This is a genomic window from Streptomyces mirabilis (assembly GCF_018310535.1).
Classification (GTDB): Bacteria; Actinomycetota; Actinomycetes; order Streptomycetales; family Streptomycetaceae; genus Streptomyces.
The window spans coordinates 8,584,418-8,806,661 of record NZ_CP074102.1 but is presented as its reverse complement, the minus strand read 5'-3'; the positions used below and the strand labels follow the sequence as shown (position 1 = coordinate 8,806,661).

The 222,244-nt window shown below is 69.0% G+C and carries 220 protein-coding genes, 1 tRNA gene and 22 pseudogenes (2 of these 243 cut by a window edge); 118 read left to right on the top strand and 125 right to left on the bottom strand.

From position 1 onward, the window contains the following. Positions 1–109, bottom strand: a pseudogene (locus SMIR_RS39230) (transposase); its annotated part reaches 398 nt to the left of the window's first position; the annotation flags it as partial. Positions 110–233: 124 nt separating this feature from the next. Next, complete coding sequence (locus SMIR_RS44695) at positions 234–737, bottom strand: hypothetical protein (protein WP_348774674.1); 504 nt, start codon at positions 735–737, stop codon at positions 234–236. 76 nt (positions 738–813) lie between these two features. On the opposite strand from SMIR_RS44695, the gene SMIR_RS39225 reads away from it, so the two are divergent. Continuing rightward, complete coding sequence (locus SMIR_RS39225) at positions 814–2,952, top strand: ATP/GTP-binding protein (protein ID WP_349636919.1); 2,139 nt, start codon at positions 814–816, stop codon at positions 2,950–2,952. 127 nt (positions 2,953–3,079) lie between these two features. Here the strand turns inward: SMIR_RS39225 and SMIR_RS39220 are convergent, their stop codons facing one another. Together SMIR_RS39220 and SMIR_RS39215 are read right to left on the bottom strand one after the other, a co-directional pair. Beyond that, positions 3,080–4,300 carry an IS110 family RNA-guided transposase gene (locus SMIR_RS39220; protein WP_212728133.1) on the bottom strand — a complete coding sequence of 407 codons (1,221 nt, stop codon included), beginning with the start codon at positions 4,298–4,300 and terminating at the stop codon, positions 3,080–3,082. Between the two features lie 621 nt (positions 4,301–4,921). Beyond that, positions 4,922–5,593 carry a hypothetical protein gene (locus SMIR_RS39215; protein ID WP_212728132.1) on the bottom strand — a complete coding sequence of 224 codons (672 nt, stop codon included), beginning with the start codon at positions 5,591–5,593 and terminating at the stop codon, positions 4,922–4,924. Between the two features lie 303 nt (positions 5,594–5,896). Between SMIR_RS39215 and SMIR_RS39210 the strand changes: the two genes are divergently transcribed. Next, positions 5,897–6,421 carry a hypothetical protein gene (locus tag SMIR_RS39210; protein WP_212728131.1) on the top strand — a complete coding sequence of 175 codons (525 nt, stop codon included), beginning with the start codon at positions 5,897–5,899 and terminating at the stop codon, positions 6,419–6,421. Positions 6,422–6,774: 353 nt separating this feature from the next. Further along, the gene (locus SMIR_RS39205) at positions 6,775–7,305 is read left to right on the top strand and encodes a DUF6368 family protein (protein ID WP_212728130.1); all 531 of its coding nucleotides are present in this window, start codon (positions 6,775–6,777) and stop codon (positions 7,303–7,305) included. A gap of 20 nt (positions 7,306–7,325) precedes the next feature. Here SMIR_RS39205 and SMIR_RS43980 read toward each other — a convergent pair. Then, positions 7,326–7,634, bottom strand: a pseudogene (locus tag SMIR_RS43980) (transposase); the annotation flags it as partial. Positions 7,635–7,866: 232 nt separating this feature from the next. Here SMIR_RS43980 and SMIR_RS39195 point away from each other — a divergent pair. From SMIR_RS39195 to SMIR_RS39185, 3 genes and pseudogenes are all read left to right on the top strand, one after another. Beyond that, positions 7,867–8,100: pseudogene (locus SMIR_RS39195) on the top strand (ATP-binding protein); the annotation flags it as partial. Between the two features lie 780 nt (positions 8,101–8,880). Next, positions 8,881–9,627: a CAP domain-containing protein gene (locus SMIR_RS39190; protein WP_212728129.1), complete on the top strand. Its 747-nt coding sequence runs from the start codon at positions 8,881–8,883 to the stop codon at positions 9,625–9,627. A gap of 375 nt (positions 9,628–10,002) precedes the next feature. After that, positions 10,003–11,193, top strand: coding sequence for an IS110 family RNA-guided transposase (locus SMIR_RS39185; RefSeq protein ID WP_168500378.1), 1,191 nt, complete (start codon positions 10,003–10,005; stop codon positions 11,191–11,193). Between the two features lie 158 nt (positions 11,194–11,351). Here the strand turns inward: SMIR_RS39185 and SMIR_RS39180 are convergent, their stop codons facing one another. Then, positions 11,352–12,449 carry an integrase core domain-containing protein gene (locus SMIR_RS39180; protein WP_212728128.1) on the bottom strand — a complete coding sequence of 366 codons (1,098 nt, stop codon included), beginning with the start codon at positions 12,447–12,449 and terminating at the stop codon, positions 11,352–11,354. A 105-nt stretch (positions 12,450–12,554) separates the two neighbouring features. Here SMIR_RS39180 and SMIR_RS39175 point away from each other — a divergent pair, with 105 nt between their 5' ends. Together SMIR_RS39175 and SMIR_RS39170 are read left to right on the top strand one after the other, a co-directional pair. Continuing rightward, positions 12,555–12,695 (top strand): hypothetical protein, encoded by a 141-nt coding sequence (locus tag SMIR_RS39175; protein WP_212728127.1) that lies wholly within the window; start codon positions 12,555–12,557, stop codon positions 12,693–12,695. 16 nt (positions 12,696–12,711) lie between these two features. Beyond that, positions 12,712–13,302, top strand: a complete 591-nt coding sequence (locus SMIR_RS39170) for a hypothetical protein (RefSeq protein WP_212728126.1) — start codon at positions 12,712–12,714, stop codon at positions 13,300–13,302. Here SMIR_RS39170 and SMIR_RS39165 read toward each other — a convergent pair. Then, the gene (locus SMIR_RS39165; RefSeq protein ID WP_283959588.1) at positions 13,206–13,688 is read right to left on the bottom strand and encodes a transposase family protein; all 483 of its coding nucleotides are present in this window, start codon (positions 13,686–13,688) and stop codon (positions 13,206–13,208) included. The two genes, SMIR_RS39170 and SMIR_RS39165, sit on opposite strands and share 97 nt — an antisense overlap. A 572-nt stretch (positions 13,689–14,260) precedes the next feature. Here SMIR_RS39165 and SMIR_RS39160 point away from each other — a divergent pair. Beyond that, positions 14,261–14,407 carry a hypothetical protein gene (locus SMIR_RS39160; protein ID WP_212728124.1) on the top strand — a complete coding sequence of 49 codons (147 nt, stop codon included), beginning with the start codon at positions 14,261–14,263 and terminating at the stop codon, positions 14,405–14,407. 27 nt (positions 14,408–14,434) lie between these two features. On the opposite strand, the gene SMIR_RS39155 is transcribed toward SMIR_RS39160, so the two are convergent. Next, positions 14,435–15,397: an IS630 family transposase gene (locus tag SMIR_RS39155; protein ID WP_249938653.1), complete on the bottom strand. Its 963-nt coding sequence runs from the start codon at positions 15,395–15,397 to the stop codon at positions 14,435–14,437. A gap of 199 nt (positions 15,398–15,596) precedes the next feature. Between SMIR_RS39155 and SMIR_RS39150 the strand changes: the two genes are divergently transcribed. Continuing rightward, positions 15,597–16,211 carry a plasmid pRiA4b ORF-3 family protein gene (locus tag SMIR_RS39150; protein ID WP_212728122.1) on the top strand — a complete coding sequence of 205 codons (615 nt, stop codon included), beginning with the start codon at positions 15,597–15,599 and terminating at the stop codon, positions 16,209–16,211. Between the two features lie 115 nt (positions 16,212–16,326). Here the strand turns inward: SMIR_RS39150 and SMIR_RS39145 are convergent, their stop codons facing one another. Then, positions 16,327–16,836, bottom strand: coding sequence for an SMI1/KNR4 family protein (locus SMIR_RS39145; protein ID WP_168487254.1), 510 nt, complete (start codon positions 16,834–16,836; stop codon positions 16,327–16,329). Positions 16,837–16,956: 120 nt separating this feature from the next. On the opposite strand from SMIR_RS39145, the pseudogene SMIR_RS39140 reads away from it, so the two are divergent. Together SMIR_RS39140 and SMIR_RS45075 are read left to right on the top strand one after the other, a co-directional pair. After that, positions 16,957–17,960 (top strand): annotated as a pseudogene (locus SMIR_RS39140) (IS5 family transposase). 265 nt (positions 17,961–18,225) lie between these two features. Beyond that, positions 18,226–18,351, top strand: a pseudogene (locus tag SMIR_RS45075) (transposase); the annotation flags it as partial. 2 nt (positions 18,352–18,353) lie between these two features. On the opposite strand, the pseudogene SMIR_RS39130 reads toward SMIR_RS45075, so the two are convergent. Next, positions 18,354–18,662, bottom strand: a pseudogene (locus SMIR_RS39130) (DUF2637 domain-containing protein); the annotation flags it as partial. Between the two features lie 472 nt (positions 18,663–19,134). Between SMIR_RS39130 and SMIR_RS39125 the strand changes: the two are divergent. From SMIR_RS39125 to SMIR_RS39115, 3 genes are read left to right on the top strand one after another with little or no spacing between them, the layout of a single operon-like run. Then, entirely contained in the window at positions 19,135–19,296 is a 162-nt protein-coding gene (locus tag SMIR_RS39125; RefSeq protein WP_212728121.1) for a hypothetical protein, read from the top strand. A gap of 58 nt (positions 19,297–19,354) precedes the next feature. Then, positions 19,355–19,600 (top strand): antitoxin MazE7, encoded by a 246-nt coding sequence (locus SMIR_RS39120; protein WP_143606254.1) that lies wholly within the window; start codon positions 19,355–19,357, stop codon positions 19,598–19,600. A 2-nt stretch (positions 19,601–19,602) separates the two neighbouring features. Continuing rightward, complete coding sequence (locus tag SMIR_RS39115; RefSeq protein ID WP_212728120.1) at positions 19,603–19,980, top strand: toxin Doc; 378 nt, start codon at positions 19,603–19,605, stop codon at positions 19,978–19,980. A gap of 30 nt (positions 19,981–20,010) precedes the next feature. Here SMIR_RS39115 and SMIR_RS39110 read toward each other — a convergent pair whose 3' ends face one another. Next, on the bottom strand, positions 20,011–20,454 hold the full coding sequence (locus SMIR_RS39110; RefSeq protein WP_249938566.1) for a GNAT family protein: 444 nt from the start codon (positions 20,452–20,454) through the stop codon (positions 20,011–20,013). Positions 20,455–20,559: 105 nt separating this feature from the next. After that, on the bottom strand, positions 20,560–21,774 hold the full coding sequence (locus SMIR_RS39105; RefSeq protein ID WP_212728119.1) for an RNA-guided endonuclease InsQ/TnpB family protein: 1,215 nt from the start codon (positions 21,772–21,774) through the stop codon (positions 20,560–20,562). Positions 21,775–21,827: 53 nt separating this feature from the next. Between SMIR_RS39105 and tnpA the strand changes: the two genes are divergently transcribed. Beyond that, positions 21,828–22,256, top strand: a complete 429-nt coding sequence (gene tnpA / locus SMIR_RS39100; protein WP_212728118.1) for an IS200/IS605 family transposase — start codon at positions 21,828–21,830, stop codon at positions 22,254–22,256. 655 nt (positions 22,257–22,911) lie between these two features. On the opposite strand, the gene SMIR_RS39095 is transcribed toward tnpA, so the two are convergent. Both SMIR_RS39095 and SMIR_RS39090 read right to left on the bottom strand, forming a co-directional pair. Beyond that, a complete protein-coding gene (locus tag SMIR_RS39095) occupies positions 22,912–23,829 on the bottom strand; it encodes an IS3 family transposase (RefSeq protein WP_212728117.1) in 918 nt (305 codons plus the stop codon). Beyond that, positions 23,826–24,134, bottom strand: coding sequence for a transposase (locus tag SMIR_RS39090; RefSeq protein ID WP_212728116.1), 309 nt, complete (start codon positions 24,132–24,134; stop codon positions 23,826–23,828). Before SMIR_RS39090 ends, SMIR_RS39095 begins: the two co-directional genes overlap by 4 nt. Before the next feature lie 339 nt (positions 24,135–24,473). Here SMIR_RS39090 and SMIR_RS39085 point away from each other — a divergent pair, with 339 nt between their 5' ends. Both SMIR_RS39085 and SMIR_RS39080 read left to right on the top strand, forming a co-directional pair. Further along, entirely contained in the window at positions 24,474–25,265 is a 792-nt protein-coding gene (locus SMIR_RS39085; RefSeq protein ID WP_248002597.1) for an IS5 family transposase, read from the top strand. A 59-nt stretch (positions 25,266–25,324) separates the two neighbouring features. Further along, the gene (locus SMIR_RS39080; RefSeq protein ID WP_168486692.1) at positions 25,325–25,669 is read left to right on the top strand and encodes a hypothetical protein; all 345 of its coding nucleotides are present in this window, start codon (positions 25,325–25,327) and stop codon (positions 25,667–25,669) included. A 9-nt stretch (positions 25,670–25,678) separates the two neighbouring features. Here SMIR_RS39080 and SMIR_RS39075 read toward each other — a convergent pair whose 3' ends face one another. Beyond that, on the bottom strand, positions 25,679–26,224 hold the full coding sequence (locus SMIR_RS39075) for a hypothetical protein (RefSeq protein ID WP_212728115.1): 546 nt from the start codon (positions 26,222–26,224) through the stop codon (positions 25,679–25,681). Positions 26,225–26,404: 180 nt separating this feature from the next. Here SMIR_RS39075 and SMIR_RS39070 point away from each other — a divergent pair, with 180 nt between their 5' ends. From SMIR_RS39070 to SMIR_RS39060, 3 genes and pseudogenes are all read left to right on the top strand, one after another. Continuing rightward, positions 26,405–26,713: a hypothetical protein gene (locus tag SMIR_RS39070; protein WP_168488547.1), complete on the top strand. Its 309-nt coding sequence runs from the start codon at positions 26,405–26,407 to the stop codon at positions 26,711–26,713. A 75-nt stretch (positions 26,714–26,788) separates the two neighbouring features. Beyond that, positions 26,789–27,786: pseudogene (locus SMIR_RS39065) on the top strand (IS5 family transposase). Between the two features lie 238 nt (positions 27,787–28,024). Further along, complete coding sequence (locus tag SMIR_RS39060) at positions 28,025–28,723, top strand: LAVTG motif-containing sortase-dependent surface protein (protein ID WP_212728114.1); 699 nt, start codon at positions 28,025–28,027, stop codon at positions 28,721–28,723. 267 nt (positions 28,724–28,990) lie between these two features. Here the strand turns inward: SMIR_RS39060 and SMIR_RS39055 are convergent, their stop codons facing one another. The 5 genes from SMIR_RS39055 to SMIR_RS39035 all read right to left on the bottom strand — a co-directional run bounded on the left by SMIR_RS39055 (position 28,991) and on the right by SMIR_RS39035 (position 32,711). After that, positions 28,991–29,179, bottom strand: a complete 189-nt coding sequence (locus SMIR_RS39055; protein WP_095850750.1) for a hypothetical protein — start codon at positions 29,177–29,179, stop codon at positions 28,991–28,993. Between the two features lie 78 nt (positions 29,180–29,257). Next, on the bottom strand, positions 29,258–29,761 hold the full coding sequence (locus SMIR_RS39050) for a hypothetical protein (protein WP_168488549.1): 504 nt from the start codon (positions 29,759–29,761) through the stop codon (positions 29,258–29,260). Continuing rightward, complete coding sequence (locus SMIR_RS39045) at positions 29,762–31,579, bottom strand: sialidase family protein (RefSeq protein ID WP_212728113.1); 1,818 nt, start codon at positions 31,577–31,579, stop codon at positions 29,762–29,764. 233 nt (positions 31,580–31,812) lie between these two features. After that, positions 31,813–32,037 carry a hypothetical protein gene (locus tag SMIR_RS39040; protein WP_248002752.1) on the bottom strand — a complete coding sequence of 75 codons (225 nt, stop codon included), beginning with the start codon at positions 32,035–32,037 and terminating at the stop codon, positions 31,813–31,815. 497 nt (positions 32,038–32,534) lie between these two features. Beyond that, a complete protein-coding gene (locus tag SMIR_RS39035; protein ID WP_168488560.1) occupies positions 32,535–32,711 on the bottom strand; it encodes a hypothetical protein in 177 nt (58 codons plus the stop codon). 1,126 nt (positions 32,712–33,837) lie between these two features. Here SMIR_RS39035 and SMIR_RS39030 point away from each other — a divergent pair. Together SMIR_RS39030 and SMIR_RS39025 are read left to right on the top strand one after the other, a co-directional pair. Then, positions 33,838–34,047 carry a hypothetical protein gene (locus SMIR_RS39030; RefSeq protein ID WP_168488563.1) on the top strand — a complete coding sequence of 70 codons (210 nt, stop codon included), beginning with the start codon at positions 33,838–33,840 and terminating at the stop codon, positions 34,045–34,047. Positions 34,048–34,311: 264 nt separating this feature from the next. Then, entirely contained in the window at positions 34,312–35,214 is a 903-nt protein-coding gene (locus SMIR_RS39025) for a YceI family protein (protein ID WP_212728112.1), read from the top strand. A 77-nt stretch (positions 35,215–35,291) separates the two neighbouring features. Here SMIR_RS39025 and SMIR_RS39020 read toward each other — a convergent pair. Further along, positions 35,292–36,294: pseudogene (locus SMIR_RS39020) on the bottom strand (IS5 family transposase). Positions 36,295–36,495: 201 nt separating this feature from the next. Between SMIR_RS39020 and SMIR_RS39015 the strand changes: the two are divergent. Then, positions 36,496–37,200, top strand: coding sequence for a TetR/AcrR family transcriptional regulator (locus tag SMIR_RS39015; protein WP_212728111.1), 705 nt, complete (start codon positions 36,496–36,498; stop codon positions 37,198–37,200). A gap of 118 nt (positions 37,201–37,318) precedes the next feature. Here SMIR_RS39015 and SMIR_RS39010 read toward each other — a convergent pair whose 3' ends face one another. The 4 genes from SMIR_RS39010 to SMIR_RS38995 all read right to left on the bottom strand — a co-directional run bounded on the left by SMIR_RS39010 (position 37,319) and on the right by SMIR_RS38995 (position 39,271). Continuing rightward, a complete protein-coding gene (locus SMIR_RS39010) occupies positions 37,319–37,723 on the bottom strand; it encodes an SsgA family sporulation/cell division regulator (protein ID WP_422664492.1) in 405 nt (134 codons plus the stop codon). A 298-nt stretch (positions 37,724–38,021) separates the two neighbouring features. Next, positions 38,022–38,414 carry a hypothetical protein gene (locus tag SMIR_RS39005; RefSeq protein ID WP_212728109.1) on the bottom strand — a complete coding sequence of 131 codons (393 nt, stop codon included), beginning with the start codon at positions 38,412–38,414 and terminating at the stop codon, positions 38,022–38,024. A gap of 172 nt (positions 38,415–38,586) precedes the next feature. Continuing rightward, positions 38,587–38,772: a hypothetical protein gene (locus tag SMIR_RS39000; RefSeq protein WP_212728108.1), complete on the bottom strand. Its 186-nt coding sequence runs from the start codon at positions 38,770–38,772 to the stop codon at positions 38,587–38,589. Positions 38,773–38,800: 28 nt separating this feature from the next. Beyond that, a complete protein-coding gene (locus SMIR_RS38995; RefSeq protein ID WP_212728107.1) occupies positions 38,801–39,271 on the bottom strand; it encodes a hypothetical protein in 471 nt (156 codons plus the stop codon). Between SMIR_RS38995 and SMIR_RS38990 the strand changes: the two genes are divergently transcribed. The 3 genes from SMIR_RS38990 to SMIR_RS38980 all read left to right on the top strand — a co-directional run bounded on the left by SMIR_RS38990 (position 39,218) and on the right by SMIR_RS38980 (position 42,146). After that, positions 39,218–40,387: a PP2C family protein-serine/threonine phosphatase gene (locus SMIR_RS38990; protein ID WP_248002754.1), complete on the top strand. Its 1,170-nt coding sequence runs from the start codon at positions 39,218–39,220 to the stop codon at positions 40,385–40,387. The two genes, SMIR_RS38995 and SMIR_RS38990, sit on opposite strands and share 54 nt — an antisense overlap. Positions 40,388–41,643: 1,256 nt before the next feature. Then, entirely contained in the window at positions 41,644–41,853 is a 210-nt protein-coding gene (locus SMIR_RS38985) for a hypothetical protein (protein ID WP_211118552.1), read from the top strand. Continuing rightward, positions 41,853–42,146 carry a hypothetical protein gene (locus SMIR_RS38980; protein WP_168488581.1) on the top strand — a complete coding sequence of 98 codons (294 nt, stop codon included), beginning with the start codon at positions 41,853–41,855 and terminating at the stop codon, positions 42,144–42,146. Before SMIR_RS38985 ends, SMIR_RS38980 begins: the two co-directional genes overlap by 1 nt. Before the next feature lie 85 nt (positions 42,147–42,231). Here the strand turns inward: SMIR_RS38980 and SMIR_RS38975 are convergent, their stop codons facing one another. Then, positions 42,232–43,326, bottom strand: coding sequence for an acyltransferase family protein (locus tag SMIR_RS38975; RefSeq protein ID WP_248002755.1), 1,095 nt, complete (start codon positions 43,324–43,326; stop codon positions 42,232–42,234). Between the two features lie 169 nt (positions 43,327–43,495). Between SMIR_RS38975 and SMIR_RS38970 the strand changes: the two genes are divergently transcribed. Continuing rightward, on the top strand, positions 43,496–43,666 hold the full coding sequence (locus SMIR_RS38970) for a hypothetical protein (protein WP_212728106.1): 171 nt from the start codon (positions 43,496–43,498) through the stop codon (positions 43,664–43,666). Positions 43,667–43,890: 224 nt separating this feature from the next. Here SMIR_RS38970 and SMIR_RS38965 read toward each other — a convergent pair whose 3' ends face one another. Continuing rightward, positions 43,891–44,553: a transposase gene (locus tag SMIR_RS38965; protein ID WP_212728105.1), complete on the bottom strand. Its 663-nt coding sequence runs from the start codon at positions 44,551–44,553 to the stop codon at positions 43,891–43,893. A 299-nt stretch (positions 44,554–44,852) separates the two neighbouring features. Between SMIR_RS38965 and SMIR_RS38960 the strand changes: the two genes are divergently transcribed. Continuing rightward, the gene (locus SMIR_RS38960) at positions 44,853–45,257 is read left to right on the top strand and encodes an FKBP-type peptidyl-prolyl cis-trans isomerase (protein WP_054229571.1); all 405 of its coding nucleotides are present in this window, start codon (positions 44,853–44,855) and stop codon (positions 45,255–45,257) included. A 302-nt stretch (positions 45,258–45,559) separates the two neighbouring features. Here the strand turns inward: SMIR_RS38960 and SMIR_RS38955 are convergent, their stop codons facing one another. Beyond that, a complete protein-coding gene (locus SMIR_RS38955) occupies positions 45,560–45,760 on the bottom strand; it encodes a hypothetical protein (protein WP_168488592.1) in 201 nt (66 codons plus the stop codon). A 305-nt stretch (positions 45,761–46,065) separates the two neighbouring features. Here SMIR_RS38955 and SMIR_RS38950 point away from each other — a divergent pair, with 305 nt between their 5' ends. Next, entirely contained in the window at positions 46,066–48,624 is a 2,559-nt protein-coding gene (locus tag SMIR_RS38950) for an NB-ARC domain-containing protein (RefSeq protein ID WP_168488594.1), read from the top strand. A gap of 13 nt (positions 48,625–48,637) precedes the next feature. Here the strand turns inward: SMIR_RS38950 and SMIR_RS38945 are convergent. Then, positions 48,638–49,726: pseudogene (locus SMIR_RS38945) on the bottom strand (integrase core domain-containing protein). 228 nt (positions 49,727–49,954) lie between these two features. On the opposite strand from SMIR_RS38945, the gene SMIR_RS38940 reads away from it, so the two are divergent. Together SMIR_RS38940 and SMIR_RS38935 are read left to right on the top strand one after the other, a co-directional pair. Further along, positions 49,955–50,497, top strand: a complete 543-nt coding sequence (locus tag SMIR_RS38940) for an alpha/beta fold hydrolase (protein ID WP_168488596.1) — start codon at positions 49,955–49,957, stop codon at positions 50,495–50,497. Between the two features lie 285 nt (positions 50,498–50,782). Beyond that, a complete protein-coding gene (locus SMIR_RS38935) occupies positions 50,783–52,369 on the top strand; it encodes a Na+/H+ antiporter (protein WP_212728104.1) in 1,587 nt (528 codons plus the stop codon). A gap of 140 nt (positions 52,370–52,509) precedes the next feature. Here SMIR_RS38935 and SMIR_RS38930 read toward each other — a convergent pair whose 3' ends face one another. Continuing rightward, a complete protein-coding gene (locus SMIR_RS38930; protein WP_211118554.1) occupies positions 52,510–52,887 on the bottom strand; it encodes an ankyrin repeat domain-containing protein in 378 nt (125 codons plus the stop codon). A 284-nt stretch (positions 52,888–53,171) separates the two neighbouring features. Here SMIR_RS38930 and SMIR_RS38925 point away from each other — a divergent pair, with 284 nt between their 5' ends. Next, complete coding sequence (locus SMIR_RS38925) at positions 53,172–53,522, top strand: helicase associated domain-containing protein (RefSeq protein WP_248002757.1); 351 nt, start codon at positions 53,172–53,174, stop codon at positions 53,520–53,522. Between the two features lie 205 nt (positions 53,523–53,727). On the opposite strand, the gene SMIR_RS38920 is transcribed toward SMIR_RS38925, so the two are convergent. The 7 genes from SMIR_RS38920 to SMIR_RS38890 all read right to left on the bottom strand — a co-directional run bounded on the left by SMIR_RS38920 (position 53,728) and on the right by SMIR_RS38890 (position 59,712). Continuing rightward, positions 53,728–54,066 (bottom strand): MerR family transcriptional regulator, encoded by a 339-nt coding sequence (locus tag SMIR_RS38920; protein ID WP_212728102.1) that lies wholly within the window; start codon positions 54,064–54,066, stop codon positions 53,728–53,730. A gap of 1,080 nt (positions 54,067–55,146) precedes the next feature. Continuing rightward, the gene (locus SMIR_RS38915; protein ID WP_248002758.1) at positions 55,147–55,305 is read right to left on the bottom strand and encodes a hypothetical protein; all 159 of its coding nucleotides are present in this window, start codon (positions 55,303–55,305) and stop codon (positions 55,147–55,149) included. Positions 55,306–55,320: 15 nt separating this feature from the next. After that, positions 55,321–55,788: a cupin domain-containing protein gene (locus SMIR_RS38910; protein ID WP_168488605.1), complete on the bottom strand. Its 468-nt coding sequence runs from the start codon at positions 55,786–55,788 to the stop codon at positions 55,321–55,323. Between the two features lie 285 nt (positions 55,789–56,073). Next, positions 56,074–56,604 (bottom strand): SRPBCC family protein, encoded by a 531-nt coding sequence (locus tag SMIR_RS38905; protein ID WP_168488607.1) that lies wholly within the window; start codon positions 56,602–56,604, stop codon positions 56,074–56,076. A gap of 84 nt (positions 56,605–56,688) precedes the next feature. Beyond that, complete coding sequence (locus tag SMIR_RS38900; RefSeq protein WP_212728101.1) at positions 56,689–57,639, bottom strand: alpha/beta hydrolase; 951 nt, start codon at positions 57,637–57,639, stop codon at positions 56,689–56,691. Between the two features lie 196 nt (positions 57,640–57,835). Beyond that, complete coding sequence (locus SMIR_RS38895) at positions 57,836–58,777, bottom strand: NADP-dependent oxidoreductase (protein WP_168488611.1); 942 nt, start codon at positions 58,775–58,777, stop codon at positions 57,836–57,838. A gap of 113 nt (positions 58,778–58,890) precedes the next feature. Continuing rightward, complete coding sequence (locus SMIR_RS38890) at positions 58,891–59,712, bottom strand: helix-turn-helix transcriptional regulator (RefSeq protein WP_168488614.1); 822 nt, start codon at positions 59,710–59,712, stop codon at positions 58,891–58,893. 158 nt (positions 59,713–59,870) lie between these two features. Here SMIR_RS38890 and SMIR_RS38885 point away from each other — a divergent pair, with 158 nt between their 5' ends. Beyond that, positions 59,871–60,239, top strand: coding sequence for a hypothetical protein (locus SMIR_RS38885; protein WP_168488616.1), 369 nt, complete (start codon positions 59,871–59,873; stop codon positions 60,237–60,239). Positions 60,240–60,272: 33 nt separating this feature from the next. Here the strand turns inward: SMIR_RS38885 and SMIR_RS38880 are convergent. After that, positions 60,273–61,147 (bottom strand): IS5 family transposase gene (locus SMIR_RS38880; RefSeq protein ID WP_248002759.1). Its coding sequence is split into 2 segments (ribosomal slippage): positions 60,273–60,754 and positions 60,754–61,147, totalling 876 coding nucleotides; the frame shifts between segments, so codons are not numbered across the junction. A 377-nt stretch (positions 61,148–61,524) separates the two neighbouring features. Between SMIR_RS38880 and SMIR_RS38875 the strand changes: the two genes are divergently transcribed. From SMIR_RS38875 to SMIR_RS38865, 3 genes are all read left to right on the top strand, one after another. Continuing rightward, positions 61,525–61,767, top strand: a complete 243-nt coding sequence (locus SMIR_RS38875; protein ID WP_168488618.1) for a hypothetical protein — start codon at positions 61,525–61,527, stop codon at positions 61,765–61,767. A gap of 32 nt (positions 61,768–61,799) precedes the next feature. Beyond that, positions 61,800–62,420 (top strand): helix-turn-helix domain-containing protein, encoded by a 621-nt coding sequence (locus tag SMIR_RS38870; protein ID WP_212728100.1) that lies wholly within the window; start codon positions 61,800–61,802, stop codon positions 62,418–62,420. Positions 62,421–63,097: 677 nt separating this feature from the next. After that, a complete protein-coding gene (locus tag SMIR_RS38865) occupies positions 63,098–63,556 on the top strand; it encodes a ricin-type beta-trefoil lectin domain protein (protein ID WP_168488623.1) in 459 nt (152 codons plus the stop codon). 7 nt (positions 63,557–63,563) lie between these two features. On the opposite strand, the gene SMIR_RS38860 is transcribed toward SMIR_RS38865, so the two are convergent. Further along, positions 63,564–64,697, bottom strand: coding sequence for an IS630 family transposase (locus SMIR_RS38860; protein WP_212728099.1), 1,134 nt, complete (start codon positions 64,695–64,697; stop codon positions 63,564–63,566). 152 nt (positions 64,698–64,849) lie between these two features. Between SMIR_RS38860 and SMIR_RS38855 the strand changes: the two genes are divergently transcribed. Continuing rightward, on the top strand, positions 64,850–66,115 hold the full coding sequence (locus SMIR_RS38855) for an IS701 family transposase (protein ID WP_168488627.1): 1,266 nt from the start codon (positions 64,850–64,852) through the stop codon (positions 66,113–66,115). 126 nt (positions 66,116–66,241) lie between these two features. On the opposite strand, the gene SMIR_RS38850 is transcribed toward SMIR_RS38855, so the two are convergent. From SMIR_RS38850 to SMIR_RS38840, 3 genes are all read right to left on the bottom strand, one after another. After that, complete coding sequence (locus SMIR_RS38850) at positions 66,242–66,796, bottom strand: transposase (RefSeq protein ID WP_168499913.1); 555 nt, start codon at positions 66,794–66,796, stop codon at positions 66,242–66,244. Then, positions 66,793–67,275, bottom strand: a complete 483-nt coding sequence (locus SMIR_RS38845) for a helix-turn-helix domain-containing protein (RefSeq protein ID WP_249938536.1) — start codon at positions 67,273–67,275, stop codon at positions 66,793–66,795. Before SMIR_RS38845 ends, SMIR_RS38850 begins: the two co-directional genes overlap by 4 nt. Before the next feature lie 265 nt (positions 67,276–67,540). Then, the gene (locus tag SMIR_RS38840; protein ID WP_168488629.1) at positions 67,541–68,593 is read right to left on the bottom strand and encodes an Lrp/AsnC family transcriptional regulator; all 1,053 of its coding nucleotides are present in this window, start codon (positions 68,591–68,593) and stop codon (positions 67,541–67,543) included. 303 nt (positions 68,594–68,896) lie between these two features. Between SMIR_RS38840 and SMIR_RS38835 the strand changes: the two genes are divergently transcribed. After that, positions 68,897–69,811: an alpha/beta hydrolase gene (locus tag SMIR_RS38835; RefSeq protein ID WP_168488631.1), complete on the top strand. Its 915-nt coding sequence runs from the start codon at positions 68,897–68,899 to the stop codon at positions 69,809–69,811. A 455-nt stretch (positions 69,812–70,266) separates the two neighbouring features. Then, positions 70,267–71,270 (top strand): annotated as a pseudogene (locus SMIR_RS38830) (IS5 family transposase). Positions 71,271–72,055: 785 nt separating this feature from the next. Here SMIR_RS38830 and SMIR_RS38825 read toward each other — a convergent pair. Further along, positions 72,056–72,129, bottom strand: a tRNA-Met gene (locus SMIR_RS38825). 465 nt (positions 72,130–72,594) lie between these two features. On the opposite strand from SMIR_RS38825, the gene SMIR_RS38820 reads away from it, so the two are divergent. Continuing rightward, a complete protein-coding gene (locus SMIR_RS38820) occupies positions 72,595–75,429 on the top strand; it encodes an SCO1167/SCO6262 family helicase (protein ID WP_212728485.1) in 2,835 nt (944 codons plus the stop codon). Next, positions 75,426–76,664: an SWIM zinc finger family protein gene (locus SMIR_RS38815; RefSeq protein ID WP_168488633.1), complete on the top strand. Its 1,239-nt coding sequence runs from the start codon at positions 75,426–75,428 to the stop codon at positions 76,662–76,664. Before SMIR_RS38820 ends, SMIR_RS38815 begins: the two co-directional genes overlap by 4 nt. A 307-nt stretch (positions 76,665–76,971) precedes the next feature. Here the strand turns inward: SMIR_RS38815 and SMIR_RS38810 are convergent. Next, a pseudogene (locus SMIR_RS38810) lies at positions 76,972–78,110 on the bottom strand (integrase core domain-containing protein). A 709-nt stretch (positions 78,111–78,819) separates the two neighbouring features. On the opposite strand from SMIR_RS38810, the gene SMIR_RS38805 reads away from it, so the two are divergent. The 4 genes from SMIR_RS38805 to SMIR_RS38790 all read left to right on the top strand — a co-directional run bounded on the left by SMIR_RS38805 (position 78,820) and on the right by SMIR_RS38790 (position 83,842). Beyond that, on the top strand, positions 78,820–79,029 hold the full coding sequence (locus SMIR_RS38805; RefSeq protein ID WP_168488635.1) for a nuclear transport factor 2 family protein: 210 nt from the start codon (positions 78,820–78,822) through the stop codon (positions 79,027–79,029). A 252-nt stretch (positions 79,030–79,281) separates the two neighbouring features. Beyond that, on the top strand, positions 79,282–80,109 hold the full coding sequence (locus SMIR_RS38800) for an alpha/beta fold hydrolase (RefSeq protein WP_212728098.1): 828 nt from the start codon (positions 79,282–79,284) through the stop codon (positions 80,107–80,109). A gap of 820 nt (positions 80,110–80,929) precedes the next feature. Further along, positions 80,930–81,796 carry an alpha/beta fold hydrolase gene (locus SMIR_RS38795; protein ID WP_212728097.1) on the top strand — a complete coding sequence of 289 codons (867 nt, stop codon included), beginning with the start codon at positions 80,930–80,932 and terminating at the stop codon, positions 81,794–81,796. A 303-nt stretch (positions 81,797–82,099) separates the two neighbouring features. After that, entirely contained in the window at positions 82,100–83,842 is a 1,743-nt protein-coding gene (locus tag SMIR_RS38790) for an MOSC and FAD-binding oxidoreductase domain-containing protein (RefSeq protein WP_249938565.1), read from the top strand. Positions 83,843–83,900: 58 nt separating this feature from the next. On the opposite strand, the gene SMIR_RS43970 is transcribed toward SMIR_RS38790, so the two are convergent. The 8 genes from SMIR_RS43970 to SMIR_RS38760 all read right to left on the bottom strand — a co-directional run bounded on the left by SMIR_RS43970 (position 83,901) and on the right by SMIR_RS38760 (position 89,956). Continuing rightward, on the bottom strand, positions 83,901–84,221 hold the full coding sequence (locus tag SMIR_RS43970) for a hypothetical protein (RefSeq protein WP_249938564.1): 321 nt from the start codon (positions 84,219–84,221) through the stop codon (positions 83,901–83,903). Between the two features lie 61 nt (positions 84,222–84,282). Next, positions 84,283–84,873, bottom strand: coding sequence for an ISAs1 family transposase (locus tag SMIR_RS43965; protein WP_248002761.1), 591 nt, complete (start codon positions 84,871–84,873; stop codon positions 84,283–84,285). 133 nt (positions 84,874–85,006) lie between these two features. Then, complete coding sequence (locus SMIR_RS43960; RefSeq protein ID WP_248002762.1) at positions 85,007–85,774, bottom strand: transposase; 768 nt, start codon at positions 85,772–85,774, stop codon at positions 85,007–85,009. Next, positions 85,771–86,619 carry a transposase gene (locus SMIR_RS43955; protein WP_249938563.1) on the bottom strand — a complete coding sequence of 283 codons (849 nt, stop codon included), beginning with the start codon at positions 86,617–86,619 and terminating at the stop codon, positions 85,771–85,773. Before SMIR_RS43955 ends, SMIR_RS43960 begins: the two co-directional genes overlap by 4 nt. 194 nt (positions 86,620–86,813) lie before the next feature. Next, on the bottom strand, positions 86,814–87,161 hold the full coding sequence (locus tag SMIR_RS38775; protein WP_212728095.1) for a VOC family protein: 348 nt from the start codon (positions 87,159–87,161) through the stop codon (positions 86,814–86,816). A 15-nt stretch (positions 87,162–87,176) separates the two neighbouring features. Continuing rightward, positions 87,177–88,262 (bottom strand): alkene reductase, encoded by a 1,086-nt coding sequence (locus SMIR_RS38770; RefSeq protein WP_168488646.1) that lies wholly within the window; start codon positions 88,260–88,262, stop codon positions 87,177–87,179. Between the two features lie 63 nt (positions 88,263–88,325). Continuing rightward, complete coding sequence (locus SMIR_RS38765; protein WP_168488649.1) at positions 88,326–88,928, bottom strand: NADPH-dependent F420 reductase; 603 nt, start codon at positions 88,926–88,928, stop codon at positions 88,326–88,328. Between the two features lie 20 nt (positions 88,929–88,948). Continuing rightward, complete coding sequence (locus SMIR_RS38760; RefSeq protein WP_212728094.1) at positions 88,949–89,956, bottom strand: zinc-binding dehydrogenase; 1,008 nt, start codon at positions 89,954–89,956, stop codon at positions 88,949–88,951. A 107-nt stretch (positions 89,957–90,063) separates the two neighbouring features. Here SMIR_RS38760 and SMIR_RS38755 point away from each other — a divergent pair, with 107 nt between their 5' ends. Beyond that, on the top strand, positions 90,064–90,672 hold the full coding sequence (locus tag SMIR_RS38755) for a TetR/AcrR family transcriptional regulator (protein WP_168488653.1): 609 nt from the start codon (positions 90,064–90,066) through the stop codon (positions 90,670–90,672). 122 nt (positions 90,673–90,794) lie between these two features. Here the strand turns inward: SMIR_RS38755 and SMIR_RS44445 are convergent, their stop codons facing one another. Genes SMIR_RS44445 through SMIR_RS38745 form a run of 3 tightly spaced genes read right to left on the bottom strand, consistent with a single transcriptional unit; the run spans position 90,795 to position 92,209 of the window. Further along, on the bottom strand, positions 90,795–90,917 hold the full coding sequence (locus SMIR_RS44445) for a hypothetical protein (protein ID WP_282190290.1): 123 nt from the start codon (positions 90,915–90,917) through the stop codon (positions 90,795–90,797). 48 nt (positions 90,918–90,965) lie between these two features. Continuing rightward, a complete protein-coding gene (locus tag SMIR_RS38750) occupies positions 90,966–91,388 on the bottom strand; it encodes a hypothetical protein (protein WP_168488655.1) in 423 nt (140 codons plus the stop codon). Further along, the gene (locus tag SMIR_RS38745; RefSeq protein ID WP_249938562.1) at positions 91,385–92,209 is read right to left on the bottom strand and encodes a hypothetical protein; all 825 of its coding nucleotides are present in this window, start codon (positions 92,207–92,209) and stop codon (positions 91,385–91,387) included. The genes SMIR_RS38750 and SMIR_RS38745 overlap by 4 nt, the downstream gene beginning before the upstream one ends. 52 nt (positions 92,210–92,261) lie before the next feature. On the opposite strand from SMIR_RS38745, the gene SMIR_RS38740 reads away from it, so the two are divergent. Together SMIR_RS38740 and SMIR_RS38735 are read left to right on the top strand one after the other, a co-directional pair. Continuing rightward, entirely contained in the window at positions 92,262–92,972 is a 711-nt protein-coding gene (locus SMIR_RS38740) for an IS6 family transposase (RefSeq protein WP_168488658.1), read from the top strand. Positions 92,973–93,062: 90 nt separating this feature from the next. After that, positions 93,063–93,359: pseudogene (locus SMIR_RS38735) on the top strand (MmyB family transcriptional regulator); the annotation flags it as partial. 208 nt (positions 93,360–93,567) lie between these two features. Here SMIR_RS38735 and SMIR_RS38730 read toward each other — a convergent pair. Beyond that, positions 93,568–94,899 (bottom strand): cytochrome P450, encoded by a 1,332-nt coding sequence (locus tag SMIR_RS38730; protein ID WP_212728093.1) that lies wholly within the window; start codon positions 94,897–94,899, stop codon positions 93,568–93,570. 270 nt (positions 94,900–95,169) lie between these two features. Continuing rightward, positions 95,170–95,646, bottom strand: coding sequence for a hypothetical protein (locus SMIR_RS38725; RefSeq protein WP_168488662.1), 477 nt, complete (start codon positions 95,644–95,646; stop codon positions 95,170–95,172). Positions 95,647–95,789: 143 nt separating this feature from the next. Between SMIR_RS38725 and SMIR_RS38720 the strand changes: the two genes are divergently transcribed. After that, positions 95,790–96,953: a pentapeptide repeat-containing protein gene (locus SMIR_RS38720; RefSeq protein WP_168500808.1), complete on the top strand. Its 1,164-nt coding sequence runs from the start codon at positions 95,790–95,792 to the stop codon at positions 96,951–96,953. Here the strand turns inward: SMIR_RS38720 and SMIR_RS38715 are convergent. Continuing rightward, positions 96,916–97,209 carry a hypothetical protein gene (locus SMIR_RS38715; RefSeq protein WP_168488664.1) on the bottom strand — a complete coding sequence of 98 codons (294 nt, stop codon included), beginning with the start codon at positions 97,207–97,209 and terminating at the stop codon, positions 96,916–96,918. The two genes, SMIR_RS38720 and SMIR_RS38715, sit on opposite strands and share 38 nt — an antisense overlap. Before the next feature lie 107 nt (positions 97,210–97,316). On the opposite strand from SMIR_RS38715, the gene SMIR_RS38710 reads away from it, so the two are divergent. Both SMIR_RS38710 and SMIR_RS38705 read left to right on the top strand, forming a co-directional pair. Beyond that, on the top strand, positions 97,317–97,547 hold the full coding sequence (locus SMIR_RS38710) for a DUF8825 domain-containing protein (protein WP_143614245.1): 231 nt from the start codon (positions 97,317–97,319) through the stop codon (positions 97,545–97,547). Further along, positions 97,544–97,768 carry a LexA family protein gene (locus SMIR_RS38705; RefSeq protein WP_168488667.1) on the top strand — a complete coding sequence of 75 codons (225 nt, stop codon included), beginning with the start codon at positions 97,544–97,546 and terminating at the stop codon, positions 97,766–97,768. The genes SMIR_RS38710 and SMIR_RS38705 overlap by 4 nt, the downstream gene beginning before the upstream one ends. A gap of 170 nt (positions 97,769–97,938) precedes the next feature. On the opposite strand, the gene SMIR_RS43950 is transcribed toward SMIR_RS38705, so the two are convergent. Next, entirely contained in the window at positions 97,939–99,621 is a 1,683-nt protein-coding gene (locus tag SMIR_RS43950; RefSeq protein WP_249938561.1) for a DUF2637 domain-containing protein, read from the bottom strand. 466 nt (positions 99,622–100,087) lie between these two features. Further along, positions 100,088–101,404: an MFS transporter gene (locus SMIR_RS38695; RefSeq protein ID WP_212728092.1), complete on the bottom strand. Its 1,317-nt coding sequence runs from the start codon at positions 101,402–101,404 to the stop codon at positions 100,088–100,090. 88 nt (positions 101,405–101,492) lie between these two features. Here SMIR_RS38695 and SMIR_RS38690 point away from each other — a divergent pair, with 88 nt between their 5' ends. Beyond that, positions 101,493–102,473, top strand: a complete 981-nt coding sequence (locus SMIR_RS38690; protein ID WP_168488671.1) for an ArsR/SmtB family transcription factor — start codon at positions 101,493–101,495, stop codon at positions 102,471–102,473. Positions 102,474–102,482: 9 nt separating this feature from the next. Here the strand turns inward: SMIR_RS38690 and SMIR_RS38685 are convergent. From SMIR_RS38685 to SMIR_RS38675, 3 genes and pseudogenes are all read right to left on the bottom strand, one after another. After that, positions 102,483–102,863, bottom strand: a pseudogene (locus tag SMIR_RS38685) (transposase); the annotation flags it as partial. A gap of 272 nt (positions 102,864–103,135) precedes the next feature. Beyond that, the gene (locus SMIR_RS38680; protein WP_248002769.1) at positions 103,136–105,343 is read right to left on the bottom strand and encodes an ATP-binding protein; all 2,208 of its coding nucleotides are present in this window, start codon (positions 105,341–105,343) and stop codon (positions 103,136–103,138) included. Positions 105,344–105,683: 340 nt separating this feature from the next. Then, complete coding sequence (locus SMIR_RS38675; protein WP_168488713.1) at positions 105,684–106,466, bottom strand: intradiol ring-cleavage dioxygenase; 783 nt, start codon at positions 106,464–106,466, stop codon at positions 105,684–105,686. Between the two features lie 534 nt (positions 106,467–107,000). On the opposite strand from SMIR_RS38675, the gene SMIR_RS38670 reads away from it, so the two are divergent. Both SMIR_RS38670 and SMIR_RS38665 read left to right on the top strand, forming a co-directional pair. Then, positions 107,001–107,234 carry a hypothetical protein gene (locus SMIR_RS38670; RefSeq protein WP_168488715.1) on the top strand — a complete coding sequence of 78 codons (234 nt, stop codon included), beginning with the start codon at positions 107,001–107,003 and terminating at the stop codon, positions 107,232–107,234. A gap of 255 nt (positions 107,235–107,489) precedes the next feature. Next, on the top strand, positions 107,490–108,113 hold the full coding sequence (locus tag SMIR_RS38665; protein WP_168488717.1) for a hypothetical protein: 624 nt from the start codon (positions 107,490–107,492) through the stop codon (positions 108,111–108,113). Positions 108,114–108,691: 578 nt separating this feature from the next. On the opposite strand, the gene SMIR_RS43940 is transcribed toward SMIR_RS38665, so the two are convergent. Both SMIR_RS43940 and SMIR_RS43935 read right to left on the bottom strand, forming a co-directional pair. Next, on the bottom strand, positions 108,692–108,874 hold the full coding sequence (locus SMIR_RS43940; protein WP_168486583.1) for a hypothetical protein: 183 nt from the start codon (positions 108,872–108,874) through the stop codon (positions 108,692–108,694). 145 nt (positions 108,875–109,019) lie between these two features. Further along, positions 109,020–109,166 (bottom strand): annotated as a pseudogene (locus SMIR_RS43935) (hypothetical protein); the annotation flags it as partial. Positions 109,167–109,467: 301 nt separating this feature from the next. Between SMIR_RS43935 and SMIR_RS38655 the strand changes: the two are divergent. Next, positions 109,468–111,387: a hypothetical protein gene (locus SMIR_RS38655; protein ID WP_168488720.1), complete on the top strand. Its 1,920-nt coding sequence runs from the start codon at positions 109,468–109,470 to the stop codon at positions 111,385–111,387. Between the two features lie 207 nt (positions 111,388–111,594). After that, on the top strand, positions 111,595–111,927 hold the full coding sequence (locus tag SMIR_RS38650) for a hypothetical protein (RefSeq protein ID WP_212728089.1): 333 nt from the start codon (positions 111,595–111,597) through the stop codon (positions 111,925–111,927). Positions 111,928–112,814: 887 nt separating this feature from the next. Here SMIR_RS38650 and SMIR_RS38645 read toward each other — a convergent pair. From SMIR_RS38645 to SMIR_RS38635, 4 genes are all read right to left on the bottom strand, one after another. Continuing rightward, the gene (locus SMIR_RS38645; RefSeq protein WP_168488724.1) at positions 112,815–113,693 is read right to left on the bottom strand and encodes an alpha/beta fold hydrolase; all 879 of its coding nucleotides are present in this window, start codon (positions 113,691–113,693) and stop codon (positions 112,815–112,817) included. Between the two features lie 530 nt (positions 113,694–114,223). Further along, complete coding sequence (locus tag SMIR_RS38640) at positions 114,224–114,793, bottom strand: TetR/AcrR family transcriptional regulator (RefSeq protein ID WP_168488726.1); 570 nt, start codon at positions 114,791–114,793, stop codon at positions 114,224–114,226. Positions 114,794–115,099: 306 nt separating this feature from the next. After that, positions 115,100–115,228, bottom strand: coding sequence for a hypothetical protein (locus SMIR_RS44440; RefSeq protein WP_282190291.1), 129 nt, complete (start codon positions 115,226–115,228; stop codon positions 115,100–115,102). Positions 115,229–115,506: 278 nt separating this feature from the next. Then, positions 115,507–117,006 carry an MFS transporter gene (locus SMIR_RS38635; RefSeq protein WP_168488728.1) on the bottom strand — a complete coding sequence of 500 codons (1,500 nt, stop codon included), beginning with the start codon at positions 117,004–117,006 and terminating at the stop codon, positions 115,507–115,509. Positions 117,007–117,118: 112 nt separating this feature from the next. Between SMIR_RS38635 and SMIR_RS38630 the strand changes: the two genes are divergently transcribed. Together SMIR_RS38630 and SMIR_RS38625 are read left to right on the top strand one after the other, a co-directional pair. Beyond that, positions 117,119–117,382, top strand: coding sequence for a hypothetical protein (locus SMIR_RS38630; RefSeq protein ID WP_168488730.1), 264 nt, complete (start codon positions 117,119–117,121; stop codon positions 117,380–117,382). A 206-nt stretch (positions 117,383–117,588) separates the two neighbouring features. Continuing rightward, complete coding sequence (locus SMIR_RS38625; RefSeq protein WP_248002770.1) at positions 117,589–117,807, top strand: hypothetical protein; 219 nt, start codon at positions 117,589–117,591, stop codon at positions 117,805–117,807. A gap of 45 nt (positions 117,808–117,852) precedes the next feature. Here the strand turns inward: SMIR_RS38625 and SMIR_RS38620 are convergent, their stop codons facing one another. Then, positions 117,853–118,731 carry an alpha/beta fold hydrolase gene (locus SMIR_RS38620; RefSeq protein WP_168488732.1) on the bottom strand — a complete coding sequence of 293 codons (879 nt, stop codon included), beginning with the start codon at positions 118,729–118,731 and terminating at the stop codon, positions 117,853–117,855. A gap of 95 nt (positions 118,732–118,826) precedes the next feature. Continuing rightward, complete coding sequence (locus SMIR_RS38615) at positions 118,827–119,528, bottom strand: SDR family oxidoreductase (RefSeq protein ID WP_168488734.1); 702 nt, start codon at positions 119,526–119,528, stop codon at positions 118,827–118,829. Positions 119,529–119,913: 385 nt separating this feature from the next. On the opposite strand from SMIR_RS38615, the pseudogene SMIR_RS38610 reads away from it, so the two are divergent. Together SMIR_RS38610 and SMIR_RS38605 are read left to right on the top strand one after the other, a co-directional pair. Beyond that, a pseudogene (locus SMIR_RS38610) lies at positions 119,914–120,464 on the top strand (TetR/AcrR family transcriptional regulator). 459 nt (positions 120,465–120,923) lie between these two features. Further along, positions 120,924–122,021, top strand: coding sequence for an NmrA family NAD(P)-binding protein (locus SMIR_RS38605; protein ID WP_249938560.1), 1,098 nt, complete (start codon positions 120,924–120,926; stop codon positions 122,019–122,021). Between the two features lie 607 nt (positions 122,022–122,628). On the opposite strand, the gene SMIR_RS38595 is transcribed toward SMIR_RS38605, so the two are convergent. Continuing rightward, on the bottom strand, positions 122,629–123,096 hold the full coding sequence (locus tag SMIR_RS38595) for an ester cyclase (RefSeq protein ID WP_168488739.1): 468 nt from the start codon (positions 123,094–123,096) through the stop codon (positions 122,629–122,631). Between the two features lie 87 nt (positions 123,097–123,183). Between SMIR_RS38595 and SMIR_RS38590 the strand changes: the two genes are divergently transcribed. From SMIR_RS38590 to SMIR_RS38560, 7 genes are all read left to right on the top strand, one after another. Then, a complete protein-coding gene (locus SMIR_RS38590) occupies positions 123,184–123,534 on the top strand; it encodes a winged helix-turn-helix transcriptional regulator (RefSeq protein ID WP_168488741.1) in 351 nt (116 codons plus the stop codon). 317 nt (positions 123,535–123,851) lie between these two features. Continuing rightward, positions 123,852–125,117: an IS701 family transposase gene (locus SMIR_RS38585; protein WP_168488627.1), complete on the top strand. Its 1,266-nt coding sequence runs from the start codon at positions 123,852–123,854 to the stop codon at positions 125,115–125,117. Between the two features lie 142 nt (positions 125,118–125,259). Next, on the top strand, positions 125,260–125,616 hold the full coding sequence (locus SMIR_RS38580; protein WP_168488743.1) for a hypothetical protein: 357 nt from the start codon (positions 125,260–125,262) through the stop codon (positions 125,614–125,616). A gap of 158 nt (positions 125,617–125,774) precedes the next feature. Next, positions 125,775–126,530 carry a hypothetical protein gene (locus SMIR_RS38575; protein WP_212728088.1) on the top strand — a complete coding sequence of 252 codons (756 nt, stop codon included), beginning with the start codon at positions 125,775–125,777 and terminating at the stop codon, positions 126,528–126,530. Between the two features lie 160 nt (positions 126,531–126,690). Further along, entirely contained in the window at positions 126,691–127,422 is a 732-nt protein-coding gene (locus SMIR_RS38570; RefSeq protein ID WP_168488747.1) for a phosphotransferase, read from the top strand. Positions 127,423–127,497: 75 nt separating this feature from the next. Beyond that, positions 127,498–127,944, top strand: a complete 447-nt coding sequence (locus SMIR_RS38565) for a hypothetical protein (protein ID WP_211118560.1) — start codon at positions 127,498–127,500, stop codon at positions 127,942–127,944. A gap of 71 nt (positions 127,945–128,015) precedes the next feature. Beyond that, positions 128,016–128,849 (top strand): transposase family protein, encoded by an 834-nt coding sequence (locus SMIR_RS38560; RefSeq protein WP_212728087.1) that lies wholly within the window; start codon positions 128,016–128,018, stop codon positions 128,847–128,849. A gap of 35 nt (positions 128,850–128,884) precedes the next feature. Here SMIR_RS38560 and SMIR_RS38555 read toward each other — a convergent pair whose 3' ends face one another. Together SMIR_RS38555 and SMIR_RS38550 are read right to left on the bottom strand one after the other, a co-directional pair. Then, positions 128,885–129,433 carry a putative immunity protein gene (locus SMIR_RS38555; protein WP_212728086.1) on the bottom strand — a complete coding sequence of 183 codons (549 nt, stop codon included), beginning with the start codon at positions 129,431–129,433 and terminating at the stop codon, positions 128,885–128,887. A 428-nt stretch (positions 129,434–129,861) separates the two neighbouring features. After that, positions 129,862–130,530 carry a class I SAM-dependent methyltransferase gene (locus SMIR_RS38550; protein ID WP_168488754.1) on the bottom strand — a complete coding sequence of 223 codons (669 nt, stop codon included), beginning with the start codon at positions 130,528–130,530 and terminating at the stop codon, positions 129,862–129,864. 616 nt (positions 130,531–131,146) lie between these two features. On the opposite strand from SMIR_RS38550, the gene SMIR_RS38545 reads away from it, so the two are divergent. Further along, positions 131,147–131,317: a hypothetical protein gene (locus SMIR_RS38545; RefSeq protein ID WP_212728085.1), complete on the top strand. Its 171-nt coding sequence runs from the start codon at positions 131,147–131,149 to the stop codon at positions 131,315–131,317. Here SMIR_RS38545 and SMIR_RS43930 read toward each other — a convergent pair. The 6 genes and pseudogenes from SMIR_RS43930 to SMIR_RS43920 form a co-directional block, all read right to left on the bottom strand. After that, positions 131,301–131,621: a DUF6417 family protein gene (locus SMIR_RS43930; RefSeq protein ID WP_249938559.1), complete on the bottom strand. Its 321-nt coding sequence runs from the start codon at positions 131,619–131,621 to the stop codon at positions 131,301–131,303. The two genes, SMIR_RS38545 and SMIR_RS43930, sit on opposite strands and share 17 nt — an antisense overlap. A gap of 67 nt (positions 131,622–131,688) precedes the next feature. Then, positions 131,689–132,711: an LLM class flavin-dependent oxidoreductase gene (locus SMIR_RS38540; RefSeq protein WP_168488759.1), complete on the bottom strand. Its 1,023-nt coding sequence runs from the start codon at positions 132,709–132,711 to the stop codon at positions 131,689–131,691. Positions 132,712–132,815: 104 nt separating this feature from the next. Next, positions 132,816–133,403, bottom strand: a complete 588-nt coding sequence (locus tag SMIR_RS38535; RefSeq protein ID WP_212728084.1) for a hypothetical protein — start codon at positions 133,401–133,403, stop codon at positions 132,816–132,818. Between the two features lie 154 nt (positions 133,404–133,557). Continuing rightward, positions 133,558–133,686: pseudogene (locus SMIR_RS45070) on the bottom strand (NucA/NucB deoxyribonuclease domain-containing protein); the annotation flags it as partial. Between the two features lie 508 nt (positions 133,687–134,194). Then, complete coding sequence (locus SMIR_RS43925) at positions 134,195–134,503, bottom strand: hypothetical protein (protein WP_249938558.1); 309 nt, start codon at positions 134,501–134,503, stop codon at positions 134,195–134,197. 785 nt (positions 134,504–135,288) lie between these two features. Continuing rightward, positions 135,289–135,864, bottom strand: a pseudogene (locus tag SMIR_RS43920) (hypothetical protein); the annotation flags it as partial. A gap of 289 nt (positions 135,865–136,153) precedes the next feature. Between SMIR_RS43920 and SMIR_RS38525 the strand changes: the two are divergent. Together SMIR_RS38525 and SMIR_RS38520 are read left to right on the top strand one after the other, a co-directional pair. After that, positions 136,154–137,059, top strand: a complete 906-nt coding sequence (locus SMIR_RS38525; protein WP_168488763.1) for an NADP-dependent oxidoreductase — start codon at positions 136,154–136,156, stop codon at positions 137,057–137,059. Between the two features lie 270 nt (positions 137,060–137,329). Further along, the gene (locus SMIR_RS38520; protein ID WP_168488765.1) at positions 137,330–137,749 is read left to right on the top strand and encodes a hypothetical protein; all 420 of its coding nucleotides are present in this window, start codon (positions 137,330–137,332) and stop codon (positions 137,747–137,749) included. A gap of 10 nt (positions 137,750–137,759) precedes the next feature. Here the strand turns inward: SMIR_RS38520 and SMIR_RS43915 are convergent. Continuing rightward, positions 137,760–138,141, bottom strand: a pseudogene (locus tag SMIR_RS43915) (transposase); the annotation flags it as partial. A 404-nt stretch (positions 138,142–138,545) separates the two neighbouring features. Between SMIR_RS43915 and SMIR_RS38510 the strand changes: the two are divergent. From SMIR_RS38510 to SMIR_RS38480, 7 genes are all read left to right on the top strand, one after another. Then, positions 138,546–139,388 (top strand): alpha/beta fold hydrolase, encoded by an 843-nt coding sequence (locus SMIR_RS38510; RefSeq protein ID WP_168488769.1) that lies wholly within the window; start codon positions 138,546–138,548, stop codon positions 139,386–139,388. 171 nt (positions 139,389–139,559) lie between these two features. After that, a complete protein-coding gene (locus SMIR_RS38505) occupies positions 139,560–140,039 on the top strand; it encodes a MarR family winged helix-turn-helix transcriptional regulator (RefSeq protein ID WP_168488771.1) in 480 nt (159 codons plus the stop codon). Between the two features lie 532 nt (positions 140,040–140,571). Continuing rightward, a complete protein-coding gene (locus SMIR_RS38500; protein WP_168488773.1) occupies positions 140,572–141,480 on the top strand; it encodes an SDR family oxidoreductase in 909 nt (302 codons plus the stop codon). Between the two features lie 86 nt (positions 141,481–141,566). After that, positions 141,567–141,962, top strand: coding sequence for an MmcQ/YjbR family DNA-binding protein (locus tag SMIR_RS38495; protein WP_168488781.1), 396 nt, complete (start codon positions 141,567–141,569; stop codon positions 141,960–141,962). Beyond that, positions 141,959–142,351 (top strand): MmcQ/YjbR family DNA-binding protein, encoded by a 393-nt coding sequence (locus SMIR_RS38490; RefSeq protein ID WP_168488783.1) that lies wholly within the window; start codon positions 141,959–141,961, stop codon positions 142,349–142,351. The genes SMIR_RS38495 and SMIR_RS38490 overlap by 4 nt, the downstream gene beginning before the upstream one ends. Before the next feature lie 153 nt (positions 142,352–142,504). Beyond that, the gene (locus SMIR_RS38485) at positions 142,505–142,753 is read left to right on the top strand and encodes a hypothetical protein (RefSeq protein ID WP_168488785.1); all 249 of its coding nucleotides are present in this window, start codon (positions 142,505–142,507) and stop codon (positions 142,751–142,753) included. 103 nt (positions 142,754–142,856) lie between these two features. Beyond that, positions 142,857–143,681 (top strand): DNA polymerase Y family protein, encoded by an 825-nt coding sequence (locus SMIR_RS38480; RefSeq protein ID WP_248002773.1) that lies wholly within the window; start codon positions 142,857–142,859, stop codon positions 143,679–143,681. Here the strand turns inward: SMIR_RS38480 and SMIR_RS38475 are convergent. The 3 genes from SMIR_RS38475 to SMIR_RS38465 all read right to left on the bottom strand — a co-directional run bounded on the left by SMIR_RS38475 (position 143,632) and on the right by SMIR_RS38465 (position 146,685). After that, complete coding sequence (locus tag SMIR_RS38475) at positions 143,632–143,835, bottom strand: hypothetical protein (protein ID WP_212728083.1); 204 nt, start codon at positions 143,833–143,835, stop codon at positions 143,632–143,634. The two genes, SMIR_RS38480 and SMIR_RS38475, sit on opposite strands and share 50 nt — an antisense overlap. Positions 143,836–144,334: 499 nt before the next feature. Then, entirely contained in the window at positions 144,335–145,351 is a 1,017-nt protein-coding gene (locus tag SMIR_RS38470) for an MBL fold metallo-hydrolase (RefSeq protein WP_248002774.1), read from the bottom strand. Positions 145,352–146,085: 734 nt separating this feature from the next. Then, positions 146,086–146,685, bottom strand: coding sequence for an NADPH-dependent F420 reductase (locus SMIR_RS38465; RefSeq protein WP_212728081.1), 600 nt, complete (start codon positions 146,683–146,685; stop codon positions 146,086–146,088). Between the two features lie 229 nt (positions 146,686–146,914). Here SMIR_RS38465 and SMIR_RS38460 point away from each other — a divergent pair, with 229 nt between their 5' ends. Both SMIR_RS38460 and SMIR_RS43910 read left to right on the top strand, forming a co-directional pair. Beyond that, positions 146,915–147,406 carry a MarR family winged helix-turn-helix transcriptional regulator gene (locus SMIR_RS38460; protein ID WP_168488793.1) on the top strand — a complete coding sequence of 164 codons (492 nt, stop codon included), beginning with the start codon at positions 146,915–146,917 and terminating at the stop codon, positions 147,404–147,406. Then, the gene (locus tag SMIR_RS43910; RefSeq protein WP_249938557.1) at positions 147,384–147,881 is read left to right on the top strand and encodes a hypothetical protein; all 498 of its coding nucleotides are present in this window, start codon (positions 147,384–147,386) and stop codon (positions 147,879–147,881) included. Before SMIR_RS38460 ends, SMIR_RS43910 begins: the two co-directional genes overlap by 23 nt. Before the next feature lie 578 nt (positions 147,882–148,459). Here SMIR_RS43910 and SMIR_RS38450 read toward each other — a convergent pair. Beyond that, entirely contained in the window at positions 148,460–149,734 is a 1,275-nt protein-coding gene (locus tag SMIR_RS38450; RefSeq protein ID WP_212728080.1) for a hypothetical protein, read from the bottom strand. Positions 149,735–150,670: 936 nt separating this feature from the next. Here SMIR_RS38450 and SMIR_RS38445 point away from each other — a divergent pair. Both SMIR_RS38445 and SMIR_RS38440 read left to right on the top strand, forming a co-directional pair. Continuing rightward, entirely contained in the window at positions 150,671–151,129 is a 459-nt protein-coding gene (locus SMIR_RS38445) for a hypothetical protein (protein WP_212728079.1), read from the top strand. Between the two features lie 23 nt (positions 151,130–151,152). Then, positions 151,153–151,581 (top strand): Tn3 family transposase, encoded by a 429-nt coding sequence (locus SMIR_RS38440; protein ID WP_168488799.1) that lies wholly within the window; start codon positions 151,153–151,155, stop codon positions 151,579–151,581. Positions 151,582–151,882: 301 nt separating this feature from the next. On the opposite strand, the gene SMIR_RS38435 is transcribed toward SMIR_RS38440, so the two are convergent. Then, complete coding sequence (locus tag SMIR_RS38435) at positions 151,883–152,479, bottom strand: NADPH-dependent F420 reductase (protein WP_168488801.1); 597 nt, start codon at positions 152,477–152,479, stop codon at positions 151,883–151,885. Positions 152,480–152,520: 41 nt separating this feature from the next. Then, the gene (locus tag SMIR_RS38430) at positions 152,521–153,339 is read right to left on the bottom strand and encodes a 3'(2'),5'-bisphosphate nucleotidase CysQ (RefSeq protein WP_168488803.1); all 819 of its coding nucleotides are present in this window, start codon (positions 153,337–153,339) and stop codon (positions 152,521–152,523) included. 137 nt (positions 153,340–153,476) lie between these two features. On the opposite strand from SMIR_RS38430, the gene SMIR_RS38425 reads away from it, so the two are divergent. From SMIR_RS38425 to SMIR_RS38400, 6 genes are all read left to right on the top strand, one after another. Continuing rightward, positions 153,477–154,382 carry a LysR family transcriptional regulator gene (locus SMIR_RS38425; protein WP_168488805.1) on the top strand — a complete coding sequence of 302 codons (906 nt, stop codon included), beginning with the start codon at positions 153,477–153,479 and terminating at the stop codon, positions 154,380–154,382. Positions 154,383–154,972: 590 nt separating this feature from the next. Next, positions 154,973–155,371: a DUF6153 family protein gene (locus SMIR_RS38420; protein WP_168488807.1), complete on the top strand. Its 399-nt coding sequence runs from the start codon at positions 154,973–154,975 to the stop codon at positions 155,369–155,371. An 85-nt stretch (positions 155,372–155,456) separates the two neighbouring features. Next, positions 155,457–156,128 carry a DUF305 domain-containing protein gene (locus SMIR_RS38415; protein WP_212728078.1) on the top strand — a complete coding sequence of 224 codons (672 nt, stop codon included), beginning with the start codon at positions 155,457–155,459 and terminating at the stop codon, positions 156,126–156,128. A gap of 277 nt (positions 156,129–156,405) precedes the next feature. Then, positions 156,406–157,068, top strand: coding sequence for a Type 1 glutamine amidotransferase-like domain-containing protein (locus SMIR_RS38410; protein WP_212728077.1), 663 nt, complete (start codon positions 156,406–156,408; stop codon positions 157,066–157,068). An 18-nt stretch (positions 157,069–157,086) separates the two neighbouring features. Beyond that, positions 157,087–157,635 (top strand): hypothetical protein, encoded by a 549-nt coding sequence (locus SMIR_RS38405; RefSeq protein WP_422664491.1) that lies wholly within the window; start codon positions 157,087–157,089, stop codon positions 157,633–157,635. Positions 157,636–158,003: 368 nt separating this feature from the next. Then, positions 158,004–159,203, top strand: a complete 1,200-nt coding sequence (locus tag SMIR_RS38400; RefSeq protein WP_248003611.1) for an IS256 family transposase — start codon at positions 158,004–158,006, stop codon at positions 159,201–159,203. 157 nt (positions 159,204–159,360) lie between these two features. Here the strand turns inward: SMIR_RS38400 and SMIR_RS43905 are convergent. The 6 genes and pseudogenes from SMIR_RS43905 to SMIR_RS38375 all read right to left on the bottom strand — a co-directional run. After that, positions 159,361–159,628, bottom strand: a pseudogene (locus SMIR_RS43905) (methyltransferase domain-containing protein); the annotation flags it as partial. 65 nt (positions 159,629–159,693) lie between these two features. Next, on the bottom strand, positions 159,694–160,029 hold the full coding sequence (locus SMIR_RS43900; protein ID WP_249938556.1) for a 2Fe-2S iron-sulfur cluster-binding protein: 336 nt from the start codon (positions 160,027–160,029) through the stop codon (positions 159,694–159,696). Continuing rightward, a pseudogene (locus SMIR_RS43895) lies at positions 159,971–160,195 on the bottom strand (serine/threonine-protein kinase); the annotation flags it as partial. The gene SMIR_RS43900 and the pseudogene SMIR_RS43895, both read right to left, overlap by 59 nt. Before the next feature lie 158 nt (positions 160,196–160,353). Continuing rightward, a complete protein-coding gene (locus tag SMIR_RS38385; RefSeq protein WP_212728074.1) occupies positions 160,354–161,073 on the bottom strand; it encodes a ribonuclease H family protein in 720 nt (239 codons plus the stop codon). Then, entirely contained in the window at positions 161,054–162,109 is a 1,056-nt protein-coding gene (locus tag SMIR_RS38380; protein ID WP_212728073.1) for an ArsR/SmtB family transcription factor, read from the bottom strand. The genes SMIR_RS38385 and SMIR_RS38380 overlap by 20 nt, the downstream gene beginning before the upstream one ends. Before the next feature lie 178 nt (positions 162,110–162,287). Next, a complete protein-coding gene (locus SMIR_RS38375; protein ID WP_212728483.1) occupies positions 162,288–163,085 on the bottom strand; it encodes a VOC family protein in 798 nt (265 codons plus the stop codon). A gap of 145 nt (positions 163,086–163,230) precedes the next feature. Between SMIR_RS38375 and SMIR_RS38370 the strand changes: the two genes are divergently transcribed. The 3 genes from SMIR_RS38370 to SMIR_RS38360 all read left to right on the top strand — a co-directional run bounded on the left by SMIR_RS38370 (position 163,231) and on the right by SMIR_RS38360 (position 166,577). Further along, positions 163,231–164,247, top strand: a complete 1,017-nt coding sequence (locus SMIR_RS38370) for a zinc-binding alcohol dehydrogenase family protein (protein WP_168500815.1) — start codon at positions 163,231–163,233, stop codon at positions 164,245–164,247. A gap of 65 nt (positions 164,248–164,312) precedes the next feature. Beyond that, complete coding sequence (locus tag SMIR_RS38365) at positions 164,313–165,539, top strand: PP2C family protein-serine/threonine phosphatase (protein WP_248002777.1); 1,227 nt, start codon at positions 164,313–164,315, stop codon at positions 165,537–165,539. 96 nt (positions 165,540–165,635) lie between these two features. Then, on the top strand, positions 165,636–166,577 hold the full coding sequence (locus tag SMIR_RS38360; RefSeq protein ID WP_212728072.1) for an SGNH/GDSL hydrolase family protein: 942 nt from the start codon (positions 165,636–165,638) through the stop codon (positions 166,575–166,577). Positions 166,578–166,583: 6 nt separating this feature from the next. On the opposite strand, the gene SMIR_RS38355 is transcribed toward SMIR_RS38360, so the two are convergent. The 4 genes from SMIR_RS38355 to SMIR_RS38340 form a co-directional block, all read right to left on the bottom strand. Continuing rightward, positions 166,584–166,976: a winged helix-turn-helix transcriptional regulator gene (locus tag SMIR_RS38355; RefSeq protein WP_212728071.1), complete on the bottom strand. Its 393-nt coding sequence runs from the start codon at positions 166,974–166,976 to the stop codon at positions 166,584–166,586. Positions 166,977–167,080: 104 nt separating this feature from the next. Then, a complete protein-coding gene (locus SMIR_RS38350; protein ID WP_249938555.1) occupies positions 167,081–168,595 on the bottom strand; it encodes an MFS transporter in 1,515 nt (504 codons plus the stop codon). Positions 168,596–168,978: 383 nt separating this feature from the next. Further along, on the bottom strand, positions 168,979–169,374 hold the full coding sequence (locus SMIR_RS38345) for a nitroreductase/quinone reductase family protein (protein ID WP_168488823.1): 396 nt from the start codon (positions 169,372–169,374) through the stop codon (positions 168,979–168,981). A 55-nt stretch (positions 169,375–169,429) separates the two neighbouring features. Continuing rightward, positions 169,430–169,831 (bottom strand): TetR family transcriptional regulator C-terminal domain-containing protein, encoded by a 402-nt coding sequence (locus SMIR_RS38340; protein WP_249938554.1) that lies wholly within the window; start codon positions 169,829–169,831, stop codon positions 169,430–169,432. 457 nt (positions 169,832–170,288) lie between these two features. Here SMIR_RS38340 and SMIR_RS38335 point away from each other — a divergent pair, with 457 nt between their 5' ends. Further along, entirely contained in the window at positions 170,289–173,666 is a 3,378-nt protein-coding gene (locus SMIR_RS38335; protein ID WP_249938553.1) for a lectin, read from the top strand. A 101-nt stretch (positions 173,667–173,767) separates the two neighbouring features. Here SMIR_RS38335 and SMIR_RS44690 read toward each other — a convergent pair. From SMIR_RS44690 to SMIR_RS38315, 5 genes and pseudogenes are all read right to left on the bottom strand, one after another. After that, a pseudogene (locus SMIR_RS44690) lies at positions 173,768–173,857 on the bottom strand (short-chain dehydrogenase); the annotation flags it as partial. Positions 173,858–173,860: 3 nt separating this feature from the next. Continuing rightward, positions 173,861–174,946: an LLM class flavin-dependent oxidoreductase gene (locus tag SMIR_RS38330; protein WP_168488829.1), complete on the bottom strand. Its 1,086-nt coding sequence runs from the start codon at positions 174,944–174,946 to the stop codon at positions 173,861–173,863. Further along, positions 174,946–175,476: an SRPBCC family protein gene (locus SMIR_RS38325; protein WP_168488832.1), complete on the bottom strand. Its 531-nt coding sequence runs from the start codon at positions 175,474–175,476 to the stop codon at positions 174,946–174,948. Before SMIR_RS38325 ends, SMIR_RS38330 begins: the two co-directional genes overlap by 1 nt. 546 nt (positions 175,477–176,022) lie before the next feature. Beyond that, entirely contained in the window at positions 176,023–176,472 is a 450-nt protein-coding gene (locus SMIR_RS38320) for a winged helix-turn-helix transcriptional regulator (RefSeq protein WP_248002780.1), read from the bottom strand. 355 nt (positions 176,473–176,827) lie between these two features. Then, the gene (locus SMIR_RS38315; RefSeq protein ID WP_168488838.1) at positions 176,828–177,310 is read right to left on the bottom strand and encodes a VOC family protein; all 483 of its coding nucleotides are present in this window, start codon (positions 177,308–177,310) and stop codon (positions 176,828–176,830) included. Positions 177,311–177,468: 158 nt separating this feature from the next. Between SMIR_RS38315 and SMIR_RS38310 the strand changes: the two genes are divergently transcribed. The 3 genes from SMIR_RS38310 (at position 177,469) to SMIR_RS38300 (ending at position 180,158) form a co-directional block, all read left to right on the top strand. Further along, the gene (locus SMIR_RS38310) at positions 177,469–178,707 is read left to right on the top strand and encodes an epoxide hydrolase family protein (RefSeq protein WP_212728067.1); all 1,239 of its coding nucleotides are present in this window, start codon (positions 177,469–177,471) and stop codon (positions 178,705–178,707) included. A 193-nt stretch (positions 178,708–178,900) separates the two neighbouring features. After that, positions 178,901–179,554 carry an ATP-dependent Clp protease proteolytic subunit gene (locus SMIR_RS38305; RefSeq protein ID WP_168488842.1) on the top strand — a complete coding sequence of 218 codons (654 nt, stop codon included), beginning with the start codon at positions 178,901–178,903 and terminating at the stop codon, positions 179,552–179,554. A gap of 1 nt (position 179,555) precedes the next feature. After that, positions 179,556–180,158, top strand: a complete 603-nt coding sequence (locus tag SMIR_RS38300; RefSeq protein WP_168488844.1) for a ClpP family protease — start codon at positions 179,556–179,558, stop codon at positions 180,156–180,158. 69 nt (positions 180,159–180,227) lie between these two features. Here SMIR_RS38300 and SMIR_RS44435 read toward each other — a convergent pair whose 3' ends face one another. After that, on the bottom strand, positions 180,228–180,701 hold the full coding sequence (locus tag SMIR_RS44435; RefSeq protein WP_283959577.1) for a helix-turn-helix domain-containing protein: 474 nt from the start codon (positions 180,699–180,701) through the stop codon (positions 180,228–180,230). 87 nt (positions 180,702–180,788) lie between these two features. Then, positions 180,789–181,310 (bottom strand): DinB family protein, encoded by a 522-nt coding sequence (locus SMIR_RS38290; protein WP_168500816.1) that lies wholly within the window; start codon positions 181,308–181,310, stop codon positions 180,789–180,791. A gap of 268 nt (positions 181,311–181,578) precedes the next feature. Between SMIR_RS38290 and SMIR_RS38285 the strand changes: the two genes are divergently transcribed. Next, positions 181,579–181,806, top strand: a complete 228-nt coding sequence (locus tag SMIR_RS38285) for a DUF5133 domain-containing protein (protein WP_054233831.1) — start codon at positions 181,579–181,581, stop codon at positions 181,804–181,806. A 109-nt stretch (positions 181,807–181,915) separates the two neighbouring features. On the opposite strand, the gene SMIR_RS38280 is transcribed toward SMIR_RS38285, so the two are convergent. From SMIR_RS38280 to SMIR_RS38260, 5 genes are all read right to left on the bottom strand, one after another. Next, the gene (locus SMIR_RS38280; RefSeq protein WP_212728066.1) at positions 181,916–183,259 is read right to left on the bottom strand and encodes a diacylglycerol/lipid kinase family protein; all 1,344 of its coding nucleotides are present in this window, start codon (positions 183,257–183,259) and stop codon (positions 181,916–181,918) included. A gap of 213 nt (positions 183,260–183,472) precedes the next feature. Beyond that, entirely contained in the window at positions 183,473–183,916 is a 444-nt protein-coding gene (locus SMIR_RS38275; RefSeq protein ID WP_168488848.1) for a response regulator, read from the bottom strand. After that, complete coding sequence (locus SMIR_RS38270; RefSeq protein WP_168488851.1) at positions 183,913–185,571, bottom strand: sensor histidine kinase; 1,659 nt, start codon at positions 185,569–185,571, stop codon at positions 183,913–183,915. Before SMIR_RS38270 ends, SMIR_RS38275 begins: the two co-directional genes overlap by 4 nt. After that, the gene (locus tag SMIR_RS38265; RefSeq protein WP_212728065.1) at positions 185,568–186,839 is read right to left on the bottom strand and encodes a PP2C family protein-serine/threonine phosphatase; all 1,272 of its coding nucleotides are present in this window, start codon (positions 186,837–186,839) and stop codon (positions 185,568–185,570) included. Before SMIR_RS38265 ends, SMIR_RS38270 begins: the two co-directional genes overlap by 4 nt. Positions 186,840–186,874: 35 nt before the next feature. After that, the gene (locus SMIR_RS38260; RefSeq protein WP_168488856.1) at positions 186,875–187,327 is read right to left on the bottom strand and encodes an ATP-binding protein; all 453 of its coding nucleotides are present in this window, start codon (positions 187,325–187,327) and stop codon (positions 186,875–186,877) included. A 190-nt stretch (positions 187,328–187,517) separates the two neighbouring features. Between SMIR_RS38260 and SMIR_RS38255 the strand changes: the two genes are divergently transcribed. Further along, on the top strand, positions 187,518–188,093 hold the full coding sequence (locus SMIR_RS38255; RefSeq protein ID WP_168488858.1) for a MarR family winged helix-turn-helix transcriptional regulator: 576 nt from the start codon (positions 187,518–187,520) through the stop codon (positions 188,091–188,093). Between the two features lie 7 nt (positions 188,094–188,100). On the opposite strand, the gene SMIR_RS38250 is transcribed toward SMIR_RS38255, so the two are convergent. Beyond that, positions 188,101–188,430, bottom strand: coding sequence for an STAS domain-containing protein (locus SMIR_RS38250; RefSeq protein ID WP_168488860.1), 330 nt, complete (start codon positions 188,428–188,430; stop codon positions 188,101–188,103). A gap of 260 nt (positions 188,431–188,690) precedes the next feature. Next, complete coding sequence (locus SMIR_RS38245; RefSeq protein WP_101407163.1) at positions 188,691–189,203, bottom strand: MarR family winged helix-turn-helix transcriptional regulator; 513 nt, start codon at positions 189,201–189,203, stop codon at positions 188,691–188,693. A gap of 126 nt (positions 189,204–189,329) precedes the next feature. Here SMIR_RS38245 and SMIR_RS38240 point away from each other — a divergent pair, with 126 nt between their 5' ends. The 4 genes from SMIR_RS38240 to SMIR_RS38225 all read left to right on the top strand — a co-directional run bounded on the left by SMIR_RS38240 (position 189,330) and on the right by SMIR_RS38225 (position 191,796). Beyond that, positions 189,330–190,511, top strand: a complete 1,182-nt coding sequence (locus tag SMIR_RS38240) for a PP2C family protein-serine/threonine phosphatase (protein WP_422664490.1) — start codon at positions 189,330–189,332, stop codon at positions 190,509–190,511. Between the two features lie 126 nt (positions 190,512–190,637). Further along, on the top strand, positions 190,638–190,784 hold the full coding sequence (locus SMIR_RS38235) for a hypothetical protein (protein ID WP_168488862.1): 147 nt from the start codon (positions 190,638–190,640) through the stop codon (positions 190,782–190,784). After that, entirely contained in the window at positions 190,781–191,377 is a 597-nt protein-coding gene (locus SMIR_RS38230; protein WP_212728064.1) for a PRC-barrel domain-containing protein, read from the top strand. The genes SMIR_RS38235 and SMIR_RS38230 overlap by 4 nt, the downstream gene beginning before the upstream one ends. Then, a complete protein-coding gene (locus SMIR_RS38225; protein ID WP_212728063.1) occupies positions 191,374–191,796 on the top strand; it encodes a PRC-barrel domain-containing protein in 423 nt (140 codons plus the stop codon). The genes SMIR_RS38230 and SMIR_RS38225 overlap by 4 nt, the downstream gene beginning before the upstream one ends. A gap of 6 nt (positions 191,797–191,802) precedes the next feature. On the opposite strand, the gene SMIR_RS38220 is transcribed toward SMIR_RS38225, so the two are convergent. Further along, positions 191,803–193,167, bottom strand: coding sequence for a DUF6777 domain-containing protein (locus SMIR_RS38220; protein ID WP_212728062.1), 1,365 nt, complete (start codon positions 193,165–193,167; stop codon positions 191,803–191,805). A 163-nt stretch (positions 193,168–193,330) separates the two neighbouring features. On the opposite strand from SMIR_RS38220, the gene SMIR_RS38215 reads away from it, so the two are divergent. Continuing rightward, complete coding sequence (locus SMIR_RS38215) at positions 193,331–194,632, top strand: streptophobe family protein (protein ID WP_168488870.1); 1,302 nt, start codon at positions 193,331–193,333, stop codon at positions 194,630–194,632. A gap of 39 nt (positions 194,633–194,671) precedes the next feature. On the opposite strand, the gene SMIR_RS38210 is transcribed toward SMIR_RS38215, so the two are convergent. From SMIR_RS38210 to SMIR_RS38200, 3 genes are all read right to left on the bottom strand, one after another. Then, entirely contained in the window at positions 194,672–195,295 is a 624-nt protein-coding gene (locus tag SMIR_RS38210; protein WP_168488873.1) for a hypothetical protein, read from the bottom strand. Positions 195,296–195,300: 5 nt separating this feature from the next. Continuing rightward, positions 195,301–197,634: an FHA domain-containing protein gene (locus tag SMIR_RS38205; RefSeq protein ID WP_168488875.1), complete on the bottom strand. Its 2,334-nt coding sequence runs from the start codon at positions 197,632–197,634 to the stop codon at positions 195,301–195,303. A gap of 238 nt (positions 197,635–197,872) precedes the next feature. Then, the gene (locus tag SMIR_RS38200; protein WP_101407170.1) at positions 197,873–198,283 is read right to left on the bottom strand and encodes a hypothetical protein; all 411 of its coding nucleotides are present in this window, start codon (positions 198,281–198,283) and stop codon (positions 197,873–197,875) included. A gap of 383 nt (positions 198,284–198,666) precedes the next feature. Here SMIR_RS38200 and SMIR_RS38195 point away from each other — a divergent pair, with 383 nt between their 5' ends. Further along, positions 198,667–199,047, top strand: coding sequence for a nuclear transport factor 2 family protein (locus tag SMIR_RS38195; protein WP_168488877.1), 381 nt, complete (start codon positions 198,667–198,669; stop codon positions 199,045–199,047). 52 nt (positions 199,048–199,099) lie between these two features. Then, positions 199,100–199,308: pseudogene (locus SMIR_RS38190) on the top strand (DUF1905 domain-containing protein). On the opposite strand, the gene SMIR_RS38185 reads toward SMIR_RS38190, so the two are convergent. Next, a complete protein-coding gene (locus SMIR_RS38185) occupies positions 199,298–200,227 on the bottom strand; it encodes an AraC family transcriptional regulator (protein WP_212728061.1) in 930 nt (309 codons plus the stop codon). The pseudogene SMIR_RS38190 and the gene SMIR_RS38185 overlap by 11 nt on opposite strands. Before the next feature lie 100 nt (positions 200,228–200,327). Between SMIR_RS38185 and SMIR_RS38180 the strand changes: the two genes are divergently transcribed. Continuing rightward, positions 200,328–201,323 carry an oxidoreductase gene (locus SMIR_RS38180; RefSeq protein WP_168488883.1) on the top strand — a complete coding sequence of 332 codons (996 nt, stop codon included), beginning with the start codon at positions 200,328–200,330 and terminating at the stop codon, positions 201,321–201,323. Positions 201,324–201,377: 54 nt separating this feature from the next. Here SMIR_RS38180 and mgrA read toward each other — a convergent pair whose 3' ends face one another. Next, positions 201,378–202,370: an L-glyceraldehyde 3-phosphate reductase gene (gene mgrA, locus SMIR_RS38175; RefSeq protein ID WP_168488885.1), complete on the bottom strand. Its 993-nt coding sequence runs from the start codon at positions 202,368–202,370 to the stop codon at positions 201,378–201,380. 127 nt (positions 202,371–202,497) lie between these two features. Here mgrA and SMIR_RS38170 point away from each other — a divergent pair, with 127 nt between their 5' ends. The 3 genes from SMIR_RS38170 (at position 202,498) to SMIR_RS38160 (ending at position 205,532) form a co-directional block, all read left to right on the top strand. Continuing rightward, positions 202,498–203,391, top strand: coding sequence for a LysR family transcriptional regulator (locus SMIR_RS38170; RefSeq protein WP_168488887.1), 894 nt, complete (start codon positions 202,498–202,500; stop codon positions 203,389–203,391). A 101-nt stretch (positions 203,392–203,492) separates the two neighbouring features. Then, positions 203,493–204,995 carry a carotenoid oxygenase family protein gene (locus SMIR_RS38165; protein ID WP_168488889.1) on the top strand — a complete coding sequence of 501 codons (1,503 nt, stop codon included), beginning with the start codon at positions 203,493–203,495 and terminating at the stop codon, positions 204,993–204,995. A gap of 27 nt (positions 204,996–205,022) precedes the next feature. Further along, positions 205,023–205,532, top strand: a complete 510-nt coding sequence (locus SMIR_RS38160) for a mycothiol transferase (RefSeq protein WP_168488891.1) — start codon at positions 205,023–205,025, stop codon at positions 205,530–205,532. On the opposite strand, the gene SMIR_RS38155 is transcribed toward SMIR_RS38160, so the two are convergent. Together SMIR_RS38155 and SMIR_RS38150 are read right to left on the bottom strand one after the other, a co-directional pair. Next, complete coding sequence (locus SMIR_RS38155; RefSeq protein WP_168488893.1) at positions 205,520–206,584, bottom strand: adenosine deaminase; 1,065 nt, start codon at positions 206,582–206,584, stop codon at positions 205,520–205,522. The genes SMIR_RS38160 and SMIR_RS38155 overlap by 13 nt on opposite strands. Before the next feature lie 41 nt (positions 206,585–206,625). Further along, a complete protein-coding gene (locus tag SMIR_RS38150) occupies positions 206,626–207,018 on the bottom strand; it encodes a VOC family protein (protein ID WP_168488895.1) in 393 nt (130 codons plus the stop codon). Positions 207,019–207,392: 374 nt separating this feature from the next. Between SMIR_RS38150 and SMIR_RS38145 the strand changes: the two genes are divergently transcribed. The 3 genes from SMIR_RS38145 (at position 207,393) to SMIR_RS38135 (ending at position 209,927) form a co-directional block, all read left to right on the top strand. Beyond that, the gene (locus SMIR_RS38145) at positions 207,393–208,139 is read left to right on the top strand and encodes a phosphatase PAP2 family protein (RefSeq protein WP_168488897.1); all 747 of its coding nucleotides are present in this window, start codon (positions 207,393–207,395) and stop codon (positions 208,137–208,139) included. Continuing rightward, positions 208,093–209,145 (top strand): bile acid:sodium symporter family protein, encoded by a 1,053-nt coding sequence (locus SMIR_RS38140; protein ID WP_168488899.1) that lies wholly within the window; start codon positions 208,093–208,095, stop codon positions 209,143–209,145. Before SMIR_RS38145 ends, SMIR_RS38140 begins: the two co-directional genes overlap by 47 nt. A 71-nt stretch (positions 209,146–209,216) precedes the next feature. After that, a complete protein-coding gene (locus tag SMIR_RS38135; RefSeq protein ID WP_168488901.1) occupies positions 209,217–209,927 on the top strand; it encodes a dienelactone hydrolase family protein in 711 nt (236 codons plus the stop codon). A 55-nt stretch (positions 209,928–209,982) separates the two neighbouring features. Here SMIR_RS38135 and SMIR_RS38130 read toward each other — a convergent pair whose 3' ends face one another. The 4 genes from SMIR_RS38130 to SMIR_RS38115 all read right to left on the bottom strand — a co-directional run bounded on the left by SMIR_RS38130 (position 209,983) and on the right by SMIR_RS38115 (position 213,970). Then, a complete protein-coding gene (locus SMIR_RS38130; RefSeq protein ID WP_212728060.1) occupies positions 209,983–210,906 on the bottom strand; it encodes an aldo/keto reductase in 924 nt (307 codons plus the stop codon). A gap of 38 nt (positions 210,907–210,944) precedes the next feature. After that, the gene (locus tag SMIR_RS38125) at positions 210,945–211,835 is read right to left on the bottom strand and encodes a glycoside hydrolase family 19 protein (protein ID WP_168488906.1); all 891 of its coding nucleotides are present in this window, start codon (positions 211,833–211,835) and stop codon (positions 210,945–210,947) included. A 252-nt stretch (positions 211,836–212,087) separates the two neighbouring features. Beyond that, on the bottom strand, positions 212,088–213,446 hold the full coding sequence (locus tag SMIR_RS38120) for an aldehyde dehydrogenase family protein (RefSeq protein WP_282190292.1): 1,359 nt from the start codon (positions 213,444–213,446) through the stop codon (positions 212,088–212,090). A gap of 113 nt (positions 213,447–213,559) precedes the next feature. Beyond that, positions 213,560–213,970, bottom strand: a complete 411-nt coding sequence (locus tag SMIR_RS38115) for a MarR family winged helix-turn-helix transcriptional regulator (protein WP_248002783.1) — start codon at positions 213,968–213,970, stop codon at positions 213,560–213,562. A gap of 114 nt (positions 213,971–214,084) precedes the next feature. On the opposite strand from SMIR_RS38115, the gene SMIR_RS38110 reads away from it, so the two are divergent. The 6 genes from SMIR_RS38110 (at position 214,085) to urtE (ending at position 220,435) form a co-directional block, all read left to right on the top strand. After that, positions 214,085–215,197, top strand: a complete 1,113-nt coding sequence (locus SMIR_RS38110; RefSeq protein WP_212728059.1) for a substrate-binding domain-containing protein — start codon at positions 214,085–214,087, stop codon at positions 215,195–215,197. Positions 215,198–215,589: 392 nt separating this feature from the next. Then, positions 215,590–216,810 (top strand): urea ABC transporter substrate-binding protein, encoded by a 1,221-nt coding sequence (gene urtA / locus SMIR_RS38105; RefSeq protein ID WP_168488914.1) that lies wholly within the window; start codon positions 215,590–215,592, stop codon positions 216,808–216,810. 83 nt (positions 216,811–216,893) lie between these two features. After that, positions 216,894–217,790 carry an urea ABC transporter permease subunit UrtB gene (gene urtB, locus SMIR_RS38100; protein ID WP_168488917.1) on the top strand — a complete coding sequence of 299 codons (897 nt, stop codon included), beginning with the start codon at positions 216,894–216,896 and terminating at the stop codon, positions 217,788–217,790. After that, on the top strand, positions 217,787–218,902 hold the full coding sequence (gene urtC / locus SMIR_RS38095; protein ID WP_248002784.1) for an urea ABC transporter permease subunit UrtC: 1,116 nt from the start codon (positions 217,787–217,789) through the stop codon (positions 218,900–218,902). Before urtB ends, urtC begins: the two co-directional genes overlap by 4 nt. Beyond that, complete coding sequence (urtD, locus tag SMIR_RS38090) at positions 218,899–219,738, top strand: urea ABC transporter ATP-binding protein UrtD (RefSeq protein ID WP_248002785.1); 840 nt, start codon at positions 218,899–218,901, stop codon at positions 219,736–219,738. The genes urtC and urtD overlap by 4 nt, the downstream gene beginning before the upstream one ends. Before the next feature lie 4 nt (positions 219,739–219,742). Further along, positions 219,743–220,435 carry an urea ABC transporter ATP-binding subunit UrtE gene (gene urtE / locus SMIR_RS38085; protein ID WP_168500820.1) on the top strand — a complete coding sequence of 231 codons (693 nt, stop codon included), beginning with the start codon at positions 219,743–219,745 and terminating at the stop codon, positions 220,433–220,435. A 75-nt stretch (positions 220,436–220,510) separates the two neighbouring features. Here the strand turns inward: urtE and SMIR_RS38080 are convergent, their stop codons facing one another. Then, entirely contained in the window at positions 220,511–221,707 is a 1,197-nt protein-coding gene (locus SMIR_RS38080; RefSeq protein WP_168488919.1) for an RNA polymerase sigma factor, read from the bottom strand. Beyond that, the gene (locus tag SMIR_RS38075) at positions 221,707–222,060 is read right to left on the bottom strand and encodes a YciI family protein (protein ID WP_168488921.1); all 354 of its coding nucleotides are present in this window, start codon (positions 222,058–222,060) and stop codon (positions 221,707–221,709) included. Before SMIR_RS38075 ends, SMIR_RS38080 begins: the two co-directional genes overlap by 1 nt. A 118-nt stretch (positions 222,061–222,178) precedes the next feature. Between SMIR_RS38075 and SMIR_RS38070 the strand changes: the two genes are divergently transcribed. Continuing rightward, positions 222,179–222,244: the start of an acyl-CoA dehydrogenase family protein gene (locus SMIR_RS38070; RefSeq protein WP_212728057.1), read on the top strand. Its footprint extends 1,017 nt past the window's final position; only the first 66 of its 1,083 coding nucleotides appear in the window; the start codon lies at positions 222,179–222,181; its stop codon lies beyond the right edge, outside the window.

Sequence of the window (222,244 nt, the reverse complement as noted above, 5' to 3'; positions counted from 1 at the left end):
TCTGCGCGAAGACGGTACGGATGGTCGCAGCCACCATCTCTCCCGAGCCCTTTTCGATCACGCCGAAGACATACACGGCGAGTCCCCGGGCCCTGACCCAGCGCGCCCCGTCCGGTCCTGAGCGAGTCCGGCGTGGCTCCCGGTTCGGTGCCGCCATGGCGCTCCGAGGTGCGGGCAGGCTTGAATCCGTCGTCCGGCCGGGCCATGGCAGCAGAGCGGTCTCCCCAAATCCCTTAGGGCGGGCATAGGTTGACCCTGCTGGTGATCATTTTTCGGGGGTGGATGTGGCGGGCCGGGATCTCAGGGACCTGTTCAGTACGAACGACCGCAGCGTGCGGGCTGACGAGGCGTTCACGAACCGGCAGGCGCAGTGGGAGCTGGTCGCGGCCGCGCTCACCGAGCACTTGCGGCGCACCAGCGCCCCCGGCTTCAATGTCGAGGACCTCGAAGCGCCCCGCCACAACGTGCTCGTCTTCCACGGGGTGGGCGGCATCGGCAAGACCACCCTGTCCAGGAAGCTGGAGGCGACCCTCGCCGACGCCGGGCGCCGGCCCGCGCAATGGGGCGAACCCACCTGGCAGACCGGCCGGATCCTGCCCGTACGGATCGACCTCGCCCGCTCCGCCGGCACCGACTTCGAGCAGATCGTCCTGACGATCCGGGCCGCCGTCGCCGGGATCGGCCGTCCGCTGCCCGCCTTCGACCTGGCGCTGCGCCGCTACTGGGACGCGAACCATCCCGGCGAGCCGCTGGAGGAGTACATGCGCCGCGGCGGCCTCGCCTCCAAGTGCGCGCCAGGCGCTGCCCCAGCAGATGCAGTCCGCACTCGCCGACGTCGCTCAGACGCTGCTGCTGCCCGGCACCGTCGGCTCGGTCGTCGGCCAGGCCACCGGTGCGCTGGTGCGCGCCCTGCGCGAGCGGCGGCAGACCGTCCGCGCGCTCGCCGCCTGCACGCGCCTGGCCGACCTTCTGGAGGCCGAACCCGACCTGGACACGCTCTCCTACTACCCGCACCTGCTGGCGTGGGAGCTCGCCCGCCTCCCTACGGGCAAGCGCGTCACGCCGGTCGTCCTGTTCGACACATTCGAGGACATCGGCGACCGCACCCACCGCGATCTGGAGCGCCTCCTGCAGCGCGTGGTGTGGCTCATGCCCAACGCGCTCTTCGTCATCACCGGCCGCTCCCGTCTGCAGTGGGCCGACCCCGCCCTGCAGGGCCAGCTCGACTACACCGGGCCGGCGGCCTGGCCGGGACTTGCCGCCCCAGCCCTCCCCTCCGCCCGCACCACACCGGGCACCGCCAGCCACGGACGGCAGATCCTGGTTGGTGACTTCTCGCCCGAGGACTGCGACGACTACCTCGCCCGCCGCCTCTCCCGCGACGGACAACCGGTCATCGGCGACCACATCCGCCAGGTCATCACCTCCCGATCGCACGGCCTGCCCCTCTACCTCGACCTGGCCGTCATGCGGTTCCTGGAGATCCGCCGCACCGGCCGCACCCCCCGGCCTTCCGACTTCGCCCACGACTTCCCGGCCCTGATCACCCGCACCCTGACCGACCTCACCACAGACGAGCGGCACGTTCTGCGCTCGGTCAGCCTCCTGGACGCCTTCGACCTGGCCCTGGCGACCCGGGCCGCGGGCCTGACGCACGAGGCACCCGCACAGCGGCTGACCGAGCGCCCGTTCATCCGCGAAAGCCCCTTCGGGCAGTGGCCGTTCCACCTGCACGCCCTGATCCGCTCCACTATCCGCAACGCCGACGACCAGACAGACGACCGCTGGTCCGACGGGGACTGGCGCGCCGCAGCCGAGCGGGCGTTCAGCGCGCTGGGCGAGCAGTGGAGCGCCAGCGAAGCGCCGGACCGCCTGCTGCTGGTGGGCTGCCTGCAGCAGGGACTGCCGCTCGCCCGGGACTACAACCTCGACCTCGACTGGCTCACCGACGCCGCATGGACCTACGTCGGCGATTCCGTCTGGGAGCCGATCACCCCACCCGCCGCCGGCGCCCCGGCGCCCGGTACGTGCACCGACGCCCTCGTGGAACTCCTCAGCACCCTCACCCGCCGCCAGCACGAACACCGTGCTCGCACCGCCAGCCGACTCACCGCCGTCCTCGACGCCGAACTGCTGCCCGCCGACCTGCAGGAGATGGCGCTCTACTACCGGGCCAAGTCCCTGCGTGACACCGGCCGAGCCGCCCAATCCCGCCGCGACTACCAACAGGTCGCCGACCAGGGCGGCCGCCTCGCTCCGGCCGCCCGCCGCGGCCTGGCCCACGCCGCACGCCTGACCGGCGACTTCCCCACCGCCCTCGCCGCCGCCCAGAATCTCGGCTGGGAAGGCCGCCACCAACGCGTGATGGGCGACCTGTACTGGCTCCAAGGCCAACCCGCACGTGCCGCCGCGGCCTACCTCGCCGGACGCACCGAAGCCGAACAGCACGGCAAGGCCGGCGAGGCCGCCCACAATCAGGCCCTGCGGGCATTTGCCATCGCCCTCTACGCCCCCGACCAGGCCAACGCGGAAATCGACCTCGCCCACCAGCTCCTGGCCGGCCTCAACCTGCGCGCCACCACCATCAACGTCCGCCGGGCCGAACTCATCCGCGATGCCGGCAGCGACAGCGTCGACGACCAGATCGCCACGCTGCGCACCGAACTCGATATCGCGGGCCTCGCCTCGCTGACACCCGCGATCGAGCTGGCCGGCGCCTTCCACCACGCCGTCCTCGACGACCACATCGCACTGAACGCCACCCTCACCCGGCTACGAGAACAGACGTCCGACGAAGATCACGCCTACTTCGTCGACATCGCCCACTTCATGGCCGGCCTGCCCCTCGATGACCCCTCGCCAGCACAGTGGATCGACGGCGAACCAGCCACCCGCAGCCGCTGGCGAGCCCTGGTCACCGCGCGGCGCGAGCACCTGGGCTCACTGCGATGACACCTGCGGGAGCCCGCAGCGGCAACACCGGAACAAGCAGGGGAAGTTCACCGTTCATCTACATGTGGCTGCGGAGGGGAATCCCAATTACCTTGTCAAGCCGGGGCGTTAACCTCTCGCGAGCGCTTTACGCGGGTGAGCCGGCAGGTGGGGGCGTGGCCAGTTCGAAGGTGCGGTGGTCGCGTATGAATACCCAGAGCACGTTGAGGCGGCGTCGAGCGAGCGCGATGATGGCCTGCTTGTGGGACTTCCCTTCCGCGCGTTTCCGCCTGTAGAACCGCTGGGACTCGGGACAGTGCGTGGCCGCAACCTGGGCCGAGATGTAGAACACGCGCTGAAGGCGCCGGCTGAAACGTCGAGGTCTGCGGAGGTTGCCGGAGACTTTTCCCGAGTCGCGCGGGACGGGGGCCAGCCCAGCAACACCGGCAAGCCGGTCCGGGCTGCCGAAGACAGCCATGTCGCCGCCGGTCGCTGCGATGAACTCCGCGCCGAGTGTGTCGCCAATTCCGGGCATGCTGGTGATCACCGCTGCGTCGGGATGTTCCCGAAACCGTTGCTCGATCAGGGCATTGATCTGCGCAATCTCCTCGTCGAGGACCATCACCTCCCTGGCCAGAGTGTGGACCATCTTGGCCGCGGTCTTCTCGCCGGGCACGGAGGTGAACTGGGCCTCGGCCGCGGTCACCGCCGCATCCGCGCCGTTCCTGGCGACGTTGATGGTGCGGACCCCGTGGTTCTTCAACCAGGTCGCCAGACGTGCCCGGCCGATCCGCCGCAGGTCGGCGGGGGTCTGGTACTTCGTCAGCAGGATCAGCGCGGTCTTCGAGGTGCTGTAGTCGAAGGCCCGCTCCAGAGCGGGAAAGTACTCCAAAATCTGGGCCCGAAGCCGATTGATCGCCCTCGTGCGGTCCACTGCCAGGTCCATGCGGCGGGCGGTGAGGATCTTCAGGTCGACTGCGAGTTCGCTCGTCCCTTGCAGGGGCTGCAGGTCGCGGCGCATCCTCGCCTGGTCGGCGATGACGAAGGCGTCTTTCGCATCCGTTTTCCCGCTGCCTCGGTAGGCGTCAGACGCGTAGTGGATGCTGCGGCCGGGAAGGTAGAACAACTTCTGCTCGTGGTTGACCAGCAGAGCGATCCACAGCGCGGCCCCGCCCGCGTTCAGGTCCACCGCCCACGTCACCGGCTGGCCATGAGCCAGATCCAGGACGTCGCCGAGGAGTTCCAGGAGCTCGGCTTCGCTGTTGGGCACGCGGCGCGAAAGGACGATAATGGCGTCCTTGTCGATCACCGTGCAGTGATGCTCGGCTTTACCCGCGTCCATACCAGCCCAGAGTTCAGGCACTGCCACCTCCGACGTCGTACTCCGGTTGGCCCAGCAGACGACCTCGCCGACGAGTCCATACGAAGCGATTCAGTTCGCGCGTCCCAATGAGCGGCCGAGTCGTCGCGGAACCCCGGGCGGCCATTCCCCTCCAGCCACGACAACGGCACGACAGTGACAGCCATACCCAGGGTTCCTGGGCCCACCGATCCTACGAACGATCAGTTCAGACCCACGAAGGAAGGTATGGACAGTGTCCCCGGGCCTCACCTATAGCCCATGGGGACGATCGTCCGGCTGAAGCCCCATGGAGCCTTTCGCCGAGAGGCGACCGCCCTCCGCAGGCACCACCCACGGCCCCGGCTGGTCTCCCCCGTCCAGCCGGGGCTTTCAGCGCTGATCACCGGCGCGGGCCGTCAGGGCGCAGCTACGAATCCACGAGGTACGCCTTCTCGCCCATCATCAGCGGTGCGTCGGCGGGCCCCTTGATGCACCTTCTCCCCCTCGAGTCGGCGTCGGCCGCGCGGTGGACTGACGGCGAACCGGTCACCGCCAGCGGTGGCGCGCCCTGGTCACCGCAGGGCAGGCGGGTGCTCGCACGGCGCGGTGATGTGCCGACGCCGTACGTGGCGGCTGGTGGGATTGCCCTCAGCCGAGCCCGAGGGTGCTGAGGGCCGTGGTCCAGTCGGTGACGATGGCCTTCTGCGCGGCCGTCAGGGAGACCTTCCCGGCGCAGACCGCGGTGTGGAGTTTCGTCTCCACCGGGTCCTTGCGGTTGTTGACCCCGCCGCCCTTCTTGTGGCCGGGGTCCGGCGGCTCGACCCACAGGTTGCGGGGATCGTTGGGGTCGCCGCCGAGCTGCAGGCTGATGAGGTGGTCGTACTCGGCATCGCCCATGGGGCCCTTGTAGCCGTACGAGGCCGCGTTCAGCATCTTCTCCTTGCCGGTGACGGAGGTGGACGGCCGGATGCCGGAGGTGTAGCCGCCCTTGCGGCAGATCGTGGACTTCAGATTCGCCTGCGTGACCGCCGGGGAGATCGCGCCCGGCGTGCACGCCGGGTCCTCCAGCGGTTCCCCCTTCTCGTACCGGAAGTGGCAACTCCCCGCCGGGGGCTGCTTCTGGACGGTGTAGGTGGTCTGCGGGCCGGCCCCGACCGCGATCGCCCCCTGCGGGCCGCCGCGCGCGTCCGTACCCGACGGCCCCGTGGCCGCAGTTCCGGCCGGGGACGCGGCAGATCCGCCCGTTGCGGCCGGTGAGCAGCCCGCCAGGAACACCGCGGCGAACAGCACGGATGACGCGGCACGGTAGCTGGCGTGCATGATGACCCCTCACGAGCAGGCAATGGCTGGGCACATACTGCCCGGCCGACGCATCAGCACACCGGCCGGGGCCCGCGCCAAGAAGCACGACGGAATGCGGGGTGCGCCACCGGGCAGCCCGTTCGCCTCAAGTCCCAAGCGAAACTGCGCCTTTGGGCAAGGATCGCCCATGCCCTGGTATGGAGAAGGTACAGGTCACCAGATGTTCACCGCCTGCGTCTACCCGCATAGATCCGGCGGGTGCTGTCATTCCGTCAGCCGCCCGGAACCCCGCCTCCGGGCCAAAATCGGGAGACACCCCCTATGCGACCTCTGCGCCGCGTCACCGCCACCACCACCGCCCTCGGCATGGCCGCCGCCGGCCTCATCATCGCGGTGAGCGGCACCGCGCACGCCTCCACCTGTTCCCAGTCCTACCTGCCGCTGCCCGACTCCTCCTGCACGCCCGGCTCGTACAACCCCGACGTCACCCAGTCGAACATCCACAGCACCATCTGCGTGTCCGGCTGGACCGACACCGTCCGGCCCCCCACGTCCTACACCAACCCCCTCAAGGCACAGGGCATCATCGACTACGGGTACTCCGACACCAACATGTCGGACTACGAGGAGGACCACCTCGTGCCGCTGGAACTCGGCGGTGCGCCCCGCGACCCCGGCAACCTGTGGCCCGAGCCGCACTACGGCACGAAGACCGCTTACACCAAAGACGGCACCGAGACGAAACTGAAGAACGCCGTCTGCAACGGCACCATCACCCTGTCCGCCGCCCGCAGCGCCATCAAGAACAACTGGACCACCGCACTCCAGGTCACCGGCATCGGCTGACCCCCAGCGAGGCCGTAGGCCGCGCCGCGTGACGGGATCCAGAGGGGCCCGGCCGCGCCCACGCGGCGCGAGAGCCCCACAGCTCTGTCCCAGCAGCGCGGCGCAAGCGGCCAGGGTCTGCAGGAGGCCACGCCCATCACCGTCACCCTCGCCCGCTGACCCCCGCACCGCCCCGCGCGGCCGCTCCGGCCGCCGACGGATTGTTCGAGGCCCGGGCCGGGCTGTGCACGACGCCGTACTCGCGGGTGACTTTGTCGGTGGGAACCGGCTCTGGTTTTTTGGGGCGTGCACACTGAGTAATCGGTTGGGGAGGACTATCCCGGCTGGCTACGCTCCGAGCCATGAGCGGACCTGTGTTGGTGATCGAGTTGGCGGAGGTCGTCCCCCGCGCGTCGATCGAGCGAGTCCGCGAGTTCCTGGATCGCTCCTCAGCGCATTTTGAGGAGAAGCGGGTCGGCGAGTACGACGTGAACATTCACGCGGAGAGCCTCGGCGTCACGGACACCGGGGGTGTTGATGGGCGTCGGCCCATCATGGTCTCTGTCATGGGGCCCGGTATCGGCGACGAGGCCGTCTTCGAGACCGAGCACGCCGACGAAGTCAACCAGGAACCCTTGATCGGCTTCACCCCGACTCATGCCGTCGACGTCATCGCCTTCTGCAACAGGCCCGTCGATCACGTTGTCACGGCCCTGCTGACCGCCGCTGTCATGAACTTGATCGGCGGCGTCGCCAACGCCGAACTACGGGAGGACCAGGTGCCAATAGTGGTCGGCCTTCCGGGCATCGTCGCAACGGTGACCGATCCGTGGCCCGCCGCTTACGGCTCAGCGGAGTTCCTCAGAGCATGGGCCCAACAGCCCGGCTTCCGGCTCCTGAAGTAGCCGTAACTCATCCAGCCAGCTCAGGCGAGCAGTACCCGCTTGCGTAGCAGTTCGAAGCCGGCACGGCCGAACATCTGGCGCTTGCGCATCTTGATCCGGTTGACATGGCCTTCGACGGGACCCGAGTTCCAAGGCAGGGTGAGACCGGCGATGACGCCGTCGCGGTCCCGGTCGATGCCCGCGGCGAGGGTGTGGAGGCTGGGCAGGTCGTCCTGCCGGACAGCGTCGAGCCACTCGGGCAGGCGTTTGCCTTGGCGCTCGTTGAGCATGGTCGCGAAGGAGCGGACGCGCCGCGTGAGGGCGTCCAGCTCGGGGCAGTGGGCACGCACCGGCATCGCGTCGCCGCCATCACCGACAGCGGCCCGGTCTGCCAGGTCTGTCGGCCCCGGCCCGAACCGCGCTGCAGCATCTGCGACCGGCCCGGCCGAGGCGCCATCTCGAAGGCGACGGGCAAGCCGATGTGCGACCGCTGCCGGGAACGCTGGATCGTGTGCTCCGGCTGCGGCACCGGGGCGTCACTGAGAGTCCGTCGGACGAGGTGTGTGTGGCTACGGACGGCGCCGACGCGGAGCCGAACTGCTGTTCCAGGTTCTGACCGAGCGCGAGGAAAAGAACAGCATGGCCATCGCCTCCAACGAATCCTTCTCCTCATGGACCCAGACCTTCACCGACCCCAGACTCTGCGCGGCCATCGTGGACCTCCTCACCTTCGGCGGCAACATCATCGAGACCGGCTGCGACTCCTACCGGCTCGCCACGGCCAAAGCCCGCCAACAGGCCACCTCGGGCTCCTGACCACCGGTGCCACCGTTCCCGAATGCGCCACCACCACCAGCGCCCCGCCGTCCACTCGCTCACCCAACCCGGGTTCGGAAGAGTACGCCGCCCGCACTCGCCGTCGATCCGCTCCGCCAAGCGGCCCAGATCAGCTCGGGCTCCTCTCGGGAGCCTCCGCAAGGCCACTTCCAGGTCATCCCGGCCGTCTTCGATCTCGATGCCGGGACTCTCACCAGGGCCAGTGTCGCGTTGGGGCTTGCAGTCGCCACCTTCGCCATCGACTCAGGCGCTCGCCCGCAGAACACAGTGAACCGCAGGTCAGACACTGCCTCCGGAGGCACCAAGCGCCAAGAGAACGAGCCTGAAGTGTTTAACCGATAACGCAGCGTGAGCAGTCCATCGCGCGGCCAGCAGTCCTGCAGCTCCGCGGCCAGACCCGGGCGGCTGGCCCTCGTGGTGCAGGTACGGGGGACTGGCGACTTCGGAAGGACGGGTGCAATCTGGAATTACGAGTTGCATCACGCCGCAGCGTGAGGTCGAGACGAGGGCATAGCGGAGCACGAGCGCTCATCCGTCGGAATCGCGGACGCTATCGCACAAGTTGCTTTCGCAGCTCCTTGAAGACACTCATGCGTTACCCGCGGCTGCCTGACGGCCGGTAGTGGTCGCGCAGGGTCATCGGTGCGACGGTGCTCTCGACAATCGCGGCGGAGCACCCAACTGTTCTCCCTCACGCAGGATGTGGCGCACCTTCCGGCTCGTTCCGAAGGAGGGGGGACTGCCCGCAAGGAGTCGAGCATGCAAGCCAAGAAGACCGTGATCTCGTCGCTCCTGATTTCTCTCGCCTTGGCAACTGCCTTCGCGCCGCCGTCATCCGTGGCATCACAGGAGATCGCCCCGTTCCCGGACGTCTGTCCTGACCAAAACATGGTGTTACGGCCGAGTTCCGATTTTCCCGATACGGCTATAGGGAGAGTCAGGTTCATGTTGCAGAGCAGCAAGATGGAATATTCGGTCCTCTGTCAGGTTGACAAAGCCCGACGCCTCGCCGGTTTGAAGGACGTCCAAACCTTCAAATTTCTCGGAAAAGGGCCGCGCCCACGAGGACTTGCTGGCGCCGCGTACGACCATGCAACCGCTGCAGCGCAGTTGCGGTGGTGGGGGACCGTGGCCCAATATCCAACCTGCACGAAGAGGATAGATGACCCCAACACCAGCCTAGATGAAAGCACCCTATGTGATCCACACATCAACCCGGAGACAAAGTCGACACCCCAGAAACGCGCTCAAGATCTTGGCTTCGGAAATGGTTGCACCAAGTGGAAGATCGGCGAGAACACGTACACGGGTTGGGGCGACCCGAAGGTGACACCGAAAGCTGCTTTCGACTGGTGGATGGGCAGCAAATCGCACCACGACACCATGATGGACCCGGAGTTCGATACCATGTACTTGACAGTGGTGTGGGGTAGCGCAGATCCGGCCGCCGGGTGGAACACCCCAGCCGCGACCTATGTGCAAGAGTTTGGACGCTGCTGGAAGTGAAATTCCCTCCCGGCATCGCATGGTCGTCCCGCTCGTGCATGCGGGCCCAGGGCTTCGGCGTAGTCGTGTGACGCCCGGTTCGTGATGGCCTGTCGGCTCTGTGGGGGCGGGAAGCAGTGCAGGCACGGTTTCCAAGATCATGGAGTCCTACCTTTCTTGATGTGGGTCTGAGCTGGTCATTCGTAAGATCGGCGGGGCCCAGGGGTTCCGGGTATGGCTGTCATGGAGTCGCCGCTGGATGGCTCAGAGAACTTGGCCGCCCGAAACCCCGCGACGACTCGACCGCTAATTGGGAGACGCGACGCGATCGCTTTGTAGGACAACGTCGGCGAGGTCGTCTGCTGGGTTGGTGTACGACGAGCTGACGGAGGGGCTGTGCCCGAGATCTGGGCCGGAGTGGACATCGGCAAGGAACATCACCACTGCGTGGTGATCGACGCCCAAGGCAAGAGACTGCTGTCGCGTCGGATCCTGAACAACGAGGCTGAACTGCTCCAGCTCATCGCTGACGTACTGGAGCTGTCGCGGGATGTGCTGTGGGCGGTGGACATCAACCACGGCGGGGCCGCGCTCCTGCTCGGTCTGCTGGTCAGCCACGACCAGCACATCACCTACATCACCGGCCTGGCCATCCACCGCGCCTCGGCCGGCTACCGCGGCCAGGCCAAGACCGACGCGAAGGACGCCTTCGTCATCGCCGACCAGGCCCGCATGCGCACCGACCTCGGTGTCCTGCGGCCCGGCGACGAGATATCGGTCGACCTGCGCACTCTGGTTACCCGCCGCACCGATCTGGTCTGCGACCGGACCCGGCAGATCAACCGACTGCGCGCCCAACTCCTGGAAATCTTCCCTGCGTTGGAACGCTCGTTGGACCTGACGAAGAAGGGGCCGGTCCTGTTGTTGACCGGCTACCAGGCCCCGGCCGCGATCCGTCGCGCCGGTGCCTCCCGGATCGCGGCGTGGCTGAAGAACCGCAAGGTCCGCAACAGCGCGGCCCTGGCCCGGACCGTCGTGGAGGCCGCCGAGGCCCAGTTCACCGCACTGCCCGGCGAGAAACTCGCGGCCACCATGGTGGCCCGTCTGGCGAAGGGGGTGATGGCCCTTGATGAGGAGATCACCGAGCTCGAAGCCCTTATCGAGGCCCGGTTTCGCGAGCACCCGCACGCCGAGGTGATCCAGAGCCTGCCTGGCATGGGCACCATGCTGAGCGCGGAGTTCCTCGCTGCGACCGGCGGCGACATGGACACCTTCGGCACCGCCGACCGCCTGGCCGGCTACGCCGGCCTCGCACCCGTCCCCCGCGACTCCGGACGCGTCAGCGGCAACCTCCACCGCCCACGCCGCTACCACCGCGGCCTGCTCCGCGCCTTCTACCTCTCGGCCTTCGCCAGCCTGCGGAACTGTCCCGCCTCGAAACAGTTCTATGAGCGCAAGCGGGCCGAGGGCAAGGGGCACAAGCAGGCGCTGCTGGCACTCGCCCGCCGCCGGGCCAACGTCCTGTGGGCCATGATCCGCGACGGAGCGTGCTACCAAGCCACACCACCAGTCACGGCAACGGCTTGACAACGTCATTGGGAAGTTCTCTACGCCCCGTGATCCGAGTGGAAGACCGTGCCTGCCGACGCATCATCGCTGATTCCGCCTGCCCTTGACCAACTCCGGGAACATCCCGAGGTCGCATCGCAGGAGGTTGTCCTTGCCGAAAACTTCGTCCGTACAGGTCACGCGGCATGTTGGTACTCGTGGAGGATGCCGCCGAGCCGGCCGCGTTTTCGTATGTCGAGGCGGGCGATCTGCCCCGGATCGGTGATCAGTGGGGGCAACGGGTGCAGTGGGCGGGCGTCGGCGATGCCCTGATGCGGTCGATGCCCGTTATAGAACTGCTCGAACTCCCTCAGCGCGCGGAGCAGGTGGTGATGGTTCCAGATGAGGGTGCGGTCCAAGAGTTCGTGGCGGCAGGTCTGCACCCACCGTTCCATGATCGAGTTCATGCGCGGTATTCGCACGCCGCTGAGGACTACCTCGATGCCGGCGCTGGTGAGGATGGTGTCGAACAGTGCGGGGAACTTCCCGTCCCGGTCCCGGATCATGAACCTTGCCCGGCAGTCGGCGTCTTCGAGGTCCATGACGAGGTTCTTCGCCGCCTGGGTCACCCGGGCCGCGGTGGGATGCGCAGTGGCGCCCAGGACCCGGATTTGCCGGTTGGCGTGCTCGATCACCGCGAAGACGTACAACCGCGCCCCGGACAAGGTGACGGTCTCGAAGAAGTCACACGCCAGAAGGACGTCCGCTTGGGAGCGCAGAAAGTCCGACCAGGTGCTCGACGCCCGTTCGGGGGCCGGCGGGATGCCGGCGTCCTGGAGGATCTCCCAGACCGTGGACGCGGCTACCTTCACTCCGAGTACCAGCAGTTCGCCGTGCACGCGCCGGTACCCCCAGCTCGGGTTCTCACGGACCAGGCGCAGTACGAGGGCCCGGATGGAGCGGACGGTGCGCAGTCGGCCCCCGCGGTGGGGCCGGGATCGGGCGGCATGCCGGCGGGCGACCAGGTCACGGTGCCAACGCAGGATCGTGTCCGGCCGCACCAGCAACCGCATACGGAGCAGCGCCTCCTTCGGGAGGTCATGCAGCAGCGCCGCCAGGAACGCCCGATCCCCCGGTGGGAACTGGACTCGCTGCCCGTTCAGATGCCGTTGCAGCACGGTGATCTGATGGCGTAGAGCCAGGATCTCTACATCCTTGTCCCGGGTGCTCACCGGCAGCAGTCGCAGCATCGCGAACATGTTGGTCACGCTCAGGTAGGCGAGTTTCAACAGCACGAGCGACCATCATGCCGAGGTGATCGTCATCTCCGCCAGAGCACTGCGCCGGCCTCAGCATCCGACGGAACGAAGATCACGGCACACGGGCTCTGACCAGGGCGGATGAGGTTATCGGCAAGGGCAACGCTGTACGGCATCGGCCACTCCGGGGCCCAGGCGTGGCACGCGGGCGAAGGTATGGTGACCGGCACCGGCCACTGGATCGGCGACAAGTCCAAGGCGCTGTGGCACAAGATCTTCTGATGTTGGTGGGGACGACATGAAAAGTACGGCGGACGGCGTCCCCGGGGAGCAGGTGGAGCCGGCGGCGATTCCGCGCCTGGGCACCACCTGGTTCGACCGGGGCGCCGGGTACTGGCTGCGCCGGATCGCACATGGCAGCTTCCAGCTCGCCCTGCTGCTGTTCGCCGGGCTCGTCGTGACCGCCTTCTACGCGGGGTTCTGGGAAGCGGTGGGGGTGCCCCGCTCTGCACGTACCGCGGTGTACGCGGTGACGGCGGTCGCCTGCCTGCTCAGCCTCGTCGCGGGTTTCGTGCGCACCCGGCGCGCACCGGTGGAGATCCCCACCCCCGAACAGGCATGGCGGGAGCACCGTTCCCGGCAGCGCAGGAACGCCGCCTCGGCCGCCGGCGGCCGCTGGACGCTGCTGCTCCTCGCGCCCGTCCTACCCGCCACCGTCGCCTGGGCAATCGGCACCTGGGCCGCCCCGACGCTCGCGCGCCGCACCGCCGCCGAGATCGGCGCCCGCGCGGACTACGAGCGCCGGGTGCGCGAGCAGGAGGAGCGGGCCGAGGCCGCCCGACCGCTCCCGCCCCGCAACCGGGCCGAGCGCCGCCACGGACGCCGCTGAGCGCGAACCGGGCCGGTTGCCCAACCCGTCTGCGTCGCCGCCCAGTTGACCGGCTCGAGCGTCGTCCGGCTCACCGGAGCGTGCAGAACAGCAGCAAGACGGCTCCCGGCCCGGCCGGCGAGCGCGACGGCGACAGCCTCCAGAACTCGCCGGGCGGCAGGCGTACGACGGCCATAGCGAACGGTCAGCCCCTCGACCTGCTCGGCAAACGTACGCCGCGAACAACGAACGTTCTCGCAGTACAGACGCCGCACGGTCAACTCGATCAGCACCGGTCGATCTCCAACCGGCGTGTCGGCAAGGCACCTTCCATAGGTACTGTGCACCCGCTTGGACATCACCGCACATCCGGGGCAGGCGACCTCAGCCACCCGAGTTCTCGCCATCAGGCGAATCACTCCGCACTCGAAGAACACGCGCTCCAGCAGTAACGCGCTGAGGTGCGGAAACAGATCACCGACGAGCTCATCACACCGCACCACGGTCCCAAATGACGCCACGTCACCGAGACCGAACCCCGTTGATCCTCCTCACGGAATTTGTGCCTGATCCGAGAACGGACAGCAGATGTTCACGGCTACGGGAGGCGTCAGAGCACACCGAGGATTCGAACGCGGCTTGAGTTTCGACCCGAGAGGCGGCCCCCGGGGCTTGGCAGGCGGTGTGCGGCGGCCCTGCCGACATCCGTCCGAACATAGTCGCGACGTTCCCGCCATTTAGTGTGCGGCGCCGACTGTGTCAGAGTCGCACAGGCGGCCTGGACGGCTCAGTGGTCGCCCATGGGTGGGGGCACGAGGCGTGGCAGTGGCTGATGCCAGTCGCCCAGCCTCGTGAGGAGAAACTGGCGAGCGAGAGAACGAATGTCGTCCCACGCCGAATCTGTGGCCAGAGCGTTGTCCCAGGGACCGACGCGGCGGGTGGCATCGATCTCGCCGATACGACGGCCGATGGCCCGAAGATGACGCTGATCCTCAGGCTCGAAGGCTCCGCGCTCCGCGAGCCCTTCGGACACGCGGCACATGAGCTCCACCTCTTCAACGACGTCCTTCGTCTCCAGCTCACGCTCGCCCAGCCAGGCAAGTTGATCTTGGGTGTCGGCCGCTAGTGCAGCGCCGCGTTGATCTTGCGGGGGTCATGCAGCTTTGAGCGGGGTTCCGTCGTAGGTCCAGCGGAACGGGCGGGCCTCGTCGTCGTAGGCGAGGGTGAACTCGCGGATCTGGCCGATGAGGTCCTGGGGTGAGGTGAACTCGCCGCGCCGCAGCAGTCGGCGGGCCAGGATCGAGAAGAAGATCTCGACTTGGTTGAGCCACGAGGCGTGTTTGGGCGTGTGGTGGACGGCGAACCTCGGGTGCGCGGTCAGCCAGGCCCGGGTCGCCTTCGAGACATGGGACGACCCGTTGTCGAGAACCAGGTGGATCGTCAGCTTCGAATCGATGGACTGGTCCAGCATCCGCAGGAAGTCGATGAAGGTGGCCGAGTCGTTGCGGGCGATGTCCTCGACCAGGACCTGCCCGGTGTGCACGTCCAGGGCCGCGACGATGGAGGCCGTGCCGTGGCGGCGGTACTCGAACTCGCGCCGCTCGGCCTGGCCCGGGCGGGCCGGCCGCGTGGGATGGCGGCGGGAGCGAGCCTGCATCGCGGTCTTCTCATCCACGCTGAGCACCACCGAGTGGGGCGGGCGGCGCAGGTAAAGGCTGCAGACTTCGGCGGCCTTGGTGTAGAAGTCCGGATCTTCCGGGCGGGTGAGCCAGCCACGCACCAGGTGCGGCTTGAGATCGAGGCCGGCCAGGATCCGCCCGATCTGGGACGCTGATATCCCGGTGGAGGCCAGGCGATGGGCGATGGAGCGGTGAGTCCACTGGCTGTCGGTCTGGGGCCGGGCGGAGGTGACGGTGGCGACGATGGCCAGGTGCACGTCGGGACCGTAGCGGCGGGAGCGGCCAGTCCGGGGCCGGTCCTCCAGCGCGGCCAGACCCTCGGCGGCGAACCGCTTACGCCAGCGACGCACGGTGTCCAGATGCACGTCGAGGGTGCGGGCGATGACCGCGTTCGCGACGCCCTCCGCACAGGACAGCGCGGCCCGGGCCCGCTGCACCCGGCGCAACGGCGCAGTCCGAGAACGCGCCAAATCGTCTAGCACTTTGTGCTGTTCACCCTCCCAGGCCACCTGGAACGGACTGACCACCGGCACGCGCTGTCCCCCCTTCGACTCAACGACTCGCGGTGATCATTGTCGCGAGCAGGGGCACACGTCCCGCCTGGGCACGGCCGGCACGGATGGCAGGATGGCCGCCATGGCGAACAGCAGGAGCGCGAAGCCGAACTCGCGGACCGCACCGAGTCAGACCGTGCACAAGATCAAGATCACCTTGCGGGACTCCCGACCGCCGATCTGGCGCCGCTTGGAGGTGCCGTCAGGCGTCACCCTGCGCGAGCTGCACGACGTCGTCCAGGCTGCCTTCGGCTGGGAGGACTACCACATGTGGGCCTTCGAAAGCGGACAGGACCGATACGGCGTCGCCGACCGCGACCTGGGCATCCGCAGCGCCGCCTCCAAACGGCTCGGCCAGGTGGCTCCCCACGCCGGCGACCGGCTCCGCTACACATACGACTTCGGCGACGACTGGGAACACGACATCCTCATCGAGGACGTCACCGAGGCGGAGGCCGACACCGCCTACCCCCGATGCCTCACCGGCCGCCGAGCCTGCCCGCCTGAGGACTGTGGCGGTATCTGGGGATACGACTACCTGATCGAGATCCTTGCCGACCCCCGCCACGAAGAACACGAAGACCGCCTGGAATGGATCGGCCTCGACTCAGCCGACCAGTTCGACCCTGCAGCCTTTGACGCAGCCCAGGCCAACTCCGCGCTGTCAGCCCTTGCGACCGTACTCGTCAAGAGCTGACACATCACTGCCCGCCGTCAGTAGCGCTGACGGTGGGGCACAAACCCCCGCAAGATCAATGCGGCGCTGCACTAGGGCCTGTATCGAGTCGCGATCAATCCAAGTGAGCAGGGGATCACTCCTCCTCGGCAAACTCAGCGGCATCGGGAAAGACGTTGGTGCTGATGTGTCCTGACAGCCAGCCGACCAGGAACTCGACCGCACCCACAGGATGCGCGTCGTAGTACCAGCCCCGCGGATTCCAGCAGACGACCGTCCACTCGTCCGGCTTCCTGTCAGTGAGCCAGCACACGCGGTCCCCGTTGTCGGTTCCTGCCCACGGCAGGAGTCCGCCCGGCTCCGGATAGAAGGGGTACGGGCAGTCTTCGGGGTTGCTGTCCCGGAAGTTGCGTTCCTGGTCCAGCAGCCGCTTCGCCGGGCCGACCAGCAGGTCTTGCCCGCCAAAGGGTGTGAGTGGCGTCAAGAACTCGGCGAAGTGGTAAGCCCCGTAGGCTCCGACCAACTGCTTGAAGTCGGAGGGGAGTTCCACGCCGAGTGCTGCCTCCACCTCCTTCCAGTCTCCGTTCGCCCACAGTGGTTGCGCCGGCGGAGTGATGAGGCGAGTGAGGTCGTCGAACGCGGTCATGAGGTCGAGCTTAGGGGTGGTCGTCGTGACTGAAGCTGCCGCCTTCGCCTAGGGCGCGAGTTGTGATCAATCTGCGGGATTCACCCTCGTGACGGGACGTGATCAGGTAGATCGTCTTGCATGACGCGAGTGCAACTGTCGGATACGGAGTGGGAGTTCATTGGGCCGTACCTGCCGATCGGCGAGTACGGTCCGTATCCCGAGCGGCTGCGGCAGCAGTTCGAGGGTGTGATCTGGCGTTTCAAGACGGGCGGGCAGTGGCGGGAGATGCCGCAGGAGTTCGGTGCCTGGTCGACCGTTCACAACCGCTTCCGGCAGTGGCGTGACGCGGGCGTGTTCGAGGCGCTTCTGGAGGGCCTGATGGCGGAGGCTGCGAAGCGGGGCGAGGTGGACTTGTCGCTGGTCAGCGTCGACTCCACCACCGCGCGGGCTCACCACGACGCTGCTGGGATGCACCTGGACGAGGACGTCATCAGCGCGTTGGAGAAGGCTGCCGCCGAGGAGGAGAAGGCCAGGTCAAAGGGGGCGGCCTCGAAGAACAAAACGGGCAGGACGCCGAGACCGATCCCGAGCGGGACGAGCGGCGACGCCTCAGGCGTCGGCGCAAACTGCGGCTGAAAGCCGCCCTCCTCGGACGCTCCAGGGGCGGGCAGACCAGCAAGGTTCACCTCGCGGCCGACCGGAAGTGTCGCCCGCTGGCGTTCGTCCTGACCGCGGGGCAGGCCGCAGACAGCCCGCAGTTCATCCCCGTGCTGGGGAAGATACGGGTCCGCGGTCCCGTCGGCCGCCCTCGCACCCGACCGGACGCGGTCGCCGGGGACAAGGCCTACTCGTCCCGCGGCAACCGGGCCCACCTGCGCCGACGCGGCATCAAGGCAGTGATCCCGGAGAAGAAGGACCAGGCCGCCAACCGAAAGAAGAAGGGTGGCAAGGGCGGTCGGCCCGTCAGCCACGACGCCGACCTCTACAAGGAGCGGAACAGCGTCGAGCGGTCGATCAACAAGCTCAAGGCCTGGCGAGGCATCGCCACCCGATATGACAAGACCCCGGACAGCTACCTCGCCGGCCTCCACCTGCGCGCCTCGATGATCTGGATCAAAGACCTCGCCCGGACCACCCGTTGATCACGACTCGATACGCGCCCTAGTCGGGCCGTAACGCGCAGCGTCCAGGTGCGCAGGTTCGCGTCGCCGAGATGGTTCATGCATGCAGGATCGCATCCAGCTCACGCAATCGTGTTCGGGGGCCCGGAGGGCGGCAACGGCCTGCGTGACGGTCGCGGAGGGTTGAAGCGGAATTACTACTGCTGCAATCGAACAGTGCCAGACGGTAGCGCCTCGCATCCTGCTCGCCCTCGCCGACGACCTCGGTGCCCGCCTCCGCGCCACCGACCGAGTGCTGGCGACGATCCTGTTCGTGGCCACGACGGGCTGTACCTGGCGGCAACTGCCGCCGGTCTTCGGTCCGTCCGGGCCGACCGGGCACCGCCGGTTCACCGAGTGGAGCCGGGCCAGGGGGGCGATCGTCGCGACCGTCAGCAGCCACGCCGTCTGGCGCAGCAGCGGGAAGGGGATGCGGATCCAGGTCAGCAGGAGGTCCAGGGCGAGCAGGACGCAGATACCCGCGTCGATGCCTATCGGGAAGACGTACGCGAAGTTCCCGAAGCCCTTCTTGAGGGCCAGCTCGCGCACAGCCGCGTACGAACCGGCGAAGCCGATACCCGCGATGACGAGCGCACCGGCGACGACCACACCAATCAAGGACCGCTGCACGCGTGTTAACCGATGGTGCTCCCCCACCTTCTTCCGCCTCCAAGAGGTTGCCATACCGCCAGGGCCAATTCCCAGCAGGCACACACGCAAAATGGCACCCCCCGCGACATCACCGCTAAACCTGTTCCGCACGGTGAGGCGCACCGCCCACGTAGGGCAACAGTTGCATCAACTCTTGCCTTGCCTCCCCCATCTCCCATCGCGGCGGCCGATACCGGCCTGACGTACAGCCGGATCCTGTCCGGTGTACCCCTCAGCCAGATCACCACGAGCGGGGCGATGCGGCACCTTCAACCCAGCGGCCACCGATGGCCGCTGGAGCCTCGCAGGCCACGTCCTCGCCCAGACGCTGTTCACGCAAGGATCGCGGCAACGCCACGGTGCGAGGGCTGCACCTGTCCGGCCGGGCGACCAACGAGACCGAGAAGAAGCGCGCGGCCGCCGCCAGGGTGAAGTACGTCAACGGCCTGAAGGGTCACCAGCCACTCCCTGCGGACTGGCCGAACACCACACGAAGCGCGCCAAGGTGCCCCTCGACCAACGCGAGGCCGGCGGCTGGGGCGAGAAGTCTCCTCTCCCTGATTCCCGCTACAACCGGCCCGCCGACACCGTGGACGCCACCGAGACCAACCCGCTGGACGCCGTCCCGCTCCTCAGGAGATTCAAGGAGCCCTCGGAGGCTACGTAGGGGCGCAGGTCAGAGGCGGGTGTATGCGCAAACGCATGCGCGGGTGCATACTGGTCGCATGGCTGACACCAGCGTACGGATCAACACGACCACGAGGGATCGCCTCGCCGCCCTCGCCAAGGCCCGCGGCATGAGTCTGGCCGCCTACCTCGACGACCTCTCCCGGCAGGAGGAGCACCAGGCGCTGCTTGGGCGAGCGACCGCCGCGTTCGACGCCGCGATCGACCGTCCGGGCTTCGTCGACGCCTTCGACAAGGCATTCGGCGGCCTCCCCGCCGCGCCCGCCCGTAGCCAGGCGGCCTGATCTTGGAACTGTTCATCGACGTCCGGTGGCTCCTCGACCGGCAAGAGCGCGTGCTCGGCAAGGATCTCCAGATCCGTGACTACTCGGCGCTGGTCGCGGCCGTTGCCCGTCACCGGGTGAACACGCCGCACCTGGATGTGGGCGAGCCGGATGCCTACTGGCGGGCAGCCGCGCTGCTCGACACGATCGTGCTGCAGCGGCCGCTGCCCGCAAGGAACGAGTTGTACGGATACGGCGTCGCCGTAGGCTACATCGAGGCGTCCGGCGAGACCGTAGCCGCGAGCCAAGAGCAGTGGATCCAGCTCATCGAGGACATCAAGGCCCTGCGTCTGGACACCTTCGACATCGCGGATCGTCTCCGATCCTGGCGGGCCCCGTGATCACCCAGTGGGGCCCGTCCTTGGGTGGCTTCAAGCAAGAGACGAACGCCCCAGGGTCGGGCGAATCATCACCGTGAGAACCGGGGACTCCGGAGACGGCTGGCTCGTGCCGATGCTCCAGTACCCCCACGACTCGTAGAGCCGCTGAACCTTGCCGTCTCCGGCGGCAGGATTCACCATCAGCGTCACGTACGGCTCGTTGACATACGCCGCCAGCAGCGAGTCATGAAGGCGTCGCGCAGTTCCGGTCTTCCGCCACGGCACCCGCGCGCCAAGCTCTTTCAGTGCTACGGCCAGTCGATCGATGTACTTGCTGGCAGGAGTGGGTGTGACTCGTTTCCACCAGCGATCGTCGGAGTCGATGACGTTGCCGTACGCGTAGCCGACCGCTTCACCGTCGTCCGTGTACGCGAGCGCGGCAGCCCAGACATCCCAACGACATGGAGTGTCTGACCCCGAGCAACAACTGACCATTCAACAACCAAGATCAGCCGTTAAATTGACACACCCGGGGGCTTCGGCCCCGGAAGGATGATTTCCATCGTGACTCCTCCCCCGGCTGAAGCCGGGGGCTTCTCGCTATGCTGGGTTGGCGTCGCGACGGACCAGCCCGGCCCGTAGAACGTTGGTGGCTCCCACTGTGTCGGCGTGGGCGTTGTGGCCGCAGGCGAGGCAGTGGAACTTGTCCTGTGTGGGCCGGTTCTCCTTCGCGGTGTGCCCGCATGCGGGGCAGGTGCGGGAGGTGTTGCGGGGGTCCACGGCGATCACTTCCCGTCCGGCGCTTTCAGCCTTGGCGTGCAGGATCGTCAGGAACACCCCCCAACCGGCATCGCTGATCGACGTGTTGAGCCCGGCCTTGACGGCGGTCCCGTTGGGCAGGAAGGTGCCCGGCCGGCCGGGGTCGGGCTTCGGTGCGGGGGCCTTGCTCATGTTGCGGATCCTGAGGTCTTCGTGCGCGATGACGTCATGCGCGCGGACCAGGCCCAGCGCGGTCTTGTGCGCGTGGTCGAGCCGCCGGCGGCGCACCTTGCCGTGGAGCCGGGCGACCTTCTCCACGGCGCGCTGGTGGTTGCCGGTGCGCTTGTCCCGGCGGACACGCGGGAACCGGGACAGTGCCTGCTGCGCTGCCTGGAGCTTCCCGGCTGCCCGGCGGCCGTGGCGCGGGTTGGGCACGAACCCGCCGTTCGAGTCGGCGAGGAAGTTCGCGATGCCCAGGTCGATCCCGACCACGGAGCCGGTCGCGGGCAGCGGCTCCGGCTGGTCCTGCTCGGCACTCAGCACCACGAACCACTTACGGCCCTCCCTCTTGACCGACACGGTCTTGACCCGCCCGGCCACGGCGCGGTGCTGGTTGACCCTGACGTGACCGACACCCTGGAAGCGGACGCGGGTAACAGGATCGTGCGGGGTGGAGTCCCACCGGCAGCCGTCCCCGTCCTTGGGGAACTCCACCGTGTCGAACCAGTTCACCCCACGGAAACGCGGATAGCCAGGCGTCTCACCGGACTTGACCCGGCGGAAAAACGCCTGCATCGCCTTGTCGAGACGGCGCAAGGTGGCCTGCTGCGAGGAGAACGACCAGCGGCCCTGACGCTCCGGGTCGAACGCCCTGATCCCCTTGAGCTGCGCGGACTGCATCCCGTACCTGACGCTCGTCTTCGAGACATGCCGGTAGGCGTCACGGCGTTCCTGCAACGCCCCGTTGTAGAGGGAGCAGTGATCCCGCAGCATCTCGCCGAGTGCCTGAGCCTGCCGGACGGTGGGCCGCATGAGGAACTTGTACGCACGGATCACCCCAACGCCCGCCCCCTCCGGTCGAGTTCACCCCATCCTAATACCCTTGGCGTATGTCACCACGCTGGGAACCAGATCCCGATATCCGTCGGGGAAACCACGTCATCCACCACCTCCATGCACACTTGGTGTTCGTCACCAAGTACCGGCGTGAAGTCTTCAACGACGAGATGCTGACGCGCTGCGAGGCGATCATGCGGGACGTGTGCGAGGGCTTCGGCGCACAGCTGCGGGAGTTCAACGGCGAAGGCGCCCACGTCCACCTGCTCGTGCACTACCCGCCGAAAATCGCCCTGTCCAAACTCGTCAACAGCCTCAAGAGCGTCAGCTCCCGCTACCTGCGCGCGGAGTACGCCGGCCGGATCAACCGGACTGGCACCGGGTCCGTGTTCTGGTCCCCGTCCTACTTCGCGGGCTCCTGCGGCGGCGCACCACTGAGCATCGTCAAGGACTACATCAACAACCAGAAGCGACCGGCCTGACCGTCACCCCGCAGGCGCAGAGAACTCCGGCGCTTCGCGCCTCCGGACCGAGGATCGCATTCCCGCCCGGCCTGAAGTCCGGGATTCCCTGCGAAGATTCAGAGGATGGAGAGCATGGGGAAGAAGAAGCCGCGTCCTCGCCGCTCGTTTAGGCCGGAGTTCAAGGCAGAGGTCGTCGAGCCGTTTCAACGCGGTGACCGCTCTATCGGCCGGGTCGGCGACTGTATGTGGATCGGCCATCGGGGGTCATAGAGGCTCGGGCCGGCTTTGAAAGTGAGGATCGGCCGATGACGGTCGGTGGAGTGCTGTACTTCGCTGCTGTACCGCATCGGGGCGCAGGCGCACTCGCCAGGCCAAGGCGGTTGGCAGTGCATGAGACGGGTTGCCCCGTTCTCCGGGAGAGACGTGCAGGGGCAGACCCGTCACGGGGACGGGGACGGCCCTGCCCCTGCACGATGCCGCCCGCGTACCTCCCCTGGGGGGCAGGCGGCCCGCCCCACGTTCGGGGGGTCACTTTCTCCAGCACAACGTGGGTTTCAAGTGTCACGGGTGATCGCCCGCCACCATGAGGTCAACACATCTGTGTGGTGCTGACCTCGCGAGCCTTACAGATCGTCCACGAAGTGAGGTTCCCCCGGTGTGCGGGAGGTGCTGATCAGCTGGTCAGGGCGGGTTGACGGCGTTTCAGGTTCGTTCGTTCGGCCGTTGCCTGGTCGGCGTAGCGCTTCTCCTCGAACTCGACCGGACTGAGGTAGCCGAGCCGCTTCTGGATGCGCCGGGAGTTATAGAAGCCGTCGATGTACTCGAAGAGCGCGAGATTCGCCTCGGCCCGGGTGGCGAAGACGCGGCCGCGGATGCACTCCGTCTTGATGATCATCCACAGGTTCTCCGCGAGAGCGTTGTCGTAACTGTCCCCGACCGAGCCCATGGATGCTTCAACTCCCGCTCGTAGTAGCCGAGTTGTGAGCTTCACGGATGTGTATTGACAGCCGTGATCGGCATGGTGGACCAGCTTGCCCGGTTCGACTTCCCGGCTCGCAAGGGCGTACTCGAGGGTGGTCAGGACCAGGTCGGCGTCCGCGCGGGCGGAGGTTTCCCAGGCGACCACCCGGCGGGAGAACGCGTCCCGGATCGCGGACAGCCACAAGGGCCCCTCACCGGTGGTGATCATGGTGAGGTCGGTGACCCACAGCCGGTTCGGCGCGGATGCGGTGAAGTCCCGCTCGACCAGATCCGGGGCGAGTGTGGCCTTGGGATCGCGGCGTGTGAAGCCGCTTCGGCGGGGGCTGATGCCCGCAATGTCGGCCTCGCGCATCAGGCGCTCGACCCGTTTGCGGCCCACGCGGACGCCCTCGCGCTTGAGCACGGCGTGCACGCGCGGCGAGCCGTAGATCCCGCCCGAGTCGGCGTGGATCTCCTTGATCTGCCCGGTGAGTTCCACGTCCCGGCGCCGGCGTTCGCACGGCTCGCGCTCGGCACGACGCCAGCGGTAGTACGTCGAGGAGGCGATGGAGAGTTCCCGGAGTACGCACTCGACCCCCAGGTGCGGGTGCTCGTCAACGAGCGCCGTCACCTGGGCCGGGTCGGGTCGAGCTGCGCCGCGAAAAACGCCGAGGCCGTCCGCAGGACCTCGTTTGCCCGCTTGAGCTGGATGTTCTCCTTGCGCAGCGCGGCAAGTTCGGCGCGTTCATCGGTGGTCAGCCGATCATCCCGCTCGCCGGCGTCCGCCTCGGCCTGGCGGATCCAGCCGCGCAGCGCCTCCGGATGCACGCCGAGGTCGACGGCGAGCTTCTTGATTTGGGGCTTCGGTTCGGCGGTGCGGTATATCCGCACCGCACGCTCACGCAACTCCAGCGAGTACTTCCTGGGGGCAGCCATGGTCGATGTTCCTCTCATGAGTCCCATCTGACCCTCTGTCAACACACTCCGCATCTCGGGGGAACCTCAGTGGCTGTTGTCGTTCCGATCTTGAGCGGTGTTGGTCGAACGGGAGTCTCGTTCGGGTGATCGCGGCGAGTGTCGGGCATGGAGAACAGGGCCCCTTGGTAGCTGGGTGGGTGTCTACGCCAACAAGCTGTCCAGGGAGCCCTGTTGCCGCATTTGTACGCCCTCGGGCCAGTCGGGTCCAGTTCGGTCACCCCGTCGTGTGACTGCCTCGCGCACCGGTTCGGGAACGCCGCGGACAACGGCACGCGCGAGCGGCGCTATCCCACTGACATGACGGACGCGGAGTGGGCCGTAGTCCGTCCGCTGCTGCCGGTGCCGGGCTGGCTGCAGGGACGCGGCGGCCAGCCGGAGGCGTACTGCCACCGGGCGATGTTGGACGCGGTGCGCTACCTGGTCGACAACGGAACCAAATGGCGGGCGATGCCGTCCGATTTCCCGCCGTGGGACCGGGTCTACGCCTTCTTCCGCCGCTGGCGCGACCACGGCCTGGTCACCGAGTTCCACGACCGGCTGCGCGGCAGGGTCCGCGAAAAGGCGGGCCGGGATCCGGAGCCGAGCGCGGGCGTGATCGACTCCCAGTCGGTCAAGGCGGACGCAGTCGTCGGCGCCGACAGCCGCGGCTTCGACGGCGGAAAGCTGATCAACGGCCGCAAGCGCCACGCCGTCGTTGACACCCTCGGCCTGCTACTCGCCGTGCAGGTCACCCCCGCGGACACCGGCGACCGCGCCGCCGCGCAGACCCTGCTCGCGCGGGTCGTCGACGCGCACCATCGGTTGGAGCTGGTCTGGGCTGATGGCGGCTACACCGGCAGCCTGATCAAGCGCTGCCTGACCGCGCTTGCTCTGGTCATCGCGGTCGTCAAACGCAGTGACGACATGCGCGGTTTCGTGGTCCTGCCCAAGCGGTGGATCGTCGAGCGGTTCTTCGCCCACCTGATGCGCACCCGCCGCCTGGTGCGTGACTTCGAGCGCCGCACCTCCAGCGCCGAAGCGATGATCTACTGGTCGATGACCCTGCTCATGACCCGCCGCCTTGCCCGGCCACGCCCCTCGCGGGTGTGAACCCCTCCGGCGCCGGGGCTTTTGGCACAGGCCAGGTGGGCACCTGAGATCATTCGCACATGAGCTACGACCTGGCCGTGTGGGATGGAGAGCTGCCGCGCGGCGACGAAGCCGGCGCTGTCTTCGACGCGCTTTACGAGCGCTACCTCGATTCTGAAGACGTGATCGCCGAGCTCTCGCCGCGCATCGAGACCTATGTCGAGGCACTCGTCGAGCGGTATCCAGATGATGTCGCCGGCAGTCCCTGGGCGTCACCGCCCGTCATGGGCGAGGCATCGGGCCCGATCGTCTATCTGCTCATGTCCTATAGCAGAGCGGAGGAAGTCTCCGAGTATGCGGCTGCCCTGGCACGCGAGCACGGGCTCGTCTGCTACGACCCCCAGGGAGAAACCCTGCGGGTCTGAGGTCGCCGTTCACAGTCCCTCGCCTTGTCCGGCCACGGCCTGCGAGAGCGTGAACCGACCCGGCACCGGCTCGACCAGCCACCCCCGGGCCACCATCCGCTTCGCCTTCGACCGCAACGCTTCCACCTTTGCCGGCACGACCTCCAGGCCGAAGCAGACGGCCATCTCCTGGCAGGAAAGCGAACCCTGACCAAGTCGGTCGCGGTCGGCAAGGACTCGCAGGATGCGTTGGTAGTCCACCGACAGCGCCGACCAGGCCAGCCCCGCACGCCACATCGGCACCATCGACTTCGACTTCGCTGGTTCCAAAGCCCCTGCGGGCAACGGCTGTTCACCGCCATTCGGCAGGTCCAAAGCGATATCAGGACCGGCGACGTCACCCTCGCCTGGGGCCAGTACCTCGCGGACACGCAAGCGAGCGATGACCCACTCGTTCCAATCGTGCTCGGCCACGGACAACTCGGCCTGGATCCGATCGGCCTCCTCCCGCAGTTCGTCCACACGACGGCGAGCGGCGCACTCGCGCTGTTCCAGCAGTCCAACGACCGACGGCATTCCTGACCTCCACTGGAGCGACGACACAACAGGTCACCACTGCAACGGAACCGCCGCCCCCATGCCTGACCAGCGGAAATGCAGTCCTCAAGCTCGGAAAGACAACGGCTTCTCAAAGTCCCCCGCGCGCGTGGGTGTGAAGGGCCCGGCTGCGGGCAAACGAGGAATGTGTCGTGTGAGGTGGATGAGCTTGTCGCGCGGGTTCGGCATGCTCTGAACCAGGCGGGATTTGAGGTGGTCGGCGGAGTAGATCGCCGGATGACCGGTCTCCAGGTCAGTGGGACCCCTGCCGGGGTGCTGGTCGCCTGGGCGACGTCTGACGGATTCGCTGCGCTGGCTGCTGACCAGTCTGGCGGTGATTGCAGGGGCGGCATGCAGGTTGCGGTGCAGGCTGCCGTCTCGGGTTTGATGACCTCCCTGGGATACCCGGTCATGGGGACACCTAACGGCGACCTCATCGTCCTGGTGAAAGACGGCGAGGCCGACTAGGGCCTGTTCTGAGTTGAGATCACGGGATCGGTCATTCCCGCTTCAGGAGGGCGCTGGCTGCGGTAGACCGGTCGCGTGACTCGTGGTGATCTGACCGATGCCGAGTGGGAGTTGATCGAGCCGCACCTGCCGCTGGGGGCGTTCGGACCGATCCCTGACCTGCGCAGCTACTTCAACGCGGTGATGTGGCGGTTCCGCACCGGCAGCCCCTGGCGGGATGTGCCGGAGAGCTACGGCTCCTGGTCGACGATCTACGACCGGTTCCGGATGTGGGCGCATGGCGAAGTCTTCCAGGCCCTCATGGAAACGATGATCGCCGAGGCGGCGGCCCGCGACGATGTCGATCTCAGCCTGGTCAGCGTGGACTCGACCGTTGCCCGCGCGCATCACCACGCGGCGGGCATGGTCGTCGACCCGGAGCTCCTTGAGGACCTGGAGAAGGCCGTGGCGGAAGAAAAGGGGCTGCAGCAAAGGGGCAAAACAACCCCGTAGGTGAGGGGTCCGCGGACAGGGAGGACCCCGAGCGGGAACAGCGCCGCGCCGTGCGCCGACGCCGCAGGGCCCGACTGCGGGCCGCCGAACTGGGCCGCTCCCGGGGCGGGCTCACCAGCAAGGTCCACCTCGCCGTCGAGCGACGCTGCCGCCCGCTGGCCATCATCCTCACCCCCGGGCAGTCCGCGGACAGCCCGCGCTTCATCCCGGTCCTCAAGAAGATCAAGGTGCGCGTCCCGGTCGGCCGCCCCAGGACACGGCCGGACGCGGTCGCCGGAGACAAGGCGTACTCCTCCCGCGCCAACCGCGCCCACCTGCACAGACGCAACATCAAGGCAGTGATCCCGGAAAAGACCGACCAGGCCGCCAACCGCAGGAAGAAGGGACGTTCCGGCGGCCGCCCGGTCAGCCACGACGCCACGCTCTACAAAGATCGCAACACGGTCGAGCGCGCCATCAACAAGTTCAAGGAATGGCGGGGACTGGCCAGCCGGTACGACAAGACACCCGAGAGCTACGCCGCAGGACTCCACCTGCGCGGATCCATCCTCTGGTTACGCAGCCTGCCAGCCCTCCCGTGATCTCAACTCAGAACACGCCCTAGACGGGCATAGCAGCCGGCATGCCCAGTTGAGCGCGAGGCGCCGAGATGGCGCCTCCACACCCGGCCGGACGCCCGCGGGGTCCCGGGGAGGGCTCCCACGTCGGTGATAGGTCTGTTCGTTGTCTGTTCGTGCTTGATCCGTCGTCGGGCCGGGCTGGATGCTGGGCTGCCCCCTCCACATCTTCCCATTCGTATCTTGAAGATGGACCTGCCCCATGCGTACCCTCATCCGCGCCGGCGCGCTGACCGCCGGCGCCTCGGCCGTGCTGCTCCTTGCGCCGGCCGCGCACGCCACCGCTCCCGGTGACAACGGCACAGTGAAGATCCACGACGCCAAGACAGGCGAGGAGCTGCGCCGCAACGAGCCCCACGTCTGCACGTTCTACCTCGACGCCTTCGGCTTCGACGCGGTCCAGCAGGTCGACTGGCACATCGAGGCCTGGGCTCCTACCGCCGCCACCAAGGGCGAGACCGTGAAGTCCGGCGCCATCACCCAGGACGGCCAGGGTCACGGCCGTACGGATGACCTGTCGCTGCCCGACGGGCACTACAAGCTGTTCTGGAACTTCGACGGCGAGAAGGGCGCCGCTAAGCACAAGGTGTTCTGGACCGACTGCAAGGACTCACAGGGCGGTGGTGGCGGTACGACGCCGTCCACATCCGTGTCGCCCACGTCGTCGGCGTCGTCCTTGCCTTCGGGCTCGGCAGGTGCGACGGCCTCGCCGAGTGCGTCGTCCGGCGAGGGCGGGGCCGCCCCGTCGGCCGACGCCTCCTCGTCCGCGCAGGCCGGCAGCGGCGATCTGGCCGAGACCGGCAGCAGCGCCCCGGTGGGCCTGCTGTCGGGCGCCGCGGCGGCGATGGTGGCCGCGGGCGGTTACCTGGTGCTGCGGCGTCGTAGGGCCTCCCGGGGCTGACGTCCGCAGGGCATGACGGTGCCCCCGTGCTCGTCCGGGTGACGAGTACGGGGGCACCGTCGTGTGCGGATCGGGGCTGAGGTGGCGAGACGCTGACCGCAGTGTGCCGAGCGCGCGGGCCAGGCGTAGGGCGAGGCTGTGGCCCCGATCGGGGCTGTCGGCGACGCCCCGGCAGTTCGCCGGGGCGTCGGTTCCCAGGGTTGCGTGGCACACCACGTGCCTGTCGGCTTGCCGCGCCCGGGTGGCCATGTTCGCGACCCGGCCTGGCTACAGGTCCATGAGGTTGCCCGGGCGGAAGGCGCACGTATCGCATGGCCGGGCACTCAACCGGACGGTGCCCGTGCACGGGTCGGTGACCTCGTCGTACGGTTCAGCGCTGTCGTCGTCGGCGCCGTGATGGTCGACGGCACGCTGCATCAGCGCTTCAGCGTCGCCCTGCCCGAGGCGCCGGTTCACCGTCGTCCTCCGCGGCCCGCGTGCAGGTGGCCACTCGCAGTTCCACCTGGTCAACAAGTGGCGCCGGTCTGACCAAGCTCAGGAGACGGTGGACGTCAGGTACGTCAGGTAGACCCCTCCCTCGCAATCAGGCATCTTTTGCAGGGTCCAGCGGCCGTTGACGGTCGCGGAGGAGAAGTTCGACTCGGCGTCGTCCTCTTCCACCTCGCCCTCCTTCAGGGTGTATCCGGCCTTGGGGAGCTGCTTGTGCAGGAAGGTCAGCGCGGAGTTAAAGCCGCCCCGTACGACTGTGGCAACGATGAGCCGGCTACCGGTGCGATGCTGCACCGAGGTGACGACCGCGTCGTCGGGCACCGGCAGGGTCGCCGGGAAGTCCTTGGGAAGCGGCAGTGAGGCGGCGGTGGCACAGCCGCGGGGCGCGGTGTCGGCCGCCTTCGCGGCAGACGGATCTTCTCCTTGCACGGCCGCATACCGCGTCTGTCTCTCGGGTTCGGCGTGCTTGGTCGTCGCCGAGCATCCGGTGACAGCGGCCAGGCTGAGGAGGACGCCGGCCGATGCGGCAGCGGGGAGGAGAGACTTCACTTACTGGCCTCCTTTGGGCTTGTTGTGTGCGCCGCGGACCACGGCGTCATACGCGCCGTACAGCGTGTTGCCGGATGACTGGCGGGAGATGGTGGCCAGTGCGTCGTAGTTCTGCGCGCCGCCGGTCGCGCAGCTGCCGGTGCAGCCGTCGGCGTAGGCGGCGAGCACGCGGCCCTGGGCGTCGAGGGTGACGTCGTTGAAGTCCAGGAGGTTGCGGTCCTGGCCGCAGGTGGTGCCGCCGGTGCAGATCGAGCCCTTCTGTACCGGGTCGGTGGGGGTGGCGTCGACGGTGACCCAGGACTGGCCGCCGTCGTAGGTGGTGGCCACGTACAGGTGCCAGACGCCCTTGAAGTTGGCCGTGTCCTGGTAGTTGCCGCCTGTGGTGGTGCCCAGGAAGGCGAAGGCGGCGCGGTTGTCGTCGCCCGCGGTCACGGCGGGGAAGACGATGTTCTTGATGCCGAGGGACGCGCCGACGTTCTGGTCGTACAGCCACGTCTTGCCCTTGTCGTGGCTGACGGCGATCCGCGCGGTGCCGTCGCTGTTCTGGTATCCCATGTACACAGTCCCGCCGGCGCCGATTCCCACGCTCGGGTCGGAGTCACCGGGGGTGCTGGAGGGGTTCTTGCGGACGGTCCACGTCAGCCCGTTGTCCTCGGACACGGCCACAGCCTGGTTGCCGCCGCAGCCCTTGTTGGGCACGTACACCGTGCCGTCCGGGGCGACCTTCACATGCCCGTGCAGGCCGCCGCAGTCCAGCAGCGAGTACATCGGAACGGCGGGCCCGTACGTCAGACCGCCGTCCCGGCTGACCGCGCAGGAGGCGTCGGCAATGTCCTGCGAGCAGTAGTAGACGGCGTTCGGGTATGCCGTGAGGGCGCCAGGTCCGCCCGTGGTGAAGGGGCCGCCACCGATGGTCTGGTGGTCCACACCGGAGTTGATGCCCGAGCCGCCTGTCGGCGTCCACGTCTGGCCGTCGTCGTCGGTGTAGCAGGTCAGGGCGGTCTTTCCGGCGAGCTGCGACTCGAAGGTGCGGTGGGTGGCCGGGTCGGTGAACAGGATCGGGTCGAGGCTGGTGCTGCTGCCCTGGGGACAGCCGTTGCCCGCGTTGGCGCTCTTGTCCTGCCAGGTGCCGGCGCCGGCGCCGTCGTAGGTGACCTTGAGCGTCGAGGTATGCGCCTGGAACATCGCGGCGCCACTCGCGCGGTTCACGCCGATCGAGGGTTCACCGGCATTGTGCGCGTCCTTGATGCCGTCGGGCGCCGCCGAGTTGGCGTACGTCGGTGGGACGGCCGTGCTCGGCGGCGGATCGGCCGGGTCGGCAATCAGGCTAGCGGTGCCGGTGAAGCTGTCGCCGAGCGGTCCGTACGGCACCACGCGCACGGTGTACGACGCCGTCAGCGCCGGAAGCAGCACGGTCTCGGGGTCGCTGGAGGACGCCGAGGCGGCCACCTCGCGGCCGTTCGCGTCGAGGACGTAGACGTCGAAGTCGGCCGCGCTGTCGGGCCACTTGATGTCGATGCGCAGGCTGTGACCAGCGTCGTAGCCCGCAGGCACGGACACCTTCAGAGCGTAGTCGTCGCAGAGTTGCGGATTCCCGCAGCTCACCGTCCCGGAGGTGCCCGAGACGTTGGGGACGACGAAGGGACCGGCGCTCCACGTGGTCGTGGGCGCTGTGTCGCTGACCGATCCGGAGGGCGAAGCGGCGGCGTCGGCCGATACATTCGGCAGGGCGCCGGCGACGAGCGCCAGCAACCCGACGGTAATGCGCCTCCGCGACCGAGGAGTGCGCTGGAGACGCAGGGCGGGGAAGAGAGCCACAGATACCTCGTGGGTTCGTGAGTCGGACGAAGACGGGTGGCGCGTGGCGATACTGATCAGGGCTTCGTCTGCTCTACGGGGAGGTAGGCGGCGTCCGTCGCAAGGAATCCGAACTCTTTTTCAAACGGTTTCCACAGCGCGCGGGGACCGACCCGGGTCGGCAGCTCGCGAACGCGATCAAGAAGCTGCGTGCGGTTGCGTGCTCGTCTCCAACTCGTGCGCTGGCCAGTTCATCAACCGCTGACTTGTATGGCGGGACCAGTACGTGGATGGAGCGGCCGTCCGTAGCGGAGGCCGGCCACGTAACGCCCGGGCTTCACGGTCTGGTCCATCGGGTACTCGGGCTTGGGCATGTCGCCGCCGACGCTGCCCGTGATCTGGATGCTGGTGCCAGCCGCGTAGGCGAGCGACCAGGGGAATTGGCTGACGGTGATGTCATTGCCGTTGATGTTGCCCACCTTGATGCTGGCGGTGGCCTAGATGTCGCCGCCTTGGAAGTCTTCGGGTTTCTGTGGCTGGGGGCCCTTGTAGGGCTGCTGGTATTCCAAAGCCTGCACGGTGGCGTGGATGTTGTTCTCGGTGTCGTCGATGGCCACACCAGTCGGCGGGCGAGGTGCGCTCCGCGGGGGGTGGAGCTGAAGCGCATCGGGAATTCGCGTGTGCCGAAGCGGTCTTCCGCAGTGTCGGGTGCGGTGGCCGCTGTCGCGGCTGGAGAGGGCTTGCTGGTCATGGCGTTCACGCTGCCGCTCAGCGCCGCCTGCGGGCTTGGCCTCGGCCTCGGGGTGCGCGGCCGGGGCCTGCGGCTCGGGCTCGGGCTGGGGGGGGGCGGGTCCCGCCGCCTCCACGCACTTCCTGAATCAGGCCTGTCACGCGCTGCCGGTGGACGAGTACGAGCTCAGTCGTCTTCAACGGCATGGGCCGGACGCGCCGTAGCAATACCGGGCGCTGGCGGCGCTCACGCCTCCTCACCTTCATCGCGTTGCAGCCAGCCGGCGCCGTAGTCGAGACGCCGCGCTGTTTCCACGAGGGACGCCAGCGGGTCCACGGGCCGCCCGCGCAGCGCGGCGCGGATCTTATGCCACATGTCCCGCCAGGGGCGCCGGAGTCCGACGCGTATCGGGTTTCCTGTCATGACCTCGAACGAAATCCCCAGGCGCGGGGGAACGCTTGCTCTGGAAGCGAACATTTCATAGCTATTCGCCACGGTTCGCCACCCCTTCCGCCAAATAGAAATATGCAACAGCATGATGCGAGTCGGCACTGACCACCCCGACAGCGAGGGGGAAGTGTGCAGCCCACGTCGGCCAACGGATCCCCGAGAGGCGCCATGCGACGATCCACGAGGCAGGCCATGGAATGGCTGGCCGCCGCAGCAACCGACCCACGAGCGTGCAAACGGCAGTGGCACGGAACAACGGGGACAGCGGTGCTGGCGTGCGGGCGGTTCTGGGACGTGCTGAGCGTGCCGCAACAACTCGGCCTAATGGCCCTTGATGCTCTCCTCTGCATTCCTCAGGCTCCCGGCCCGGCCCTCGCGGACTTCGTCGCATGCCGGGTGGGTTTCTTCCTGCCACCCGACCCGATCGGCCACTGGGTCGGCTCGGAAATCCGCTATCTCGGCACGGGCGCGTGGCTCACGGTCCCCCCCACCGGACCGGGCCGCCGGGCACCTGCGCTGGCTGGTTCCGCCCGACGGCGCCGGCACTGGCTCTAGCAGCGGATGCTGGCCCCGTCTGTGGTGCATGAGAGCGACGACGCAGCACCCACGCATCTGCTGTCACTGGTGTACGCCGACCCGGTTGCGCCGCCGACATAGTGCGTGGAGGACGCCACCTGCCCCACTCCCCCGGTGGCGCTGTATGCGCCCTACGGCGGGGTGAAATCTGCACACCACATGCGCAGCCGCGACACGGGGTGCGTTGGATCTACCCATGAGCCTGGCGAATGGTGCTCTGTTGGCACGGAGTGTCCAGTTCGGAACCACCGTGGCAATACCCGTCACCTCCCAGTGCCGTGCAGCGTGTAGAGAGGTTGTCCTCAATTCGTGTTCATGTCTGCACGGATGCGCAACCTGTGCGTACAACCCCATTGGTGCGGGCGCCGATTGACTGGATGCTCGGTGCGCTCCGTGATTTGATCCTTTGCGCCGCCGGGCTCGCGCGAAGATCTCCGGAATATGTCGCGCCTGCGGTCGAGGCCTGCCATCTGTCCCCAGCAGGGCCGCCTTGTGGAACATCCATGCGAAGGGAACTTTCATCATGAACTCCGCTCCCCAGGTTCAGACCGTTGGGATCTCCGATGCCGAGCTCGACAGCGTCTCCGGTGGTCTGAGCCCGCACGCCAGCGTCATCGCCGGCCCCACGGCGATCAGCGACTCGGATGTCCTGGCTCAGGTCGACGCAGTCAAGGGCGAAGCCCTGGGCGCCCTCGGCCAGTTCCACCAGGCCGGCGTCTTCGCCTCCTTCTGATCGGCAGCCTGACTACCTACTGATGAGCTGTCGGCGCTTGTCGACGTTGCTCACCATTGAGCGCCCTCCACGGCCTCAAGACAACCGGGGAGGGCGTTCAGGCATTGGCGGCGACGCCTTAACCACGGCTGAGGCCAGAGCTTCCACCTGCCTGTACGTTTGCCTCGAACGGGCAACAACCGAAGGCATATCCGTCATGGGTCGCCGGCCGACGTCGCGCTGTGCGCGGCCCACGAAGCCCGACCGCATAGGGGTACGCACACCATGATCAGCCGCCTTCTCGGCCGACGGAAGGCCTCTCAGCGCAGGGGAAACCCACTCACCGGACTCACCGTGCCCCCCGGCGCGGGTCTCCTCATCTGCCGGGTCCTCGACCCCATGGGCGAGCCCGTGAGCCTAGCCGAGTTCACGCTGCACGACAGCCACAGTCGCAGGGTAGTGAGTGGTGAGGCCGATCCCTACGGCCTGGTCGTGGCGATGGTTCCGTTCGGAAAATACCGACTGGCCGTCTCCGCCGAGGGTTTCGCCCCTTACCGGGACAGCATTCCAGTCGCCGATGACGGGGTGCCGGCCGGCCCCCGAGACATCACGCTCCAGATAGCCCCATCCCTTCCGCTGCCCGACCCCGGCGAATGGGAGATCGAACAGGCCCACACCCGGATCGGGTTCGCCGCACGCCACATCGGCCTCGCCCAGGTCCACGGCCGCTTCAACAACTTCGCCGGGGCGATCCGGATCGGCAACACCATCGAGGACTCGGCGATGCATGTCGTCATCGACGCCGCTTCGATCGATACCAATGTGCAGATGCGCGACGACCATCTGCGGTCCGCGGACTTCCTCGACGTGGAGCACTACCCCGCCATGGAGTTCTACAGCGACCGCTTCGTGCACCGCGGAGGAAACACCTGGGCGATCACCGGCGGGTTCACGCTGCACGGCGTCACCCGCACGGTGACCCTCGACGCCAACTACGGCGGTATGCGCGTCGGCATGGAGGGTGAGACCCGCTTGGCCGTCAACGCCACCACCGAGTTGCACCGTGAGGACTACACCATCAATTGGAAGACGATGCTGGCCCGTGGCATCGCAGTCGTTGGCTCCAACATCAAGGTCGATCTCGATATTCAGATCGTGCCCAAGGGCACGCAGCTGAAGTTCAAGTAACGGCAATGCGGTCCGTGAACGATGTGGGACACCTGCTCGCGTGCGCGGCTTGTTTAGGGCCCTGTGTGATGTTGTGATCATTCAGCTGCCTTCAGTAGGTCGTTGATCCAGATCATGGAAGCGCGGAGGTGAAGGCCGGCGAGGTAGCTCTCGGGCGTCTTGTCACATCGAGTCGCGATGCCCCGCCAGGCCTTCAGCTTGTTGATCAGGCGCTCGACGGTGTTCCGCTCTTTGTAGAGACCGGCGTCGTGGCGGGTGGGCCGGCCGCCCCGGCTGCCTTTCTTCTTCCGGTTCGCGGCCTGGTCCTTCTTCTCCGGAATGACTGTCTTGATGTTGCGTTTGCGCAGGTAAGAGCGGTTGGCGCGGGACGAGTAGGCCTTGTCCGCGGCGACAGCGTCAGGCCGGGTCCGCGGACGGCCGACAGGCAGACGGATGCGCACCTTCTGCAGCACGGGAACGAACTGCGGGCTGTCGGCGCCTGTCCTGCGGTCAGGACCAGCGACAGCGGACGGCACCTGCGGTCCGCGGCGAGATGAACCTTGCTCGTCAGCCCTCCACGGGACCTGCCGAGCAGGGCCTCCGTCAAGCGGATCCTGCGCCGTCGCCTGACGCGGCGCCGCTCTTCCCGGTCGGGGCCGCCACTCCCGTCCTGTCCGTTCTGTTCTGGCGGGCCGCCCCCTTTTGTCGGGCCCGCTACTGCTCGGCGGCGGCTTCCTCAAGGGCGTCCATGACCTCCTCCCCGATGCACATCCCGGCGGCGTCGTGATGGGCGCGGGCGGTGGCGGAGTCCACGCTGACCAGGGACAAATCCGTCTTCCCCTGGCGGGCGGCCTCGGCGATCACGCCTTCCAGCAATGCGGTGAAGACGCCGGCGTCCCTCCAGACCCGGAAGCGGCCGTAGACCGTCGCCCACGGACCGAACTCACCCGGCATCTCCCGCCACTGGCTGCTGGTGCGGAACCGCCAGATCACCCCCTCGAACTGCTCCCGCAGCCGCTCGGGGTACGGGCCGTATTCGCCTATCGGCAGGAACGGCTCGATCAACTTCCATTGCCTGTCGGTGAGTTGCCTGCGCGTCACACCAGCGTCCTACCGGATCCAGCCCCCGTACGGGACCGGAATCCGAAGAACGATCACAACATCACACAGGCCCTAGCGGCCTGAGCCGGAGGCTCGTCGTCTTCGGCGCGCCCTGCGTGCGTGCTTCTGGACCACGTTCCGTCCGTACCGTGAGCAAGATCACAACCTAATTCGAGGGGCCCCTCATGTTAGTCTGGAGGCATGAGTCACCAGCACGTCCTGTCCGCGCCCCAGGCGCCGGTCAAACCGCTGCGCCGCGACGCGCAGCGCAACAGGGACGCGATCGTGGCGGCTGCCCGCAAGGCTTTCGCCGAGCAGGGGCTGGACGCTTCCCTGGAGGGTGTTGCCCGCGAGGCGGGTGTCGCGATCGGCACGGTCTACCGGCACTTCCCCAGCCGGCTCGACCTGGTCGAGGAGCTCTTCACCGCGAAGTTCACGGATCTGCTCGCTGCTGCCGAAGAGGCCGCGGTCATGGACGACGCCTGGGAGGGGTTCTGCTCCTACCTGGAAAGACTCTGTGAACTGCAGGCCTGTGACCGGGCCTTCAATGACCTGGTCTCGGCTCGCCTGCCGGTCCATGCGCTCGGCAGGGGAATGTTTGAGCGCACGCAGGAATGGGTCGCTCAGATTTTCCGGAACGCCCAGGAGCAGGGCGTCCTGCGTGACGACGTCACTCCGGACGACATCGCTTTCGTGATCTGGTCCCAGGTCGGAATCATCCAGGCCACCCGTGCCGTCGCTCCCAACGCCTGGCGCCGCCATCTCCACCTGCTGCTCGACGCCTTCCGCGCCGAGTGCGCCCACGAGCTGCCCGAACCTCCGCTGACCCCTCAGCAGTTCGCGCAGACCCTCACCACTCTCGAGTGCCCCGAAGAGGAGTGCCGCGAGTGCCGTGAGGAGGCATGAGCCGCGGCATACGACGTCGTGCAACGCGGCCTACAGCGGGACATGCGGCGGGCCCGGTGCCGCGGTCGGCATCCGGGCCCTCAGTCCCTCGGGGGTGTCACCGTCCAGGGGGAGGCGTTCAGTTTTCCGCCAGCAGCTGTGCCAGTTCGGCGTCCAGGTCGAGCCGGCTGGATTCGGCCCCCGGCGGCACCGCGGACCATGTTTCGCGCAGGAAGGATTCCACGCCCTGCGCGGGGAACTCGAGCAGGGCCGATCCCCCAGGCGAACGAAGAACCATGCGCACCGCATCGCGTCCTGAGTCACGGGGCGGCCACATGCGCACGTCTCCGTGCCCGGTGTGCTCGCTCAGAGCCTGAGCCAGCATGTCGCGGCTGAGGAGCCACTCGACCGTTCCGCTCTGGTTCAGGGTGTGGAAGACGGCACGCACGGCATAGGGATCATCCGCGTCGTACTGCAGTGCTGCACGTATCGGCACCGACAGGTCGTGCGACAGGACGAGCTGCACGGTCAGCTCGTGTGCCACGGTTCTGACCGATCTCACGGTCCCTCACTTCCATGTCCTCGCTTGCCCGGCACTGCGATCGCTCCCCGTGTGCTTCGAGGCGCGGGGGTGGCGGTACCGCCGGCGCGACCGGAAGCGCCGGTGGACGGGAGCGGCACACACGGATCCCGCGTGTTGTCCCTGTTCAGCCGGAGGGCGATGTCACCGGCTCGCGCTCGATGTCGGCTCGGCGAGCGGTCGGTTTGACGAGTCGCAACGGCACAGCCCAAAGCCACGTCGTTGCGGCCGGTCAAACCGACCGTGCCGGCCTGCGGCCGCATCAGCGCTGGTTCGCGTACCACGCGACCTGGTCCAGGTGCCAGCGCTCGGCGCTGACGCGGTGCCACGTCGTCGCCTCGTCCCAGCGGTACCCGTCCCAGACGTACACGTGGCTACCGTTCCAGCGCTCTTCACCGTAGTGGCCCTGGCGGTCGTCGTTCGTGTACCAGCCGCGGGGTGCGCCCCAGCTGTCGTCCTGTGCCTCGTGGTGGGCGCTCTGGTATCGGTCCGTGCGGTCGCCGCTGGTGGCGAAGGCGGTGATCGCGGTCTGCGTGTGCTCCCCGGGCGCCGAGGCCGTCGCCGCTGACGCCGTGCCGCTGACTCCGAGAAGGGCTCCGCCTGCCAGCGCCGTAGAAGCGACAGCGGTCGAGACGCGCTTGATCCACTTGTTCATGGTCATCTCCTTGTGATGTGCCGCGATTCCGTTGACCGGGCGGCCGTCCTGTCCGTGATCCGGGGAATCCGGATCGGCCGGGTGCCGAACTGTGAGGATCATTCGGAGGGGGCCCTCATGTTCGACGTTGCCAGCGTACTCGAGGGGGCCCTCATGTTTGCGGTGAGGCTCATCACAGCACGTCGGAGGGGACGAATGGCACGAGCAGGGAGACGGTGGCCGAGGCGGCGGGCGCCGGGTCTGACCTGTAGGAACGGGCATCCGGGACCCGGGGCGCCGACGCGTCCGGCAGCCGCGAGGCCATGGCCTGGATGGACTTGCGGCGACCGTCCACCATCAGTTCGCCAGAGGCAATCACGTTCAGAAAGCGTCACACCGTGACGCCTTCATGTGACGCTATAGAGCTCAGAAAACCGGCACTGCCCGGCTGCGTAGGGGTGCCGCGGGGGGCAGGTTGGTGGTGGGGCGGCCCGGCGCGGTGATGGTGGTCGCGATGAACGACGAGGTATTGACGCGGTCGACGGGCTGTCCACGATGACGTTGCGCACGGCCTGGCCCTGGTTGGTGGTCAGAGTGCCCTGGATCCGCTGCATGGCGGCGCTGGCCCCGAAAACGAGCGCGTCACCGGGCTTGACCGTCATCCTGTAGGTCGTGGACTCCGTGTGCTTGGCGGTCCAGACGTGCTGGTACTGGCCCTTGAACGCCGTCTGGAAGACGGCCTTGGCGGAGAGCGAACCGCCGATCTTGCCGCTGCCCTGCGCGCCGCCCTCGCAGCCACCCCCGAGGGGGTGCAGGGTGGAGACGTGGCAGCCCAGCAGCGCTTTGCCGGTCTGCGGCAGCCATGGCAGTCCAGCCATGCGCTGCTGGTGATTCCTGTTGTGCTCATCCTGGTGATCACTTTGGTGGACATCCACTCTCCTCCAGATGTCCATCTGGGACCGGCGCTGGTCATCGCGCCCGCGATCACTGCCTCGTTCGCCGGTCCCCGGCTGACCGGCTTCATCGGAGTTCTGGCCTTGGCGGCCCAAGCGATCATTGGCGTGTTTCACGGCGGGCTGGCCACAACGAACCACATGGTGCAGTTGGTCACCATCGCGGTGCTCTCGGTCTTGGTCGTGTTCTTGAGTGCGGTGCGCGAGCGGCGCAGCCGGCAATTGGCCCAGGTGCGGTCGGTTGCCGAGGCCGCGCAGCACGTCCTGCTGTGGCCGCTGCCGGAGCGGATCGGGCCGTTGCGGATCGCCTGCCTGTACCTGGCCGCCGAGGACGAGGCGCAGATCGGCGGTGACCTCTATGCGGCCACCCGCATCATCGGCGGTGTGCGCATCATGATCGGCGATGTGCGGGGCAAGGGCCTGTCCGCCATCGGCGAGGCCGCCCTCCTGCTTGGAGCCTTCCGCGAGGCCGCCCACCGGCACGCCTCCCTGCCTGATCTGGCTGCCGCCCTGGAGCAGAGCGTCACCCGCTACCTGGCCGACTTCGAGCCAGTCGAGGAAACCGGCGAACGCTTCGCCACCGCCTTGCTGCTGGAACTCCCCGACGACGACCACATCACCCGCATCATCAGCTGCGGGCACCCCCCGCCGCTGGTGCTCAGCCCCGGCCGTGCTCTCACCGTCCCCAGCCTGCACCCCGCGCCCCCGCTGGGGATCGGCGGGATGGGGCCGGAGGGATACACGATCGATGTGCTCTCCTTCGGGGCCGGCGACACGCTCCTGCTCTACACCGACGGCGTCATCGAAGCCCGCGACGCCGATGGCGACTTCTACCCCTTCGAGACACGGGCCGCCCAGTGGAGCGAGGCCGGCCCAGAATCGCTGCTGCACCACATCCAGCGCGATCTGCTCGCCCACACCCGCGGACGCCTTGAAGACGACGCGGCTCTCGTCGCGCTCCGCCGCGAGCCCGACATCCACCGACGCCGCCACCACCACGGGCGCGTCATCCACACGAGCGGGTTCGGTCACAGCTCCTGAACCGGACGTGAGTGAGGTCGATGCGACACCCCTCGGGCCAGGCCGCAGACTCTACGAAAGCGCGGCAGCTCACCACGAACGGCCGTTCGTGCCGCTCGCGGGGGACCAGGCAGCAACGGCGGCCTGTGTCAGCTTCTTCTCCGGGGACGCGTTTCTGACCGGCCGGGGCGAGGCGTTGATGCCGAATCCTCGCCGGCCTCGCCGAGTGGGGCGCAGGCCTGGAAGACCCGCCGCCCAGCTACACCGATCGCACCGCTTGGTCCGTGGTGGCGATGCGTCCTACAGCTCCGGGAGAGGCGGCGCGCTTCGACACGCTCACGGAGTTGGCGGCCGGCGAGGAGAAGCTGTGGCTGCAGGGCGACGGCGAGCGGGTACGGGTGGAGACCGGCCCGGCGCCGGTGAAGCCCAAACTGCGCCTGATCTGTGATCACAAGGACCCGGCGGCCTCCGGCCGCCGGGTCCTTGCCGTCAGTTCACCAGCCGAAACCGCTGAATGCCTGGTCTCGCCAGCGACACCTGCTGGCGGATCACCTTGTCACGGGCAGCGGGCCCGATTCTCGTTCCCATAGTGCGGCGACCATCGGCTGTCTCGATCACTGCCGGCCGGGTCACGGCTCGCAACGCAGTCCAGAGCAGCCGTGTCTGTTCCGTGAGTGTCTGATGCATTTCCGGTCCGACTTCGGGCTCGAACCACCGCACTGCGAGTCGCCCGCTCTCGAAGAACTCGCCCCGTTCGTCCGTCCTGAGACGTGAACAAAGCAGTTGGACAACTGCCGCTATCGGCGGTCCGCACGGCGCGCTGACGCCGGGAGCCGGAATGATTGTTGGTGGCAGGGAGGCGCCTGCCGGGAGGCCGAGGAACGCTTGCGTGCTTCCGCAGGCCAGCGCGGACTCGATCGAGGAATGCAAGTGCACTTGGTGCAAACCCAGCGGCCCCGGATGACTGCAATGCCATCCGGATGCGGGAAGCACCTCAGCAATCCGTTGCCCTAGGAGCACCTCATCAGCAGGCATGAGCCATGTGTCCGTCGTCTTCGTGCGAGACCCCGCGATTGCCATAGGGCAAGAGTGCCAGTACGTCCCTCCCACCCTGCCGTCACTCCTCGCTCCCCACACTCCTCAGAGGGCGGTATGCGAGTTGACAGGTGATTTGTCGTCACCTGAACGTGTGGGGCTGCGGCATCCCCGCCGGCCGTGCTTTCCAGCCCGGCCCGTGGCACCTCGGAGGCTGGAGCCGCCCCCTTGGGCTCCTCTCCGTGGTGTACGTGATCGTCCTGACGGTCGTGTTCTGCCTGCCGCAGGCCTCCCCGATTAACGCCGAGTCGTTCAACTATGCAGGCGTCGCGCTGGCTTTGGTCCTGCTTCTGGCCTGGATTACGTGGGTCACCAAGGGCAAGCGTGACTACAAGGTTCCCCCGCTCGGCTCCGCTGCTCAGAACGCTGCTCTCGCTGGGGATGTGCTGTGATGACCGACGAGATCAACGACCGTCTCACCCGTGACAGGCTCGGCGAGCTCGTCCAGGCCCACGAGATCAACACGGTGATGCTCGGCGTCCCGGACCTGATGGGCCGCCTGAAGGGGAAGAGCTTCGACGCTCTTCACTTTCTCACGCAGCTTCCCGCCGGGTCGGAGATGTGCGCCTACATCCTGGCGTCCGACGTGAACATGACCCCGCTGGACGGCTTCGGGCTCACCGGCTGGCACGAGGGGTACGGAGATCTGAGGGTCGTCCCCGATCTGGGTGCATCCGGCGTCTGAGCTACCTGCCCGGCACGGTTCTCGGCACCCGCAGCCGCTCCGCGTTCACCGTTTCAGGCAGCGGGCAGGACGGGGCACCGTCTGTTCAGCGGCGCGGCGTCGGCGGCTGCAGACCGAACGCCGCGGTGTTCAGCCAGCGCCGCATGGCCTGTGCGATCGGCCGCTCGACGAACCGGTGCACGAGGTACGCCAGGACGATCAACGCGCTCACCGTGACCCCGACCAGGGCCCAGGGGGCGACCCGGTCGCCGTAGTAGTGCGCGATGGTCATGCCGATGGTGTCGTGCAGCAGATACAGCGGGAAGGTCATGGTGCCGGCGACGGTCAGGCCGCGCCAGCGGATCCAGCGGGTCCAGCCGAGTGCGATGGCGGCGATCAGCAGGAAAAACACCGTGGTCACCACGATCAGCCAGCCGCGCCAAGGCGCCCAGGTGTCCCAGTTGTTGCGGCCGCCGACGGGTGCCAGCAGGAAGTGCAGCGCCAGCAGCCACGACATGGCGACGATCCCCCACAGCAGTGGCGTCGGCCGGTAGCGGTGCATGAGGTAGAAGGCCATGCCCGCGATGAAGTACGGAGCGGACGTCGGGTTGACCATCAGTGAGAGCAACGGGATCTGGGCGCCGGGCGCCAGCACCGCGGCGACCGTCCACAACCCGCAGAAAATCACGACCCGTTGGTACGTGAGCCCCTTCCACACCACGACCGCGAAGGTGAGGTAGAAGCAGAGTTCCGGCCAGAGCGTCCAGTAGACCGAGTCCAGGTTGTCCACGCCGAGCGGGGTCTGCAACATCGTGAAGTTCGCGAACAGCAGCCGCGGGTTGGGGTGCCCGAACGGGCTGTCGGTCAGGTAGATGATGCACGCCGACACCACGATCGCGATCCAGTACATCGGGTACAGGCGGGTGACGCGCGAGATGAAGAAGTCGCGCGGGGTGCGCCCCCATGCGCTCATGCAGATGACGAACCCGCTGATCAGGAAGAACAGGTCGACGCCGAGCCGGCCGTAGGCGAAGTACCCGTGCGCCTCGGGGAACGTGCTCCGATACGGGCGGCCCCAGATCGTGATCATCGCCCAGGGGGTCTGGCCGACGAAGTGGAACAGCACCACCGCCAGCGCCGCCAGGAACCGCAGGCCGTCCAGCGCGGCGAGCCGGTCCCTGCGGACGGCCGGCCTGGCCACGATCACCCGCCCCGCAGGCGCCGACCGCAGGAGTGGCACATTGGGTGCGACCGCCCCCTCGTTCCCACGCCTCGTGGCCACGTCGACCCGTCCCCTGTGCTCCGCCTGGGTCATGCATCCCCGTTCCAGGGTTGTTCTTTGCTGTCAGGGCCCTATGAACCCCGATCACATGACCAACGGGCAGACGAAATGGTTGCCGAGCACACGATCTCCTGTTGCGGGACGCGTGACGGCCTGTCCGGTCGACCTCGTCAAGACCGAAGCAGAACAGCGCGGCGCGGACATCCACATCATCGTGCGGGGGTGCTCCTATCTCTTTGGTCAAGCTGGTCGGGTGTGAGTTCGGGGCGTCTGGAACGATGTGTCCGTGCATGCTGATGATCAGGTTGGTGAGGGTGTCCCCGCTGTTCTCCCTTGTCTTCGACCGGGCCTGACCGGGCCCGCCCCCTTTGAACGAAGAAAGAGATGCTCTGTTGCGCCCCAGACCGTGGTTCCGTATGCCCGGAACACGAAGATCCAGATTCTTCACTCCCGTCGTCACGTCCGTAGCCACCCTGGCCGTCTTCAGCGGGCTGGCCGTGCAGCCCGACCTGCTCGGTCGGGGAGGGGACGCCGATCCGGCGGGTGACTCCTACGACTGGAACGTGGACACGGCTGCCGAGGGGTCGTCAACCGCAAACGCGTCGAACGGCTCATGCGCCAACACGCCACACCGCCCGCGCGAAGCTCGGCGGTGATCCGCTTGGCCCCGTACGTCTTCCCGGACTCCGCGTGGACCTTGCGTATCCGCCGGGTGAGTGCAGCGTCCGCGGCCTGTTTCGCGGCGCGGGCCGGGGCGGTCTTCGGCCACCGGTAGAACCCGGACCTCGACAAATTCAACACGGTGCACAGCCGCTTCACGCCGAAGGCGCCGCGGTGGTCGGCAACGAACTCGAAGCGGCTCACCAGTTCGTCTCGCCCGCAAAATACTTGGCCGCCCGGCGCAGAAATGTCACGTTCCATCTCCAGCTCGCGCACCTGCTTGCGCAAGGCCGCGATCTCCGCGTCCTTCGCCGACTCCGCAACTGCCTCGGGCCGCTCGGCCTTCTCTGCCGTCTTGATCCACTGCCGCAGCGTCTCGTGATTCACACCCAGCTCGGCGGCGATACGCGAGACAGGCCGGCCCGACGAACGAGCCAACGCCACCGCGTCGGCCCGGAACTCCGCCGAGTACTTGTAGGTCCCCACCCGGGACTCCTCTCCCTGGACTCAAGATCCAGTGTCGAGGTGTCCACGATCAAGGTGGAGGGCCCTGTCTCGCAATGTGCCGACAGCCGTCTGCACCTCGTCTCGTTCTGGCGATTACTGCGTGACCTGTGCGTGGCGGTCGCGTTCATCGGCTGTGTGAAAGATCATCACGTGTGGCTGCTGGATCTGGTGTGCTCCGGGGGCCGGCATTCTCGGTAGCGTGACCATCTGCTGCATGGAGTGTCCATGTGTCCGGCTGGTGCGTGCGGCGGCTTCCGACGGAGAGTGATGATGCTGCAATGAGTGAACTGACGAAGCCCGAGGTCGACGTTCCGGAGGGTGACGCTCCTACCGAGCTGACCATCCGGGACCTGGTCGTCGGGGACGGGGCTGAGGTGAAGCCGGGCATGGTGGTAAGGGTCCACTATGTCGGGGTGACCTTCGAGTCCGGGAAGGAGTTCGATGCCTCCTGGGACCGGGGCCAGCCGTTCAAGTTCGCCCTGGGCAGTGGCAAGGTCATCAAGGGCTGGGACCGGGGGGTGAGGGGGATGAAGGTCGGCGGTCGGCGCGAGATCATCGTTCCCCCGCGTCTCGGCTACGGCAATCAGTCGCACTCGCCGTTGATCCCGGCGGGCTCGACCCTGGTCTTCGTGGTGGACCTGCTGGACTCGTATTCCAGCACAACCGGGTGGAGCAACGCCTAATGACCCTGGCCGCTCCTCCCCTACGACGTACTGCGTCGTCCCTCGGGGTTGGGCGCCGCCGCGCTCCTCGCTGCCGCTCCTGCTTCCGCCTCCGCCTCCGCCTCCGCCTCCGCCTCCGCAGCGTGAACCGCCCCGGGTTCGGTGGATTCGAACTGGGGTGGTTCGCCTGGCGCACCGTCAGTGACGAGGTCGAATGCGCTCACCGTGCCGGCCCCCTCCGGAGTTCAAACGTGGGGACGCGCTCCTGGGAGGTCCGTACCATACGGCGGGACGCAGCAGACTGGGATATCTGTCCGCGAGCTTCACAGGCTGTGCCCCGTGGCCACCATGAGCACCATGGCCTCGATGCAGCAACGTGCGGCGAAAGCGTCCTGCTGGTCCTCCAAGAGCACGGTCGGCATGACGAACAACAGGCACCAGGAGTTGAGCTCCTGTTGGATCCACCAGTCGAGCCCCATCAAGGCGGCGACCACCATGGCTGATTCTCGTGTGCGGACTCGCATCGGGTTCCTCGCCTTTCTCCTGGGGTGGTCCAGAGCCTTTCGGCGTCAGGAACGGCGATGGCCGCCAACGTGGGCGTTCTTCAACGGTGTGCCGTGTGCGCATTGCTGAATCGCCGTACCGCGATCACACACGTTCAACGCTTCCACCGGCCAGCCGCTCGGCGGAACCCGGACGAACCCGGACGGGCACGGAGGGGCTGAAGGAGGGCTTCCGCAGCCTCTACACTGGTGGGCACGTTCGCACACGACACCGGGGAAGCCGAGGGGCGCAGGTGGCGAGTCCAGAGCCAGTAGATGACTTCCCCTTGCCGCAGGACGACATGGACGTGGCGGACTTCGTCCGCGGCCTGCGCTCGATCAAGTTCTGGGCCGGCGACCCGTCGCTCGAAGTGCTGTACCGCCGGACAGGCGTGGCCACCAGCACACTGTCCGACGCATTGAACCCGCAGCGGCGGCGCCTTCCTTCACTGGAACTGGTCCGGTCCCTGGTTCGTGCCTGCGGCGCCAACGCCATACAGGCAGCGCAGTGGGAGCGGGCGTGGCGTTCTGCCAGAGCCCGTGACAGCCGCTTCGCTGCAGCCAGACCGCTGACAACAAGGGGCTTGCTTCCGCTGGCCCAGGACTGGACGCCCCGTCAACTTCCCTCAGATATCAGTGGATTTACCGGTCGCGCCGACGCCCTCGTGTTACTCGCCGGGATACGTCGGGACGCGCCCGCCACCGTGATCACCGGCACGGCCGGCATCGGCAAGACGGCGCTCGCCGTGCATTGGGCGCACCAGGTAGCTGCCCACTATCCGGACGGCCAGCTGTATCTCGACCTACGCGGACGCGCCACCGATCCCGCGCTCACCGCCTCCGAGGCATTGTCGTTGCTGCTGCAGTCTCTGGGGGTGCCGGGCGAGCGGATCCCCCTGGACCTGAACCTGCAGATGGGCCTGTATCGGTCGGTGCTGGCCAACCGGCGGGTGCTGGTGGTTCTGGACAACGCTCTGGACGTGGCGCACGTTCGCCCGCTGCTGCCCAGCGGCCACAACTGCCACGCCCTGGTGACCAGCCGTGACACCCTGACAGGTCTGGTTGTCCGCGAGGGCGCGGCCCGGATCTCGCTGGACACCCTCGCCCCTGCGGAGTCCGTCGACCTGTTGGCGGTCCAGCTGGGCCGGGACCGCGTGGACGCGGAGCTGCGAGGCGCCGAAGAGCTGGCCGAGCTCTGTGCCCATCTGCCACTGGCTCTCCGTATCGCCGCGGCCAACCTGGCGGCCCGCCCGGCGCAGAGCTTGGCAGGCATGGTCGCCGAACTGGGTGGTACGGATCTGCTGGCACGGCTGCAGGTGGTCGGCGACCCGGAGAGCGCGGTCGCGGCGGCCTTCGATCTCTCCTACCGCTCGCTCACGGCGGAGGCACAACGCCTGTTCCGCCTCCTCGGAGTGATCCCGGGCCCGGAAGCGAGCCGCGAGGCGGCAGCCGTCCTGCTCGGCCGCGAGCTGTCGGCGCCGGTGCCGGAGCTCGACGAGTTGCTGGCGGCGCACTTACTGTCCGAGCCAATCCCGGGGCGCTACCGCAGCCACGACCTGCTGGCACTGTATGCAAAGCAACTTGCGGGCACCGAGCCGAAGGAGACGCGCGCGTCCGCACTGCACCGGCTGCTGTCCTGGTACCTGCTCAGTGTGGACGCCGCCAACAGGATCAGCATGCCGAGCGGCTGGGTCCTGTTCCCTGACGAGTTCCCCCTGACCGGTGAGCCTCAGGCATTCTCCGGCCCGCACGACTCCCAGGCCTGGCTCGCCGCCGAACACTCGAATCTCATCACAGCAGTCATCCACGTCTCGGAGCACGGGCCCTCCCCCTTCGCCTGGCACCTGGCCCACGCGCTGCGCGCACACTTCTATGCCCAACGCTCGGACGGGGGCGCGCTCGCCGCCAGCCAAGCGGCACTGCGTGCAGCCGAAGCACGCGACCACCCGCTCGGACGGGGAATGTGCCACATGTGTCTCGGCTTCATCGCATGGGACAAGGGAGCCCTGGACGCGGCACTGGAAGAGTTCAACTCCGCGAAGATCCAGTTCGATCGGATCGGCTACACCCGGGGACTGGCAGCCGCCTGGAACGACTCTGCGGAGGTTTGCACCAGAGCCGGCCGGGTCGCTGAAGCCCTCCATCACGCCTCCACGGCCCTGACATTCCACACGGATTACACTCCGAGTCGTGCTGTGCATCATGCCAATCTCGCCGAGATCTTCCGGATACAGGGCGACTACGTGGCCTCCCAGTGGCACGCCCGGGAAGCCCTGGCCATCGCCGCTGGGAACGGCAACCCTCAGACAGCCGCGGTCGCCAAGCTCGAAGCAGGCATGACGCATCTGGCCATGGGTGAATTGGCCACGGCGGAGGAACTGCTGTCCGAAGGCAGGACCGCCGCCGAGCTTGTCGGCAGCCAGAACAACCTCTACGACGCTCTCTCCGCCCTGGCTCTCCTCTGCGTTCGCGCCGGGCGTGTGGCCGAGGCACTGAACTGGATCGAGCCGCTTCAAGATCTGCTAGACCTGGGTACACCCGGCTTCGCACCGGAGGATCTCGCAGAAACGGCGATCGTCGAGACGTACCTCGCCGCAAACCGACTCGACCACGCAATCGAATTCGGTGCTACCGGGCTGGCCCGCCGCGTGGCCGCGGGCCACGGTCTAACGGTCACGCGTCTGCGCGTGGTCCTGGGACGCGCGCACGCTGCCGCAGGCGACTTCGTGGCCGCCCGGTCACTCTGGGAGGCCGCGCTCCCTCACGCCATCGAAGAATCCTTACCCGAACGCGCTGACATCGAGGGCCTGCTGGCAGATCTACAGAACTGTGCAGGTGCCGAATAGTCATCCGACTTGGTCAGGCCGCATGTTGGTACTCGTGCAGGGTTCCGCTGAGTCGGTCTCGTCGGTGGATATCCAGGTGCCGGACCTGTGCCGGCACATGAATCGGTTCGGGTAGCGGGTTGAACGGAGCGGCCTGTTTGAGCGTTCGGTGTGGGCGATGCCCGTTGTAGAGGTCCTCGAACTCGCGGAGCGCGTGGAGGAGGTGGCTCTGGTTCCAGATCAGGGTTCTGTCCAGGAGCTCGCGCCGGCAGGTTTGTATCCAGCGCTCGATGAGGGAGTTCATCCGCGGTATCCGGATGCCGGTGGTGACGACCTTCAGTCCGGCGTCGGACATCAGGGCGTCGAAGGCGGCGGTGAACTTGGAGTCACGGTCGCGGATCAGGAACCCGGCCCCGCTGCCGGCGTCCTGGAGGTCCATGAGGAGAATCCGCCCGAGCTGCGCGATCCAGTCCTCGGTCGGGTGCGCGCCGGCGCCCAGGATCCGCACCCTGCGGGTGGCGTGCCCGATGACGGCGCAGACGTAAGCGTGCCCCGGTCAGTGCGGACTTCGAAGAGGTCGCAGGCGAGCAGGGCCTCGGCCTGGCCGCGTAGGAAGTCGGCCCAGGTGGCGCTCTGCCGTTCGGGCGCGGGCGGGATGCCGTGCTCGCGGAGGATCTCCCCGACGGTGGAGGCGGCGGTCTTGATGCCGAACGCTGCAAGCTCGCCGTGGATCCTGCGGTAGCCCCAGGAGGAATTCTCTCGCCCAAGGCATAGGACCAGGACGCGGACCGAGCGGACGGTGGGCGGGCGTCCGCGTCGTTTCGGCACACAGGGCGCAGCGTGGCGACGGTTGAGCAGGTCGCGGTGCCACCGCAGGATGGTGTCCGGGGCGTACCAGCAGCAGGAGGCGCCGCAGTCTCGCTGCCGGGAAGTGGTGGAACAGGCCGGCAAGGACCGCGCGGTCGGTGCCGGAGAACACAGGCCGGCCGACCTGGCACTGCAGAACGAGCAGCAGGTGCCGCAGCGCAAGGATCTCAATGCCTTTATCGCGACCGCTCATCGGCAGCAGGCGCAGGAGCGCCAGAGCACTGGCCGCGGCGAGGAAGGCCAGGCACAGCAGCACGACAGACCGTGATGCCGCCCGTGGGCCCGTGCAGATGAAAACCCCGGGCGAGAGTCGCAGGCAGCCACACATCCAGCGATCAAGGCCTCGACCAACACGGATGCCTTACCAGCACCCGCAATGCCGGGTCGCCTGGTCCACCGCGCTGATGCGGCCTGACGTCGTCCGGGGGTTGTGGGCTTCAGTGTCCCGCCGCCGCAGCGTGGGCCGGTTCCTCCGCTGCAGGCGATGCGCGAGCGCTGCGACGGTCAGTTCTACTGGAACTACTTCCAGGCACCCGGCGTCGCGGACGCCGAGCTCGCGAAGGACCCGCACCGCACCTTCCGCCGCGTGATGTACGGGCTCTCCGGCGACAATCCGCACAGCGACCCGCCGGTCGAGCCGCTCGTCCCACCGGGCAACGGATTCCTGGACCTCTTCGAGGACCCTGAGGAGCTTCCCTCCTGGCTCGCCGAAGCCGACATCGACACGCTCGCGACCGAGTTCACCGAAGCTGGATTCACCAGCGCTCTCAACTGGTACCGCAACTGGCAGCTGACCGCCCCGTGGGAGGGCGCGCAGTACCGGATGCCCGGCCGCTACGTCACCCGCGACCGTGACCTGGTCTACGGGTTCCCGGGGATGGACCAACTGATCCCCGCCCTGCCCACGCTTCACCCGGGCATCGGACCGGCACACATCCTGCCCGGCTGCGGCCACTGGACCGCCGAGGAGTACCCCGACCAGGTCAATGCGACGCTGCTGGAATTCCTGGGTTCGCTGAACAGTTGACCGGCTGACAAGTTGACGGGCACCGGATAGCACGCTTCCGGAATACCGCCTCTCCACCAGTTCGCCAGTCACCCCGACCGCGAGGCGATCGTCGATCGCATGTGCGAGCCCGGAGCGCTCACCGCCGGCAGGGCGTGAACCATGGGCAGGTGCGTCGCCGCAACGACTGCCGCGCCCTGTATGGTCGCGGCTCCATGTCAGCTGCATCACCGCCCGAGGTCGGTTACGTTGATAAAGCACCTGGCCAGAGGGGGGTAACAAGCCGTAACCCACCCGGGACACTCCATGACTGGCCTGACCGTCATCCTGCTGCTCGTGGTTCTGGCCACCGCCGTGGCGACCGGTGCCCGACGCTGGAGCTTGCCCGCCCCCTCGCTCCTCGTAGTTGCCGGTCTGGTCGTGGGGCTGATGCCCTGGGTTCCAGAGGTGCGCCTGCCGCCTCACGTGATCAACGTGCTGGTGCTGCCACCGCTGCTCTACGCCGCGGCCGGGGAAATCTCCGTCCGCGACCTGCGCACCGTGTGGCGGCCTGTGACCGGCCTGGTCTTCGGCCTGGTCCTCGCCTCGGCCATCGGCGTCGGGTACGTGGCCCACGCGATCACCCCGCTCACGGCCGCGACCGCGTTCATCCTCGGCTCTGTCCTGGCCAGCACCGACCCCGTGGCCGTGACCGCGCTTGGCCGACGCCTGTCTCTCCCACCGCGCGTGCAGGCCATGGTGCAGGCGGAAAGCCTGTTCAACGATGCCACCTCACTGGTCCTGTACAAGGTCGCCGTGGCCACCGCGGTGTCCGGCAGCGCCATCAGTGTGCCCGGGACCATTGAGCAGTTCCTGATCCTTGCAGGCGGAGGAGGCCTCATCGGCGCGGCAGTCGCCGCAGTGGTGGCCCTGATCCGCAGACGGACCGAGGACCCCATGCTGGAGACCGTCATCGCATTGGTCACGCCGTACGCCTCTTACGTCATCGCGGAGCAATCGCACACCTCCGGCGTGACCGCCGTCATCGTGTCCGGGGTCGTCCTCGGCAGCACCGGCCACAAACTCAGCAACGCCCCCGTCCGCCTCCAGGTCCACGCCGTCTACGACACCGTGACCTTCCTGCTGGAGAGCGTCGTCTTCGCCCTGATCGGCCTCGAACTCCCCTCGGCCGTCCGTCATCTCGCGCGCGACGAGCACGGCTGGCCGCTGTGGGTGCCGGTGATCGCCTTCACTCTGCTGGCGATCCGCCTGCTGTGGATCTTCCCGCTGTCCGCCCTGATCCACCACCGGCACACGGAGGGCGACAACCGCCTCTCCTGGCGCGTCCCGGCTGTCCTGTCCTGGGCGGGCACCCGAGGCGTCATGCCGCTGGCAGCCGCCCTCTCCATCCCCCTGGTCACCCACACAGGGGCGCCGCTGCCGCACCGGGCACTCATTCTCACGCTCACCACCGGGACCATCGCGCTCACTCTGATCTTCCAGGGTTTCACCCTGATCCCCGTCGTCCGCCGCTCCGGCATCGCTCTGGAACCAGAACGCACCGCCCGCGAGGAGGCCCGGACCCGCCGACACATTGCAAACGCCGCTCTCGAAGAGCTCAAACAGCTTGGCGATCTGGATCAGCTCGCTGATCTGGGTTCCGCCGCCGAGGCCGCCTTGAAACAGGCCCGTCGTCATCTGGAAGCGCGCATCCACCAGGTTGAAGACGCCCACTACAGCGACCCGGACGCCCGTCCTGCCGACGCCTACCGCGAGATACGCCGGACACTCATCGCCATCGAGGCAGCCGAACTCCAGCACCTCTACGAAGCGAACAAGATCAGCAACGCCACCCGCCGCCGGATCCAGCACGAACTCGACCTCGAAGAAGCCAGCCTCCGTGACCGCGGCTGACTACCAGTCCCGGTAACCCCAAGGTGACCCGGCATCGCGGGCCTGCTCTGCCTCGCCAGGCGCCGGGCCGACGTCCTCTTCGCGATGCTCCGCGACGGGACCTTCTACGAGCCCCAGCCCGCCACCACGGGCGGTGGAGCCTAGGAGGAAGTCGCGTCTCCGGCAGGCAAGTGAGCAGCCACGTCATAGTTGGCGATGCGTCCCGCCGACACCCGCGGGCTCATGCCATGGCCGTTGTCTCGGTCAGGGTCGGCACCGGCCTCCAGCAGCAGCCGGATCGTCGCGCCCTCGCCCTGTGAACAGAACACCGCCCTCCACAACGGCGTATTGCCATGACGATCCGCGGTATCAACCGCCGCACCTGCGGCCAGGAGAACCTCGACAACCGATGGGGCTTGAGCCTGAGCCGCGAAATGCAGCGGCGTCCAGCCCGCATCGTCGACTGCCTCCGCGGCGGCACCTCCGGCCAAGAGCACCCTCAGGCCATCCGCGTCCCCATCGGCAGCCGCATAGTGCACCGCCGCCGGCCCAACCGATCCCGATCCGTCATACCGATCAAAGACGGGACACCAGACCAAAGCAGCCCAGCCCTCTGAAGATCACTACTCCGTTACAGCGGCGTGCTGCCGGGGAGACGGTATCGGCGGCTGGGGAGCTGTCGGAGAGCCGTATGGAGGCGCTGGATGCGATCGATCCGGCTTGGTGCCCGGCCCGGGGAATCGACTGGTAGCGCGGCTTCCACCTCACCCTCGCCCACGTCCGGTCCGGCGGGGCGCTGCCCGTACGGGCAGGCGAAGTGCTCGTGCAGGGCGAGGACCTCGGAGCCTGGACGATGGCGCAGCGGGTCGGCTGGGATGCGCTGACGCCCGCGCAGCAGTGGATGCTCGACAGCGTGATCGGACTTGAGCCCGCCAGCGAGGCAGAACTACCGCCTGCGCGCCGGACGCAAGCCGACCGGTGGGCCGGCCATCTCTCTGCGGCTCGTCAGTTCCACGCCCGCGAAGGCCACTTGAACGTGCCGCGCAAGCACGTCGAAGACGTTGGCGGAGTCCCGGTCAAGCTGGGTGGGTTCCTCGACAACACCCGCCGCAGGGCCGCGAAAATCACCCTCGAGCGCCGCGCGGAACTCGATGCTCTCGGCATGCGCTGGTAGGGCGGCGGGCGGCCGCCCGCCGTCCCGGCCGAGGAACGACAAGGCGACCGCCCTGACCTGCCACGGTAACCACAGCAGCAGGAAGCCACCTCCCATAGAGCGTCCACGGGGAGGAAGGTGGATTACCCATTGTGCATGCACTATCCACAGAAAGTGACGAATATCAGCGAAGAAGATGCGGGAAGGCCGACGGGGCCCAGCCTCTTCAGGCCGCGGCCGTTGGGTTCGCCGATTCGGCGGCGCGGCGGTATTCGGCGTTGATGCGCTGGGCTTCTTCGAGCTGGTCTTCGAGGATGATGATGCGGCAGGCGGCCTCGATGGGAGTGCCCTGGTCGACGAGCTCCCGGGCGCGGGCGGCGATGCGCAGCTGGTAGCGGGAGTAGCGGCGGTGGCCGCCCTCGGAGCGGAGCGGGGTGATCAGGCGGGCTTCGCCGAGGGCGCGCAGGAAGCCCTGGGTGGTGCCGAGCATGTCGGCGGCCCGGCCCATAGTGTAGGCGGGGTAGTCGTCGTCATCGAGCCGGTTGAACGAGTCGTCTGCTGTCATCGCACCTCTCTGTGGAACGCCTGGAGGGGCCCTGGTGCCATATGGCACCAGGGCCCCGAAGGAACTGCTACACCATCTGCCGGCCCTGGTACTGCGCCGGCCTTCTGTGTCCGCACGCCCACCCGGGAGAGGACGGGCAATGCGGGGATCGCGGTTGCCTGACCGGAGACCACCTCACTATCGATGTCCTGCGGTACCCGGGCTCAGCGTTTTCGCCCGGGCGATCCTGATGGCGCGGGGCTCCTCCGTTCTTCCCTCTTGATCAACACTTACCGAAGGGGGACTGCGTACTGCTGGTCCTGCACACTGCTCTGTACTACTGGTGATGCGAACTGCTGGTGGCCTGAGTGAGCGCCACTCTTCGGCAGCCAGCCCCGTCGCCCGTCCTGCGTCTGCTCTGGCTTGGAACCCCGCTGCCGAACTTCCCGGTACGCGCGCCCGCAGCCGACGCCTTTACCGAGGAACCGCTGACAACCGCACTGCTGGTACTGCGAACTGCACCTACGGGTAATGCACTTGCGTTAACTGCGGTCCTGCTCACGGCGGCCCCTGATCACTGCGGGCCACCCGGTCCGGTCGTCAGCCCCGTCGCCGTCCTGCAACAACCCTGGCTCCGGAACTCCACCACCGCACCGTCCTGCGCACTGCAACTGCGTACTGCTGCCCGGTAGTTCGTGTCTGCCGGGCCCTGCTCGATCTCGGCTACGAGAGAAACCATAACCACGCGATCTCCCAATGTCTACTCTGGCTAACATAGATTTCCGCGTGTCCGACGGCGAGGTAATCGACCTCGAACGTGGACGGAGGCCAGCGCCTGTCACTGCGAGGGTTGACGGGGGGCAGCCGGGGCCTGTGCGGCGGTCAGAGGAGCGGGCATGGCGATCCAAAGGCCAGGGTGACCACACAATGAGCGTCAACGCCACACCCACCCGTTCATCTGCTGGTCGATGAGGACCTTGCTGCGGGCTGTGGGTGAAGTGGTGGGGTGCCGTAACGGCGGAGGGCGTACGGACCGCCGGGTCCGGGGCGGGCCCAGGCGTCCGTTCAGGGGCTCTGTGGTGCAATGGCTGCTGGTACGTATCAGAGCGCCGTCCTGCTCCAGGCGGTGGGGAGCGCGTGCGCGATGCCGCCCAGGGACAGGCCGGTCACGCTGCTGATCTGCCGCACGCTGGGTCCTTCGCCGTGCTCGGCGATCCAGGCCCGTACGGCGGCCAGGGTCAGCTGTCGGCACAGGTGCACGGGTCCGTGAGCGGTTCAGCGCGGCGGGCCGAGGATGACGCCGCCGTAGAGCTCGGATGCTGCCGCCAGGAGGGACTTGGGGATCTCGAAGCCGTCGGGGCGCGGGGTGGTGAGGTCGCGTCCGGCGTGGCGGAACATGCCCTCGATGCCGCCAGGCGTGGCGATCATCAGAAGGTCGGCGCGGTCGGAGGTGATGCGGTAGCCGTGCGGGACGTTGCGGGGCAGGTAGACGATCCCGCCTTCGCTCAGTTCGTGTTCCTCCTCCCCGGACCACACCAGGGCCGTGCCCTTGATCAGCATGAACACCTCGTCCTCGCGGGTGTGCAGGTGGAACGGCGGGGCTTCGCCCTTGGCGACGTCAAAGCGGCCCACGGTCAGCTTGCCCTCGGTGGCTTCCTTGTCGAGGAGTACGGAGAACGTTCCCCCGTCGAGCCATTCCAGCTTCTGCTGCTGTTCGGGCTGCGCCAGATAGGCCATGGTCATCGGGGACCTCCAAGGAAACTCCAGCCTTCGGGCCGGGGCGGAATCGGACTCCTGCGGAGCGGGACAAGGGGCTGGGTGTGTTCGCCTCGTACATCCGCCGGGCCAGGCCGCCCGTCGGTGCTGTGGCGCTCTTTCCGGCCCTGCCGCGGGTGCCGTGCAGTGGATCTCGGGGCCGGTCCGAGCTGATCGTCCGTCGGGGCTGGAGTCCGTGGGAGGCCGGCCTCGAGGACGGGTTCCCACGGGTTCAGCTTGATCGGACCGACCGGGTGCCGCTGCTTCGGGCCGTCACCCGGCCCGGAGCAGCGCCTGCGCGCTGTTGTGCTGTGCTTCGATGACGTGAACGCACCGGTCGAGGGCGGCCACCATGTAGCGGCGCCAGAGCGGGGTGAAGGGGCCGGCGAGGATCCAGCGGCGGCCGGGCAGCGGCTTGAACTCGTAGGTCCAGCGGATGAGTGCGCCGTCGCCGTCGGGGTTGACGTTGAACTCGCCCCGGATGCCGACCGCGAGGCGGGAGAGGACGTTGGTGAAGCCGGTCAGCTGGTAGGCGAAGCTGGAGCCCGGTACGTACTCGGTGAGTTCTTCGTCAGCCTGGGAACCGTCGTCGAACTGCGGGCTTCTTCGTGGGCCCGCGTGGTCCCAGGCCTCGGTCTGGTTCTTCACGCTGCTGATGCCGGGGAACGGGGCCACCGGGCGGAAGACGGTGGGGAGGTCAATGGGCGCCAGGATGTGGAAGGCGTCCCGGGGTGCCGTGCGGGTCCGCTGCTGGACGGTGATGGTGACGGTCTTGTCGCCTGGGCCGATGAGGAGTGTGGTCATGGTTCAGCTCTCCGTGGTGGGGAGGATGCGGTAGTCGGTGTAGCCGCCGTGGAAGGGCGAGGCCGAGCGGGTCGAGGGAAGGGGCTAGAGGGAGGCGAGGACGCGGACGCGGTCGGCGATGGCGCGGCGAGCGACGTCGGTGGTGAAGGCGATGGAGTCGTACTCGTGCGGGACGCCGGGGTGCAGGTGGAACTCCACAGGGACGCCGGCCCGGCTGAGCTTGGTCGCGTAGGCGAGGTCCTCGTCGCGGAAGGCGTCGAGCTGGCCGACCTCGATGTAGGCCGGGGGCAGCCCGGTCGCGCCCTCGAGACGGGCGGGAGCCGCCGTGGCGGGCACGTCCGGCCTGCCCGCCGCGTCGCCGAGCAACGCCGGCCACGCGGTGCGGCTGTCGTCGTAGGACCACAGGAGGTATGGCTCGATGTGCGGGTCGGGCGTGGTGGTGCGGTCGTCGAGCATCGGCATGAGCAGGATCTGCCGGGCGATTGCCGGACCGCCACGCTCCCGGGTGGGGATCGACAGAGCCGCGGCAAGTCCGCCTCCGGCGCTGTCGCCCATCACTGCGATCCGGCCCCGGTCGACGCCTAGTTCGCCGGCGTGTTCGTGCAGCCAGCACAGGGCGGCGTAGGCGTCCTCGACCGGCGTCGGGAACGGATGCTCGGGGGCGCGGCGGTATTCGACCGACAGCATCGGCACGCCGCTGGCGGAGACGTAGCGCGAGACCGGTCCGTCGAACAGGTCGATGTGGCCGAAGATGTAGCCGCCGCCGTGGAAGAACAGCACCGCCGGCCCTGCTGCAGCGCCGGTCTTGGCGTACCAGCGCATGGTGATCTGTGTGCCGTCGTCGGCGGTTGCGTGGTGCTCGGCGGTCGTGACGTCGGTCGGGATCGGCTGGGCCGCCGAGGCGGCACCGATGATCGGCTCCCACATGGCGCGGCGGGCGGGCACGTCGCCGACCGCCGGGGGTGTGGCGTGGGCCATGGCCTCGGCCATGGGGGCGAAAACCTGGGCGAACTCGGGGTCGAAACCGAGTGACATGGCTGTCCTATCTTTTTGGCTCATGGGTCTGAGCTGGTGTGATGCGTAGGAGCGGTGTGGCCCCAGCAGGATTCGGCTGCGGCTGGCATGAATTGCTGGGGCTGCGCTCTGCCAGGTCCGGCAGAGCGCAGCCCCCCGCGATGGCTCGACCGCTTGTAGGGAGACGCGACGCGATCGCCGTGCCGAAGAAGGCCGCCTAGGTGAGAGAAGCGACGGTGGGAAGGACGAGGACCTTGCCGGAGAGCGCGCCTTTTGCGGCCTCCGCGTGCAGCGCCGGCAGCTCGGCCAGCGGCACCCGTCGGGCGATGTCGACGTGCAGCGCTCCGGAGTCGACCAGCGTCACCAGCCTCGCGAGCTGCGCGGCGTCGCTGTTGACGAAGAGGTTGACGCCGCGCACGCCGCGTTCCTCGTCGGAAGGCGCGGGCATCCACACCGTGGTGTTCACCACGATGCCGCCGTCGCGGACCACGGAGGTCAGCGCGGCCAATTGCATCGGATCGACCGGCGCGAGGTTGAGCACGACGTCGACCAGCGCGGACAGCTCGGGGACCCCGTGGCCGAACACCTCATCGGCACCCGCCGTCCTGACGCGTTCGCTGCTACGCGGCCCGGCCGTGGCGATCACGTGTGCGCCGGCGTGCTTGGCCAGCTGGACGGCGTAGCCGCCGACCGCGCCGCCCGCACCGTTGATCAGCACCCGTTGGCCAGCAGTGAGCTTGGCGTGGTCGAAGAGGGCCTGCCAGGCGGTGAGCCCGACCAGCGGCAGCCCGCCCGCATCGGCCAGCGGGATGCTCGCCGGCGCTGCCGTCAGCAGGCCGGCCGGTGCGAGCACGTACTCCGCCGCCGCGCCGGCACCGGTCATCGGCAGGAAGCCGACGACCTGGTCACCCGCCCTGACCCTGTCCGCGCCCTCGCCCAGGGCGTCGACCGTGCCCGCGACGTCGATGCCGGGGGTGTGCGGCAGGGTCACCGGGATGGGGCCCTTCATGAAGCCCGCACGGATGTTGCCGTCGACCGGGTTGAACGACGTCGCCGCCACCCGGATCCGCACCTCCCCGGCTGCGGGGACCGGCTGTTCCACGTCCTCGTAACGCAAGACGTCCGGAGTGCCGTACTCATGGAAACGCACTGCTTTCATGACAAATGCCACCTTTCATGGCAGAGAAGATGCTTCGAATCTGAAGCATCGTGAGACCCGGGCACACCTCGGCTTCGAGGCAGTGCCTTCAGGTGTGTGAGGGACGACAGCCGCTAGACGGCGGTCAGGAGCTGAAGCTTGCCGTGGCTCGGGGAACCGGGCACGGCGGTGAACACCAGCAGCGTGTGGCACTGCTCCGGATCCAACAGCATCTCGGCGTACAGCTCCAGCTCCCCCAACTCGGGGTGCAGGTAGCGCTTGAGATCGTGATGGTGGGTCACTCCCACCTCGTGCAACCGCCAGATGTTCGCGAACTCGGAACTGGCCTCCAGCAGCGCCGCGACGATCTCGCCGGCCCTCCCTGTGGGATCCGCCGTGTACGCGTCCCGGATCTCCGCGGCAAAGACCCTGCCCCGTATCGGATGATCCTCGACGGGGTACAGGCCACGAACCCGCGGATCACCGGTGAACCAACGGTAGACCAGGTAACGGGACATGCCCGAGTACTGGGTGTAGTCACCGAGCAGGGCGACCGCCGGGGGCGTCTGCAGCAACGCCTCGCCGAGCCGTGACAGCACGATGGCGGGCACGTCCGAGAGGCCGGCGACGATCCGCGTCATCGTGGGACCGATGTAATCGTCCCGCGGGATCCGCCGCGGCGCCGGGTTCCCGCCCAGGATGAAGAGGTGGTCTTGCTCGCTCTGGTTGAGGCGCAGCGCCCGGGCGAGCGCGACAAGCATCCGCTCCGACGGCGCCGGACCCCGCTGCTGCTCGATTCGGCTGTAGTAGTCGGCCGACATCCCGGCCAGCACCGCTACCTCCTCGCGCCGCAGCCCGCCGGTGCGGCGCCGCTGCCCGCGGGGAAGCCCGACATCCTCCGGCTGCAACGCCTCACGACGCGCTCGGAGAAAATCCGCCAGCAACGCCCGGTCCATCGTCCGACCTCCTCTGTTCGACAGGACAATCTTGACGCGAACCGGAGACCGGATGAAGGGCAGTTCTAACCCCGGACAAGTTGTCCCTGGCTAGGGTGCGTTTCATAAGCGGCCGTCCGCTGATGTCCGCAGCATGATCGGCCAGTACAGTCGCCCTCATGGCAACACCGGTACTGCGGGCGATTGAGTGGGACGGGACGTCATGGGACGACCCGTCTGACGAACATCTGCACGATCTACTGGCCGACATGAGCCTGACTTGGCGATTTGTAGTTGTCCAGCGGCTCGACCTCGAACCTGTCGGCCAGCACTACATGCAGGTCTATCTCAACGACGACCTCAGCTACCGGGTTGAATACCTCGAGGGTGGCCCGGACAGGCACTTCCACGCCCGGGTGCCGCGTGAGCACGAGGTGTTCGCCGTGGAACCTGTAGCCGAAGTGCTTCAGGACTGGGCCCGGGGGCGGCCGGGCTGGCGTAAAGCTCTTCCCTGGGCTCCGTGGCCACCGGTGGAACCAGCGCGATGAACCTCGTGCGGCGCGATGCGCGCCGCTCGGCCCTCACAGCCACTCGTTGATCGCCGCGATGACCACGGTGGCTTCGTAGCGGACGGCGAGTTTGTCGTATCGAGTCGCGACGGCCCGGTGCCTCTTGAGGCGGTTGATTCCGCATTCGACAGCGTGGCGTTCGCGATAGTCGGCCTTGTCGAACTTCGGTGGCCTGCCGCCGCGCATGCCACGCTTCTTTCGGTTGCGGATCTGGTCGGTCTTCTCCGGGATGGTGCAGCGGATGCCGCGTCTGCGCAGGTAGGCGCGGTTCGCGCGAGAGCCGTACGCCCTATCCGCGCGGACCTTGTGGGGCTTGGTGCGCGGGCGTCCCGGACCGACGCGCGGGACACTGACGCGGTCGAGCACATTCTGGAACTGCGGGCTGTCATGGCGGTGGCCAGCGGTGATGACCAGGGACAGCGGCTTCTGCCCCTGCTCGACCGCGAGGTGGAGCTTGGTCGTCAGTCCGCCCCGGGAGCGTCCGAGTCCGTGGTCGGCCGGTTCGCTGTCGACGCCGCCGGGCGGTTCTCGTTGGAGAGCCCCCTTTTTCGGGCGCCGGCGGCATGCTGGTGTGCGCGGGCGATGGTGGAGTCGACGCTGACGTCCCAGGTGATCAGCCCGTCGGCGTCGGCCCGGGCCTGGAGCTGTTTGAGGATTCGCTTCCAGGTCCCATCGCGCTGCCAACGCCGGAACAACCCATAGACGGTTTCCCACTCGCCGTACCTGATCGGCACGTCCCGCCACGGCGCACCCGTCCGTGTCCGCCACCGAATGCCGTCTATCAGTTGCCGCTTGGACCAGACCGGAGGCCGTCCCGGCTTCTTCCCCACCGGCAACAACGGCTCCAGCCTGGCCCACTGCGCACTCGTCAGATCCCCACGTTCCACGCGTTGATCATTACAGAGCTTGATCAACTTCTAAAACGCACCCTAGTGGACGTTCTTGGACACTCCTGGACGGTCTTGGAGCGGCAGCAACGGTTGGCGAGTACTCCATGTCCTGCGCTGCGGCTTGGAGCTGCTGACCGACTGAACAGTTGATGGTCGTGAGTCCCCAACTCTCCTCATAAAATGGAAGTTGCTCCTCGTATCACCGTGACGCCATGCTCGAAGCAAGGCCGCGCAGTGCTGCCCCAGGGGTCTGCGAAACCCCTTCTTAACGTCCGGGCTAGGACGAACCTCACGGAGGTCTCTCCATGCTGTGGCTCTGCACGCAGGGCGGTTGGGCTCTCTGGCCTGCCACTCTGACGGCGAACGGATGCGTCGTGCGTCCTCCCGCCCGTCGTTCCTTCGGCTTCGGTCGGATTCTGGGCACGGTCGCCGTACTCACGGCCTCGATCATCGCGCTTGGTGAACTCTGGATCCACGGCCATGCCGTGGAAGTAGCCGGGGCTCTCTGGGCCGCGCTTCTCATCGGAGTGGCGGACAAAGCGTCCACCGCGCTCGCGCGGCCGCTGCGATCGCTCCTCCGCTTCTCCGAGCGCGCGCTGCGCCGAGGGCATCGGTGACCGCGGTGGCAACGATCCAGAGAAGCGAGGACATGCCGCATTCCGAGCTGGCGCATGCTCTCCGCGAGTTGCGAGTCAAACAGGGTTCGCCGACGCTCAGGCGGCTGTCAGACCGCGCCCAGGTGTCCCCCGCGTCGGTGCAACAGTGGCTATTGGGCAGAACGCTCCCCCAGCGCGACGCCCTCCTGAAGGTCCTGGAGGCTCTGGATAGTGAACCTGACGACGCTGCCCGGGTCCTGAGACTTTGGGATCAAGCGGTCACGGGTCGGGAGCGAGGGCAACGCCGGGCCGAGATCGCGTTCCACAGCGACATTCCCCTGCCGCAGTTCGGACAGCCGGACCCGCTGACGGTGGCCACGCCGGCCCAGTTCGTCGAGGCCTTGCGTGCCGTCCCGATCTGGGCGGGCTCGCCGTCGCTGCGGACACTGGCGGACCGCGGCCGGAGCCGCCTGAGTAAGAGCAGCGTCGGAGCCATGCTCAACTCGGAAGAACTGCCCAAGTACGACCGGTTCATGGCGTACTTGTACGCCTGCGGGATCCGGGACAAGAACTTGGACGTGTGGGTATTCACCTGGCGGCGGCTGAAGGCGCTGCAGGGGCCCGAGTCCCAGTGGATGCCAGGACTTACGTCTGCTGCGGCGTCGTTCAGGTAGTCCCAACGGTGCGACGCGCCAAGAACGGCCCCTTATCCGAGGGGCCGTTCGTCGTCACAGCTATGGCATAACTGTGACGCCGGGGCGACCCTATCGGGCTCTCAGCGCGGCGTGCTGAGGACGCGTCAGGCTGAGAGGTCGGGCGAATCGCCGACCGCGCGGCCGCCGGCTCCAAGGGTCCGCCGCTCGCTCGGGGACGTCGCCGGGTAAGGGCCGAGCACTCCACGGGCCCGCAGCTCGTCAAGGTCGGGGAGACGGACTCCGGGGACTGCATCGAGGAGGTCGGCCTGGGCAGCGCGGATGCTGTGCGCGTCCTGGGGGCCAGTGCCAAGGGTGCGGCGGGCCGTCACGCGATCATCGTATGGGCGACACCCACCGCCGCTCTACCCAGCATGCAGCTCGGATATGGGGAGCTTATCCGGGATTCACAGGCTGGCGGGATCCGGCGCTTCACCGCGCCCTTGCGGCTACCGTCGCACACCGGGCGCATCAGGTGGACCGCTGCCGCGCTTCCACTGCCCCCGCACGGGCGGTTTGGCATTGATGCCAGCTCAGGGGCGCCGCGACGCCCATAGCGTGGAAGTCCAGCGGGAAGGGCGCCGGGCTTCTGTGAGCTTGGCAGCGCGGGCCGGTCAGCCCGCACCTTCCTCCCCGTTCTCTTCCGGTTAAGGAGTCCCGTGCGTATTCGCTCGATCCTGTCACTGGCCGTGCCCGCCGTTGCCGTGATGGCGCTGGCCACTCCCGCCCAGGCCGCCGACGACGGCTTCTACTACATCCGTGATGTACGCACTGGTGCGTGCCTGGCGGAAGGGCCGCACGGCGGCCGCCTCGCGCCCTGCGACTGGAACCCCGTATGGGAGATCCGCAACCAGGGCGACGGCATGGCCCAGATCGTCGAGGCGCGCGGAAGAGACCGCTGCCTGGCACTCGCGCCCATCCCCATCTACCCGCCGCTCGTGTCCGTCGACCAGTGCGGCAGCCGGCCCGACCGGTGGACGATCCAGGGCCAGCCCGACGAAGGGCCAGTTGCCATCGCCTTCGAACGGGGCGAGCTGGGCCGCCTGACCACTGAGGGCGACCATGTCACCGTAACCCCCTACGGCGGCCCCCAGTGGATCCTGGAGCGGCTCGGCTAGTGCCGCATCAGGCAACGTTCGCCCTGTTCACGACCTTGCGGAGGCGTTCGTCGGCAGCGTGCCTGTTCCGCCAGATGATATAGCGGCGGATCATGCTCCCCTGCTCCTTGTGGCTGGCGTGGTCGGTGCCGTCGAGAGCGAAGTGGCGCAGGGCGGTGAACTGGGCCTCGATCCGGTTGAGCCAGGAGCTGTTGGTCGGGGTGTAGGCGATCTCCACGTTGTTCGCCGCTGCCCACGTCGCGACGCGCTGGCACCGCTTCGTCGTCAGGTGTGGGGAGTAGTTGTCACGGACGATCGCAATGCGCACGTCCATCGGGTGCAGGGAGCGCAGGTAGCGGCAGAACTCCAGGAACTTCGACCTGTTCTTGGTCTTCTTGACGTGCCCGTAGAGCTGGTCCTTGGCGAGGTCGTAGGCGGCGAACAGATGCCGGACCCCGTGCGGGCGGGTGTAGGTCGCCCGGCGGCGGGGCCGGGGCTCCCGATCGGGATCCCTGTGCCGGCCGCCACGCTCGGCCCATTGACGGCCGGGGTGGGGCTGGAGGTTGAGCGGCCCGAATTCGTCCATGCAGAAGACGACTTCGGGCTCGCCTTCCTCGGCTATGACCTCGCCGTCGGCAATGGCGTAGAGATGCTCGACCCGGGCTTTCTTGGCCGCGTAGTCCGGGTCGCGTGAGGTCTTCCAGGTCTTCACGCGTTGAAACGAGACGCCCTCCTCGCGGAGCAGGACCCGAAGGCCCTCGTGGCTGATGTCGTCGACCACCCCCTCGGCGACCAGGAAGTCGGCCAGCTTGACCAGGCTCCAGGTCGAGAACGGCAGGCCGTGCTCGGCCGGCTTCGACTTCGCGATCTTCTTGATCTCGCGACGCTCGGGCAGCGTGAAGGTCTTTGGCCGGCCGCCTTTGTACTTCGGGTAGAGCGAGTCGAAGCCGTCGGTGTTGAAGTTGTGGATCACGTCCCGGACCCGATCCGCACCGGTGAACGTCACCTCGGCGATCTTCGTCATGGGCATGCCCTGCGCGGATAACAGCGCCATCTGGGCCCGCCGCCAGGTCACCACCGAACCGGTGCCTCTGCGGATGATCCGCAGCAACCGCCTGCCCTCGTCGTCATCGATCTCCCGGACCTGCACGCGTTCAGCCACGTGACCATTCTGGCGGTCCGCTGCCACCCGGCGCAGCAACCGGGCACCACCTCACCACAGGGCGAACGTTGGCTGATGCGGCACTAGTAGGGCTTGGTCAGGTCGGTTGTGGTGGTGCGTGTCCTGTCGGCCCGGTGTGGCGTTGAGAGTGTGTGACTCCGGACGAGATTGCTGTGGTGCGTGGTGAGTTGGAGGCGTTCGCGGCGGAGGTGTTCGAGCCGTTCGCGCGCAAGGATCAGCGCCGGTGGGGGCAGGTTTATCTGCGGGGGCTGCTGACCGACGGGCAGCGTAAGTCGGTCGAGCCGATGGCCGCCCGGCTCGGGGAGGACGGCAATCGTCAGGCACTGGCCAACTTCATCACCACCAGCCCCTGGGACCCCGCACATATCCGGGCCCAGCTCGCCTGGCGGATGGAGAAGGTGATCGGGCCGGAAGCCCTGGTCTTCGACGACACCGGGTTCCTCAAGGACGGGACTGCCTCGGCATGCGTGTCGCGGCAGTACACCGGCACCGCGGGCAAGGTCACCAACTGCCAGGTCGGCGTCTCGGTCCACCTCGCGTCCGAGACCGCCTCGGCGGCGGTCAACTGGCGGCTGTTCCTGCCCCGGACCTGGGATCCCGCCTCACCGAAGGCCGATGCGGACAAGATCGCCCGCCGCACCGCCTGCGGCATCCCGGACGATGTCGGGCATGTGGAGAAGTGGCAGCTGGCCCTGGACATGCTCGACGAGACCCGCTCGTGGGGGATCGAGGTGCCGCTGGCCGTCGCGGACGCCGGATACGGCGACGCTGCCGCGTTCCGCCACGGACTGCAGGCCCGCGGCCTGAATTACGTGGTGGGGATCTCCACCACGCTGTCGGCTCAGCCCGCCGACGCGGTGCCGGTGGCCGAGCCGTACTCCGGGACCGGACGCCCGCCGGTGGCCAAGTATCCCGACAAGCCACGGTCGGTGAAGGAGTTGGTCATCGCGGCGGGGCGGAAGGCAGCTCGGCCGGTGCAGTGGCGTGAAGGCTCCCGGCCTGGCACCGGCCGCTCCGGCCGCAAGCGGATGTACTCCCGCTTCGTGGCCTTGCGCATCCGGCCTGCCGGACGCGAGGTTCGGCAGGCCACCAACGGCCCGGAGCTGCCAGAGTGCTGGCTGTTGGCCGAATGGCCTGCCGGTGAGAGCGAGCCGGTGCAGTTCTGGCTGTCCGACCTGCCCTCCGGCATGCCTCTGACCACGCTGGTCCGGCTCGCCAAGCTCCGCTGGCGCATCGAGCACGACTACCGGGAGATGAAGCAGGCCCTGGGCCTGGCCCATTTCGAGGGCCGGACCTGGGGCGGCTGGCACCACCACGTCACCCTTGTCTCTGTCGCACATGCCTTCTGCACTCTGCAACGACTGGCCCGGGCCCCAAAAGACACGGCGTCGGCCTGAGCCTCTACCAGGTCGTCCGCGAGCTACAGACACTGCTCGCGGTCTGGACCGGCGCCTGCCCGACCTGCCACCGCGACATACCAGCACCAATACAGACCTGACCAAGCCCTACTAGTGCTGGATTCCTCAAACGGTGTACACATATCGGCGCCGTAGTAAGCGAGTTGGCGGTGCCGGTCTGCCCCAGATCCAGGGGTTGGCCCGGGAGTTGAGCTGGTCGGTCGCAAGGGTGGTGGCGTATTCGATGTCGTCGCGGTTGGCGAATGACCGGCCGGCGAGGGCGGCCTTTCGGAAGATGCGCCACCAGCCTTCCTGCAGGTTGAGCCAGCACGCACCGACGGGGATGAAGGCGTGGTGGATCCGGGGATGGCCTTCGAGCCAGGTCCGAGTGGACAGGCTGTTGTGACTGGACAGGTTGTCGGTGACGATCCAGATCTCACCCTCCGGGTTGGCGTCCTCAAGCAGTTGCAGGAACTGCTGGTAGAAGACGCTGTTGCGGGAGGAAGCGGTCATCGTGACGGCCTGGCCGTCGGCTGGTCGCAGACCGCCGTAGACCCAGGTCTTCTCCGGTCCGCGGCTGTAGTCGAGTTCCGCTTTGATCCGGTGCCCGTCGGGTGACCAGGCGGGGGCGGGCGGGAAGGTCCGCGGGATCACTGGCCCCAGCTCGTCGGCGCAGATCACCGTCGCACCGGCGGGCGGGTGGGTGTAGAGGCCGATGATCCGTGTCCTTTTGGGACGAAGTCCGGGTCCTTCGATCGCGTCCAGGACCGGGTGCGGCGCCAGCGCACGCCCTCGGCGAGCAGGATGCGGCGGACCTGTGAGCGCCCCACCTCGATCCCTTCGGCCCGCGCTGCCGCGGCCAGGGAATCCAGCGTCCACTCGGGTGGCCCGGACTCGTCGAAGGCCCACAGCTCCCCGACCGGCTCCCACCTCAGCCGCCCCGGCGGGACGGTCTTGACCAGGGAGATGATCCGAGATCGTTCCTCTTCGGTGATCCGCCGCTTGCGGCCCTGCCCGCCCAGATCATCCAGCCCTTGCAGGCCTGAGCGGTTGAAGCGGTGCAGCCAGCAGCGGACCGTTTTCTGGCTGCAGTCCAGTTCCACGGCGATCGCCGGCACCCGTAGCCCCGCCCAGCTCAGCTCGATCATCCGGGCCCGCATCACTGCATCCCGCGGAGCCTTCCGCGCCCGCGACAATCGGCGAACGACGGTCCGTTCGTCCTCGTCACGCCCCGGTCGTGCTCGTAAAACCATCGCCCAGCACCCGCCCCCGAGCACCGTCAACTACCCCGCCACCAGGACATATACCCAACGAAAGAGGAATCCAGCACTAGGATCCGCAGTTTCGTGAGCAATTCCGCGTGACCATGAGCACCGTCCGAGCAAGGTCCTGGTGATCATGAGCAGCGGTTACGTTCCGCAGTTGTCAGTTGTAGCTTTTCGACACGGCGTTTCCCCGGCCCTGGCCACCTGGTACCGGCTGGACTGGCGCGGGAGTGCGTTTGGCGGCGCGGCTGACGATGGCCGTCTCGACGTGGGTGATGCCCAGGCCGACCAGGTCGCGGGAGAGGAAGCCGTAGAGGGCTGTCAGGTCCGGGAAGTACGCGGCCGCGTGCAGGTTCGAGGGTCCCGACGTGGCGAACGCGCCGTGCACCGAGGGGTGGTCGGCCAGCGCCTGCCCGGCGGCGGCCAGATGGTCGGGGGCCACGTGCAGCAGGAGCTTGGCCTCGATGGGCAGGCCGAGGCGACGCGGATCGACCAGGACCTGGGTGATCAGGCGTCCCTGGGCGGCCAGTTGGGCGAGGCGGCGGCGCACCGTGCTCTCCGGGTGACCTGTGCGGGCGGCCAGGGCCGCCGCGGTCAGGCGCGCGTCGGGAGTGAGGGCGTCGATGAGGGACTGTTCCAGGGCATCGGTGTCGACGCCGTACGGGCCCGGAGAACCGGAAGCCGTCGCCCCGGGGACCGGCTCGGCCGGGCTCAGCGCCGCGCGTTCGGGCGCAGTCAGCACTTGGTGACGCCACTCGGAGGTGAGCCGGAAGACATGCAGGATCGTGGCGCTCTCCAGGGACGTCACCGCCTGGGTGGAAGGCAGTTGGCGGAAGACCAGCGGGTCGCGTGAACCCGGCTCGGTGCGGGCGACCGCGAAGATCTCGTCACCTGAGGTGGTGACGTCGATGAACGGGATGTCCTCGCGTGCCGCGAGCGCGGCCACGATCGTGTCGAGCTTTCCCCGCAGGACCCGGATGCGCAGGAACAGGGCCCCGGCCGAGCCGCCGTTGCGCGGTCGCGCGACCGATGAGATCACCACGCGCACGGTGCCGTCGGCGCCGAGCGCGTGCAGGCGGCGGCGCACGGTGGTGGGGCTGAGTCCCAGCACGTGGGCCGCCCGCTCCGCGGTGAGGCGGCCGTTCCACTGCAGCGCGGCCACCAGCCGCTGGTCCATGAGGCTCAGTACGGAATCCGCCGATGCGCGCGCCATGAAGGCAAGTTTCGCTCATTCCGTCGCCATACAAAACCCATCTCGGGGACTGCGCCCCAAACATAGAAGGCGTCCACTCCGCCCCGTCCCTGACGCGCGTCAGCGTCGGCGGACCCGCGCCACGGAAGGAGCACCCGATGATCCTCGACCCGCGCATCTGGTTCCCCGGCCTGATCGGCTGACCGTCGGCACCTCCAGGGCCGCCACCGGCGGCCCGGCGAAGAGAGCCTGCGGCGCGACGACGCCGCAGGCCCGCGGTTTTCAGAGCACCCGGAAAAACGACGGTTCACCACGGAGGTCCATGTGCCCGCGTTCAAGCAACGGGAGAAAGTACGCTTCGCCAGCGGGGACACCTCGTGTGCCGCCTGGCACTATCCGGGGTCCAACGGCGGCTGCGTGATCATGGCCGGCGGAACCTCGGTGACGAAGGAGCCGGCCTCGGACCTGTTCGCCGCGCGGTTCAACGACGCGGGTTTCGCGGTCCTGGCCTTCGACCACCGACGGTTCGGGGAGAGCGGGGGCGCGCCGCGCCAGATCGTCCGCTTCGACGAGCAGGTCGCCGACTGGCACGCCGCGATCGAGTGCGCAACCGGTCTGCCGGACGTTGACCCGGACGGGATCTCGGTCTGGGGCTTCTCGCTCGCGGGCGGCCACGTCTTCCGTGTCGCGGCCGACCACCCGCGACTGGTCTGCGCGATCGCGCAGACCCCGGTGGTCGACGGTCGCGCGCTCGCTCCCCACGCGCTGCGCTCCATGACGCCCCTTTCGGTGCTACGTCTGTTCGGCCGGGGCGTCGCGGACGCGCTCGGGGGCCTCGTCGGGCGTCCGCCGCTGCTGGTCCCGACTGCCGGACCGCGCGGCGCGGTCGCCTCGCTCACCACGCCCGACGCCATGGACGGCGACCGGGCCCTCGATCCCGAGCGTCGGCACGCGAACTGGGAGCAGACGGTCGCCGCACGGATCGCCCTGCAGATCGGCGGGTACCGGCCCGGCCGCCATGCCTCCCGGATCCGGTGCCCCCTGCTGGTCGTCGTCTGCGACCAGGACCAGAGCGCGCTCCCCGGCCCCGCCGTTCGGGCCGCCCGGAACGCGCCTCGGTCCGAAGTGGTTCACCTGACGGGCCGTCACTATGCCCCGTTCCTCGAGTCGCACGAACAGGCCGTCGCTGAGGAGATCTCCTTCCTGGAGAAGCATCTGGATTCCCGCGATCCCAGGTGAGGCAGAATCACCCGCTCGATCGACCTGACCAACGGCTGGAACGACAAGTCCGTTGCCGGGACGGCAGCCGGTACTCGGAGTGACCGCCGAGGTCGTGCTGCTGCGCCCCGTTCGGGAGTCGGCCTCGCGCTCTGCCCAGCAGCACCCTGTACGAGCGGGCCCGCTTCCCCAACTTGGCGGGCACCGCAATCGCCCCGGTCAGCCCTCCTGGGCGGGTGAAACCCGCCCGTGCATCCTGAACGAGCGCTACCGCTTTGAGGAATTCCGGGTCTGCCTCGGTCATGTGCCCGGGCAGTCCGCCCACGGTCCCGGGCAGCTCCGCCTCCGTGTCCCCGGCCGGCCGCAGCAGCGGGAGCAGCTCGTGGCGTACCGCCTGGCCTAGGGCCTGTGTGGTGTCGTGATCAATCTTGCCGATCCGGGTTCCTCGGGAAGGGGGATCCGGTAGGAAGACGATCGTGACACGCAGGCAACTCACCGACGAGCAGTGGAAGTTGATCGAGCCGTTCCTGCCGATAGGCGAGTACGGGCCGTACCCCGCACGGCTGCGGGATCAGTTCGAGGGGGTGATCTGGCGGTTCCGTACCAGCAGCCAGTGGCGGGAGATGCCCGGCGAGTTCGGCCCGTGGCCGACTGTCTACGGCCGCTTTCGGGTGTGGAGGGACACCGGCGTCTTCACCGCGCTGCTCGAAGGCCTGATCGCCGAGGCCGCCCGCCAGGGACGGACGGACTTGTCCCTGGTCAGCGTGGACTCCACCACGGCCCGCGCCCACCACGACGCAGCCGGGATGCGCATCGGCAAGGAGGTCCTGGACGCCCTTGAAGAGGCCGCCATCGAGCAGGAGCGGGCCCGGCAAAAGGGGGCGGCCGGCAAGAACAGAACGGACAGCACGGCAGTGACAACCCCGGTCGGGAAGAGCGGCGGCATATCAGGCGACGGCGCAAGCTCCGCTTGAGCCAGGCCCTGCTCGGCAGATCCCGTGGTGGACTGACGAGCAAGATTCATCTCGCCGCAGACCGCAAGTGCCGTCCGCTGTCTCTCGTCCTGACCGCAGGACAGGCCGCCGACAGCCCGCAGTTCGTCCCCGTGCTGCAGAAGGTGCGCATCCGTCTTCCCGTCGGCCGGCCCCGGACCCGGCCCGACGCCGTCGCCGCGGATAAGGCCTATTCCTCCCGCGGTAACCGCTCTTACCTGCGCAAACGCAACATCAAGGCAGTCATCCCAGAGAAGAAGGACCAGGCCGCCAACCGGAAGAAGAAAGGCAGCCGAGGCGGCCGCCCCACACGCCATGACGCCGATCTCTACAAAGAGCGGAACAGTGTCGAGCGCCTGATCAACAAGCTGAAGGCCTGGCGGGGTATCGCGACTCGCTACGACAAGACACCCGGGAGCTATCTTGCCGGCCTCCACCTGCGTGCCTCGATGATCTGGATCAACGACCTCCTGAAGGCAACTGGTTGATCACGACATCACACAGGCCCTAGCGGGAGGCTCACTCCCACCGGCCCGCATCCGGCCTCCGCGGTGCGGCAGGCCGAGGATGAGGCACTGCGTCGCGGGACTACGGCCACTCACCCCGAGGACCGCGGCCTCGCTGGTGTGCATCTGCCGCCAGTTCCCGGTTCCACGTCGCCCCCCCAATCCGTTCCGGATTCGTCTCCGCGAAGCGTCGCCAGTGCTCGTAGTCGTCCAGACCCTTCTGCGTCGCTTCCGTCCGCCCCCGGCCGCGATTCCACAGGGAGGTCAAAAACAACGCGATATCGGTCGCGTAATTTCGCCGCGTCTCCACGGTGTAAGCGCGGAAGACGTTCGACTGTCCGTAACGACTCAGGAGCGGATCCACCCGGTAGTCCGGCGACAGGAAGATGGGGTCGCCAGCTCGCACCCCTACCGCTTGCTCCCGAGCCGGCAGGTCCTCCCACTGCCCAAGCAGCGACCTCCGTACTCCACCCCGCACCGCGTCACGCGGCACCCAGAAAACCCGCCAACTCATCGCGCCAGCACCCCTCTTGATCGGCTTCAGCACGCCGATTCAACAAAGAAGTAAGCAATTCCGCGTGATCATGAGCACTGGCTCAGCGACCGCCCTGGCTCGCGGGGCCAGATCACCGAGGTGTCAGAACGTGCGGGTTCGTGCCCAGGATGTTGACGTCTTCTTCGTCCCGGAGCCCTGTCGCCTAAGGACCAGGTTCGAGCGGGACCAGACACAGTGAAGGCCCGGTATCCACCGGGCCTTCACGTTTGAGTAGCGGGGACAGGATTTGAACCTGCGACCTCTGGGTTATGAGCCCAGCGAGCTACCGAGCTGCTCCACCCCGCGTCGGTAGGGTGAACTGTACGGTACCGGCCCGGCTCGGCCGAATCGGCTTTCGCCTGCCAGCAGGGCCAGGGCGTGAAGCCGCCCTCTCCGAGCAACACGGTGACGCCCCCTCGCGCAGGACATCGACGTGCCCGGCGACGGCCGAATGCGGCCCGGGCGTCGTTGAAGTGGGGAAGGACAACGATCGGCAGGCCCATACCGATGCCCTCGTTGATCAGGCCGAGCGCCAGGGTGTTGGAGACGGGGCAGCCCACTTGGCGAGCGTGTCCCCATCCGCCCGACCTCTACGGGCCCGCGGCCGGTAAACCCTCCTCCCCACCCGTGACGGTATGGCCCGAACTTGCCGGTGGGTGACAGTGCGTGGTGAAGTCCGGTGGTGGGCGTGTGCGGTGAGGACCGCCCCGGATGGCGATGGAGCGGAAGAGCGTGGCACGGATCGTCGTACGAGAACCGGGCACGGGCACGATGAGCGCACCGCCGCTGGCCGCCCCCGAGGCTGCCACGTGGGCACGGGGGCTGCTCGACGGGGGCTGGGCGGCGGTGTTCCTGCCCGGAGAGCCGGCCCGTCTCGGGCGTGTGCTGCTCTGGCAGCCTGCTGGGGCGGTCGCCGAGGACAATGGCATGCGTCCGAGGGTGGAGACCGACTCGGTGGAACTGGTGCTGCCGCACGGCCGCTCGGTCAGACGGCGCAGGGTGGAGGGCTACGCGCTGCCCGTGGCTGTCGCCGTGTCTGCCCTGGAGGGGGCGCGGCCGCCGCATCCGTCCGCCACCGCCTGGCAGGCCGCCGCCCGGTTCGCGCTGCGGCTGCTCGCCGACGGCCGCCTCTACCCGGCCCTCACCCCCGCCGGTTACGACACCTGGCAGGCGGGCCCCTTCACCGCCGCCCAGCGGCAGACGCTGGACTCCCTGGCCGCCGCGTTCCCGCCGCACGCCCACTGCCTGCCGCAACCGGGTCCGCCACCGCTGCGGATCGCCGAACCGGCGGCTCTGGTACGCCAGTTCTGCGACGCGGTCGCCGACGACCTGGTCCGTACCCCGGCCGCGCCACTCGCCGTGGGAGCACTGCCGTACGCCTGGCGTGAGGTGCGTGCCGTGCCCGCCCTGCGCGAGTGGTCCGAAGAGACCACCGCTGCGCTCACCGCCGAGGTCGGTGTCTCGCTGCGCGTCGACCTGCCCGAGGGGCGGCGCCGGCAGTTCAGGGCCGTCCTGCAGTTGCACACCGCGGCGGATCCGGCGCTCCTCGTCCAGGCGGCACGGCTGTGGAGCGAGCCGGCCGAGGTCGAGCGGCTGCTCGGTCCGCATGCCGAGACCGAGACGCTGCTCGCGCTCCGCCGCGGTGCCCGTGTCTGGCCCCCGCTGCAGCGGCTGCTGAAAGACGCCGCCCCCGACGAACTCCGGCTGACCGACGACGAAGCCTTCGACCTGCTGGGCGACGCTACCGACGCGCTGCGCACGACCGGTATCGACGTGCACTGGCCGCGCGAGCTGGTCAAGGCACTCACCGCGACCGGGGAGATCGGGCAGCGCACCGCCCCCGGCTCCAGCGCCGGCGGTCTTCTCGACGCCGACGCCCTCCTCGACTTCCGTTGGCAGATCTCGCTCGGCGGCGAGCCGCTCACCGACGCCGAGATGGACGCCCTCGCCGAGGCCCGCCGCCCCCTCGTCCGGCTGCGTGACCAGTGGGTGGTCGCCGACCCGAAGCTGGTGGCCCGCGCCAGGCGCCGCCGGATGCAACCGCTCACCCCCATGGAGGCGCTGAGCGCCGCGTTGACCGGCGAGGTGGAAAGGGAGGGCGAGCCGATCCCCTGCGCGCCGATCGGCCAGTTCGGCGACCTCGTCGCTCGTATCCGCGATCCCGAATCCCGTACCCCTGCCGAGCAGCCGGCCGCGCTCAAGGCCACATTGCGCGACTACCAGAAGCGGGGCCTTGCCTGGCTGGCCGAGATGTGCGAGCTCGGCCTCGGCGGCTGCCTCGCCGACGACATGGGCCTGGGCAAGACCATCACCCTCCTCGCCCTGCATCTGCACCGCCAGACCGACCCCGCCACCGCGGGCCCCACCCTTGTCGTGTGCCCCGCCTCCCTGCTCGGCAACTGGCAGCGCGAGGCGGCCAGGTTCGCGCCGTCCACGCCCATACGCCGCTACCACGGCGGCAGCCGCCACCTCGACGACCTGGCCGGCGATGAAATCGTCCTGGTCACCTACGGGGTGCTGCGCCGCGACCGCGAAGCCCTCGCCGAGACGGCTTGGTCGCTTCTCGCCGCCGACGAGGCACAGCACGTCAAGAACCCCTACGCCGTCACCGCCCGCGAGCTGCGCGCCCTGCCCGCCCTCGCCCGCGTCGCCCTCACCGGCACCCCGGTGGAGAACAACCTCTCCGAACTGTGGGCGCTGCTCGACTGGACCACCCCCGGACTCCTCGGCCCGCTCTCCACCTTCCGCGACCGGCACGCCCGCCCGGTCGAGACGGGCGAGGACCCCGAGGCCGCCGAGCGCCTGTCCCGTCTCGTCCGTCCCTTCCTGCTGCGCCGCAGGAAGTCCGACCCGGGGATCGCGCCCGAACTGCCGGCCAAGACCGAGACCGACCGCGTCGTGTCGCTGACGGCCGAGCAGACCAGCCTGTACGAGGCGGTGGTCCGCGAGACCATGGCGAAGATCGAGGAGTCCGAGGGCATCGCCCGGCGCGGCCTGGTGCTGAAGCTGCTCACCGCTCTGAAGCAGATCTGCAACCACCCGGCCCAGTACCTGCGCCAGTCCACACCGCTGCGTGGCCGCAGCGGCAAACTGGACCTGCTCGACGAGCTGATCGACACGATCACCGCCGAGGGCGAGTCGGTCCTGGTCTTCACCCAGTACACAAAGATGGCGGCCCTCCTGGAGAAACACCTCGCCGAACGCGGCATCCCCACCCTCCTCCTGCACGGCGGCACCCCCGTCGCGCAACGCGAGGACATGGTGGACCGCTTCCAGCACGGTGAAGTACCGGTATTCCTGCTGTCACTGAAAGCGGCAGGCACCGGCCTCAACCTCACCCGCGCCACCCACGTCGTGCACTACGACCGCTGGTGGAACCCTGCCGTCGAGGACCAGGCCACCGACCGCGCCTACCGCATCGGCCAGGACAAACCCGTCCAGGTCCACAAGCTCCTCGCAGAGGGCACCGTGGAGGACAAGGTGGCCAAGCTGCTGGAATCCAAGCGCGCGCTCGCCGACGCCGTCGTCGGCTCCAGCGAGGCCGCCCTGACCGAACTGTCCGACGCCGACCTCGCCGAACTCGTCGCCCTGGGGAGGCAGCCATGAGCCCCTCGCTGCCCGGCCAGCGCCGTGCGCCCGCCCGCGGCAGGCACGCCTTCGCCGCAACCTGGTGGGGCCAGGCATGGGTAACCGCCCTGGAGGACTCCACCCTCGACGCCGGGCGTCTGTCCCGCGGACGCACCTACGCCCGCAAGGGCATGGTCGGCCCGACCACCGTCGCCCCCGGCCATATCAAGGCCTCTGTCCAGGGCAGCCAGCCGCGCCCCTACCGATCCTCGGTCCACCTGCCCGTCCTCACCGACGCCCAGTGGGACACACTGCTGGATGCCGTCGCGGCCCGTGCCGGGCATCTCGCCGCGCTCCTCGACGGCGAGATGCCCGCCCAACTCGTCGACGCCGCCCGCCAGGCAGGCGTCCCCCTGCTGCCGCAGCCCACCGAACTCGACCCGGACTGCTCCTGCCCCGACTGGGGATACCCCTGCAAGCACGCCGCCGCGCTCTGCTACGCCATCGCCGCGACCATCGACACCGACCCGTTCGTGCTCTTCGCGCTGCGCGGTCGCAGCCGCGAGGAGGTCCTCGCCCAACTGCGCGCACGCCGCACCCCGAGCCCGGCGACGGACACCCCGCCAGCTCCGGCCGGGATCCCCGCCGCCAGCGCCTACGCCGCCTGGGCCGAACACACCCCCGGGCTGCCCGACCTCCCCGCACCATCCCCCCACGCCGCTGCACTGCCGGTCCCCCCACCGTCCGACAGCGGCCTGTCCCTCACGGACCTGGAACGGCTCATGGCCGACGCAGCGGCACGCACAACGCAGTTGTTGTCCGGCGACACCACTTGCCTGCACCTGACCCAGCACCAGGACGCCGTACGGATCGCCGCGAGCAACCCCGGACCCGAGTGGTTCCATAACCTGATCCAGAACACCGGCACCAAGCCGACCGCGTTCGCCCGCCTCGTCCGTGCCTGGCGCCACGGCGGTCCCACCGGCCTCACCGTCGCCGAACAGCCCCACATCCCCGACCCAGCGGTGATGGCAGCCGCCCGCACCGCCCTGACCATGACCCTCGCCGAGATGGCCACCGACCCTGTCCCCCTCAGGGCCTGGCGCAACCGCCTCACCCTCCCCGGCCAGGGCATCCAGCTGCGTCTGGGCCCCGACGCCCGCTGGTACCCCTACCTCCAGGACGACGACGGCGCATGGTGGCCCGCGGCACCAGCCGACACCGACCCCGTCGCAGCGCTCACCTCCGTCTGGCAACAGCGGTCACCGACCTGAACAACACCTGGCCAACGCCGCGGATCCCCAGGCGAAGCATCCGGACCAGGAAGACGGGAGGCACAAGGTCACGGCAGTCAAGCCTTGTCGGGTCTTCGAGCTTGAGCGGGGTCTGGCGTCGATCGGCCTACCCTGCCGTCACTGATGGTGAGTATGGGGCGAATTGGGCCCTGGATGCAGGAAGTCCGTGATCGCGGGTGATCATGGCTATTCTCCACACAGCTTGATCACTTGGACGCACGGGCTTGGACCACACTACGACGTCGCTGCTCGCCCTTGTAGGTGCCAAGAACCACGCCCGTGCTGGTCACGCCACGTGTTGGTACTCGTGCAGGATGCCACCGAGGCGGTCGTGTCGGTGGACGTTGAGGTGGGTGAGCCGGTCGGATTGGGTGATGGGTTCGGGCAGGGGACGTAGCGGTGCGGCGCCTGCAAGGGTGCGGTGCGGCCTGTGCTGGTTGTAGAACTGCTCGTACTCGCGCAGCGCGTGGAGTAGATGGGCCTGGTTCCAGATGAGGGTGCGGTCGAGGAGCTCGGTTCGGCAGGACCGCACCCATCGCTCCATGACCGCCTTCATGCGCGGCATCCGGACGCCGGTCTGGACGACCTCGATACCCTCGGCCTGCAGGACGGCGTCGAAGGCCGCCGGGTAGCGGACATCCCGGTCGCGGATCAGGAACTTCACCCCGGCGCCGGCGTCGTGGAGGTCCATGACCATGTTCCGGGCGAGCTGGGTAACCCAGGCCGCGGTCGGGTGCGCCGTTGCGCCGTTGCGCCGTTGCGCCGTTGCGCCGTTGCGCCGTTGCGCCGTTGCGCCGAGGATCCGCACGCGCCGGGTGGCGTGCTCGATGACAGCGAGGACGTACAAGGTCGCACCGGTCAGTGTCTTGGTCTCGAAGAAGTCGGCGGCGACGATGGCTTGCACTTGGGAGCTCAAGAAGTTCGCCCAGGTAGTGTGGTCCCGGTCGGGCGCGGGGTCGATGCCGTGCTCCTTGAGGATGTTCCACACGGTGGCGGCGGCGACCTTGATGCGAGAGCGGCGAGTTCGCCGTGGATGCGCAGGTACCCCCAGTTGGGGTTCTGGCCGGCGAGCCTCAGCACCAGGACCCGGACAGAGCCTACGGTGCGCGGTCTCCCGGGGCGCTTGGGTCGGGAGGCATTGCCGTGGCGTCGGCGGAGCAGGTCACGGTGCCAGCGCAGCACCGTGTCGGGGGAGACGATCAGCTGGAGTCGGCGAAGTTGTACCCGGGGGCGGCGGTGCAGGAGTGCGGCGAGCAGCGCGCAGTCCGGCCAGGTGAGGCTCGGCCTGTCGATCTGCCGCTGCAGCACGACGAGTTGATGGCGCAGCGCCAGGATCTCGGCGTCCTTGTCGCGATCGCCCATCGGCAGGAGCCGTATCAGGGTGAACATGCTCGTCAGGGCCAGGTAGGGCAGTCGCAGCAGCACCGGACCATCCTGGCGCCGGCCGGGGCTGCCCGGCAATCACCGAGGACCCACCATCACCGTCGACTGGCAGGAGCTCACGACAGCACCCCTACACGGTCTGACCAGCATGGATGAGGTTTCTGGCACCTACAACGTTGAGCGCGTGCCAACGAAGTCTGAGCGGCTCTGGTCCAGCGCCTGCGCTCTGGCTCTCTCCAGTTGCCATTGGGGTGCGCTCAGCGCTTTCTGGAAGAGCGGGTGGAACCGCCCGCTCTTCCAGGAGGAGCGCACCATGGCGCAACCGATAAGCCGGCCAACGATCAGCGCTGAACAGTTCAGCCGAGTGTGTGACGAGATTGGAAGCACGGCGGCGCCCGAGAAGGACGCTCAGTCCATCCGGGACTGTGCTCTGCGCATCGTGCAGACCCTGGGCCTGGCGCTCTCCACGGATGACCTAAGCAGGCTCCTCACCGTACTCATGGCCCCTAGCGTGGCCCCACCCCCAGAGAGCCCTCAGTACACCCGAGAGGCCATCCTGGACATGCCTGACGCGCAGCCAGGAGAAGATGAAGGCCCGGTCAGGTAGACCCGGCCGCCACGCCTGACTACATCCGCGGCTCGCCGGAGGGCGCCCGGCCCCCACCGCTCAATCTTCGGTGACACGGACTCGCGGCCGTCAAGATCCGATGGCGAGGTAGCCGACTATTTCAGGACGCTGGGGGCGAACATCGTGCCCGAGAAGAACGTTGACGATATTGAGGCGCTCCTCGTCGACGGTGACCACGCGGTCATGCTGGGACGGTTCACCCGAGTCGCGAAGGGCACCGGTCGGACGTTCATGACGCCCATCGCCATGCACCTTCAGGTGGCAGGCGACAAGATCGTCAAGCTGCATCCATATGAGGACACCCTCGCGGTAGCCGAGGCATACGCCGAGTGAGCGGCCTCGGCCGTACGGGATGAGCGCGGGGCGTGCGCCTGGGCGCGCGTGAATTCGGTGCGGCGGGTAGCGTGAAGGCGCGAGGCGCTCAGCGATCGCCCGGCACATCGTGAGCCTTCCCCAGGTACCGCCTCGACCAATCGAGTTGACGGCACCGATGGCCTCATGCGAGCTGACGCCCACGTTCTCCGGACGAGTCAGACCGCATGGGGCTGCGGCACTTCACGTCGATTCGATCGAGAGGGGCATGCGATGCCTTTCATCACCACCAGGGACAATACCGAGATCTTCTACAAGGACTGGGGTACCGGACAGCCCGTGGTCTTCAGCCATGGCTGGCCGCTGAACGCCGACGCCTGGGACCCCCAGACCCAATTGATGGCCGACAACGGATTCCGCGCCATCGCCCACGACCGCCGCGGCCACGGGCGCTCCGGGCAGACCTGGAACGGCAACGACCTGGACACCTACGCCGATGACCTGGCGCAGCTGATCGAAGCCCTCGACCTGCGTGATGTCATTCTTGTCGGGCACTCCACCGGGGGTGGCGAGGTTACGCGCTATGTAGGCCGCCACGGAAGCGACCGGGTCGCCAAAGCGGTCCTGCTCAGCGCGATTCCGCCGCTGATGCTCAAGACAGATTCCAACCCTGAGGGGCTGCCGCGGGAGGTGTTCGACGAGATCCGCAAGGGCGTGGCGACCGACCGTTCGCAGTTCTACCAGGACCTGAGTGCCCCCTTCTACGGCGCGAACCGCGAGGGTCACCAGGTGTCCCAGGGCACCCGTGACGCATTCTGGCTGTGGTCGCTGCAGGTGGGGATCAAGGGTTCCTACGACTGCATCAAGGCATTCTCTGAGACCGATCTGACCGAGGACCTGCAGCGCTTCGACTTCCCTACGCTCATCGCGCATGGTGACGACGACCAGATCGTGCCCATCGTCGCGGCCGGCGATAAGTCCTCGAAGATCGTCAAGGACAACACGTTCAAGGTGTACCCCGGGGCCCCGCACGGCCTGTCGATGGTCGCTCCGTTCAAGGACGTCTTCGACGCCGACTTGCTGGCCTTCGCCCGCGGCTGAACGTACGAGACCCCGGGCGCCAGCCGGTTCCCAGATGACAGCGTGAGCACAGGCCCGCCGCGGGTGTCGTATGCGGTGCCGGACGGCGGCCGGGGTCCCGTTCAGGGGCGCGGTGGATTCCCGGTCTGACACCCAGTAGCCCCACGATTGCCGCTGTTTCGACGGACATTGACACCAAGCTTCCGATGCAGGGGTGGAAGTCGGCGGTAGCCGTCGAGCCACCGATGCTGTACGCGGCGGCCCGCACAGCGCGCCGGGTGAGGATCTGGGCGCTCAGCAGGGGCCGCCCAGATGACCAGGAATCGCAGATCGGCAAGGAATCCCGCGGCGCCGCGGAGAAGTGCGTCACTAATGATTGGGTGCGGTCCGCGCTCTCACGGAATCCAGCACAGTGCTGGGCGGCCAACTCGACCTCGCGGTAGGAAGCCGGACGGGAACGGCCATACGCCATTGCGGTATTCCTGGCTGACGTCAGGGATGTCGGACTACCGCCAGGCGATCCTCAGAGACCACGACTCGCGACATTGCTGTGACACTCTGCTGTGCTTTTGTTCCGTAATGTGTTGGGACCCGTGATTCAGCGAGCCGCACATGAGCTCCGCGATCCCATTTATTGGTTCTGCCGCGTTGCCCTCCCTGCAGGTCAGGTCTAGCGTGAGGAAGGTGGCAACCGGCGCCATCTGCCGCGAGGCACCACGCCGCCGAGGGAAAATGGTTCCCGAGCCTCCACGGCGACCGTCCTGACCATATTCGTGTCCAGCCGGGTTTTATACGGGCGGATTTGACGCAGTTCTGCGCCCACGGGCGCCCGGAGGTCGATGTGCTTCCCACGCGACACAAGACAGCAACCATCAAGGGCCAAGAAGTCTTCTACCGCGAGGCCGGCCCCAGCGACGCACCGGTCGTGCTGCTGCTGCACGGATTCCCGAGCAGCTCGCACATGTTCCGCCATCTCGCCCCCGCGCTGGCCGATGACTATCACGTGATTGCCACCGACCACATCGGATATGGCCACTCCGCCATGCCCAAGGTGGACGCATTCGACTACACCTTCGACAACCTCGCCGGCATCACCGCCGGACTGCTCAACCACCTAGGCATGAACCGCTTCGCCATGTATGTGCACGACTACGGAGCACCGATCGGCTGGCGCCTTGCGCTCGACCCTTCCTTCGACGTCAGCGCGATCATCTCGCAGAGTGGCAACGCCTACATGGAAGGCTTCGTCAAGCCCTTCTGGGACGACCTGTTCGCGTACGCCACCAGTCCGGGCCGCGACACGGAGCCGGGCGCGCGGGCCAAGTTCAGCCCGAGTAAGACCCGTTGGCAGTACGAGAACGGCGCCACCGACACCAGCCTAGTCAGCCCCGACACCTGGACTCTCGATCAGCTCCTGCTGGAACGGCCGGGCAACGACGAGATCCAGCTGGCGCTGTTCCGCGACTACCCGAAGAACATCGAGGGGTACCCGAAGCTGCAGGAGTACTTCCGTACCAGCCAGGTGCCCCTGCTCGCGGTATGGGGCCAGGGGGACGAGATCTTCGGGCCGGACGGCGCGCGGGCGTTCTCCCGTGACCTGCCGGAGGCGGAAGTCCACCTGCTGCCCGCCGGACACTTCGCCCTGGAGACGCACCTGGACGCCATCAGCGGATACATCCACGGATTCCTCGGACGCGTCCTGACCTGAAGCGTGTCGAGACCCGCACACCTCCCGCCGATCTCCGGCCGAATGTGATGTGCACATGGCGGATAGTATGTGCTGATCACGGCCCGGTCAGGCGGCCGATGCGGGGCTGGCCGTCGCAGGCTCTTTCGGCGTGAGGCAGTGCTTTGTGCCTGGGGATACAGCCCGATGCCGACATCGGGCTGCCCCATCGACACGGCGGCCAGGGGCCAGAAGCTGATACCACGGGCTTCCCAGTCGGAGCGGCGTGGGAGGCGCCACAAGAGAGGTGGCGTGGTGGCCACGTTGACAGCAGTGAATATCGGAATGCCGAAAGACGTCCCCTGGCACGGAAAGACCGTGCACACCGGCGTCTACAAGCAGACCGTTGCCGGACCTCGGATGGTGCGGCGGCTGAACATCGACGGGGACGGCCAGGGAGATCTGGGCGGGCACGGCGGTGAGCAGCGGGCGGTGCTGGTCTACCAGACCGACTCCTACCGCTTCTGGGCGAACGAGCTGGGCCGCGACGACCTCACTCCCGGGCAGTTCGGCGAGAACTTCACCGTGGATGGGTTGCCCGACGATGAGGTCTGCATCGGGGACCGCTACCGCATCGGGGACGCCCTGTTCGAGGTCACTCAACCCCGGGTGACCTGCTACCGGGTGGGCCTGCGCATGGGTGAGCCACAGATGGCCGCACTGCTCGTGGCCCACCACCGCCCCGGCTTCTACCTCCGCGTCATTGAGGAAGGCGAGGTCGAGGCGGGGCAAAAGATCGTCAAGGTCTCCACCGGCCCGGGGGCGATGACCGTCGAAGAGATCGACCGGGTGCTCTACCTGCCCGGACACACCCGTGAACAGGTCGAACGGGCCCTGCGGATCCCCGCGCTCAGCCCCGGCTGGCAGGGTTCCATGCGCACCTTGCTGGACCAGGCCGACGGCGAAGGTGGTGCTTCCTCGGGCAGCGCCGGACTGAACACCGCGGCCACCGCACCGCCGCCTGCCTGGCCGGGCTTCCGCCCGCTGACTGTCACGCATATCCCGTCCGAGAGCCGCAGCGTGTTCTCCCTGCACCTGGCCGCCGCAGACGGCTCGGCGCTGCCGGCCGCGCTGCCGGGCCAGTTCCTCACCGTCAAAGTCCAGCCCGCGGGCGGCGTGCCACCCCTGATCCGCAGCTACTCCCTGTCCGGAGAGCCAGGCACCGGCGCGTACCGGATCAGCGTGAAGGTCGAACCGCACGGCGCCGCCAGTAACGAGCTGCGTGCCCACATCCGGGTCGGCGACCAACTGGATGCCGCCGCGCCCCGCGGCACCTTCTGCCTGACCGGGGGCGACAACCCGGTGGTACTGCTGTCGGCCGGGGTCGGCGTCACCCCCGTCCTGGCCATGCTGCACACCCTCGCCCATGACCGCTCCACCCGCCAGGTGTGGTGGCTGCACGGAGCCCGTGACGGCAGCGAGCACCCCTTCGCCCAGGAAAGTCGCGACCTGATCGCCACCCTGCCCAACGCCCGGTCGACCGTCTACTACAGCAGGCCCGCTTCCAACGACCACCTTGGCGTGGACTACGACGAAGCGGGTCGTCTCTCGGCCGGGCCTGTCCGCCGGCTCGGCCTACCCACCGACACCGACGCGTACCTGTGCGGCCCCACCGCATTCATGGACAGCCTCACTGCCGCGCTCGTGGACTGCGGTCTCGACACCTCCCGCGTCCACACCGAGATCTTCGGCGCGGGCCCCGCCATCACCCCCGGGATCAAGGGCTCGGCAACCGGGCCCGCGCCTCACCAGCCCGCGGGCGCGCCCGGCACCGGACCCGAGGTCTCCTTCGCCCGCAGCGGACTCACAGTCCCCTGGAACGACGCCCAGGAGTCCCTGCTCGAACTCGCCGAAGCCTGCGACGTCCCCGTCCAGTGGTCCTGCCGCACCGGGGTCTGCCACACCTGCGAACTCGCCCTCATGTCCGGCACCGTCAACTACTCACCCGACCCCGTCGAACCCCCCGCCGAGGGCAACATCCTCATCTGCTGCTCCAAACCCGCAGGAGGGATTGTCCTGGACCTCTGAGACGACGGCCCCGCCGCGCCTGGGCCGGGGCTTCGGGCGGCTGACGTCCGTTTCGTGATTATGTAAGCCCGAGGAGTGCGAGGGATCGGCGTGGGTCGCGGGCGTTGCGTCGCAGAGCTGCAGCGATGCTGGTGCTGCCGGTGAGGCGGAGGGCTCCGACGGCGAGGTTGCGCCACGTGGCCATGGCGCGGGGCGCGTTGCCGGTCCACAGTTGGAAGGCGTCCTCGGCGAACGTCGTATCCCTGATGTGGTGCAGGACCTCGACTTTCCAGTGATCTCGGACGAGCGCCTCGAGTTGGGCGGGGGTGGCCTGCTCGGCGGTCAGGCTGGTGACGGCATAGACGGTCTTGATGGTGGTCTTGCCGGTCGTGCGGTTCACCCGACGGCGCTTGATCTGGAGCGCTTGGCGGGCGCCGGGGAAAGCAAGTTGTTGATGGTGACTACCTTGATTCGCCGGATTTCGACGCGTTCGTGCCCCATGCCCTTGGTGCGGCTTTGCAGTGGGATCTCGCCCAGGGAAGGGACTTGAGCTGCATGCGCAGCTTCTTTTGGTTGCCCTTCGCGATCACGATGTAGTGGGCTTCGCGGTCCAGTAGGTACGCAGCGTGCTCGCGCTGGGTGTACATGGCGTCGCTGGTGACGACCACGCCGGCGAGGTCGGTGACAGTGTCCGGCAGAGGCTGGAAGCACGAGATCTCGTTCGTCTTCTCCTGCACGTCCAGCCGGGCCAGGACCAGGCCGGTGGTGTGGTCCAATGCCGCGAGTAGGTGGATCTTTCGCCCCGTGGCCCTGGCGGTACCTCGCAGGCTCTTGCCGTCCACTGCCAGGCCGCGCAGCTCGCCCGCTCCAGTACAGCGGTCGGCGAGCCAGCGGCCTACTGCCCGGTCCAGGGCATCACCGTCGATGCCAGCCAGGAGCCGGCGGACCGTTGTCTCAGCGGGAAGGCAACGGCCGGGGAGCACGGGGTCGGCGCGTACGCCGAGCCGTTCCCGGACCTGGGGAGGGGCGTCGGCGTTGCAACCCGTTGACACCGCAGTAGGTCAGCGGGCGGATCCGTCCATGCGATAGGGCCCTGACCTGTGTCGAAGCCCGCTCAACTTGTCATGCGGGGCTCAGACACAGGCTCTCAGCTTGACTCTGTCGGGGATCTTGGAGTTGCCGAAGTCAGCTGCCCAGGGTTCGCCAGGACTTCGGTCGGGGTATCTCGCGCTGGTCGAGGTAGTTCTGGAAGGCAGTCGGCCGGCGGGGCGTGGGGGCTTCCTCGGTCGGTGGTAGTCCGCTGAGGCGCTCGATGTTGACGGCGATGGCCGTCAGGACGTGCTGAATGTGGGCCTTTCCCTGTCCTCGGTAGCGGCAGCGTCGCATGCCGTAGCCGTGGGCGAACTCGTTGACCGTGCCCTCCACTCCGGAGCGGACCGCGTAGCGCGTCTTCCACTCGGGCGTCTGCTGCTCGGTGCGGACGCGAAATTGCAGGTCGCGGAGTTCTCGTGGGGGAAAGCCCACGGTGCGGGTGCTTTCACGGGAGGTGGTGCACTGGGTGCGCGCCGGGCAGGGCTGGCACTGGCTTTTGGTGAACCTGGCCACGATCAGCCGGGCCGCGGTGGGTGAGGAGGTCGGGTAGGGGCCGTGCCGGCCCTGGCTGACCTGGCCCTGGGGGCAGGTGACCTGCTGACGGTCGTAGTCGATGTGGAAGTCGTCCCGGGCGAAGCCCTCGTCCCGGCGGTGCTGACGGGTGGGGTTGCTCCGCAGTGGCCCGGAGACGGTGACCTGGTGTTCACGGGTGGCTTGTTCCAGGTGGGGCAGGGAGGTGTAGCCGGCGTCGACCAGGTGCTCGGCGGGCAGGAGTCCGCGGCGTGCCAGGCGGGTGTGGATGCCGGGCAGGACCTGGCTGTCATGGGTGGTGGCCGCGGTGGTGGCCACGTCCGTGATCACGTTGGGGCCGTCGGGAGCACAGGTCTCGGCAGGTGAACGGAGAACCCCTTCCAGCTGATGATGTGTCCGTGCCGTGCGTAGCGGGCCGAGGTGTCGTAGGGAGAGACGACCGCCCGGGACGAAGGCGGCAGCCCGGGCCCGCCTTCCGTCTCGGCGGTGCGCCAGCGCAGATGTCCTGCTGCGTCACGGTGGTAGTTCTGCACCATGATCTGGCGCAGGGCCTGGATACGAGGACCGGACGCGCGGTCTGCTCCGTGCCGGTAGAGGTGTTCCAGGAGCCGGACCGCGTCGTTTCCAGTGGCAAGGATCCTGGTCTTGGGCTTGGTGGGGTTCTTGCCCAGGCGGACCGCTCGGCCGTAGCGGCGCCCCCAGTCCTCATCGACCAGCTCGTCCAGCAGGTGAGGGGAAGTGCCGGCGACCTCTTCCAGTGCGGCGCGGACCGCCTCGGTGATCAGCTCCAGGCGGGTCAGGTCACGCACCGCGGCCAGGACATGGGTGGAGTCGGTGCGCTGAGTGGTGCGCTCGCGCACCAGGCCGGCCTCCTTCAGGCGGGCCAGCGCGAGGTCGAGGAGGCGGTCGGCACGGTCGCCTTCGGCGAGACGATCGCGGAAATCGGCCAGCACGCTGTGATGGAACCCGGGGTCGTCCAGTTCCATGGCCATCGCGTACGTGAAGTCGATGCGGCAGCGGACCGCCTCGGCGGCCTGCCGGTCCGACAGACCGAGCAGGAACTGCAGCACACAGACGGTAACCAGTTGAGCAGGCGAGAGACCAGGACGCCCGTCCTGCGGGTACCAGTCGGCGAAGTCCTCGTCATGCCACAGCCCGTCCAGCCAGTCTCTCACCCCTATCGCCGTCGTGCCGCCCGGGTTGCTCGCCCGCGCGACCTGCGCAGTCAGAGACGGGACCTGCTCACCGGAACGTGGCCGGAGGGACAACAGGCACCTCGACAACTGCATCGGTCAACGGAACTACCCGAGCATGCCCGTTGACCATGCTGCCGCACCGCGAAACTCCAAGATCCCCGACAGAGTCAAGCTCAGGCGCGGGGCTGCATGTACTCGAAGACAGAGCCGTCCGGGTGGCGGGCGACGATCCTGGTGCCGTTGGGTACTTCGTTGGGTGCTTCGAGGATCTCGGCGCCGGCCTTGCCGAGGGTGTCGAGAACGGGGGTCAGGGATTCGACGATGACGGTCGCGTTCTGCGAGACGTACTTCTCCAGCGGGCCGGAGTAGAGCAGGAAGGGTCCTACGAGTGCCAACTCCAGGTCTCGGTAGGGGAATCGGCGGACTTCCGCGTCCCCGGCCAGGTCCTGGTAGAGAGGGATTGCGTCTTCGAGGCTCTCTACTTCGACGTTTGCGATCATTGCTCGGATGTTGCTGCTCACGGCGATCTTCCTTGCTCAGTTGGCGGTGAAGGCGGGGTAGTCGGTGTAGCCCTCGGTGTGACCGGCGTAGTAGGTGTCCCGGTCGCCGTCGGCCAGCGGGTGGCCCTGCGCGAAGCGCTCGACCAGGTCGGGGTTGGCGATGAAGGGGGCGCCGAAGGAGACCGCGTTGACGATCCCGTGGTCGAGGATCTCGTTGCCGAGGGCCTGGGTGAAGCCGAGGTTGGCGACGATGTTGCCCAGGTAGTTGGCGCGGTAGCGGGAGAAGAGGACGATGCGCTCCTCGATGGTGCCGGGAGTGCCCAGGAGGTGCAGGTAGGCCAGGTTGCTGTCGTTGAGCTTCTTGAACAGCTGGTCGTAGTCGGCGAGTGTCTCCTCGTCCGCGGTGAACGTGGTTCCGTTGGCCCAGCCCGGGGACATCTTCACGCTGATGCGGTCGCTGCCCCACACGTCACTGACGGCGTCGAGGATGTCGAGGAGGAACTGGGCCCGCTTCTCGCTGCTGCCTCCGTAGGCGTCGGTGCGCTGGTTGAGACGTGGGTTGAGGAACTGCGGGATCAAGTGGGATTGCTGGGCGTGGATTTCCACGCCGTCGAAGCCGGCGCGGCGGGCGTTCTCGGCCGCATGGCGGTAGTCGGCGATGGTGGCGGCGATCTCAGCGGCGGTGTAGGCGCGCGGGGTGACGGTGTCCTTCGGGCCGGAGGGGGTGAAGGACTTCTCGCCGGGGTTGATGGCCGAGGGGCCGGCGGGCAGGCGGCCGCCGAGGTGGTCGGGGTGGGAGGCCGTGCCGAGGTGGCCGAACTGGGAGACGATCCGCCCGCCGGCCTTGTGGACGGCTTCGGTGACCTTCACCCAGCCGGCGGTCTGCGTGTCGGTGTAGATGCCGGGCGCGTGGATGAAGCCGATCGCGTCGGGGTTGACCCAGGTTCCCTCGGTGACGATCAGGCCGGCGTCGGCGCGCTGCGCGTAGTAGGCCGCGTGCAGGTCGGTGGGGGCCAGCTCGGCGTTCTGAGCGCGGGCGCGGGTCATGGGGGCCATGACGACGCTGTTGGGGAGCTCCAGCGCGCCGAGGCGGACGGGCTGCAGCAGGGGCTGGGTGGTCATGAGTAACTTCCTTGTGCTGAGGGTCGGATGAGGAGGAGAGCGAGGAATGGGCGAGGGCCCGGCTCAGTCCTGTTTGAGGGCGTGGAGGCCGGAGAGTGGGCCGCCGAGCTGCATGAGGCGTCCGCCCTCGCGCAAGGAGCCGAGGTCGACGGGGGCGAAGCCGAAGGCGGCGGTGAGGTCCTTGACGGTCGTCTTGGCGTCGGCGTCGTCACCGGCGAGGAACAGCACCTGGCGTCCGGCCTGGTGGCGCGGGTCGGCGGCGATGTACTGGCCGTAGAGGGTGTTGAACGCCTTGACGACGCGGGCTCCGGGCAGCAGTGAGGCGACGTGTTCGCTGCCGGTCAGCTCGCCCAGGTCGGCAATCTTCGTGTGCGGGGGCGGGGAGGCGAACTGATTGGTGGCGTCGATGACGATGCGCCCGTCGAAGGGGGGCAGTCCGGCTACCGCGTCCGGGATCTGGGGCCAGCCGACTGCGAGCACGACGAGTTCCGCCGCGGCGGCTTCCTCTGGGGTGCCGGCGTGGGCGAGCGGTCCGAGTGCGTCGGCGAGGCCGGCCAGGGAGGCGGGGCTGCGGCTGTTGCTCAGTACGACCTGGTGGCCGTGGGCCACGGCGTGGCGGGCGATGGCCTGGGCGACGGTTCCGGCGCCGAGGGTTCCGATCTTCATGGCAGTGCCCTTCGTGGGGTTCAGGATGCGGGGCTGGTGAGCAGGACCGTTCCGCTCTTGCCGGGGCGGCGGACATGGTCGATGGCCTTCGCGAAGTCGGCGAGGTCGTAGCTGGCTGCGACCTCGAAGAGTTCCGGGGTGGTCGCGGCCAGACGGGCGGCGAAGGCGATGTCCTCGGCCCGTTCCTCAGGCGTGCGGGCCATCCACTGGCCGATGGACGTGCCCCGCACGGTCAGGGCCCGCGGGGTCAGCGCGAGCGACTCCAGCGGCGTGCTGCCGGAACCGAGCTGTCCGTAGGTGATCAGCGTGCCGCCGTCGGCGAGCAGCCCGGCCAGCTCACCGGTCAGGGATCCGCCCACCGCGTCCAGTACGACCTGGGCACCCCGGCCGCCGGTCGCGTCCTGGACCTGAGTGCGCCAGTCCGCGTCGGCCGTCGAGATGGTCGGCAGTCCGGGGAAGCGCTGCCGCAAGGTCTGCGCCCCCGTGGCGCTGCGTACCAGGTTGACCAGCGGGATGCCGTGCTTGAGCGCTACGGCGCTGACCAGCTTTCCCACCGACGAACCAGCGGCCGTCTGCACCACCGGACCGGCCTGGCCGTGCTGGGCGTCCTCGACCGCCCGCAGCAAGGAGAGCAGGGTCAGCGGGTTGACCAGCATCAAGGCCGCGGTCTCGTCGCTGAGGCCCTCGGGCACCGGCACCACCAGATCGGTCGGCGCCGTGACGAGTTCGCTCCACGCGCCCGGCACCGGGAAGAACGCCACCCGCTGATCGGGCCGCCGATCCTGCACACCCTCGCCGACGGTCTCGATGACGCCCATCCCCTCCACGCCGGGAATCCGTGGCGTGGCGAACCGCTGCCGCAGCCCACCCGGAAGGCCCTCCACTCCCGCCAGGTCGCCGGGGTGGATCGGCCGGGACAGCACCCGCACCTGCACCTGCCCGGCCGCGGGCGCAGCAGGGGCCGGCTGCTCGCTCAGGCGTAGTACCTGCCCGGCTTCTCCGTGCTGGTCGTAGGCGATGGCGCGCATGACGCTCCCCTTCCACGAACTATTGATGATGGGCATCATTGGAACTCCTGTTATGATGAGAGGCATCATCAAAAAGGTCAAATCGAGAGCGACGCGAGAGGACGGCCATGCCGCGGATCACCAAGGAGGACAAGGCCCGCAACCGGCAGAACATCCTCGAAGCGGCGGGCCGCATGTTTCGCTCGGAGGGCATCGACGCGGTCGGCATCGCCGAGCTGATGAAGGAAGCCGGACTCACCCACGGCGGCTTCTACAACCACTTCGCCTCCAAGAACGACCTGGCTGTGGAGGTGTGTGGTGCCTCCTTCGCCGCCTCGCTCGGGGGCCTGGCCCGGACGATCGAGGACGGTCCGGGCCAGGGCGGCTCTCCGCTGGAGCGGGTCGTGGCCGGGTACCTGTCCACCGCGCACCGTGACGCCCCGGACGGCGGCTGCCCCTCCGCCTCCCTGGTCACCGACGCCGGACGGCACAGCGAAGCCGTGCAGAGCGCGTACGCCGAAGGCGTCGAGGGTTACCTCACCGGCTTCGCCGCCGAGTTCCTGCGCGAAGCCGAGGAGAAGGGGCACGACTTCGACCCGGGCGAGGCCCGCCACAGGGCCATCCGCCTGCTCAGCGAAATGGTCGGCGCGCTGATGCTCGCCCGCGCCGTACGCCACGTCGAGCCCGAGCTTTCCGACGAGATCCTGCAGACCGGCCGCAGCCACGCCCTCGACTGATGCGACTCAGGGCCGCTGCGGGACGTGGAGCCGAGGCGTTCGCGATAGACGGCCCGGCCCCGACGGGCGCAGGAATGGGCACGCTCCCTACAAGGCTGTTCGGCCTGACCTGGTTGAGGGCTCTACTCCTCCGCGCCGTCTTCGTCGAGCTCGATCGCGTCCGGGTCACGCAGCGGACGTAGGCCCTCGCACGGAAGGGAGGCGTTGAAGCTGTAGCGGCCCAGGACGTTGAGGGTTCTTGCCAACGGCTGTATCGATGTTCCCCACGGCCGAGCTGGGCCCCTGAGCGCGGTTCACGGGATCCGATTGGGCCGCCGCTGCGTCGGCAGTGTTCTGACCGGGGAGCTGGGCTGCGACAGCGCACCGCGTAGTTGCCGGTTCTCCACGGTCAGGTGGTTGACGGCGCGGACGAGGTGATCGATGTCGGTCTGCGACTGCGACAGCTCCTTGGCGTCCTTGACGCGGAGTTCCTTCAGCTTGACGATCTGCTTGCGTAGACGGATCTCGGAGTCTGGCGTCTTACCGCGCGCCCTGACCTGCGCATAGAAATCGTTCTTGAGGTCCGGGTGCCGCTGGGTCAGCGCGTTGCGGGGTACGCCGGCTTCCTCGGCCAGGGCGACGATCGTCCACGCGCCGTTGGAGCGCTGTGGGGTCCCTTGCAGGATGCGGCCGATGGCCGCGCGGATACGGTCGCGTTCGTCGGGTGCGGGGCTCATGCGGTGCCGTCCTGGAGTGTGGTCCGGGTTCGGTAGTGGGCGTCGGCAAGGTCGCGTAGGCGCCCGGCGTTGCTGCGTAACCGCTCGCCCAGCGGGCCGGGGACCTGGGCTGCCCGCTGATCGAGCACGGTGGCACGGCGCCGGAGGCCGGCGGCGTGCTGATCGGTGCGGGCGATGTTCGCGCAGGTGGGAACGCACCGGTCGAGACTGGGGGTGTCCTTGGTGCCGCGGTGGCACAGGGCCTTGTCGCGCTTGTAGACACACACCAGCAGCGTGTTGGGATTGGCGTAGACGGCCAGTTGAGGGTTGGCGCGGATCTGGCGGGCTTGCCGGGCGGTGACGATGTTGCCGGTGTACTGCGGAGCGGTAGCGGCGGCCTTGATCGCTCTGCGGGCAGCGGGTCCGGAAATGCCGATGCCGTCCTTGAGATCGGCGTTCAGGTCGGCGACGGTGTCGATGGTCGCGCGGGCCGTCTCGACGTCGAGGAGGTCGTGGATGCCGTCCCGGCTGCGCGCGGCGTAGCCGGCTGATACGGAAGTCCGCAGATGGCCGTACTGAATCGCGAGAGCGACCAGCCCGCCGGGCCGACGGGCGATATGCCACGCCAGGCTCCTGCGGAACCGCTCAGTACCGATCTTCCCGTGCGGATCAGGCGGGATGACCTCATGGGCTAGCCCACGGGCAGTGGCCTCGTCTTTGGCCCAGGTGACGAAGTGCTCCACCCGGATACCCAGCGTGTGGACGGTGAGGGAGCCGGTGCCGGCTCGGGTGCCACGCAGGTCGTGGGCGTGGTGGTCGAACAGCAGCTCGGGCGTCGTCAACTTGGCTGAGATCTGGGATGATCTTGGGGTTGTGATCGCGGGGAGGGCAGTCTTGGACGCGGGGTCGCCGTCGTATAAAGGGTTCCGGTACCCGGCGGAGATCATCGCCCACTGCGTGTGGCTGTATCACCGCTTCCCGCTGAGCTTCCGCGAGGTTGAGGAGCTCATGCTCGCCCGCGGCGTGATCGTCTCCTACGAGACGATCCGCCAGTGGTGCGCCAAGCTCGGACCCGCGTACGCGGCCGGGCTGCGCCGCCGAAAGCCCCGGGCCGGTGACAAGCGGCACCTGGACGAGGTCTTCGTAGAGATCAACGGCGAGCGGCGGTACCTGTGGCGCGCGGTCGACCAGGACGGCAACGTGCTGGACGTCCTTGTCCAGAGCAGGCGCGACGACAAGGCCGCCAGGCGGTTCATGGCCAAGCTGATGAAGAAGCAGTGCCGGGTGCCGCGGGCGCTGGTCACCGACAAGCTCCGCAGCTACGGCGTCGCCCACCGCGAGCTGATGCGCTCCGTCGAGCACCGGCAGTCCAAGTACCTGAACAACCGGGCGGAGAACTCCCACCAGCCGACCCGCCAGCGCGAACGCGCCATGAAGGGCTTCCGCTCACCCGCCAGCACCCAGAAATTCCTCTCGGTGTTCAGCGCCGTCTCGCCACACTTCCGGCCCCGCCGCCACCTTCTGACCGCCCCCGACTACCGCGCCGAGATGACCATCCGCTTCACGACCTGGAACAAGATCACAGGCGTACCTGCGGCACCCTGACCACAGCACCGGCCGACGGCTCCATTCGCCCCGTCAAGCCCCAACACACTTCGAAACCCACCAAGTTGACAAGACCCCCAAGTCGCCGCCGATCCGGGTCACCCGCGCGCGGTCGAGCTGGTGGGTGAACTCGCCGTCCGCAGCGACGAGTTTGCGGCCCTGTGGGCCCTGCACGACGTGGAGGAACCGACCCGAGGCCAGATGCGCCTCACCCACCCCCGGGTCGGCGAACTGAACCTGGACTGGGACGCCTACCCGATACCGGGCAACCCCGGCCCCGCGCTCCTGGTCTGCACCGCCGCCGAGGGCAGCCTCGACGCCGAACGACTCCAAACGCTCGCCGGCCTGTTGGGCACCCCTTCACCCACTGGGCGGTGTGCATCGTGACGTCGCAGGCCACGGGTCTGGCGTGGATTGCGAGCCGGGTACTCGTGCTGGTCGGCGACCGATGACCATGGCGTAGATCATCGGGCAGGTCCGGCTCCGGCGGGATGTCGGGTCCGCCGTGGACCACGCGCTTGACCTCGTGTACCGCACCTGGGGTGAGACCGCTTTCAATCTCTTCTGAGTACGCCGTCCTCCGTACCGTTCCGCTTCAGGTGAGTGGCGATACCAAGGTTGCGGGGGTGGGGCCGTCGGGGCGGACGGTGATGCCGTACACCGCCTTCGTGGGAGTGGAGTAGAAGGCCGGGGTGTGGACCGGCAGCAGGTGTTCGAGCAGGACGGTCGATTCGCGGAGCGCGAATTGCAGACCGAGGCAGGCGCGGGGACCGATACCGAAGGGGAAGTAGGCGCCCGGGTGGGCAGGTCGGCCGTCCGGGGTGATGAAGCGCCGGGGGTCGAAGTGCTCTGGGTCTGGCCACAGTTCGGGATCGCGGTGCGTGAGGTACGGGCAGATCAGGAGGTCGGTGCCCGCCTCGACGGCGTAGCCGGCAAGGGTGTCGTCCTCGGTGGCGTGGCGGGGCAGGATCCAGGCGGACGGGTAGAGCCGGAGCGTCTCGTGGACCAGAGCCTGGATGGCCTGGCGGCGCCCAGCTGAGCCTTCGCCGCCGGCGGCGAGAGCTTGTTCGCGGGCGGCGGGGTGCTGGTCGAGGAGCTGGTAGAGCCAGGTCAGGGTGGTGGCGGTGGTCTCGTGCCCGGCCACGAGCAACGTGACCAGCTCGTCGCGGATCAGCTGGTCGGTGTACTCGGGGCGCTCGGTGGCGGCGTCGGTCAGGACGTGCAGCAGGCCCGGGCCGTCGGGGCCGGCCGCCCCGCTGCGAGCGGCCTCGATGGCGTGCCGGGCGACCGCATCGATCCGGGCGAGATCGGCGGCAACGGCGTCCTGGGCGTCGGTGACGTCAGCGGGCAGAGTCGGTAGGGCGGTCGCCACGGCGGCCACGGCGGCCAGTTCGCGCTCGGTCCCGTCGTCGAGGGGGTGCCCGGTAAGAGCGCGCCAGATGGCGTCCAGGGCGAAGCGGCGCATCTCCTGCCCGACATCGAGGGTCTGCCCGGTACGGGCGTATCCTCCCCAGCGCCCGGTGGTGGTCCGGGCGGCCTCGGTGATCCGCTGTTCGTAGCGGCGCATGCCGGTACCGGTGAACTGGGACTGCAGCAAGCGGCGTTGGCGCTTCCACGCCTCACCGGTGGCGGCGAGGACGCCGTCGCCGATCAGCACACGGGCGCGGTGGGAGCGCTTGACGTACCGCTCCGGGTGCCGGGCGAGTACGTGCTGGACCGCCTGCGGGTCGGTGACAAGAACGGTGGGGGCCGGCCCGAGGCGGAACGCGGCGATGCCGCCGAACCGCTCGCGCACCTGGGACAGCAGCTCGACCAGTTCACCTCCTCCCGATCGCCACTGCTCCACGAGTTCAGGCTCGGCTTCGGGGACCGGCCGCCCCGTTTTGGGAACGTACGGAAGGGAGCCGAGGCTGGCTTCGGTGTCCATGTTTCTTCTCCTGGTCAACCGCTGGGCTTGGCCGTAACGGAGCACTGGCACCACGGACTGTACGGGAGAGGGCACAGATGGTGACAGTCCACCCCCGCGTGGCCACTGTCCGGGCATGGCCCGGATCCCGCCGCCCTGCGCCGCGCAGCCGGACCCGAGGCCAAGGCAGTGGCGGAGGCAGTGGTCAGCTGCGAGGAACAGAAGCTGTCGAAGCCGCAACCGGGCTACTGGGGGCTGCCCTGTAAAGGAGCTTCGAGGGTCCGCAGCGGGCTATCCCATGACTGCTCGGGCCGCGTCGAGAAAGGCCAGCCTGTTGTCTTCCAGGTAGTCACGCACGCTCTCGCCGTCGGGCAAGCCTTCCCACACGGTCCGGTTGAGGTCGAGGAAGTACTTGCGTGCTGCGTCATGCACAGGAAGGGGGAACTGGATACGGATCAGCCGCTCGGCAACCCACAGTCTGTTCATGGCGTCTTGGGTCGTGAGGAACCAGGCGCTGGTGTCGTCCCATTCGTGCGGTCGGCTGAAGGCGGCGCGCTCCGCCTCGGCCCCCACCTCGATGAACCGCTCCAGCAGCGCAAGCCGCTCCGCCCGCCGGGCCTCCGACAACTCGGTCTGCTGCCGCCGCTGTTCCGTTCGTTCCGCCGACCGCTGCGTCCCGAACTGAACGAGGAAGGACAGCACGCCACCGAGCGCAACGCCGCCCAACGATATGAGTGACACCCAGACCTGACCAGACATGGCGACCATCGTTCCACGCTGTCGATCTTCAGCAGTCGTGGGCGTACCGATGAGGATGGTTGACCAGCCGACGGGCACAGAACACCCCAGTACTGCTGCTCCACTTGGTCCATCTTGATCATCTCCTGAGGTGCGCATAGGCTCCCGTGCCCATGGAGACGGGGGAGCAGAATCATGGCCAGCGGCCGTGGCGCGAGCGGCCGGTCGGTCGTCGTGCCGTCGTGCCGTTGCTGGCCGGGGTGGTGGGACTGGCCGTTCTGGGAACCGTGTTCGTCGTTCTGCCAGGTGTGGTGGTCGACCACGATCTCGCCGGGGCCGTCGTCGTGCCGCAGGATCGGCTGAAGGCCGTGAACGATGTCCGGACGACTCTTCTGCAGATGATCGGCGGCCTGGTCGTGCTCTTCGGCGCCTACGCCACGTGGCGGCAACTCCGGGTCAGCCAGGATGGCTTGCGCGCTACCCAGGAGGGCTACGTCACCGACCGGTTCAGCCGGGCGGTCGATCAGCTCGGCAGTGACAAGCTGGATGTGCGCGTCGGCGGGCTCCACGCGCTGTGGCGGGTCGCGGAGCAGTCCGCCCGTGACCGCGAGGCCGTCATCTCCATCCAGGCCGCGTATCTGCGCACGCACCTGCCCTGGCCGCCCACCGGGCAGGACGCGCCGGCGGCGGACGTGCCCATCAACGACATCGCACCGCTGGAGGCCCGTGCCGCCGACTCACAGGTGGCGCTGACCGGCCTCGGCGTGCTGTGCCGGCGCCGGGAGCAGTCCTGGGTCAATCTCAGCGCCACCGATTTGCGCCGGGCCGACTGCGACGGGCTGTGGCTGCCCGAGGTCAATCTCGACCGCTCCTGTATGGAGGCGGCAGGCTTGTGCCACGCCAACCTGACCCAGGCATCCCTGGTCTCGGTCAACCTGCGGCACGCCGACCTCAAGACCGCAATCCTCCGCCGGGCCCGCTGTGCACTGGCCGACCTGCGCGGCGCGCGGCTGGCCGAGACCGACCTGCGGGACGCCGACTTCACCGAGGCCGACCTGCGCGAGGCGAACCTGCGCAAGGCCAACGCGCGCGGTGCGGTCTTCCGCCGATCCGACCTGCGCCTGGCAGACCTGCGCGGCACCGACTTGAGCACGGCCGACCTACTCCAGGCACGCCTGACCGACGCCCTGGCCAGCGACCACACCCGCTGGCCCGCCGGCTTCGACCATGCCGCCGCCGGCGTCGTCGTCACCGAGGACCCCGGCCCCGAACTCCCGCCCCTGCTCCAGCCGCCAGGGATCACGACGAACCACCCCCCGCTGCGATCCATGTCGTGACGAAGAAACCCGTGTAGCGCCGGCCGTACCCCGGAGATATCGGCGGGCTCCAGGACCGACGCCGCCTGATCGAGGACGTCGATCCGCGCCCGGCCCGCACGGACTCCGGGACATCGCGCAGCGAGGCCCGGAAGGCCGACCCGCTCCACCGCGCCCGGGCCAGCCCTTCGGCGAGGAGACGCTCCCCCGTACTCGGGCCCCCGCCGTCGTACTCCTCGAGGAGCGTGCGGGCGTCCCACTCGAGGACGTCGGTCATGTCAGCGGTCGTCACACGCGGTCCAACGAGCCACGGCGGGCGCCGGTGGCGGGCGGGCCAGCGCATCGACTTGGCCAGAAAATCGAACATGTGGCCTAATTGTTGGCATGGAGCACGCACCCTTCCCCCCTGATCTGATCGAGCTCCAGGCGGAGTGGCAGCTCACGTATGCGGCGCTGGCCGTGCCGCACCCGGTGCACACCACCGCGCTGCGCCGCCGCCTGCAGACCCTGTCCGGCCGGCTGCTGTTTCACCCGTACTGGTCCGGCCCGGGACGGACGCCGGCGGCGCGGGTGGAGCTGCGCCGCCAGGCCCGCGCCGTGGGGTGGCGGCCGTGAACCGGCGCCCGGAGCACCTCACGGCGCGGGAGGAGCAGATCCTGCGGTGCATACAACGGTGGATCGAGGAACGCGGTGAGGGCCCGTCGGTCCGGCAGCTTGCCGACGACATCGGGCTCAGCAGCACGGCGTCGGTCGCCTACCACCTCGGCAATCTTGAAGAGCGCGGCGCCCTGGTGCGTGACGGGCGAGGCTGGCGCACCTGCCGCCTGGTGCGGTGACCGCGCGCTCACGAACGGAGCCGCCGGCCCCGCGGCTCCGGGAGCGGAGGGCAGGTTGTCGGCCGTGAGGTCGCCGCGGACGGTGCGGAGTGCCTGCATGCGGGCCCCTCCGTGGTGACAGCGATGGGTGTTGCGCACTGGTCGCGGTGGGCTGCGCACGGCGCATTCGTTCAGCGTGATTGCGCAGCGACGTCGGTGCGGTGGCGGATGACGGCGTGCCAGCGGCGCTCGAAGTCTGCGGTGTGCTCTGCGATGGTCGCCGCCGTGATGGGCTCGTTGTACTGGAGGGTGATTCCCCGGGCTGCGCAGGCCTCGGCGACGGTTTTCAACGAGGGCTGTTCACTGCGCCCTCGGTGCTCGGCCCAGACGCTGTAGATCCGGAAGGGCAGGAGGTAGCGGCGTAGCGTGCTCGCGGCGGCGGGCCGTCCGTTGCGGCCGACCACGCCCTTCTCACCCAAGTACTTCGACAGGTCAACGCCGTTGGGCTCGGCACCGCGCTGCTGCTGATACTCCACCCATGCGAGGTAGTAGCGATCGACAGTGGTGAGGCCGCTTTTCTCGGCCGGAGGCTGGGGCGGTATCTGCTCGCCCGCCAGCCCGTCGATGGCAGCGTTCACTTTCGGGCCGCGCTTCTCCTCTGCGGCGTGCGCCCCCGCGCCAACGGGCTCGGCCTGGGGATCGGACACGCTCGGGGACGGCACGGGAGGCAACTGCTCGCCAAAGCCAGCGACTGCTTCTTCGACGGGCGGTTCAGCGTCACCGAACTCCCGCTCCTGGAAGGCGGCGACGAAGTCCTCCAGGTCCTCGCCCATGAGGGGCTGGCCGGTAGCCCCGGTGATGCCGTCCCGCTGGAAGACATACGCGGCGAGAGCGGCGGCATCGGGGTACTGATCATGCTCTCCCGCGTAGGCGAGCCAGGCACTGTAGAAGAACTCTTCCCACGACGGCTCTTCTTCCAGAACACCGTCCGGGGCGATCGCGGGATCGGCCGGTGGTGCATAGCGGTGCTGGAGGACTCGGAGCAGGGGCTGCAGTTGTTCGTCAGAGAGGGGGCCGCCGGCCGCGCGCGAGGGCTCCAGCTCCCGATGCTCGGGGAGGGCGGGGGCTGCTGGAGCCGGCGCGCGCGCCACCTCCAACTGCGGCGCCGGGGGCAGGAGGGCCGGTTTGATGCCAGCGGCAGCGAGGCCGGAGGGGGCGGTCTCGGCGAGCGGGACGCCGTAGCGGGCCAGGCGCAGCGGCATCAGCGACTCCACCGGGGCCTTGCGGCGCCAGGCGCGGCCGAAGCGGGAGTGAAGGCGGGCCTGGTAGACGAGGCGGTCCTGCTCCAGCTTGATGACCTGCTCGTAGGAGCGTAGCTCCCACAGCTTCATCCGGCGCCACAGGAGGAAGGTGGGGAGCGGGGAGAGCATCCAGCGGGTGAGGCGGACGCCTTCCATGTGCTTGTCGGCGGTGATGTCCGCGATCCGGCCGATCGCGTGCCGGGCCGCCTCGACGGAGACCACGAACAGGACCGGGATGACGGCGTGCATGCCGACGCCCAGCGGGTCCGGCCAGGCCGCCGCGCCGTTGAAGGCGATCGTCGCGACCGTCAGCAGCCACGCCGTCTGGCGCAGCAGCGGGAAGGGGATGCGGATCCAGGTCAGCACGAGGTCCAGGGCGAGCAGGACGCAGATACCCGCGTCGATGCCTATCGGGAAGACGTACGCGAAGTTCCCGAAGCCCTTCTTGAGGGCCAGCTCGCGCACGGCCGCGTAGGAACCCGCGAAGCCGATTCCCGCGATGACGAGCGCACCGGCGACAACCACCCCAACCAAAGACCGCTGCACGCGCGTTAACCGATGACGCTCCCCCACCGTCCCCCGCCTCCAAGGCTCCGCCCTGCCGCCGAGCCCGTTCCCAGCCGCACACCACGCAAGACGGCACCATCCCCCACAACAGCTCCTCTAAACCCAAACCTCCCGGCGGAGCACAGCACTCACGCAAACCAACTCTTGCATCAACTCTTACCTCGCCCCCGAGCGCGTCGGCGTACCCATGCTCCCCGGCTCGTTGCCGCACAGATCCTCAACCGGCTGCAAACGCTCACCGGTCAAACACCTTCAGCTCAAGGCTGTTCGGACCCCTGTCCCGCAGCGGCCGGGACGAGGTCGGTCTCGGCGGTCACGCTTCGAACAGCCTTGAGGAGTATGGCCGGTTGATCGCGTCCCGGCATAGCTTGCACGGATCCAGCCTCACAATGAGCTATCGGGAATGGCTGTCTGTCAGAGAGACGTGGGGGTGGGCTGCGTGACGGCACGCGGCCGACCCGACCTGCGACGGTTACTGCGCAGGAGCACTACACGCATGCTGTTCGGTGCCGTTCTCTGATCCCGTTGAGTAGTTCGGGACGGGGACCGGGGATGTGGGCAGGTGCCAGGTGAGAATCCAGCCGGCGGTAAGCGCCGCCGCGCCGCCTGCCAGGGCGATTGCGCCGCCTGTTCCGATGCCTGCGGCCACCGAGCCGAAGCAGGCCGGCCCAACGCCCTGAAGCGTCATGCTGCCGGAGCCCAGCAGGCCGAAGGCCTGGCCCTGGCCATCCTGCGGCAGGGCGTCCAGGAACGGCCGTTGCAGGCCGAGGCCGTAGGCGAATCCGAAGCCGCAGAGCAGCAGCAGACAGGACGAGACGCCCACTCCGGGCTCGGCGGCGAAGCCGACCAGCGGCAGTCCCATCAGCGCAATCAGCGGGACTACCAGTCGCTCCCGGGTGGGTGGCCGTAGGAGTCGCCCCACCAGCAGGTCACCGACAAGCATGCCGACCGGCAGACAGCCCATCAGCACCGCGTACCAGCCGGGCGCGAAGTGGCGTCCTCCCGCGTAGGCGACGATCAGGCCTTCCGCGCCCGCTACGAACGCGCACGGTAGCCACTGGGCCAGCATCAGTCGTCGCACTGTGCGTCCGCGCAGCAGCAGGCCGGCACCGCGCAGGCTTGCCCGGACGGCCCCGCCATCGCCCCGAGCGCTGCCGGGTGTGCCGCCGAACTCTCCCGGCTGCAGCCGGGGTAGCCGGATGCGGATAGCGAGCGCGCAGCCGAGGTAGAGGGCGGCGCTTACCGCGAGTGCCCGGTGCGGGCCGAGTACCGCGACGGCCACACCTCCCAGCGCCAGACCGAACAATTGCGCGCCGGAGGAGGCGATGTTGTTCAGTGAACGGCCCAGCACATAGGCGTCGCCCTCCAGCCACTGCGCGACCAGCCGACTCGACGCGCCGCTGAACACCGGTGTGGCGAGGGCGACCAGCGCCACGACACCGAGGCTTGCCGCGATCGGCATCCGCACCAGGGCGAGCAACAGGGCGGCGGCGCACTCCAACGCGTAGCCGCCGACGATGAGCGCGCGGGGCGGCAGTCGGTCGGCCAGTGAGCCCAGCAGCAGCGAGCCGAACAACTGCGGGAGAAAGCCGATACCGAAGGCCAGCGCGCTCAACAGCGCGGAGCCGGTGGCCGAGAAGACCAGCACCGAGAACGTGGTGATCCGCAGCGAGCCCGCAGTGATCGCGACGGTGCGGGTCGAGAAGAGCAGCCGGAATCGCGGCTCGGCCAGCACCTCCCGGTAGGTGGCACGGTGGTTGCCCTGCGCGGGTTCGGCGGTTGGGATCATGACGCCCAGCCTCGACGTGCGCCCACGCCACTCACCAATGATTCGCCGCTGGACGAATCGGAACGGACGTCCCGGGTAGCATGGCCGGGTGCTGCGCTTCGAAGTCTCCGTCGAGGACCTGCTGCGCAGCCGCTTCGCACTGTCGCCCGCGCTGGACCTCTGCCTACTGCTGCGCTCGCTCGCCGGTCAAGGCCAGCCGCTGCCGCGAGCCTGGGCCACCCGGCTCCTGCCGGCCTTTGAACGGCTTCGCCGTGAGACCGAACTGGACGCCGCCCTCGCGCTGCACACCCCGCAAGGCGGACCGAACTTCGTCGCCCCGCCCCCGCGCGGCCTCAACCAGACCTGGGCAGACGACCTGGCCGTGATCCGGGCCACACCGCTGGAAGCGGCCCGCCACGAATTCGCCACCACTGCGACCGGCCCGTCCGCCCGTGATCCCCGCGTACGCGCAGTGCTGGACTCGGCGGACGCCGTCTCCAGGATCGCCGAGGCGATGGACCAGGCGTGGCACGAGCTGCTCGCCGCGGACTGGCCGCAACTGCGCGCGATCTGTGAGCGCGATGTCGTGCACCGGGTGGGGGTGATCGGCGAACACGGATGGGCCGCGACCATCGAGAGCCTGCACCCGGGCGTCGCCTGGCAAGCCGGCGGTATCGAGATCGGCCACTTCCCCCAAGTCGGAACAGTCCGCCTCGCCGGTGACGGGCTCCTGCTGATCCCTTCGGTCTTCGTCGCGAATATCGCCGCCCACCTGGAAGACCCCTGGCCCAGGACCTTGGTCTATCGTGCCCGCGGAACCGCCGCCCTGTGGGGCGAACAAGAGACCGTCCCCCAACCGGACGCGCTGACCGCTCTGGTCGGCCGGGCCCGAGCCCGGCTGCTGGTGGCGCTGGACGCCCCGGCCAGTACCAGCCACCTCGCCCGAAGCCTCGCCATGACACCCGGCGCGGTAGGAGACCACCTCGCCATCCTGCGAGGCGCGGGGCTGCTCGTCCGCGCCCGGTCCGGACGGTCGGTGCTCTACCGGCGCACCCCGCTCGGCGAGGCACTGGTCGCCGGTTCGGGTTGAGGGCTCAGATCAGCACTGCTTTTTGAGGCGCCTCCAGCAGATGATTGCGCAGCCGAGGGTGAGGAAGGCCTGGTGGATGTCGGCGCGGACTTCCCAGCGGATACGCAGTCGGCGGAACCAGCGCAGAAGTGCGAAGGCCGCTTCGACGACCCAGCGGTTCTTGCCCAGGCCGCTTCCGTGCTCGGTGCCGCGCCGGGCGATGAGCGGGCGGATGCCCAGCTCACGGACCTGGCGGCGGTAGATGTTGTGGTCGTAACCGCGGTCGGCGTAGAGGACGTCGGGGCGCTGACGGGATCGTCCGCGCTTGCCGCGGATGGGCGGTACGGCGTGGATCAGGGGCAGGCGCTGGGTGACGTCGTTGCGGTTGCCACCGGTCACGGTGGCGGCCAGAGCACCGCGCAACACTTTCCACTGCCAGGTCCGCACCCGCGTCGAGCACGCCAGTCGCCCGCACGGAAACGGACAGATCTTCCGCAACTGCCGCGTCGAGGACGAATGCATCCCTCATGAGGTGAGCGGAATCTCCGTTCCAGACGACCTGCCTCGCGGGAGTCCAGCTCAATGCCTGAGCGCGGCCTCGTCCGAGAAGGACCCGTCTTGCCGAGGTAGGGACTCGGGTCCGATACGCGCACTTGTTGGGTAATTAATGGGGCCCTGCGTCGTCAGGAATTGTCCCTGGTTCGTGCGGCCACCCACAGAGCGATCCGGGTGCGTGAGCGCAGGCCCAGTTTGTCGCGGACCTTGTCCAGGTGGGTGGCGACAGTACGCTCTGAAAGACCTAACCGTGCAGCGATCTGGCGGTTGGTCAGTCCCTCGGCGACGAGCTCGGCGACCGTGAACTCCCGGCCCGTGAGCGGGAACTGGTCCACGACGATCGCCGTGGCGTCAGAGGCCGAGCTAGGGTAGCCGCTCCCTCTCCGCAGGGCGTATGCGACGAGCCGGTCTCCCCGCAGTCGCCGGCCGCCGCTGACAGCAGCGTCCTGCGCAGCGGCCGACAGCCCTGCTCGCGCACGAGCCGCGGTCAGTTCCACCCGTCGGCGCCACGGGTCCTCCGGCTCGGTGTCCAGCCGACGGCGTGCCTGCGCGCTCGCCTCGTACAAACGCAGGGCTCGCCGCAAGTCACCGCTCTCGGCGGCCACGAGGGCCAGGCCCTCGACCGGATACAGCGCGTGGAAGCTTGCTTCGGGGACGATCCGGAGCACCTCGCCGAACAGTGCCTCGGCGTTGTCCAGACGGCCCAGGGACAGCCGTACGGCGCCGGCGGTGTGTAGGGCGGCGGCAGCCCGGCTCCAGTGCGCCTGCGCCCTGAGCACCGGAAGACAGCGAGCCATGAGCAAGTCGGCCTCGGCCTCCTCGCCCGCCTGAAGCAGGGCCCAAGCCAGGTGGTGGGTGCACCATGCTGTGTCCTCCCGTCGGCCGAGCGCGGAGACGACACGCAGGCAGTAGCGCAGGTCCGCGACGGCGGCGGCGAATTCACCACGGCACAGCCGTGCTGCCGCCCGCGCGTCCAGTGCATTGGCGAGACCAGCGGGGTGGTCACGCGTGCGTTCCTGGCGTACCGCCTGCTCACCAAGGCGTAGCGCTGCGGCCAGGTCGGTCTGCTGGCAGGCGACACGGGCGGCGAGTGCCGCTACCGCGCCGCCGAGGCCAGGCCCGGCAGGCAGCCGCAGAAGTCCGTCCAGTAGCGAGCGGGCGGCCGAAGGCTGTTCCTGCTGGTAGTACACGCGGGCCAGTTCCAGGGCCAGCCGGTCGCTCAAGGGGCCATCGCTGCCGTTGGCGCTGGCCAGGGCCGCTGCGAGATTGTCCCGTTCGCCGGTGAGCGGCCCACCGGCCTGGTCGGCGAACACCTCGCCACCGGTGAGTTCCGCGAGGCTGTCCAGCCAGTCGAGGGACCGCCGCCGTACGGCGTCCAGCTCGCCCGACACGATCAGACGCTCCATGGCGCAGGCGCGAACGGCGTTCAGCTGCCGGAAGCGCGCGGGGTGTGCGCTGCCCGGCAGCCGTACGATCAGCGACTTGGCCTCAAGTCCGCACAAGATGCCGATAATTTGGCGTGGGGCGACGCCGCCGCCGGCGCAGACTGCCTCGGCGGCGCCCGTGTCGAATCCTCCGACGAGCACCGCGAGGCGCCGGAAAACCGCCTGTTCCGTCGGCTCGAGCAGCCGATGGCTCCAGCCGATCGCGGCGGTCAGTCCGTTGTGACGACGGGGACCGGTCCGGCTTCCGTCGGTCAGAAGCGACAGCTGGAACAGCCGGTTGTCCAGTCCGGCGAGGATGTCGCCCAGTGGGAGCGTGCCGACGCGGTGCGCCGCGAGTTCGATGCCGAGCGTCAGACCGTCCAACCGACGACATATCTCGGCAACGGTCGCAGCGTTGCTACGCCGGAGGGTGAAGCCGGGCGCACGACTGGCGGCGCGTTCGACGAACAAGCGGACGGCGTCCGAGCGCAGGAGGGCGGCAGGGTCGTCACCGGTGCTGGTCGGCGGCAGAGACAGCTCGCCGACCCGGAACACGGTCTCTCCGGGAACCCGCAGCGCCTCCCGACTGGTGGCCAGGATTCGCAACCGGGGGCAGTGACTCAGCAGGGTCGCGGCCAGCTGAGCGCACGGCTCTGCCAGATGTTCGCAGTTGTCCAGGATGACAAGCCGGGAGGTGTTGCCGATCGCACGGACCAGGGCGTCGGTGCCGGATCGCTCCGCTCGCTCGCCCACGCCCAGCGCGGTGGCCACGGACTGCGCGAGCGGAGCGTCGTCGTGCAGCGAGTCGAGTTCGATCAGGTCAACCCGCGCGTAGCGCCCAGGCAGCCCTTTGGCGAACTCCAGCGCCAGCCGCGTCTTGCCGACGCCTCCGGCTCCGGTCAGCGTGAGCAAGCGCGATGTCCTCAGCAGGGTGCGCAGGACGGAGAGTTCCTGGCGTCGCCCCACGAAGGAGTCGAGCGCTTGCGGCAGCCCGCGACCCGAAGCCGGAGGGGAGGCATCCGGTGAAGTTGGTCGTTTCCCTCCGGAGCCTTTGTGTATCGAGCGTCTCCTGAACGCCCGTTGTCGGCACGCATTGGAGCAATACCGAGCTGGCCGACCGCCGTGTGGTCCGGCGGTCAGCGCCGCTCCGCATAACTCGCATGTCCTGTGCCAGGTCATCCCCGATTCCTGGCCGCGAGCTTCCTGGGCAAAACCTTCCAGTCTCATCGGCTCGGCCGCCCGAGAGGGTGCGTCAGGGTGTTGCGGCGGGATTGACACCGAGTACGACGGTGCCGACTACTCCCTTGCCGAGGTCGCTGCCGGCCAGGGTGATGCTGAGCAGGGTCGAGGATCCGCCATTGCGGTATATACCGTCCCTTGCGTTGAGAGTGCGGGTGGCCGTGTTGTTCCGGTAGGGGGTCAACGCGGCGATCTTGGTGTTGTACGTCTCGGGGAAATAGAGCTGGCCCGTGTGGGAGACGTGGCCTCCGTGGTAGGTCCCGTTGGACACGGTCCCGCCGGCATGGGTTTTGAGGTGGATGTGGAGTGCGCGGCCGACGTACCAGCCGGGATAGACGGTAGTGAACTCCGCGACGCCGGCGGAGTCGGTCAGCTGCACGCCTCGCAGGAATGTCGTGTCCGGTGTTGAGCCGCCCGCGGCGTAGCCGGAGTAGACACCGAGCGCGTCGCACTGCCAGATATCGACCGCCGTGTTGGGCAACGGGAAGCAGGTCGCGATGTCAACGACCGTCACACGGAGAGTGAGTGGGACGCCCGCCTTGCCTTCGGTGATGTTCTTGCGGACCGTCTCGAGGTCCAGATAGTAGGGGCCTTCGGTCTGCTCGGGCGTCAGGACACAGGCAGCGGCCAGTCCGGCGCCAGTCTGGGGTGTGTCGCCTGGGTCTGCGGCTGCGGCTCGCGAAGCCGGGATTCCGAGAGCGGCCACGCCGAGGGCTGCTCCACCCAGGGTGGCGAGGATGGATCTGCGGGTGGCGTCGGTCTGCTCCGCAGGTTCGTGGTGGGGGGTTTCAGTCATGCCGCCACGATGGCCCGTCCAGCGGCATACCGGATCGGTCGGACAACCGATGAATCGGGCGCGTTACGAAACCCACCGCGTCCCGGATCCGGCCGCAGCCAGGCCCTGCTGCTCCCTGCACGGACGACTGCGTCGGCGCGGCGCTTCGGCCTGGCGAGGTTCATGGGGTCAGCATTTGACTGGGCCCGCTTCCCACCCGGCGGGCGCGTAACGGAGGGGACTCACTCCTTCAGATAGCCGGGATCCCGCGTAAAGGCACCGGGCTCACCACAGCCATCAGGATGCCTGGTTGATCCAGGAGAGTTCTCCACGATCGAGGCGCCGGCGCGTGCGGGTGACGGCCACGTAGGCGAGGCGAGCTTCTTCGTCGCCGATGGGCCTGGCAGAGCACAGCCTGTGTCGTCTTGCTGGTCGCTGTCTTGGGGTGATGCCGCAGTCTTCGCTCAGAGACCAGGACGTCGTGTGCGAGCCCGCGCCGCCCAGTGAGCTCTGCGCCCCGTCCCGCTGGTTCTGCCGAGCAGGTAGGCCCCGGCCGTGCAACTGACCGCAGTGGTCCTGGCCACCTACACATCGGGCACGGCCGGCAGCGCCGACATGGAGGCGCTCGCACGTCTGTGCGGCCATTCACCCCACCAGGCCGAGGAACTTCTGGACCGGCTGGTGGCTTCGCGCTCGCTGGCTGCCTGGCACTACTGCCGGGATACCGACGAAGTCGCCTGGCGCCTGTCTCTCCAGGTCAGAGTGGGCCGCGCGGCGGCTCAGCAGTGACAGCACAACGGTCAGCAACTGCATCACATGCCCCGCGTCTGCCGGCTGCTCACCCTGCACGGGAGAGTGGAGGTATCACGCGACAGGAACATCCGGTTGCCCTCGTGCGTACTATCTCTAAACTGCCGCATGCTGCGGCAGTTGTGTCCTGCAGGTGATCCGGTCATCTCAGACGGGATCACCCACTTCCATCCGTTCGCGCACATGGCTCCTGCTTTCACCGCCGTGCCCGCGGACTGCAGAAAGGCCCATGTCATGCCTGAAAGCCAGACCCACTCCACAGAACTGACCTCACAGTACGTCGCCCAGGTGACGGGCGATCTTGAGCGCAATACCAAGGAGCAGGAACGTATCGGTGTGGAGATCGAAGCCCTGCAGGAGCAGTTGCGTGCCCTGCAGCACGACCACACCGTGCTGGTGAACATGCAGCAGGCACTCGGCACTGCAAGTCCCGCCGCGGAGGCAGCCCCGGCAGCCGCACCGTCCGTGCCTCACCAGACCTCCGCGGAGCCCAAGCAGAGCAAGCCGAAGAAGGCGGCCGCCACCAGCGCGAAAAAGACGGCATCCAAGAAGCCCGCCGCCAAAACCTCGTCCGTGAAGGCGTCCACGGCAGCGGCCAAGCCGACCCTCGTCGAGCTGATCCGTGGTCACCTGGAGCAGGAGAGCGAGCCGCGTTCCGCTGCCGAGATCACCACCGCGCTCACGCAGGCCCACCCCGACCGGAGTGTGAAGACCACGGTCGTGCGCACCACCCTCGAAGGGCTGGTCGCCAAGAGCCATGCTCACCGCGCCAAGCAGGGCTCGTCGGTCTTCTACACCGCCGCGGCCGTCTCGCAGCCTGCTGCGGCCGAGCCGCAGCAGGAGGCAGTGGCCGGCTGAGCTTCCTCCGGCCGCTCAACGAGCTGTCTCCATGCCGCACCCCGGTGGCGCACCCTGGCCGAGAGATCAGCGCGAAGGGCGCAATCTGCGCGCGGCGGTGCGGGACTGAGGCGGCGCCGAGCAGACCAGGTAACGGATCTTGCTGGAGTCTTGGCCCATGACTTCGGCGGCTGCGGTGCTGCTGCAGTCGAGCAGGCAGTGCAGTACCAGGGCGTCGTACTGCAGGGTGGGGCAGTCGCTTTGCGGCCGCGGGACGGGGCGCTGGGTGCGGATAATAGGCGCTCAGCAGCGTCCATGCCCTGGCGACGGGGTTGGGATGGCTGACCATGTGGGGCCACTGACGGCCAGTTCTCCCAGTGCGCAGCGCACCACGCGGTGCGCATCCTTCTCGGGCAGATGAGCGCGCGCGTAGTCCAAGTCGCGATCCCGGTACAGGGTGCAGAACGCCTCGAAGACGGGATGCAGGGCGGACGTGAGCAAGGCCGGGGGCCGTGGTGTATGCGGGCTTTCGCTGCGCGGGCGTGGGGCCGGGGTGCGGGACGTGGTGATGCAGCGTGGCTGCACTGAGGTGTGTTGTGTCATCCGAAGGCCTCGGCGAGCAGGCTGGAAGGAGGGGCGCTTGCGTGTGGTGGGGGCGGTGGCCCGGCTGCGGCGGCGCGTGCGGCGTCCCACAGGGGCCGCAGCGAGGTGGCTTCGGCGTGCAGGGCGGTGACGAGTTCTTCGACGGCCTCCCAGGGAGGCAGGAACGTGCCGTGCAGCATGGCTGTGATGTCGCTGGAACTGAGGTGGGTGTGGTCGCCTATCGCGGCGGGCGCCGGCTGTGCGGCCGCCAGGTGCAGGCCGCGCAGCGCGGCGGCCGTCGCCGGGCCCGTTCCCCGCGGCCTGCGCGGGGCCGCAGAAGAACCGCCGGACCCGCAAGGCGAGTTCGGCTCTCCGTCCGGCAGAGGGCAGATCTGCCGGAAACCGCAGGTAGGAGCTGTGGACCCGTTCCGTCCAGTGGGAGCAGTCGGGGCAGGCGGCCCCAATGGGCGTGCGCCGTGCCTCGACGCGCATCGCCTCGCCGTTCGTATGCACGGCGACGACGGCGACACCAGGGTCGATGGGAACAACAACTCCTGCAGCCGGGACAGCACCTCGTTCACGGCTACCGAATGTCGGCCGTTTCACTCGCGCCAGGAGCGATTTCGAGGCGACTTGCATACTACCGAAAGGAAGATCAACAACTACAAGGCGTCGCCACGTCCGAACTTGCGCCCGAACGACATCGCAGCCAATGACGTGTACGCGGGTGAGGGCTGGCTGCGCCTGGGCTGAGGGCCTTGTCCCACCGCGACTCGGCGGGGATCATGACCGCGTGCAACACCGAGAGGAACTCCACGAACTGCTCCCATGCGCCGGACTCACGGTCGTCGAGGACATGCGCCCGGGCAGCCTGTTCCCGCCGGAGGCCGGCTGGCGGATCGCGCGGGGGATCGCGGCGCCGGACGGCGCGGTCCGGGAAGCGCTCGACGCCGCGTGGTGGCGCCGCCTTGCAGATGCCGACGGCGAGTTCCTGGTGGCCGTCCTCGGACATCGGATCGGCGGCAACGACTCCTGGTGGACCCGGGTCCGCTGCGCCGACGGCGGTGTGCCGGGGCTGACCGGCGACCCCGGGTTCGTGGCGCTCTCCCTCGACGGGCAGGTGCTGCTGGCGGAGGTGCCCGGCGCGGACGGGCCTCGGGTGACGGCCCTCGACCGACTACCGGAGCGGCTGGAAGAGGCCGCCGCGGCCGCCGGGCACGAGACGGAGGTCGACCGCGCCGAGGTGTGGGCGGCGGTGCCCGGCCGGCCGGCATGGCCTTTGCACTGGGCGGAGGGGATCGGGTCCAATCCGGCCGCGCCGGACGAGCTGCTGATCCGGCTGCTGGATGTGGAGGTGGGCTTCCTGCACGGCTGCGACCGGCCCGCCGTACTCGACGCCGCAGTGGCGCATCCCGATCCACGCGTGCGCTCGAGGCCCGCGGACACCTTCCGGCCCAAGCTCACGTCCGATCAGTGGGTACGCCTGGTCCGCGCCGAACCGTCGCCGAGCCGGCGCGTGCTCTGGGCCGACCATGCCTGCGCCTGGGGCGTCGAACTCCCCGGGGACATGTACAACGACGTCCTCGCCGGCCCGTCCCGCGCTCAGGCCGCCGAACTCCCGGGGCTCCCCGCACACCACCTCCCCAGCCTCGCGGCCGACGCCGATCCCCGGGTGCGGGCGACAGCCTGCGCCCGGTGGGAAGACCTCGCCGCGCCGCTGCGGGCGCGACTGCTGGCCGACACCGACGACGCGGTGCGTACTGCGGCGCTGCTCGCCCACCACAACGGCGTCCCCATGCCTCGCGACGTCCTTGCCGCGCTGCCCGCGCCCCGGCGCGCGCTCGAACAGTGCCGTCTCTCGCCCGAGCTGGAGGCGGAGCTGGTCCGGGACGGGGACGCGGAGGTACGCCGAGCGCTGGCCGCCAACCCGCGGCTCAGTGCACACAGCGTCGCCGTCCTGGCGGAGGACCCATACGACGACATCCGCTCGGCGGTGGCGCTGCGGCCCGACCTCAACGAGGAGCAGCGTGCCGCGGTGCGCTATGACTTCGACCCGACGTCAATGTCGCGCACTCTGCCCTGGGTCGAAGGCCTGCACGGTGACGCCGACGCGATGCGCCGCCTCGCCGTATCGTCCCATCCGCTCATCCGCCGAAGCGTGGCCCGTGCCCGGCATCTTCCACCGGACGTCGTGGAGCGTCTGGCGCGGGACGAGGACCGCACGGTCCGCCTGTTCCTCGCCGAATCGTGCGATGACGCGCCGGCCGAGATGCTGCTGGAGGTCTGGCGCTGGTGGGACGGCAGCTTCACTCACCCCGACCGCCCCCGCAGCCACCCCAACTTCCCCCGTACGGGCCTGCTGCGCTACGCCGGCGACCCCAGTGGGCGGATGCGCCGCCTGGCCCTGGACGATCCGGAGTCCACGCCTGCCGACGTCGCACGTCTCGCCCGCGACCCAGAAGCCGAGGTGCGCCGCCGCGCGGCCGAGGACACCCGGCTGTCACCGGCCGACGCGGTGCGGCTGCTGAACGACCCAGCGGCCCACGTCCGCGGGACCGCGATGCGCAATCTGCGGCTGCCGGCCCGCGTCCTTGCCGAGCTGCTGCACGACCGCGACACGGCATGCGCGGCGGTCACCAATCCGGCGATCCCGGTCCCCGTCCTGCACCGCATCCTGGCCGCGGCCGCGGCAGCCGTGGCAGCCCGGCGCTGAACACCGCCACCCCGCAGGGCGGCCATGGCGGTCTGACCCTGAACTCCGGCACACCCCCGCCTGGGCGGCTCGAGTTCGGGTCTGGCACATCACGGAACTTGCGCCAGACCCCCAAAAAAGGGCGCTGTCACGTAGTTCGTTCACACGATCACGGGCCGGACCGCCCGGACCGCCCTCACCGCCGTCGCGCTCGCGCACCCGGGCTTCGTGGCCTTCGTGACCGGCAGCGTCGCCTACTTCTCCCACTACTCCAGCTATCCGTCCTTCTGGCTCCTGCCACCGCTGATCATCTGCGCCCACCTGTTCATCGGCAGCTTCTACGGCCGTCGGCAGCTGCGCACCGCCTTCGCCATCCTGATCGCCCCGCCCGTAGTCCTTCTCATGACCGTTGGCTTCGGGCTGATGTTCAGCGATCTGCGCAGGGCGGACGTCAACCCCGTGGTGATGGGGATGGTGTGGGCCAGCCTCTTCTCGCCCGGAATGCTCGCGCTCACCTACGCCTTCCGCGCCTGGTTCGGACAGATCCAGTTCGCCGTCTAGAGGTAGCACCATCAGCCCCACAACCAGCTGTACCTGCTCGGGTGTACCCGATCCCGAACGCGCGGGCAGTCTCCAGAGTGCGCTGCTCGCGCTCGCTGAGATCCCGGCTGACGAGGTCGGCCTCCGTGATGCTCATGCCCCGTGACACAGCGGCATCTATCGTTGCCCATGGGCGATTGGGGGTCGTCGTAGTGCGGGACACACGACTGGTGCAGACGGCAGTGATCGGGGACGAGCACTCGGACGTACCCGTCGTACTGCCGACCGAGGCCATCGAGCTGGACGGGTTCCGCCGCTCTCATGCCCACGACACCTTCTGGTGCGGACTCCTGCTCGGCGGATGCGGAGCCCAGCTCGCGCACAAGTTGTACGTCGACAGGCAGTGCCATTTCCAACACTTTCCGCAGGCCAACGGCCCTCCGCACGCCTGCCGGAGGCCGAAGGTCGGCGAGTCCAGCGCCGATCACCTGTATGTGAATTCCCTGATGATTGTGCGAGTTCAAGCTTCAGGGGAGGTGCCTGTTGAGGGCGTGGTACGTGGTCAGGGTCCCGGACTCGGGGCGGTGGGGGACGATGCCTACGGAGGGGGTTCTCGGCGTCGGGGACCTGCCGGAGGCGGTCGCTCGAATCGGGCCGCTGCGGTCCTCACCGACCAGCAAAGCCAGTCGGCGCCCCGCTCGCTGGGCGCAGACAACGTCGTTGCCTTCCGTCCGTCCGAGGAATGACGCTGCGGGCCCGCTTCGAGGGCGATGCCCAGGTGGCGCCAGGTATATCAGGCCAGAGCCCTGATCAGCCACTATCGCCGACGATGCGACCCACTGCCACATGATCTCGGCGGCGCTTCGGTCATGCACCGTTCCTTTGCGTGCCAGGACGTCGGGCGGCGGTCACGCCGCTGCGCTCAACAGATCGGCGAGGATGCCGGGCCGTTCCAGCGCGATGAAGTGGCCCGCTCCCGGCACCTGCGTGAAGTCGGCGGCCGGCAGTAGTTCCGTGTTGGCCTCCCGGTCCGAGGGTCGGGACCAGTCGTTTTCCCCGTAGACGAGGTGGACGGGTGCCTTGACCTCGGGGTAGCGCGAGCGGGCGGCGATGAGACTGGGCAGGCTCTGGTACACGGCCCGGGCGACGGTCGGGTAGCCGGGGCGGCTGCCCACCTGGAGGAGCTCGTCGACGTAGTCTGCCCGCAAAGCAGCCTTGTCGCCCAGCCCGCCCTGCAGGATCCTGCGGAGGGCGGCCTTGGGCTCCACCCCGGCGATCACCGGGCCCACTCCCGGCATGAGGACACCGCTGACAACCACGCGGGCGAGGAGACTCGACCGGGCGATTCCGTCGCGGAAGTCGTACGTGTTGACCGCGACGACGCGCCGTACCCGCTCCGGGAGATCGGCCGCGGAGGTCAGGGCGAGCACCGCCCCCATGGACTCCCCGACCAACGTCACGTCGTGGAGGTCCAGTTCGGTGAGGAGCCGCTTGACGCCCGCGCGCATGGCCGGCTCGTCGTACGAGGCGCCGGGCACGATCTCGGAGTAGCCCATCCCCGGCAGGTCGAGGGCGTACACCGTGTACTGGTCCGCGATCAGGGGGATGAGGTGGCGGAAGTGCTCGGCCTGGGTGCGTACGGTGTGCAGCAGGACGACGGGAGCACCGGTGCCCGCCTTGAGGTAGCGCAGGGTTCCCTCGCGGTCGTTGCGTCTCCCGCGCGAAGCGAGGGTGTGGCTGGTGGTCCCCGGAATGTGAATCGTGGGACGTGGCTCTGGGCTGGGCATCTCGCTGGCTCCCTTTGTGTGAACTGCTGCGGACAGGTGATTCGGATACGGTTCGCCCGAAGGGGCGTGACCATGGCCCAGCCCTTGGATTCATTGAGAAACCGACCGGTTTCCATCATCGTAAACCGATCGGTTTCCGCTCACAAGGCTGAGGTTGCCATCCGCAGCAACAGGGTCAGTGCGCAGGAGAGACGCGAAAGTGTCATCCGCGCAGCGGTCGCCGAGTTCGCGCTCAAGCTACGGCACCTCTGAACACTCCAGATGCAGGTGTAGGGCTACGCCGCCGCGGCAGCGGCCGAGGCCCAGGGTGATGCGGCGAAGTGGTCCGGGCCGGCTGGATGAGGCCCTGAGGAACCGTGCACCCGGCGTTGGGTGCTGGTGTCGACGAGACGGCGGCCTTCCCTGCGCGCGGCATGCTCGTCAACACCCTTTACGGCCATCAAGCTCCCCTCCGATTGCCGGGAGTCAGGGACATGAAGCCATCAACCCGGGGAGCGCACGGTCACGGCACCCGCTCGAAAAGGGATGCGTCAGCGCATGCCTGCCGCGCCGAGCAGGGTGGCCACCGTGGGCGCGACGAGCCCGGTCAGTTTGTCGGCGCCGATCCCGGCGCGGGCGCTGGCGCCGTCGAAGACCAAGATGAGCTGCCGGGCCAGCAGGTCGGGATCGCTCGCCCCGCCCTGTTCGGCCTCGGCGCGGAAGAAGGCTGTCAGGTTCGCCTTGACCCGGTGGGCCACTCGGCTCGCGGGGTGGCTCTGGCCTTTGAGCTCGATCTGAGCAGCCAGGTATCGGCAGCCTTGGAAGTCGGGCGTACCCGCCTGCTCCTCCAACTGGTCGAAGACGTGCAGGATCCGCTCGCGAGGTGACCGACCGTCGTCCGCCGCGGGCAGGAGGGTCGCCACGAAGGCGGAGGAGCGCTCCTCCAGACTCGCCGCGAGCAGTTCGTCCTTGCTCTCGAACAGTTGGTACAGGGAGCGCTTCGACACTCCGGCTGCCTTGCACACGGCGTCGATGCCGATGCTGACACCGTCTCGATAGGTGAGCGTGGCCGCTGCCTCCAGCAGCCGCTCTCTGGTACTTGGCTTCACTTCGGTGGTCATACCGCGAGGTTAACTCAATGTGGACAAATTGAAAACCGATCGGTTTACGGCGCTTTGCCGGGGCGATCTTCGCGCCGCCCACGGGCCGGGCGGGCATGTGAGTACGGTTCCGCTAGGCCGGGGCGGAGGTCTTCTCGGGGCTTCGTCCGGGCGGGGGGCGCGGTGCAGCCCCTGGCGGCCGCCCGTCACCCCCGAAGCCGGAGAGTGCGTCCGCGATGAGGCCGACGGCCATCCACACCCAGCCCCTGGCCGGGCTCGCGCCCACTGGGCGCCGTTGTAGAGGATCGAGCGGATACCGCCGGTGTCCTACCGCAGTGGCTCGAACTCTGCGAGGAAGCGGTAGCAGACGGGCAGCACCTTGAGCCCACCGATCCCGGAGATCGCGATGGCGCACACCGGGTACAGCCACAGCAGCGGCAGACAGGAGGGGCACATCCCCATGAGGCTGGCCGCGCCCGCCAGACCGGTGTGACCATCGGCCCCGGAAATGCAGCCCATCGTGGATCTGACGCCGTGTTGACGGAAGGTGCCCGCTACCTGCGAGGATCAGTTCCCTGAAGACGGATCGCGCGCATAGCAGTGGGCACCATCTCGGAGACTGCCCTGCCTTCCTACGCTGATCTGTGCCTTGAGGACACCAATCAGCGCAGGTAGCAGGGCATTTCCCGCAGTCCACTCGTTGTGGCAGGCGCGTATCCCCGGTGGATTCAGGCTCAGTGGGCGATCACGGGCTCGCCCTCCGACGGCGCCAGGGCCGAATTCGGCAACAGGAACGCCGCGAGCACGGCACCGACGACGAAGATCCCGGCGCCCCACACCAGGGTGGACGTGTAGCTCTCGACCCCGGCCTGGGCCACGGTCAGCGCGCCGGGCTTGTGCGAGGACAGGTAGTCGGTCGCGGCCGATGAGGCAACGGTGGTCAGCAGTGCCGTGCTGATCGAGCCGCCCACCTGCTGGCTGGTGTTGATCAGCGCCGAGGCGACGCCCGCGTCCTCGTGGTGCACGCCTGCGGTCGCACCCTGGAACGCGGTGGTCATCACCCCACCGATACCGAGACCCAACAGGATCATGCCCGGCATGATGTTGGCGACGTAGCTACTGTCCAGCGTGAGCTGGGTCAGCAGGGCCATGCCGGATGCGGAGACCAGGAAGCTGACGCTGACCACGGCCTTCGGGCCGACCTTGGGCAGCAGCAGTGAAGGCACCGTGGTCGACGAGGCGACGATGCCGCCGACCATTGGCAGGAAGGACAGACCGGCCTCGATCGGCGAGTAGCCGATGCTGGCCTCCAAGTAGTAGGTCAGGAACAGGAAGATCGAGAACATTCCCATGCCCAGGACGAACACGGCCAGGAACGAACCACCTCGGGTCCGGTCCAGCACGACGCGCAGCGGCAGCAGCGGATGCGCGACCCTGAGCTCCAGCCATGCGAAGACCGCGAGCAGCACCACGCCGCTGATCACGGAGCCGAGGGCGACCGGGTCGGTCCAACTGGTGGATTCGACGTGCGCGAACCCGTAGACGATGCCGAACAGCGCGGCGCTCACCACGACGGTGCCAGGAATATCTATTTTGGGTCGCTTGGTGACCACGGGCTTGGCCAGCAACAGCAGCGCACCAGCCAGCGCGACGGCCGCGAAGATGACGTTCACGTACATCACCCAGCGCCACGACGCCCATTCGGTCAGCATGCCGCCGAGCAGGAGTCCGACCGCTGCGCCCGCACCGGACAACGCACTGAAGATGCCGAAGGCTTTCGGCCTTTCGGCCGGCTGGGTGAAGGTCACGCTGAGCAGTGAGAGCGCCGCGGGCGCGAGCAGAGCGGCGAAGAGGCCCTGGGCCGCGCGTGCCGCGACGAGTATTTCGAAGCTGGTGGCCGCGCCGCCGACGACGGATGCGGCCGCGAAACCGATCAGGCCGGTCACGAAGGTCGTACGTCGGCCGAACAGGTCGCCGAGTCGGCCCCCGAGCAGCAGCAGGCTGCCGAACGCCAGGGCATACCCCGTGATGACCCACTGCCGGCTGCCGTCGCTGAAACCGAGGTCGTGTTGCGCTTCGGGCAGCGCGATGTTCACGACGGTCGCGTCGAGCGTGACCATGAGCTGCGCCGTGCCCAGCACGACGAGCACCCACCAGCGCACGGCATGTGAGCCGCGGCGGCCCGAGTCTGCTTTCCCGGAGGCGGGTGCCTCACGGTCGAAGGTGGTAGTCATGTCTTCCCTTTGTTGCTGGTCATAGGCCGAACACCGACCGGAAACCGATCTGTTTCCACTCAGGTAAACAGATCGGTTTCCATGGCGCAAGTGAGCGGGGAGCCGCTGACCTGTGAGCGATCCGAAAACGCGCACGCCCGCGCCGGCCGCCGTTCTCTGCCCGAAGGCCAATGCCTTCCAGCTGCGCCGCTGCAAGAAGGCCGTGCGGTCGACGATGGCGAGCGAGGGTGCCTGGTGCCGGCTCGGGCGCGGCTTGCTGCGGCGTCAGGCCATTGTGGTGGTGGGCACGGTGGGCCTGCTGCTGGCGCTCGGCGCGCCGTTCATGCGGATCGAGTTCGGCTCTATCAACGTGCAGCAACTGTCGAGCAGCTGTTAGGGCCGCCAGGTCTTCGACACCATGGAGCGCTCCTTCGATAGCGACGCGGTGAAGTCCATCGACTCGCTGCCTGTGCTGAAGTTCGACGCAACCTCGAAGGAGGAAGGCGCGGTGCTCCGGCGTACGCCGAGCAGCTCGGCGCCACGAGCGCCAAGATCACCGACGCCGAGGGCGCCACGGCCCGGTGTCGGTCACCTTCGACGGCAATGCCGTCTCGACCCATGCGCGCGACGCGGCTGTTCTTCACGGGAGGCGGCCAGATCATCAGCCGCACCAGCTACCACCGGGACTGGCACGAAACCCGCGCGCTCGCCCTGCCACCCGCGCTCACCAACACGCCGCTTGCGAAGCAGCACCCGTACGACCTGCGGCATTCGGCGCTGCCCAAGGGGATGGCCCAGCTCCGCGTTGCGATCTTGGCCTAGGACCGAAGCGGCTCGTCGACCGCGCGACCATTCAGGCCCTCGCGGTCATGCCATCGCGTTCAACAAGTCGGCCACTATTTCCGGCCTCTCCAGGGCGATGAAGTGGTGCGCTCCCGGTACCTCTGTGAAGTCGGCGGCGGGCAGCAGCTTCTTGTTGGCTTCCCGGTCCGAGGGCCGGGACCAGTCGTTCTCGCCGTAGACGAGGTGGACGGGAGCCTCGACCTCGGGGTAGCGCGCGCGTGCCGCGATGAGGCTGGGCATGTTCCGGTACAGAGCGCGGGCGACGGTCGGGAAGCCGGGACGCCTGCCTGACCGGAGGAGCTCGTCCAGGTAGTCCTCCCGAAAAGCGGCCTTGTCACCCACGCCGCCCTGCAGGATTCTACGCAGGACGGGCTTGGGCTCCTGCTGGGCGATCACCGGACCCACCCCCGGAGCGATAATCCCGCCGATCACCACACGAGCGAGGACACTGGACCGGGCGATTCCGTCTCGGTAGTCGTACGCGTTCACCGCGACGACGCGCCGTACCCGCTCCGGCAGATCGGCGGCGGTGGTGAGGGCGAGCACCCCGCCCAACGACTCCCCGACCAATGTCACGTCGTAGAGGTCGAGTTCGGTGAGGAGCCGTTCGACGCCCGCGCGCAGCGCCGGCTCTTCGTACGACGCGCCGGGCACGATCTCCGAGTAGCCCATCCCCGGCAGATCGAGGGCGTACACGGTGTACTGATCCGCGATCAGCGGCATGAGGAAGCGGAAGTGCTCGGCCTGCGTGCGCAGAGTGTGCAGCAGGACCAGGGGAGCTCCGGCGCCCGCTTTGCGGTAGCGCAGGGTGCCCTCGCGGCTGTGACGGCCTGCACGCGGGGCGATGGTGTGGCTGGTGGTCCCCGGAATATGGATCGTGGGACGCACCTCTTGGGTCGGCATCTCGCCGTCTCCTTGTGTCAATTGCGGATGGTGATTCGGATACGGCCGGGCAGGCGGGGGTGGCGCGCGGCCAGGGCCTTCGCTGCGGTCGGCCGCTACTTCGGCAGCTGGGGGTACAGCCCGGCCAGGCCCCCGGCCAAGCCCGCCTTGACCTGCCGTGAGACGTCGTCGGCGAGCACCTCGTACGCGCCCGTCTCGACGCCGTTCAGGGCGAGTGCGGCGACGTCACGCGGGTCGGACTTGGGTGCGTCGACGCCGACCGTCAGGTCCGTGTCCACGTATCCCACGTGCAGTCCGGTGACGGTGATGCCGCGCGGCTGCAGTTCCAGGCGCAGGGAGTTGGTCTGCGACCACAGGGCGGCCTTGGAGGCGCTGTAGGAGCCGCCGAGGGCCAGCCAGGAGAGCACGGAGTGCACGTTGAGGAGGCGGCCGCCGCCGTTGCGCTCGATGCCCGGCACAAGGGCCCGTGCGACCAGCAACGGGCCGTAGAAGTTGGTCTCGAACTCGCGGCGCACGTCGTCGACCGGTGAGTCAAGGAAGGACGCGCCCACCGACGCGCCAGCGTTGTTGATCAGGACGGTGACGTCTTCCGCCTGCGCGGCCGCCGCCGCCACGGAAGCCGGGTCGGTGACCTCCAGCGCCACCGGGACCGCATCCGGGTGCGTCACGCTGCGCGGGTCCCGGGCCGTCGCGTAGACCTTGCCGGCACCGCGCGCATAGAGCTCCTCCACGAGGGCCTTTCCTATACCGCGGCTGCCGCCGGTGACGAAGACACTCGCGCCTTTCAGAGCGGTCATGACATGCCTCCACAAATGCTCACAACAAGAAACCGATCGGTTTCCATCACCGTTAACCGATCGGTTCCCCGTTGCAAGCCCGAGCGGGAGCTGACTCCCGGTCCTGCCACCGGCCGAACTCAAGTCGATCCCGCGATCAGAGGGTCGCGTTGGGCCGTCGCCAGGCCGGACCGCGGCAGCCCGGCTCCGTCTCGTGGCAGCCGACATCCCCGTGGATGTCGGGGCGATGATCCTGAGGGCCCGCGCCCTTTGAGGCGCCAGGGGGCAGCACTGCATCCCCGTCGAGAAAGCCCAGGGAGACCGGCGTTCCGGCATGGCGGAGACGTAGCCACAATCGGTAAACCGATCGGTTTTCATTTACGGAAACCCGAGTTAGCCTCACATCATGACTACACAGGCGAAGCCGACGTCCCGAGAGCGGCTGCTGGAGGCAGCGGCCACGCTCGCCTACCGCGAGGGCGTCACTATCGGCGTCGAGGCGTTGTGCAAGGCGGCGGGGGTGTCCAAGCGCTCGATGTACCAGCTGTTCGAGAGCAAGGACGACCTGCTGGCGGCGAGCCTGGAGCGGCGAGCCGCTTCCTACGCTGCCCGTCTCCTGCCTGAGGCAGGAGACGGGCTTTCCGCCCGGGGGCGGATCCTGCATGTCTTCGAGCAGTTGGAGTCGCAGGCGGGGGCGCCGGAATTCAAGGGCTGTGCGTACCTGGCTGTGCAGATCGACCTGAAGGATCAGAGCCACCCCGCCAGCCGGGTGGCCCACCGGGTCAAGGGGAACCTGATGGCCAACAGGGTGGGGTGAGCGATCCGGGACGGCTGGCCCGGCAGCTGATGGTGGTCTTCGATGGCGCCAGTGCCCGTGCGGGGATCGGCGCCGACAAGCTGACGGGGCTCGTCGCGCCCATGGCGGCCGCCCTGCTCGATGCGGCAGGCATGCGCTGACGCATCGCCTTTCGGGCTGCCTGGGCAGACGGATGTGCGCTGCGATGGAGCGTCGACAAACGTCCTTCCCAGCCAAACGGGAGGAAGGCACAGGGCTCCGGCCGCACGGGTTCAACTCGTGACGAAGAGTCCGGTGCTGGCCGACGCGTGTCTGCCGGGTTGCGGACGACGGCCGGGCGCCGGGCAGGGGTTGCCGGGTCTCCGGTCATCCAGGCTGCCTGGCACCTGCATCTGTCCTGGCCGACCGTGATGGGCGCCTTCCGTGCCCAGGATCGTGAGGTCGTCGAGGCGCCACTGCCTGAGACCTTGCCGCACGGAAACCGATCGGAGTAACGTGTTTGAAACCGATCGGTTTCCCAAAGGGGTTCTCGATCGCCGGGCTGATGTAGATCAGTCTCGAACGCACCGCGCCCATCGCGTACTGATCACGTGCGTACTCAACCTCCGGAGTCGAACGCCATGTCTTCTCACACCACCTCCAACATCTTCGTGATCGGCGGTACAGGGGCTCAAGGAATGCCCATCGTCCGCTCTCTTGTCGCCGACAAGAAATACTCCGTCCGGGTTCTCACTCGCGATTCCAACTCCCCCCGAGCCCAAGCGCTCCTCGCGCTCGGCAACGTCTCCCTCCTCGAAGGGTCGTTCGCCGACGAGGACGCGTTGCGGGAAGGGTTTCGAAGCTGTGACGGCGCATTCATCAACATCGACGGGTTCAACACCGGCGAGAAAACGGAGACCTACTGGGCGATCCGCAGTTACGAGATAGCGATTGAAGAAGGAATCAAGTTCTTCGTCTACGGAAACCTCGACTACACTCTCAAGAAGTCCGGCTACGACTCGAGGTTCCGCACCGGGCATTATGACGGTAAAGGCCGCATGGCCGAATGGGTGCTGTTTCAAAATGAAAAGAACAGGGACCGGATGGGAGCAGCGGTCTTCACGTCAGGTCCCTACATTGAGATGGTGATCTCACCGCTCACGCCCATGACACCCAGCGTTGAAAACGGTGTCGTCACGTGGCGAGTCCCTCTCGGCGAGGGAGCCGTTCCTCACGTGGCCCTCGAAGACTGCGGCTTCTACGCTCGCTGGCTCTTCGACCATCCGGAGCGCGCGAATGGCACGGACCTTGAAGTCGCCATCGAGCACATGACCTATGCCGACATGGCTGCGGCGTTCGAGAAGGTCACCGGGCATCCGGCGCAGTACATCGACACTGATCTGGATACTTATTGGAACGCGCCGGACGTGAAGGGCATTGCTGATCAGCCTGCCGGTTATAACGCCGATCCCAACGACAAAAGCACCATGAGCTTCCGGGACAACTTCACGGGCTTCTGGAATACGTGGAAGCACGGAATCATCACTAGGGATTACGCTCTGCTCGATGAAATCCACCCCAACAGGATCAGGAGTGCTGAGGAGTGGTTCCGCCGGGAGGATCAGGTGGGAAGGGAACTCGGTAAAGGTAGTCTCTGGGAGAGGGTCCAACCGGAGAACTGGAGCCTCGACTCTGCGATCCTCAAGAGCAGTGCTGATATGAGGACGGGCAAGTTGTAAACGGGTGAACGGTATGGCGGCTCGGTAGATGCTGAGCGATGAGTTGAATGTTCGCGATCTTCGCCGGGAGTTGTTGCCGGGGAGCGTACGGCTCCGCGGCGGTTCGTCCGACGGCGACGGCCGTGTCAGCGCAGGTCGTGCGTGTACGTGGTGACGGGGCTGGGGCAAGTCCGGGATGGCCCCGTACTCGCCGATGCCGGCGTCGCGGATGGCAGCCGTGAAGCGGCCTGCCGGAGCTGGGCAGCGGTGACAGCCGTGGCGGCGGGACCGAGCCGACGAGCGTCCGGCACTGCGGTCCACGAGGTGCGGCGAGGCGACGCAGCACGGCCATCGTCGACCGGCTGACCTTCACGGTGCGATCATCCAGACCGGGACGGAGTCCTACCGCCTCGCTCACACCAAGGCGCAGGCCGAACGCGCCGCGGCCGGCTGAGTTCATCCCCGGTGAGGACGGCGGCTCCGGCGGTGCCGATGGCCCGCCGCCCCACCCACTCATGGCCGCCGGCATGCCTTTCCCGGACTGGCCCCTGGAACGAGTGCGCCGCGTCGAGGCGGCGGTTGCCGATCAGGGTTCAGGGGCAGGCGTGGTCCGAGAAGGTCTCGATCTTCAGGCCGGCTGTGTGCCGGTGCTGATCTGTTGGGTGAGCTTGAGCAGTTCTTCGACGTGGTAGATCTCGGTGATCTTGCCGTCGACAACGCGGAGGATGTCGGTGCCGGTGATGTCGACCGGGTTGCCGCTGGCGGCGAACCCGAAGGCGTCTCCGGTGTGGGTCCCGGTCATCCGCCAGTGGAGGACAACCCAGCCGCCGGGGAGCTCCTGCTGGAACAGGATCCGGTGCTGCGTGTCGGTGAATCCGTCGCGGACCGCGGCGATCAGCACTCGCATGCCGTCGAGGCCCGAGGCGGCGCCGTCAGCGGGGTTGTGGTCGATCACGTCGGGGGCGAACACCTCGTCCGCCCCGGCGACGTTGCCGGTGTCGTAGAGCTCAAGGTTGCGCGCGGCGACCCGCAACGCGGTGGTCGTGGCCGAGCGCACCATCTCGCTCGCGGTGTTGGCCGTACTGATCGCGGTCATGAGGTCCTCCATGGTGTGGGGTGCGGGCTGCTCCGGCTATAGTTCCCTGAGGGAATCAGTTCCCTCAAATGAACTAACGGGGAGAGTATGAGTGAGCTGGATCACCCTTTGCCGGAATGTCCGATCGCCCGATTCCTGACCGTGCTGGACGGGCCCTGGGCGACGCTGATCGTGAGGGAGCTGCTGACCGGCCCGAAACGCTTCACCGAGCTGCGCGCCGGACTTCCGGGGATCAGTCCCAAGACCCTGTCCTCACGGCTGCGACGATTCGTACTCCTAGGGCTGGTCACCCGCACGGCCTATCCGGAGATCCCGCCCCGCGTGGAGTACGAACTCACCCCGGCAGGCGCACGACTCGAGGTCGTGCTGGCCACCATGGGCGCCTGGGCCGAACAAGACCTTCCCCGCACTGGCGCGTTCCTCATCGAAGATCGGTAACCAGGACCCGCCGACTGGGCGACCGAAACAGTGCCTGACAGGGCATCTCAGGCCGAAAGGGCGGCTGGCTGGCGCGGCTTGGAGAATCCGGGCCCGCAGACAAGCACTGACGCAGCGGCACAGTGACATCGATTCCCATGGACATTGATCATAAAAACGCGCGCCAGGTGACTCCCGAACTCAGGTCGAAACGACATCCACGGAAAGTGACACAGCCAGACACCCGCACAGCAGTGTCCAGCCAACTCCTAGTAGGGCTTGGTCAGGTCGGTTGTGGTGGTGCGTGTCCTGTCGGCCCGGTGTGGCGTTGAGAGTGTGTGACTCCGGACGAGATTGCTGTGGTGCGTGGTGAGTTGGAGGCGTTCGCGGCGGAGGTGTTCGAGCCGTTCGCGCGCAAGGATCAGCGCCGGTGGGGGCAGGTTTATCTGCGGGGGCTGCTGACCGACGGGCAGCGTAAGTCGGTCGAGCCGATGGCCGCCCGGCTCGGGGAGGACGGCAATCGTCAGGCACTGGCCAACTTCATCACCACCAGCCCCTGGGACCCGGCACATATCCGGGCCCAGCTCGCCTGGCGGATGGAGAAGGTGATCGGGCCGGAAGCCCTGGTCTTCGACGACACCGGGTTCCTCAAGGACGGGACTGCCTCGGCATGCGTGTCGCGGCAGTACACCGGCACCGCGGGCAAGGTCACCAACTGCCAGGTCGGCGTCTCGGTCCACCTCGCGTCCGAGACCGCCTCGGCGGCGGTCAACTGGCGGCTGTTCCTGCCCCGGACCTGGGATCCCGCCTCACCGAAGGCCGATGCGGACAAGATCGCCCGCCGCACCGCCTGCGGCATCCCGGACGATGTCGGGCATGTGGAGAAGTGGCAGCTGGCCCTGGACATGCTCGACGAGACCCGCTCGTGGGGGATCGAGGTGCCGCTGGCCGTCGCGGACGCCGGATACGGCGACGCTGCCGCGTTCCGCCACGGACTGCAGGCCCGCGGCCTGAATTACGTGGTGGGGATCTCCACCACGCTGTCGGCTCAGCCCGCCGACGCGGTGCCGGTGGCCGAGCCGTACTCCGGGACCGGACGCCCGCCGGTGGCCAAGTATCCCGACAAGCCACGGTCGGTGAAGGAGTTGGTCATCGCGGCGGGGCGGAAGGCAGCTCGGCCGGTGCAGTGGCGTGAAGGCTCCCGGCCTGGCACCGGCCGCTCCGGCCGCAAGCGGATGTACTCCCGCTTCGTGGCCTTGCGCATCCGGCCTGCCGGACGCGAGGTTCGGCAGGCCACCAACGGCCCGGAGCTGCCAGAGTGCTGGCTGTTGGCCGAATGGCCTGCCGGTGAGAGCGAGCCGGTGCAGTTCTGGCTGTCCGACCTGCCCTCCGGCATGCCTCTGACCACGCTGGTCCGGCTCGCCAAGCTCCGCTGGCGCATCGAGCACGACTACCGGGAGATGAAGCAGGCCCTGGGCCTGGCCCATTTCGAGGGCCGGACCTGGGGCGGCTGGCACCACCACGTCACCCTTGTCTCTGTCGCACATGCCTTCTGCACTCTGCAACGACTGGCCCGGGCCCCAAAAGACACGGCGTCGGCCTGAGCCTCTACCAGGTCGTCCGCGAGCTACAGACACTGCTCGCGGTCTGGACCGGCGCCTGCCCGACCTGCCACCGCGACATACCAGCACCAATACAGACCTGACCAAGCCCTACTAGTCAGTCCGCCCAACGGAACACAAGGACTTGACAGGGAATGTGAAGTCGGCGATCACCCGGTCTCTGCTCGAGCACGGCCGAGCCGGCTCCTTCGCCTTCCCGCCGCCGATCGGCTCATTGCTGGACGTAGACCTGGAGGACGGCGTCCTCCTGAGGGTCCATATGGACGGCGGGGTGCAGCCCGACTGGGACGGCGGCCGCATTCCTGTTCTGGGACCCGGCGTGGTGCCGGACCCCGGGGTGCTCTCCCGCTGCCCGTACGTGTACCGGGTGCGATGTGAGAGCGACGGCGCCAGCCGCCAGGTGTGGATCGGCACCCAAAGCCTGGCCCACCCCACCGAATGGGCCCCCTCGCCGACTGCTCCTGGACCGACGACGGCCTGATAACCCCCGCTGCCAGCGAGATCCTGCGACAACACCCCCCTACGACCGGCCCTCCACCGACCGGCACGGCGACAGAGGGCACGGGAGCCCTGCCGGAGAACGTCATCCGGTTCATCCGCGGCCTGGAGGCAGCTCAGCGCGCTGGGACCGTCGAACACGTGCGCCGCCTGTATGCCAGCAGCGGCCCCTTCCTCGAAACCCTGACCGGCCCGGCCCGCACTGAAGCACAAGCAGCCCTCGACGAAGCCCGGGACTGGCTCACCGGGCATGAGGACTACCAGCAACGCGTCTTCGCCGACCTCGCCAAAGCCGTCTCCGAGAGGCGGGCCTGGGACGTCCGCTCCCAGTTGCAGACCGCCACGGCCCTCACCCGGCGCGGCGCCAGCGCCTCCGAGCAGCGTGTCCTGGCCGCAGCCCGCGCCTTCCTCCGCCAGCAAGACCACCTCCCCGCCGCCGGCGCGGGCCGGACCGTCCTCTATCCCCCTCCCCTGCGCCCCCGCCCCAAACGCAAACGGCCCGGCCCGCCACGCGAGGGCCCCAAGCCGCAGCCGCCGCGCAGGCAGCAATCCCCGAAAGAGACACTGGAACAACACCTCAACGGCGCACGCCAGGAGCGTCGTCAACGCCGAGCGGCGCTACGGGAAGTCCGCAGCATCCTCGTCTACCTCAACGGCGCAGCCGACCTATCCGTCGCCGAGGAACGCCGACTGATCACACAGCTGACTGCAGCTGCCAGCGCAGCCGGCAGTTCGCTCTCGGGCAGCGAGCGGCGCAAGGCCAGTGTCCGGATCGAAAAGCAGCCGCCCCGACACCCGAGGACTCCCCTCGCGCGCAGAAGAAGCCCCCCGCACGACCGCCCCGCCGCCACCAGGGGCTTGAGCCCGAGGTGCTGGAGTGAGCCCCCGCCAACTTGACATCGCAGGTCAAAGGGCTGGTGTGCTCGTCTGTCGGGGTGCTCGCGCTGGTCGTGGGCGGGAGTCTGCGGAGTAGATCATCTGGCGGGGTGTCTTGGGGCGGATCAAGCGTCGGGACAAGTTATGAGCGTTAGAGGTAGTGATCAGGCAGGGTGGATGGATGCCTGAGTCGTTCTTGCCCGGAGGTTTCGTCAATGCGGTCGTTCGTGTCGGGGACACGGTGCGTCGTCCAGCTTCGGCGAAGTTCGTGGGTGATCTGCTGAGGTTGCTTGAAGCCAGTGGCTGGGGTGGTGCTCCGCGGTATCTCGGTGTGGACGACGAGGGCCGTGAAGTCCTCAGTTACCTCGATGGCCACGTGGCATGGGAGCCGCGACAACCTGCTGCTGTGTCATCGGACGAGAGTCTGGTGACGGTCGCCCGGCTCGTGCGTGAGTTCCATGACCTGACGGCCGGCACCCCGCTGGCCGGAGAACAAGAGGTCGTTTGTCACAACGACCTGTCGCCCAAGAACACGGTCTATCAGCTGTGCGGTGGCGAGCTTCGGCCAGCGGCATTCATCGACTGGGACCTTGCGGCACCGGGCGCGCGGATCCACGACATCGCTCATGTCTGCTGGCAGTACCTCGGTCTGGGCTCTTCGGTCACCGACGTCGAGAAGGCAGCCCGACGGATGAGGCTGATCGTTGACAGCTACGAGTTGCCTGACCGGCAACGTCTCGTGTCCACGATCTTGTGGTGGCAGGATCGGTGTTGGCGGGGCATCGAGACCCAGGCCGATGCGGGTGACTTCGCCATGGCCCGGCTCCGTGACGCAGGGGCAGTGAGGCAAGTTCAGTCGGCCTATCAGTGGGTTTCCGATCATCGAGATGCATTGGAACGCTCAGTGCAGTGAGCGCGTGGGCAACGGCCGCGGTCGATTCACCGGTTCCTGCCCGTGGCGGTCGGACGGCCTCCTACGATCCGGCGCATGCTGGATCCCGAACTACTGGAACGAATCACCGCGCGGCGCGCGGAACTGGACGAACTCGAAGAACAGCTGGCCAAGCAGCTGGCGGAGGTGCGGGCCGAGCGGGACGAACTCGCCGTCGCCGAACGGGTCTTTGAGCGGGTGAGCGAGCAGCTCGCCAACGAACGAGAGTCGGCCGGCCTTGGACCTGGGCAGGTGGGCGGCCGTGCGGTGATGCTGATTCCGCACCGTACGCCGGACGTTGAGGAGACCATGCTCCCGCCCGACTACCAGCGCATCGTTGCCGCCGTGCGGCAGGCCGCCAGACCGGTCATGGCCCGGCAGGTCGGCGAGATGTTGGGCGTCGACGTCAGCGTTCGGGCCAAACTGGAACCGCTGCGCGGGAGGCTGGTCAATCGCGGCTGGCTGAGGAAGCTGCCCGACGGCCGGTTCACCACCCGCCTGTGACCAGGAACACCGCCACTCGGAGCGGCTCGGCGCGGGCGTAACCGGGGTACCCCGGCGGCCGTTGGAATTGTGTGACGAATGCCCAAAAGCGCGCCGAGGACACCTGCCCGCTTGTCTACCAGTGCCGTCTGCCGCTGTCCACGCGCACTGTCAACCACCTCGCCGATCTGCTGCGGCGCCACCTGAAGGCGATACGGTCCCGGTGGCGGATCCTGCCGCCCGGACGGATCGCGGTGATCGTCCTGGCCGTGCTGCGCCACGACCAGCGCCTGGCCTACATGGCCGGCGGCAACAACGTGTCCGAATCCACCGTCCGCCGCTGGCGCGACGAGCTGATCACCCTGCTCGCCGCGCAGGCCCCACGTCTGGACCGCGTCCTGAAGAAGGTCGCCAAGCACGGCGGGGAAGTGGTCCTGATCGACGGCACCCTCATCCCCACCCAGCGCCGCACCGGAAAGGCCAACCGGCGGAACTACTCCGGCAAGCATCGCCGTCACGGCCTCCACTTCTTTGCGCTGACAGACGAGCAGGGCCGCCTGATCTGGATATCCGCTGCCCGGCCCGGCCGCACCCACGACATCACCGCCGCCCGCCACGACCACATCCTGGCCCACCTGCGCGCCGCCGGCCTCGGCGCCCTCGCGGACCTCGGCTTCCGCGGCCTGGACAACGACGTACTCGACCCCGTGATCGTCACCGGCTTTCACGCCAGCCGCACCCACAAACTCACCCCAGGCCAGAAGGAAGCCAACCGCGTCCTCGCCGTCGGGCGCGCACCGGTCGAGCACGGCTTCGCCCACCTCAAAAACTGGCGGACCCTCACCAAGCTCCGCACCGACACCGCCCACGCGACCCGCCTCCTGCGCGCCCTGCTTGTCCTGACGAACCTCGAAGTCAACCGTTGACGGATGTGAGGCCCGCTCCGCCTGGACTCTGAAAGTCACTCAGCGATGGTGAGTGAACGAAGGTCAGCGTCCAGCATGCGGATCAACTCACCAACCCGTCCGCCGCCACTCGGCGCCGCCGGGAAGCGTTTGAGCACGTCAATGACGACTGGTGTCGCACGATGCACCGTCTGCTCGATACTTTCGGCACCAACGCTCCAATCGTCGCCGTCGACGAGTTCGGCCGCTCTGGCCGAGTAAGCGCCAGCTCCGAGGATGTGCTTGACCTGGGTGGCCTTGGCCAACGGATGCAGGTAGGCGGCGCCTGCCGCAGACATCGCAGCCCACGCTGCCTCTCGGGCAGCCGCAGTATCCGCGCCCTTGGCCGCTTTGAGGGCCGCCGATGCCGTGTCGCGCAGAGACTTCCCGCGTTCGCCGCCCCGGGTGAACTCCCACGCGGCACTGATCGCGTCTCGAGGCCGCGAGTCGTCCGGCTGATCGGCCTCGAATACCTCAAGCGCCGCCTCAGCACAGGCCGCAGCGAACGCGGCGATCTCACGAAGGTCCTGCTTGCTCAGAACGATCTCGCTCGCGTCCCCTGTCATGGGTTCCATCTTCCACGATTGCGCCGGACCGCTAGTTGGTAGGGACGGCTCCGGGCTTCATATGCCGACTGGCTCCCAAGCTGACCGGATCGCCGAACCGCTGAACCGGCTCGGGACGCGAGCATTCACCGGCTCGTAGAAGGCCGCCCGGCCACAGCGAACGGAAGACGAGCAGCCGACCGCTGACAGACGATCTACTCCTCAGACAGCCGCCCACGACCAGCCCGAGTACCCCGAGATCCGGTCATACCAGCCCTTTGACCAGCGAATTCGAGTTGGCGGAGGCTCATCGTGCGCACCACCCGCACCGCGCACCGCACATGGTGCGCATCGGATCCGGCCGCGCACCTATATCACACACCCCCTTGGCCGCGACCCTTTCGGCGGCTGCGGCGAGAGCTGTCAAGACATCTCAGGGGACTAGGAAGTCAAGCTTGCTCCTCGGTAGTCGGCTTGTAGGCCAGGAAACTGGCGAACTTCCAGTTCAGTTCCTCGTCGGGCTCCTGCACCAGCTGAGCGGTGATGGTGAATTCGGCCTGGTTCAGCAGCTCAACGAGCTGGTGTGTGGGCAGCCGATACGACGCGTAAGACACGGGGTGGCCGCCATAGCCGTGTGTCGGACGGCGGTGCTCACCGGTGCCCACGTGGCCAGCTAGGAGGAGATGTCCGCCGGGTGCCAGGGTGCGGTGGAACTCGGCGAACACGACCGGCAGCAGCTCCGGAGGTGTGTGGTGGGTGGAGTAGTACGCCAGGATGCCGCCGAGCGTGTCGTCTTCGATCTCCAGCGCGGTCATGGAGCCCACGGAAAAGCGCAGCTCCGGATAGGCGCTTCGGGCTAGTTCGATCATCTTCGGGGACACATCGATGCCGAAGACAGAAACCCCGAGTTCGGCCATGTGCGCCGTCACTCTTCCGGGTCCGCAGCCCAGGTCCGCGACCGGTCCTCGGTCAGATGCCTGCACCAGCTCGGCGAAGGCGGTCAGCATCGAGCGAGACAGCGGGTCCAGCTCAGACGGGGTCTTGACAAGGGAGGCGTAGTCGTCGGCCACGGTGTCGTATGACTCCCGGACCGCGGCAAGGTAGGAAGGCTCAGTCACGCGGTGAAACTAGACGGGTGCACTGACAGCGCCTGTGACCGATGGCCTGCTCACGCAGGTCCTTGAGGGAGTGGCCGCCGTAGCCGTCGGTCCGGCCGGCCGGCGGGTTCGGCGGCCTGGCGGGCAGTAGGTCGGGACGGGCGCGGCTGGACGGACGGCGCTGACCGATCGTCTCGCCATAATTGGCTTCTCAGCATTCCACAGACCTAAACGCCAATCGGCGGGCTAAGCGGCCGCGCTTCCGAATGTCGACTGATCCACAACACCACCTGCTACTGCTCTACACCGGTGCCCATGTCCCACCCGCTGGCGCACCCGCAACTGCCGCCCATCTTTCACCGCGTCAGATTTATTACAGGGCCGACAAGTTGAGGGCCGAAGATGCACGGACATGAAGCACCATGTACAGAAGATGACCGTTCGGACGCGGAGAGTAACGTGCATCACACTGTGAGCCGCCTGATCCGCTAGGCGCGCGCCCCGCGCTCCCCGAGCGCCCTGTGCCTCACCTCGCGCGCGGCACCCGGAAACAAGCTCCGGAGCACGCCACACACTGCACCCGACGCCCTGACCTCATCACCCTCGCGGTATCCCCGGCCATCCCGCGTCCGGGGCAGTGGCAGACCGGTCCAAGGGTGACAAGGACCCCAGCGACCAGTACCTGACCGACTGGGTCGCCGACAAAACCCGGTGGGGCCTGTCCATCGACCCCACCGAACAAGCCACGCTCACCGAGGGCCTCAGCCGCTGCCCCGACCAACCCATCCACGTCACCCTCGCCCGCTAGACCCCGCGCCACGGGGCGCGGCCTTGCCCGGCGCCGTCGTCACGACGACGCCCGGTGCCGGCCCGTCCCGCTCGGCTGGATACGGGCAGTGCGCGACGCCGCACTCGCGAGCGAAGCGGTTGGCCTCCGCGGCCGAGCCGGTCATCCGGTGTAGCCACAACCTGTACGCCACCGACTCCATCTGTTCCCGCGTCAGGCACAGTCGCCACCGCTTGATCCCGTGATCACACGACGCCGAACGGACCTGATCCGCCAGCCCATCAGCGGGCGGTACCCGGAGTCGGCCGGTGAGGCCGACAAACACCCGCAAGGTGCACGGTGACGAAGAGGTCGCCGGTGCCGAGCCGGCCCGCACGCAGGGCGGCAGGCACTCAGCGCCAGCCGAGCTCCGGCGCTACGTGGGTGAGGATGCTCTCCAGCACATGGGCGTTGTAGTCGACACCGAGCTGGTTCGGGATGGTCAGCAGCAGGGTGTCCGCGGCTTGGATGGCCTCGTCTTCCTGGAGTTGCTTCACCAGTACGTCCGGCTCGGCGGCGTACGAGCGTCCGAAGATCGCCCTGGTCGTGTCGTCAATCATGCCGAGCTGGTCCCGCGAGTTGCGGTCGTGGCCGAAGTAGGCCCGGTCCAGGTCGTTGGTCAGGGCAAAGACGCTGCGGCTGACCGACACACGCGGTTCTCGCGTGTGGCCTGCCTCCTTGTACGCCTCGCGGTACGCCTCGATCTGCTTGCGCTGCTGGACGTGCAACGGCTCGCCCGTCTCGTCGTCCTTCAGTGTGGAACTCTGCAGGTTCATCCCCAGCTTCGCGGCCCAGACGGCGGTCGCGTTCGAGCCGGAGCCCCACCAGATCCGCTCGCGCAGCCCCTCGGAGTGCGGCTCGATGCGCAGCAGCCCCGGCGGGTTGGGGAACATCGGCCGCGGGTTCGGCTGCGCGAAGCCTTCGCCCTCGAGCACCTTGAGGAAGGCCTCGGTGTGCCGGCGGGCCATGTCCGTGCCGGTCTCGCCCTCCGCGGGGGTGTAACCGAAGTATCGCCAGCCGTCGATCACCTGTTCCGGTGATCCGCGGCTGATGCCGAGTTGCAGCCGGCCGCCGGAGATGAGGTCGGCAGCGCCGGCGTCCTCGGCCATGTACAGCGGGTTCTCATAGCGCATGTCGATCACGCCGGTGCCGATCTCGATCTTCGAGGTCCGTGCGCCGATGGCCGAGAGCAGCGGGAACGGGCTGGCTGCCTGCTGCGCGAAGTGGTGCACCCGGAAGTACGCACCGTCCACGCCGAGCTCCTCGGCAGCGACCGCCAGGTCGATGGACTGGTGCAGGAAGTCGGCTGCGGACCGGGTCTTGGACTGCGCACTCGGCGACCAGTGGCCAAACGAGAGGAAACCTATCTTCTTCACTCAAGGTGAAAGCATCCGGCGGCTGCGTTGATTCCCCGCGTCGGCACGGTGCGACCAGGCCGAACGGCCGGTGCGGCCATCGAGACCCCCCTCAGGGGCGAGTGTCAGTCTTGTTCGCCGGGGTGCGTGTAGGTGGTGGTGTAGTCCTCCACGGGCGTGGCCATGTCTGCGGCGTAGTCGGCGCGGGCCTGCCGGTCCGCTTCGGTGATGCCGGGGTGGACGGGGGGCGTGTGGGGTGCGGGCCAGAGTTGGACGAGGTGGCGTTCCCCGTGGTCGCCGATGCCGGGTTCGGGGTCGTCGGCGTGGCAGTACAGACGCATCCGCACCCAGTCCGACCCGTCGGATGAGAACGGGAACTCCAGCGGAGGTTCGTCGTCCGGCCATGCGTCGAGGATGTCGCCTTGTTCGAGGGTCGCGACGTAGAGGGCGGGGAGGTCGGCCCGCAGGCTGATCTCCTCCGCGGGCTCCCACTCGGCGCCGGTCTCGCGTGCCGGCGGGGCGTCGTGGACCTGGACGGTCAGCTGGAGGGGGCCGGTGTCGGTGGTGGTGAGGACGACGCCGCCGGCGTCGGTGGCCGCGCCGCAGCGCCAGCCGAAGGGCATCTCTTTGGGGTACTCGTAGTCGTCGGTGAAGCCGATCAGATAGCCGCCTTCGCCTAGCTCGACGGTGAACGACGATGCACGGACCAGCATGGAAAGCCTCCTTGAACGGGGCAGGGTGCCCCCTCCCGGACGATGCGGGAAGAGGCACCCAGTCTTGCGGGGACTGTAGCGATGGCCAGGCGATCACGTAGAACGGGTCGTGATCCATGACGTGCATCTGGCCGCGCCAGGCGGTGATGCGTCCGCCCTGGGCCTTGTTCTCATTCACCCTGACCCAGGTGATCTCCCGCTGGGAGGCAGGAAGGGCGGTGCCGCCCTCGTAGGTGGAAGCGAACGAGTACTCGTCACACGAGGTGCGGCCGGCGCGGCGCATGTCCGCCGGCGCGGTCCGCGGGCACACTGCGGCGCGGTTGCGGCCTTCCTGCGTCTTGTTGATCATCCAGTGCAGGGGCTTGCCGCCGTTCGGGTCGCCGTAATGGCCGCCGCGGGAGCGGAGGTTGCGGATGCCCTCGTCGATGCGGGCCAGACCGACCATGCTCACCCCGGTGGGTGCTTCCGGGATGGCGCATCCGGACCGGCTGGCCCGGGTGCTGCCGTAGTAGTTGTCGCACCGGTAGACGGCGGAGGCGTAGGAAACACTGGCGGGGCTGTAGCCGGCCTTGGTGAAGGTGTAGCCGTAGGTGGTCTTCGCCTTGGGGTTGATCTTCTTCGGGGCGATGGCGGCGGTCTTGTAGTCGACGCTGCCGCTGGCCGCACTGTCGAGGGTGTGGCCCTGCTGGAAGTGGACCGTGGCCCTGGTGCCGCCGCCGGAGGTGGCGGAGAACTTGACGGCGACGCCCCTGCCCTGGCCCGTGGTCGCCGCCTTGGAGATGGTGAACTTCTCACCCCAGTTGGCGGAGTTGGTCTTCAGTGTCATCTGGTGCTTTGACGCTGAAGTCGACGGTGCCCTCGATGACCGGGCGCCCGTTGATAACTTTCACGACGTCCAGGTGGACGGTGACCCACTCGCACTCGCTGAAGCGGTTGACCGTGATGCGGTTGACGGTGCAGGACGCGTTCGCGGCCGGGCTGGCCAGAGCGCTCGCCCGGGCCCCGGGCTGGCCGATGGTGGCGCGCAGCTGTCCGTCACCCGACGGGCCGGCCGCAGCTGATGCTGACGGGGCGGCCGTTGCGAGCAGTCCCAGCGCCACGGCCCCTGTAGTGAGCAGCTTTCTCGGTTTCAAGTTGTACCCCCGGTGTTGGTCTCCACCGACGACGGCACAACGTCAACTCCCGCGTACCCCCGTCGCGTTGACGCCATCCAAGCACAGGAAGCGCAAAGACTGCACACCTTTTTGGTCTGTTTCGGTCATAGGTGAGCGGGTGTCACGCATTGGCAGCCGATATCACCCAGCCCGACCGAGCGCTCCCGGCACCGCGCCTCCCCGCAGCGGGGCAACCCGACCCGGACGCAAGCACCCTGCCGGGCGCCAGCCGCTACCGGTCCCGGGGCCCGACCGTCCGCTGAACCCGGTCTTCTGACCGGAAGCCGAGTTCGATCTCTTCGGCGCCGGCGGCATCCACTATCAGGCCGTTCGGTCTTGCTCACTGCCGCCCGACCCGTCGACCGAGCCAACACGGACAGCCCGCTTCCCCGCCTTTCCCCATATCTCCTTGAGACCGGCGGGTGTGCCACCTCACAGCGGCCGCCAGGCAGTTGGGGGAACACCCCCGGAAAGTTGACCGTTCATTAAAGTGTGGCTGCGGAGGGGACAGTGTCCCCGGGCCTCACCTATAGCCCATGGGGACGATCGTCCGGCTGAAGCCCCATGGAGCCCTCCGCCGCGAGGCGACCGCCCTCCGCACGCCACCACCTACCGCCCCGGCTGGCCTCCCCCGTCCATCCGGGGGCTTCAGCTGTATAGGACTGCCGTAGACCCGCCGGGGACTTACCAGTAGTCCGACGAGACATCCTCCAACCGCCACCCCCTCGCCCAAGGCCGAGAGTGCTCAAAGCCGTGGTCCAGTCGGTGACGATGGCCTTCTGCGCGGCCGTCAGGGAGATCTTCCCGGCGCAGACCGCGGTGTGCAGTTTCGTCTCCACCGGGTCCTTCCGGTTGTTGACCCCGCCGCCCTTCTTGTGGCCCGGGTCCGGTGGCTCGACCCACAGGTTGCGGGGATCGTTGGGGTCGCCGCCGAGCTGCAACGAAATTAGATGATCAAACTCTGCATCCCCCATAGGGCCCTTGTAGCCGTACGAGGCCGCGTTCAGCTTCTTCTCCTTGCCAGTGACGGAGGTGGACGGCCGGATGCCGGAGGTGTAGCCGCCCTTGCGGCAGATCGTGGACTTCAGATTCGCCTGCGTGACCGCCGGAGAGATCGCACCCGGCGTGCACGCCGGATCCTCCAGCGGCTCCCCCTTCTCGTACCGGAAGTGGCAACTGCCCGCCGGCGGCTGCTTCTGGACGGTGTAGGTGGTCTGCGGGCCGGCCCCGACCGCGATCGCCCTCTCCGGGCCGCCGCGTGCGTCCGTGCTGATCTTGAAGCTCCGGTGACTGCTCGGCTCTCCGATTCATCTTCCTCCTCGGCGAGGGTGCGGTAGACGGTGGCGACCGAGGGCCGCTGGCCCTTGTTCTTGCCCGGGTGACACGTTCCTGGGTGATCTGCGGTACGGGCACACCCTGGCGGTCGCCGCATTCGTTTACGTGGTCGGCCACGCAAGTGGTCGGCGCACCCCAAAGCGAGCCGAGGTGGCCACCTCCGCCCCCGCGTCCGCGAATACCTGGCCAGCCACATGATTGCTGTTACGTTTGATTATGTGGCCAGCCATGCTTTTGGTGGCCACAGGGAATGGAGTCATCGTGAAAGCAATCGTTTTCGACCAGTTCGGCGGCCCGGACGTGCTGCACGAGGCGGACATCGAGATCCCACAGCCCGGCCCCGGCCAGGTCCGGGTCCGCGTGAAGGCCGCCGGACTGAACGCGCTGGACGGCAAGATCCGCGCCGGGATGCTGGAGGCCATCCGCCCGACGACCTTCCCCGCCGTCCCCGGTGGCGAGCTCGCCGGCGTGGTGGACACCCTGGGCGGGGGCGTGAGCGACGTGCAGGTCGGCGATGAGGTGCTGGGCTGGTCGGACACCGGCTCGTACGCCCAGTACGCGCTGGCCACCGCCGTGGCCCCCAAGCCCGCCGACCTCGACTGGCAGCACGCGGTCGCGCTGCCGGTCGCCAGCGAGACGGCCGAGCGGGTCCTGAACCTGCTGAGGGTCGCCGCCGGGGAGACCGTGCTGATGCACGGCGCGTCCGGAGCGGTCGGAACCCTGGCGGTCCAGCTCGCCACGGCCCGCGGAGCACGCGTGATTGCCACCGCAGGCCCCTCCAACCAGGACTACCTCACCTCGCTCGGCGCCACCGCGACCGTGTACGGCGACGGTCTGGTCGAGCGGGTGCGAGCGCTGGCCCCCGACGGCGTGGACGCGGTGTTCGACCTGGCCGGGAAGGGAGCCCTGGAGGACTCCATCACCCTGCGGGGCGGCACCGAGCGCATCGTCACCATCGCCGACTTCGGCGCACGGCAGCTGGGCATCACCTTCTCCCAGGGGTCCCAGGAACGCTCGACCGCCCGCTTGGCCGCCCTGGCCCAGGACGCCGCGGCCGGCAAGCTCGTCACTACCGTCACCGCCTACCCGCTCGACCAGGCGGCCACGGCCCAGCAGGTCAGCGACGCCGGGCACGTGCGGGGCAAGCTCGTCCTGGCCGTCGACTGAGCACGCCCGCCCACCGCCTCCCCGCGACCACCCGCTGCCCTTTTTGTTTTTCGTTTACGTGGTCGGCCACGCAAGTGGTCGGCGCACCCCGAAGCGAGCCGAGGTAGCCACCTCCGCCCCCGCATCCGCGAATACTTGGCTAGCCACACGATTGCTGCTACGTTAATCATGTGGCCAGCCACACTTTCTCTTGAACTTCCCCCACAGAACTGAGGAGACCCCATGGGTGTGCCATCAGAGGGGGCCATATTGCCTTGGAGGAGCGACCTCATGTCCCACAAGAACTCTCAAGTGAAGCCTCCGATCAATCAACGCGTGCTGACCCTCGGCATCACCTCTGATGCGCTTTCGCCGGACGATTTTCCGCCGGGGGTCGCGACGCTCGAGGAGCTGGTCGCCATGAGGAAGCGCAGCTGGGCTGCGCTCCAGGCCACAGGCATCGACGGCGAGGAGGGCTATGTCAGCCTGGACCCCGACGAGGCTGAGGCCGAGCTGCGCCGACTGTTCGACGGGCACTCGTTCGGAGTGGTGCTCATCGGCGGCGGCATCAAGAATGTCCCGGAGTACACCGTCCTGTTCGAACGGATCGTCAACGTGCTCATCGACCTCCAGCCCGACATCCGGTTGAGCTTCAGCTCACATCCAACGAACGTGCCCGAGGCGCTGCAACGCTGGCTTAAGAGGTCCTAACAAAGACATCTCACGGAGCTAGGCGTTGGACGTGGCGGTGGGTGATGAGGCAGGTGGCGAGGCCAAGGAAGGCTTCGTGGATGTCGTCGCGTCGTTCCCAGCGGATCCGCAGCCGGCTTTAGCCGTGCAGCCAGGCGATCGTCCGCTCGACCACATACCGGAAGATGCCCAGGCCGCCCCCGTGTTGCTCGCCTCGTTCGGCAATGACCGGGCGGATACCGCGGGCCCAGAGCAGACGCCTACTTGTTGTGGTCGTAGCCCCGGTCTGCCAGCGCGTCAGGCCGGTGTCTGGGGCGGCTGACGGCGCCGGCCACGGCCGGGACCTTGTCCAGCAGCGGCAGCAACTGCGTGACGTCGTCGCGGTTTCCGCCGGTCAGCGACACCGCGAGCGGGTGCTCCACCTATTTCCACTGCCCGTCCAACAGTAGGCCCCGCAGGTGCACCCCCGCCCCGCCGACGCTGATCCGCCCGTGCGAACGGCTCAAACACATCGCCGCGAAGTCCTCCAGTCCGCACCGGGCTTCAGGTGTCACACACCGGTCAATGACACAACCCCTCGACCGGACACGCCACCGACAAACGAACCTGACCAAGCCCTGCCTCTAGTAGTGCGCCACGCCTTGAACAGGCAGGAGGGGTGTTGACGCATCAACGGTTGAATCTCGGTGGCACCCATCCCGCATGCGCCGCCCCGCACAGCGGGAGCTTCCACCGCAGAAATGATCAGCCGGAGGAACGACCGTGATCATGGAACGATCGAGTTCCTCAATGGAGATGACCCGAGTAGGAGCCACACATGCTTGAAGGATTCGAAGACCGTTATGCCGACGTGAACGGCACCCGGCTCCACTACGTCATCGGTGGCGAAGGCGAGCCGCTGGTGCTCATGGACGGGTTTCCGCGCACCTGGCACGGCCTCCACAAGATCATGACCCCGCTGGCCAAACGCTTCCGCGTCATCGCCGTGGACTACCGCGGTCAGGGAGAGTCGGACAAGCCCGAGGGCGGCTACGACAAGAAGAACATGGCGAAGGACGTCTACGAACTGGTCCGCGGCCTGGGCCACGAGCAGGTGAACATTGCCGGTGGTGACATCGGTGCGATGGTCGCATACAGCTTCGCCGCCAACTATCCGCAGGCCACCAAGAAGCTCGCCCTGTGGGAAGGCGCACCCTTCTCGCAGATATTCCAGGACTTCGCCAAGCCGTTCCCCAGGACCGGTGATCTGAACCTGTGGATATACCCGTTGAGCCAGGTCGAGGGACTGCCCGCCAAGCTTCTCGCGGGGCGGTTTCGGCACGTGATCGACTGGTCGGCCGAACACCTCGCGCTCCACCCGGAACGGATCAGCGAGGAGAGCCGGGCCATCTACGCCCAGGCCTACGACACACCCGATGCGCTGACCGCGGGCTTCGGCGTATTCCACACCTTCCACCAGGATGTGGCCGACAACGACTCATATCCCCCGCTGGAGATGCCCGCCTTGGCTATCGCCAATCAAGGCGCCGACTTCATGCGGCCAATGATGGAAGGCAAAGCCAACGACATCCGCTACAGCGGCATCGAGGACAGCGGCCACTTCGTCGCGGAGGAGCAGCCGGAGGCCCTGGTAGCCGAACTGGAAAAGTTCTTCGGCTGACTCCCCGCGCAGTGAGCGGCTTGAGTCGCAAGCTCCCAGAGCCGGCAAGCTCGTCACCACGGTCACAACCGTCACCGCGCCGCTGAACACCCCCGACCCTGCGACCTTCTACGGCGGCGGAGCGGCCGACTACACCGACTACCCCACCCACACCGTCTGAGGAACCGAACCATGTCCACCCCCGAACCCCGCATCCCCACGACGGCCGGCACAGGACCGATGAGCTACGCGATCTTCCAGCTCGCCCGCGCACACCGCGCCTCCGCCGCCGCCATGCTCCGCGAGATGGACCTGCATCTCGGACAGGAACTGCTGCTGATGCAACTCCTCGACCGGGACGGCCAGACCCAGTCCGAGCTGCTCAACAGCGTCGGCCTGGACCACTCCACCGTCTCCAAGTCCCTGCGCCGCATGCAGGACGCCGGCCTGCTCATCCGTGAGCCGGCCGCACATGACCGGCGCGTCCTGGTCGTCCACCTCACCGACAAGGGCCGGGCGCTGCGCGAGCCCCTGGCAGCCATGTGGCGGGCCCTGGAGGAGACCTCCGCACGGGACCTCTCGGCGCAGCAGGCGGAGTCCTTCGTCCGCACCGCCTACGCCATCGCCGACGCGCTCAACAGCCGCACGCTGCCGCGGGAAGAGTCTGAGTAACTCCCCTCGGCTTGCACCCCGGTTCCGGCCTGGAGTGCAAATCGCTTCCGGCGTTCCTGCGAAGTGGACAGTGCTGCAGCGCACTCAGCTGCACGAAGGCCCGTGCTGAACGGAGCCAGGCTCCCCGACTGCCGGAAAAAGCCCGGTGAGCCGAGCTGGCGGATGTGGCGCGACCCCCGCTCACCCCGGTACGTCAGGGAGAACGGGCTGAGCGGGGCCTCAGCGTCAGGGGCAAGCGCGAGCTGTCCCGGTGCAGGCAGGCGGAACTCGTCCGAGGGAAAGGGCAACACCCCTCCCACGAGCCCTTCCCCGTCGCCAGCCAGGCTGCACATCGAGGACGACCGCATCACCCGCGTCCCGTTCACCGTCGACCCCCGCAAGCTCCTGCAGGCCGGCGATGACCCGCACCGCGGATCCGCCCCACAAGCCCACCCTCTGAGCGACCCGGGCCGACGGTACCCACGTCCGCGGCAACTACTGCCCCGCCCACCCATTTCCCCCCACCACTGACCTGCTGGAAAGCGAGACACCCATGACCACCACCCTGCCCGTCCTCGTCGTCGGCGCGACCGGCTCCCTCGGGGGCAAGGTCGTCGACGAACTGCTCAAGCGCGGTAAGAACGTCCGCGCCCTGGTCCGGCCGACCACCGACGCGAGCAGGCTCGAAAGCCGGGGTGTCGAGATCGCCCGCGGCGACATGCTCGACCTCGACTCGCTCGTCGCCGCCATGAACGGCGCCGATGCCGTCATCACCACCGCTGCCGGCTACACCCGCGGCGGCAAGAACGCGCACGACATCGACACCGTCGGCAACGCCAACCTCGCCGAGGCCGCCCACCGCTCCGGCATCCGGCGGTTCGTCCTGACCAGCATCCTCACCAGCGACCAGACGCCCCAAGTCCCGCACTTCTGGCACAAGAAGATCGCCGAGGACAAGCTCGAACAGCTCGGCGTCCCGTTCGTCGCCCTGCGCCCGGGGGCCTTCCTCGACCAGGTCGCGACCATGGCGGGCAACCCGCTCGACAGGGGCCGCCTGATCTGGATGTCCAAGGCCACCGTTCCGCTGACCTTCGTCCGCACCTCCGATCTCGCGGCGTACCTGGCGGCCGCCGTCGACGCCCAGGCCGCCAACAGTGAGCGCATCGACATCGGCTGGGACCGTCCGGTCAGCATGCGCGAGGTGGCCGACCTGATGGGCCACCGGGCCGGAAGGAAGATCAAGGTGTGGGCCGTCCCATCCGTCGTCGTCCGCGCCGCAGGAGCCGTCGTCGGCCGCTTCAACCCGGTGGTCAAGGACATGGCCGCGATGTTCGGCTGGTTCGACACCGGACGCTACGTCGCCAACCCCCGCCGCCAGGAGCAGTTGTTCGGCCCCGTCCCCACGGCCGAAGACGCCCTCGGCCGGTACACCGACGAGCTGCGCACCGCACAGCAGCGGTGACAGGCCCGCGTCCCATTTTCGCCGCCCGGCGGCCTGACCAGGACGTCTCGGGCCTATCCCTCCTCCACCCGAGGAAGGAAACACTCATGAACGGATCGACCCTGCAGACGTTCGCCGCCGAGTGCGCGGAGGAACTTCCCGGAGCCCAGCTGGAGTATCCCTTCGGCCCGGACTGGGAAGTCTTCAAGGTACGCGGCAAGGTGTTCATGCTGATGACCGAGGTCCCCGGGCGCCCCGTCGTGATCCTCAAGGCAGACCCCGGCGAGGCCCACGCTCTCCGGGAACGCAACAGCCACATCACCCCCGGCTACCACATGAACAAGAAACACTGGATCACGCTGGAGGGCGGGACAGGTGTCGACAAGAAGCTCGTCAGGGAACTCGTCACCGACTCCTACCTGCTCGTCGTCTCCCACCTGCCCACGGCCGAACAGCCCGTCAACCCGTGCACCTACGGCACCAGCACGCGGGCGGCCCGGTGAGCACCGCCGGTGACCGCCTCCAGGACACCGCCCGCAAGGCGGCCCTCGCCCTCCTCGACGTCAGTCACGGCCGCCCCTTCACACCCAGACTCGACGTGTACAAGGTCGCGGACAAGGTGTTCCTGATCGTCACAGACGACCCGGAGGAACAGATCATCACGGTCAAGTGCGAGCCCGAGCACGCGCGGGCACTGGAGCGCGGCTACGCCTCGATCACCCCGGGCCGCTATCTCGACAAGAGGCACTGGATCTCGCTGGGGCCCGGGCGGGGCATCACGAAGCGGCTGATCAACGATGCGGTCGAGCACTCCTACGACCTGGCTATCGACGGTCTGCCACAGAGCGAGCGCCCGCCGAGAGCCCCTGGCCCGGACGCGGCCGCCAGGTGAACGTTGGCCACGCCCCCTTGCACACTGGCTGGCCTCAGGTCAGCCAGGCAGCTCTGGGAGCAGGGCGATGACGTCGCCTCATCGCGTCTCCGTAGCCGACCGGTCGGCGTCCGCCGGGGTTCGGGGACGGGGCAGAGCAGCACCCGGAGGTCGATGACCGATGTGCGCAACGCGCTGGAGCACCGGGATGCCACCGTCGTCAGCGGCAACGTGGGATTCGGCTACGGCATCGGGAAGGACGGGGTGCTCATTACCCACAACGGCACTCGACTCAACCTTGCCCGTCTGTCGCTTCTGGGTCGAGTGATCAACGAACCGGCCTGTGGCAGGTTCTGTGCGACCTGGAAATTGAGCTTGCAAGGGCGTGTTCGTGCACCACAGGTGTTGCACGCGCTATCGTGATCTTGACCGCCTCTGAGCTGCGTGAATCCCTACCGCACACTTAAGGGCGCCCCGGAGAAGGCGCCGCGATGCCCGCGGCATCACCGAACTCGTCCAGCTCCGCGTGCTCGCCTATTTCGGGGTGCGCAGCGCGGCGGCGGTGGCCGGCACGCCGATGCTCGCCGCCATGGCCTGCGCCCTCACGCCGCTCGGGCGGCGCACCGTCATCGACGACTCCCCCGAGGCGATCTCGGCCTTCCTTCGGCCCCGGCCTGTGCGGGAGCTGCCCGGTGTAGGCGGGAAGACCGCCGCGCTGCTGGGCGAGTACGGACTGCACACCGTCGGCGACGTCGCAGACGTCCCTCAGCACACACTGCAGCGCCTCCTCGGTGCCCGCGCCGGCCGCGCCCTCTACGAGCACGCCCGCGGCCACGACACCACGGCCGTCGACCCCACCCCGGCCCCGGCAAGCCTCAGCACGGAACACCTCTTCCCCCGGGACGAACTCGACCCGGCCGCCCACCGGCGCATCCTGCTCGCCCTCGCCGACGACCTCGGTGCCCGCCTACGCGCCACCGACCAGATCGCCACCGGCGTGACCTGCACGATCCGCTACGCCGACCTGACGGCCACCCGCCGCAGCCGGACCCTGCCCGAAGCCACCCAGCACACCGTCCTCCTGGCCCGCGCCGCGTACACGCTGTACGACTCCCTCGGTCTCCAGCGCGCCCGGGTCCGCAGCATGACGCTGCGCGCCGACGCCCTTCAGCCCGCCGAACGGGCCACCCGGCAACTCACCCTCGACGCGAGCGACGACAAACCCCTCGCGATCGAAGCCGTCGCCGACCGCGCCCGTACCCGCTACGGGCACCAGGTGATCTACCCCGCCGCCCTCGCCATCAGCTCACGTCCACCGTCAGCCCGGCAGTGGGACCGAGGCCGTCGTTGACCGGGCCGCCCCAGTACGCCGGGACCACCACGGGCGTGAGGCGCACCTCAGCGCCGTGGGCGCGCGCGGTGTCGAAGGGGGCCTGCAGCATTGTCACTCCTGCCAGGTCGAGTGCGCCGAGGCGGGCATGCCGCCGCGTCGGTGATCTCGTCATCGGCCCATGGGATGCAGACGGCGTGGGCGGTCCCGCGCGGCGTGCGAACGGAGCGCGGGACCGCGTGCCCTGCTGTCCTGTCAGCGAGCCGGGCACTTGCGACAATACGGATGTCGGTGCCCTGGGAGAGGGCAGCGCGCCGGAACGTGACCGCCCGGGGGCGGATCGGGCCGTCGTTCCCACTCGGCCATGCGTGGGGAGGTGCGGGGCCTGTCACGCGTACGACCCGAAACTCGACGTCGACTTCACCCCGCTGCGCGAGCAGGACCCGTCCGTGGCCGGTTTCGGCCAGGCGGCCTGACCACCTCTACCGAAGGGAACCCCACCATGCAGGCACCCGGCTTCCTCGACCCCCAGCTCTCCAGGGCCCGCACGTGGGCCCACCGTCGTGACGTCACGGCCCATCCCTGTCGGCGCCCGAACTGCGTGGGGATCTGGGCCTTCTGGAGGCCGACGGCGTTCTCCCTCTGCTCGGCCAAGCGCCGGCGTCAGGGCGAGGCTAGGGATGGATACCGGAGGGCCCGAGCACGCCGTAGTCGGCACGTAGCGATTCGAGCATGGCGAAGGCGTTGTCGGTCGTGTAGACGTCGGCCCCGGCCAGCATTCCGGTGTACTTGGCGGTGACGGGAAGGGCCGCCTGCTGGGCAATGGCGTCGAGGTAGGTCTTGAAGATCGCCCAGGCATTCCCCGAGGGCCCGTACCTGTCGAAGAACGGGGTGGGGTCCAGGGAACCGTAGGTGGCCCGGGTGCTCGCGTCGAGGTCGGCGACGTACTGCTGCTGCAGGTCGGCGTCGGAGCGGACGCCGAGGCGGCCTACGTGGCCGCCTACCAGGGTCTTCCACGGGTAGCGCATCGCCTCGTCGTGCGCGGTCACCCAGCCGCGGATGTCCTGGGAGACGGCCAAGCCGGTGAACGGCACCCAGCCGGGATAGAACACGTCCACAACCATCAGTGTTTCCTGGTCGGGCGCGTGGATGAAGATGTTGTCCTGCGTGTGGTTAGGACCGTGATAGGCGAGTTCGAGGCGCTCGCCACCGACTCGCAAGGTGTAGCGATCGTCGAAGGTCACCGTCGGCGCCGGCCGGTTGGGGTCCGCGTCGATGAGCAGCAGGCGACGGGTCTCGGTGTGGCCGATGCGGACGACATCCTTGCCCAGGATGGCGGAGGCCGCGATGTGATCGGCGTGGGAGTGGGAGTAGACCTGGTGAGTCACCTTGCTGGGTCGGCCGTTGGCCCTGGTGACGTCGTCGATGGCGCGCAGCAGGTTGCGGCCGATGCTCGGCGGTGCGTCGACGAGTACGACCCCGTCGCGTGTGCTCAGGAACATGGACTGGTAGTAGGAGTCGGTGACCCAGTACAGGTTGCCCTTGATACGGCCGACGAAATAGCCGTCGGCGTTGAGCGCGGGTCCCAGCGCGCTCCTCGGCACCGGCGCGAACTCGGGCAGGTCGGAAGCCTCCGCCGCGGCGGCGGTGCCCGGCAGTGTGCCGCCGATCAAAGTGGCTGCGGCGGGCACTGCGGCGGCGGCCGGCGTCCGCTTGAGGAATGCGCGGCGGACTGCTGTGACTCCGTTGTCAACGCCTTGCTCCTTTGCGAGATGTGTGTGGGTTGCCCTGGGAAAGAGGCCAGTCGTACCGGGCAGCCTGCGGATACCGAGAAGGCGGCTTCGTGGCGACGATGTGTCATCCATGCCGCGCCTCCGTCCGGAGGGAGACCAGTGCGAACGCGGTGATACCGGTGCCGGTCACGGTCGTGTGGTGGCCGTGGAGATCGAGGGTCCGAGGCACAGTCCGATCACCTGCCGACCGGCTCGGAGTGTCCACGTGTCAGCGGTCATGCAATTCCCCAGGATCTCCATGATCAGCGTCACGTAATTCCCCACCTGGGCTGGGGCCGTGACGGGCCGCCCGACGGCTGAGTGTGCGGCTGGTCCGGTCGGTCAAGGGCGCCTTCGGCGGCGCTACGCGCTGGCCTCTCGGCCACCCTGGACAGCCTGAACGAAGGTCTGGCTATCGGGCGGCCCGGGAACCTCTGGCACCCTGGGATCCCGACGCACGGTCACCGTCCCCCTGGCCCATTACGTGACGTTCCGGGTGGGGAATTGGCTGACCGTCGACACCACGGCGCTGAGCGCGGCGTTCGGTTGGTTCTGCCGGCGACGAACGGCCGCTGAGCGAACTCCTGTTGCGTGGGGTGTGGTCCCGCCGGGGGCGGAGGGCTGAGGGCCGTAATGTCGGTGGTACGGGGTGGTCATCCCTCTCGGATGGCGTGCAGACCGGTCAGCGGCCCTCCGTCTACTTGCATGAGGCGCCCCATCACCAGCGGGCCGAGGTCGACGGGAGCGAATCCGAAGCCCTCGACGACGGAGCGGAAGACGCTCTTGGCGTCCTGGTCGTCGCCGGCGTAGAAGAGGATCCGGCGGCCGGCTGCGGTGACGGGGTCCGCTGCGACGTAGCGGCCGTACATGTTGTCGAAGGCCTTGATGACATGTGCCCCGGGGATCAGCGAGGCGACCAGTTCACTTCCACCGATGTCGAGGTGCTCTGCGACAAGCGAGGGGGTGAGCTTGATCCACTGGTTCGTTGCGTCGATGACGATCCGCCCCTCCCTGGCCGGCAGGTGGCGCACCGCCTCGCGGACCTTCGACCAGGGGACCGCGAGGACGACGATGTCCGCGGCACCGGCCTCGGCCACACTGCCGGCCGAGGCGCGAGGACCAAAGGCGGCCACGACGTCACCCAGCGTCTCGGGGCCGCGGCTGTTGCTGAAAATCACGTCATGTCCGGCCTTCACGACGTGACCGGCGATGGCGCGGGACAGCGTTCCCGCACCGATCATCCCGAACTTCATCGGTGTGCTCCTTCACTGCTGTGGGCTCGCACGATCGGCCGCCCTCCGGGCGATGACCGCGGCGATGGTGCCTGCGTGTCAGGGGACGTACTGCGGTGCAGCCGACCAGTACCGGGGCCGGGCCGCCGACCAAGCCGTCGGCGGGGCGCGGCCCTCTCCGCCAAAGCGGTTGAGGACTCAACAATAACTCCATTTGATTGAGTACTCAACCTCCAGCTAGAGTGGGCGCATGCCAACGGAGCCGAAGTGGCTCGACGCCCGCGAGGACCGCGCCTGGCGGACCTTCATGCACGCGCACCACCAGCTTCGTGTCCGCCTGCAGCGGCGCCTCCTCCAGGACTCCGCACTGAGTGAGGCCGACTACGAGGTCCTGGCCGTACTGTCGGAGCATCCCGAGGAGTGCTTGCCCGCGCGAGAGCTGTGCGACCTGCTTCTCTGGGAGAAGAGCCGTCTCTCCCATCAGGTTCGGGGCATGCAGCAGCGCGGACTGGTCGCCCGCGAGGCCAACCCGGCCGACGCCCGTAGCACCCTCGTCCGCCTGCTGCCTGCCGGACGCCGGGCGATCGAGGAAGCGGCACCCCAGCACGTGGACAATGTGCGCCGGTACTTCATCGATCTGCTCGCCCCTGACGAGCTCGACACCCTTGCCGCCATCCACGAACGCATCCTCCGCCGGCTTGTCGACGAAGCCGCCCAAGATGACGGCACCGCCGAAAGCTGAGCGGCCGCCGGGCGACCCGATGGACACCCGCCACCCACCCCCGCCCGCCAGGGCGGAGTCGGGGAACGGCCTCACCGTGTTCGCCACCGTCGTGCAGGAACTCCTCGACGCCGGACCGGAGGACTTCGCCGGCGGCGTTCAGGAGATCGACAGGGATCTGCGTGCCGAGATCCGGCGGCTGCCGGGCACCCGCAGCCGACTCGCCCGGCTCGCCGCCGGAGAGCACCTGGCGCTCCCGCAGAGCGTCGCGGACTACCTCAACCGGCTGCGCGGTCTCGGCGTCGAGGAGCGGTACCTCGAGATGGAGCGGGATGCCTGGATCATGATCGCCGCCCAGGTGCCCGACCTGATCGGCACCGTGATCGTCAAGAAGAGCAGGCGGCCCAGTCGAAGTCGCGGCGGTGCTCGGGCAGATCCGCGACGGCCTCGCGTACGAGGCGCGGCCGGTTCCGGGCGGCGAGGGCGGTGTCGATGATCAGCAGGTCGTCGGAGAAGGGTTCGGCGGCCAGCAGGGTGGCTGCCTCCGCGAGGAGAGCGGCGCCGGGGGCGGAGATCACTACGGGCAGGGAGAGACGATCACAGTCCACGAGATCCCGATCGTCCCCAGCCAACGCAGCCACGCCTGCGTCCCCTGCACGCTGTGCGGCAACTGTTCCTGTCAGCGCCCGCGGGAGATCTGCCGCATCTGCGACCTGAGACGAGAGGTCGATTGACGGGCGACACGTCGCAATGCCGGTTCTGGTACCGGCAAGCTTCGGTGAAGTACCGGCAGGACCTGCGGTGCGTCAACCAGCTCCGCCTCGCCAAGAAACAGAGCAACCAAGCACGCCCCCAGAACAGGTGGTTCTGGGGGGCGTCTTGACGTCACGGACCGGGGCGATGGACTCCGGGCGCCGACCGAGTTGTTGCTGCCCCCGACCCGGTGTTCGGTTCGACAGGCCCAGGTGACCTATGCGGCGGCTCTGGGGACAGTCGGGCAGGTTCCCCAGCGCGCACAGGGGTCGTTCGGCCATGACGGGGTGAAGCAGCCCGGCACCGCCCGTGGGCCGTGGCTCAGTTCATGGTGAGGACGGCGGAGTCGTTGCGGCTGTCCGGATCGAAAGCGGGCCGGTGGGAGTCGGCCGGGTCCGGGCCCCAGACCAGCTGGACGCCGCCCTTGGCATGCGTGACCACGTCGTCGACCCGGACGGTCAAGGAGAAGTTGGTGACCTGCCCCTTGGGCACGATGATGCCCGGCAGGCTGCAGACGTACGGTCCCTTCGCCTCGGCTGTCGGGTTGTTCTCCTGCCACGGGGCGCAGTTGGCCGAATGGCCGACGGCTGTGGTGCCGGGCGGGAGCGTCACCCAGGCGGTGGGCACTCCTTCACCGCCGCTGCGGTCGTACAGGGTCGCGGGACCGTTGGCGCTCAGGTGGAAGGCGAGGGTCGCGTTCTGGCCCGCATCGGCTTGGGCACTCGCGCCGGAGACGGCGAAGTCGGCCGTGTTGCGGGCCCTCAGGGTGGCGATCCAGTAGTCGGTGACGCTGCCCGTCTGCGGCAGGGAGACGGATCCCGCCGGGACCGAGGACCGCCGGCCCGCCTTGATCACCTTCAGCTTGAGCGCGGGTGCGGACCCTTTGCCCCATGTCCACTTGATGCCCTGTCCGTCCGGCCAGCCCGGCTGACCGAGAGGCGCGGTGAGCGCGTCGAGGGAGGTGTTGAGGGCGGTGGAGCCCACGTGCAGACGGATCGGGGCGGCGAGGGCGGCCGTCTCGCCGATGTTGATGGCGCCCTTGGGGTAGCACTCCGCGAAGTGGATCGCGCCGTTGAACCCGTACTTGCAGTTGGAGTAGTGGTCGGCGAAGTCCAGGCCGGGTGAGGCGGCCAGGACGGTCTGCACGCCTCGGGCCGGACGGTTGCCCACGTTGGTGAAACGGACCGGTTCGGCGACGTTGCTGCCGACCTTCAGGTTGGTGTGGTCGGCGAGGTGGTCGAGGCCGAAGGACGGCCCTCCCACGGTGACTGATCCCGTACCGCCTGTGATCTGCGCATGCGCGGACCGGCCGGTGATCTTGTACGTTCCCGTGGCGCCCAGTCGGCTGCCCCTGAGCACGGTCAGGGTCAACTGGGTCATTGATCCGAGGCCGATGTTCGGGTTGGAGCCGGACTCGAACGACTCCGAGCATGTGGCGACCAGGCCATGGGCTGTGCAGTTGCTCGAGAACGCCACCTTGGCGATCTTCGACAGTCCCCGGGCGTCCACGGTCAGAGTGACATCGTGTGCCGTCAGGTTCTTGGTCTTGGTGTGGAAGTCGAAGTACACACCTTCCGTGGCAGGAGCAGCCGGCAAGGCCGCCGGTGTCGGCGTGTCAAGAGTGATCACCGGCTGGCCGGAAACAGCAACAGCACCGGCTGGGGCGGCGCCCAGCAGCGATGCGGCCAGACCCGCAGCCGAAACGAACACTGCGGCTAAACCGGTGAGGGAATTACGTCTCATCAACGTCCTTACGCTTGAAGGGCTTTACGCAGCCTCACGGAACGGACCAGGTGGGACTCCAGCCCCGGGCCGCACCACGCTGACCGCCGGCCGGCGGCTTCTGTCCGTCTCCTCCGGATCTGCTGCCGGAGCCCCGCAGCTGGCAAGCCGGTCTCGCGGCCACGCCCCCAGCGGTGACGAACAGCGTGACCTTAGACCACCGGTATGACAAACGCCCACGCCATTTCGTAGAAACCGCACGGCAAGATCGTGCTCGACCGCTGCCCGGAACTGGCGTCCGCTTGATGACCAGACGCCTGCCGGCCTCGGCGGCGTCATCCCGACACGGCGCCTGATACATGAGAACGGTTGCGTCGGCGGGGATCGGTTCGCCGGGGTTGAGGAGCGTGTCCGCCAGGACGTCGCCGGACACCTTCTGGACGGCGAGCTCGACGATGAGGGACCCCGGTCCCGGCCGGTCGTCTGGGTGTCGGGGACGACGGCGTCCGGGTCGGTCAGGACGGTCCGGGCGCACTCGGTCAAGGAGGCGACCTCTTGGTGCCGTGCCTCCGTGGCGTGTTCTCGCGCTTCCTGGTCGGCCCGCAGCTGCTCGGCTCGTTCCCGTTCGCCGCGCTCGGCGCAGGGCGGGCACCAGCGCGGCCCGTGCCATGTCCTCGAAGCTCGTCCTCGAAGCTCGTTCGGCGGCGATCTCCTCGTGCGTCGCTGTCACCTTCTGGCAGTTCCGGGTTCACGCTTGGAAATTCCAACAACATGTCGGTACCAGGACGCCAGGCCGGGTAGAGCTGCGCGGTGTCCTTGCAGCCTTCTCTGCACCAACGGTCGGCATCATCCGAGCCGACCTCACCCTGCGGCCGGCCTCCCAAGCTCGACGGCAATCCCCCTTCGACGGCCGGCGTCACGCCGAGCGGCACATGGATCGACCGATGGGGCGGGCTTCGCAACGCCGCCCGTGAGTTCGGACGCGATGACAAGTTCGGCCTTCCAGGTGAACACCGGAAGTTCTTCAGCGAGCTTGACGCGTGGCGCAACTACCTCCTCCACGGAGACGAGAAGGCCAGGAAGTCGCTTCACCAAGCCCTCGAAGCGCAGGGCAGGACAGATCTAACGAACGAGACTGACCTCCTTGACAGCACCTACGCGGCCTCGGTGATGGGCAGGGCCGAGGCCGCCTTCCGATGGGCCGAGCAGCAGAAAGGCATCCAAGCCCCCTTCCTCGACGGCGCTTGGGTCGCGTTCGACGAGTGCTGAGTTGACAAAACAGATTCCATAGAATGCTGCGCTACCTCTCGGACGCCCCACTGCGCCGGCGGGTGACCGCCGCGACGAACAAGGTCGAGGCGTTCAACGGCTTCTCCCAGTGGATCGGCTTCGGCCAAGGCGGCGTCATCACCGACAACGACCCCGTCGAGCAGGAGAAGGCTGCGAAATTCAACGCTCTGCTCACGAACGTGGTCATCTTCCACAACGCCCTGGACATCGCGGAGATCGTGCGCCAGCTCCAGGAGGAGGGCCACGTCATCGACCCCGAGGACCTGGCCTACATCTCGCCGTACCTGACCGAGCACATCCGCCGCTTCGGCGAGTACTCCACCCATGAACTCGGCCCTGAGCCCGAGGCATACGACCCGCACCTGGACGTCGACTTCAGCCCGCTGCGCGGCGACGGCCCCGGCGCGGACGGCTACGGCCAGGCAGCCTGACCATCGATGTCAGGTCACTACTTCAGCGGCAGCGTGATGCCGTCCGGCGCCAGCGCCATGCACACGCACGCACACTTGGATCGGTGAGTGTGAGGCCGGTGCCGGCGGCCGCCGCGGGCAGATTCGCGACCAGCTCCGCAAGCGCGTCCGCCGTGACATGGGCCGATTCCTCGGTGCAAGGCCGACGGCCCCGGGAAGGGTGGCCACGGGTCGCCGTCCGGCGCTGAATCGCGGGCCCTGGCTGCGCTGTCGTATCCGTTCCGGATGTGGGCCCGCCGGGGGGCGGTGCACTGTGTGCGGATCAGCGGGCGATCGAGATCGCGAAGGGCGCGAATCCGCTGGACCGAATCACGTGCGGTACGAACAGTATCGCGGCCTCCGTGGCGCGGGCGGTCTGGATCCCGCCGAGATCAGTGATCCACTCCTTGCGCCAGCCGAGGTTGATGAGCAGCTCACGGACGGTCTGCTTGGCCTGCGGGTCCTCGCCGGAGAGGAAGGCGTCGGGCGCCTGGGTGAGCGTGGCTGGCGCGGTCATCACCGGGAAGAGCATGGTGTTGAGTGTCTTGACGACGCGCGTTTCGGGGAGCGCTTCCTGGAGTTGCTCGGCGAGGCTTGAGCCGGGGTAGATCAGGTCGGCGGGCAGTCCGTCCGGTCCGTCGACGGTGGCGTTGGAGACGTCGACGAGGATCTTGTCGCGCAGTTCCTCGCGCAGGGCGACGAGCCGGTCCAGCGAGCCGGCGCCCGGGGTGGCGTTGATGACGATCTGGGCTGTCCGGGCAGCGTCGGCGGCGGCGCCCGGCGCGCGGTCCGCCACGGTCACCTCATGCCCTGCCCGGGTGAGGGCTGTGGCCAGGTTGCCGCCGACGCGGCCGTTTCCGAGAACTGCGATCGTGGTCATGATGATCTGGTCCTTCCGTGCGTGCAGGTTGTGGTGCGCGCTCAGCGTGAGAGCGTGGCGACGGCCTCGGCGTGGACGCCGGGCGCGGCGGCCAGGAAGCTCTCGCTCTGCGGGGTCCAGGGGCGGCCCTCGGCGTCGGAGATCTGTCCGCCGGCCTCGGTGACGAGCAGCGCCCCGGGCAGCAGGTCCGCGCGGGCGCCGGCGAACTGCCAGAAGGCGTCGATCCGGCCGGCGGCCACGTTCAGCAGGTGCAGGGTCGCGGGCACGGCGGTGCGGACGACGAGCGCGTCGATAAGCATCGCGGTGATCGAGGAGCCGACGCGCCGCACGACCTTCTCGTCCTCGTCCGGCCGGGCCTGGCTGGTGGCCACGATGCTCAGGCCGAGGTCCGCGGTCTGGGAGACGTGCAGCGGCCGGCCGTCGAGGTGGGCGCCCGCGCCGGTGAGCGCGGTGTAGGTCTCGCCGGTCAACGGCAGGTGGACCGCGGTGAGCACCGGCTGGTTCTCACGCACGAGGGTGGCGGTCACCGCCCACTCCGGCAGGGCATGCAGGTGGTTGACGTTGCCTTCGGCCGGATCCACGACCCACCATTCGCCGGGCGGCAGCGCCCCGCCGTCCAGTTCGTCCTCCACCCAGCCGGCGTCCGGGCGCAGGCGCGTGAGGCGGGGGCGCAGGATATCGAGGGCCGTGTCGTCGTTGGCGGCGAGCGCGCGCATCAGCTCTTCGCGGGTCTGGTAGCGGACCACCTCGCCGAAGCGCTCGCGCAGCGCCGAACCGGCCGCGCGCACGGCGATCGCGGTCTGGCCGAGCAGGCCGGCGTCGGAGGCGGCGACGTCAGTGGTCTGAAGCGTTTCGGACATGGTGGTACTCCCGTGTGAGGAGGGGTGATGAGGCGGGTCGGGCCAAGCTGTGTGTTCCGTCTTGCGCTCTCGTCCCGAAGGTATACAGCCCTTTAATTAACTTCAAATGCATGTCAAGCACGGCTAGAATTACTCACATGCAATTGGATTTGAACCTGCTCACCGCGCTCGACGCGCTGCTGGAGGAGGGAAGTGTGGCCGGGGCGGCCGCGCGCCTGCACGTCACCGCCCCCGCGATGAGCCGGAGTCTGGGCCGAATCCGGCGCACGACCGGGGATCAGATCCTGGTGCGCACCGGCCGCACGATGACCCCGACGCCGTATGCGATCGCCGTCCGGGAACAGGTGCACGAGCTGCTGCACCAGGTCCAGGGGGTGCTGGCACCGAGCCGTGAACTCGATCTGGCAACGTTGGAGCGCACTTTCACACTCCGCTGGCACGATTCCCTGGTCGCCTTGAGCGGCCCCGCACTGCTCGCGGCCGTGCGCGGACAGGCGCCGGGCGTGCGATTGCGCTTCGTCGCGGAATCGAGCATCGACACCCCCGAGTTGCGGCGCGGCGAGGTCGACCTGGAGGCGAACGCCAACCGCCCGAGCGCACCGGACATCCGTGCCGAGAACGTGGGCGAGACCCGCCTCGTCATCGTCGTGAGGCAGGGGCACCCCCTCACCCGCGTCAGGACCGTCACCGCAAAGCGGTACGCCGCCGCTGAGCACGTCACCGTCTCGCGACGTGGAAACCTCAGCAATGCCCTCGACGACGCCCTCGCGCGGCTCGGCCTCACCCGCCGCGTGGTGGCGACCGCGCCCACGGAAGCGGCCGCACTGGAGTTCGCGCGCGGCTCCGATCTCCTGATCAGCGTCCCTGAAGCCACCACGCGGTCAGCGGTCGCCGACCTCGGCCTGGTCGTGCTCCCCCTCCCGCTCGAACTGCCGTCGGCACCGATATACCTGTCGTGGCATCAGCGCTACGACACCGACCACGCCCACGCCTGGCTGCGCGGGCTGGCGCGAACCGCGCTGGCCATGCGCGGAGCGTCGTAGTCGGCGCCGTCCGGCCGCTTCACCCATGCGTCCACGCGACCACCTTGATGCCGCACGGCCGGCCGCTGTGCGGACCCGCATCAGATCACCAGCCCCCGGCGGGGGGCGTACACGACCAACCTGAACGCGGTCGCGAAGCGCGAGTTTGCTGAGAATGCAGGACACGAACGTCTTGACGGTCTCCTGGCTGCCTCCGCCCCAATGCTGCTGGCCCGCTCCCGCCACGCCTCCGTCCGCTTTCTGGAGCGGTACGCACGCCCCAGCGTCGGCGCGGTCACTCGGCACGTGGCCGAACGCGGCGGCGATCTGCTTGAACGTCAGCAGCGGCTTGTCCGTGCGGGTGCTGGCCGTGGGGGCGGCCAGACCGACGCCTGCGGCACACCGATCGCGGATCTGTGGGAGGGCGTCGGCGTGGCCCTCGGAGATCTGGGCGAGCAGCTGGCCCTGGTCCTAGTCCATCACGTATCTCAGTGCCAACGGCTGTACCGATGCTCAGCCCCTGTCACGCTGAACACGAACACGGCGGCGACCGTATGTACAACGGACACCATCACTGAACCGACCTCTCACGCCTATCTGGGATGAGCCCAATGACGAGCCCGCAGCAGCACCCTCCGCGACCGCCTGTCGGGCGGTGGCGGGCGCTGCTCGTGCTCGGACTGTTGGCAGGGCTGCTCGGCATGCACGCCCTGGCTCCCGGCGGTGGCCTCCACAAACACGAACGCGCCGAGCGGCAGCACATGACGGCAGCGGTCAGCGCCCCTCATGACTGCTCCGGAGACGGCCACTGCGGCGGAGGCCACCTCCAGCACGCCGACTCGACCTGCCTGTCAGGTGCAGTGACCGACGGGCCGACATTGCCTGCCCTCGTTCCCGACCCGGTAGCCGTACCGGTACGTGCCGACACCGTGTGCTCGTACGCGGCTCCGGCCCCGGACGGCGCCCGCGCCCCACCGTCCCTGGCGGAACTCCAACTCCTGCGGATCTAGACACCGCGCGCCACCGCGCCCACTGCTCGGCGACGCGGTGCCCCTCGGCACGTCCAGATCCTCTTCCCACAGCAGGAGTTCCCGCATGCGCAACACCCGTACCCTCACCCGCCGCGCCGCTCTCGCGGCTACGGCTGTCACCGCTGCCCTCGTCCTCGCCGCCTGCGGCAGCGACAGCGACAGCGACAGCGACAGCGACAGCGACAGCAGCGGGCACGAGGGCCACAGTTCCGCGTCCTCGTCCGCGAGCGCCGGCACCACCACCGCAGCGCACAGCGCCCAGGACGTCTCCTTCGCGCAGGGCATGATCCCGCACCACCAGCAGGCCCTGGAAATGGCGAAGCTCGCCGCCGACCGAGCCTCCTCCGCCGAGGTGAAGGACCTCGCCGCGCGCATCGAGAAGGCCCAGGACCCGGAGATCCAGACCATGAGCGGCTGGCTCAAGTCCTGGGGCAAGGACGTACCGACGTCCGACAGCTCGATGGAGTCGATGCCCGGCATGGACCACTCAGCGCACTCCGACATGCCCGGAATGATGGACAGCAAAGACATGGCCAAGCTGGAGAAGGCGTCCGGTGCGGACTTCGACACCATGTTCCTGACCATGATGATCGAGCACCACAAGGGCGCCATAGAGATGGCCACCACCGAGAAGGACAAGGGCGAATACGGTCCCGCCACGTCCATGTCCGACGGCATCATCACCGCGCAGACCGCCGAGATCACCGAGATGAACAAGCTCCTCGGCAAGAACTGACACTCCCCGGAGGGAGGGGTGCCGGTACGGGCACCCCTCCCCCCCACTGCACCGACGAGGCGAACATGGGCGATCAGAAGAACCCGAACGACAAACCCGTGGCTGATGCCCAGCGCGCCCACTGGCAGGCGACCTGCACCCCTGACTGTCTTGTCAGGTGGAGCAGTTGAGTCCGGCGACCTGAGGGACCTCTGAAGAGGTTGCCGAACTACGATGAGTTCCAGCACGGTCCCAGGTCTTCAGGTACATCCACCTTCCGCGCGAATTTGGAGACACCTTGAAGCTCTTGCTGACGTCAGGCGGCGTCACGAACCCAAGCATCCACTCGGCGCTCGTGCAGCTTCTCGGCAAGCCGATCGCCGAGTGCCACGCCCTCTGCGTCCCGACAGCACAGTGGGGTCACCCGATGTGCGGTCCGACATCGGTGCGGGGCTTCGCAGCCGCCGAGCCCACGTGGCAGCACCTGTCCGGCCTGGGCTGGGCGTCGCTCGGTGTCCTCGAGCTCACCGCACTGCCCACCATCGGCGCCGAGCGATACGTCCCCTGGATCCGGGAGGCCGACGTGCTCCTGGTCGACGGCGGCGACGCGACCTATCTGTGCCACTGGATGCGGGAGTCCGGGCTGGCCGATCTGCTGCCTTCGCTGCCCGACACGCTCTGGGTGGGAGTGAGTGCCGGAAGCATGGTGATGACGCCCCGGATCGGAGCGTACTTCGTCGAGTGGCCGTCCGCACCGGACGACCGCACCCTGGGAGTCGTCGACTTCTCGATCTTCCCGCACCTGGACGCCTTCCCACAGAACACCCTGGCTGACGCAGAGCGGTGGGCCGCGGACATCGGCGTCCCGGCCTACGCCATCGACGAACAGACGGCCATCAAGGTCGTCGACGGCTCCGTCGAGGTGGTCTCCGAAGGGCAATGGACGAAGTTCGGGTCATAGCCGCCCGGCATTCGAGACGTGGTCGAGCAGCGGTATCACGCGGTCATGGAGGTGGCCGCGGGCGCCCCAGTCACCGAGGTCGCGGTGCGTTATGGGGGTCTCGCGGAACGACGCGTGAGCGGCACCGCGCACGCTTCCGCCTGTTCCCAGTCGTACCTTCCGCTGCCTGACTCGTCCTGCACGCCCGGCTCGTACAACCCCGACGTCACCCAGTCGAACATAGGCAGCACCATCTGCGTGTCCGGCTGGACCGCCACCGTCCGGCCCCCCACGTCTTACACCAACCCCCTCAAGGCACAGGGCATCATCGACTACGGGTACTCCGACACCAACATGTCGGACTACGAAGAGGACCACCTCGTGCCGCTGGAACTCGGCGGTGCGCCCCGCGACCCCGGCAACCTGTGGCCCGAGCCGCACTACGGCACGAAGACCGCCTACACCAAAGACGGCACCGAGGCAAAACTGAAGAACGCCGTCTGCAACGGCACCATCACCCTCTCCGCCGCCCGCAGCGCCATCAAGAACAACTGGACCACCGCACTCCAGGTCACCGGCATCGGCTGACCCCCAGCGAGGCCGTAGACCCCGCGCAGTCGATCCCCAGGGATCGGCTGCGCGCATGCAACGAGAGAGCCCAATCTCACGTTCTGAATACGGAGTTGGGCTCCCTGGCCACCGACCGAACTCAGTGGTCTCGATCGCTGGGAGGACCCGCACTTGCCGGGCTACCGCTACTGATCCACCCGCTGGCCGGGTGTCGATGGGGGCATGTCCGCAAGATCGTGTAAGTCCGTGATCTGATGACTCTGGCGGGGCCGGGTGGCCCCGCTGGGTCGAAGAGGCAAGATCGCGTGTCTGAGACTGAGATATCCCAGGCTGCCGTCAACGGGCAGCTGCCGCCGGAGCAGGTCGAGGCTGTGCTCGAGCAGTTGATGGACTGGGCCGACGCCACCGGTGCCCCGTTGGCCGGCGAGGGCGGGCTGCTGCAGCAGCTGCCGAAGGCCCTGCTCGAGCGGGCTCTGCAAGCCGAGACGAGCGAACACCTCGGCTATGAGAAGGGCGATCCGGCTGGCCGCGGCAGCGGGAACAGCCGCAACGGCACCGCCGCGAAGAGGGTCCTGACCGACGTCGGACCGGTCGAGGTGGAGGTGCCGAGGGACCGCAACGGCGAGTTCGAGCCGCAGATCGTCCCGAAGAACGCCCGGCGTCTGTCGGGTTTCGACGAGCAGGTCCTGGTGCTCTACGCCCGCGGCATGACGGTCCGAGACATCCAGTCCTATCTGGCGAAGATGTACGGCACCGACGTCTCGCCGGACCTCATCTCCAAGGTGACCGACGCGGTCAGCGACGAGATCACCGCCTGGCAGTCGCGACCGCTCGACTCGGTCTGGCCGGTCGTCTACATCGACGCCCTGTGGATCAAGGTGCGGGACGGCAAGGTGGCGAATCGTCCGGTCTATCTCGCCGTCGGAGTCGACCTCGACGGCTGCAAGCATGTCCTGGGCCTGTGGATCGGCAAGGACGGCGAAGGCGCCCGTCAGTGGCTCACGATCCTCGGCGAGCTCAAGGCCCGCGGGATCGAGGACGTGCTCGTGGCCTGCTGCGACGGCCTGCCTGGGCTTCCGGACGCAATCAATGCCGTCTGGCCCCGCGCCACGGTGCAAACTTGCGTAATTCACCTGGTCAGGGCCTCGCTTCGATACGCGTCGAAGGCCGACCACGCCAAGCTCGTGCCGGCCCTGCGGAAGATCTACACGGCACCGACCGAACAGGCCGCCGAGCAGGCGATGGAGGAGTTCACCACCTCTGACCTGGGGCGCAAGTACCCCGCCGTGGTTCGTACTTGGTCCCAGGCATGGCAGGACTTCGTGCCCTATCTGGCGTTCCCGCCGGAGATCAGGAAGGTGATTTACAGCATGAACATGATCGAGTCGATCAACGTGCGGCTGCGGAAAGTCACCCGCAACCGCGGCCACTTCTCCACCGAGCAGGCCGCGGTCAAGGTCCTCTACCTGGCGATTCGCGAGCTGATCGAGCCCAAGACTAGGAGCAAGACGCACGTCGCGCCGCACTGGAAGGCCGCGCTGAACGCATTCTCGATCTACTTCCAGGACCGCATTACCCTCAAGTGAACCCCCAGGACTTACACGGAGTCACTGACACGCCCGCGCGGAACTCAATGCTCTCGGCATGCGCTGGTAGGGCCGCTGGACCGGCAGGCGCGCTTCGCAGCGCCCGCGCTGAACCTGCCGGAGGGGCTCTCGCGCTGTGGGCTCGAGGTGCCTGTCAGAAGCTGAGTTCGGGCGGCAGTTTGCGGATGGGCCATGGGGTCGGGTTCGCTGTCCTCGGTGCCGAAGAGGTGGCGCAGGCGGGCGTCTTGGTCGCCTATCCAGAGGACCGTGCTGTCCGAGTCGTTCCACCAGAGGGCGAGTGCGCCGCCGGGGTGCAGTACTCGGAGGGCTTCCGGGACGGACTTGTGCGGGTCGGTCCAGTGCCAGGTCTGGGCATAGATGAGGACGCCGATGGACTCGGAGGCAAGTGGCAGGTGGTTGCCGTCACGTGGCGCACTGCCACCCGGCTGGGCCATTTCGGCAAGGGCCCAGGCGCGGCGGGGCCGTCGTCTCAGAGGTCCAGGACAATCCCTCCTGCGGGTTTGGAGCAGCAGATGAGGATGTTGCCCTCGGCGGGGGGTTCGACGGGGTCGGGTGAGTAGTTGACGGTGCCGGACATGAGGGCGAGTTCGCAGGTGTGGCAGACCCCGGTGCGGCAGGACCACTGGACGGGGACGTCGCAGGCTTCGGCGAGTTCGAGCAGGGACTCCTGGGCGTCGTTCCAGGGGACTGTGAGTCCGCTGCGGGCGAAGGCCTCGGGTCCGCTGCCGGGCGGGCCCGCGGGCTGGTGAGGCGCGGGCCCGTCGGGCCGCGGCGACCTCCCGGGCGAACCGGCGCCGGAAGTCACCGTCGTCCGCCAGTTCCGGGCGCACCACTTTGACCGCGACCGCCCGCCCTCCCGGAGAACGCCCCAGGTAGACGCGCCCCATCCCGCCCGCACCGAGCCGCGCCACGATCCGGTAGCGCCCCACCTGACGCGGGTCCCCCGCCTCCAGCGCCTCGAACGCCTCCACGCAACCCCCTGCAAGGCCCCACGCCCCGGCCGGTGCCGAAGATCCCACATCCTCCCCGACGCGCCCCGTCTTCGCACCAGTGTCCGCCACGCACTTCGGGGGCTGTCCGCCGAGTGTTCGGCGGACAGCCCCCGAAGGAGACCGAGGCAGGGAAAGTACTAGGCGTTGCTGGGCTCGGCCGTACGGCACTCGGGGTGCCCCCAGCCCTGGCCGTTCTTGGCGATGGGCTCGCCCGCCGCGTACGAGCGGCCGCAGAGGCAGCGGCCCGGGAACTTGGCCTTGATCGTACGGGCCGACGTGCCCTGCCGGGGCGTCTTGGCGGAGGCGGCGGCCGGGGTGCGGCGGCGGCCGGCGCCGGAGGGGGCCGGGGTGTCGGGGGACGGCGGGGGCTCCGGGGAGCCGAGGTCGCTGCCGGCGGGCTGCTGGGCGATGGCGGCCTGGCTCGCGGCACGATCGGCGAAGTCGTTCAGCCGGTCGCCGTCGACCTGGTGGGCGGGGACGTAGCGGAACTCCACGGTGCGGCCGTCGAGGAGCTCGTCGATGCGCGCGACCAGTTCCTGGTTGGCGACCGGCTTTCCGGAGGCCGTCTTCCAGCCCTTGCGCTTCCAGCCGGGCAGCCAGGTCGTGACAGCCTTCATCGCGTACTGGGAGTCCATCCGGATCTCCAGCGGGACGTCCGGCGCGATCGCCGTCAACAGGCGCTCCAGCGCGGTGAGCTCGGCGACGTTGTTCGTCGCCGTGCCCAGCGCTCCCGCCTCCCAGCGGGTCGGCGTCTCCGTGCCGTCGGCCACGACCCACGCCCATCCGGCCGGTCCCGGGTTTCCCTTCGAAGCCCCGTCACAGGCGGCCACCACACGTTCAAGCATGCCCCCGATCATGCCACGGTCCGGCGGCGGCTCCCCGCACGGGCCGGAGCACGCTCTCCCGCATCCGGGGGCTGGTGCCGAGCAGCCGCAGACCCAGCAGCGTCGCCGTGTGCAGGACGTACTTGCCGTCACGGTGGCTGGCGACCAGTCCCCCGTCGCGCAGCACGCCGATCTGGTAGCTGGCGCTGGGCAGCGCGATCCCCACGGCCTCGGCCACCTCGGAGGTGGTGCGGGCGCTCTGTCCGGCGACCTCGGTCAGTACGGCGGCCCTGGTGCGGCCGAGCAGGCGCTCGACCCCGTCGTCCGTACCGTCCGCGACGGCGAGCGGAGTCTTCGCCACCGGGTAGACGAGCACGGGATCCAGACCGGGGTCCGCCAGCGCGGTCGGTCTGCGCCAGCAGAAGTAGGACGGCACCAGGAGAAGTCCTCGGCCCTCCAGATACAGGTCGCGCTGGACGGGATAGTCCACTTCGAGCACCGGGGCACTCCAGCGCGCGACCGGGCGCAGGCTCTCCAGCAGTGCCTGGGTACCGCCGTCGAGGAGGGCTCGGGAGCGTACCCCGACATCGTTGCCCACCGCCGTGCGGATGTGCGGCCAGTGCGGTTCCAGCAGACCGCGGAAGTAGATCCCCAGGGAGTTCGCCAGCACCTTGAGCGCGTCGCTGCCCGGTCTGCCCAGCGAGACGGTCCAGTTCGGGACCGGGCGCGACTCGGCCAGCCGCGTCAGTTCGCGGACCAGTTGCACACGCGGCGTGCGCAGCACTTGGTCGAGCCCGGCGGAAAGACCGCCGCCGGTGACCGGCGGGGTGAGGAAGTCCGGAATGTAGCCGGTGGCGGGAATCAGGGCACGCAGCGGGCGCAGTGCGCGGCCCAGGTTCGAGTCGCCGGAGAATCGTTGCCGCGCCGAGCGGCGCCAATGTCCGAATTCCAGCGGTCCCTGGCCGGTTTCCAGACGGCAGACACTGCACATCAGTTCCCACAGGGGATCAGGCTGCCGGGCCACTCGAATGTTCTGCAGATCGTCCGAAGTGAAGTGAATGCGGAGCATGGGGTCTCTTTCGCTCGCAATCCTTGTGGGGGGTTCGGCCGCTCGAACGTGCCGCAACCACAAGAGGGGACGAGTACCGCATGCGCATGGTTGCCCCGGAGACAAAAGGCCCCGGCTCGCCCCGGAGGAATTCCGCCATTCCCCGGGGCGGCCGGTCCGCGGGGGTTCCGCGGTCCGTTCAGGACACGTCGGTCGCCTTGGGCATCGCGCCCTCGGTCGTCTTGACGTCGATCACGGAGAAGGCCGCGCCCTGCGGGTCGCTCAGCGCGGCGAACCGGCCGAACGGGCTGCTCATCGGCCCGAAGCGCAGAATCGCGCCCCGTTCGGTGGCCTTCGCGACCGCGGCGTCGCAGTCCTCGACGGTGAAGTACACGTTGAAGTACGGCGGGACCTCGGGCGGGAAGTCGTCCGTCATCCGCATCCGGCCGAGGACCGGATCCTCGCCGAGGTCGTACAGCCTGAAGTCGACGGCGTCGTCGTCCAGCTGCTTCATGCGGTACCCGAAGACGGCCGAGAAGAAGGTGTCCGACTTCTCGGGCTCACGGGTGAAGACCTCGGCCCAGCAGTACGCGCCGGGCACACCCCGGGCCTCGAAGCCCTCGTGCCGGCCCGCCTGCCAGACGCCGAAGACGACCCCGCTCGGGTCCCGGGCGATCACCATCGTGCCGAAGTCGCCCACCTGCATCGGCTCCATCAGCACCTCGCCGCCGTCGGTCCGGATCTTCCGGGCGGTGGCGTCGGCGTCGGGCGACGCGAGATACAGACACCAGGCGGACTGGCCCTCCTGGCCGGGCATCGGCGGGACGACGGCCGCCACCGCCTTGCCGTTCGCGTAGGCCTGGGTGTAGTTGCCGTACTCCGAGGACGACTCGCCGAACGTCCAGCCGAGCACCTCACCGTAGAAACTCTTCGCTCCCTCGACATCGCTGAACATCGCGTCCGCCCAACAGGGCGTTCCCTCGGGCTGCACGGCCATGGCATCCCACTCTTCCCGTTTCGTCACGATTCATTCCTGTTTCACGCTAGCCAGCCTCCGTCCTGGCCGCGCGCCGAGCGGAGTGCCCTGGACGACACTGGAGAGTGGCCTCGGGTGGTCGTCGACGGAACGGGGACACGGGATGATGCACGCGTGGGAAGTCGATCGGCCCGGGCCGATCGAGGGGGAGCCGCTGCGTTTCGTCGAGCGGCCGATCCCGGTGCCGGGGGCCGACGAGCTTCTCGTCCATGTGCGCGCGTGCGGGGTGTGCCGCACCGACCTGCACGTCAGCGAGGGAGACCTGCCGGTGCGCCGGCCCCGGGTGACGCCCGGCCACGAGGTCGTCGGCGAGGTCGCGGCGACGGGCGAGGACGTGCTCGACCACGAGGTCGGCGACCGGGTGGGCGTCGCCTGGCTGCGCCGTACGGACGGCACGTGCGGGTACTGCGCGCGCGGGTCCGAGAACCTCTGCCCGGCCTCGCAGTACACGGGCTGGGACGCCGACGGCGGCTACGCGGAGTACACGACCGTCCCGGCGGCCTTCGCCTACCGACTGCCCAGCGAGGTGGACGACGTCGCGCTGGCGCCGCTGCTGTGCGCGGGCATCATCGGCTACCGCGCGCTGCTGCGGGCCGCGCTGCCGCCCGGCGGACGGCTCGGCCTGTACGGGTTCGGCGGCAGCGCCCATCTGTGCGCGCAGCTGGCCCTGGCGCAGGGCGCCACCGTGCACGTACTGACGCGTGACCCGGCCGCGCGGCGGCTCGCGCTGGAACTCGGGGCCGCGTCCGCCCGGGGCGCGTACGACGAGCCGCCCGAGCCGCTGGACAGCGCGATCCTGTTCGCGCCGGTCGGCGATCTGGTCCCGGTCGCGTTGCGGGCCCTCGACCGGGGCGGGATCCTGTCGGTCGCCGGGATCCATCTGAGCGACACCCCGCCACTGCGCTACGAGAGCGACCTGTTCTACGAGAAGGAGCTGCGCAGCGTCACCTCCAACACCCGCCGGGACGGGCGGGACTTCCTGGCCCTGGCGGCCCGCCACGGCGTACGCGCCACGACGCACGCCTACCCGCTGTCCGAGGCACAGCGGGCCCTGCGGGACCTCAAGGCCGGCCGTTTCGACGGGGCGGCCGTGCTGGTGAACGACTTTCCGCCGCGCATGTGAGCATGCGCGCCCGCGACGCGCGTGCGTGGATGGACCTCAGACGTGTGTGCGGCGGTGGAGGTGGCATGGCGGGCCGAGGCGGTGAGGGCGCTACGGGGGCGGGGGCGTCGTTCGCCGCGATGGAGGACGCCGTCGAGGCGATCGGCACCACCCTGGACGAGCGGACCACCTGCGAGGAGCTCGCGGAGTTCGTGTGCCGGGAGGTCTGCGACGCCGCCGCGGTGGATCTGCTGCCCACCGACGTCCCGGCCGCGGAGCACTCGCACGAGCCGAACCTGACCCGTGTCGCCACGGGTGGCCGTTCCGAGCTGCTCACCCCTTGGACCGCGCACGGCGCCCGCCCGCTGTCCGTCCAGGCTCTCGACGAGGGGCTTCCGATCACGGCGTCGCTCGACCTGTCCGGCACGGTCCCCCGGGAGGTCATGACGGTGCCGCTGCTGGCACACGGCCACCTGTACGGAGTGCTGCTGGCCGTCCGACAGGGGCAGGCCTTCAGCGACCGGGGCACCGCCGTCACGCACTACGCGGCACGGCTCGCGGCCGTCCACCTCGGTCACTCACGGCAGCACGACGCCGTGCGCGATACCGTGCTGTCCCTGCAGCGGGCGCTGCTGTCCGAACCGGGCCGCCCGCATCCCAACCTCGACCTCGCCACCCGCTATCTGCCGTCCGGCAGCAGCGTCCTGGTGGGCGGGGACTGGTTCGAGACCGTACGGCTGCACTTCGGGCGCACCCTGCTGGTGGTGGGCGACGTCATGGGGCACGGGCTGGACGCCGCGGTGGACATGAACGCGTACCGCTCGATGCTGCGCTACGTCGCCTCCACGGATCTGCCGCCGCACCGGGTACTGCGCCGCCTGGACGCGGCCGTCGCCGAGGACGGCGCCCGGCGTCCGGCGACCTGTCTGCTCGTCCAGGTCGACCCGGCCCGGGGCACGGCCACGCTGGCCAGCGCCGGGCATCTGCCGCCGGTCGTGTTCGCCGGGGACGGCACCGGGGAACTGCTGCAGCTGACGGTCGGTCCGCCGCTGGGCACCGGCGTGGGCGGCTACGAGGCGGTCACGCGCGCGCTCGCTCCCGAGGACACCCTGGTGATGTTCACCGACGGTCTGGTGGAGCGGCGCGGCGAGGACATCGACGCCTCGCTCGCCCGGCTGGCCGGGCTGCGGCTGCCTCCCGGGATCGGTGTCGACGCGGCCCTCGACAGGGTCCTCGTAGGGCTCGACGCCCGGCACGCGGAGGACGACGTGGCGCTGCTGGCAGCCCGCATCCGCCACCGTCCCCCGGCCTGACGCCCGACGACGCCGTGACCGACGTAGGTCTTCCCCCTTGTGCCCCGCTGTGCTTGCCTGGGGACCCCTTTCGGCGGGCGGGGCGGGAGTTGCTTCATGCGGAGGCCGTGGATCGCGGGGCTGCTGTTGGCCGGGCTGCTGCTCGCCGCGTGCGGGGACCCCGCGTCGGGGCCGGAGCAGTCGCCGCCGGATCCCGCGTTGCCCACGGCCGCTCCGTCACCGGCCACGACCACCCGCCAGCGCCCCGCCGCCTCACCCACGGTTCCCACGACTCGCACGACAGTTGACGCGGCGGCGAAGGCGCCCACCGTTCTCTACCTCGGGGACTCGCTCGCCATGGAGAGCCAGAAGGTGCTCGGGCAGTCGCTCCGGGAGGAGGTGAACGCCCGTTACACGAGCGCCCCCTACTCCGGCACCACCCTCTGCGACTACCTGGAGGGGACCGGGGAGCGATCCCTCGTACCGCCCGCGGACAAGGCCGCCGCGCTGGTGCGCTCGCTGCGGCCGGACTTCGTGGTGCTCCAGTTCTGGGGCAACTCCTGGGGCTACACGCCCTGCATGGACGGCATCACGTACGACAAGGAACCGGCCACGTACTTCAAGCGGTACGAGGCGGACATGAAGCGGCTGACCGAACAGATCGCGGACGCGGGCGGCGCGCGGCGGCCCCGGATCGTCTGGGTGTCGCAGGGGCCGGACCCGATCACCCCCGAGCGGATCCGGAGCGTGAACGCGCTCTACAAGGCACAGGCCGCGGCCTCCCACGACCTGCTCGCCGACGCCGGGAGGACGGTGAGCCCGGCGACGGCCCGGTACACGTGGGCGCAGTACCTGCCGTGCACCGCGTACGAGCACGACCATCCGGCGTACTGCACCGAGCCGGGCCGCGACCGCACCGCCCTCCACCGCGACGACGACAATCTGCACTTCTGCCTGGCGCCGACCACGTCCACGCCGAAGCCCTGCGCGGCCCGCTCCCCCGGCATCGTGCGGATCACGCGCGAGATCACCCGGGTGATAGCGGACCGCGTCGGCTGACGGTCCTCAGGGCTGCCCCGCCAGGGTCTTGTGGCGGGGTCGGTCGGGGTGCGGCGGCAGGTGTTCCTCGGCCCAGACCGCCAGGGCGGCGAGCGGGATGAGGAACGCGTTGCCGTGCGGGGTGAGGGCGTAGGAGGAGCGCAGCGGTGGGCCGTGGTGGACGGTTCGGGTGAGGAGTCCGGCGACGGCCAGTTCGTGGAGGCGGTCGGCGAGCATGCGGTCGCTGATGCCGGGCACACGCTCGCGCACCTCGCCGAATCCGGCGGGGCCCGTGGCGAGTGCGGCGAGGACCAGGCCGTTCCAGCGTTTGCCGAGCAGGGCGAAGGCGCGGGTCAGGGCGGGGATGGTCGGGGAGGGTTCGGGGTTGTGGGGGTCCGTTTGAGCGTATGGGTTCGTCATGGTGCGCTCCAGCGGCGGGAGGACCGTGCCCGCCCCGCGGCGCGTGGCCGCGGGGCGGGCACGGCTTTCCCTGTGCGTCCGTCGTGGTGATGCCGGGGTGGGCGTCAGCCCATGTGGACCGGGGCGGCGCCTTCGGTGTGCTGCTGCTTGCCCGCGTTGATGGCGAACGCGGTGACGAGCAGACCGGCCAGGAACATGACCGCGGCGGCGAGGAAGGCCACCGTGTAGCCGTGGGTCAGTGCGTCCCCCGCCTTGGCCACCAGGTCGAAGTCCTTGGGGGCCAGGCCCCGGTAGAGGGAGCCGGCCGCCTCGGGCAGCTTGTCGTCGGCCGCGGAGGTGGAGATCGTCGACAGGATGGCGAGGCCGAGCGCGCCGCCGATCTGCTGGGCGGTGTTGAGCAGTGCGGAGGCGACGCCGGTGTCCTGGTGGGAGACGCCGCTGACCGCTCCGAGTGTCATCGGGACGAAGCTCATGCCCAGGCCCAGGGCGGTCACGAACATCGCCGGCATCAGATGCGCGGTGTAGGAGGAGTCCGGCTCCAGGGTGGCGAACCAGCTCATGCCCACGGCCGCGACGAGCAGGCCGGGACCGGCGATCAGGCGCGGCGCGAGGTGCACGACCAGCTTGGAGCTGACGCCCGCTGCCATCGCCATGCCGAAGCTGAACGGCAGGTAGGCGAAGCCGGTCCTGACGGGGCTGTAGCCGAGGATCAGCTGCATGTAGAGGGTCAGGAAGTAGAAGGTGGCGAACATGCCCGCGCCGATGAACAGCATGGTGGCGTAACTGCCCGACCGGGTGCGGTCCTTGAAGAGGCGCAGCGGCATCATCGGGTCGGCGGTGCGGGCCTGGAGGAACAGGAAGGCGGCCAGGAGTACGGCCGCGGCGGCGAAGGAGACGAGGGTGAGGCCGCCCGTCCAGCCGTCCTCGCCGCCCCGGGTGATGCCGTGGACCAGGGCGATCAGGCCGCCGGTGCCGGTGATCGCGCCGGGGACGTCGAGGCGGCCGGGGTGGCGCTCCGCCTCGACCAGGGTGCGGGTGCCCGCCAGAACGGCCAGGCCGATGGGGATGTTGACGAAGAACACCCAGCGCCAGTCGAGAACATCGGTGAGCGTGCCGCCGAGCAGCAGGCCGACGGTGGCGCCGACGCCGCCCATCGCCGCGTACACGCCCATCGCGGTGTTGCGCGACTTGCCGACCGGGAAGGTGGTGGTGATCAGGGCCAGGGCGCTGGGCGCGGCGAGTGCGGCACCGACGCCCTGCAGGACGCGCGCGCCGATCAACAGGCTCTCGTTCGGGGCCAGTCCGCCCAGCAGGGAGGCGAGGGTGAAGACGGCTATGCCGACCTGGAACATCTTCCGCCGACCGAAGAGGTCACCCGCCCTCCCGCCGAGCATGAGCAGGCCTCCGAAGGCCAGCGCGTAGGAGTTGACGACCCAGGCGAGGTTCGCGTCGGAGACGCCCAGGTCGGTCTGGATGGCGGGCAGGGCGATATTCGTGATCGTGGCGTCCAGGACGACCATCAACTGGGCCGCGGCGATCACGAAAAGAGCCAGGCCGAGATGCCTGCCTCCGGACGAGGAACCGGACGTATCCGGCCCCGCGGGGGCAACAGCGGTCACGCTCTCAGCAGACATGAATCAAGTACTCCAGGGAGTGCGCAGGAAACAGTGCCCCCGACCACGCCGCAGACATGAAATGCCAGTGCAGTGATCGGGGAGACGAAAGAGTGAACGGAGTCTGATGAAACGGAACACTCGCTGTGCAATCCGAGGCCAGGGTGCCGATACGGCACGCGATCCGGACTCGGGACGAGGCTCAACCGTAGCATTCTTTCGGCGCCGCTCCGGGCGCGTTCAATCCCTTTGAATATTGTCGATCTCGCACTTGACGAACAGCCCCGAAGTGTGGGCACGGAAAGGCACGCAAAGCCCGTGCCCACACTTTTCCGGAAAAGGCAAATGGGAATTCCATGCCGGGCTCGCAATTCCCCGCGCGCCGGGGATCAGTCCGTGAGATCGACGCGCACCGTCGTCAGACCGGCGCCCATCGCCCGCACCGCGACGCTGTTGAACCGCGGCAGGCTCTTCAGTCGCGCGCGGGCGTCGTCCTCGGGCATCACATGGGCGGTCCCGGTGTACCAGCGGCCCCGGACGCGGACCCGGACCCGCGGGTCCGCCTGGATGTTGCGCACATACTGCGAACGCTCGCCGTACTCGCTGACGAACCAGAACTCCCGTCCCGTCAGACGTCCGCCGACCGGGGTGCGGCGCGGCAGCCCCGACTTGCGTCCCGTGGTCTCCAGCAGGGTCTGGATCGGCAGGCGCTTCAGGAGCGGATTGCCGATCCACCGCTGGAACGACGTGACGACGCGGTATTTCCGTTCGGGGTTGCGGGACATACGGGGGTCCTCCTGTTCGATGCCGGGCACCATTGTGCGGGGCCCCGCGACCGTCTCACGACCGCCGTCGGAGTTCCGTTTCGAGCAGACGGTTGAGGTGGCGGCGCGCGCCCTCGGTGCTCGGCGGGGGTGCCTGCCGCAGCTGTTGCGGGGCGAGACCGTCGGCGAGGGCGGGGCAGCGGACCGTGCGGCCGTCCAGGTCGCCGGAGCCGAACTCTCCTTCGGTTACACCTCGTTCGGCCAGTTCGCGGATCTGGGTGCGCCAGGCCTCGTGGCGCTCGGCCTGGCCGCGGGCGAAAGCCTGGTCCGGGTCCTGGCCGGCCGCAGGGCCACGGCCGTGGCTATGGCCATAGCCACGGTCTGGGTCGGGGTCGGGGTCGGGGTCTGGGTCGGGGTCTGGGTCTGGGTCTGGGTCTGGGTCGGGGTCTGGCCATCGTGGCCGGCATCGTCCGGGCACACGACGCCACGCTCCCGACACCGATGTTCCCCGGGTGCAAGGCGCTGGGCACGGGCAGCGGGGTCGCAACGCCAACAACCGCGCCTTGCCCCTGTCTTTGGTGGTGTGTGCTCGTGGCTGCGGGCGCAAGGAGCCTTCGCCGAGACGGCAACTCCCTCAAGGCTCGGCACGGCTCCTGGCCGGTCCGGCCGACCTCGGGATCACGGCACTCGGAGCATCCCTCTGTGAACTTCGCGCTCAGAAAGTCTTGTTGGCCTCGTTGACATGCCGCAAGCACTCGCGTTTCACTCAACTCTCGTGCATGGCAACGTTGTCAGGCCGTCGGAGCGACCGACGCCGTTGCCCACCGCTGGCGTCTTCGGTTCCCCGGGGATGTCAGCACCGATGTACGAAGCGCCAACCGCTGCGGAGGCAACCGATGGTCAGACCTCGACGTTCAACGGCGCCACATGACCGAATGAGATTCCGCCAACGCCTGGCGGTGGTGTCCGTCCTGGGCATCGCCGTACTCCCACTCCCGGCGATCGGGGGCGCCCATGCCGCTAGCGCCGCGACGCCGACCCTGGTGACGGACCCCGCGTCCCTCGTCAACCCCCTCATCGGCACCTCCGGTGCGGTGGACACCTTTCCCGGCCCCGACATGCCCGCCGGCATGGTGCAGTGGGGTCCCGACACGACGCCCGACCGCCCGTCCGGCGGCGGCTACGAGTACAACGACAACAAGATCTCCGGCTTCAGCCTCACCCATGTCTCGGGCCCCGGCTGCGGCGTCGCGGGCGACCTGCCCGTCCTGCCGGTGACCGGCGCGCTGACGGGCAAGCTCGGCGACACGTCCGTCGGCTTCAGCCACGACGACGAGCAGGCGGGTATCGGGTACTACAAAGTCACCGACGCGAACGGGGTGAAGACCCAGCTGACCGACACCACCCGTGCGGGGCTGGGCACCTTCACCTTCCCCGCGGGCCAGCAGGCGAACCTGCTGTTCAAGCTCAGTGGGGGTGCCACGCAGGTGGACGGAACCCGCGTCCAGGTGGTGAACAAGAAAGAGATCAGCGGCTCGATCGACAGCGGTCACTTCTGCGGCGCGAGCAACAGGTACACGCTGCACTTCGACATCAAGTTCGATCGGCCGTTCACCGCGAGCGGCACCTGGGTCGGCAGCACCATCAACCCCAGCGCGATGTCGCTGAAGGCGGGCAGGGCCCAGCAGAACCTGCAGACGCACCCGTCGAAACCGCTCAAGGAGAAGCACTTCACCGTTCCCGCGGCGCCCTCCCCGACCGTGCACGGGAGCGGCACCACATCCTCGAGCACGCCGTCCCCGGCGCCCAGCGCCGCCGCGGGGTCCGGGGCGTCCACCACGAGCAAGGCTGCCGTCGAGCCCCCCACGACAGGCGCGAACGGCATGTACCTGACCTTCGACACCTCCTCAAACCCGACGGTGAGCGCGAAGGTCGGCATCTCGTACACGAATGACGCCAACGCCGCGGACAACCTCACCACCGAGATCAAGAACTGGAACGTCGGCGCCGTCGAGCAGGCGAACCACGACGCCTGGAACGCGGTACTGAACAAGATCCGGACCGGCGGCGGGTCCTCGGACCAGCAGGTGCAGTTCTACACCGCGCTCTACCACGCGCTGCTGCACCCCAACGTCTTCTCGGACGACAACGGCCAGTACATGGGCATGGACAACCAGGTCCACAAGCTGGCAAAGGGCCAGCAGGCCCAGTACGCCAACTACTCGGGCTGGGACACCTACCGCTCCCAGACCCAGCTGATGGCGATGGTCGAGCCCAAGGTCACCAGCGACGTCGTCACCTCGATGCTCAACGGCTACGACCAGACGGGCCTGCTGCCCAAGTGGGCCTCGAACAACGGCGAGAGCTATGTGATGGTCGGCGACCCCGCCGCCGGCATCATCGCCGACGCGTACGCCTTCGGCGCCCGGAGCTTCGACACCGACAAGGCGCTCGCCGCCCTGCAGCACGAGGCCACCGCCCCGAACAACGACCGCCCCGGCGAGTCCGTGCGGGACACGAAGGGCTACCTCCCGCTGGACGAGAACGACTACGGCTGCTGCAACTTCTACGGCCCGGTCTCCACGCAGCTGGAGTACGACTCCGCCGACTACGCCGTCGCCGCCTTCGCGAAGTCGCTGGGCCAGACGGCCGTGTACGAGAAGTTCGCCACTCGCGCCCAGGACTGGATGAACGTCTTCAACCCGCAGACCGGCCACATCCAGGGCAAGAACAAGGACGGCCAGTTCGCGACCGGTTTCACCCCCGGCACCTCCAACGGCTTCGTCGAGGGCACCTCGGCCCAGTACACGCCGATGGTCCCGTTCAACCTGCAGCAGCTCATCCAGGCACGCGGCGGTGCCAAGGCGTACTCGTCCTTCCTGGACAGCCTGCTCGACAACATCACGCGCCCCGGCAACACCGACGCCGACCTGAGCAACGAGCCCAGCGTGGAGATCCCCTGGGAGTACGACTACACGGGCCAGCCGTGGAAGACCCAGGCGGCCGTTCGCACGGCCCAGCAGAACCTGTACTTCAACGCTCCGGTCGGCTCGTTCGGCAACGACGACCTCGGCGCGATGAGCTCCTGGAACGTCTGGTCCGAGCTCGGCATGTACCCGGAGACCCCGGGCACGGACACCCTGGCGCTCGGCAGCCCGGCGTTCCCGGTGGCCAAGGTGACCTTCGGCAACGGCAAGTCGGTGCAGATCAACGCGCCGCAGGCCGCGCCCGACGCGCCCTACGTGCAGTCGCTCGACGTCAAGGGCAAGGAGTGGAACACCTCCTGGCTGACGTACCAGCAATTCGCGGGCGCGGGCACGGTCGACTTCACGCTCGGCACCGAGCCCGACAAGTCCTGGGCGTCCGACCCGTCGGCGGCACCGCCGTCGGACACCACGGGCGGCGACCGGGTACTGGCGGCGACCGGCCCCTCCAGCGACGGCCTGGTGCTCCAGCCGGGCGCGTCCGGTGACGGCACGCTCGACCTGACCAACCTCGGCAGCAAGGCCGTCACGGTCGACTGGAAGGCGACGGCGCCCTCCGGCGTCACGCTGGACACGGCGTCCGGCTCGGTGGCGGTGCCCGCCTCGGGCAGCGCCGAGGCGAAGGTCCACGTGACAGCGGGCGCGGACGAGGGAACCTTCCCGGTCACCTTCGCGCTGACCGACCACAGCACCGGTACGGCCGTGAGCGGGGCCACCCTCCGCGTGGCGGTGGCCAAGGCCGGAGCGCTGTGGCCGTACGACACCAACGAGGGCATCTACCCCGACGGCGCCGGCTACTCGGGCGGCTTCGACGGCGGCGGTTGGGCGTTCTCGCAGAACGCGCTGTCGGCGGCGGGTGTCACGAGCGGGTCCACCGTCACGGTCGACGGCGTCTCCTACACCTGGCCGACGGTGACGTCCGGTCAGCTGGACAACCTGGAGATGGCCGGCCAGACCATCCCGATGCCGGCCGGCACGTCGGGTGCGTCGCTGGGCCTGCTGGGCACGGCGGCCAACGCGCCGACCGACGGCAGCGGGGTCTCGGGCACGGTGACCGTCACCTACACCGACGGCACCACCTCCCAGTCGACCGTCGGCTTCTCGGACTGGACACTGAACGGCGGGTCGAGCAAGCCGCTCGCGGGTGACACGACGGCCGTCACGACGGCCTACCGGAACACCGGGAGCGGAGGCCGGGACAACGTGAAGACCTACGTCTTCGCCACGAAGGTCCCGCTCGACGCGTCCAAGCAGGTGGCGTCGATCACGCTGCCGGTGACGGGCTCGACGGGCACCGACCACCTGTTCGCCTACGGCTTCGGCCAGTAGGAGCTCGGCACGCGCCGACGAAGACGGGCCGGTTCCCGGGCATGAGCCCGGGAACCGGCCCCACGCGGGCGCAGCCCCGCCCGGTGCACCACTCGAGCAGGTAATAACGCCACGAACGCCCGCGTGACATGCAACGGTCCGTAGAAGTCGGTCTCGAACTCGCGGCGCACGTCTTGATCGAGTACCGGGGAGAGCTACTCGCCGGCTTTCTGCCGCGGCCGTGCCCTGTCCTCGTCGTCGATGGCGCGTACGAGATCGATGGCGCGGCCCAGGGTGGTGAGGCGGGCTTCCAGGGTGTCCCCTGCCGGATAGAAGCGGACGGTGTCCACACCGGCGTCGCGCCAGATCCGCAAGCGGTCGCGGACCATCTGCTCGGTACCGATGAGGGTGGTACCCAGCACCATGTCGTCGGTGACCAGATCGGCGGCACCCTCGCGGTCGCCGGACTGCCAGCGTTCGCGCACAGCCGTCGCGACATCGGCCCAGCCCTGACGGCTGTAGGCGTCGTTGTAGAAGTTGGTGCTTCCGGAGCCCATCCCGCCGAGGCTGAAGGCGAGTTCCTTCTTGCGGGGGGCGATGAGCGCGCGCAGATGTTCCTCGTCTTCGGCGAAGTTGACCTCCGCACCCTGGCAGATGTCCAACTCGGTGCGGGAGCGGCCGGCCGCCGCCAGGCCGGCGTCGAGGTGGTCGAAGTAGGCTTCCTTGGCCCCTTCGGGGACGAAACTCGTGCCCAGCCAGCCGTCCGCGACTTCACCGGTGAGGTGAAGCATCTTCGGGGAAAGCGTGGCGAGGTAGATGGGGATGTCGTGCTCGGCGCGCGTGGAGAGGCGCATGGGCTTGCCCTCGCCACCGGGCAGCGGGATCTGGAACTCCCGCCCCGAGTAGGTGATCTTCTCGCCTGTCGTGGCCTGCCGGATGATCTCCACTGTCTCCCGCATCCGCGACAGCGGGCGGGCGAACGGAACGCCGTGCAGGCCCTCGATGACCTGCGGCCCGGAAGGGCCGAGACCGAGCAGGAAGCGTCCCTGGGAGATCCGGGAAAGGGTGATCGCGGTGCGGGCGATCACTACGGGGCTGCGGGTGGCGAGCTGGATGATGCCGGAGCCGAGCTGGAGGCGATGGGTGCGGGCGGCGAGGTAGCCAAGCGGCGAGGGGGCGTCGGAGCCCCATGCCTCAGCCACCCAGCAGATGTCCATGCCGAGCTTCTCGGCCTCGGTGACGAAGTCGACCGTCTCCTGCCACGAGCCGCCAGAGGCTTCGATGGTGGTCGCCGTGCGCATCAGGCACCCGTCCTTCCGGTGGTTCCCGCCTCGGCGCGCTGTTTGATTGCCGCCAAGGTCGTGGTGATGCCGGTCTCGAACTCGCGCATCCGCACGAAGACGATCTTCTGCTCCTTCTCCGGCATCCGGTCGATCGCGAACGACAGCCCCGAGCGGCCGGGTCCCATCCGCATCCACTGACTCAGCTGCGTACCGCCGTTGCGTGGCTGGAGGGAAAATCGCCACAGCGCGGTGGGCCGGTCGGGGTCCTCCACGGCCCAGGCGAACACCCGGAGCGGTTCGTACTCCACGATGTACGAAGTCGTCTCCCACTCGCCGAGGGCGTCGTGCTTGCTGTGGCCGATGAACCGGGCGCCCGGCGCTGGGCCTGAGCACCCGTCCTGCCACCGCACTGACTGCAGCTCGGCACTCATGCCGGGCATCAGCTCGACATCTGACACCAGTGCCCACACCCGCTCCGGGGGAGCGTCGATCCAGGTGTCCACCTCGACCGTCGGTGTATCCGCATACCGTGCGCCTGTCCACTCCATCTGCCGCTCAGCCTCCCTGCTGTTGCGCCCCTGACCTCGAGAGTTTCGTAGATAGACTTGCGTGTCAAGGATCGCCCGCATCGAGTGGTGCCACATCCAGGTCGAACAGCTGCGCTGCCACGGGCAGCGCACGGCCGAGGCCCTCCTCGGCGGGCAGGAGCCGGGCACCTCCGCGGCCGCCTTCAAACTGTCGTGGAGCGCGTCTACCTCAATGCCCGCGCCGGAACCATCTACGCCGGCGCCTCCCAGATCCAGCGCGGCATCGCCGGGGAACTCCTGCTCGGGCTCCCGAAGGAGCCGAGCCCCGCGTCTCCGTCGCGCGGCAAGGGGTCGCCCTGGCCCAGTCGCCGGCCAAACGACTGAACACCACCGTGCTCCAGGGCTACGGGCCGACCGAATCCAGCCCGACACTCACCGGCATTCCCGTCGACCGGCCCGACATCGACCGCGAAGAAACCTGCGCGGGCCCCGGGCGGCCGACGCCCTGTACGAGAATGCGGATCATTCTGGCGCCCGCGTCTCACCCGCGGGGTAGGCGCCGTCGAGTCATGGCGTGAACCGGTGCCGGATGTCCGGACGCTCCGCCAGGTGCGGCGGGTATCCGGGTCCCATGCGCGGATGCGTATCCGCCGCGGTCATGGGTTCCTTGCACTCACCGCACACGACTTCCGGCTCGCCCTGGTGTCCGCAGCGGTCGTGGTGAAAGACGACCGGAGCCCCCTGCTCGCCGGCCAGCCACCGGTTGCCCCAGCCGTTCATGGCTGCCAGCACGCCGAAGAAGTCACTCCCCATCTCGGTGAGGACATAGTCGTAGCGCACCGGATCCTGTTGGTAGGAGCGCTTCTCCATGAGGCCCTCGTCGACCAGACGACGCAGCCGGTCCGCCAGGGTGTTCCGCGCGATCCCGAGCTCCTGCTGGAACTCGTCAAAACGCTTGATCCCGTAGAACGCCTCACGCAGCACTAGAGGAGTCCACCAGTCTCCAAGCAAGTCCATGGTGCGTGCGATGGAGCAGGGCCAGTTCGCGAACGAAGTCCTTCTCATCCCCCCAGCATATGAGAGTCGCGAAAAGAGACCCAGCAGCTGAGTAGGGGCGAGTGGAAGCCCCGGCAACGAATCCGGGGCGTGCCGCCGGAGCGCCCGGCGTGCGCACCTGGTGTGACCCTGCGGCTACTGCGGGAGAAGCGCAGGCCACCTAGGCGCTGGACACGCACGCGGAGGCCTCCGGGAGTTCGGCTCGCCCGAGGAGCCGCCGCGCCGGGGTGGTGCGTACACGGCGCTGGACAGCGGCCGGCTCGCCTGATCCCCGCCCGGGGCGAGGACGCGGGCCGGCCGTCGTGCCGGCGGTCCGCTACTCGCCCGCGTACGCCTTCTCCAGGGCCGCGATGTCCAGCTTGGACATCTTGTACATCGCCTGGGTCGTCCGGGCCGCCTTCTCGGTGTCCTGGTCGCTGATCAGTTCGATGAGCCTGCTCGGGACGACCTGCCAGGACAGGCCGTACTTGTCCTTGACCCAGCCGCAGGGGCCTGCCTCGCCGCCGTCCTCGACGAACTTGTTCCAGTAGTGGTCCACCTCTTCCTGGTCGTCGCAGTGGATCTGGAACGAGATGGCCTCGTCGAACGTGAACTGCGGGCCGCCGTTCAGCGCGACGAACTTCTGTCCGTTGGCCACGAAGTCGACGGCCATCACGGAACCGGCGGTGCCGTGCTCGGACTCGGAGAAGCGGGCGATCCTGCCGAGCCGGGAGTTCTTGAAGATCGAGACGTAGTAGTGCGCGGCCTCCTCGGCCTGACCGTCGAACCACAGACACGTGGTGAATCCGTCGGCGGACATACCTACCTCCTGCGGCGGGAAAAGTTTCGTCACCTCTGTCGACCGATCGTCGTCCCAAAACTCATCGGCGTCGCGCGGGATCCTTTCGCAGAAGGGCGGTGGCGGCCGATCGCGTCGTTCGTCGAGCCCCCTCAAGGGGCGCTATAGCATGCGCGGACATGACTCCCTCCGCTGATTCTTCCGCTGATCCCTCCGCACCTTCCTCCGCCTCGGACAGCGCGCGCATCGAGCCGTTCCGTATCGACTTCCCGCAGAGCGACCTCGACGACCTGCACCAACGTCTCGATCGCACCCGCTGGCCCGACGAACTGCCGGGGGTCGGCTGGGCCTACGGCGTCCCGCGGGAGTACCTGCGCGAACTCGTGCGGTACTGGCGGCACGACTACGACTGGCAGGCGGCGCAGGCGCGGTTGAACGCATGGCCGCAGTTCACGACGGAGATCGACGGCGCGCGGATCCACTTCGCGCACATCCGCTCCCCGGAGCCGGACGCGACCCCACTGGTCATCACGCACGGCTGGCCCGGCTCGATCGTCGAATTCACCGACGTCGTCGGCCCGTTGACGGACCCGCGCGCACACGGCGGCGATCCGGCCGACGCGTTCCATCTCGTCGTACCGAGCATTCCCGGGTTCGGGCTGTCCGGGCCCACCCGGGACACCGGCTGGGAGTTCCAACGGGTGGCCGCCGCCTTCGCCGAGCTCATGACACGGCTCGGGTACGAGCGGTTCGGCGCCCAGGGCGGCGACTGGGGCGGGGCCATCTCCCGGGAGCTGGGCCGGGCGTTCCCCGAGCGGCTCATCGGTGTCCATCTGAACCTGCTGCCAGGATCGTCAGCGGCCACCGAGCCGACTCCCGAGGAACTGGCCGCGCTGAGCCCCGAGGAGCGCGAGCGCGCGCTGCTGTCGTGGCGGCGCGGTCTGGAATGGCGCCGCGAGGAGGCCGGGTACGCCGAACTCCAGGGCACCCGGCCACAGACCCTGGCCTACGCGCTGACGGACTCCCCCGTCGGTCAACTCGCCTTGATCGTCGAGAAGTTCAAGGCGTGGACGGCTGCGAAGGACCGCCCCGAGGAAGCCGTCGACCGGGACCTGATGCTGACCAACGTGATGCTGTACTGGCTGACCGGTACGGCGGGGTCCTCGGCCCGCATCTACTACGAGCGGGCGCACGCGGACTACTGGGGCACACCGCCCGAGCCTTCGGCCGCGCCGACCGCGCTGGCCGTCTTCCCCCACGAGCCCCTCGTACCGCTGCGGCACATCGCGGACCGTACGAACCACATCGTGCGGTGGACGGAATTCGACCGGGGCGGGCACTTCGCCGCGGCGGAGGAGCCCGAGCTGCTGGTCGAGGATGTGCGGTCCTTCTTCCGGGACCTGCGCACCGGCACCTGAGCACGGGTCGGACACCTGGGCCCCGGTCCCCCGCCGGGGCCGTCGGTGGCGTCGGTGGCGTCGGTGGCGGCAACCCCGTATCCCCTCTGCTCGTGGCGAATCTGCTGCGGGCCGAGAAAGCTGATCCGGGAGGGCCTTCGGTCCGAGAGTGGAGATCGCGGCGACGACAGCCGCGCCACCACGAGGAGGACCGATGACTCCACTCATCACCGGCCGGTACCCGGCCCACGCGCCGCGAGCCGAGGAGGGCGACACCCCCGCGACCCGCTTCGACGACCATCTGGCCGCGCAGCTGCTCGCGCAGCGGATCGTCCTGCTCGGCACCCAGGTCGACGAGGTGTCCGCGAACCGGGTCTGCGCCCAGTTGCTCGTGCTGTCGGCGGAGGACCCGCGCACCGACATCAGCCTGTACATCAACAGCCCGGGCGGATCGGTGACCGCGGGGCTCGCGATCTACGACACCATGCGACTGATCCCCAATGACGTCTCGACCCTCGCCATGGGATTCGCCGCGAGCATGGGGCAGTTCCTGCTCAGCGTCGGCACGCAGGGCAAGCGTTACGCGCTGCCCAACGCACGGATCATGATGCACCAGCCGTCGGCGGGCATCGGCGGCACCACCGCCGACATCGAGATCCAGGCGCAGAACCTGGAGTTCACGAAGAAGGCCATCGAGCGGATCACCGCGGAGCACACCGGCCAGAGCGAGGAGACGATCTCCCGGGACGGCGACCGCGACCGCTGGTTCACGGCCGAACAGGCCAAGGAGTACGGCATGGTGGACCGGGTCGTGGAGTCGCTCGACGACGTCCGCCCGGCCGCGTCACGGCGACGGATGGGGCTCTGACATGGGTACGTACACGATTCCGAACGTCGTCGAGCGGACCCCGCAGGGCGAGCGGTCCTACGACGTCTTCAGCCGGCTGCTGTCCGAGCGGATCATCTTTCTCGGCACCGAGATCGACGACGGGGTCGCCAACGTCGTCATCGCGCAACTCCTCCATCTGGAGTCGTCGAACCCGGAGAACGAGATCGCGATCTACATCAACTCGCCCGGTGGGTCGTTCACTTCGCTCATGGCGATCTACGACACGATGACGTTCGTACAGGCGCCGATCTCGACGTTCTGCGTCGGCCAGGCGGCCTCCACGGCGGCGGTGCTGCTGGCCGGCGGCGATCCCGGGCGTCGGTTCGTGCTGGAGCACGCGCGTGTGCTGCTCGGCCAGCCCGCGAGCGGCGGCCGGCAGGGGACGGTGTCCGACCTCGCCCTCCAGGCCAAGGAGATGCTCCGTATCCGCGCCCAGGTCGAGGAGGTCCTCTCCCGGCACACGCACCACGACGCGCCGACCCTGCGCGCGGACATGGACCGCGACAAGGTGTTCACCGCACAGGAGGCCGTGGCGTACGGACTCGCGGACGAGGTCCTGAGCCGACGGCTCGCGACGGTCTGAGACCGGACCACGGCCAGGGCCCGCGTCTGCGGCATGGTCCGCCGGACAGGCCCTGGCCGGTCGGCCCGGTCAGGCGGCGAGGCACATGCCGTCGTGGTGCGAGGCCGACGTGGTGCGGCGGCGGGCGGGCCGCACCTGGGCGAGGCGGGTGAGTTCGCCCTGGGCCAGCGAGAGCAGATCGGTGAGCCCGAGGCCCAGGGCGCGCGCGGCGGCCGCGAGGACTTCGGAGGAGGCCTCCTTGCGGCCGCGCTCCAGCTCCGAGAGGTACGGCATCGAGATCCGGGCCGCGTCGGCCACGTCCTTGAGCGTCCGCTCCTGCGCGAGCCGCTCGCGCCGCAGGACGTCACCCACCAGGTCGCGCCACAGCGGCTCCCTGCTCCTGGGCGCCGGTGGCGTCTGCCGGGGCGCGAGGACCGGGCGGGGCCGCTGGGGCGCGTCGGCCACGGGATCGGTGGGACGGGCCGCCGGGCCGGTGACCGGAGCCGGTGCGGTCGCCGGGCGGAGGGGAATGACGCGGGCTTCGTTCGGCGCTTGGTTGCTCACCCCTTCAGCCTAGAAGCCCCGACCCGCCAGGAAAGGGCCCGGCTCGGCATTCCGCTCTCGGGGGAATCGAGGCGCGTCACCCGCCCGTCACTGCCCGACCCGCCCGTCGATCCGCTCGCGCAGGAAGTCAGCGTGGCCGTTGTGCCGGGCGTACTCCTCGATCAGGTGGACCAGCACTTCCCGCAGCGCGATCGGCTCGTCGTCGTGAGTGCCGGTGATGTCGAGGTCGCGGGCCTCGTCCACGAACCGCTCGGCGAAGGCCACCTCGGAGCGCCAGGTGTCCCAGGCATCCGCCACCACCTCGGGGTCGGGCACCGCGCCGTTGAAGTCGCCGTTCGGGTCGCCGTCCGAGCGGTAGTGCCGCGGCGCGTCCTGGCCGGCCAGCACCCCGCGGAACCAGGCCTGTTCGACCCCCGCCAGATGACGCACCAGCCCGAGCAGCGACATGTTCGAGGGCTCGACGGAACGCCGGGCCATCGCCTCGGCGTCCAGACCGGCGCACTTCATCTCCAGCGTCAGTCGCTGGTCGCGCAGATACCCGACGAGCGTGTCCCGCTCCCCCACGAACCCCCCGTCGGAGCGCGGATCGTCGTCCGGGTGCACGAACATGTCCCACCAGCCGAAGGTCCGCTCGGACGGGGTGTTCCCGGACTGGGGAGGCTGGGGAAGTGTGGTGTCGGCCATGCCTGTGAGCATCGGCGCGCCGACCGGGATCCGCCACCGATTTTTCGCCTGACCGAAACGGTGTCAAGTCGCCCGTGATGGCCGGCGGTCGGCACGGACCGGGCCCGCGTACATCGGGAGGAACCGGGTAGCCGGGACGAGAAACGATCACCGGCAAGACCGACGTGTCGGCTCACCCCACCGGAGGACCCCTGTGCTGATGGCCCACCCCGCGGTACTGCGCAACCTCGTCGAGCAGTACGTCACCCTGCGCACGCTGCACGCCGAGGACGGCGGTACGGAAGTCCGGCGGCGCATGGACGACGTGGCCTACACGCTGTGCGTCTCGACCGGTACGAGGGACGTGGACGCGGCGCTCGTCGCGGCCCGCCACCGGCTGCCCGGAGCCCGCACGATGGACGACTCCGTCCTCGCCACCTGACCCGAGGTGCGGACCTGGTGCCCAAGCAGCCCTGGTGTCCGAGCTCAGTGAGTGATCTGAACCGGGTCGGGCGGGCCCGCGAGCGAGCCCACCCGACCCTTCAGCCCCTTCACCGCAGCCACTGGTCCTTCTCCGCGGGCCGGTACAGCGTCACTGCCCGTGTCAGTTTGTCGAGCACCAGCCTCGGCTCCGCGACCCGGGTCACTTCGCCGTCGTACGAGAACCGCGGGTCGCCGTGCAGCACTTCGAGCCGCAGGCTCCGCACCTGCGCCGTGGTGAGGACCCGGCTGTTGTGCAGGGTGCCGGTCAGGACGGCGAGCAGCAGCCGGGTCCTGGCCAGCGGGGTGCCAGCGTCGACGGCACGGACGTCGAGCAGTCCGTCGTCGAGTTGGGTGCGGTAATTGGGGGCGAATCCGGCGGGGTGGTAGATGCCGTTGCCCGCGAAGAGGAGCCACAGTCGCTTGGGGCGGCCGTTGACCGAGACGGTCACGGGGCTGCCCTTGGCGAGGACCCTGGCCAGTCCGACCACCAGCGCGGGCCACTTCCCGATCCGCTGCTCCAGCTTCTCCCGGGCCCCCACCAGATCCGAGTAGACGCCGAGGCTGAAGGTGTTGAGGAACACCTGCTCCGGTCCGCCGGGGGCGCGGGCTCGCCCGAGGTCCGTGACGACCGCGTCGCCCGCCTGCACGGCTCGTACGACGTCCTCCAGGGTCTGGTTGCCGAGGTCGACGGCGAAGTGGTTGAAGGTGCCGCCGGGGAACACCGCGAGCGGCAGGCCGAGCCGGGCGGCGATCTCCGTCGCGGCGTTGATCGTGCCGTCGCCGCCGCAGGCGCCGAGGGCGCCGCCCTCGTCCTTGGCCCGCCGGGCGGCCTGTTCCAGGAGTTCCACCAGGTCCTGGTCCTCCTGCGGCACCGTGATCTCGGCCTTGGGCAGCGCGGCGCGCAGATACGCGCTCGCGTCGGGGGTGTCGGCGCTCCACGAGAGCCCGGAGGACGGGTTGACCACGATGTGCAGTCCGGCGCCCCCGGGCAGCGCGGGAGCGGGCCGCCGCGGGGGTGCCGCCGCGGCCGCCGCCTCCGGTTTGACGGGCCACCAGCGGGCGGTCAGCGCGGCTGCGCCGACGCCGATCGCGACGCCCACGGCCATGTCGCCCGGGCGCCGGGCCCCCGAGCGCGTGCGGGCCACGGTCAGTGCCGCGGCGCCGGGCACCGCGAACAGGCCGTACCGGGGCGCTTCGAGCAGGACACCGGCGGCGAACGCGGCGGCCGACGCGACTCGGCCGGCCGCGTCGAGCGGCTGTGCCTTGCGGGCCGCCGGGCGCGCCAGCACGCGGGTCACGGCCGAGGCGATGGCGACGGTGCCGATGCCGCGCAGCGCGGCCCGGCGCGCGGTCCGGTTCCCTGACGCGCCGAGGGCCGCGGCGGCGGCGCCCCACACGAGTCCGCCCGCCACGGTCCGCCGCCATCCGGAGGGCCCGGCCGGTCCCGTGGCCGCCCCACCCGGTCGCCACGGCGTGCCGCCGCTTGTCCGTCGCCCCGCCCCACGCCTTCTCATCACAGGCCCACCCTCGCGTCTCGACAACAGATCTCCTGGTCGGCAAGGTTGTGCCGCCGTTGTCCCTGTTCCCCGAGTTCGCGCATTCATGGACCCCGGCCGGGGCGGCGGTCAGGTGGTCTTGGGCAACTTCACCACGGTCACGAAGAAGTCGTCGATCTGGCGGACGGCGGAGATGAACTGGTCGAGGTCGACCGGCTTGGTCACATAGGCGTTCGCGTGCAGTTTGTAGCTGCGCAGGATGTCCTCCTCGGCGGAGGAGGTGGTGAGGACGACGACGGGGATGTGGGCCAGATCGTCGTCGGACTTGATCCGCTCCAGGACCTGGCGCCCGTCGTACTTGGGCAGGTTGAGGTCGAGGAGGATCAGGTCGGGGCGCGGTGCCCCGGTGTGCTGGTTGGTGCGGTAGAGGAAGTCGAGGGCCTCCTCGCCGTCCCGTACCACGTGCAGGGTATTGCGGATCTTGTTGTCCTCGAACGCCTCGCGGGTCATCAGCTCGTCGCCGGGGTCGTCCTCGACGAGCAGGACCTGGATGGGTTCGACGGGGGTGCTCACGTGTGTGCTCCTTCGGGTGGGCGTACTGCCTCCCCGGGGTCGGGTTCCGTTCGCGCCATGGGCAGGGTGAAGGACACGCGCGTGCCCGCACCGGCGGTGCCGTCCAGGGTGATGGCACCCCCGTGATGCTCGACGATCTTGCGGCACACGGCAAGGCCGATCCCCGTGCCCTCGTACTCGTCGCGGCCGTGCAGTCGCTGGAAGATGACGAAGACCTTCTCCCTGAACTCGGGTTCGATGCCTATGCCGTTGTCCCGTACGACCAGCCGCCACTGTCCCTCCTCCGGCTCCGCCTCGCAGCGGACGGCGATCTCGGGCGACCGGTCGGGGTGGCGGAACTTCACGGCGTTGCCGATCAGGTTCTGCCAGAGCATGGTGAGGGTGGTGGTGTCGCCCGTCACGTTGGGCAGCGGCCCCTCACGCACGACACGCGCACCCGTCTCCTCCAGGACCACGCTGAGGTTGCCGAGTGCCCGGTCCAGTACGTCGTCGAGCGCGACGGGGACCTGCGCCTCGCCGACGCGGCCGACGCGGGAGAAGGTCAGCAGGTCGTTGATGAGGATCTGCATGCGTTTGGCGCCGTCGACGGCGAAGTCGATGTACTGCTTGGCCCGGTCGTCCAGTTGGTCGCCGTACCGTTTCTCCAGGAGCTGGCAGAAGGACGCGACCTTGCGCAGGGGTTCCTGCAGATCGTGCGAGGCGACGTAGGCGAACTGCTCCAGCTCCGCGTTCGAGCGCTTCAGTTCCAGGGTCTGGGTGTCGAGTTCCTCGGCTTGCCGCTCCAGAAGGACCTCACGGGCCTGGGAGGCGGAGAGTTCCTCGACGATGCGGCGGCGCATCTCCTCGACGGCCCGGGCCACCCTCTCCAGGTCGCGCGGCCCGTCGAGCCGGATCCTGCGCTCGAACGCGCCGCCGCTGACGTCCACCGAGGCCGCTTCCAGGACCCGCAGGGGACGCCCCACGATCCGGTGCAGCAGCAGGGTCAGCGCGACGCCGCTCGCCAGGAAGGCGGCGAGCATGCCGAGGAAGAGGAGGTTGCGGGACCGACGGCTGTCGTCGGCCGAGGCGCGGGTCCGGTCGCGCAGCTGCTGGATGTCCTTCTGCAGGGTGGCGAGTTGACCCCGGATCGCGTCGAATCTGGCCTTGCTCGCCTCCAGGGAGGGGGCTTTGGCGCCGCCGGGCGTGCGGGCCGCCTTGATCAGCGGCTCGGCGTAGTCGCGGCGCCAGGAGTCACTGAGGCGCCCGGCCGCCTTCAGGTCCGCGGCGATCCGGGTGTGGTCGGCGAGTTGCGCCGCCAGGCGGGCCTCGAAGGTCTTCTCGTCCCGTACTCCCGACGCGTAGGGATCGAGGAAACCGGAGTCCCTGCTCAGTACGTAGCCGCGTACGCCCGTCTCCTGGTCCACCAGCGAGGTCTCCAGCTGGTAGGCGGTGGCACGGGCCGGCTGGATGCGGTCGGTGAGCAGATCGGTGCGGTCGTCGGCGCGGGCCTGGAGGACCCCGCCGGACACGGCGAAGACGATCACCAGCAGCACGTTGGCGGCCAGCACCACATGGATCCAGCCCTGCACGGTCAGCCGCGCGACGCGTGTGGGCTTTCCGTCCCCGGGGGTGTTCGCCGTAGGGTCCGGTCCCGGGGCGTTCGGCGTACGGGTCATGACATTCCGTTCGTCGCCAGGTGCAGGACGGCCACGTCGTCGGCGAGTCCGCCGTGGGAGGCGGTCAGCGCGGCGACGTCCTCGACCACCGCGTCGACGAACGGCCGCCCGCGCAGGGCCTGGTGTTTCCTCGCCACCGCGAGCAGTCCTTCCTCTCCGAGCCGCCGGGCCGGGGCCACGACGCCCTCGAAGAGGCCGTCGGTGAACAGCGTCACGGCGCTGATGTCGTGCGCGGGCAGCTCGGTCTCCGGCCAGCGGGCCCGGCCCGGCAGCAGTCCGAGCGCGGGGCCTGGGGCCGGCTCGAACAGCTCGATGCCGCGCGAGGTGCTCACGAGCAGTCCCGGGTGTCCGGCGCGGATCACGCTCATGCGGCTGCGGTCCTTGGCGATCCGCAGGACGGTGAGGGTGGCGAAGATGTAGTCCGCGGCGCGCTCGGCGCCGATGATCTCCTCCAGAAGCTCGAGTTGGCGCGCGCCCACGCATCCGGAGAGCACGGCGGCCCGCCAGGCCACCCGCAGACAGACGCCGAGCGCGGCCTCCGCCGCGCCGTGGCCGGAGACGTCCCCGATCACCGCGTGCACGGTGCCGTCCTCGCTCTCGACGACGTCGAAGAAGTCGCCGCCGAGCAGGGCGTGGTCCCGTCCCGGGGTGTAACGCGACGCCACCTGGCAACCGGCGCCCCGCAGCAGGGGCGTGGGCAGCAGTCCGCGCTCCAGGCGCGCGTTCTCCCGGGCCAGCAGCCGGCTCGCCTGGAGTTCGGCGCCCGAACGCTCCACCTGCTTGCGCTGCAGGGCGTACCGGACCGCGCGGCTGAGCGCCTCGGCGTCCAGGCCGTCCTTGGCGAGGAAGTCCTGCGCTCCTTCGGCCACCGCGGCGAGCCCGGCCTCGTTCTCGGCGACTCCGGTGAGCACCACGACGGCCGCGTCGGGCGCGGCGTCACGCACCAGCCGGACCGCGCCGAGTCCGTGGGTGTCGGGCAGATGCAGGTCCAGCAGGACGCACACGGAGTACGGCGAGGCATCGAGGAACACACGTGCCTCGGCGAGGGACTTGCACCAGGTGACCTCCATCGGCAGTCCGCTGTCGGCCAGCACCTCCCGCACCAGCAGCGCGTCTCCGGCGTCGTCCTCGACCAGCAGCAGTACCGCGGTGGCGTCCAGGGCCCAGCGGGGATCCGAACTCCCTTGCCGGGGCACCGCGCCTCGTTCACCTGTCCGCGGCAGGCGATCCGCCACGCTCGCCCCCCTCGGGTGACCCACGCCGACCATGGTCGGCTGTGAGCCTACTGGTACGTCGCTCCGGGTCAACGGCGCAGGGCGAGCCGGGCCTTGACGCACTTTCCGACCGGCACCCGCCCGACGGTCACCTCCGTCGCGAGCGCGTGCACGATCTCCAGGCCGTGCCGCCCCACGCGTTCGGGATCCCGCGGATAGCGCCGGGGCAGGGCGGCGCTGCTGTCGTACACGATGACGGTCACGGAGGTGTCGGTTCCCTCCAGTTCCAGGATGTACGGCCCGTGGCTGTGCCGGTCCGCGTTGGTGACCAGCTCGCTGACGACCAGCAGGAGGTCGCCGGTGGCCCGCTCGCCGATCTCGGCACACCACTCCGAACGGAGCTGTTCGAGGAACAGCTCGGCGAAGTGGCGCGCTTCGGCGATGCACCCCGGCTCGCCGGTGTAGTGCGCCGCCCGCCGAAGCGGTTCCACGGGCACGTCGAACCCAGTCGGTATCACCGCTCCGTCCAAGCGCTCGATCATGTGGTTCTCTTTCGGATGCCGGTACGTCGGGACATTCCGCGTCCGGACGCTGCTGCTGCAGAAGTGCTCGTACCCCGTGCAGCCCTCCACAGTCACCCCGATATTCCCTCGTCCCGATGGCTTCCGCACACGATTCCCACAAGGGAACGGTGTCATCCCGACGCGGCCGGGCAGGGCCACCAGGCGAGGCATGACCGGTCACCGAGTTCTCGGTGCGAGCAAGGGGCGCGGGCGGATGGACGGACAGGACCCCGAAGTACGGGACGACATACCGCCCCGGGAACGGGACAACGCCCTGCTCCAGGCCGCCGACCGGCTCGCCGCCGCGGCCGAGATCCTGGTCTCCGTGTCGGCGCGTACGGCGGTCGCGGTCGACAGCAGACTGTCGCCGCCGCTGCTGCGCGCCCTGACCCTGGTGGGCACGGATCCCGGTCTGACGCTCGCGGCGCTCGCCGAGCGGGCGCAGATCAGCCGCTCCCGGGCGAGCCGGGTGTGCGACACGCTCGAAGAAGCCGGACTGCTGGCCCGTTCGCCGCGCACCGAGGACCGCAGGGGCGTCGGCCTGAGTCTGACCGGCCGCGGCCGGTCCGCCCTCGACCGGGTGCGGGAACAGCGCACCGCCTGGATCAAGGACGCCCTGCTGCGCATGCCGGAGTCCGATCTGAGCGGGCTGCTGGCCGCGCTGCGGTCGCTCGGCCCATCGCTGGCGCACGGGCATCCGGAGCACAGGCCGGGGACACCCGTGTCGCCCGAGCGGTCCGCCTGACGCGCTCTCAGACCGCATCGGCCTCCAGTGCCTCCCCCACAGTGGGGAAGACCGGCAGCAGGTCCGAGATGCCGGTGAGGCCCAGCACCCGCTCCACGAAGGGTGAGAGAGCGGCCAGCCGGAGCCGCGGGCCGAGCACCCCATGGGCCCGCAGGACGACGTTGATCGTGGTCGAGTCCAGGAAGGTCACCGCGGCCAGGTCGAGGACCACCGCACCCGGGCAGGCCCGGCCCGCCGCCGCGAGGGCCTCGTCGAGCTCGCCCGCGTTGTCGAGATCCATCTCGCCGCGGACCGCGATGACGGTCGACCGACCGGCCTCGCGCGTGGACAGCGACATGGCCGCCTGACCTGGACTCCGGCCTGAATGCACAGCGATCCCTCGAAATGTTGTCGAATCCACGGAGAGTGGGGTAACCGCATGGGGACGGTGCGCCACAACGCCGCGATAGAACGGTGTCAGGCCCTACCGTAGCCGATCGTTGTCATTTGACAACAATTGCCGTCAGGCAACAATCTGGTGCCCCTGCGATCCCAAGTCCGGCGACCCGTGGGCCGGTTGTCGCAGTGATGGGTCGCACCGAAGGGACGCAGATGGAGCTAACCGGTACCGGTCGCATGCCCGGGCGCCCGGCCGGACCGGCCGGAGCGCTCTTCGAGCTGGTCCAGCGCGGTCGCCCGGAACGCTTCGAGGCCTTCGGTGAGCCGGGCGACGTCCGCCGAGGACATCTGCTCCAGCACGGCCCGCACCTCGCGCGCGCGGTGGTCCCGGAGTTCGCGCAGCACCTGCTCCCCGAGCGGGCTGAGGCCGACCTCGACCTCGCGCCGGCTCGTCGAGCTCGGCACTCTGCGGATCAGGCCGACTGCCTCCATCCGGTCACACAGACGGCTGACCGAGGAGGGACGCGAGGCCAGGGCGTCACCGAGCGAGCGAAGATTCATGGACCCGCCCTGCTCGATCACGATCAGGGCCCGTAGCTGAGAGGGCGGCACCGGTCCGGACGGCGCGGACTCCTGCCCTCGACCCCACAGGAGTTCGAGGAGCTCCGAGACGGCGTCGAGCGTGTGCGCGGCTTCGTCTCGGGAGACGGGTGGACGGATCGAGCGAGGCACCGATCCACCTTGTCATCTCCTGAAGGCCATTACCAGCCGCGCCGGTCCACCGGAGCCCTCGAAACAGACCACTGCGACCACGCAGACCCACTCGCACGACAACCGCACGAGAAAGTCATCACGACCGTGACCTCTGTGAACGACGTCGACAGAGCCCTGCGCGCGGCCCCGCCGCACGCACTGCTCGACACCCTGCGCCCCTTTCTGACGGATGTCTGGGGGGCGATCGACGCCGACCTGCTGCTGGCGGACTACGGGATGACCGTGCTTCAGCCGGTCGAGGAGCCCGGCGACCCCGCGCGTGCCGTGTCCCTGCACAACAGCCCCGAAAGCCGGGCCTTCGGCAGTCAGGAACCGCACGAGGAGCGCCCCCGGAACGGCGAGCGGACGCGTCTGCATCTGCCGGTCTCCGCCCGGGGCGAGCGCCTGGGCATCCTCACCGTCCTGCTGCCTCCGGGGACCGTGGACCCCGCGGTGACCGACGAACTGGTGCAGGTCGCCGATCTGCTGGGCCACGCGATCGTCGTGGCCGAACGGGACACCGACGTCTACCGGCAGGCCCGGCGGGTCGGCCGGCTGACGCTGGCCGCCGAAATGCAGTGGGAGCTGCTCCCGGGCCGGGCCTGTGCCCGCGAGGAGTTCGCCGTCGGCGCCCAGCTGGAGCCCGCGTACGCGGTGCGCGGGGACAACTTCGACTGGTCCTCGGACGCGCACCGGCTCACCCTGTCGATCATCAACGGGATGGGGGACGGCATCCACGCGTCCTTGCTGACCCACCTCGCCGTCGGCGCCCTGCGCAACGCCCGCCGCGCCGGGCTCCCGGTCGCCGACCAGGCCAGACTCGCCGACCAGGCCCTGTACGCGCAGCACCACGGCGACCAGCACGTGTCGGCGCTGCTGCTCTCCTTCGACCTCACCACCGGCAGCGCGCTCGCGGTGGACGCGGGCTCGCCCCGGATGTGGCGCCGACGGGGTACGGCCGTGGAGCGGATCGAGCTGGAGGCGCAGCTGCCGCTCGGCATGTTCGAGGAGTCCGACTACGTGGCACAGGAGTTCGGTGTCCTGCCCGGTGACCGGCTCCTGGTGGTGAGCGACGGTGTGTACGACGCCCTGTCCCCGCTGGGCGAGGTCTTCGGGGAGCGGGCACTGGCCCGTGCCGTGTCGGCCACCGCCCTGCTGCCCGCCGCCGACGTACCGCGCGCCGTCCTCGACGAGCTGGCCCGCTACCGCGTCACCGAGCCGCTGGACGACGCGCTGATCGTGTGTCTCGACTGGTCCGGCAGACCGGTCGGCACGCCGTCCGGCTGACGCCGAGTCCGGGCTCAGCCGCCGAAATGGCGGCGACCATGGTGCATTCCCCGGTCCGCTCGGGGCACCCGGACCGGGCGGAATCCGGCCGACGGCGGCCGGGGCCCGAAGGCCCGGAGGTGGACGGTGGACTGGTGGATGTGGCTGGTCGTCGTGGTCACGGCCCTGGTGCTGCTGAGCGTGGCGGCGCTCTGGGTGCAGACGAGCAGACGGTCGGGGACCGTCATCGCCGTGCGGCGCGGGCACCGGTTCGGAAAGCGGGAGGTGCGATGAGCCAGTTGATGTCCGCGCGCGACCTCGGTGGCCGACCGGTGGTCACCCTGGGCGGTGAGGCGGTGGCGCGGGTCAAGGACACCGTCTTCGACGGGCCCGCGGGACGTGTCACCGGCTTCACGCTCAACGGCCGGGGGCTGCTCGCGGGCCCGTTGAAGCAGAGCCTGCCGTGGAGCGCGGTCCACTCACTGGGCCGCGACGCCGTCATGATCCTCGGCCGGGAGGTCCTCGCCGAACCGGCCGCGGTGATCGCTCGGGACGAGGCGGCGCACGGCCGGGTGCTGGGCGCCAGGGTGCTCACGGACGGGGGCACGGAGGTCGGGACCGTGCTGGACCTCGTCGTCCAGGGCGGTATCAGCGGGCGCGTGGTGGGGTTCCGGATCGCCGCCCGCCAGTCCCTGGAGTCCGGTTCGAAGCGCCGCCGCCGCAAGGTGTACGTCCCCCGGGGCGAGACGCTCGCCGTGTCGGGACAGGCACTTGTCATCCCCGCGGACGCGACCCGCTTCGTCGCGGACGACCTGGCCGGTTTCGCCGCCCAGGTCGAGGCGTTCCGGCTCCGGGACACCGCTGACCGGACGGAACCCACACCGTGACGCTGTTCACCCAGATCCGCGGCCTGCCGGTCGTCACGCTCGGCGAGGCGAACGAGCTCGGCGTCGTCAAGTCACTCACGATCGATGTCGCATCGGGGCTGGTCGGCCAGGTGCGGCTGTCGCCGGCCCGGGGTCGCAAGGAGATCGCGATCGACTGGAGCGCCTTGCACGTGATCGGCCCGGACGCCGTTCTCGTCCGGTCGGACACCGCCCTGGACACCACCCCTCCCCCGGCGCCCGCGGAGGTCCTGGGCATCCGGGTCCTGACCGAGGACGGGGACGAGCGCGGCACCGTACGGGACATCGCCTTCCACCCGGTCACCGGCCGCGTCGAGAAGATGTGCACGGCCCTGGGCGACATTCCGGGCGACCGGCTGATCGGGTTCGGGGACTACGCCCTGGTCGTACGGACCGACTGAGTCGCCTCAGTACCCAGGAGGCGTCAGGGCCGGCTCCGGAACGCCGTAGGACGACGAGGTGTCCGCCGTCGTGGCGCCCGCACTCGCCGTGGCGTCGATGGTCGTGTCGGAGGACGTGCGGCCGGAGTACGGCCCCGACTCCGATGCCGTCGTGGGAGGTTCGGAAGAGGGGTAATTCGGATCCGATGACGTAGAGGTGGGCGGAGACGATACATCGGCCGCCGGCGCATCGGACGACGCCGAAGACGACGAGGACGGGGCTGTCGAAGAGGAAGGGGAGGGAGAGGACGGCGGCGGGGACGGGGACGACGAGGACGGAGACTTCGGCGACGGCGACTTCGGGGGCGCCGACGACACGCTCACCGCGGGGGACGGCTTCGCCGGAGGGTAGGTCCTCTCGTCCCGGCGGCCGTCGGTGTCTCCCCGGTGACGGCCGACCCATTCGTCGCGGTGGAGGTCGTAGATGACGAAGACGTCGATGGTGGTCGTGGCGGGCACGACGACCACCACGTTCTGCGACCGGTACGAGGCCCAGATGTCACCCGTCCGCCTGGGCACGGTCTGCTGCGCGACCGCCGGGGTCAACGGGTTCCCGCAGGCGCAGCGCACGCGCGGCACACCATGGCCGTCGACGAGGACCGCAGTGCCCGTCTGGAGCACCGCCTGGTAGCTGGTGGCCGCGCCGTCCCGGTAGCCGTGGTTGGTGACGCGGGTGTCCATCCGCAGCTGTACGGGGGTGAGCGAGCGCAGGTAGGCAGGGACCCCAGTGGGCTGGACGCCCTCCACGGAGGCGAACGCCTTGTTCTTCGCCGGTTCCGCCCGGAGCGCCTCGATCTGCTTCTCCACATCGCAACTCGCGGTGTTGCGGGTGCCGCCGTAGAGCCCGGGCGCGGAACCCGACACGCCGCGCGTCACGTTGGCGGACTCCGGCATGTTCGCCGCGGGTGTCACCGGCGCGGTGGAACTGTCCTTCGCCGTCGACTCCGTGAACGGGTCGGGACCCGGTTTGTTCGCGGCCTGCAGGAACAACTCACCGCCCGACGGCGTGCCGGACGTGCCGCCCGAGCGGGTGAGGACGACACCGAGCACCACCCCGGCCACCACGACCCCGGTGATCAACGCCATCCGCGGCGCCGACTTCCACCAGGGGTGGTTCGGGCCGCCGCCGTGACCGGGCGGACCGCCGGGACCGCCGCCTCCTGAACCGCCTGCGCCCGGCGGTCCGGGCGGCGGACCGCTCGGCGGCGGCGCGAGCGGGCGGCCGATCCCCCGGGTCGGAGCGTGCTCGGAGGCACCCGGCCGGGGGGAGCCCGACAGCGGGCCCGACGGGGGTCCGGTGGGCCGGTCGGGGAACGACGGGTCGACGCTCACGAACTCTTCTTCCGGGCGTAGGGATCCCGCGGCGTTTCACGCGTTATATGCCGGTTCATTCCGCAACGAGCCCATTGTGTGCTCCGGTCGGGTGTCTCCCGCAAGCTGACGCGGTCGGCCCTCCCGACGAGCGGTGGACCCCGGTGCTGCTTAGCGTGACAGCGTGAGCCCGCAGACACCGTCCGACCAGGTCGTCGCCACTCCAGGCGAGCGGACGGCCGCCCGCCACGGCTGGGTCCAGGCCCTCCTGGCGGTGGTGGCCGGGGTGATCGTCATGCTCGCGGTCGCCGCTCTCGGGCTGTGGGGGGCCGGTGCCACGGGCCTGCCCGAGCACGCCTACCCCCGGGTCGTCGCGGCCTCCGTCGTGACCGCGGTCGGCGGCACCATCGAGCTCGCGGGTGACGCAGGCGTGATCGCCGACACCCGGGCGGGACTGACGGTGATCCCCCTGTCCGTCACGCTCGCCGGGGCCCTGGTGGTCGCCGCCGGGTTCCTGCGGCCGCTGCGGCACCGGGCCGTCGCGGGCGCCCCCGAGTTGGCCGGCTGGGCCGCCAGGATCGCGGTCCTGTGGCTGCTGGCCCTCCTCGGACTCGCGCTGTACTCCCACCAGAACTTCAAGATCTCCCTCGGTACCGGGACGATCAGCGACCTCGGCGACCTCATCGGGGTCTCGCCCGAGGTGGGCTTCGAGACAGCCGTGCCGCTGACGCTGCTCTACGGGGTGCTGTGGCTCGCGGGTGTCCTCGTCCTCGCCCTGTTGGTGTCGCGCGGAGCGCCGCTCCCGGCCCGGCTGCTGCGCTTCCAGGAGTCGGTGCGCCCGGCCGCGTACGCCATGGTCGTACTGCTCCTCGCCTGCGTCGCCGTGGGAGCGGTCGTCGCGCTGGTGGTGGCCGCGACGCGCGGGCACGTACCCGAGACCTTCGCGGTGATCTTCCTCGGGCTGCCCAACCTCGCCTGGCTCGCCTTCACGATCGGGCTGGGCGCCACCTGGAGGGGGCGGGTGGACGGGCCGTTCGGGCTGCCCATGCCGCACGTCCTCGACCAGGTGCTGCGCACCCCGGACGTCTCCACGGTCAACCTGCGCACCCTGGGCCACTACGACGGCAGGGTGTGGTGGCTGCTGGTCGTCGACGCGCTGCTGCTCCTGGGCGCCGCGTTTCTGATGGCCGCCCGCTCACCGGCCCGGACGCGGGCCTGGCAGCACGCCGTCCACATGGCCCTCGCGCTGGCGCTCACCGTGCTCATGATCTGCCTGGTCGGCAGGATCTCGGCGCACTACGCCCTGTCGCTCATCGGCATCGGTGACGCCGGCGGCGGCCTCGCGGGCGAGCTCTTCCTCAAGCCGAAACTCTGGAGCGCGCTCGGACTCGCCGTCGTGTGGGGCCTGGTGACCGGGTTCCTCGGCGCCCTGCTGGCACGGGGAGTCCACCGAAGGGGCGAGGTCGTGCAGGACACGGTCGGCTAGGAGCGACACCGGCCGCCAGGGCGGTCGTCTCCCGCGCTGTCAGCGGTCACGCGGCTCGTCCGGCACCTCCGGGACGAGACGTGTCGGTTCATGGTCGTCGGGTGACCGTACGACACCGGTGCGGGCCCGGCCCGGAACACTCCCGTTCCGCTCCGGAGCCGCCGGTTCGTCCGCGACCGCGTACGTGCTCAGCCGCGTCCCGTCGGTGTACACCCAGCGCTCGTGCTCGGCGTCGTACAGCCAGAGGGACTCGCCGTCGACGACCACCCCGATCCGCTGCCCGCGCGTGATGCCGCGGAAGGACGCCCCGTCCAGCCGCCCGGCCGCCAGGTCCTCCGCCGCGCTCCGATAGCGGATGAGGGCCTGCTCGACGCGGGCGAGGAGCGGGCGCGGGTCGGCCGTTCGGGTGAGGGGGTCGCCCTCCGCGGGCGACGGCTGCGGTACGGCCACCAGCAGCCGCCCGTCGACCCAGGCCGACCAGCCGTTGGCGCAGACGACCCGGCCCCAGTCACCGAGCCGCTCGACGAGCTGCACCGGGAGCAGCGCGTCGAGCGGCACGGTGGGCCGGGAGGGGTCCGGCGCCTCCCAGGCGGGCAGGCCGTCCGGCGGAACGACGTGCGTCGGGCGGAAGTCGTCGGTCGTCGCCGGGTCGGGAGTCGTCATCGCACCTACTTCCGCATGACCTCGGGTTCGTGCCGCCGCAGCAGCCGGGCCACCACGCACCCGAAGACGATCGACAGCACGGCCAGCATGCTCACGTTGACCAGCCACACGCTGGGCTCGTGCCGGAACAGGGGGTCGGAGGTGAGCGTCCCCGGGACGATCCGGCCCAGGGCGATGGTCCCTGACATCGCGCCCAGGGCCCAGCGGGAGGGGACGAGCCAGGCCACTTGCTCCATGCCGGGCACGCCGTGCAGCTTGAGCAGCGCGCCGCTGAAGACCACCTGGACGACGGCGATCAGCACCAGCAGCGGCATGGTGACCTCCTCCTTGGTCACCATGGCGGAGACCAGGAGGCCGAGCATCATCGCGCTGAAGGCCAGCAGGGCCACGGCCAGCGTGATCTCGAGAAGCGGCGACATGAGGACCCCTTTGCCGCGGGGGGCGTCGAGGTCGACGCCGAACAGCGCGACGAGGGTGAGGACGACGGCTTGGAGAACGGTGATGGTGCCGAGGACCACGATCTTCGACATCAGGTACGCCGACCGGGACAGGCCGACCGCGCGCTCCCGCTGGTAGATGACCCGTTCCTTCACCACTTCGCGTACGGCGTTGGCCGCGCCCGCCAGGACTCCGCCGATGCACAGGGTGAGCAGCGCGTTCATCGACGTCTCCAGCGTCAGTTTGCTGCCGGCCACGGCGCGGGCCATCACGCCCATGATGCACGGCAGCGCGATCATGACGGCGAGGAAGGTCCGGTCGGCGCTGAGCACGGCCGCGTACCGGCGCACCAGGGTGCCGAGTTGCGCGACCCAGCTCTGTGCCTTGGGCGGCGGTCCGACGGCGGCGGCCGGGCCGTCCCGGAGCAGATGAGGCTGCGGGCTGGAGCTGTCGATGTACCGGCCCTGGAGCGGCGAGCTCCGGTACTCCCCCGCCCAGTCCCGGCCCTGGTCGTGCTCGAAGGCCTCGAACGCCTCGGGCCACTGCTCGTAGCCGAAGAAGGCGAGGGCGTCTTCGGGCGGTCCGAAGTAGGCGACCTTGCCGCCGGGCGCGAGCACCAGGAGCCGGTCGCAGACGTCGAGGCTGAGCACGCTGTGGGTGACCACGATGACCGTACGGCCGTCGTCCGCGAGGCCGCGCAGCATGTGCATCACCGAGCGGTCCATGCCGGGGTCGAGACCGGAGGTGGGTTCGTCCAGGAACAGCAGCGACGGCTTGGTCAGCAGCTCCAGGGCCACACTGACCCGCTTGCGTTGACCGCCGGACAGACTGTGGATGGGCTGGCCGACGCGCTGCTCCAGGCCCAGCTCCTGGATGACCTCGTCGACCCGCGCCTGGCGCTCCGCCTTCGCGGTGTCCTGCGGAAAGCGCAGCTCGGCGGCGTACGAGAGGGCCCGCCGCACCGTCAACTGGGCGTGCAGGATGTCGTCCTGCGGCACGAGGCCGATGCGCTGGCGCAGCTCGGCGTAATCCCGGTAGAGGTCGCGTCCGTCGTACAGGACCGCGCCGCGGTCGGCGGGGCGCTGCCCGGTGAGCGCGTTGAGGAGCGTGGACTTCCCGGCGCCGCTGGGGCCCACGACGGCCAGCAGACACTTCTCGCCGACGGGAAAGGACACCTCGTCGAGAAGGATCTTTCGGCCGCGGTCCACGGCGACGGTGAGTTCCTGGACATCGAGGGAGACCTCGCCGGTGTCGACGTACTCCTGCAACTCGTCCCCGACGAGGCAGAACGCGGAGTGGCCGATGCCGACGATGTCACCGGTGGTGATCGGGGCGCGCGTGACGGGCTGCCCGTTGAGGAACGTGCCGTTGTGGCTGCCGAGGTCGAGGATCTCGTACGTCCTGTCCGGATGGGCCAGCAGTTCGGCGTGCCTCCGGGAGACGACCAGGTCGTCGATGACCAGGTCGTTGTCGGCGCCGCGGCCGATACGGACGGTGCGGGCGGGCAGCGGCCGTACGGTGGTCGGCCGTTGGAAGGTGCCGCTGGCCGAGGATCGGAAGGCTCCTGACGGCCGCTGCGAGGGCCTGCCGGCGAAGACCGCCCGGGGGCCGTCGGAGGGGCTGCCGAAGTGGATGACGCTGCCGGGTCCGACGCCCCATTCGCGGACCCGCCTGCCGTCGGCGTACGTGCCGTTCGTGCTGTTCTCGTCCTGGATCGTCCAGTGGTCCGCCTCGGGCCGCAGGACCGCGTGGTGCCACGAGACCCGGACGTCGTCGATGACGATCTCGCTCGACGGGTCGCGCCCGACGTGATAGTCGCGGCTCGGACTCAGCACCGTGGAGCCCGTCTCCGTTTCGAGGACGAGTTCGGGCGCCGTCGGCGCGACCGACCGCTCTCCCATGCCCAGAATTCTAGCTATTCGTTCATATATGCGCCTGATCAGCGGCTCATGGCCGGTTCCGCCCGAGCTCCGCGCCTCCGCGAGGCGGGTCAGGGCGGGCAGCGGCACCAGCCGGCGGGGCCGGTCGCCGTGGCACAGCGCGCCTCCGGCGGCACCAACCAGGACGATTCCCACGTGTTCCGGGCGGCGACCGCCGGAGTGGTCGGCTGGTGCGACAGCGCTTGGGGCTGTTCCAAGGTCAGGCCGCGGAGGTGCCGAGGGCGGCGGCGGTCCGCTGCATGCGCAGCGCGTCGACGGATTCGGCGAGCAGTTCGTACTCGGTGGTGTCGTCGCTGGTGGCGATGCGGACGAGCTTTCCGGCAGCCAGCTCCTCGGCGACCAGCTCCTGCTGGAGGGTGTCACCGCACCAGGCGCGCAGGACGCTCGGCACGTCCGGGACGGTGTCCGCCACCGGTGCGATCGAGTTCGGTGGGAAGGTCGGATCGTCCGGCTGCGGATCGAGCCGCGACGCCATCCAGGAGGCACGGTCCCGCATCCACCACAGGGCCAGCGCCAGGGTGGGCGCGCGATAGGTCCCCAACGGGACGCCGATGCGTCTACCTCCGCATATTCCGTATGCGGTCACATGGCACAGGAATTCGTCATGCACGATCGCTCCCCCATTGCAACGCTCTCCGCCGGCCCGGCCTCGCTTTCCCTGCGGCTCGCTCACTGCGTGCGGCTCGTTCGTGGTGCACGGTGGTGCTGCGCGCGTCGTGCATGGTCGTGCCGCGCGCGGGCGTGGCTGAATCGCCCTGTCACTCGAGTATCGCCACTCCTGACACTCTGTCACCATGCCATTCCAGCCAGTCTCCTGGCATATTCACCGCCCGATTTGGCCGAAACGCGACTCGCTGCCCTTACCCGGGAGGTAATCGACGCCCTCGGGCGTCGGCGGGCATGGTTGCGATATCGGATCCCGGCGGGGAACCACAGCTCGGAATCCACTCACTGACCAGCAACTACCCTACTTTCCACGGAGGTTGATCCACCATGTCCGCAGCCAACGACCGTTACGAGAACGCCGTCGCCCGGTACTTCGAGGCCTGGAACGCCACTGACCGGGATGCGCTCGCCAAGGCGGTCGCCGCCGCCTGGAGCGCGGACGGCAGCTACACGGACCCACTGGCCGAGGTCCGCGGGCACGACGGGATCGCGGCGGTGATCGCGGCGGCGCACGAGCAGTTCCCGGGGTTCTCCTTCCGACCCGCCGGGCCGGTCGACGGGCACCACGACATCGCCCGCTTCGGCTGGGAACTGGTCAACGAGGCCGACGGCACGGCACCCGTCGCCGGATTCGACGTGATCACCCTGGACGCCGCGGACAGGATCCGCAGCGTGCACGGATTCCTGGACCGCGTGCCGACCCAGTGACGCTCCGGAAGTGACGCCCGCTCCCCGCCGCCGGCCGCGCCCCGCGGGCAGCCTGGCCCCGCAGTTCACCACGGTGCTGCGCAAGAGCCCCGACAAAGGCGGCTGGACCTACGTCGTCTGGCCGGAGTCCGTCTCCATTCCTTCATGGCCCTGGGGAACGGCACCCACAAGCTGCCGGTGAAGGCCGATGTGCGCAAGGCGATCGGCAAGGAGGAGGGCGACACCGTGACGGTACGCCTGGAAGAGCGCCTCAGCCCGTGAGGGCCGCCCGTGCGCCGTCACGGTAGCGCCGCGGGGCGACACCCGTCGTCCGTTTGAAGGCGTTGCTGAACGCGCTCTCGGACGTGTAGCCGACCCGCTGGGCCAGGGCCGACACCGACGTCTCGCCGTCCCGCAGGGCGCGCCGGGCCAGACTCATCCGCCAGTCCAGCAGATACGTCAGGGGCGGCACCCCGGCCACGGTCCGGAAGCGCTCGGCGAAGGTGGTCCGGGACATGGCCGCCGCCCTGGCGAGCTCCTCCAGCTGCCAGGGGCGGCCCGGGTCGGCGTGCATGAGCCGCAGCGCCGGGGCGATGCGCTCGTCGGCGAGGGCGCGCAGCCGTCCGGCGGGGAGGGCGTCGGCGTCCGCGAGATAGGCGCGCAGGACCTGGACGAACATGAGCTGGGCGAGCTGGTCGGCCGCGAAGTCGGCCCCGGCCCGCCGGGCGGTCAGTTCGCGCAGCAGCTGGTCGAGCAGCCAGCGCATCACCGGCGCCTCCTCCGCGCCGGACCGGACGCACAGCAGCGGCGGCAGGGCGTGCAGGAGCAACTCCTCGCCCGCCCGGCCCAGTTCGATGTGCCCGCCCACGAAGACGGCGTCCTCTCCCCCGCCGTAGTGAATCATCGACCCGGAGGCGTCCGCGAAGAGTGTCGTGGCGTCCACCGGCTCCACGGACGGATCGCTCGCGACCACGAACGCCCGGCTGCCGTCGAACACGGCCACATCACCCGGCCCCAGTCGGGCGAACTCCGGCAGTCCCTCCACGGACACCGACATGCCGCCCTGCACCACCGCGGTGATCTTGAGCATCCCGGGCGGTGGGAAGCGCAGCGCCCAGTCGCCGCCGGCCGTGAAGCCGCCGGAGATGACACACCGGGCGTCCATGAGGCCGAGGGTGTCGGAGAGCGGGTCCGCAGGCATGTCCGTACTATCGCGCAAGTAATGCGGACTATCAAGCATTCATCGTACGGATTCCCGGCTCTACGGTGGTCGGGAAGGCACACCTGAGGAGATCCGAACCATGACCACCGAGCAACAGCAGCAGCCCCTCCACTCCGGGTTCGACGCCGCGTCCAGCGCCGAGGACGTCATCAAGGGCGTCGACCTGACCGGCAAGGTCGCCGTCGTCACCGGCGGCTACTCCGGCATCGGCCTGGAGACCGTGCGCGTCCTGCGGGCCGCCGGCGCCGAGGTCGTCGTACCGGCACGGGACACCGAAAGGGCGCGGGCCGCGCTCAAGGGGATCGACGGCGTCGAGACCGCGACCATGGATCTGCTGGATCCGGACTCGATCGACGCGTTCGCCGGGCGCTTCCTCGACTCCGGGCGCCCACTGCACATCCTCGTCAACAGCGCGGGCGTCATGGCGACGCCGCTGACGCGCGACGCCCGGGGGTACGAGGTGCAGTTCGCCACGAACCACCTCGGCCACTTCCAGCTGGTCGCCCGCCTGTGGCCGGCGCTGCGCCGGGCGCACGGGGCCCGGGTCGTCTCGGTGTCCTCGTGGGGCCACCGGTTCTCGCCCGTCCTGTTCGACGACCCGCACTTCGAGCACCACGCGTACGACCGCTGGGTCGCCTACGGGCAGTCGAAGACGGCGAACATCCTCTTCGCGCTCGGTGTCGACGAGCGGGGGAAGGCGGACGGGATCCGGGCCTTCGCCCTGCACCCGGGAAGCATCGTCGACACCGGTCTGAAGAAGTACCTGGCCGAGGAGGACCTCAGGGCCGTCGGCGTCCTCGACGCGGACGGCCGGCCGATCCTCGACCCGGAGCGGCAGCTGAAGACCGTCGAGCAGGGGGCGGCCACCAGCGTGTGGTGCGCGACCAGCCCCCTGCTCGAGGGCAGGGGAGGCGTGTACTGCGAGAACAGCGACATCGCCCCTCCGATGTCCGCGGAGGAGGGCCGTGAGTGGTCCCTCGGGAACAGGTCGGCGAAGGCCGGCGTGGTGCCCTACGCCGTGGACCCGGCGGCGGTCGACCGCCTCTGGGAGCTCAGCGAGCGGCTCACCGCCTGACCGACCGGGCCGCACGGGCCCGGTCGGCTTCTCCGACGGCCTGATCAGCGAGCCTCAGGCCTTGATGATCGCGTCGATCCGCGCCAGCTCCTCCGCGGTGAAGTCCAGGGCGCGGGTGGCCGCGACGCTGTCCTCCAGCTGCTGGGGGCTGCTCGCGCCGATGAGCGCGGAGGTCACCCGGCCGCCGCGCAGCACCCAGGCGAGCGCCAGCTGCGCCAGGGACTGGCCGCGGGACTTGGCGATCTCGTCGAGGGCGCGCAGCTGCCGTACCAGGTCCTCGGTGACCGTGTCGGCGCTCAGGAAGGGGCTGTCGCTGGCGGCGCGCGAGCCCTCCGGGATGCCGTCGAGGTAGCGGCTGGTGAGCAGGCCCTGCTCCAGCGGGGAGTAGGCGATGGAGCCGACCTGCAGCTCGTCCAGCGTGTCCAGGAGCCCCTCGTCCTCGGGCCGGCGGTCGAGCATCGAGTAGCGCGGCTGGTGGATCAGCAGCGGGGTGCCCAGCTCGCCCAGGATGCGGGCGGCTTCCCGGGTCTGCTCCGCGGAGTAGTTGGAGACACCGACGTAGAGCGCCTTGCCCTGCTGGACCGCCGAGTGCAGGGCGCCCATCGTCTCCTCCAGGGGAGTCTCCGGGTCGGGGCGGTGCGAGTAGAAGATGTCCACGTAGTCCAGGCCCATCCGGGCCAGGCTCTGGTCGAGCGAGGACAGCAGGTACTTGCGGGAGCCCCATTCGCCGTAGGGGCCCGGCCACATCAGGTATCCGGCCTTGGTGGAGATGACCAGCTCGTCGCGGTGGGGCCCGAAGTCCGCCTTCAGGGCGTCGCCGAGGGCCGACTCGGCGGCGCCGGGCGGCGGACCGTAGTTGTTGGCCAGGTCGAAGTGGGTGACACCGAGGTCGAAGGCGCGGCGCAGGATCGCGCGCTGGGTCTCCACCGGCCGGTCGGGGCCGAAGTTGTGCCACAGGCCGAGCGACAGCGCGGGCAGCTTCAGTCCGCTGCGTCCGGTGCGCCGGTAGGGCATGTCCGCGTAACGGTCGGGGTGTGCGGTGTACAACGCGTACTCCTGAAAGGCCGGGAAAACAGATCTCCACTCTCGCGCGGGCACGGTGCAGAGGTCCAACGGGAGAATCGGATGGGACTGAGCGACGGCGCTTCTCAATCGGCGACTACTGTTGTGCCCCATGGAACTGCGCCACCTTCAGCACTTCGTCGCGGTCGCCGAGGACCAGCATTTCACCCGGGCGGCGGAACGGCTGATGGTGTCCCAGTCGGGTCTGTCGTCCTCCATCCGCGCCCTGGAGCGGGAGCTTCAGGCCCCGCTGTTCGTGCGCACCACCCGTCGGGTCACGCTCACGGAGGCCGGTCGCGCCCTGCTCGGCGAGGCGGAGCGGATCCTCGCCCAGGTCCGCTCGGCGCAGGACGCGGTGGCCGCCGTACAGGGCGTCCTGCGCGGCACGCTCTCCCTGGGCACCGAGCAGTGCATCGCGGGCGTGGATGTGGCCAAGCTCCTCGCCGCGTTCCGGCGGCGCCATCCCGACGTCGAGATCCGGCTGCGGCAGGCGGGCTCCGAGGCGCTGGCCGAGGAGGTCGCCGCGGGCCGTCTCGACCTGGCCTTCGCCGTCAGGACGCGGGCGGACGGGGACCAGCTGCGGTCGGTCCCGCTGACCAGCGAGCCGATGACCGTGCTCTGCCATCCCACCCACCACCTCGCGACCGCCGCCGTGGTCACGCCCCAGGAGCTGGGCGGCGAGGCCTTCGTCGACTTCCACCCCGACTGGGGACCGCGCCGCACCACGGACGCGGCCTTCGCGGCGGCGGACGTACGGCGGACCGTGGCGCTGGAGGTCAGCGACGTGCACAGCCTGCTGGAGCTGGTCCACGAGGGCCTCGGCATCGCCGTCGTGCCCCGCCACTTCGGCCACAAGCGCGAGGCCGGCGCTCTCACCGCCCTCCCTTTCAAGGGCGCCTGTGACGCCTCGTACGAGACCGTCGCCATGCTGCCGCCGCCGGACGCCACCAGTCCGGCGGCGCGGGCGCTGATGGTGCTTCTCGACACCCCGCAAGAGGGGGCCTGACACCACCCCCGGGACGGGCTCCAGCACTCCTGACCCGGCCCGCTCCCCGGCCGCAGACTCGTGGACGTCCACAAAGGCAACCGCGAGGCTGGAGTACGGAGATGGCGGATCACACACGGCGGACGGTCCTGCGCGGGACTGCGGTCGCGGCGGCCCGAGGGCTCGTCGGCGCGATGGGGGGCCGGGTGGCAGCGGCGGCGGCACCGGTGTCGGGCGCGGCGACACAGGGCGGGCATCGGTTCCCGTTCCTCGAAGGGGCGTTCAAGCCCGTCACCGAGGAGCTGACGGCGTTCGACCTGCCGGTCACCGGCCGCGTCCCGCGCGAGCTGAACGGCCGCTTCCTGCGCAACGGTCCCAACATCCTGGGCCTGGAGGACCCGCGCGCCCACCACTGGATGCTCGGTGAGGGCATGGTGCACGGCGTGCGGCTGCGGGACGGCCGCGCGGAGTGGTACCGCAACCGCTGGGTCCGCTCGGCCTCCGTGGCCAGGAAGCTCGGCGAGCCGTACCCCGGGCCCGTCCCGCCGGACGACTTCCCGTGCAACACCCATGTGATGGGGTACAAGGGACGGATCCTGGCCCTCCAGGAGAGCGGGCCGCTGCCGTACGAACTCGACCACGAGCTCAATACGGTGGGCACGTACGACTTCCGCGGCACCCTCGAAGGAGCCTTCACCGCCCACACCAAGTTCGACGCGGCGGCCGGCGAGCTGCACGCGATCGCCTACTACCCCACCTGGGACCACGTCCGGCACCAGGTGATCGACCACACGGGCCGGGTCGCGAGGACCACGCGGATCCCGGTGGCGGACGCGCCGATGATGCACGACTTCGCGCTCACCGAGAAGTACGTCGTGATCTTCGACCTGCCCATCACCTTCGACCCCGCGGGAGCCGAGCGGGGCGACATCGTGCCGTACGTCTGGAACGAGAAGCACCCGACGCGGGTGGGTCTGCTGCCGCGCGCGGGCGGCGAGGTCCGTTGGTTCGAGGTGGATCCCGTCTACTACTCGCACACCCTGAACGCGTACGACGAGGGCTCGTCCGTGGTTGTCGACATGACGACCTACCCGGCGCCCTTCCATGTCGCGGGCCGCGGCTCCGACGGACCGTACGGGGCCGGCACGGCCTCCCTCGAACGCTGGACGATCGACGTGGCGCACGGCCGGGTGCGCACCAGGACGCTCGACGACCGCCCGCAGGAGTTCCCGCGCGTCCACGAGGCGTTGGTGTCCAGGCGGCACCGTTACGCCTACACGGCGGCCGCCGCCGACATGACCCTGGCGTACCTGACGCCCGACGGGAACCCGCCCGACCGGGCCTTCGCCAACGCGTTGATCAAGCACGACCTGCTCCGCGGGACCACCCAGGTCCACCGGCTGCCGCGGGACGCCGCCGCGGGGGAAGCCGTCTTCGTACCCTCCGAGGGCGCACGTGCCGAGGACGACGGCTACGCGATCGCCTATGTGCACAACCCCGATCGCGGGGGCGCCGACCTGGTGATCCTGGCCGCCCAGGACTTCACGGGCGAGCCGGTCGCCCGGGTCCATCTCCCGGGACGGGTGCCGCTCGGCTTCCACGGGAGTTGGATTCCGGACGCGTGAGGGACCGCGATGCGCGATGGTGGACGCATGCATGCAAAGGACATCCTCATCGACGCGTACAGCCGCATCCAGGAAGAGGTCCATGCCGCCGTCGGGGGCCTGCCGCCGGACGTTCTCAACGCCCGCCCCTCGGACGACGCCAACTCCGTCTCATGGCTGGTCTGGCACCTCACCCGCGTCCAGGACGACCATGTCGCGGACGCCGCCGGGCTCGAGCAGGTCTGGCTCTCGCAGGACTGGGAGAAGCGCTTCGGCCTCGATCTGCCGCGCCGGGACACGGGGTACGGGCACAGCTCCGCGAAGGTCGCCAAGGTGCGGGTCGACTCCGGTGACCTACTGACCGGGTACTACGACGCCGTGCACGAACAGACGCTGGAGTTCGTGCGCGGGCTGGCCGCCAAGGACTTCGAGCGGATCGTGGACGAGCGCTGGGATCCCCCCGTCACGCTGGGCGTACGGCTGGTCAGCGTCCTGTCCGACGATCTGCAGCACGTCGGACAGGCCGCCTATGTACGGGGGCTGGTTCAGAGGGCGTAGCCGGGCAGCACGACGTCCTCGATGAGGGCCTTGCGCTCGTCGAACGGGATGAACGCGCTCTTCACGGCGTTCACCGTGACCGTGCGCAGGTCCTCCACCGTCCAGCCCGCCTCCTCGACCAGCAGCGCCATCTCGCGCGTCATCGTGGTGCCCGACACCAGACGGTTGTCGGTGTTCAGGGTGACGCGGAAGCCGAGGTCGCGCAGGGCGGTGATGGGGTGCTCGGCGATGGAGGTCGCGGCGCCCGTCTGGAGGTTCGACGTCGGGCACATCTCCAGGGCGATACGGCGGTCGCGCACCCAGCCCGCGAGGCGGCCGAGCTTGCCGTCGACGATGTCCTCGGTGATGCGGACGCCGTGACCGATGCGCTGGGCGCCACAGACCTGGAGGGCCTGGTGGATGCTGGGCAGGCCGTGGGCCTCACCGGCGTGGATGGTGAACGGGACGCTCTCGCCGCGCAGGTGCTCGAAGGCGGCGAGGTGGTCGGCGGGCGGGAAGCCGTCCTCGGCCCCCGCGATGTCGAAGCCGACGACGCCGGCGTCCCGGAACGCGACCGCGAGGTCGGCGATCTCCCGGGTGCGGTCGAACATGCGCATCCCGCACAGCAGGGTGCCGACCCGGACCGGGGTGCCCGCTGCCGCCGCCTTGGCCATACCGGCCGCCAGGCCCTCCTGCACGGTCTCGACGACCTCGGGCAGGGTCAGCCCGCCGTTCACCATCAGCTCGGGCGCGTACCGGACCTCGCCGTAGACGACGCCGTCCTCGGCCAGGTCGAGCACGTACTCCTCGGCCGTGCGCAGCAGGCCCTCACGGGTCTGCATCACGGCGAGGGTGTGCTCGAAGGTGGCTATGTAGCGCACCAGGTCACCGGAATTGGCGGCCTCGTAGTACCAGGCGGCCAGCGCGTCCGGGTCGGTGGTGGGCAGCGTGTGGCCGACCGTCCCGGCGAGCTCCACCAGGGTGGCGGGGCGCAGGCCGCCGTCGAGGTGGTCGTGCAGCACGGCCTTGGGGAGACGGCGGATGATGTCGATGTCGATGCGGGGCGCGGTCATGCGTGTCGTTCCTCGGCAGGTTATGAACAGATGGGTGGATGTCAGGCGGCGGGCTGGAGCAGGTCCCAGCGGTTTCCGTACAGGTCCTGGAAGACGACGACCGAGCCGTACGGTTCGTGGCGCGGCTCTTCCAGGAAGGTGACGCCCGCCTCGCACATGCGGGCGTGGTCGCGGGCGAAGTCGTCGGTGTGCAGGAAGAAGCCCACGCGCCCGCCGGTCTGGTCGCCGACCCGGCCGCGCTGCGCCTCGTCCTTGGCCCGGGCCAGCAGCAGTCCGCTGCCGCCGCCCTCCGTGCCCGGCTCGACGACGACCCAGCGGGAGCCGTCGGGCCGCGGCTGGTCCTCGACGAGCCGGAACCCGAGGGCTTCGGTGTAGAAGCGGATCGCCTCGTCGTAGTCGTCGACGACGAGGGTGACCAGCGCGATGCGTCGCATCGGGACCCCTTAGGTAGTTATACGTAACACGTTAGGGTACGGCATCCCACCGCATGCTCCCGCCGCACCCCGCCCACGCCGGGTCGCAGGGTGCGGCGGGGTGCGGGACGCTGGTCACGCCCCCGGCCTGCCGGTCCCCGCCGGCGTCCGGCGGGCCGGGGCACCGCGCACGGCGTTCATCCTTCGGGTCCGCCGCGGGAACGATCCCGGCCCGGCAATCGTCTACAGTTCTGTAGACCGTCTACAGGATTGTAGTCACCGCGGACGCGGTCATCCGACGCGCCCGCACGCCCGCCATGGAAGGGTCCTCCGTCGATGTCCGCAGCCCCGCGCACCGCGCTGCCGTACGCGGTCGATGTTCCCCGGGCCCTGTCATGAGGCGCGCGGACGCGACCGAACTCGCGGGATCGACCGCGGTCGGCAGCCTGGTCGCCTTCGTGCTGCTGACGCTGGTCGTGACCGGCCAGGACGGCGCCCCGCTCTTCGGTGACCAGGACCTCAACGCCTGGTCCGCGGACCACCGCCCACCCGTCGCGCTGGCCGTGGCCCGCGGTCTGACCTACACGGGCACGGGCCTCGTGCCGTACATGCTGGTCGCGCTGGCGGGTGTCGTCCTCGGCCGCACCGCACGGCAGCGGATCCTCTTCGCCCTCGGCTGCGTCGGCTGTCTCGCCGCCGCCCAGGCGGTCCGGTACGGCGTGATGTCCCTGGTCGCCCGCCCCCGCCCCGCGACGGCGGAGTGGGCCACGCACGCCTCCGGCTGGTCCTTCCCCTCGGGCCACACCACCACGTCCGCCATCGCCGGCGGACTGCTCATTCTCGCGGTGCTCGCCCGGGCGCCCCGCGGCGGACGGGCCCTCGCGGCGCTTCTCGCCTGCTGGGCCGTCCTGGTCGGACTCACCAGGGTCTACCTGGGCGTCCACTGGTTCTCCGACGTGCTCGGCGGCTGGCTGTTCGCCCTGTGCTGGCTGAGCCTCAGCGTCTACGCCCTCGCCCGCATCGCCCCGCACACGTTCTCCTCCATATCGGCGCTCCGTCTCCGCCCAGGTCCCAAGACGACGGAAGAGCGCCCCGATGACTCCCACCCCCACCGCGAAGTCCCCCCTCACCCGGCTCCGTGACCACCTCGGCTGGGCCGTCGGCGCGTCCTACCTCGCCGCCGCGGCCCTGCCGGCGCCGGGGCTGTGGTTGCGTCATCCGCACATGATCGGGGCGGCCGGGATACCGCACATCGCCTTCGAGACCCCTCGTTTCCTGCTCTCCCTGCTCCTGTTCACCGCCGGCCTGCAGGTGCCGATCCACGAACTGCGGGCATTGGTCAAGCGCCCCACCGCGCTGCTGACCGGGCTCGTCCTCCATCTGGTCGCACCCCTGCTGATCATTCCGGGCGTCGCGTTCGCGCTGAGCCAGTCGCCCGACAGCGACGGGGGCAGCGGAATGATCGCGGCGATGATCCTGATCGTCGCGATGCCGGTGGCGGCCGGAGCCACCGTGTGGACGAGCAAGGGGGACGGCGACCAGTCGACGACCGTGGGCCTGGTGCTGGCGTCCACGCTCGTCAGCCCGATCACCATCCCGGTCACCATGACGGCCCTGTGCCCCCTGCTGAGCGGCGACTACGCGAACACGCTGTCGGGGGCCGCCCTGACCACCGGACACGCCTTCGCGCTCACGGGAGTCCTGCTCCCCTGCGGCGCCGGAATCCTGTGCCGGCTCGCCCTGCCGGACCGTGCGCTGACCCGCCTCCTCGACGTCGCGGTCCCCACGGCGATGGTCGGCTCGCTGCTCCTGACGTACATCAACGCGGGCGGTGTCCTCGGCCCCTTCCTCACCCATCCCGAACCGGTACTGCTGGTGGCGGCGCTGGTCGTCGCCGCCACCGTCTGCGGCCTGTCGTTCGGCCTGGGCCGGATCACGGCCCGTGCGCTGCGCCTGGACGGTCCGGCGGGCGCCTCCGTGACACTGGCCTGCGGGATGAACAACAGCAGCGCGAGCGCGGTCCTCATCACGACGACCCTGCCCGACCGGCCGCACGTCCTGCTGCCGGTACTGGCGTACAGCCTGCTGCAGAAGGTGGCCGCGGGGCGCGTCGTGCGGGCCGGGCTCAGGCGGGGCGCCCGCGCATGACATCGTGGAGATCAACTCGGGGCCGGCCCCGCCGGCTCCTGCCCAGCGCTGCCCCACAGGAGTTGAGTGCGATGTCCGAGCTGCCGAAGCCGACCGGAGCCCCCGCCCATCAGAACGTGACGTTCCCCAGCGCCGGAACCACGGCCCACGGCTATCTGGCGCTGCCGCCGTCCGGGCAGGGACCCGGGGTGATCGTCATCCAGGAGTGGTGGGGTCTGACCGACCACATCGCGCAGGTGGCGGACCGGCTGGCCGCGGAGGGCTTCGTGGCCCTCGCGCCCGACCTGTACGGCGGCAATGTCGCCCATGACAGCAGCGAGGCCTTCCGGATGATGAAGGAGCTGCCGGTGTCGCGCGGCGTCGAGCTCCTCTCCGGTGCGGTCGATCACCTGCTCAGGCTGCCCGAGGTCACCTCGGACACGGTGGGCGCGGTCGGCTTCTGCATGGGCGGCGGCTTCGTCCTGTACCTTGCCGCGGCCGACCCCCGGGTCAGCGCGGCGGTTCCGTTCTACGGCGTGATCCAAGGTGAACTGCCCGACTTCTCCCGCCTGAAGGCACAGATCCAGGGTCACTACGGCGAACTCGACACGAGCATCCCGAAGGAGAACCTGGAGCAGCTGAGGGAGGCGGTCCAGCAGCAGGCCGGCATTGCCGCGGACTTCCGTCTCCACCCTGCCAACCACGCCTTCTTCAATGACGGCCGACCGGAGACGTACGACCCCGAGTCGGCCGCGCGGGCCTGGGAGAGCACGGTGGGCTTCCTGCACGAGCAGCTGGGCTGAGCGGTCCCTCCGGGGCGGCCCGAAAAGGACCGCCCCGGATGACGGGGCCCGACCGTCACCCGCCCGGCCGATGGAGTGCGTCGAGGCGGGCCAACTCGTCGTCGGTGAGCCGCAGCGCGCCCGCGGCGACGTTCTCGACGAGGTGGTCCGGGCTGCCGGTGCCGGGGATGGCGAGCACGTGCGGGCCCTGCCGCAGGGTCCACGCGAGGCGTACCTGCGCGGGCGTCGCGCCGTGCGCACGCGCGACGGCAAGCACCTCCTCGTCGCCGTCGGTGCCGCTCGGGCCCTGCTCACCGCCCTTGCCGGCGATCGCGAAGAACGGCACGAACGCGACGCCCAGTTCCCCGCACCTGCGCAGGAGTTCGTCGGTCCCGGCGTCCGGGGAGTCGAGCCCGTACCGGTTCTGCACGCTCACCACCGGCGCGATGGCCCGCGCCTCCTCGAGGTGCCGGAGTCCGATGCTCGAAATGCCGAGGTGCCGGATCAGCCCCGCCTCGCGCAGCTCGGCAAGCGCGCCGAAGTGTTCGGCGATCGAGTCCTGCCCCGTCCGCCGCAGGTACACGAGGTCGAGGTGGTCGCGACCCAGCTGCCGCAGGTTCTCCTCGACATGGGCGCGGAGCTGGTCCGGCCGGGCCGGGGTGCCCCACTCCCCCGAGTAGTCGCGGAACGGCCCGACCTTGGTGGCGATGACCAGGTGGTCCGCGTACGGGGCCAGCGCGCTGTTGATCAGCTCGTTCGCGGAGCGCAGCGACGAGAAGTAGAACGCGGCGGTGTCGATGTGGTCGACACCCAGCTCGATCGCGCGGCGCAGCACGGCGATCGACCGTTCGCGTTCGCTCGGCGTGCCGAGGTGGAAGGCCGCGCTGCCCGTCAGCCGCATCGCGCCGAAGCCGATGCGGCGGACGGGGAGATCTCCGAGTGTCCAGCTGCCCGCGGCTGCCGCGGTGATCGTTCCGAGGTCATCGCGGCAGTTTCGCACACCCGTTCAGGGCCCGGGCGGCTGCCGTCCGCAGCCGATCAGCAGTAGAGGTTGCCGCCGGCCGAGGTCCCGAGGATCTGCACGAACCGCTGGTAGGCGTCCACCCTGCTCTGCACCTGCGCCGGGTTCTTGCCGTCGCACTCCAGGGAGCCATTGATGCTGCGGATGGTCTGGCCGAATCCGGCGCCGTTGACCATGGCGTTGTGACCCGTCATGGTGCCGGGACCTGTCTGGGTGTTCCAGTACCAGAGGCCGGTCTTCCAGGCCACGGCGGCATCGTTCTGCACCAGGTAGGGGTTGTTGAGGAGGTCGATACCGAGCGCGTCACCCGCGGCCTTGTAGTTGAAGTTCCAGCTGAGCTGGATCGGGCCGCGGCCGTAGTAGGCCGACTGTCCGGCCGGGCAGCCGTAGGGCTGGCTCCAGTCGCAGTAGTGGGGGTAGTTGGCGGTGTTCTGCTCCACCACGTAGACCAGGCCGCCGGTCTCGTGGCTGACGTTGGCGAGGAAGGCCGCGGCCTCCTGCTTCTTCACGGTGTCGCTGCCGGTGTTGGCGAAGGCCGGGTAGGCGCTCATCGCCGCCCGCAGACCGCTGTAGGTGTAGAAGGAACTCCGGTTCGGGAACATCTGGTTGAACTGCGCCTCGCTCACCACGAAGCCGTCGGAGGGAGTCGTGGAGCCTCCGTCGCAGGCGTAGGGGTCCCAGTACCAGGTGCTGATGGTGGGGTCGTAGCCGGGGTTGTCGTGCTCGGCGACGTAGGTCTTCCCGTCGGTGTAGCGGACGACGTCACCGGTGACGTACGACCTCCCGGCCACCCAGCTCGGATAGCTCGAACAGGCGGCGGCGGACGCACCGGAGGCCGGTAGCAGCACCGGGGTGGCGGACGCGAGGGCGAGGGCGGTGAGGACTGCGGAGATGCGGCGCCTCGACACAGGTCAACTCCTTTGCGGGACACGGCCGCTCCCGGACAGGGCAGCGCGGAGCGGAGCCTTGTGCGCACGTGCCGGCGGGGCCGGCCACGGCGTCGGGGGCGGCCGTGGTGGGGGGTGTGGAGCCACACTCAACCGCTTTGGTATGTACCAGTCAAGGGTGTAGACCAGTCAGATCTGACAACGTTGGCAGAGAGGGTCGCACGACGGTGCCCCGGCAGATCCTCGATCTGCCGGGGCACCGTCGGGGCCGCGTCAGCCGAGCGGCTTCTGCAGCACCGCCTTGCGGTGGCTGAACGTCTCGATGGAGTAGCGGCCGTGGTAGCTGCCCATGCCGCTCTCGCCGACCCCGCCGAACGGCAGGTCGGAGACGGTCAGATGGGCGAGCGGCAGACCGAGGCCTAGGCCTCCGGAGGACGTCTCCTCGGCGATCCGCTCCCGGGTGGTGTCCGACTCGGTGAAGACGTAGAGCGCCAGGGGCTTGTCGCGGTCGTTGATGAAGTCGATGGCCTCGTCCAGCCCCGCCACCGTGACGATCGGCAGGATCGGTCCGAAGATCTCCTCCTGCATCACGGGGGCCTTGGGGTCGACGTCGGCGAGGACGGTGGGCGCGAGGTACTTGGTGGCCCGGTCTCCGGTGCCGCCGATGACGGTGCGCCCGGAGTCGAGCAGCGAGCTGAGCCGGTCGAAGTGCCTCTCGTTGACGATCCGCCCGTACTCGCCCGACCGCCCCGGCTCGGCGCCGAAGAGCGCCTCGACGGCGCGCACGAGCTCGGGCTCCAGTGCGCGGGCGGTCTCCGGGTCGGTGAGGACGTAGTCGGGCGCGACGCAAGTCTGCCCGGCGTTGAGGAACTTGCCGCGGGCGAGCCGGTCGGCGACGACGGACAGGTCGGCGTCACGGTCGACGAACGCCGGTGACTTGCCGCCCAGTTCGAGGGCGACGGGGGTGAGGTGCTCGGCGGCGGCCCGCATCACGATCCGGCCGACCGCGCCGTTGCCGGTGTAGAAGATGTGGTCGAAGCGCTCCGCCAGCAGCGCGGTGGTCTCCGGAACGGCGCCCTCGACGACGGCGACCGCGTCGGTGTCGAGGTGGCGCGGCAGCAGCCGGGCGAGGGCGGCGGAGGTGGCGGGGGCGAGCTCGCTGGGCTTGACGACCACCGTGTTGCCGGCGGCCAGCGCGCCGAGCATCGGCGTCAGCAGGAGCTGCACCGGATAGTTCCAGGGGGCGATGACCAGCACGAGGCCCAGCGGGTCGTACCGCGTCCAGGCCGTCGCGTCGGCGCCGAGATGGGAGGGGACCGGGGCGGACTCGGGGCGCAGCCACTCGTCGAGATGGTCGAGGGTGTGGTCGATCTCGCGCACGGTGAAGTCGATCTCGGTGCGGAAGGCCTCGGTGGAGCTCTTGCCGAGGTCCGCGTGGAGGGCCTCCGCGAGCTCGGCGCCGTGCGTGGTGAGCAGTTCGCGCAGTCGGCGCAGCTGGGTGGTGCGCCACGCGAGGGGCTTGGTGCGGCCGGAGCGGAAGGTGGCGCGCAGCCGGGCCACGATGTCGGCGGGCTGCTCGGGGGTGCGGTCGTTCACGGTGCCTCGCTGATCGGTGCGGACCTGGCGGCCCACGGGCGGTCGTCTTGAGCCGTAGGGCTCGGTGTAAACGCCAACCTTTCATGTGACCAAATAAATTCCGGGTACACGAAGAATACGTTCCGCGATCACGGCGTCACGCAGGGGCGTCAGAGGGCGGGCTCCGCGGGAGACCCGTGGAGCGTGTCGGCCAGGCGCTCCAGCAGGCCCCTCAGCAGTTCGTCCTCGCCGTCGCTCAGCACCGGCCACCGCGCGCGGACCTCGCGGTCGAGGCGGCGCCAGTACGTCTGGCCGCGTGGGGTGAGATGGGCGAGGATGCGCCGCCGGTCGAGAGGGTCGACGCGGCGGTGGACGAGGTTCTGGTCGACGAGCTGGTCCACGAGCTTGGTCAGCGTCGCAGGCGGCAGGAAGGCGGCCTCGGCGACCGCGGTCATGTGGTGGCCCTCGCCGTCGGAGAGCAGGGCGAGCACCCGCCAGGCGTCGAGGGAGCAGCCGTCCTCGTCGAGGACGGCCTGGAGGTGGCGCGCGGCAAGCCGTTCGGCCCGCGTCAAGAGCTGCATCAGGTTCTGAGGCTCACGCGCAGATCGGCCGGCCATCATGCTCCTTGGTCACGAGGTGCGTACATCCTATGAGACGGACTGGAGTTCACCGTGGGGACCCGAAATCATGACGCCATGTTCGGGAGCGCTCCCCCTCCGCTCGACTGGTTCACGGCCGACGACTCCGTGCTCGGTGTGGCGCTGGTCTTCCCGCTCCAGGGGTCGGCGGGCATCTTCGGGCCCACCTGCGAACTGTGCGCGCGGCTGGCCGCGGAGGAGGTCAACCGCGCGGGCGGCGTCCTCGGCAAGGAGCTGCGGCTGCTTCCCGTCGACGGCGGCGCCCCGCCGGGTGCCGTCGCCGACCACGTCGAGGCCCTGGTGGACCTGGGGGTCGTGCAGGGCGTCACGGGCTGGCACATCTCCTCGGTGCGGCAGGCGCTGGCGCCGAGGGTCGCGCACCGGGTGCCGTACGTCTACACCGCGCTGTACGAAGGCGGCGAGCACACCGCGGGGGTGTTCCTCACCAGCGAGACACCGCGCGACCAACTCCGCCCCGCGATGGGACTGTTGGCGCACGAGCGCGGGGTGCGGCGCTGGTTCGTCGTCGGCAACGACTACATATGGCCACGCCGTACGGCCCGCGCGGCGCTCGGGTACGCCCGCGAGTCAGGGGCAGACATCTGCGGACAGTCCTATCTCCCGCTCGGCACCCACGACTTCGACGGCGTGCTGCGGCGCATCGAGCGGTCGGAGGCGGACGCCGTCCTGATGCTGCTGGTGGGCAGCGACGCGGTGCGTTTCAACCGGGCGTTCGCGGCGGCCGGACTCGACGAGCGCTGCCTGCGGCTGAGCACGCTGATGGACGAGAACATGCTGATGGCCAGCGGGCCGAGCACCACCTCGGACCTCTTCAGCACCGCGGGTTTCTTCGCCTCGCTCGCGAATCAGGACACCCTCGACTTCCACGGCCAGTACGCCGGAAGGTACGGCATCGAGGCACCGGCACTCGGAAGCCTCGGCGAATCCTGTTACGAGGGCGTCCTGTTGCTCGCCGCGCTCATCGCCCGGGCCGGGTCGCTCGACGTGTCGGCGATCGGGGCGACGGCCGACACCGTGTCGTACGAGGGACCGCGCGGACTGCTGCACCTGCGGGGCAGCCACGTACGGCAGCGGATCTATCTGGCATGGGCCGAGGGTGTCGACTTCGACGTGGTGGCCGAACTCGATCTTCACGGATCCCGCCCTTGACACGTTCACACCCGCACCAAGATACTTCCTGCAGGAAGTAATTAGAATGCCTCGGGCGATCTGTGAATTCATGCACCGAATTCCGCCCCGGGCATTTTTTCTTGCCCGGAGAGAGCGGGAAGATACAGTCGGGAAAGTCTGGCGAAACGCCTTGGAAACAGGGCGACTTGAGGCTGTGACCGCACTTCAGGAACCAGCCGGTACACCATCAGCGGAAAGCTGGAGACTCGCGCGCCATCGCCGCCCCTGAAGGGCTGCCTCTTTCTTTCCGGCTGTCCCCTCATGGGACTTAGGGGGTTCTTTTGTCCAGCGTTTCCAGGGTTTCCATGGTTTCCCGGGTTTCCCGGGTTTCCCGGGTTTCCCGGGTTTCCAGCACCTCCAGGCGTCGGTTCATGGCCGGCACCGCGGCGCTCGCCGCGGTCGTCGCGCTCTCCGCGTGCGGCGCGAAGACCAACTCCGGCGGTACGTCCGACAAGGCGGCGCAGGCCGACACCAGCGGCGACACGGTCAAGGTCGGACTCCTCAACTCGCTCTCCGGCACCATGGCGATCAGCGAGGTGACCGTACGCGATTCGCTGAAGCTGGCGATCGACGAGATCAACGCCTCAGGCGGAGTGCTCGGCAAGAAGATCAAGCCGATCAGCGAGGACGGCGCCTCCGACTGGCCGACCTTCGCCGAGAAGGCGAGCAAGCTCATCAAGGAGGACCGGGTCGCGGCCACGTTCGGCTGCTGGACCTCGGCGAGCCGCAAGGCCGTCAAGCCGGTCTTCGAGAAGAACAAGTCGCTGCTGTTCTACCCCGTGCAGTACGAGGGCCTGGAGGAGTCGCCCTACATCTTCTACACCGGCGCGACCACCAACCAGCAGATCGTCCCCGCGCTCGACTACCTCAAGTCACAGGGCAAGAAGAAGATCTACCTCGTCGGCAGCGACTACGTCTTCCCGCGCACCGCCAACAAGGAGATCAAGGCGTACGCGAAGGCCAACGGCATGACGGTTCTCGGCGAGGACTACGCGCCGCTGGGCTCCACGGAGTTCAGCACGATCGCCAACAAGGTGAAGGCGTCGAAGGCGGACGCGGTCTTCAACACCCTCAACGGCGACTCGAACGTGGCGTTCTTCAAGGAGTACAAGTCCGCGGGCCTGACCGCCACCCGCATGCCGGTGGTCTCGGTGTCGATCGCCGAGGAGGAGGTCAAGTCGATCGGATCGCAGTATCTGGCGGGCCAGTTGACGGCCTGGAACTACTACCAGACGACCCCGGGCGCGGCGAACACCAGGTTCGTGAAGGCGTACAAGGCCAAGTACGGCCAGGACAAGCCGACCAGTGACCCGATGGAGGCCGCGTACACCTCGGTCTACCTGTGGAAGGCGATGGTCGAGAAGGCGAAGTCCTTCGACCCGGAGAAGGTCAAGGCGGCCTCCGACGGCATCACCTTCGAGGCGCCCGAGGGCAAGGTCACCGTCGACGGCGCGAGCCAGCACATCTACAAGACCGCCCGCATCGGCAAGGTCGGCACCGACGGGCTGATCCAGGAAGTGTGGAACTCGGGCAAGCCGATCAAGCCGGACCCGTTCCTCAAGGGCTACTCCTGGGCCTCCGGCCTCTCCTGACCGCCCTTCTCACGGGGGCCTCGCCCACGACAGACCTCGTCCATGACGAGAGGCCCCCGTGTCCCGTCCCCCGGAGTCGCTCCATGACCGTGATCCTCGGGCAGATGTTCACCGGCGTCAGCATCGGTGCCGTCCTGCTGCTCATCGCGCTCGGCCTGTCGCTCACCTTCGGCCAGATGAACGTCATCAACATGGCCCACGGCGAGTTCATCATGGCCGGCGCCTACACCACATACGTCCTCCAGAAGTCCATCGCCGGCGCGGGTCTCTCGCTGATCGTCGCCCTGCCCGTCGCCTTCCTCGTCTCGGGTGCCCTCGGCGCGCTGCTCGAATGGCTGCTCATCCGGCGGCTCTACCTGCGTCCCCTGGACACCCTGCTGGTCACCTGGGGTGTCTCCCTGATGCTCCAGCAGCTCGCGCGGGACATCTTCGGCGCCCCCAACGTGCAGACCCGTGCGCCGGACGTCCTCACCGGGAACATCACCGTCATCGGCGGCGACGACCCGCTCACCTTCGCGAGCAGCCGCCTGTTCATCCTGGGGCTGGCGGTCGCGGCGGTGGTCGCCCTGTCGCTGGCCCTGCGGCTGACCCCACTCGGGCGGCGCATCCGTGCCGTCGTGCAGAACCGGGACCTCGCCGAGGTGTCCGGCATCTCCACCGGCCGTGTCGACCGCACCGCGTTCTTCATCGGGTCCGGCCTGGCCGGGATCGCCGGGGTCGCGCTGACACTCGTCGGTCCGATCGGGCCCACGATGGGCACCAACGTCATCATCGACGCCTTCCTGGTGATCGTGGTCGGCGGCATCGGACAGCTCAAGGGCAGCGTCATCGTCGCCTTCGTGCTGGGTGTGCTGCAGTCCGTGCTGGAGTACTCCACCACGGTCAGCGTCGCGAAGGTACTGGTCCTCGTGGCGATCGTCGCGTTCCTCCAGTGGCGGCCCCAGGGCCTGTACACCGTGCGGACGAGGAGTCTCGTATGACGACCATCGCTCCTCATGCCCCATCGGTGAAGCAACTCCAGCCCTCGAAAGGTCGGTTGGCCTTCCTGCGTCCGGCGGCCGGTTTCGCCGCGGCCGCCGTCGCGCTCTTCGCCGTCGCCCCGCTCGCGCTCTCCGACTTCCGGCTCGGGCTGCTCGCCAAGTACCTGTGCACCGCGATGGTCGCGGTCGGCATCTGTCTGGCCTGGGGCCGCGGCGGACTGCTGATACTCGGGCAGGGGGTGTTCTTCGGGCTGGGCGGCTACGCCATGGCGATGCATCTGAAGATCGCGGACGCGGGTCCCGGCCAGGTCCCCGACTTCATGCAGCTGTACGGCACCGCCACCGAACTCCCCTGGTGGTGGCGACCGTTCGCCAACCCGGTCTTCGCCCTCGCGGCGACCGTGCTGCTGCCGATGGCCGTCGCCGCGATCCTCGGGTCGTTCGTCTTCCGGCGCCGGGTCAAGGGCGCGTACTTCGCGATCCTCAGCCAGGCGCTCGCCGCGGCCTTCGCGATCTGGCTGGTCGGCCAGCAGGCCACCACCGGCGGCACCAACGGACTCACCGACATCCAGGGCTTCTTCGGCTACGACCTCGACGACCCGGTCAACCAGCGGATGGTGTACTTCGTCATCGCCGCCGTCCTGCTGCTCCTGATCGCCCTGGCCCGCCAGCTCATCCACAGCCGGTACGGCGAACTCCTGGTCGCCGTCAGAGACTCGGAGGAGCGGGTGCGCTTCCTCGGCTACAACCCGGCGAACGTGAAGCTCGTCGCGTACGTCGCCGCGGCGGGCATGGCCGGACTCGCGGGCGCCCTGTTCGTGCCCGCGGTGGGCATCATCTCCCCCGCGCTGATCGGGATCGTGCCGTCCATCGAACTCGTGATCGGCGCCGCGGTCGGCGGCCGGGCGAGCCTGGTGGGCGCGGTGCTCGGCGCGATCGCGGTCGCCTGGGCCAGAACCGCGCTGTCCGAGGAGTTCCCCGCGGCCTGGACCTACTTCCAGGGACTGCTGTTCATCGTGGCCCTGGCCTTCCTGCCGGGCGGCCTCGCCTCACTGGTGGGGATCGTCCGGCGGCGCAGGGCCAGCGGGGCGTCGGAGGGAGAGGCGGCATGACGGATCCGACGACCACCGAGCCTCGGACGGATACCGGACTCCCGGGACTGGAGATACGGGGACTGCGCGTGTCCTTCGACGGTTTCACGGCCGTCGACGGAGTGGACCTCGACGTCGGCCCCGGCGATCTGCGCTTCCTCATCGGGCCGAACGGCGCGGGCAAGACGACCCTGGTCGACGCCGTCACCGGCCTGGTGAAGGCGGAGGGGTCGGTGCGCTTCGGAGGCGAGGACATCCTCGGCCGCAGCGTGCACCGCATCGCCCGCTCGGGCATCGGCCGCACCTTCCAGACGGCCACCGTCTTCGAGGAACTGACGGTCCTGCAGAACCTGGACATCGCGGCGGGCGCGGGCCGCGGCACGCTCACCATGCTGCGGCGCCGCAAGCGCGTACCGGAGTCCGTCGCGCGCGCCCTGGAGACGGTGGGCCTGACGGACCTCGCGGGCAGCCTCGCAGGAACCCTCGCGCACGGCCGGAAACAGTGGCTGGAGATCGGCATGCTGCTCGTCCAGGACGTCCGGCTGCTGCTGCTCGACGAGCCGGTGGCCGGCATGAGCCACGACGAACGTCAGGTCACCGGCGAGCTGTTGCGGCGCATCAGCCGGGAGCGGACCGTGGTCGTCATCGAGCACGACATGGACTTCATGCGCTCCTTCGCGCGCAGCGTCAGCGTGCTGCACGCGGGCAAGGTGCTCAGCGAAGGGACGGTGACCGAGGTGCAGGCAGATCCGAAGGTGCAGGAGGTCTACCTCGGACACGCGGCCACCGAGGCCAGCGAGGACAGAGGGGCCACCACGACGAGCGTGCCCCAGCCGACCGCCGTACAGGAGGCCTGACGTGATGCTGGAGATCGACGACGTACGCGTCGGCTACCACCGCAGTACCGTCCTGCACGGCGTCCGTGTCGAGGTCCCGCGCGACGCGGTGACGGCCGTGCTCGGACACAACGGCGCGGGCAAGAGCACCCTGCTGCGCGCCGCCGTCGGACTGCTCACCCCACAGAGCGGCCACGTCCGTCTCGACGGTGAGGACATCACCCGCCGCAAGCCGCACGAGCGGGTGGCGCGCGGCATGGCGTACGTCCCCCAGGGCCAGCAGGCCTTCCCGCACCTCACGACCGCCGAGAACCTCCAGCTGGTCGCGGACGGGCGCAGGCGCGGCAAGGAGGCGATCGCCGAGGCGCTGGATCTGTTCCCGGCGCTGAGGAATCTTTCGAACCGCCGGGCCGGGCTGCTCTCGGGCGGTCAGCGCCAGCAACTCGCCATCGCCCGAGCCCTGGTGACGAGCCCTCGGATCCTGCTCCTCGACGAACCCACCGAGGGCATCCAGCCCTCGGTCGTCGCCGAGATCGAGGAGACGATCCTCGCCCTGGCCGCCCGTGGCGGGCTCTCGGTCCTGCTGATCGAGCAGCACGTCGGCTTCGCGATGCGGGCGGCGCAGCGGTACTACGTCCTGGAGGCGGGCCGGGTCACCTCGTCGGGCGAGGGCGGGCAGGAGGCCGAGCGGTCGGTACGGGAGGCGCTCAGCGTGTGATCGCGGGCGATTCCCGGCTCGTAAGGGCGCCGCCCCGTCTCCTGCGCGCGACGCCCGGCTTCGTACAGGCGGCGCTCAGCTTCGTCGGAGTGCCGCGCGGGCCCGTTCGAGGTAGGCGCGCTCCGGTGCGCTGTCGGTCAGCGCGATGGCCGCCTCGTACGCCCCTGCGGCCTCGGTGTGCCGGCCCAGGCGGCGCAACAGGTCCGCCCGTACGGCGTGGAAGGCGTGGTAGCCGTCCAGGTCGAGCGCCTCGACGAGGGCGAGTGCCTGCTCCGGGCCCTCGACCTCGGCGACGGCGACGGCCCGGTTGAGGGCGACCACCGGGCTCGGGGCGAGCGCGGCCAACTGGTCGTAGAGCTGGAGGATCTGGCCCCAGTCCGTGGCGGCCGCGGTCGGGGCGTCGCTGTGTACGGCGTTGATCGCGGCCTGGATCTGGTAGGGGCCCGGCCGGTTGCGGCGCAGACAGCGGCGTACGAGCGTCTGTCCCTCGGTGATGAGATCGCGGTCCCACCGGGAGCGGTCCTGGTCGAAGAGGAGGACCAGGTCCCCGTCCGGTGTGGCGCGGGCGGGCCGGCGCGACCCGATGAGGAGCATCAGCGCGAGCAGGCCGAGGGCCTCGGGCTCGTCCGGCATCAGCTCGACGAGGAGGCGGCCGAGCCGGACGGCTTCGGCACAGAGGTCCTCCCGCCCGCCGTAGCCCTCGTTGAAGATGAGGTAGACGACCGCGAGCACCCCCCTGACACGGTCCGGGAGGTCCGCGTCGCGCGGGATGCGGTACGGGATGCGGGCGTCGCGGATCTTGGCCTTGGCCCGGACGATCCGCTGGGCCATGGTGGGCTCGGGCACGAGGAAGGCGCGGGCGATCTGCGGCGTGGTCAGACCGCCGAGGAGGCGCAGGGTGAGAGCGACCTGGGCCTGGGTGGCGAGCGCGGGGTGGCAGCAGGTGAAGATCAGGCGGAGCCGGTCGTCGCGCACGGGGCCCTCCTCGGCCGGTTCGTCCCGGGCGTACAGCCGCTCCGCCTCGGCGTGCCGGGCCTCGCGCGTGGACTCGCGGCGCAGTCGGTCGACGGCGTGGTTGCGCGCGGTGGTGATGATCCACCCGGCCGGGCTGGGCGGTGTGCCCGACTCCGGCCACTTCCGCAGGGCGGTGGAGAAGGCGTCCTGGACCGCTTCCTCGGCGAGGTCGATGTCGCCGAGGAAGCGGACGAGGACGGCGACCGCGCGGCCGTATTCGGCACGGAACACGGCCTCGATGTCGGCGTTCGGGGTCATCAGTCCTCGGCTTCGCCCATGAAGGGCCGCACCTCGATGGGGAGCGTGGTGGCCAGTGTCGCCTTGCGGCCCCATTCGAGCGCCGCGTCGAGGTCGGGTGCCTTGATCAGGCAGATCCCGCCCAGGTACTCCTTGCTCTCGGTGTACGGGCCGTCGGTGACGAGCACGTCGCCGTCCTTGGCGCGCACCACGGTGGCCGTCTCCGGTCCGTGCAGTCCCCCGGCGAACACCCACGCACCGGCCTCGCGCAGCTCCGCGTGGAAGACGTCGAGATTGTGCATGATCTCTTTCAGGATCTCGGGCGCGGGCGGCTCGCCGGGCGGCTGCATCACGCTCAGCAGGTAGTACTTCATGATGTGTGCTCCTCGGCCGTGTCGTTCTCGGCTCGTTCTCGGGTGGTCTTTCACTGACTACACGAACGGGAGGCGGCCGGATCGACACACGACACGACGACGGCGGGAGATTTCTTCGATGACCACCCCATCGCATCCGCTCGTCACGGCCGCCAGGCGGCTGGCGGCCGAGGTGCTGGCCCCA

Excerpts from the sequence above, each read along its gene's own strand:
- SMIR_RS39145 (WP_168487254.1), bottom strand. The coding sequence starts at position 16,836 with ATGACCGCGTTCGACGACCTCACTCGCCTCATCACTCCGCCGGCGCAA.
- urtB (WP_168488917.1), top strand. The coding sequence starts at position 216,894 with ATGACCGTGATCCTCGGGCAGATGTTCACCGGCGTCAGCATCGGTGCC.
- SMIR_RS39190 (WP_212728129.1), top strand. The coding sequence starts at position 8,881 with ATGCAAGCCAAGAAGACCGTGATCTCGTCGCTCCTGATTTCTCTCGCC.
- SMIR_RS39090 (WP_212728116.1), bottom strand. The coding sequence starts at position 24,134 with ATGGCTGCCCCCAGGAAGTACTCGCTGGAGTTGCGTGAGCGTGCGGTG.
- SMIR_RS38430 (WP_168488803.1), bottom strand. The coding sequence starts at position 153,339 with ATGTCCGAAACGCTTCAGACCACTGACGTCGCCGCCTCCGACGCCGGC.
- SMIR_RS38955 (WP_168488592.1), bottom strand. The coding sequence starts at position 45,760 with ATGCGAGTCCGCACACGAGAATCAGCCATGGTGGTCGCCGCCTTGATG.
- SMIR_RS39165 (WP_283959588.1), bottom strand. The coding sequence starts at position 13,688 with ATGGCGAGAACTCGGGTGGCTGAGGTCGCCTGCCCCGGATGTGCGGTG.
- SMIR_RS38800 (WP_212728098.1), top strand. The coding sequence starts at position 79,282 with ATGCCTTTCATCACCACCAGGGACAATACCGAGATCTTCTACAAGGAC.
- SMIR_RS38355 (WP_212728071.1), bottom strand. The coding sequence starts at position 166,976 with ATGACGAACCCATACGCTCAAACGGACCCCCACAACCCCGAACCCTCC.
- SMIR_RS38885 (WP_168488616.1), top strand. The coding sequence starts at position 59,871 with ATGGCAACACCGGTACTGCGGGCGATTGAGTGGGACGGGACGTCATGG.
- SMIR_RS38760 (WP_212728094.1), bottom strand. The coding sequence starts at position 89,956 with ATGCGCGCCATCGCCTACGACCAGCACGGAGAAGCCGGGCAGGTACTA.
- SMIR_RS38420 (WP_168488807.1), top strand. The coding sequence starts at position 154,973 with ATGACGAGCCCGCAGCAGCACCCTCCGCGACCGCCTGTCGGGCGGTGG.
- SMIR_RS38385 (WP_212728074.1), bottom strand. The coding sequence starts at position 161,073 with ATGATCGGGGGCATGCTTGAACGTGTGGTGGCCGCCTGTGACGGGGCT.
- SMIR_RS38180 (WP_168488883.1), top strand. The coding sequence starts at position 200,328 with ATGACCACCGAGCAACAGCAGCAGCCCCTCCACTCCGGGTTCGACGCC.
- SMIR_RS38440 (WP_168488799.1), top strand. The coding sequence starts at position 151,153 with ATGCTGCGCTACCTCTCGGACGCCCCACTGCGCCGGCGGGTGACCGCC.
- SMIR_RS38640 (WP_168488726.1), bottom strand. The coding sequence starts at position 114,793 with ATGACCACCGAAGTGAAGCCAAGTACCAGAGAGCGGCTGCTGGAGGCA.
- SMIR_RS38365 (WP_248002777.1), top strand. The coding sequence starts at position 164,313 with ATGGCGGGCCGAGGCGGTGAGGGCGCTACGGGGGCGGGGGCGTCGTTC.
- SMIR_RS38620 (WP_168488732.1), bottom strand. The coding sequence starts at position 118,731 with ATGCCGACCCAAGAGGTGCGTCCCACGATCCATATTCCGGGGACCACC.
- SMIR_RS38170 (WP_168488887.1), top strand. The coding sequence starts at position 202,498 with ATGGAACTGCGCCACCTTCAGCACTTCGTCGCGGTCGCCGAGGACCAG.
- SMIR_RS38305 (WP_168488842.1), top strand. The coding sequence starts at position 178,901 with ATGACTCCACTCATCACCGGCCGGTACCCGGCCCACGCGCCGCGAGCC.
- SMIR_RS38290 (WP_168500816.1), bottom strand. The coding sequence starts at position 181,310 with ATGTTCGTGCACCCGGACGACGATCCGCGCTCCGACGGGGGGTTCGTG.
- SMIR_RS38895 (WP_168488611.1), bottom strand. The coding sequence starts at position 58,777 with ATGAAAGCAGTGCGTTTCCATGAGTACGGCACTCCGGACGTCTTGCGT.
- SMIR_RS38270 (WP_168488851.1), bottom strand. The coding sequence starts at position 185,571 with ATGACCCGTACGCCGAACGCCCCGGGACCGGACCCTACGGCGAACACC.
- tnpA (WP_212728118.1), top strand. The coding sequence starts at position 21,828 with ATGTCACCACGCTGGGAACCAGATCCCGATATCCGTCGGGGAAACCAC.
- SMIR_RS38185 (WP_212728061.1), bottom strand. The coding sequence starts at position 200,227 with ATGCCTGCGGACCCGCTCTCCGACACCCTCGGCCTCATGGACGCCCGG.
- SMIR_RS38500 (WP_168488773.1), top strand. The coding sequence starts at position 140,572 with ATGACCACCACCCTGCCCGTCCTCGTCGTCGGCGCGACCGGCTCCCTC.
- SMIR_RS38845 (WP_249938536.1), bottom strand. The coding sequence starts at position 67,275 with ATGCGGGCCCGGATGATCGAGCTGAGCTGGGCGGGGCTACGGGTGCCG.
- SMIR_RS39120 (WP_143606254.1), top strand. The coding sequence starts at position 19,355 with ATGGCTGACACCAGCGTACGGATCAACACGACCACGAGGGATCGCCTC.
- SMIR_RS38460 (WP_168488793.1), top strand. The coding sequence starts at position 146,915 with ATGCCAACGGAGCCGAAGTGGCTCGACGCCCGCGAGGACCGCGCCTGG.
- SMIR_RS38935 (WP_212728104.1), top strand. The coding sequence starts at position 50,783 with ATGACTGGCCTGACCGTCATCCTGCTGCTCGTGGTTCTGGCCACCGCC.
- SMIR_RS38920 (WP_212728102.1), bottom strand. The coding sequence starts at position 54,066 with ATGACAGCAGACGACTCGTTCAACCGGCTCGATGACGACGACTACCCC.
- SMIR_RS38665 (WP_168488717.1), top strand. The coding sequence starts at position 107,490 with ATGCCTGAAAGCCAGACCCACTCCACAGAACTGACCTCACAGTACGTC.
- SMIR_RS38710 (WP_143614245.1), top strand. The coding sequence starts at position 97,317 with ATGGAGCACGCACCCTTCCCCCCTGATCTGATCGAGCTCCAGGCGGAG.
- SMIR_RS39215 (WP_212728132.1), bottom strand. The coding sequence starts at position 5,593 with ATGCACGCCAGCTACCGTGCCGCGTCATCCGTGCTGTTCGCCGCGGTG.
- SMIR_RS39015 (WP_212728111.1), top strand. The coding sequence starts at position 36,496 with ATGAGTCACCAGCACGTCCTGTCCGCGCCCCAGGCGCCGGTCAAACCG.
- SMIR_RS38425 (WP_168488805.1), top strand. The coding sequence starts at position 153,477 with ATGCAATTGGATTTGAACCTGCTCACCGCGCTCGACGCGCTGCTGGAG.
- SMIR_RS38910 (WP_168488605.1), bottom strand. The coding sequence starts at position 55,788 with ATGACCATGGCCTATCTGGCGCAGCCCGAACAGCAGCAGAAGCTGGAA.
- SMIR_RS38510 (WP_168488769.1), top strand. The coding sequence starts at position 138,546 with ATGCTTGAAGGATTCGAAGACCGTTATGCCGACGTGAACGGCACCCGG.
- SMIR_RS39060 (WP_212728114.1), top strand. The coding sequence starts at position 28,025 with ATGCGTACCCTCATCCGCGCCGGCGCGCTGACCGCCGGCGCCTCGGCC.
- SMIR_RS38080 (WP_168488919.1), bottom strand. The coding sequence starts at position 221,707 with ATGACCCCGAACGCCGACATCGAGGCCGTGTTCCGTGCCGAATACGGC.
- SMIR_RS38980 (WP_168488581.1), top strand. The coding sequence starts at position 41,853 with ATGACCGACGAGATCAACGACCGTCTCACCCGTGACAGGCTCGGCGAG.
- SMIR_RS38870 (WP_212728100.1), top strand. The coding sequence starts at position 61,800 with ATGCCGCATTCCGAGCTGGCGCATGCTCTCCGCGAGTTGCGAGTCAAA.
- SMIR_RS38345 (WP_168488823.1), bottom strand. The coding sequence starts at position 169,374 with ATGTCCCGCAACCCCGAACGGAAATACCGCGTCGTCACGTCGTTCCAG.
- SMIR_RS38715 (WP_168488664.1), bottom strand. The coding sequence starts at position 97,209 with ATGACCGACGTCCTCGAGTGGGACGCCCGCACGCTCCTCGAGGAGTAC.
- SMIR_RS38195 (WP_168488877.1), top strand. The coding sequence starts at position 198,667 with ATGTCCGCAGCCAACGACCGTTACGAGAACGCCGTCGCCCGGTACTTC.
- SMIR_RS38820 (WP_212728485.1), top strand. The coding sequence starts at position 72,595 with ATGAGCGCACCGCCGCTGGCCGCCCCCGAGGCTGCCACGTGGGCACGG.
- SMIR_RS39025 (WP_212728112.1), top strand. The coding sequence starts at position 34,312 with ATGATCAGCCGCCTTCTCGGCCGACGGAAGGCCTCTCAGCGCAGGGGA.
- SMIR_RS38300 (WP_168488844.1), top strand. The coding sequence starts at position 179,556 with ATGGGTACGTACACGATTCCGAACGTCGTCGAGCGGACCCCGCAGGGC.
- SMIR_RS38770 (WP_168488646.1), bottom strand. The coding sequence starts at position 88,262 with ATGACCACCCAGCCCCTGCTGCAGCCCGTCCGCCTCGGCGCGCTGGAG.
- SMIR_RS38320 (WP_248002780.1), bottom strand. The coding sequence starts at position 176,472 with ATGGACTTGCTTGGAGACTGGTGGACTCCTCTAGTGCTGCGTGAGGCG.
- SMIR_RS38465 (WP_212728081.1), bottom strand. The coding sequence starts at position 146,685 with ATGAAGTTCGGGATGATCGGTGCGGGAACGCTGTCCCGCGCCATCGCC.
- SMIR_RS38210 (WP_168488873.1), bottom strand. The coding sequence starts at position 195,295 with ATGACGACTCCCGACCCGGCGACGACCGACGACTTCCGCCCGACGCAC.
- SMIR_RS38400 (WP_248003611.1), top strand. The coding sequence starts at position 158,004 with ATGGACTGGGCCGACGCCACCGGTGCCCCGTTGGCCGGCGAGGGCGGG.
- SMIR_RS38590 (WP_168488741.1), top strand. The coding sequence starts at position 123,184 with ATGAGTGAGCTGGATCACCCTTTGCCGGAATGTCCGATCGCCCGATTC.
- SMIR_RS38415 (WP_212728078.1), top strand. The coding sequence starts at position 155,457 with ATGCGCAACACCCGTACCCTCACCCGCCGCGCCGCTCTCGCGGCTACG.
- SMIR_RS39035 (WP_168488560.1), bottom strand. The coding sequence starts at position 32,711 with ATGACAGGAAACCCGATACGCGTCGGACTCCGGCGCCCCTGGCGGGAC.
- SMIR_RS38145 (WP_168488897.1), top strand. The coding sequence starts at position 207,393 with ATGAGGCGCGCGGACGCGACCGAACTCGCGGGATCGACCGCGGTCGGC.
- SMIR_RS38570 (WP_168488747.1), top strand. The coding sequence starts at position 126,691 with ATGCCTGAGTCGTTCTTGCCCGGAGGTTTCGTCAATGCGGTCGTTCGT.
- SMIR_RS38250 (WP_168488860.1), bottom strand. The coding sequence starts at position 188,430 with ATGTCGCTGTCCACGCGCGAGGCCGGTCGGTCGACCGTCATCGCGGTC.
- urtA (WP_168488914.1), top strand. The coding sequence starts at position 215,590 with ATGGCCGGCACCGCGGCGCTCGCCGCGGTCGTCGCGCTCTCCGCGTGC.
- SMIR_RS38605 (WP_249938560.1), top strand. The coding sequence starts at position 120,924 with ATGTCTTCTCACACCACCTCCAACATCTTCGTGATCGGCGGTACAGGG.
- SMIR_RS38505 (WP_168488771.1), top strand. The coding sequence starts at position 139,560 with ATGTCCACCCCCGAACCCCGCATCCCCACGACGGCCGGCACAGGACCG.
- SMIR_RS39175 (WP_212728127.1), top strand. The coding sequence starts at position 12,555 with ATGAGGTTATCGGCAAGGGCAACGCTGTACGGCATCGGCCACTCCGGG.
- SMIR_RS38380 (WP_212728073.1), bottom strand. The coding sequence starts at position 162,109 with ATGCTCCGCATTCACTTCACTTCGGACGATCTGCAGAACATTCGAGTG.
- SMIR_RS44695 (WP_348774674.1), bottom strand. The coding sequence starts at position 737 with ATGGTTCGCGTCCCAGTAGCGGCGCAGCGCCAGGTCGAAGGCGGGCAG.
- SMIR_RS39030 (WP_168488563.1), top strand. The coding sequence starts at position 33,838 with ATGAACTCCGCTCCCCAGGTTCAGACCGTTGGGATCTCCGATGCCGAG.
- SMIR_RS38370 (WP_168500815.1), top strand. The coding sequence starts at position 163,231 with ATGCACGCGTGGGAAGTCGATCGGCCCGGGCCGATCGAGGGGGAGCCG.
- SMIR_RS38615 (WP_168488734.1), bottom strand. The coding sequence starts at position 119,528 with ATGACCGCTCTGAAAGGCGCGAGTGTCTTCGTCACCGGCGGCAGCCGC.
- SMIR_RS38940 (WP_168488596.1), top strand. The coding sequence starts at position 49,955 with ATGCGCGAGCGCTGCGACGGTCAGTTCTACTGGAACTACTTCCAGGCA.
- SMIR_RS38315 (WP_168488838.1), bottom strand. The coding sequence starts at position 177,310 with ATGTCCGCCGACGGATTCACCACGTGTCTGTGGTTCGACGGTCAGGCC.
- SMIR_RS43940 (WP_168486583.1), bottom strand. The coding sequence starts at position 108,874 with ATGCTGCACGGCACGTTCCTGCCTCCCTGGGAGGCCGTCGAAGAACTC.
- SMIR_RS38645 (WP_168488724.1), bottom strand. The coding sequence starts at position 113,693 with ATGCCCAGCCCAGAGCCACGTCCCACGATTCACATTCCGGGGACCACC.
- SMIR_RS38115 (WP_248002783.1), bottom strand. The coding sequence starts at position 213,970 with ATGCAGCTCTTGACGCGGGCCGAACGGCTTGCCGCGCGCCACCTCCAG.
- SMIR_RS38075 (WP_168488921.1), bottom strand. The coding sequence starts at position 222,060 with ATGAAGTACTACCTGCTGAGCGTGATGCAGCCGCCCGGCGAGCCGCCC.
- urtE (WP_168500820.1), top strand. The coding sequence starts at position 219,743 with ATGCTGGAGATCGACGACGTACGCGTCGGCTACCACCGCAGTACCGTC.
- SMIR_RS38495 (WP_168488781.1), top strand. The coding sequence starts at position 141,567 with ATGAACGGATCGACCCTGCAGACGTTCGCCGCCGAGTGCGCGGAGGAA.
- SMIR_RS39150 (WP_212728122.1), top strand. The coding sequence starts at position 15,597 with ATGGCGAACAGCAGGAGCGCGAAGCCGAACTCGCGGACCGCACCGAGT.
- SMIR_RS38840 (WP_168488629.1), bottom strand. The coding sequence starts at position 68,593 with ATGGCGCGCGCATCGGCGGATTCCGTACTGAGCCTCATGGACCAGCGG.
- SMIR_RS38635 (WP_168488728.1), bottom strand. The coding sequence starts at position 117,006 with ATGACTACCACCTTCGACCGTGAGGCACCCGCCTCCGGGAAAGCAGAC.
- SMIR_RS38960 (WP_054229571.1), top strand. The coding sequence starts at position 44,853 with ATGAGTGAACTGACGAAGCCCGAGGTCGACGTTCCGGAGGGTGACGCT.
- SMIR_RS38485 (WP_168488785.1), top strand. The coding sequence starts at position 142,505 with ATGACCGATGTGCGCAACGCGCTGGAGCACCGGGATGCCACCGTCGTC.
- SMIR_RS38310 (WP_212728067.1), top strand. The coding sequence starts at position 177,469 with ATGACTCCCTCCGCTGATTCTTCCGCTGATCCCTCCGCACCTTCCTCC.
- SMIR_RS38565 (WP_211118560.1), top strand. The coding sequence starts at position 127,498 with ATGCTGGATCCCGAACTACTGGAACGAATCACCGCGCGGCGCGCGGAA.
- SMIR_RS38815 (WP_168488633.1), top strand. The coding sequence starts at position 75,426 with ATGAGCCCCTCGCTGCCCGGCCAGCGCCGTGCGCCCGCCCGCGGCAGG.
- SMIR_RS38725 (WP_168488662.1), bottom strand. The coding sequence starts at position 95,646 with ATGGTCGCCATGTCTGGTCAGGTCTGGGTGTCACTCATATCGTTGGGC.
- SMIR_RS38995 (WP_212728107.1), bottom strand. The coding sequence starts at position 39,271 with ATGGCTGGACTGCCATGGCTGCCGCAGACCGGCAAAGCGCTGCTGGGC.
- SMIR_RS38695 (WP_212728092.1), bottom strand. The coding sequence starts at position 101,404 with ATGATCCCAACCGCCGAACCCGCGCAGGGCAACCACCGTGCCACCTAC.
- SMIR_RS38230 (WP_212728064.1), top strand. The coding sequence starts at position 190,781 with ATGAGCCAGTTGATGTCCGCGCGCGACCTCGGTGGCCGACCGGTGGTC.
- SMIR_RS39110 (WP_249938566.1), bottom strand. The coding sequence starts at position 20,454 with ATGGTCAGTTGTTGCTCGGGGTCAGACACTCCATGTCGTTGGGATGTC.
- SMIR_RS38140 (WP_168488899.1), top strand. The coding sequence starts at position 208,093 with ATGACTCCCACCCCCACCGCGAAGTCCCCCCTCACCCGGCTCCGTGAC.
- SMIR_RS39075 (WP_212728115.1), bottom strand. The coding sequence starts at position 26,224 with ATGCCGTCGGTCGTTGGACTGCTGGAACAGCGCGAGTGCGCCGCTCGC.
- SMIR_RS38255 (WP_168488858.1), top strand. The coding sequence starts at position 187,518 with ATGACCGGTCACCGAGTTCTCGGTGCGAGCAAGGGGCGCGGGCGGATG.
- SMIR_RS38205 (WP_168488875.1), bottom strand. The coding sequence starts at position 197,634 with ATGGGAGAGCGGTCGGTCGCGCCGACGGCGCCCGAACTCGTCCTCGAA.
- SMIR_RS38375 (WP_212728483.1), bottom strand. The coding sequence starts at position 163,085 with ATGGCCGTGCAGCCCGAGGGAACGCCCTGTTGGGCGGACGCGATGTTC.
- SMIR_RS38890 (WP_168488614.1), bottom strand. The coding sequence starts at position 59,712 with ATGGACCGGGCGTTGCTGGCGGATTTTCTCCGAGCGCGTCGTGAGGCG.
- SMIR_RS39005 (WP_212728109.1), bottom strand. The coding sequence starts at position 38,414 with ATGAACAAGTGGATCAAGCGCGTCTCGACCGCTGTCGCTTCTACGGCG.
- SMIR_RS44440 (WP_282190291.1), bottom strand. The coding sequence starts at position 115,228 with ATGTGCCCCTCCTGTCTGCCGCTGCTGTGGCTGTACCCGGTGTGCGCC.
- SMIR_RS38520 (WP_168488765.1), top strand. The coding sequence starts at position 137,330 with ATGTCCCACAAGAACTCTCAAGTGAAGCCTCCGATCAATCAACGCGTG.
- SMIR_RS38110 (WP_212728059.1), top strand. The coding sequence starts at position 214,085 with ATGTTCGGGAGCGCTCCCCCTCCGCTCGACTGGTTCACGGCCGACGAC.
- SMIR_RS38265 (WP_212728065.1), bottom strand. The coding sequence starts at position 186,839 with ATGGTCGGCGTGGGTCACCCGAGGGGGGCGAGCGTGGCGGATCGCCTG.
- SMIR_RS38150 (WP_168488895.1), bottom strand. The coding sequence starts at position 207,018 with ATGCGACGCATCGCGCTGGTCACCCTCGTCGTCGACGACTACGACGAG.
- SMIR_RS38765 (WP_168488649.1), bottom strand. The coding sequence starts at position 88,928 with ATGAAGATCGGAACCCTCGGCGCCGGAACCGTCGCCCAGGCCATCGCC.
- SMIR_RS38165 (WP_168488889.1), top strand. The coding sequence starts at position 203,493 with ATGGCGGATCACACACGGCGGACGGTCCTGCGCGGGACTGCGGTCGCG.
- SMIR_RS43910 (WP_249938557.1), top strand. The coding sequence starts at position 147,384 with ATGACGGCACCGCCGAAAGCTGAGCGGCCGCCGGGCGACCCGATGGAC.
- SMIR_RS38970 (WP_212728106.1), top strand. The coding sequence starts at position 43,496 with ATGACCAACGGGCAGACGAAATGGTTGCCGAGCACACGATCTCCTGTT.
- SMIR_RS38730 (WP_212728093.1), bottom strand. The coding sequence starts at position 94,899 with ATGGACACCGAAGCCAGCCTCGGCTCCCTTCCGTACGTTCCCAAAACG.
- SMIR_RS38625 (WP_248002770.1), top strand. The coding sequence starts at position 117,589 with ATGCCGTCTCGACCCATGCGCGCGACGCGGCTGTTCTTCACGGGAGGC.
- SMIR_RS39160 (WP_212728124.1), top strand. The coding sequence starts at position 14,261 with ATGACGCTGATCCTCAGGCTCGAAGGCTCCGCGCTCCGCGAGCCCTTC.
- SMIR_RS39210 (WP_212728131.1), top strand. The coding sequence starts at position 5,897 with ATGCGACCTCTGCGCCGCGTCACCGCCACCACCACCGCCCTCGGCATG.
- urtD (WP_248002785.1), top strand. The coding sequence starts at position 218,899 with ATGACGGATCCGACGACCACCGAGCCTCGGACGGATACCGGACTCCCG.
- SMIR_RS38675 (WP_168488713.1), bottom strand. The coding sequence starts at position 106,466 with ATGACTGAAACCCCCCACCACGAACCTGCGGAGCAGACCGACGCCACC.
- SMIR_RS38260 (WP_168488856.1), bottom strand. The coding sequence starts at position 187,327 with ATGATCGAGCGCTTGGACGGAGCGGTGATACCGACTGGGTTCGACGTG.
- SMIR_RS38720 (WP_168500808.1), top strand. The coding sequence starts at position 95,790 with ATGGAGACGGGGGAGCAGAATCATGGCCAGCGGCCGTGGCGCGAGCGG.
- SMIR_RS39080 (WP_168486692.1), top strand. The coding sequence starts at position 25,325 with ATGAGCTACGACCTGGCCGTGTGGGATGGAGAGCTGCCGCGCGGCGAC.
- SMIR_RS38160 (WP_168488891.1), top strand. The coding sequence starts at position 205,023 with ATGCATGCAAAGGACATCCTCATCGACGCGTACAGCCGCATCCAGGAA.
- SMIR_RS38330 (WP_168488829.1), bottom strand. The coding sequence starts at position 174,946 with ATGCGCACGGCGACCACCATCGAAGCCTCTGGCGGCTCGTGGCAGGAG.
- SMIR_RS39170 (WP_212728126.1), top strand. The coding sequence starts at position 12,712 with ATGAAAAGTACGGCGGACGGCGTCCCCGGGGAGCAGGTGGAGCCGGCG.
- SMIR_RS38900 (WP_212728101.1), bottom strand. The coding sequence starts at position 57,639 with ATGTCACTCGGTTTCGACCCCGAGTTCGCCCAGGTTTTCGCCCCCATG.
- SMIR_RS38135 (WP_168488901.1), top strand. The coding sequence starts at position 209,217 with ATGTCCGAGCTGCCGAAGCCGACCGGAGCCCCCGCCCATCAGAACGTG.
- SMIR_RS38790 (WP_249938565.1), top strand. The coding sequence starts at position 82,100 with ATGCCGAAAGACGTCCCCTGGCACGGAAAGACCGTGCACACCGGCGTC.
- urtC (WP_248002784.1), top strand. The coding sequence starts at position 217,787 with ATGACGACCATCGCTCCTCATGCCCCATCGGTGAAGCAACTCCAGCCC.
- SMIR_RS38595 (WP_168488739.1), bottom strand. The coding sequence starts at position 123,096 with ATGACCGCGATCAGTACGGCCAACACCGCGAGCGAGATGGTGCGCTCG.
- SMIR_RS38335 (WP_249938553.1), top strand. The coding sequence starts at position 170,289 with ATGAGATTCCGCCAACGCCTGGCGGTGGTGTCCGTCCTGGGCATCGCC.
- SMIR_RS38555 (WP_212728086.1), bottom strand. The coding sequence starts at position 129,433 with ATGACAGGGGACGCGAGCGAGATCGTTCTGAGCAAGCAGGACCTTCGT.
- SMIR_RS38750 (WP_168488655.1), bottom strand. The coding sequence starts at position 91,388 with ATGAGCCCCGCACCCGACGAACGCGACCGTATCCGCGCGGCCATCGGC.
- SMIR_RS38905 (WP_168488607.1), bottom strand. The coding sequence starts at position 56,604 with ATGACCACACTCCTCATCGGCCCAGGCGACAAGACCGTCACCATCACC.
- SMIR_RS38535 (WP_212728084.1), bottom strand. The coding sequence starts at position 133,403 with ATGCTGGTCCGTGCATCGTCGTTCACCGTCGAGCTAGGCGAAGGCGGC.
- SMIR_RS38325 (WP_168488832.1), bottom strand. The coding sequence starts at position 175,476 with ATGGAGTGGACAGGCGCACGGTATGCGGATACACCGACGGTCGAGGTG.
- SMIR_RS38755 (WP_168488653.1), top strand. The coding sequence starts at position 90,064 with ATGCCGCGGATCACCAAGGAGGACAAGGCCCGCAACCGGCAGAACATC.
- SMIR_RS38435 (WP_168488801.1), bottom strand. The coding sequence starts at position 152,479 with ATGACCACGATCGCAGTTCTCGGAAACGGCCGCGTCGGCGGCAACCTG.
- SMIR_RS39225 (WP_349636919.1), top strand. The coding sequence starts at position 814 with ATGCAGTCCGCACTCGCCGACGTCGCTCAGACGCTGCTGCTGCCCGGC.
- SMIR_RS39085 (WP_248002597.1), top strand. The coding sequence starts at position 24,474 with ATGACGGACGCGGAGTGGGCCGTAGTCCGTCCGCTGCTGCCGGTGCCG.
- SMIR_RS38155 (WP_168488893.1), bottom strand. The coding sequence starts at position 206,584 with ATGACCGCGCCCCGCATCGACATCGACATCATCCGCCGTCTCCCCAAG.
- SMIR_RS38360 (WP_212728072.1), top strand. The coding sequence starts at position 165,636 with ATGCGGAGGCCGTGGATCGCGGGGCTGCTGTTGGCCGGGCTGCTGCTC.
- SMIR_RS38475 (WP_212728083.1), bottom strand. The coding sequence starts at position 143,835 with ATGACGAGATCACCGACGCGGCGGCATGCCCGCCTCGGCGCACTCGAC.